The sequence below is a fragment of the Salinisphaera shabanensis E1L3A genome (genome assembly GCF_000215955.2).
Classification (GTDB): Bacteria; Pseudomonadota; Gammaproteobacteria; order Nevskiales; family Salinisphaeraceae; genus Salinisphaera; species Salinisphaera shabanensis.
The window spans coordinates 1-230,686 of record NZ_AFNV02000003.1 but is presented as its reverse complement, the minus strand read 5'-3'; the positions used below and the strand labels follow the sequence as shown (position 1 = coordinate 230,686).

Genomic DNA, 230,686 nt, shown 5'->3' with positions numbered 1-230,686 from the left:
GCGTACGGCATGGGCATGGGCGTTGGCCAGCGCACTTTCCAGCGCATGGCGGTTGAGCAGACCGGTCAACCCGTCATGACGGGCCACGAGCTGCAGTAGTTGCCGGTCCAGCCAACTGCGGCGCAGTACGTATTCGTTGGCATATTGCAGGTAAATCGCAAACAAGGCCAACACACCGGCGGCGGCCAGATGGTAGTAATCGGCCGGGCTCGAATTCACCACCCATACTTCTGTCGCGAGCGTAAGCACAACAAGCGCCACGGCTACCGGCAATATCTGCCACGAACGCACACGCCCGAGCGCGACGACGGCGACCAACCCCACGCCAATGAACTCGATCGGAAAATCCGCGCCGTAGCGGTTGAGCAGAATATGGTTACCCAGCAGCCCAACGCTTACGACCGCGAACTGGGCGGTAATGACGTATTCGGTAATGGGTGAGTGGCTACGGCATGCGCACCATATGAGTGCAGCAATGATCACCGGCCCGAGCAGACCAATGAGCAACCCGCGCGACCACCAGGCGGCCGCTTCCGGCACGCCGAAATAAGCCGTATCGAACAATGGACTGATGAGCAGCACGGTCAGGGCAATCGCCAGCAACGCAATCCGGTTGACCAGCCCGGCCTCGTTGTTATGCGCTCGAAAGTCCTGTTCCAGCTTCGGCTCGAAACGCAGCCATCCAAAGCCGTTTTCCAACTGCTGCCGAATAAGACCGACGGTCTCCGGCGCGGACTGCGACATTTCTATTTCGCGCGCATCTTCGAACGCATTGGTGTCCGGCGGCGTCGCCATGGCGTGCTTCCTCGTACCCTTTATCGCCGGCTTTCATAACACGATTACGCCATTGCTCGCTGAACAGGCGCTGACGCGGGTACGCCCCGGTTCGCTCAACCCTTTCTGGCGGCGGCCTGGGCCTCCTCGTGGTCGCGCTCCACGGCCGCATGAAAATCCGCAAGGAAGTTGGGAAAAGCCGCGCGCACGCGATTCCAGGTGGGGATGAACGGAACTTCCATGGGGTTGGCCACGTATTGCTCGCCCGCCTTGATGATCGCCTCGACGAAGACCTCGACCGTCTTTTCTTCCTTGTGGCGGTCGTAGCCGAGCCCGTTGATCTGCGCGTCGAAATAGAATCGTTCGACACTATCCAGCGCATTGCGCAGATACACCGCCTTGATGGTGCGAATGGTTTCCGGCGTGAGTACGACGCCGTAGGTCGCCAGCTTGCGATAAAGCGCCTTGGCGATGTCGGCGCTCATCTTGGCCAGCCCGGTATCGGCTTCATGATCCGACACGGGCTGATGCTTGTGATCGTAAGCATCGGCAATATCGACCTGGCAGATCGCATTGGGCGTGTAGTTGCGGTGCACCTCGGCGAGGATGCCGATCTCCAGGCCCCAGTCGCTGGGTATCCGGATCGCTTCGGCCACCGACGCACTCATCGCACACTCGCCGGACAGCGGATAACGAAAACTGTCCATATAGCGCAAGTATTCCATTTCGCCGACCACGGTCATCAACGCGCGAACCAGCGGCGTGACGAACAGGCGCGCCACACGACCGTTGATCGCGCCATCGGCGACCCGTGCGTAATAGCCCTTGGCGAACTTGTAGGTAAAGTTCGGGTGCACCATCGGATAGAACAGGCGCGCAAGCAGATCGCGGCTATAGGTCTTGATATCGCAGTCGTGCATGGCCAGCACACGCCCGCGCCCGGAGGCCAGGAAATAGCCCATGCAGTTCCATACGTTGGCGCCCTTGCCCGGCCGCTCGGGTGCCAGACCTTCGGCATCGAGCTGATCGTAGAGTGCTTGCAGGCGCGGCCCATCGTTCCATAGCAGCCGATAGTGCTGGCCGAGACGCTCGAAGAACGCGTGCGCATGCGCAAACTGCGTTTCGTCGGCTGCATCCAGGCCAATGATGATTTCGTCGAGATAATCGACTTTCGCGATTTCCTCGACGATATGCGGCAAGGCATCGCCTTCGAGTTCGGAGTACAGACAAGGCAGGATCAAAGACATCGACCGGCGCTCGCCGAAGGCGCGCAACTCGGCTTCCAGTGCCTCGATCGGCCGCTCGCCTAGCCGATGCAGGGTCGTGATCAGCCCGTTTTGATGAAAATCCGCCATACCGTGTCCTTCGCTCTAGATCTCGTGGTGGGCGATCAACGCCGTGATGGCCTCGGCCCAGCCTGCCGGGCCGATACCGCGGGCATGCCGAATGTGGCCCATGGCCGACCCGTGATAGCTGCCGTCAGGGCGTGCCACCCAATAGCCGATATCGGCCGCTTCGAGCATGTCCACATCGTTGCCGCTATCGCCCAACGCTACAGCAAGAATCGGACCGTGCGCGCGTTCGTAGCGCGCGCGCAACCACGTCAGCGCATCGCCCTTGTCGGCCTGGCCCAGTACGTGCACGAAGCGCCCGCCGACCCGAACGGCCAGACCGGCGGCTTCGACGGCACCACAGAACGTGTCGAGCGCCTCCTCGCTGTCCTGCCAGAGCAACGGCTCCGAGGCCGCGCGGTCGAGTGCCTTGGCGGCCGCCTCGCGATCCAGGCCGGTCGCCTCGATGACGTCATCCACGCCCATATCGCCGAAGCCGGTAAAACGAAAACCGTGCTTTGCGCGCAAGCGCTCGACCAACGCACGCAATATCTCGCGCTCGGCACCCAGGGTGGTCACGTCCAGCGGCGTGTTCGCATCGCAATGTGCGCCCTCGAAATAACCCTGCGGCACGGCCACCGCGCCGCCGTTTTCTGTTGCAAACGGATGGCCGTTGGCCAGCTCGCAACGCAAGGCAGCCACTTCGGCGGCGGTCTTGCTGGTCACGATGCAGACCGGCACCTCGTGCGCGGCCAACACAGCCAGGGCCTCGCCGGCCGCCTGCCAGCTGTAGTCGTGATGATCGAGCAAGGTGGCATCGAGATCGGTAAAGACGACAGCCGAGGAGCGCGCCATTCTCATCGCGCACACCGCAATGACAGGCGCAAACACGAAGCAAGGCAGATCGGATTAATCATGGTGCGGGCGCGTGTTACAAGACAGAATGGCGCCGTGCGCGGGCGCAGCGATCTGGGCTTGAGTGTAATCCAGCGCACGTAAGACCGGGACACCGGCAAATACGGATAAAATGCCCCGAGTGATACGCGTGGCATCCTGCCGCGGGTCTTTCGGCAACGCGGATCGAGCGGGAACTTCGACTATGCGCATACTCGTGATTGAGGACAACGAAGATCTCGCGGCCAATATCATCGATTTTCTGTCCGCCCGCCACCACGTCATGGATAGCGCCAGCGACGGCGTGACCGGGCTGCACCTGGCCGTGGTCAACGATTACGACGCGATCGTGCTCGATCTGATGCTGCCGGGCATCGATGGCTTCGATCTGTGCACACGCCTGCGCGGCGAAGCCGATCGACAGACGCCGGTGCTCATGCTCACTGCGCGTGACACGCTCGACGACAAGCTCGCCGGTTTTGCGTCCGGCGCCGACGATTACCTGATCAAACCGTTCTCGCTGCTCGAGCTCGATGCTCGGCTGACCGCGCTCGGCAGCCGCGGCCCGCGCCAGAGCCAGCACGTACTGCGCGTTGCTGATCTCGTACTCAACCTGGACACCTGGCAGACCACGCGCAACGACCAGCGCGTGACGCTCACGCCCACCGCGCTGCGGCTGCTGGAAGTGCTTATGCGCGCCTCGCCGCGGCTGGTACGTCGCGGCGAACTGGAAACCGCAATCTGGGGCGACCATCCGCCGGACTCAGAAGCCTTGCGCACCCATATTCATGCGCTGCGCGCCGCAATCGACAAACCGTTCGGCACACCGCTTCTGCATACGGTGCCGACCATGGGCTATCGCCTGATCGCGCCCGACGCTGCTTAGGCCACGCTGGCGTGTTTCGTCCACTCGACAGCCTGCAGTTCCGGGTGACCGCTGCGCTGGCCTTGTTCGTGGCCGTCATGGCCACGCTCATCGTGCTCGCACTGTTCGCCATCAACGAACGTCTGGAAAACGACCTGCTCGACGGCATCGTCGCCCACGAACTTGGCGAGCTCGAAGCCGAATATCCGATCGAAGGCGAAGCAGCGCTACCCAATTCGGCCACGATCAAGGCATTCGTGGTCGAACCCGACGCACTGGGCCTGTTGCCCGAGGCACTGCGCCCGTTGCCGCGTCACAGCACGGGTGTGAATCTGAGCTACGGCGGGCGCAGTTATCGCGTCGCCACTACCATCATCAACGGCAAACGCGCCTATCTGACCTACGACATGACCGCGATCGAGGCCCGCGAGGCGGTGTTTCGTATCGCGCTGATCGTGGCCGTAATCATCGTCTTCGCGCTCGCGCTGCCGCTGGGTATCTGGATCGCACGCATCAGCCTCAAACCGATCAATCAGCTCGCCGAGCACGTGGCCCGGCTCGAACCGGGCGCGCCCGGCGAAGCGATGGCCGAACGCTTCGACGGCTATGAAGTCGGCGCGATCGCGCGGGCCTTCGATCGTTTCATGCAGCGCCTGGACGGTTTTGTCGAACGCGAACGCAGTTTCACTGCCGATGCCAGCCATGAATTGCGCACGCCGCTGGCCGTGATTCAGGGCGCACTGGAAGTCCTGCGCCAGGATCCGCGTTTTACCGACAGTGCGCCGCTCATGCGCATCGAGCGCGCCTCGCGGCAAATGGCCGATCTGATCGAGTCACTGCTTTTTCTGGCGCGCGATGAAAGCAGCAATCTCTCTAGCGAGCAGCATTGTCGGGCGGATATCGTGGTCGGCGAACTGCTCGACGCCTACCGGCCGATTCTCGGCAACAGCACCGTGCAAGTGGCAGCGATGGACCATTGCCCGGTGGCCGCGCCACGGATCGCGCTGGTGATCGTTTTCGGCAACCTGCTACGCAACGCAATGCGCCACGGCGGGCCCAATATCCGCGTGACCCTGGCTGATAACGTGCTCAGCGTTGCCGATGACGGCCCCGGCATGGACGCCGAACAAAGACGCCAGGCATTCGAACGCGGCTACCGCTATGGTCGCGGCGCCGGCCTTGGCTTGGGGCTGTATCTCGTGCAGCGCGTCGCACACCGCTACGACTGGCATTTGCGCCTGACCAGTCGGCCGGATGAAGGCACCCGCGTGGAAGTGCGCTTCGCACGACTTTAACGTCTTCTTAATATCGAATTGACGGATTGCGCAACACCCTCACGGCATGATGACCCCATTCTTACCGATGGGAGGGCCAGATGGCCCATCGTAATACAATCAACGCGACCGGCTTCAAAGGCTGGATCAAACGCCTGCGGCGTGGCAATCGACAGCGGTTCAACCGCTTGCTCACACGTGTATTCGGCACCGTCGAACCGCGTCGGCGGCCGTTTGCTTCAGACACGCGTCGTATTCTCGTGGTGCGCCTGAACAAACGCCTCGGCAATATCCTTTTCCTCACGCCGATGCTGCGCAGCCTGGCCGCATCGTTGCCGGCGGCGACCATCGATGTACTTATTCAGGACGCCCGCCAGAAGCCGCTACTGGAAGGCCTGCCGGGGATTGGCCAGGTCTGGGTTCAGGAAAAATCGCTACGTGCGACGTTCGGCCTGCTGCGGCGCCTGCGCTCGATTCGTTACGATCTGGCGATCGATCCGAGCGGCAACTCCACCAGCAACCGGCTTGCCCTGGCGTTGGCGCGCACGCAACAACGCATGGGTTTTGCCGCACGCGATCAGTGGCTGCCCCTCACCCATGCCGCGCCGAGGCCCGACAGCCGTCATCAAGCCCTCCAATCGGTCGAATTACTGCAATCCAGCGTGACCGACTTTGATTGGAAAACCTTCAACACCCTGGCCGTGTTTCCGTGCGCACCGTCTCACAAGCTGGCGCAGCGGCACTGGCAGACGGCGTTTGCCGGTCAGGCGCGTGCGACCACAACGACCGTCGGGTTTTTCACCCGCGCGACCGGACGCAAACAGTTTGATGAGTCGTGGTGGCGTGAGTTCGTCACCCGCTTTAGAAAGCGTCTGCCTGCGGCCCGGCTGATTCAGATTCGCGCGCCCGACCAGCCCGAGCCGATTGCAGCCGACATTGCGAGCGTGACTATCGCCGAACTCGATGTACTCGCGGCTTTACTCGGCCGATTGCATGCATTCGTTGCGGCGGACAGCGGCCCCATGCATCTTGCCGCAGCGGCCGGCGTGCCTGTGGTGGGCCTGTTCAAGGCCACCGCCCCTGCGTCCTACGCGCCACTCGGGCAAGGCTGTATTTCGCTCGAAGGCGCGGCGCTCGATCCATCGGCCGCTGTGGATGCGGTGGCCGAGCGCGCCCGCCAGTCCAGCGCCTTCGTCGCCTGAGTTTTGTTGCGCAATCAATCGCCGGGCTAAACTGCGAGTTCGTCTGACTGCCCTGCGATTTTCTTATGCCCGACGCGCCGATACAGGCTGCCACGGTACGCTGGCGCGCCCATAGCGGGAATGAAGCGCCTTACGACACCGGCCTTATTCATGTTCGGCATGCCGCCGATGCAGATGTTTTTGCCTGCCCGCTAATATCGCTGGGCGGCAACTTCGATCAGGAAAGCTGGGCGATCGCCGGCCCGCTTGCGCATGGCCATGCCGAAGGCTGGGATTATGTCGCCGGCCGCGGTTTCGCCTTTGCCGCACTGCATATCGACGACGGCGAGCGCATCGATCAGCCCGAACAAATCCAGCAGGCAGCGTTCGACACCTATAACCAGCTGTTTCGGCTCCAGCGCCAACTCGGCCTCGGTCAGGTTCAGCGGATATGGCACTGGTTGTCGAACGTCACCGCGGGCGACGACGACGACGAGCGCTACCGCCGCTTCTGCCGGGGCCGGGCCGAAGCACTCGATGCGAACGATACCGGCATGCCGGTGTTGCCGCCGGCTACGCTGGTCAGCAGCCATCAACGCGGGCTGCGCATGCATGCACTGCTCGGCCCAACGCCTGTGGTGCCTATCGAAAACCCGCGGCAAGTTAGCGCCTATGCCTACCCGCGCGACTATGGCGTGCGCCCCCCCGCCGGCGTTCGCGCGCGGCGGTCGGGTGCAACTGGGCGGCACGCCTTATTTGTTGATTTCCGGCACCGCCAGCATCGTCGGCCATGAAAGTCGTCACGTCGGCGACGTTGGCGCGCAGGCACTGGAGGCGTTAGACAACGTGCGTGCAGTCATTCGCAACGCCGACTGCTGGCGCGATGCACAGGGGCTCGGCGCGCTGGAATGCCTGAAAGCCTATATCCGCGATCCCGAGCAAGCGCCGATCGTCGCCGAGATAGCGGCAACCCAGGCGCCCGGCGTACCGCTCGCGTTGCTGCATGCGCCGCTGTGTCGTGCCGAGCTGCTGGTCGAGTTCGAAGCCCAGATGCGGCTGGAATGACGATAATGGCCCGCGTTATCACAGCGCGGCGTCATAATCCCGTCATTCGCCCACCCGATACTGACGCCGTCATATGAATCGGGTCTTGTCATGCGAATCGCTTATGCGGTGATGGGTTACGGCCGCGGCCATGCCATGCGCACGGCCGCTGTGCTGCCAGCGCTCGAACATAGCCATCAAGTGCGCGTATTCGCCGGACGCGATGCCCACGAAATGCTGCGCGCCGACCATGACAGCGTCGAAATCCCGGTCATCGGCTATCAGTACGGCCCGCGCGGGCGAATCTGTGCCCGGCGCACGCTGCGCCACAACGCGCCGAAAGTCGCGGATCTACTGGTCGCCGGCCCGCAAACTCGGGCGGTCTGGCAACAGATGGCCGATTTCGAGCCGGATATCGTGATATCCGACTCAGAAACCTATAGCCATCGTTTTGCCCGTCATCACGGTATTGCACGAATCGGTTTCGATCATGTCGGCATCATGGCTTATTGTCATTGCGACTTCGCGTCAGGCGATGCGCTGGCAGGACGGCGCGACGGACTCGGCTATCGCGCCTTCATGGGCGACCCGGACCGGGTGATCGTATCCAGCTTCTACCCGGCCACGCCGCGCCACGAACGCGTACGCATGGTCGGCGCGATCCTGCGCGAACCGGTACGTCAGGCCGCCCCGATCCGCGGCGATACGGTGTTGGTGTACCTGAACAAGGGCGCCCATCAATACAACACGTCCATGGACGCCGCGCTACGCGCCTGCGGGGCACCGGTCATCGTCTATGGCACGGCCGAACGCGGCCGGCGCGCCAATCTGCATTTCAAAGCCCCCTCGCAGAGCGAATTCATTACCGATCTGGCGGCAGCACGGGCCGTGGTGTCCACGGCCGGCAATCAACTGCTATCGGAGGCGATTCATCTAGGCAAACCGGTGCTGGCATTGCCCGAAGACGCTGTCGAACAACGGCTGAATGCCGAAGCCGTGCGCCGGATGGGCGTGGGCACGCGCGCGTCGCTCCATCGTCTTACGTCCCGCGCGCTACGCGCCTTCCTGGAACGCGCCGACAATTACGCCGCTGCCACGCAGGCGCACCAGCGCGACGGCGTACGCGAGGCCATTGATCTGCTACGCGGCGATATCGCCACACTCAGCCGCGGCGCACGCAGCGCCCCGGGCCCACTCGCCTGGCTGACCGGCGCCTACTGAGCACGCGGGCAATCGCGTATTGGCTTTGCGCGCGGCAGTGCAGACCGTCAATTCGTCCGCGCTAATTCCTTACCGGGTCACGTATGACGTTCGTCGCCTGGTGCTGCAGGATTCGGCGATTGTGCTGCGCGCGCTGTTCGTCAGGATCGCGCCACGTCGTCACGCCTTCCAGGCGCGCGACGTAGTCTGGCGGCAACCCATGCTCGCGTGCGCCATGGGTGACGAAGTCGCGATACCAATCGAAAGGCACGAGCGCGTCGTCCAGATATTCAGGCCGGCCCCGATAAGTGGCGGCACGCACCACACCATCCGGCGTACCCACATCGAGCTCGAGAAAGACATACGGCGGGCCTTCGGCCGCATGCAATCGATCAAGACGCTCGGCGTCCAACTCGTACAGCGCACCGTGCACGATATCGCTGTCGTTGCCGGTATGCAGCACATTGCACTTGCCCGATTCGTCGCTGCCGCTCAAATGAAAATGCAGTTGATGGCCGACGAGCCAGGCCCGGCCAGCCGGGCGCACACTGGGTACACGCTCGGCCAATCGGGCGATCAGCATGTTCGAGCCGTAGGCGAAATAGAACATCGAAACAGTGGGCTTTGAACGCAGGCGTCCAGCTTACATGCCGCCCTGTGGCTATCGAAACATCGCGCTTTGATCTGCATCCGCACGCAGACGCTCACCCAAAAAAAGACCGCCCGAAGGCGGTCAGTAACGAGGTTTTCGGGTTGCGAAGCGTTCAGGCCGCTTCGCCAAGCAATTTACGAATCTGGCGGATCGCCCGCCCATGCAGCTGACATACCCGCGACTCGGACACGCCCAGGTGTTCCGCAATCTGACGCAGGTTATGGCCGCTTTCATAGTAGAGATGCATGAGCAGCTGTTCGCGCTCGGGCAGCTTGGTTGCCGCCCGTTGCACCGCTTCGCACATATCCTGGTACTCGACCGCGGCTTCGGGCGCGAACTCGACGCCGGCCGAGACTTCCAACGACGGCTGATCCGAAAGCGTGGAGTCGAGACTGGCCACATGTGCCAACGCAACGTCGTCACACAAGCGTCGATACTCGTTGAGCGGCATGCCCATTTCTGCGGCCACTTCGGTGCTGGGTACAGCCCGCCCACAGCGACGTTCCACGTCGGAGCGTGCCTGTTTGACCGCTCGTGCAGCCCGATGCAGCGAACGCGGCGCCCAGTCGCCGCGGCGAATCTCATCGAGCATCGCTCCGCGGATACGAATACCGGCGAACGTTGCGAAACTGGCGTCCTCGCCGGACTCGTAACGCTCCCAGGCTTCAAGCAGGCCTATGGTTCCAGCCTGGATCAAATCCTCGATCTGGACACAGTCCGGCAGGCGCTGATGCAACCGCCAAGCGATACGTTTGACCAGCTCCAGGTTCTCATCGACGACCAGACCGATCTCCTGGACCGGGTTCCGAGTGTGTAGTGCCGCGTGCATGCTGTCCCCTCATGTCAGCGCACCGCCAAAGGCGATACGACGTGCCGGTGGCGCGCCGAGCCCAAAGAGCCAACTGCAGCGCGTCTGAATCAATCCAACGGCTTCCCTCTTGCAATCGTCGTGCCCGTTTGAAGTAGCATTTATATTCAGCAACTTACAGTATAGAGTGACAAAAATAGGCCACTCGCCCGCAAAGGTCGGCGCCTAAACGACAATATTATGACGCTAGGCGTCACTTATTGACGATGAAAGACAGCGATGCGTCAGCTTAACGTCGCGGGGCCGTCAATCCGTACGGATCGCGTAGCGACGCAGCTTTTCCGTCAATGTCGTCCGGCGCAGCCCCAGCGCCCGCGCAGCGTGGGCCACCACGTGATCATGACGTGCAAGTGCCTGCTCAATCAGCTGTTTTTCCAGACGTTCGGACAGCTCACGCAGATCCACCCCATCTTCCGGCAGCCTCATGGTGGCAATCCGGTCCGCCGGCTGGCTCTCATCGATCACGGGCTCAGGTACCGACATAAGCGTGGGTGGCCTGGTGCCGGGCCGCAGATAGGGTTCGAGCGTCTTCCTATCCACCGTGGTCTGCGGGTAAAGAATGGCCAACCGCTCGATGAGATTGGACAATTCCTGCACGTTGCCCGGCCACGCATATCGTTTGAGCTCGATGATCGCCTGGGCATCAAAACGCGGCATCGCACCAGGCAGGCCGGCACCCAGCCCATCGATAAGCGCTTCGATATCGTCACGGCGTTCACGCAGGGGCGGCAAATGGATCGGAAACACCGCCAGCTCGTAATAAAGATCCGGACGCAGCTGGCCGGTATCGAGCATCTCGTTGAGCGATCGGCGCGTGGTTGCGATCACGCGTGCATTCAACGGCCGGCCGCTTGCTTCGCCGGGACGCTCGTAGCTGCCCGTCTTGAGCAGCTGCAGCACGCGTGCCTGAAATACCGGCGAAAGATCCGTGATCTCATCCAGTACCAATGTGCCCCCGGCCGCGGCCTGCAAATAGCCGCCGTCGCTGGCCGATACCCCGAATAGCGCCGCATCCACCCCGGCATCGCCTATCGCGGCACACTGAACCGTGACCAATGATCCGCGGCGCGTCGAACAGCGATGAATTTCACGGGCTGCCACGGCCTTGCCCACACCCACTTCGCCGGTCAACAAAACCGGCGTCGCCTTCTGGGCAACCCGCTCGATCAGCCACCGCACCTGTCTTATCGCCGGCGTATCCCCGGTCAGCGCCTTGCCAACGGATCGCTCGCTCAACACACCCTGTATGGTGGTGAACAGTTCAATCGGCGACGTATCCGTATGCAGCACCGCACGAAAATCGTCGCGTCGAAAAACCGGCCCATCGCTGACGATGACACAGGGCAGCTGTCGCGCCAGCAGCTGTGCCGACTCGCGTATGCGCTCACCGATATCCAGGTCGAGCACAACCGCCATGCGGTAGCGCGCCTTGAGCCGCGCACCACCGATAGCCAGATCGGCCGGACGACTGAACACGAACGCCACGCCCTGATCGAAAAGATAGTCCAGCACCGGCGCGGCAATATCGCGGCTGGAAGCCACGATCAGCACCGACGCGTTATGATCGACGAATGCCAGCGCCATTACGCGTTTTCCCGTTGCCATACATCGACATCATTCGAAACCAATTTTTGCGCATGATTCAAAAGCCCGGCTGCAATCCGCGCCATTCGATCCCCGGCGGCACCGTCCGCCCATGAGTACCCAAGCGCCGCATATCGTGCTCGCACCCGACAGCTACAAGGGCAGCGCGAGCGCGCTCGAGATTGCGCATGCATTGGCGGAAGGTCTGCAAACGGCCTGGCCCCATGCACGCCTGACGCTCGCCCCGATGGCCGACGGCGGTGAAGGCACGCTCGACTGTCTTGCCGCCGGACGTGACGTGGCCTGGCAAAGCACATCAATCCTGGCCATCCACGGTGAACGTATCGACGCCCCCTGGTTCTGTGACCAGGCCGGCACCGCGGTAATCGAATCCGCACAGGTACTCGGCCTGCCGCTGATCGAAGCACAGCCAAACGCGCCACGCCTGCAGGCACGTGGCAGCCACGCGCTGGGCGAACTCATTGCGGCTGCTCTGGATACCGGTATTCACGATCTCGTTATCGGCCTCGGTGGCAGCGCCTGTAACGATGCCGGCCTCGGCCTGCTCAGCGCACTTGGCGCGCATGCCACTGCGGTCGACGGTACGCAGGTGGCACCGACGATGGATGGCCTGCTCGCGCTCGACCGTATCGACCTCACCGGTCTGGACGCGCGGCTACAGAAAACGCGTATTCGCGTGCTCTGCGATGTCGACAACCCATTGCTTGGCGAGCGTGGTGCCAGCCGCGTTTACGGCCCGCAAAAAGGCTTGAGCGACGCCGATATCGAAGCCGTGGAAGCGGCCTTCATACGCCTTGCCGACAGTGCGGCACCGCCCGGGCTTGCGACCGCGACCGGCAGTGGCGCTGCCGGCGGTCTCGGCTTCGCACTGGCGTTGATCGGCGGTGAATTGTGTTCCGGGGCGAATACCCTGCTCGACATGACCGGACTCCGCGAAACCCTGGCCGACGCGGACCTGGTAATCACCGGCGAGGGCCGTTCGGACACACAAACGCTATCGGGCAAGCTGCCGCTGGCGATCGCCGACGCAGCGAAACCCACACCGACGGTGCTGCTGTCGGGAGCGATCGCCGACGAGGCACGCACCGAGCTGGGACAACACTTTGCCGGCTGCTATACGCTCGTCGAGCGCGCCGGCTCGGTCGCCGAGGCCGTGGCCGACCCGCTCCGCTGGGCGCGAGTCGCGGCAGCCGATATCGGCGCAGACCTGGGGTCGCTAATCACCCCGGCGGACGCGCCCGAGCCGGCACAGGAATAGCGACATCACCGCATAACACGCACGCGTCGAACAAGGTATGCCGGGCCGCCGAACACGGCGGCCCGTGACGCGCTATTCCTCGATCAGCAGGGCGCGATAGTTCATATAGACCAGCCGTACGAGCGTGTATTCGAAAGGCGAACCGGTCTGGTAATAGCGAAAACTCACGCTATCGCGCGTATTGATGGCGTACAGGCCCCAATACGGCACACGCGCCCACGGATGCTCATCCAACTGGAGCGGGTCGAGCGCAAAGATCAGTCCTTGATCGCCGGCCAGACCGATACTGTCGCGCAACGAGGACGGCCCGAAAAACGGCAGCACCAGGTACGGGCCCGCACCGACGCCGTAGTGGCCAAGCGTCTGACCGAAATCTTCGTTGCGCTGTTCCAGGCCGATCGCCGTTGCCGGGTCGAACAACCCGGCCAGACCCACCGTGGTGTTGAGTGCGAAACGCGAAAGCGTGACCGCCGAACTGGTGGGCTTGGCCTGCAACACGCTATTGGCGAAGGTATTGATCTCGCCCAGATTGGAGAAGAAGTTCTGTACGCCCGTACGCGCAAACCCCGGCGTGACGGTGCGATAGACCTGCACCACCGGCATCAGCACATAGCGATCGGCCAACGCATTGAAGCGATAGACACGACGATTGAAACCTTCCCATGGATCATGAATCGCCAGCGCATTGGCTGTGGTCTGGGCGACCGGCACATCGTCTGGCGTATCGTCGCTCACGGTTTGCGGCACGGGCGTGCTCGCGCAGCCGCCAAGCCACAGGCATACGAAAAGAATGAAGGCACACTGCGGGCGTGCGTACATGCGTGTGACTCGATTGTTCATGGCGCGGGCCGAGAGAAGAATTGCTGCAAGGCGGCGACGGTATTCGCCGAGGCGAGATTGCCCATATGCCCGCCGTGCGGGCGAATTCGCGCGCGCTCACCGAAAGTCGTGCGTAAGAAGGTGATTTCGTCCGTGCTCAGAATCGGATCGTCTTCGCTGGTGAACACGCCGATATCCTGATTGGCCGCGAGATAGCTGCCGATCTGGCGTAGATCCGCCTCGGCAATCAGCTGCTCGCGCGATACATGACGACCATCGCGATTCCAGTAAGGCGCAAGCAAGCGCTCGAAATAGTTATCGAACGACATCTCGAAAGAACGGTGGATATACGGATCAAGCGAGTCGTAGGGTCCGAGTTCGACGTTCTCCGGCACGATCACATCGGAATGGGTGATCACATCGGCGCCAAACGCCATGTTGGCCAGGGATAGCCTGAAAGCCAGCCCGACGATGGCCGCGATATCGCCGCGTTGCGGCGACTTTGTCTGGTAGGCGCGGTAGAGGAAATCCTCGTTGAAACGCAACGGATCGCCCGAGGAATAGAGCTGCTTGAGCCCGCCCAGCCCGCGTGCCACGAATGCCGGAATGCCATCGATCCCGCCTTCGAGATTCTCAGCGAGCAGCTGATCCATGCGCTGTACCGACGCCCATACATCCACGGCCGGGTTCAACAGCAGAACCCGCGAGAAGTTGAACACGCCGGCGTCGACGTCATGACGCGCGATAAATGCGGCCTCGGTCGCACCCAGGCTCCAGCCGGTCAACGCGTAACCGGTAACGTTGGTTTCGGAGTCGAGATCGTCACGCACGACCTGCATGAGCTTGTACAGATCGCGCACATCGGTGGTCATGCGCCCTGGCACCGGGTATTTGGCGGCGCCGAGCATGAAGATCACGCTCGTCGGCGATGGTAGGCAGACCACGCTGTAGCCGGCCGCATACAACGCGCTGGAGAGCATGATGCACTTGCTCGACAACGCGCTCGCGCCGGTACCGGCAATCACGAACGCCAGCGGCGCCGGGCCGTCCTGGGTTACGCGCAGATACTGCAGCGGGCGGGCGTAGCGCAGCGTGTCCGGCGTTTCCCGCTCGACCAGCGGCTTGAGGCTGCGCACTTCAAAATCAAGATTCTGGGGCAGCTCCGCCTTGTACTTGGCAGGCGTACCCACCACGGTCGCAGCCAGGCCGTCGTCGATAGGATAAGGCCCGGTATCGGGCTGGGCGACAGCGACGAACGCCACCAGCGGCATACCGAGCGCAAGACACGCACGCAAGAAACTAAGCATGGACAAGACCCGCGCTTCGTAGGCAACGATCACAAAGCGCAGATCATACCGATTTCGTGCCGTTTGCGCGCTATCTATCCGCCAAAGACAATAGAGCCATGGCTAAAGTGCTCATTATTGGCGCCGGCGTCGCCGGTGCAAGCGCAGCGTTGGCGCTCGACGAGGCCGGCTGGGACGTGGTCGTGGTCGACAAGGCCCGCCGGCCGGGCGGGCGTTGCGCTACGCGCCGGCTTTCCGTCGACCCGGCCAGCCCTTGGTTCGATTACGGCGCCCAGTATTTCACCGCCCGCGACCCGGCATTTCGCGTGCGCGTCGAACGGGATCTCGCCAGCCGGGTGCTCGCGCGCTGGTCGCCGGCCGTATGCATGGCCGAGCAGGGCCGCAACGGCTGGCAACTCACCGCCTCTCCCGACGATCGGGAACGCCTTATCGGGCCGGACGGACTCAATCACTGGGTACGGTATCTGTTCGAACAAGCCGATATCGACGTGCGTTGCGGCCAGGGCGTACGCCGCCTGCAACGAACAACCCAAGGCTGGCGCGCCGATCTCGGCGAACACGGTTATTTCAATGCCGATGCGGTCGTGCTGACTGCACCGGCTGTACAGGCGGCGACGCTGCTTGGCGACTACGCCGGCGCGTTGCCGGCGCTCGCCAATGCTGATGACGCGCTTTCGCCGTGTCATTCGCTGGTCGTCGCAGCGCCGGCCCTGGCCGAATGCCAGGCCATCTTCGTCAAGGACGGCCCGTTATCCTGGTGCGCCGATAACAGCCACAAGGCCGGCCAAACACGCACCAACGCGCGCCTGTGGACCCTTCATGCCGGACCGGAGTTCAGCGCCGCGCGCCTTGAAGACACGCCGGAATCGATCGCGGCGACGCTCACACGCGAATTCGCCGATATCACCGGCCTGCAGGCACGTCAGATGCGTCTGGTACGTACCCATCGCTGGCGCTATGCGCGCCCTGGTCCGGCCGCTACGGCGCTCGACATGCGTTGCCAGGCTGCGCTGAACGACCGCCTCGTACTCGCGGGCGACTGGCTGGCGGGCGGACGTGTCGAGGGCGCCTGGCTGTCCGGCGCCGCAGCGGCCGCGCAGCTCGGCTAGCAGCCGTCAGCGGCTTGCCCATCCACAAACACGGCGGCATACAGATCCGGGCCATACAAATGCGCTCAAGTTATACGCAGCGCGCGCGATAACGTGTTTTGGACATGTATGCTTTTGTAGTTGCGCGCACCGCAGCCTTTTGATGATGGCCCTACACCGAAAAAAAATAGATACCCGCGACCTGCGCATCGGCATGTACGTCGAGGCGCTCGATCGCCCTTGGCTGGAAACGCCGTATCTGCTTGAAGGCGTAGAAGTAAACACCGACGAGGACATCGACGAACTGCGCGCACTGTGTGCGTATGTCTATATTCGCAGCGACGAACCCGAGACGGCGGAGGATAAGACACCCGCCGGCTACGGCGAAGGCGTGATCCCCCCGCTGGGGGAACGCACACCGCGCTCGTTCCGCCAAGAGCTGTCGGCAGCCCGCCAGATCCACAGCAACGCGCGCGGTCTGATCCGCACCATCCACGAGGAAATCGCCGAAAACCGGCGCCCCGACACCGCGGCCGTCACGGAGGTAGTGGAACAGATGATGGATAGCGTTGCCCGCCATCCGGACGCGCTGGTGTGGTTCAGCAACCTCAAAAGCCGGGACGAATACACCGCCATCCACAGCCTGAACGTATGCATGCAGGCGGTGTCGCTGGCGACGTTCGTCGGCAACGACGAGCGCGCAATCAAGGAAATGGGCATCGGCGCGCTGTTGCACGATGTCGGCAAAATCAAGGTCCCGCTGGCCATCCTCAACAAACCCGGCAAGCTGACCGAGGCCGAATACGACGAAATCAAGAAACATCCGCAGTACGGTGTCGAGATCCTGCAGAAGGCTTCCGGGCTTACCCCGGCCAGCCTGGATATCGTGCGCGACCACCACGAGCGACTCAACGGGCGCGGCTATCCGGCCGGACTGCGCGGATCTGAAATTTCCTACTACACCCAGATCGTGGCGATCGCCGATGTCTACGATGCGATGACCAGCGACCGCATCTACCAAAAGGGCCGCACGCCTGCCGAAGCACTCAAGCTGATGTCGAGCTTCGAAGGCGATTTCAACGACGAGCTGCTGCGCCAGTTCACCGATTATCACGGCGAGTACCCGGTCGGCACGTTGGTCGAACTCAATACCGGCGAAGTCGGCTTCGTGATTCCGACCCCGGAACGCCAGGAAAAGCCGACGGTGCTGTTGGTGCTCGACTACAAGAAGCGCCGCTATTTCCCGCAGCGCGTGCGTGATCTCATGCGTTTTCCCAAATTCTTCGTCAATCGCATGCTCGCGCCCGGGACCCACGGCGTCGACGTCGAGGATTACGCCGAAACCTGGGAAACCTAGACCCGCTTCGCCGATACGCATTGGGGCGGCACGATACTGCGGGTGCCAAGCCGACTAGCCGAAGACTTGCGTCCCACGCGCCCGTGCTTTACCGGATGGCACACCCGCCGCCAGCTGCCTAGGGTGACGGAACTTATCCGCACAGGAGACCGTGTGCCACGAACATGGCCACTCGCTATCGGCGGCGCGTTAGCCACCGCTATCGCCTTCGGCCCGGCGCGCGTGGGGTTCGGGCTGTTTCTGCCCGTATTCCGCGACGAGTTTGCGCTGTCGACATCTGCCGCCGGCTTGATCGCAAGCGGCGCGTTCGCCGGTTTTTTCCTGGCGCTACTGCTCACCGCATGGCTGGTCGTAACGCGGGGCCCAAGGCTGGCGGTTTCGCTCGGCTGCTTTGCCGCAATGGCCGGCATGGTGGTCGTCGCGATTTCTCAGAACGCGATCATGCTCGCCCTGGGCACGGTACTCGCAGCCACCAGCGCAGGCTTTTGCTGGTCGCCGTTCAATGATGCCGCCGAGCGTGGCGTGCCCTTGGCTCAACGCGAACGCACACTTTCGATCATCAGCACAGGGACTGCGGCCGGCATCGTGGGCGCCGGCGTTCTCGCCTTGGCTGTGGCTGGACTCGACAACGGCTGGCGTACGGTCTGGGTGGTGTTCTCTCTCGCCGCGCTGGCGACTGCGGCGGTCAACCTCTATGGCCTGGCACGGCTTCCGCGTAGCGCCACGCCCACGGTGCCGAGTGGCTGGCTGAAATCGCTTGTTACCCGCCCGGGTTGGCCATTGCTGTGTATTGCCCTGTCGTTTGGTCTGACCAACGGGTTCTACTTGTCTTTCGCCGTCGATCACCTGTCTCAGGCGGGTGGTCTGCCCGGCATATCCACGGCGCTGTCCGGGCCGGTGCTCTACATGGCCCTCGGCGCGGGCGGCGTCGTCGGTTTCCTCACTGCCGATATCAAGGCACGTATCGGCCTGACCGCGCTGGTACGCGGTATATTCGTTTGTTCGCTATTGTCGCTACTGCTGGTGGGTCTGCTGCCCACGCAATGGAGCGCGCTGCTGGTTTCGGCTGCGCTACAAGGCGCGTGCATCATGGTTTTAAGCGCCATCTTTTCGTTCTGGAGCAGTCATCTGCATCCCAATCTGCCCACGATCGGCTTCACCGCCACGCTGACGATGTTTGCGCTGGGCAATATCATCGGCCCGGCGCTCGGCGGCTTTGCGGCCGGGCCTTTGGGTCTGGCCGGCACGTTCGTTGCCAATGCCGCGATCTCGCTGGCTACAGTCGTGTTCTTCCCGGGCAAGCCGCGGCGCGAAGCACTCGGCGACAATACGAGCTAGGGGCGCAGCGGCTCAAGCGTCGAGCAGCGTCTTGGTGACACGTGCGCTAGCAATCAAGCGCTCGTCCACGCGCGCGCTTACGTCAATGAAGGCAATGCGCCGACCGACTCGTACGGGATTGGATTCGAAGACCACGACTTCGCCGGCACGCGCGCCACGCATGACCGATACATGGATATCGTGGGTGACGGCCTCGGTGTGTGCGCCCAACTGGCTGAGCAGCCCTGCGTAGGCACAGACATCGCACAGCAGATAAAGCACACCGCCATGAAAAACGCCGGCCGGGTTGATGACGTTATCGCCGACGACGATCGATAAACGGGCTTTGCCGCTCTCCGATTCGATTGTCTCGATACCCAGATGCTGGTGCAGCGGATGGGCGATGACCTGTTCGAGGCGTTGATCCATGAAGGTCCGCTATCTGCTTGCTGTTCGGGTTCAGCCGAGGCTATCGATCTCGACCGTATGGACTTCGTCGTAGCGCCACGGGTAGATGGCTGCCCGGCTAGAGCATTTTACCGGGGTTCATGACGTTGTTGGGGTCGAGCGCGGCCTTGATCGCTCGCATAACATCCAGCCCCGCGCCATGCTCGGCTTCAAGATAACGGCGCTTGCCCAGCCCGACACCGTGTTCGCCGGTACAGGTACCCTCGGCAGCCTGGGCGCGCGTGATCAAACGCTCGTTGAGTGTATCGAGGGCCGCCCGTTCGTCTGGGTTATCGCGATCCAGGACCACGACGAGATGAAAATTGCCGTCGCCGACATGTCCGAACAACGGTGCAGTGAGCCCCAGTTCGGCGACGTCCGCCTGGGCGGCCTCGATAGAGCCTGCCAGGCGCGAGATCGGTACACAGATATCGGTGGCATGAAATTCCATACCGGGACGCAATTGCTTGGCCGCATAGGCTGCGCTGTGACGGGCTGCCCAGAGCGCGCTCCGTTCTTCCTCGAGCGTGGCCCAGGTAAAGTCGCTGCCGCCGAACTCGCGGCACAATTCACCCATCGTCGTGGCCTGCTCGGCTACGCCCGCTGCGGTGCCGTGGAATTCGAGAAACAACGTCGGTTTCTCCGGATGATCGCGCCCGCTGTGGCGATTGACGGCGTATATCGACAGGCTATCGAGCAGCTCAATACGCGCCATCGGTATACCGTACTGAATCGACGCAATCACGGCATCGACCGCGCCAGCCACATCCTCGAAACAGACGGTCGCCGCACTCACCGCTTCCGGCAGACCATGCAGGCGCACGGTCAGTTCGGTGATGATGCCGAGCGTGCCTTCGGCGCCGATCAGCAGATGCGCTAAATCATAGCCGGCTGCGGACTTGCGCGCCCGTGCGCCGGTACGCACGATCTCACCGTCAGGCATGACCACCGTCATCGACAACACGTTTTCGCGGATGGTGCCGTAGCGCACGGTATTGGTTCCGCTGGCGCGGGTCGACGCCATGCCGCCGAGGGTGGCATCCGCGCCCGGGTCGACCGAAAAGAACAGCCCGGTATCGCGCAGATGGGCATTGAGCTGAGTCCGGGTAATACCCGCTTCGACGGTAGCGTCCATGTCGACGGGCCGCACCGCGTGAATCGCGTTCATCTGCGACAGGTCGATACAGACACCGCCACGTTCGGCGATAACCTGCCCCTCAATCGAAGTGCCCACGCCATAGGCAAGCACGGGCACACGGTAGTCGTTACAGGCTTTGACGATCGACGCGACTTCGGCGGTACTGTGCACGAAACAGACCGCGTCGGGCGCGGCCGGATGGTGCCAGGATTCATCGTGGCCATGCTGTTCGCAGATGGCGGCATTCGTGCTCAGGCGATCGCCTAGCAGCGTGCCGATACGCTCGATAACGCCGGCAAGTGCATCGGGCGGACAGCGAAGAGCGGAATCGGTAGCCATGGGAGCGCCTCGTCCAGATAAACTGACGACGCGAAACAACCGAGGGCAAACGCCGGCTATCGCGTCGGCGTCGCATTCTACAACCGATATGGCTTGCGCCCAGCGCACGCGGCCGAAACAGCCGGGCGCCGGCCGCTCACGATCACCAGTTCATGATCACCCGCTCGGGGATCTGGCCCAGGCGCACCCGCTGCGGATGATTACCCACCGGCAGAAAAGCCAGCTCTTCGTGCCGACGCGTATCCAGTACTGCCACGGCATCGGCACCGCTAAGCGAAATCCAGCAGGTATCGTTTGGCCCTTCCGTCGTCCAGTACGGCTTGAGATAGTCGTTGCCGGTGCTGGCGGTATTGAACAGGCTATAGGCCATGGTCTGGCGGTCCACCAGCGCCACGTAGTCATCCACGGTACCGGCGACACACAGCGTATCGCCGGACTCGTTGAGCGACAGGCCGTGATGGGCCGAGTCGTTCACGTATTCTTCGCGCGGCACGTTCGGCACGAGGTTGGGCAGCGGCACGACCCGCGATACGGCGCCGAAGTCGGGTTCGGCCAGGCCTTCGTTGACGTAGTCCTGCTGGCCGTTGACATCGGGCGCCTGGGTATCGAATTCGATCAGGCCATGAAAATACGACACTTGGTAATAGATATAGCGCTCGTCGTGCGAAATCGCCATCGGCCGAACGGCCGGACTCATGCCGGCATAGCCCGATTCCTCCAGCTCCAGCCCCATGTTCCAGCGCGCGAGAATCTCGAAGTCCTCGTTGCGCACGATCTGGAACCAGCGATCGCCCTTGATCGCTTCCTGGGCCGGGCCGAGCAGCTCGGGCAGGACATCCGGATAATCGCCCGGCGTATACACGCGCCCGATCGAGGCATGGTAGATCGTCTCACCGGCGCGATTGAAGTTGCTTTCGTGCGGCGTCTCCCCCGAGACGAAACTACGCAGCCGGTCGCCCATCTTGACGGCCGAGCCATCGGGGCCGGTCTCGTCGACCATGGAGAATTCGATCACCTGGCGTGACGTCGAGTCCGATACGAGAAGGCGTCGGCCATCCGGCGACAGCGCCATATGGTCAGTACGCTGGCCGTCCATGTCCTGCTCACGCACGATCGCATCCACGCCCGCGCCCTGAGTCACCTTGGCGATATCGATCCAGACCACGTCCGCGAAGCTCGGCCGCGACACCGCCAGATAACGACCGTCTTCGGTGGTGAACATATCGTCGACGTACTGATCGTGCCCCTCGCCGGGGCCGAAACGGATGAGATAGTAGAAAGCGAGATCGACGGGGTTGGCAAAGATATCGGCCAGCTCCTGATCCTTGTCCGGAATCAGGTCGATGCCGGTTTTCAGCACGTCCAGCGTATTGGCATCGACAACCGTCGCGGTACCGTCCCAGTTATTGCCCACCCACATCACCGAACGCAGATCCGCGTCCGAGGCGGAGCCATCGCCCGGGTCGGCCACGTCGGGACTTTGCGCGGAATCGCTGCCAGCCGCGCGGTCGAGTTGGACGTCCGAATCTCCGTCGTTGCAAGCGCTTAGCAGCAAGCCTGCCGCGAGGATCCAAAGCAGCGTCCGTCCGACCGTTCTTCCCATTACGCGCTCCCGTCATTCGATTGTCTGGCGTTATCACGCAGCGTCGATGACTCTCGCTATCGATCAAGCGCTTGGCTCGATCCTAGCGGGAAACAGCCTATGGGGATGGGTAAAAATTCACTGGGGGGGGGGGCGAATCGGGGCCACGAACGGCCCAGCCATGTATACGGCCTGCGTTGAACATGCCGTCCCGAACGGGTCAGCGAGGCCTTGAGCAGTGACGGCGCCAGCCGTCGGTGCTCAAGGCGCATTCTCGCTACGGCTAAATCAGCCGTATTCAGCCGGGTTGGGCACCGTCGGGAACCGCGCCGGATACGCCGCCATATAGGCGTTGGCGGCGCGCAGCACGCGCACGTCATCGAACTTGCCGCCGGCAAGCTGAAACCCGACCGGCAGGCCACAGTCGGTGAAGCCGCAGGGCACGGACGCCGCCGGCTGCTGACTCAGATTGAACGGATAGGAGAAAGGCGCCCATTCCTCCCAGTCGCGCATGCCGCTACCCGGGGGCACTTCGTGATTCACCTCGAAGGGCTGTAAGGGCACCGTGGGCGTCATCAGCAGATGATAGTCCTGGTTGAACTTCTCCAGCGCGAGCGTCAATTCGGCACGTTCGGAGAACGCGTTGAACAGCTCAAGCGCGCTCCAGTTCTGGGCATGCTTGGCATTGGCTACCAGACCCGGGTCCAGCAGTTCGCGCTCCTTGTTATCGCAGCTGTCCCAGACCTGCAACGACGCCGTGAACCAGAGCTTGCGAAAGATATCGATCGGCGACTCGAAGCCCGGATTGATCTCGACGACTTCCGCCCCGAGTTCCTCGAGCTTACTCGCCGCTTCCTTGACGCGGGCAGCGATCTGTTCATCGACATCCGCATAGCCCAGGTCGGGCGAATAGGCAATCCGCAGGCCGCGCAGATCGTCTTCGAGATCCACGCCCCAGTCTTCAGGCTGACCGCGCGTGGCATAGGGGTCGCGATAGTCGTAACGGCCGATCACGTTAAGCATGCGCGCGGCATCGCGCGGATGCCGGGTCAGCGGGCCGATATGCGACAGCGTCGGCATCTTCGCCGGCGGCCATTGCGGTGTCCAACCGAAGGTCGGCTTGAAACCGAATACGCCCGTAAACGCGGCGGGAATACGAATCGAGCCGCCCGAATCGCCGCCTTGATGCAGTACACCCATATTGAGTGCCGCAGCGGCGGCCGCGCCGCCGGACGAGCCGCCCGGCGTAAGACGCGTATCCCACGGATTGCAGGTCGCGCCGAACAGGCGGTTATCGGTCACCGCTTTCCAGCCGAATTCGGGCGTATTGGTCTTGCCCAGAATGACCGCCCCCGCTTCGCGCAGCATCCGCGCCGGCGGCGCGTCGTTATCGGCCTTGCCGGTGCCCGTGGTCAGCGACCCGTTACGAACCGGCATACCCTTGGCTTCGGTGAGATCCTTGAGCGACGTCGGCACGCCATCGATCGGCGACAGCGGCTTGCCCTGGCCCCAGCGCCGCGCCGAGGCGCGCGCGGCGTCTTCGGCGCCTTCGCGGTCGATATAGACATACGCATTGACGTCGTCATTGAATCGATCAATCCGGTCAAGCGCGGCGCGCGTGGCTTCCAGCGGCGACGCATCGCCGGATTTGAATAGATCGATCAGTTTGCCGGCATCCATCGTGCCGAGATCGTCGTCTCTCGCGCTCATGCTGTCCTTGCGGTGCCTCGAAAAAGGGGCAAGGAGGCTACCCAGGATTGCAAATTCAAAAAATGGGTACTACTACCCATCATCAGCGGGTTCGCATGAGACATCCATGCAGCATCCGGTAACGTATCGGCGATATGCAATCAGATCAAACCCGGCCTGAGACGGATACCACCGCCGAAACCGACAGTGATCGCCCCACGCCGGACAGCGAGGCCGTTTCCGCGGCGCAATCCAATACCGCGTCCACGCCGACGCCAGAGCCGGCACGCCGCCGACGGAGTCGCCCCTGGCTGCTGGCATGTCTGCTCGCTGCGTTGATCGCGCTGCTGGTCTATCGCCCCGCATGGCGGGCCGATGCAGCCGTCTGGGCGCGAACCACCGCGATGGATACCTTTCATATCTCGCCTCGCGATATCTATGCCGCGCGTCTGCGTATCGCCGGGATCGAGGATAGCGCGCTGGGCCAGCGCTGGCGTAACGCCGTCGCACGCGCTGGCGCAGATCCAGGTCGCTTCACGACCCGCTACGCGACCCGCGGCACGTTCGTACCCGACACAATCGAAGCCCACGTCTACCAGACCACGCTCGAACGGGGCGAACGCTTTCAGGTACGCCTACAACGCGACGCGCCCGCCTGTGCCGGTTGCCGCAACGCGCTTTATGCCGATATCGAACGCCGCGATACCGACAGCGACGATTCGAACGCCTGGGCACACGTAAGCGGCTTACCTGCCAACGGCGAGATCCAGAGCTTCGTCACGGACCGCGACGGCGATTACCGTGTCGTGCTGCAACCGGAACTTGCCGCGGCGGTGCGCTACGACGTCGCCATGGCCCGCGGTGGCTCGTTGTCGTTTCCGGTTAAAGGCGCAGCCGCCCGCGATATCGGCAGCGGCTTTGGCGCGCCGCGCGATGGCGGCTCACGCCGGCATCACGGCGTGGATATCTTCGCCGCGCGCGGCACGCCCGTCACCGCCGTTGCCGATGGGCGCGTGCGTACCGGCACGGGCGGCATCGGCGGCAACCACGTCTGGCTCTCCTCCGGGATGCTTGGCATCGGCGGCGCGCGTTACTACTACGCCCACCTGGACTCGTTCAACGTCGAGTCCGGCGCGTCGGTTTCAAAGGGCGATGTACTCGGTTATGTCGGCAATACCGGCAATGCGCGCACTACACCACCGCATCTGCATTTCGGTATCTACACGAGCTTTGGGCCGGTCGACCCGGCGCCGTTCCTGAGGCCACCGGCACAGCTGGCGGCTGTGCCATCCAGCCGTCGTTGACTCACCGCTATGAAAAGGCGCACCAAAGGCTGGCGCGTCACACGCACCTGGCGCTGGATCGCTATTGATGGCGGCGCCGGGGGCGCATGGAAACCATGCCAGCCGTCACTTCAAGACAGGCCGCCGTGGTCTTTGCTGGAAGCGGGCAGTCTTCGAGTAAAGCACCGAATTACTCATAACGAGAGCTCGAGGTAGCTACGCAGCGTGCGCAGCATCTCGGGCTTGCGCTCCATGCCGATGCCGGGTGCGTCCGGCAAAGCCGTACGCCCGCCCACAATCGGAATATCGTCGGCAAAGCCGCCATAAGGCTGGAATACGGCCGGATAGGATTCGGTGCCGCCAATTTGCAGGCCGGCGGCGATATTGAGCGCCAACTGGTGGCCGCCGTGCGGCATGAGTCGGCGGCGCGGCCAGCCGAGCGCTTCGACCGCCTCAATGAGATTGAGGTATTCGGTCAAACCGTAGGCCAGCGCGGGATCGGCCTGGATCCAGTCGCGATCGGCCCGCATGCCGCCGAACCGAATCAGGTTGCACACATCTTGAGTCGAAAACAGATTCTCGCCGGTCGCCATGGAACCCGAATAGTGGTCGGCCAGCTCGTCTTGCAGGGCATAGTCGAGCGGGTCGCCCGGCTCCTCGTACCAGAACAGGTTCAACGGTTCGAGCGCCTTGCCGTAGGCGATCGCGGTGTCCAGATCAAACTTGCCGTTGGCATCCACCGCGAGGCGCTGCCCGTCGCCGAGCACTTCCAACGCGCCGTGGATACGGGCCAGATCCGTTTCCAGATCGGCACCGCCGATCTTCATCTTCGCGACCTGATAACCCTGCGCGTCATAGCCACGCATTTCGTCCTGCAGGCCACTGATTTCCTTGCCCGGGTAGTAATAACCGCCGCCGGGATAGACCACGATCTCGCTGTCGTAGCGCCCCTCGTTATAGCGCTCGGACAGGACTCGCCAGAGCGGTTTGTTCTCGATCTTGGCGATCACGTCCCAGACCGCCGTGTCCAAAGCGCCGGCCGCAACCGCGCGGTCACCGTGACCACCCGGCTTTTCGTTGTGCATGAAAGTGCGCCAGACCCGGTGCGCGTCCAGATTGTCGCCTGTCGCATTACACAGATCGGCCGGTTCGGCCTCCATCAGCCGCGGTATGAGACGCGTGCGCAGAATGCCCTGCTGGGCATAGCGACCGTTGGAATGAAAGCCGTAGCCGATGATCGGCTCGCCGTCGCGCATGACATCCGTAACGATCGCGATCACGCTGATCGTCATCTTCGAGAAGTCGATGAAGGCATTGCGAATGGGCGAACTGATCGGCGCGACAGCGTCGCGAATCTCGACGATACGCATCGAAAACTCCCTGGAAAGACTCAGAACGGCAGGGTGAACCAGCGCGGCTCGGGTAGCGGCACCTGGAAAAGCCCCTTGAATATGAAGTGAAAGCCGAGCACGAGCACGACCCCGGCCAAGGGATAGACGATACAGCGCGTTGGCGTCCAGCGCTCGTACATGGCCAGCGCCATGAGCGCCAGATAGACCAGAAGCGCCGCAATCGTGAACCCGATCCAGTGCATGGCGAACGTGCCCGCGATCATGGCCACGAGCAATCCGACACGCCGCAGCATGGAGCCGGATTGCGGCGTGTACTCGCTGGTCGCGAAACCCAGCAGGTTACGCACGATCAGAATCGCGCTGAACGCGACCATGAGGCCGATCACCGCGCGTGGAAAGACCACCGCCTGAGGACTCGGCACGGACGAGACATCCCACCAGCACACCGCGCCGATCCCAATGAACAGCACGCCGCCCAGCGTGCCGCGCAGGTCCTTGCGATCTTCATCCGTCATGGCAAGCCTCCTCGGTATTGCGGCGCCGGCGCAACCAGCCCGCCACCAGCGGGAAGAAAAGCGACGCGAAGATGAGCACCACGATGGTGATCGTGAGCGGCCCGGCCAGGAATATGGATAACGGATCGCCGGTCGCGCCACCGATCATCCAGCCCTGCACGAAACCCTGCTCGGCGATCGGGCCGAGAATCAGGCCCAGCACGATCGGCGACGGCTTGAACCCGAGCCGGTCGAGAACCCAGCCCATGATGCCCAGCGCGATCATGATCACTACATCCGAGAGCGAGTTGCGGATGGCAAAGGCGCCGATCATGGTCATGAACGCCACAGCCGGCACGAGTACTGCCTTGGGAAAGGTCACGATCGACTTGAACGCATAGCGGCCGATCAGCAGACCGATGGGCAGCATCAGCAGCGTGGCGATGAACAGCCCGTATATGAACGTGAACACCATGCTGCCGCCGCCGCTTTCGAACATGGCGGGCCCGGTCTGCACACCCTGCACGAGCAGCGCGCCGAGGATGATGGCGTCCGGCGGCGTGCCCGGAATGCCCAGCACCAGCGTGGGCACCATACCGCCGCCGACGGTGGCGTTGTTGGCGGCTTCGCTGGCCTGCAGGCCCTGTGGCTCGCCCTGGCCGAAACGCTCGGGCGTCTTCGATGCCCGCCGTGCCTCGGAATAGGACACCAACCCCGAGATCGAACCGCCTGCGCCCGGCAGGATGCCGACTCCGCAATCGCCCAAAGCGCTGAGTCGAAGCGCGCCGGTTTCCGGCTACGACTTCCGCAGGATCGAGCGATATCAAGGCGGCCATCTCACGCGTACGCGCGAGAAAACACCGTGATCAATCGAAAACAAGGCAATCGCGCTCGGCGCCGACTCGTCGGGCCGAGCGCATCGCCACCCCTTCCGACATGGACGCGCGAATGAGTGGCGCGATGCGGTTGAGGCTTTCGGCTGAGGCACGATCGATCATGCGTTGGCCCGAGCTGCGATGAATCAATTCGCGCGCCCACGGCGGCAATAGCGCCGCACCGGCGCCAAGAAACATTCGTCGAGATACGCCCGCAACGGGGATCGGCAGTTCCATCGCTTCAAGTACGGCGAGTGTTTCGCGGGAACGATGGTCGAAACGTAGCTGTGGCTGCATGGCGGCGAAATAGTCGTCCATTTCGGCGCGCGATGCGGGCACGTCCTTCGCACCGAGCGCTTCGGCAACCCGCCGGGTTTCGTCGAAATACTGATCCTGAACCGCCACGCTCAAATCGGCTCGTCGATAGCGCATATAACCGGCCAGAAAACTGGCCATCTCCGTGCAGTGGACCCAGGTCAGCAACGCCGGATCGCGCGCCGAATACGGCTCGCCTTCATCGGTCGTGCCCACAACCTTGGCATGCATGCGATCAACAATATTGATGATGCGTTCGGCGTCACCGGTGGGCGCATAGCTGGTGGCAGCCACGAACATGGTCGTGCGGCGTAGTCGGCCGAGCGGATCCTCGCGAAAACGCGAATGATTGACCACGCCGGCCAGCGCACGCGGGTGCAACGTCTGCAGCATAAGTGCGGCAATACCGCCGGACATCATGCCCGGGAAATCGCCGTGGATCTTCCAGGTCACGCTATCCGGGCCGAACAGGCCCGGATCGCCCACCGGGGCGTCGTAGTCGATGCCGAAATCCTCGGTGGTTGCTACCACGCCCACGATCCAGTCACGCAGACGCTTGTGCAGCGGCGTAAGCAGTTGATTCGGCGCCGGCAGGCGCTGGGCGAGACGATTGATCACCGGGACGAACGCTCAAACAGAGTATTTACCAACTATACCGCGCGTGCCCCCGTACGGATGCGACTTCCCTGGCCGATGGTCGTACTAGGCGAAGTCTCGTAGCGGGCGGTGGGCATCGGTCAGCCAATCAACAACCGAGCGTCCGCTGGCTTCAACCGCTGCCAGCACCACCAATCCGGCCGCCCGCGCATCTTCGCCAGCGTCATGGTGGTCGAATTCGATCGCCAGATGCGCGCTCAGGCTGGCCAGCCCCCAACCGCGGCGCGCGAACCGGGCAAAAGCACGCCGCGCCACGCGTGCGGAATCCAGCCATTGCGCGCCCAATAGCGGCAGGTCGTAACGAGCACATGCACGCGCGGTCGCAGTCACGTCGAACGCGGTGTGCGAAACCACGATGCGCCCGGCCAGCAGCGCTGCAATCTCGTGGTAAACCGCATCCCAGCTCGGTGCATGAGTCACATCCGCCGCGCGAATGCCGTGGATTGCGATGTTGTGCGAAGAAAACCAGGTCTGCGGGTTGATCAGCCAGGCCCAGTTGTCGATCAGCACGCCGTCGGCAAACCGTGCGAACCCGATCTGGCAGATGCTGCCGGCATCGTTGTTCGCGGTCTCGACATCGATCGCGATGAAATCCGGCACGCCGACCGCTGAGGCCGGCGCGGGGATCGGATGCGCCATCGCAACGCCTACCAGAACGTGCTGATGATCAGATACGGGATCAGCGTCGCGATCACGACACACACGATATTCAGCGCCAGCCCGGCCCGCATCATCGACTGAATCTTCATACGGCCCGTCGCAAACACGATCGCGTTAGGCGGCGTGGCCACCGGCATCATGAACGCACAGCTGGCCGCAATGGCCGCCGGCACCGTCAGCAACAGCACATCGACGCCGACCGAACCGGCCAGCGCGCCGAGCAAGGGCATGAACACGGCCGCGGTCGCCGTATTCGAGCTCACCTCGGTCAAGGAGATGATGACCAGCACGACCGCGCCTACGAGCAGCACGGCCGGCAGCACGCCGAAGATTTCCATCTGGGTGGCAATCCATTCGGCCAGCCCGGTCTTCTTGATCGCCCCGGCCAAGGCCAGGCCGCCGCCGAACAGCAGCAGCACGCCCCAGGGCACGTTGGCTTCGTTCTCCCAGTTCATCAGGCGTCCGCTGCTGGTTTGCTCGCGGTCCGGGCCGACCCGGCCGCTGCCGGCCGGCATCACGAACAGGACCACGCCGATGAATATGGCGATCATCGCATCGGAGAGCCAGTCGATGCCGGCGTTGTTGAGCAACGGCCGGAAAATCCACAGACCGGCCGCGATCAGAAACATCGCGCCCACGCGTTTTTCGGCCGTGGTCAATGTGCCGAGCTGGCTCATCTCGTCCTTGAGCATGTCACGGCCGGACTGGCTGTTATCCAGCTCGAAACCGCCCCAGGTCAGCCAGACCCATGCGGCGGCCATCATCGCGATCGATACCGGAATACCGACAACCATCCACTGGGCAAAACCGATATCGATGCCCTGATCCGACGACAGATAGCCGGCGAGCAGCGCATTCGGCGGCGTACCGATAAGCGTGGCCACACCACCAATCGATGCGGCATAGGCAATACCCAGCAACAGCCGGGTGGCATAGCGATCGACCGCGGGCGAGTCTTCTTCGGCCATCAGGCTGATCACCGACATGCCGATCGGCAGCATCATGATCGAGGTGGCGGTATTCGACACCCACATGCTGATGAAACCCGTGGCGATCATGAAACCGGCGATCTGACGAGCCGGGCTCGAGCCCACGGCCAGCAGCGTGGCGAGGGCGATACGCCGGTGCAGATTCCAGCGCTGCATCGCCAGCCCGAGCAGAAAACCGCCGAGAAACAGGAAGATGATGTCGTCGGCATAGGATGCGGCAAGATCCTCGATACCGCCGACGCCGATCGCCGGACCAATGGCCAGCGGCAACAGGGAGGTGGCCGGAATCGGAATCGCTTCGGTGGCCCACCATGTGGCCATGAACAAAGCCAGGCCGGCACAGTGCCAGGCCGCGGTTTCCATGCCGGCCGGCGCGGGCAGCACGATCGTCGCGAGCATGAACAACGGGCCGAGGAAAAGCCCGATACGCCCGGCAAGACTCGTTGAATGCGCCTCTTGCTGGCTAGAGGACACGCTATCCTGACTCGGGCTCATGGCGACTCTCCCTGGTTTTATTAACCCTGCACAAAACAGCGATGTTCAGCTGTTTCAAAGGTTTCACGGCCGCTGGCTACGGCGTTGATGGTCTACGGCGCGCGTCACGTGTCGGGCGTGACACCCATTCTTTCGAGCAATGTACCGGCATCGGCGGCCCGTTGGATACGGCCGACCTGTGCAGCAGATACGAACCCCTCGGTCTGCATGTGGCCAAGACAGTCGGCAAGCGGCTGATAGAAACCGTCGATATCGAGCAGACCGCAGGGTTTGTCGTGCCAGCCCAGCTGATGCCAGGTGAGCACCTCGAACAGTTCTTCAAGCGTACCGAAGCCGCCGGGCATGGCGATGAAGGCATCCGCAGCCTCGATCATCGCCAGCTTGCGCTGGTGCATGGTTTCGACCACGTTGAGTTCGGTCAGTCCGGTGTGGGCGAGTTCGCGATCGGTCATGGAGCGCGGAATCACCCCATAGACCTCGCCGCCGGCGGCCAACGCGGCGTCAGCAATTACACCCATCAGACCGACCCGCGCACCGCCATAGACCAGGCGCACGCCGGCGCGAGCGATGGCATCGCCAAGCGCCGCCGCGCCGTCGCGATAGACGCCTCGCGCGCCGTCTCGGGAACCGCAATACACACAAATACTGCGAATGCGATCGTTGGCAGGCGCGGTTTGTTCGGACATGGCGAGCGAAGATGGCGGCCGGGCGCGCATTCTAACCAGTGGCAGCGAATGCGCGCAGCCCTACGCGCCCACCCGGGCGTCGCGGCCGGCGGCCGCGACGCCATGGCCGGGTCGTTGGTCAGACGTTGCGTTCGTTCTTGAGCGCTTCCCGATCAGCATCCTTGACGAAGGTCTCGTCGGCCTCGCCCGAGAAGAAGCGCTTGCCGTAAATCAGCAGGCACAGGCCGATACCCACACCGAACGCCCAGGCTGCGCCTTGGGTGACGAGCACACCCGCGGTGACACCGGCGATGCCCAGATCGCGCTGACTGCGTGCTTCCATGATGCCGATACGCACCGACACGTAACCCTGCAGCAGCAGGGTCAATGCGAGCGCCACGCCGAGGATCGGCTGAATGACAGAGACGATCGGCAATAGCAGCAGACCGGTATTCGTCCCCCAGCGAAACGAGCCCGCGCCGCCGAAGATCGAATCCATGGCCTTGCGGCCTTCCTTATAGCGCTCCACGATCACCACGTGCATCGCCGCCCACAGCGGCCCGCACATGGCCACATCCGGGCCGATGATGCTCATGCTCGCGTTACGCGCGCCAAAGATCATGTGCGCACGGTCGGGGCTGTAGTCGATATGCTCGTCCGGTCGCGAACCGTCGGCCTCGTCGAGCAGCGCCTTGGACTGGAGCACGTCGCCGAACAGCACGATATACGTCGCCCCGACCATGGGCAGCGCCTGGATGAAGAACCAGGCCGGCGGCAGGCCGACACCGAAGACGGTGTACTCGGTCCACAGGGTGACGAAGTCGGGTTTGGAGAAGCCCCACTCCACGTTGGGCCAGGGCGCTTCGCCGAATAGCGGCGCAATGACGATGGCCAGCGCGATGATGGGGAAGATGCCCAGCTTGCCAATCAAGCCGAACACGGCGTTACGCTGCTTGAGCACGCTGAAGCCACGCGAAAAGATCAGCAGAAAGGCCAGCCCGACTGCAATCGAGATGGTGAACGGAAACGTCCAGAAGCGCCCGCCGTCGGCAAACACACTGTTCACCGCGGCCAGACCTGCGCCCATGATGATGCCGGCCTTGAGCGCGGGCGGCACGAAACGCACCACATGTTTGGCCATGCCGGTCGCGCCCAGGCCGATAGACAGCGTGCCGAGCATGAACTGGAAGGCGATCAGCGCATGCACGCGATCCACGCCCTCCGGAAAGCCTTCGCAGTAGGTGATCAGCAACGGAATGGCGGGCGTGATCCAGCCGGGCACGACCGGGTCGCCGAGCAGATGATGGGTGAGATAGAACAGGCCATTGAGCATGACCACGGCCAGTGCCGCCTCGAACGGCATGCCGAGCAGATCGGTCATCAACGGAATCGCGGCCAGATCGACCGCGCACATCAGAAGGCCCTGCAGATAATCCGGCCATTCGAAACGGTAGTGCAAAAACGGCAGCCGTATCTTGAACGGCCCCGCGCCCCAGTACGACGCTTCGCCGCCGTCATGCGTTCGGTAGTGCGACATCATCAAGTCCCCCGGTTTGGATGCGCGTAACATACCACCCGGCAGCGCCACTTCGGGAAATGGCGAAATGGCGTTTCAGGCTCGTCCGTCTTGCGACCCTGCGATGAATCGCAGTCTTAACAAGCATTTGATGGCGCAGCGCATATCATGATTACCCTCGGCAGCGGCCACGGCACGCTGGCCGAACCGCGATACCCAGCCGGCGCGAGGACAGTCACATTGGCCGAGCTGGGCCGGCACATAACGACCACCGCCCCAAACAGTGCGCGGGCGGCCGTTTGCCTGCCGCACGAATAATTACGCAAGAGAGAATCAAGCGATGGATGTACCTGTCTGGGTCTGGGGCGCGACGATCGCCGGTATTCTGGCGCTTCTGATATTCGATTTCTTTGCCCACGTTCGCACGCCGCACGCGCCGTCGCTCAAGGAAGCCGGCGGCTGGTCGATCTTCTACGTGGTGCTGGCCATCATCTTCGGCATCGGCCTGTGGATGGTCTGGGGCCACGATCACGGCATCGAATACTTCGCCGGCTATATCACCGAAAAGAGTCTGTCGGTCGACAATCTGTTCGTGTTCGTGATCATCATGGCCTCGTTCAACGTGCCGGCCGAATATCAGCAGAAAGTGCTGCTGGTAGGCGTGGTCATCGCGCTCATTCTGCGCACCATCTTCATCGCCCTGGGCGCGGCCGCGATCGAGAACTTCTCTTGGGTGTTCTATATCTTCGGCATCTTCCTGCTGTATACGGCCTGGAGCCTGGCGCGCACGAAGCATGACGAGGATGAGCAATACGAGCCCAACATCATGGTACGCCTGGCGCAGAAATATCTGCCCGCGACCGAGGAATACGATGGCACCCGCTTGACCACGATCAAGAACGGCAAGCGCCTGATCACGCCCATGCTGATCGTGATGATCGCCATCGGCGCGACCGATATCCTGTTCGCACTGGATTCGATCCCGGCGATCTACGGGCTCACCAAGGAGCCCTATATCGTATTCACTGCCAATGCCTTCGCCCTGCTCGGGCTGATTCAGCTCTACTTCCTGCTGGGCGGGCTGCTCGATCGGCTGGTGTATCTGTCGCTGGGCCTGGCGGTGATTCTCGGCTTCATCGGCATCAAGCTGATGATCCACGCCCTGCACACCAACGAACTGCCCTTCATCAACGGCGGCCAGGAAGTGCATCTGGTACCGGAAATCCCGATCTGGCTGTCGCTATCGGTCATCGTGGGCATTCTCGTGGTGACCACCGTGGCCAGCCTGATGAGCAGCAAAAGCAAGTAGTCGTCAAGCTGATACGGACATGAAAAAAAACCGGGCGCGTCCGCACGCCCGGCTTTCGTTGGTTTTACCTGCTTGCGTTCAGGGCGCCGGACAGGCAGCGATGCCCTGGCGATCGGCCGTGGTGAACTGACAACCATAGTCCGCATCCGCAACCGCTGTGCGCGAGACATCGTCGCCCGCCGGTTTCACGCTGTTCTGTTCCCAGTTGATCATGTCCTCGAAGGCCGCCAGGCGTTCTTCCTGGGTGAAGTCGCAATGGCCCGGGGCACGTACGGCCCGCTGTACGAGCAGATCGTCATTGCCGTTGTCACGCGCACGCTCGCGATAGATCTGTTCGTGCACGAACGGCACGTAGAGATCGCCCAGCCCATGGAGGGTCACCATGGGCACGCTGAACTGGCCGTTGACCCGCGGAATCCAGCGTACGCCATCGCTACGCGCCGGATTGGCGTTCGGATCGGCCGCCACGCGCAATATCGACTCGTTGAACTGCGTTTCCTCGGCCGTGCTCGACTCCGGATCACCGTCGTAGTCATATTCATAGCCGATATTGCCGCTCAGGTCGCGAGCGAGAATACCGTTGACCGTGCCGTCGCGGCCCCCGGTGCCCATGACCACATCGTAATAGCCGCCCCGAAAGCCCTGCTGGAACACGGGCCGGTCGCCGCCGCTGAGCGTACGTACGATGTTCTCGAGCTTCTCGCCGGCTGCGGTCGGCACACCCTGCTGGCCAAAGCCGGGTTCGGTCGACCAGAGCACGGCGTCGATTTCGGTCTGGTTGAAATCGGTGGCCGGATAGCGCGTCGGCCCCATATCGGCGGCATGCTGGGCCGCAAAGGTGAAATTAAGCAGATAGTCGAACTCGTAGGTGCCGCCTACCACGCCACAGCGTGCGACGGCGCCGGCGTAGCGCACCTTGTTGGCGGCCTCGAGCTGGGTTTCCTGTTCGATGGCGGCTGCGGTGACATGGCCACCCATGGAATCGCCGGTGATATAAATCTTGGTCGGCGCCATCAGCGTGCGCCCGTTTTCTGCGGCGATATCGACAAAGGCGTTGGCCAGCGCGTTGGTATCTTCCACGCCGGCACGCACGTCGTAATAGTTCTTGCTATAGCTCGAGGCCGCCCAGGCATAGCCGTTACGGATGTAGTAATCGCGCAAGGCCGGATTGCTGACCGACAATTCGCCTTCTTCGCCACGATAGCCGTGCGCGTACATCACCAGCATGCCGTTCCAGTTCCCGCTGGCCGGCACTTCCACGCGATAGCCTGCCCCATTGGCCATCACGCCCGTCCAGCGGTCGGATTCGACACCGTTGAGCGCCCCGAACGCCAACTTATCGCGGTCGACGCTGAACTGCCGCGTGTCCTGTACGCGGGTCAGCTGCGCGTTGCCCGCGTCGACGTCATCGTCGCTGTCCCCACTATCGGAACAGCCCACTACCAATACACTCGCGCAGGCGAGCGCCAGGACTTGCGTCCAGCGTAAATCGTTCATTTCTCCTCCTGAGCGGCCTCGCCGGGTACCCGTAAAGGGCGAGCGGGCCTTATTTATTTTTGCTTCTATTGCGGCCAGCGAACTAAAACGAAATGTCATTCCACTGACGCGCTTAGTAATTCATCGTACCGCGTGCAGCGTCAAGCACGCCGCGGCGGGCGGGCGGCCCAAATTGCCCGTTTGTCGCCACGGCTAGACGTTCAGCAAAGCGAACACGCTCGACTTATCAATCGCTTGCGCCGGCGCCCCAAACGCGGGCGAAGCAAGGAACGGAACCGAAACCGTCACGAACGCCGGCCGCGATGTTGCATTGCGGTCGGCCTGTTCTGCGCGAATCGAGCGATGCCGGGGTACCGGAGCCGCCCCGGCGTCTCAGCTAACCACCATCGCGAAAGAAGCTGCTGGTACCGCGGGCCTGGGCGGCGTTTTCGAGTTTTTCCAGCGCGATCACATAGGCCGCGGTGCGGTAGTCGATCTCCAGCGATTCGGCGCGCTCGGCCACGCGTTCGGTGGCATCGACCATGCGTTTTTCCAGCCGCTCGGCCACGGTATCAGCGTCCCAGTACCAGGCTTGGCGGTTCTGCACCCATTCGAAATAGCTCACCGTCACGCCGCCGGCGTTGGCGAGAATATCCGGCAGGACCTGCACATCATTGTCGATGAGCGTGGCGTCTGCTTCGCTGGCTACCGGCCCGTTGGCGATTTCAACAATCACGCCGGCCTGCACATTGGCGACATTGTCCTCGGTGATGACGTTTTCCAACGCCGCGGGTGCCAGTACATCCACCTTGAGCGCGATCAAGTCGTCGTTGGATATCTGCTCGCCGTCGGCCGCGGTCACGGAACCATCGGACTGCTTGGCCTTGGCAACGGCATCGATATCCAGACCGTTTTCGTCGTAGATCCCGCCGCCGGAGTCACTGACTGCCACCACGGTGTAGCCTGCGTCGGCACACAGGCGCGCGAACTGCTGGCCGGCGTTGCCGAAGCCCTGCACGGCTACCGTCGTGCCCTCGGCGTCGCGATCCCAACGCGCCATCATCGTTTGCAGGGTATGAAAAGCGCCATCGCCGGTGGCCGTGGTGCGGCCTTCGGAGCCGCCCATTTCGACCGGTTTGCCGGTAATCACGTCGCGCACTTCGGCACGATTGATAATGCGGTACTGGTCCATCATCCAACCCATCACGCGTGGATTGGTATTCACGTCCGGCGCCGGGATATCGGAATCCGGCCCGATGAAGTCCGCGATCTTGTCGACATAGGCGCGCGAAAGCCGCTCCATTTCTGCCGGCGAAAGTCGTTTCGGATCAATCGCAATACCGCCCTTGCCGCCGCCAAACGGCAGGCCGAGCACCGCGCATTTCATCGTCATCCAGAACGCCAGGGTGGAGACCTCATCGGCGTTCACGTCCGGGTGGAAACGAATCCCGCCCTTGGCCGGACCGAGCGTGGTGTCGTAGCGCACGCGATAACCGGGATAGAGCTTCATCTCGCCGTCGTCGTGGCGCAAAGGTACGGACACTTTCAGCGCCGTATCCGGCTGGGCCAACTGCTGGGCGATGTCGTCGGAGATGTCGATATATTCGAGCGCGGCTTCGATACGCGCACTCGCACCGTCGAAAAGGCTTGGCATAAAACAATATTATTGCGGGCAATGCGGAGTAGCTGCGTACGATCGATGCCAAATACAAGAGGCGGAGGCCGCCGCGGGCCAATGCGCCTCAATGAATCGCCGGAACGTTAGTCAGCGCACGGCCGGCTAGATGCGCCACGCCTGCGGAATAGCCTCGCGCAGATAATCGAGCAGACAGACCGTCTTGCGCGGCAAACGCCCGTAGGGATAGGCAAGCGTCACCGGCAGCGCGGGCAAGGACCAATCCGGCAGGCAGCGGCAAAGCGTGCCCGGATGCGCGTGCGAGCGTTTGGCCGCGGTCCAGTCGGGGAGCACACCGAGGCCGCCACGGCGGGCGATCGCATCGGCCTGCAGTACGAGTTGATCGGTACGCGCGCGCAGCCGTAGAGGCGCCAGCCGATACACCAGGCGCTGCCTGTCGTTGCGCAGTTCCAGCGGTACGCGCCGCTCGCCGAGCATGTCCACCCATTGATGATCGGCCAGCTCACGCGGATGGGTGGGTGTCCCCCGCTCGGCCAGATAATCCGGATGGGCATAGATCCCACGGGTGAGGTACCCCACCACTTCGCTACGCAGGCCGCAGTCGCCAAGCTCGCCCGGCCACAGGCACAACGACACGCCCGAACCACCGGTCGGCGGCTGGGTGAGTGTGACCAGATTGAGCTCGATTTCAGTGAAGCGCGCCAGAAACGCCTCGACGTTATGCATGAACCAGCCGCGCATGAACAGCGGGTGCGCATGCACGGTCAGCTGCCCGACCACGCGTTCGCTCAATTGCTCCAGCGCATATCGGCTTTCGCGGTCGATATCGAGCATGTCGCGGCAATAGCCGGCAAAGACCTGGCCGGCATCCGTCGGCTCCAGACCGTACGAACGCCGACGTAAAAGCGGCTGACCCACCCGTGCCTCGAGCCGCGTCAGACGGCGGCTCAAGGTGGATTTCGATAACGACATCTGGCGCGCCGTGGCGGTCAGGCTGGCGCTCTCCACCACGGCAACAAACGCCGCGAGTTCGCTCAATCGGTGCATCCCGCGTCTCCCTCGCATGCGACCGAAGCGCCTGTGCCGATGGGTTGTTGCATCAGGCGCAATGACACGTTCGGCCAACTGCAACTCGCTTTATAGCACAATCTTAATAGGAATTATTCGCATTAAAAATTCTTTGGGGGATAAATGAAGCGTATTCAGCGTGTCTGTCGGGTGCTGGGGTCTACAGTGGCAATATGCGGCGCCACCGCGGCAACCGCCCAGGAGGCCATGTCACTAGGCGAGGTCGTGGTGACGGCCTCCGGACACGAGCAGCAGATCGAAGACGCGCCGGCGTCGATCAGCGTGATTGATCAGGAGAAGATCGAAAAACGCTATTACCGCAACGTCACCGATGCCCTGCAGGATGTGCCCGGCGTCATCGTGACCGGCGGCGGCGCGGGCGACAACGGCCGCGATATCAGCATTCGCGGCATGCCCAGCGCCTATACGCTCATCCTCGTCGACGGCAAACGCCAGAACACCCGCGAAACGCGTCCGAACGGCAGTGCCGGCTTCGAACAGGACTTTTTGCCGCCGCTGCAGGCCATCGACCGCATCGAAGTCATCCGCGGGCCGATGTCCACGCTCTACGGCTCCGATGCCATCGGCGGCGTAATCAATATCATCACCCGCAAGGTGCCCGAGGACTGGGGCGGCGCCGTACAGGCCGACACCATCATCCAGGAAGACGGCGACTCGGGTAACCGCCAGAGCGCGAACTTCTATGTCGGCGGCCCGCTCAAGCAGGACCTGCTGGGCCTGCAGCTCTACGGCAAGGTCAGCCGTCGCGCCGAAGACGAGATCATCGACGGCTATGAAGGCAAGGACCTGCGCAACCTCACCGCGCGCCTGGCGTTCACGCCCACCGACAACCAGGACTTCACCCTCGAAGCCGGCGCCGAAGAGCAGACACGGGAACAGAACGTCGGGCGCTCCGGCCGGGTGACCGGCTGTCGCGGTGGCTGCACCGATTCCTTCAACCGCTATTCGCGCGAGCACTACGCCCTGACCCACCAGGGCCGCTGGGACTTCGGCACCACCGATACCTATATCCAGCGCGAAACGGCCGAAAACTCGAGCCGTGAAATCGAGATCACCAATACGGTGGCCAAGACCAGCGTGGTCATGCCCTTGGGCATGCACGTTGTGACCCTGGGCGCCAGCGCCGAGCGCCAGGAACTCGCCGACGGCACCACCAACCAGATTTCCGATCTGACCGATGTCGAAAAAGACATCTGGGCCGTGTTCGCCGAAGACGAATGGATGCTTACCGACACCTTCGCACTCACCGGCGGGCTGCGTCTGGACCACGACGAGAACTTCGATTCGCACGTCAGCCCGCGCCTGTACGGCGTATGGAACCCGACCCGCAACTGGACCCTCAAGGGCGGCGTGTCGACCGGCTTCAGGGCCCCGGATCTGCGCGAGATCACGCCCAATTTCGGCCAGATCAGCCGCGGCGGCAATATTTACGGCAACCCCGATCTGGAACCGGAAACCTCGGTCAACAAGGAACTTGCGCTGCTCTATGCTAGCGACTGGGGCGCCAACGCCAGCCTGACGCTGTTTCATAACGACTTCGAAGACAAGATCACCCGCGTGTCCTGCCCGATCGATATCTGCAGCGACGGCCCCAACCAGTTCGGCTCGGACCCGACCTATCGCATCAACGTTGACGAAGCGATCACCCAGGGCGTGGAAGTCGCCCTGTCGGCCCCGGTGAGCACCACGGTGGACGTATCCGCGAGCTATACCTATACCGATTCCGAGCAGAAATCCGGCGAATACGAAGGCGAACCGCTCACCCAGCTGCCCAAGCATCTGTTCAGCGCCTCTGCCAACTGGCAAGCCACGCAGAACATCGCCTCCTGGGCGCGCCTGACCTATCGCGGCGAGGAAAGCCAGCCCACCACCGGGCCTTCGCAGAGCGCGCTGATCGCACCGTCCTACACGTTCGTCGACGCGGGCATGGGCTACGCCCTGACCGACGCCACCACCCTCAACGTCGGCGTCTACAACCTCTTCGACGAGGACGTGAACTACGAAGAATACGGTTTCGTCGAGGACGGGCGCCGCTACTGGCTGGGCGTGAACGTCGAATTCTAGCCGCCAGCGAACGGTTCCAGGGCGTCGCCGCTGGCCCTCGGCGGCGACGCGCATTATCCTGCACGGTCGCGATCTCGACCGTGCGCCATCACGGAGTTTTTCATGTCGTTTTTCTACGGTCGGCGGCGTACGCCCGGCCTTATCGTTGCCCTCGCCCTGCTCCTGCTTGCAGGCACGGCCCATGCCGCACGCACGCTGGATACCGCCTACGGCGACGTCGAGATCGACGGCACGCCCGAGCGCGTGGTGACCCTCTACGAAGGCGCGCTCGATAGCGCCGTCGCGCTGGGCACGACCCCGCTTGCGGCTGTCGCTACCCGCGGCGGCGACAGCGTCGCCAACTACATGCACGACCATGTGCCGGATATCGCCATTGTCGGCACCGCGCGCGAGACCAATATCGAAGCGGTCGTCGCCCAGCGCCCGGACGTCATCCTGGCCTCGTCGAATCTGTCCGAACCGCAGTACCGGCTACTCTCGAAGATCGCACCGACCGTCGTGCCCAAAGGCTCTTCGTTCGCGGCCGACGCCTGGCAGAACGAAACCCGGCTGTTCGCCCGGGCGCTCGGCCGCGAAGACAAGGCCGAGCAGCTCATCGAAGCCTTCGACGCGCGGGCTGAGCACATCCGCGCACAGCTGCCGGCCCACACCGAGGCTGCGGTTGCCCGCTGGATGCCGCAGGGCCCCATCGTGATGTCGTCCCGAATCTTTGCGGGACGCGTGCTCAGCGCGGCCGGTTTCGAAACCGGAAACGACGGCAAGATCGCAGCAAACCGGCCACACAGCGACCCGTTGAGCCTGGAAAATCTCGACCGAATCGACAGCGACTGGCTGTTTCTGGCCACCCTCAACGCCGATGGCGAATCCGCGCTGGCCAAGGCACGCACCTCGCCTGCCTTCGAGCGCCTGGATGTGGTGCAGCGTGATCAGGTCGTGCCGGTCGATGGCCAGCTGTGGACAAGCGCCTCGGGGCCGCTTGCCGCCAATGCGATTCTCGATGACATCGCCCGCGCGCTGGGTATTGCCGCCCAACCTTGAACGGCCGGCCACGCATTGCAGCCGGCGCACCGCAGCGCCGAGTCCGTTTATGGTTCGCGCTGCTGTGCGCCGCGACGCTGCTGGTGTGCGTGGCCAGCCTGCTGTTCGGTGCCGGCGCCATTGGTCCGCTTGATTCTCTCGATACGCTGATACGCGCCCTGAGTGGGCACACCAGCGACGACAACGCCTGGTTCACAATCGAATCGCTACGCGCGCCGCGCACCGCGATCGGCGTTCTGGTGGGGGCCGCACTCGCCGTGGCCGGCGCCTTGCTGCAGGCGGTCACCCGCAACCCGCTTGCCGAACCGGGCCTGCTGGGCGTGAGCGGCGGCGCGACGTTTGCCGTGGCCATCGCCATCGCGCTGGGCGCCGATGCCGCGTCGTTACGGGTGCCGGTCGCCCAGTTCGGTGCGCTCGCCGGCTGCGTGGCGGTACTGGCAGCCTCGCGTGTCCGCGGCGCCGGCGACGATCCGGTGCGCCTGGTGCTTGCGGGCGCGGTGCTCTCGGGCCTGCTCTATGCGCTGACCTCGCTGATTCTGTTGTTCGACGAGCGCACCGCCGATGAAATCCGCTTCTGGGTGGTGGGCAGTTTTGCCGGCCGCCGCCCGGACGATGTCATCGCCTTGCTGCCCGGCCTGGCAGTGGCAGCGGTCGTGGTCGTCGGCATTGCCCGGCCGCTGGCCGCGCTTGCCCTGGGCGAGCATGTCGCCAGCGGCCTGGGCCACCGGCCACGCCTGGTACGGCTGCTGGTGGTGCTGGCGGTCGCACTGCTGGTGGGCTCGGCCACGGCGATCGCCGGGCCGATCGCGTTCATCGGGCTGGTCGCCCCCTTCGTGGCGCGCGGGCTCGCCGGCCCGGATGTACGCACCACGCTCTGGCTGTGCCTGCCGATCGGCGCGGTGCTCACACTCGGCGCCGATGTGGTTTCGCGTCTGGTCGTACGCCCATCCGAGCTGCCGCTGGGCGTACTCACGGCATTGATCGGCGCACCAGTGCTGGTTGCCGTCGTGCGCTCGCGGCGCCTGCCCACGCTATGACTACGGCAAGCGAACACGCCCGGCCTGCGCTGGCGCCGGCCGGCAGCTGGCGGCTGCCGCTGGGCTCGGCCCGCAGCGGGCGCTCGCTACTGCTCGACAAGCGCGCCTGTGTGGCCAACCTGCTTCTGGCCGCGGCGCTGTGGGCCGCCTGCGTGGCGTCGCTGTGTCTGGGCGAGGTTTCGATCACGCCGCGGGCTGCCATTGCCGGATTGTTCGGTTACGGCGACTTCATGGACGTATTCGTCGTCCAGGAGCTGCGCTGGACACGGTTGCTCGCCGGCGTGCTCTCGGGCGGGGCGTTCGCGCTGGCGGGCTGTCTGATGCAGACCCTGGCCCGCAACCGTCTGGCCACCCCCGGCATTATCGGCCTGGATAACGGCGCAACTGCCTTTGCCGTGGCCTCGGTACTGGGCGTGGGCCTGGGCATCGCGCCGCCGGCCATGGCGCTGGTCGGTGCCAGCGTGGCCACGGCCATCGCCTTTGGCCTGGCCGGCGGCATCGGCACCCAGGGCTATCGTTTCCTCGTAGCCGGCATCGGCGTGGGGGCGGCCTTCGATGCGATCACGCGGCTCATGCTCGCGCGCAGCGCGATCGATGCGGCCAACGCGGCCTACCCCTGGACCGTGGGCAGCCTCAACGGCGTAGGCGCGCTGGCCTTGAACATGCTCGCCATCGGCCTGGTGATCGGCCTGATCGGCGCCGCAGCGCTGGCTCGGGCGCTCGGCGTGGTGCGTTTTTCCGAAGGCGTGGCCCAGGGCCTGGGCATTCGTGTCGCCCATATCCGCCTGGGCGCGCTCGTGCTGTCGGTGGGGCTGACCGCGCTGGCGGTCGCCGTGGCCGGGCCGGTGGGGCTGATCGCGCTGATCGGCCCGGAACTGGCCCGGCATCTGTCCTCGCGGCGCGGCGTGCCCCTGATGGGCGCGACGCTCGCAGGCGCCCTGCTCATGGTGGTGGCCGATCTGGCCGGGCGGGTGCTGTTCTCGCCTATCGAAATTCCGGTGGGACTGATCAGTACCGTGGTCGGCGCGCCGGTGCTGCTCTGGATACTGCTGCGTCCAGGCCACAAAATAGGCGTATGACCGTGCCTTTCGAAGCGCCGCCCCTTTCGCTGACCAGCCCACTCCAGGCCGAAAAGCTGTGCGTGAGCTATGGCCGGCGGCCAGTGCTCAGCGAGCTGGATATCGCCTTTCCGCGCGAACAGGTCACGGCCATCGTCGGGCCCAACGGCTGCGGCAAATCCACGCTGCTGTCGGCGCTGGCACGCCTGCATACACCGCAGGCCGGGCGTATCACTCTCGAAAGGCGCGATATCCGCAGCTACGGCGCACGCGAACTCGCCCGTGCGCTGGCCCTGCTGCCCCAGAACGTGACCGCGCCGGAAGGGCTGACCGCCGCCGAGCTGATCCGCTTCGGGCGTCAGCCGCACCAGAGCTGGCTGCGGCAATGGTCGGCCGAGGATGCCGCCGTGGTCGATGCCGCCCTGGCCGCGGCCGATCTGCAAGCCCTGGCGCACCGGCCGCTGGAGGCCATGTCCGGCGGCCAGCGCCAGCGTGCCTGGATTGCCATGGCCATCGCCCAGCAAACGCCCGTACTGCTGCTCGACGAACCCACCACCGCGCTCGATCTGGGCCATGCCATCGAGGTGTTCGAGCTGGTGCGCGATCTCGCCGCCGAGGGCAAGACGGTGGTCATGGTGCTGCACGATCTGGGCAATGCCTGTCGCTATGCCGATCATCTGGTGGCCATGCGCGATGGCCGCGTGGTCGCGGCCGGCCCGCCGTCGGAAATCGTCAGCCGCGAACTGGTCCGCGAACTCTACGGCGTGGACTGCACGCTGGTCACCGATACCGATACCGGCGCGCCGCTGCTGGCGAACGTACGCCGCGCCCGCGACATTGCGGCGCCCGGCTCTTCCATCAGCTAGCTATCGAAGTTGTCCATCACCCGATGGCGCTCGGCGTGATAGGCCTCTTCACTGGCGCGTGCCTTCCAGTACGGCACGGCATAGATCTGGCGTCGGGGCAGCTGCCAGACATCGCGCAGGTGCGCACGCATGGCCAGCACCGACGCGTTTTCGCCGGCCACCCAGGCCGCAACCGATTCCGCCGGCGGCGTGAGCGCCTTGAGCGCATGCACCAGGGGTGTATCGGCATGATCGACATGGGGCGCTCGCAGCCAGTCGATGGTGACCGACGCCGCGTAATCGAGCTCGGGCCGGTCAGCATCGGCCGGCAGCTGCACGATCGCATGCCCGGATACCTGTGCCGGCAGGCTTTCCAGCAGGGCGGCGATTGCCGGCAGGGCGGTGATATCGCCGGCCAGCAGCACCCGGTCCACGGGCGCGAGCATGGGGCTCGGCCCGCCGGGGCCGGCCACGCCGATGGTATCGCCCACCCGGGCACGCCGGGCCCAGGCCGAAGCCGGCCCGTCGTCGCCGTGCAGCACGAAATCCACATACAAACGCTGCCGTTGCGTATCGAAATAGCGTACGGAATAGGTTCGCGTGATCGCGCGCGGGCGCGATTGCGGCCAGCGCGGCCCGCTGGGCGTGAATTCGGGCAGGGCGGGCGCCGTTTCACCCGGCTGCGGCAGGAAGATTTTTATATGCGCGCCGGCGCGATCACCGGCAAAGCCCGCAAGCACCCCGTCTTCGCCGGCCAGCTCCACACGCAGCAGGCTCGGCGATAGCCGTGCCACATCGGTGACCTGCAACGGCCAGGGGCCACGGGCACTCATGGCCGGCGCTCCGCGGCACGGTCGTCACCCAGCCACTGCGTGAGCGAATAGAACAGCCCCCCGTCGAGTGCAGCGCCATGGTCGGCGTCGGCAAGCACTTGGTAGTGCACGTCAAACGCCGCGCAACCGGCGAGAATGCCGGCCGCATGTTCGGCGTTATCGACCATGCCCCGGCGCGCGAGCTTGGCCGCGCGTGCGGCATCGATTTTTTCGTCAGTATTCAACGGCTGTTCCTTGCGGCCGACCGTGATCACCACGGTTCGTGGCGGGCCGCTGGCACAGCGTTCGCTGCGCGCGGCCCGTTGCAGTTGCGGCATGACAACGCTGTCGTCCCACCACAAGGCCGGGCTGGCAGCGAAATAGGCCGAAAACCGGTCCGGATGATGGGCCAGATCGTACAGCGCGGTCAGCCCGCCCAGCGAATGACCGTAAAGCGCTGTTCGGTTCGGGTCGAGCGGGTAGCGGCGTGCGATATGCGGTTTGATCCATTGCTCGACAAAATCGAGAAACGCGGCTGCCTGACCGCTACCCGGGCGCTTCGCGACCGGCGTGGGCGTCAGGTCTTCAAAGCGGCGCGGGATGTTGAACGCGATGGTATCGGGATAACCCAGGCCAACGACGAGCACACGATCGGCCAGATCGTGCGCCTGCAGCCATGCGAGCGCCGCCGGCGCGGTGCGATTGCCATCGAACAGAAAGACAGCCGGATAACCCGTAGCGGGTGCGGGCTTTTGCGGCTGCGACAACAGCAACTCGTAGACCCGCCCGGTGGCAGGATCGACGATCGACTCCTGGTGCAGCGCGGCCGCGGCCTCGGGGTGGGCCACTGTATCCAGGTCCGGCTGAGCCAGGGCGGGGGCGAACCCGCTCATCGCCGCCAGTACGCAGGCAAGCACGAGGCGCAGCCAGCGCCCCGTGCCCGATAGAGTCGTCGGCCCTGCCTGCACTAGAAATCGTAGCGCAGGGAGCCGACCACGCTCGTGGGTTCGCCATAGAAGTTGAACGTGCCGGTGCTGCCCACGCGGTTGTAATACTTCTTGTCGAGGATGTTGTTCACGTTGAGTGCGCCCGACAGTTTGTCGGTGAACTTGTAGCCCACCATGGCATCGACCACGGCATAGCCCGGTGCTTCCACGCCCTGGGTAGAGCTGAAGTCGCTGAGCGCGGTCACGCCGGCGCCGATGCTCACCCGGTCGAGCAGGCCGGAGTCGAAGGCGTACTTGGTCCACAGGTTGAACATGTGATCGGGCATGAGTACGAAGGTGGCCTCCGGATCGCCGCGCTCGACTTCGGTGTCGAGATAGGTATAGCCGGCAATGATATCCAGTTGTTCGATCGGCGAGCCATCGATTTCGAACTCCACGCCCTGAATACGCCGCTGGCCGATCGCGGCATTGTAATTCTCGCCAGGCACACCGGCTGCGAAGTTGCGATCGTACATCCGGAACAGGCTGGCGCGGGCATTGAGATCGCCGTTGAAATAGCTACCCTTCACGCCGGTCTCGTACTGCGTGCCCTCACGTGGCTCGATGAGGTCGTTGTTGGCGTCGTAGGCAGTCTGCGGATTGAATACCTTGGAATAGCTGGCATACAGCGCGTGGTGACGATCCACATCGAGCACCAGGCCGGCATAGGGGGTGAGTTTGCCGTTGTCGTCACGCGTGCCGGTCGCGCCAGTATCGTTATCGGTGAGTTCGACCTTGTAGTCACTGACCCGGACACCGCCGATCAATGCCAGCGGCTCGATCGGGCGGAAGGTCAGCTTGCTATACAGGCCGATTTCTTCGAGCTTGGTCGTATTGTCCGTGACCGAGCCGCTTTCGAGAACGTCCACATAGGCGAGATCCTCGAAATCGTCGGCGTTGATTCGGCCCAGACGCGCACGTCCGCGGGCGGTATCCGTGTCGTAGTGCTTGTAGTCGACGCCGGCCACGAATTCGCTGACGTTGCCGAAGGTTTCGAACGGCTGGCTGTAGCTGGCATCGATCGCGAGCGTATTCTGATCGATATCTCCTGCCGTGCCGGATACACCGATGCTGCCATCGTCGGCCAGCGCGCTACCGCCGAACGCATAATTGTAGTCGGCGTTGCGGTTGGAATAGCGGGCGCCGACCCGGCCGAAACCACCCGACTCGAACCGATGGGTCAGTTCGAACAGGAAATCGTCGGTCGTGGAGGTGAAATCGTTCCAGTCGGCGCCAAAGAACGTCGACTCGTCCACATCGAGCAGATCGCCGTCGGCATCGGTAGCCAGACCGTTGTTGACGGTGATATCGCGCGCCTGGCGCAGATAGGCGACCGATACCATCGTATCCGGGTCGATATCGTATTCGAGCGTGCCGTAGAAGGTCTGGGCGTTGTTGTCGTTGTTGTCGACAAAGCCGTCGGTATCGCTCTGTGCGATCACCGCGCGCCCGCGCAGCCGGCCGTCGTCGGTGAGCGGGCCGGACGCATCGCCTTCCAGATAATACTGGTTGAAGCTGCCATAGCGGCCGATCACATGGGCCTGGGCGTCTTCGGTCGGGCGCTTGCGAACGAGGTTGACGATACCGCCGAGTTCGCTGGTGCTGTTGAACAGCCCGGACGGGCCGCGCATGACCTCCACGCGGTCGAAGGCGGCCAGATTGGGCAATGTGCCGTTGATGCTGGCCATGGGCGCCGGCAGGCCGTCGATATTGAACTCGTCGTACTCATAGCCGCGAGAATAGATCGACGAACGCCCGGCGTCGTTGGTGAGCACGCGCAGGCCCGGCGTGCGCCGCGCCAGTTCATCGAGCGTATCCACGTTGCGATCCTCGATGGACTCGCGGGTGATCACGCTGATCGACTGGGGAATATCCTTGAGCGCGGCCGGCGTCTTGGTGCCCACGGTCGCCGCATCCACGGCGTAGCCGCCGGTCTGCTCGGAGGGCAGCATATCGTAGAGCTGGTTGCCTTCGACGGTAACCATTTCAAGCTGCAAGGGATCATCGCTGTAGTCCTGCGCGTCCTGCGCGAACGCAGGCATCGCCGAAGCGAGCGTTACAACGCCCACAAGCCAGGGCGTGTGTCGCGATAGGCGGTATTTTTTGCAGCCGTTCATGTATTTCCCCAAGTAAGACCCCTGCGGCAGCGCAGGCGAGTTCCAGAATCAACTTTGTGCGAATGCGAATCTTTTGCATTTACGCTTTGTGCCGCGCATTATTTCAGAGGCTTGCCGCCCAAACCTTTGCGAAACGCTCAAATGTCTTTGCATTCGACTACCGCACCCGAAGAGGACCATCTCGAACGCCGTATCGGCGCGGCCGAGCTCGATCGGCACGCCGCGCATCTGGGGCGCGACTACCAGACCCATATCGCCGACGACTCGCCGCCGCTTGAAGGCCAGTTCGGTGTCGATGCCCTCCCCGGCGGGCTGGTGCTGCGCCATGCCAGCGTGCGCAACTGCCAGGACATGCATTCCCGGCTGCGCTTGCGCCCCAGCCTGAAGCTGATTCTGGTACTCGGCGGCGAGGTCGATGTGCGCTTTGGCGGTCAGCCCCTGCCAGTCGGCCCCGGCGAAAGCTATGCCTATGCCGTGCATTTGCACGAAACCACCCCATTCGAACGCCGCGCCCGCCGCAACAGCCTGGAACACAGCCTCACGCTGACGGTGCCCCATGACTGGCTGCGCCAGCGCCTGGTAACGCTCGGCGACGGCCGTACGGACACGCGCCTGCCGCAGGAACCGCATCTATGCATGCAGCCCTGGCACCCCAGTTCGGCCCTGCGCGCGAGTGCCCAGGCGCTCATCGCATCGGATAGCGACGGCGCGGGCGCCGGGCCGGCACGACGGCTGCGGTGCGAAAGCCTGGCGCTGGCCATGGCCGCCGAAGCCCTGCCGGCCCTGCTGGATGCACCGGCGACCAACGAACCACCCCGGCCTATCGATGCCCGTCGCCTGCGCCGCATGCGCGATCTGGTCGAGCGCCCGGCCAGCAGCCCACTCACCGTCGATGCCCTGGCCCGCGAAGCCGGCATGAGCCGGAGCAGCCTGCAGCGCCATTTTCAGATCTGCTACGGCATGAGCGTGCAGAAATTCCTGCGCCAACGCCGTCTTCAGACGGCCGACCGTGCGTTGCGCGAAGACGGCGCCAGCGTTGTTCGTGCCGCCGAGCTGGCCGGGTATACCAGCGCCGCCAATTTCGCCACCGCCTATCGCCGGCTCTATGGCATCGCGCCAAGCGAACGCCGACGCGGCGTCACCAGCGCCGAAGAAGCCGAATAAGCCCGCCGCAAACGGCCTGGCAACATTCTGCAAACACATCCGCACGTTTATTGCGCTAGGCTTGCTGCCAGGAATTGACCGAATCGAGTGGTCGCACCGGCCAGGGTCAGGCCAAGTGCAGCGATGGCCCGCTTGCCACGACTCGATCACCGCTTTCCGGACATCATCGGCACGCACGCAAAGGGCTTCGTATGGATACTCGAGTCATGGACCACGCACACGGTTACGGGCTGATAAGCCGGTTGTTTCACTGGGCCATGGCGCTGTTGATCGTATGGCAGGCCACGTCGGCGCTGCTGCATTATTTTTTCGACGAAACCGCCATCACCGATTTCTTCTTTGGCACCCATTTTTCCAATGGCGTGCTGATACTGGTTCTGGCCGTACTACGCGGCGTCTGGGGGCTGATCAACCTCGCCCGTCGACCCGCACACGACGGCGCCCTGCACCGTGCCGCCGCACTTGGCCATGTCGCGCTGTATGGGCTGATGATCGCGGTCCCCGTGATCGCCATCATCCGAGCCTATGGCAGCACGCGTCCCTTTTCCGCGCTGGGCGTACAGATCTTCGATGGCATGGAAACCAAGGTCGAATGGATGAGCAACCTGGGTAACCAGTGGCACGGCTTTCTCGGCTGGGTTCTGTTTGCCCTCATCGCCGGCCATATCGTCATGGCATTCGTGCATACCTACGGTCTCAAACAGCCGCTGATCGCGCGCATGACCAAGGGCGACGAGCGCCTCTGAGCCGGACACGCCTGTTCAAAAGCAACGACATCCGGCCGGCCCAACGCGCTCGGCCGCGTGTTCGATAGAAGTCGATGAAAGCCGCCTGCGTTCTGAGCCCATCGCAGGCGCGTGCGTCCCGGAATAAGCCAACGGTTTAAACTGGGCTTGCTCTCTACTGCGCGAACCCTGTTTTGGACATCGCTTTGCTTTTTGTCGCGGCCCTGGTCGCGGGTGCAATCAACGCCCTGGCCGGCGGCGGCAGCTTCATCACGCTGCCCGCCCTGCTGTTCCACGGCCTGCCGCCTACGGTAGCCAACGCCACCAGCGCCACGGCCGTGCTGCCGGGCTATGCCACCACGCTGTTTCGGTTTCGCCGCGATGTCGCACCGCCGGCGGCGCTGTCGCTGCTGGCCATGGTGGCCATAGCAGCGGCCGGCGGCATAACCGGCGCATCGCTGTTGCTGCTGACCGGCGACCGCGCGTTTTCGGCCATCGTGCCCTGGCTCATGGGCGTGGCCACGCTCATCTTTGCAGCCGCGCCCTGGCTCAAGCAGCGCATGGCCGAGCGCGAAGCCAGCACGCCGGTGGCGGCTGTCGCGCTCTATATCGCCTGCACCTATGGCGGCTATTTCAACGGCGGCGTGGGCATCATCGTAATCGCCCTGCTCGGGCTGCTGGGCCAGACGCGCCTGCTGACGTCTGTTGCCATGAAGGCGGTCATGTCGGCCACGCTGACCACGATTTCGGTCTCGGTGTATGCCCTGTTCGGACTCATCGACTGGCCGCTGGCCGCCCTGATGGCCAGCGGCGCCATGCTCGGCGGCTGGATTGGCGCGGCCTTCGGCTATCGCATCGCCCCGCGCTGGCACCGGATCGGCATTGTCGCTATCGGTTCGATCATGACCGTGCTGATGTTCCTGCGCGTATAACCGGGGCAAGCGTTACCCTGTGAGCATCATTCTCTTCAGAGTTGAGTCATGGATAAAGTGATGCTCGTGACCGGCGGCAGCCGGGGTATCGGTGCGGCAACCTGCCTGATGGCCGCCAAATACGGCTATGCCGTTGCGGTGAACTATCACAGCAATCAGGAGGCGGCAGATGCGATCGTCAAGGCGATCGAGAAGGATGGCGGCAAGGCGCTTGCCGTTCAGGCCGACGTAGCCAACGAACAGGACGTAGTGCGCATGTTCGCCACGGTGGACGACGAACTTGGCCGTATCACCGCGCTGGTGAACAACGCCGGCATCGTCGACCAACCGTCCAAGGTGGCCGACATGTCGGCCGAGCGCGTGGCCCGCATGATGTCGGTGAACGTGGTGGGCCCGTTCCTGTGTGCCCGCGAGGCGATCCGGCGTATGGGCACGTCTTACGGCGGGCCGGGCGGCGCCATCGTCAACGTCTCCTCGGCGGCCAGCCATGCGGCCGGCGGCGGCGGTGCCGGCACGTATATCGACTACGGCGCCTCCAAGGGCGCGATCGATACGCTCACCGAAGGCCTGGCCAAGGAAGTCGCGGCCGATCAGATCCGTGTGAACGCGGTACGCCCGGGCGTGGTGGATACCGACATCCATGCCAGCGGCGGCCTGCCGGACAAGCCCGAACAGGCGAAATCGTCGATCCCGCTCGGTCGTGTCGGCCAGCCGGAGGATATCGCCGAGGCGATTCTCTATCTCGCCGAAGCGAAATTCACCACCGGCGCGTTTCTGGACGTCGACGGCGGCGTCTGAGCGCGCGCCTGCGCATCCCGTGAGCGGTCCCGGTGCCGCGGGCACGTACCTGCCCGTGGCGCCGGGTTCTGCCAGCCTATTTACTGCGCGGCGTCTTGCGCCAGAACCGTATTCGCGGCAAATCCTGGTGAATATCCTCGGTTTGCCCGGCGATGCTTTCGATCTGTCCGCCCAGTGCTTCGAGAAAGAACGCGATCCGGAACACGGTGAGTACGAACTCCAGCAATACGCGGATACTGACCACCAGCGCCAGAAACATGGCCGGCCCGAGCAGACACAGCCACACCAGACCGCTGACCAGCGACTGCTGAAAGGCCCAGAAGATCACATAGGCGGTGGCAATACCCGAAAGCAGCTGCCCCAGCGTATAGATCGTGGGCACCATTTGGGTCGTGATGACCGTGGTGAACTGACGATCGAACAGCCCCCAGAGCAGACTGCCGCCGTCGTTGCGCATTTCGTGAAGTCGTTTCATGGAATTTACCTGCAAACCCTCGCGCCGAGCGCGTATCCCACACGTCGTGAGCACTGGGACCGATCCTATGCCGATTTGTTGCATCGCAGCAAATATGATCCTCGTCGTTCGCTCCCCTGGGGGTAATCGATCAGCTAGACTGGCGTCGCGGTCACACGACCGCTCGTCTGTTGAGGAGTTTTCATGCGACGCCTTGCTCGTCCCGTAGTCGCCCTTGGCCTATTGCTGGCGACGCTGCCGCTCGCGCTGGCGGCCGCCGCGCCGGAATGGCCGGCGCCGATCCGCAATATTCAGGACAAGGGCGTGACGATCGTCGAAGAGTTCGACGCCCCCGGCGGCATGACCGGCTATGCCGCGCGTGCCGGCAATCGTCCGCTCACGCTCTATCTCACCCCGGACGGCGACCACGTGATCATCGGCCCGATGCTCGATGCCGAGGGCAACAATCTCAGCCAGGAGATTCTCGACGCCACGATCACCCAGCCGGATATTCAGAACGCCTGGCCAGCACTCGAGGACTCGAACTGGGTCGCGGATGGTGCCGACGATGCAGAACGCAAGATCTACGTGTTCACCGATCCGAACTGTCCGTACTGCCACAAGTTCTACGAGATCGCCCGCCCCTGGGTGGAGGCCGGCAAGGTTCAGCTGCGTCATATTCCGGTCGGCATTCTCAAGCCGAGCAGTGCAGGCAAGGCCGCCGCAATCCTGGGCGCAGAGGATCCGAGCGCGGCTCTCGCCCAGCATGAGAACAACTACACCAGCGGCGGCATCACCCCGCTCGAGGACATGACGCCGGCGCTACGCCAGCAGGTGGCCGCGAACAACATGCTAATGTCATCGCTGGGCATTCAGGGCACCCCGGGGCTGGTCTATCGCGACGACGACGGCGAGATCGGCATCAAACAGGGCGTGCCGCAAGGCAAACTGCGCAAGGACATCATGGGTGCGAAGTAGCCGGGCGCACACGCACGAGTCGGATTCGCTACCCTGTACATAGTGTGATACGCGGCGTTTGAAAGGCGTCGTTTTCGCAGTGGACGAGACGTCCGCTGCCGGCAATCGGAGACCCCATGCGAATCGGCCTGTTCGTCCCCTGTTTCATCGATGCGTTCTACCCGGGCGTAGGCGTTGCCACGCTGGAGTTGCTGGAGCGCTTCGATTGCGATGTCGACTACCCCTTCGACCAGACCTGCTGCGGCCAGCCGATGGTCAACTCCGGCTGCCACGACGAAGCACGGGCCACCGAAGCGCTGTTCGTGAAGAACTTCGCCCAGTACGACCTGATCGTGGCGCCTTCCGGCTCCTGCGTGCACCAGATCCGTGACAACCTCACCGCCATCGAACAAACGCCGGAGGTAAAGCACGTACGCGAGAACACGCTAGAACTCGTCGAATTTCTGCACGATGTGCTCAAGGTCGAGGCCTTTCCCTGGGCGCGCTTCGAGCATCGCGTGGGTTATCACGACTCCTGCAACACGCTGCGCAACCTCGGCCACGGCAAGCCCAGCGAACTGCACGGCGAGTATTTTTCCAAGCCGCGGGCATTGCTGGAAAAGGTGGCCGGCATCGAGCTGGTCTCCATCGACCGGCCGGACGAATGCTGCGGCTTTGGCGGCACCTTTTCGGTGACCGAGCCGGAAGTCTCCACCCGGATGGGCCAGGACAAGATCGCCGATCACGGACGCAACGGCGCCGAATACATCGTTTCCGCTGATTCGTCCTGTCTGATGCACCAGTCCGGCTGTGCCGCCCGTATCGGCGCGCCGATCCGCTTCAAGCACATCGCCGAAATCCTCAACGGGGCAAGCCAATGAGCGGCAACGAACCCAATCCCGCGGCCACCATGGCACGCGCCACACCCGAACCCCAGCCACGCCCGGCGAAGGCCGCCGACGGCAAGCGTGTGGACCATGCGCGCTCGGCCAAGCAGTTTCTGAACGCGCCGGAACACGCCAAATCGCACGACACCCGCGTATGGGCCATGCGCACCAAGCGCGACAAGCAGGCCCATACGATCGAGGAATGGGAAGAGCTGCGCCAGCTGGCAAGCGACATCAAAACGCATACGCTTACCCACCTCGACACCTATCTCGAGCAGTTCGAAGCCAACGCCAAGGCCAACGGCATTCACGTGCACTGGGCGAAAGACGGCGCCGAGCACAACCGCATCATCCACGAGATCTTCACCGATCACGGCGTGAAGAGCGTGATCAAGGCGAAGTCCATGCTCATGGAAGAGTGCGGCTTTCGACATTACATGGACGGCGTGGGCATCGAGATCGTGGAAACCGATCTGGGCGAGCGTATCCAGCAGCTCGACGGCGAAGATCCGAGCCATATCGTGGTGCCGCCCGTTCACAAGATGCGTTCGGACGTGGCGCGGCTGTTCGCCGACAAGCTCGGCAGCGATCCCGAGAACGACGATGCCCACTATCTCGCCGGTGCCCAGCGCGATGCCACCCGCCCGCTGATTCTGGACGCCGATGCCGGCATGACCGGGGCCAACTTCGCCGTGGCGGAAACCGGCGGCTTCGTGGTCTGTACCAACGAAGGCAACGCCGATCTGTCAGCCAACGTGCCCAACCTGCACGTGGCCTCCATCGGCATCGAAAAACTCGTGCCGCGCGTGGAAGACATGGGCGTGTTCATTCGTCTGCTGTCGCGCTCGGCCCTGGGCTCGCCCATTACCCAGTACACCTCGCATTTCCGCGGCCCCAAGCAGGGCGGCGAGATGCATATCGTGCTGGTCGACAACGGCCGCTCCAAGCGGCTGGGCATGGAGAAGTTCTGGTCGTCGCTCAAGTGCATTCGCTGCGGCGCCTGCATGAACACCTGCCCGGTGTATCGACGCTCTGGCGGGCTGAGCTACGGCGCGACCTATGCCGGCCCGCTGGGGCTGATCCTCAACCCCACCTTCGACGCCCACCGCTATTCCAACCTGCCGTTTGCCTCCACACTCAACGGCAGCTGCACGAATGTATGCCCGGTAAAGATCAATATTCACGAACAGATCTTCGGCTGGCGCCAGGTGCTGGCCGAGAACGGCCATCTGCCGTGGACCAAGAAAACCGGGCTCGCCGCAGCCGGCAAGGTGCTGGCCAGCCCGAAAGGCTACCGGGCCGCCATCAAGACCACCAACTCCGCGTTAAAGCATTTGCCGCGCTGGGCGATCTACAACCGCATGAACGCCTGGGGTGAGGGCCGCGAAATGCCCAGCCCGCCCGACAACGGCACCTTCCACGACTGGTACAAGCGCCATCGTCTCAACCGGGATGGCGCAAGCCGCAACACGTCGGAGAACTAACGCCATGGCCCACGACACCCAGAGATTGCCCGCTGAAAACGCTATTCTCGAAGCGTGGCACGACAACGCGGCCGCCTGGGTGCACGCCATTCATCAGCACGGCATCGCCAGCCGCCGCACCACCGATCGCGCCATCGTGGATACCGTGCTCGACTGCGGGCCCGAGCGCGTGCTCGATATCGGCTGCGGCGAAGGCTGGCTGCTGCGCGCACTGGCCGCCGAAGACATCGCCTGCACCGGCATCGATGCCGTGCCCGAGCTCATCGAAGCCGCGCGCGAGAAGTGCGTCAACCCGAACGTCGAACTCAAGGTCTGTGCCTACGAAGACCTCGCCGACGCCGAGTTCGACGAACCCTTCGATATGGCCGTCTGCAACTTCTCCCTGCTCGGCGAAGACAGCGTGGACGATGCCCTGGCCGGCGCGGCGCGCGCGGTGGTACCCGGCGGGCTGCTGATCATCCAGACCCTGCACCCGCTCACCGCCTGCGGCGACCGGCCCTATATCGACGGCTGGCGCAGTGCCAGCGGTGCCTGCCTGGGCAGCGGCTTCCAGGACGACGCCCCCTGGTATTTTCGAACCCTCGGGCGTTGGCTGGAACTGGTCAACAGCGGCGACTGGCGCCTGGCCACGGTTGAGGAACCGCTCGACGACAACCACTATCTGCCGGCCTCGCTGATACTCATCGCCATCCGCCAGCCGACCGACGACGACCCGGAGCTTTAACCCATGAGCAGCCGCGACGACATCCTCGGCGCCGTTCGCAGCGCCAAACCCGGCCTCGATGCCCCGGCGCCCACGGTGCCGAACTACGACGAGAACTACCCAGCAGACCGCGCCGGCCTGATCGACCTGTTCGCCGAACGCCTGACCATGATGGGCGGCACCTGGCATGCGCTGCCCGAAGGCCAGACCGTCGACGACGCGCTGCAGGAAGCGCTGGCCGACAAACTCGGCAAGACATTCGACGAGGCCGTCATCGCCTCCAACGTACCGGAAGTCGCCGGCAATCGAGCGCTAACCGAAACCGACGCGCCGGGCAGCGTCCACGACGTCGACATCGCCGTGCTACGCGCCCGCTTCGGCGTAGCCGAAACCGGCAGCGTGGCCTTCAGCGAAGCCGAACTCACGGTCAACTCGATCGCCTATCTCGCCCAGCACCTCGTCGTACTGCTCGACCCGGCCGAAATCGTCACCAACCTGCACCGCGCCTACCAGCGCGATGACTTCGTAAGCGCAAACTACACCGTCTTCCACACCGGCCCCTCGGCCACCGCGGATATCGAAGGCGTGCTCGTACGTGGCGCGCAGGGGGTGAGGTCGTTGACGGTTATTCCCGCCCCCGTCCAATAGGCCGACGCGTTCGGTCGACGCTCACGGAAATGGCTGCGGCGTCGCTGCGCCCGATTCACGCGGAGTTTCGCAGGGTTCAACGTCGAGGTTGCTCGGTCGGTTCACTATCTACACCAAGCAACGACTCGTCTAAACCCACGGAAGTTTCCACCAATCAGTTCGTGTCAACAACGGTATCGGGCGATTCGACATGGTGCTCAATCACATCGCGCACTTTCGCCGGATCAAACACTGTGTCGAAGCACCAGATGCCGAAGCCGCCCCATCTATTGATCGTGTCGACCCACTCGTTCATTGCAGCGCGTTTGGCACGATTGCGGTCGCTGTCCTGGCCTTTCACTTCGAGCACAAGCGTTTTTCCGTTTTTCAATTTGATCAGGAAATCCGGGATGAACTTGCGATTGGAGCCGCGCCAAAGATAACGAACCACGAAATCAAGATGGTCATTCTTGGCCCAGGCAACGACGCGATCACTTTTTTCACAGATATTGAATACAGCCTGCTCCCACGTACTGTCGTGGATCGCGTGGCTGATCTGTGACCGCTTGGTTGGCTGACACGGTTTGGTGGTCGGCCAAGGCCGCATGTATGCGGTAGAGCCGATCGGTAGTTGCTCGTCGAATACGGGCTCGAGTTTCGTCGTGTTCTCCAGGCGCACATGCCGGCTCAGATGGGCTACCACCCCATCAATATTGAGCCCTATCAAGAGCTGGCGTCTTACCGGATCGCTATACCAGGCCGCAGGCACACTCAGCTTGTCGCTTGCGATGAATTGCTCTACAAGCCGTATCAGCTGAATGGCAAGATACTGTTTATCGCCCTCGAATCCGCCGCCCAGCTCTCGGTAGAGTTTTCGAGTCGCACGGAATATCAAATTCTGCAGCCGAAAATCGTTTACGGCTTTTTCCAGATCGATTTCCGATGCCTGATCCAGATTCACGAGACCGGTCAACGAAGGCGCGACTTCCGCGTTCAACGGCGTCTGGCTCGGATCCAGCGTAAGGCGTTCGAGCTCAGGCCAATCCACAACAAGGTCTGGTTGCAAAATGGATCGAATGCGCAGCACATTCGGCCATCGAATCTCGTACTGGTTGCGGCCGGGCTCGACTTGAACACGAACACTGGCTTTGGGTACCGGCGGCGCTTCGCCTGCGTCCCCAACGTCCTGAAAAATCGATAACGGCACGCCAAATACGTTGACGAATTCGGGCAGGAAGTGCCCGTTTTCATCCAGATCGTGGGCCACGCGGCGTAGACCGCGACCGATCACCTGCTCACACAGCAACTGGCTCGTAAACGCCCGAAGCCCCATGATGTGCGTGACATTCGCCGCGTCCCACCCTTCGGACAACATTGCGACCGAGATCACGTTCTGCAGGTGCTGGCCCGGCTGGTGGCGTTTGCCGACCGTGTCGACCAAGTCACGAAGCTGCTGCTCCTGCTTGAGCGCCAACAAATCCTCCTGCTTGTCGCTGGCCAGGCCCGAAGCGCGAATGATCTCCTCCAGACGGGCCGCGTACTCCTTGTCCTTGGTAACGCTCTCCCCGCGCTCGGCTTTCTCAAGCACCTTGGAATCAACGCGCAACGTACGTTCAGGTGATTGCGTCCCCTCGATCATGCAATCGCCTTCGTTAAAGAAACGCTCGATACGTGCAGCGGTTTCCGTTCGATTACATACCGTCAACATCACCGGCGGAATCGTATGGCCTTCGGCCTGCCAGGCGTGCAGCGTTTCGCGCCAGTCGTAAGCCAGAATCGTATAGGCGTTCTGCACCAGCTGAGGTAGCGGCTCGTCCGAATCGGCCTTGCGATTCAGATCATCGCGAACCTCATCCTCGCGGTACAGATGGTAGAGCTTGGGCGCGTAGCTTTTCGCGTTCGACAGTGCATCGTCCCGAATCACGACACGTGGTGTTTTGACCAGACCTGCTTCGATCGCATCATTGAGCCCGAAATCGGAAATCACCCACTCGTATAGCCCGGCTTCGGTGTTCGTCTTGCCGGTCGGTGCGAATGGCGTCGCCGATAGATCGAAACAGCGGCGGATGCGACGCGTCTTGTGAATTCGATCCAGCCCCTCGATCCATCGCGTCGCCTCTTCCAGATCGATACCCAGCCGCGCGGCTTCCTGCTTGCCGATTTTCTGTTCTGCCGGTTTGCGATACGCGTGATGCGCTTCATCATTGATGACGACGATGTCCTTGAAGCCGGCGAGCCCGCCCAGCACTCGTCGCGTGAATGCCTCGTCACTTTCGGCGCCCTTCTTCACGACGGATCGCGTCGGCTCCTTGAGTGGCATCAACGTATGCCAGTTCTCGACCACGATCTCCATCTGGTTGAGGCGTTGGCGCATCGCCTCGTTCGGGCACATGGAAAATTCGTCGTAGACGTTGTGTTCATCGCCCGGCAACAGCACCTGCAGACGGCTTTTCACTGTAAGCCCCGGCGCGACCACGAAGATAGCCTGTGAAAAGCGCCTATCCTTCGGATACTGCAAGGCGTTCAGTGTTTGCCAGGTTGCAATCAGGCCCATGACGGTCGTCTTGCCTGAACCAGTCGCCATCTTGCTGCAGATACGCTCCCAGACGCCGCCATCACCCCGCAGAAACACCCCCTGTCGATAGTCGGCTGGCGCCTCAAGCCACCAGATCAGTGTTTCGATCGCCTCCAGCTGGCAAAAATAGAACGGGTAGGGCCGCGGGCCACCTTCCCAGCGTCGCTCGTCGGCAATCCATTCCCCTTTGGCAGCCCAGTGTTCGAGCAAGGCGCGCGTAACCAGCGTAATACCCGGCCAGCCATCCGCGCGCCAGTGGTCGACACGCTGGCGAACCCGATTGACCGTTTCCAGCAACTCCACGCGTCGCGTGTTGTTACGCGTGTCATACATTTCGTAGGCAGCCGGCCGACGCCCCTCGACCTTCTTCGCCACACGACCGTTCGCATCCTGCGACCAGTGGTGAGTCGGCATTTCGTAAGGCGAGTTGATGATAAGTGAGCTAACGCTCATTTATTCTCTCCGACAGCCGTGACGTAACGTTGCTTGCGATGGTTAGGGACCTCTGGGTATTCCAAGCGTAAAGCACCCCGTTCAACCAGTACGGAGATATGCCGATCGCGTAGATTACGTGCGTCGCGACGGAGCAGACCCGCAATGTCGCGCAGGCTGAGATAGCCGTGGTTACAAAGCGCCAGAATGGTTTGTCTTAGCAACTCCGGCCGAACCCGCGCGCGCCGGGAAACAGGCTCAGCAATGCGTTCAAGCAACGTCTGAACATCTTCGCGTGACGCCGGCCCCGTCGCCCGCCCACTCGTTGCATGCTCGCTATGAGACTCTCGACCCGCGTTATGAGGGGAGAACGGCTCGTTATGAGGGGGGAACGACTCACTATGAGCAGAATCGGGGGCATTGTGAGGGGAGCCGGGCTCATTAAGAGGCACATCGGCAGACCCAATGCGTCGCGATCCCAGAATGGCCGCGTCTTGATTATCCGGAATTTTTCCGCCAACGAGCGTGTAATAGGCACCACGTCGTTGGCCATGCGCTTCCAGAAAACCTTTGTCCACCAGGCCGCGAAGAATCTGCGTGATATCAACGCGATGCGCCGTCAGCATCGACTGTAGACGCTGATTGGTGACCTGCCCTTCAAACGCCGCCGTCACCAGCGTTTGGACCTCATCCTCATCGAGCCCTCGAACACTCGTCTCGCCAAAGCGGTGTCGGATAGCCTGTAGAAACCCATCGGGCAACAGGCTGACCATGGGCAGTATGAGTTTCACCCGATCCGGTCGAAAGCGCTCGTGCAAGCTCGGTGATTGCCAATGCTGTGCGTGCCAACTGGAGCGGATTTTATCCAGCCCCGAGCCGGCGCGATCACCCGCGCCCAACATTTGAAACATCGTCTGAAGCGACTTGTTGCGGCACTCACTCACACCGCCGCGTATCAACTGTTCCACCGATAGCAGCAGCGTTCCGGGGTTGGAAAACTCGAAGTGCTCCGCAAACCGCTCGACAATAATCCCGCCCTGGCCGGCATGATCCGCGTGAATCAGCGCATTGACCAGCGCTTCCTGTAACGCCTCATGGACAACAGTCTGACCTTCTCTGTAGCCCTGCGCGTTACGGGCAAAAGGGATTTTGAGCGCGTCGTCGTTGTGAATCTTCTGTACGACGCGCATGTAGAACTGGAACAGATTCGCTTCCCACGTCCCATCGACCGTGAGTCGATCGCTCCAGCGAACGTTCTCGTCCGCCGCCAATCGCTCGCGGTAATCGACTTGAAACGCGGGTACGGCCTCGTTATCCGTAATCGCCTGGGTCCGGCCGAACATGAGCAAGCCCGCCACGGTGGGCCCTTCGAGCCCCGTCGCTCGGTCTCGGCGCCAGCCGCCCAGTTTGGCCAGAAATTCAGTGTCTTCCAGAGAAAGCCAGGGATGACTGGGCTGACGCGATGCCATACGATTTCGATACTGGCGCAGCGATGCCTCGTCGAAATCCTCGAGCCCAAAGTGTTCCAGGATGCGGCTATCCGCGGCCACCGCATCCGACTGGTCGGCGAACATCCCTTGCACTTCGCTGCGCCGGCATTTGAAGTCGCCTTCATGATCGCGACGATAGCTGCCCTCATACGGATCCAGGCCCACGTAAACCGGCCGCTGCTCGCGCGACGCGCGGGGGACGTGTATTTCCAGAACGTAACGATTATCGAGCTCTAAAACCTCCACATCATCTGCCTTGAGCAGATTCTCATTAACCTTCTGGCGGTTATTGATGGCGGCCCAGAAATCCCGCAGCAGACCATCCGGGTCGTCCACACCCTGAACGACTGCGCCCTCATCGGTTTCCTTGATACCCAGATAGATCACGCCGCCCGCGGTATTGGCAAAAGCGCTATACGTCTCCCACAGACTGCGCGGCAAGCCGCCACGGGCCGATTTGAACTCGATATCTCGACCTTCGCTGAGCGAATCGAACAGATGGAGCTGTTGGCTCACCACATCACCCCAGCGCCATCACTTTCAGCGACTCGATGCCGCGGTCATCGACGATCTTCACCGCCACACACTCGTTCTCGCCCGCCTCGAAGGCCAGCGAGGTCGTGCCATGAAAGGCATCGAGCAGATCGTCGTTCAGTTCGGCACGGATATCTTTCTTGAGCTTGTACCAGCCGTCCTTCTTGCCGGCCATGGGGAAGAACACCTGCCGCGCGAACAGCGAACGATTGTCGTAGTCCGTATCCAGCATCCACACGGCGATATTCTTCTTGCCGCCGGATTTCAGCTCGCCGGACTTCGTATCGAAATAATCGAAGCCGTGCACCTCGACCTCGTAAAGACCGTCCTCGCGCTGGCGCAGTTCCACGTCCGGCTGGCCCATCAGCCAGAACGATTCATTATTCGAGCGGCCCTTCTTGAGATCCTCGGTCAGCAGATCGGTATTCATCTGCACCTTGAGTGCCTGAATGCCCTTGATGTTGTCGATATCCTTGGCCGCTTCCGGATCGAAGGTAAAGGCACAAAACACCAGCAGTTTCGGTAGCGGAAACAGATCGCCCGCCTCGCGCATGGCGATTTCGACCTGGCGCTGTTCGAGCGCGGCATGCTCGGGGCCGAAGCTCACGGCCACCCGCTCGCCGGTGTCCGCCACGGTACCCACCGCATCGATATAACGCGTGCCCGGCAACGGCTCCAGATCCATCAACGTCAGCTTCTGGTTGTTCTTGCCGCGAATACCGGTCTTGAGCAGTTCGTCGCGCCAGGCGGACTGGCGTGCGGTTTCGCCGGAACGGGCCACGGCCACATCGGCTTGCTGCGGCTGTTCGGCCTCACCCAGCCCCAACACCGTGGCAAACGGCACCGCCTCCACCGTGAACGGCCCGGTAATCCGCCGCTTGCTCTTGTCGATTTCCGGCTGGTCGTAAAGCACTTCCTGACTGGCATGGGCATCGATAGACGCATCCATGGCCTGCTGCATGGTTTGGCGCGCGACATGGAATGCTTCCAGCGCGTCGATGCTCGCGCGATCCCAGTCCTCCGGCGCCTCGAACGGCACTTCCCATTCCAGCAGCGCGTTGTTCCAGGCCTGTTCGCCGCTGGGCAGCGTCTGTTCCTTGCGTTTGGCCACAAAATCGACGGTTTCACCCTTGCGCGCGCCTTCGGTCACCTTGAACGGCGCGGGCGGCGCCGCTTGCAAAGCAGCGTTGAGCGTATCCAGCGCGTTCGCGACCGCCGGATGCTTTTGCTCGTAGATCGTATCGATCTCGGGATTGTTGGCGATCGACTTGAGCGTGATATGCGGCACGGTCTTGTAGATGAAGCCACCGCGCAGCCCTTCGTCCGGATACTTGAGCGCGTAGTAGTCGTAGCTGGCCGTCATCAGGCGTTGTTTGGCCAGCGTGACCGCGACACGGGACGTATCGCAGGTGATCCAGCGGCGGCCCCATTTTTCGGCGACTGTTGCTGTCGTGCCTGAACCACACGTGGGATCCAAAACCAAATCGCCGGGATCTGTTGTCATTAATAAACATCGTTCAGCGATACTTGCGTTGGTCTGGACTACGTAAACCTTTTTATCTGAAAAGCCAGAGGTTCCAGTATCGGTCCAAACATTATTGAACGGATAAACCGGGAAATCGCCAAGAAATCGAACATACCGAAGCGTGTTTCCAATATGCATTAAGCGGCGTGCTTTTCTGAGCGTCGCCATCCCGCTTTCGCCCGTTTTCCAAAAACCATTCCCTGGCCCAAAAGTCTTTCCTAGCAGCTTTACGGGGAAATCGCCGGGCGGTCTTTGGCTCGTTGCATTATCGTGGCTAAATAATCTCCACCTCGCCTCAATACCCGAGTCGTTTGACAACCGAAATCGTGCGCCATCTTCCGTTTCGGCTAGGTTGTATTGCGTCGCTCCTGCACCACCGAGTGATTTCTCTTGGTATAAACTATTGTATTTAAGTTTGCTTTTATCTTTTGCGAACCAGAGCAAGTAGTCCGCTACACCAGCCAGCAATTCGCTAGAGGCACTAGTGGTTTTTACTACAGTTACAAGACCTACAAAGTTCGTATTTCCGAAAATCTCGTCTAGTATTTCTCTAACGTGATGTAGATTTTCGTCTGATATTTGGACAAAAACACTACCCGACTCGCCTAACAGCCCACGCGCGAGCAATAAGCGATCCCGGAGATACGTCAGATACGAGTGAACCCCCAGCTCCCAGGTATCCCGGAACGCCTTGATCATCTCCGGTTCCTGAGTCAGATCCTCGTCCTTGCGGTCCTTAACGTCGCGCCGGCTGGTGAAAGGCTGGAAATTGGAGCCGTATTTGATCCCGTAGGGCGGATCGATATAGATCATCTGCACCTGGCCGGCCATGCCCTCTTTCTGTAGCAGCGAGTTCATGACCAGCAGCGAGTCGCCGGCGATCAGCCGATTGGACCAGTCACGTTCGTGCTTGTAGAAATCGATAGCGTCACGCAGCGGCAGGTTTTCGAACGGCGCGTGGAAGAGATCGTGCTGGAAGCGCGGCGTGTCCTTGCCTTTGCTGTCCTTCGCGCGCTTCTGCAATGCGGCGAGGATCGTGGCCGGGTCGATACGTTCGTGTACGTGCAGCGAGACGGTATCCACCTCGAAGCTGGTGCGCTCGGCCTTGCCGGCCCAGTTGAGATACGCGCTCTGCATGCGCTTCAACTGTTCCAGCGCATCCGCCATCACGGCCTTGTCACGGGAGGCCAGCGCATCGTCGATGAGGTTTTCGATCTGCGCCCGGCTGGGGTCGAACTGCAGCGCGGGGTCGATATGCGGGTCGTAGGCCCACTCGGCGGTTTCTTCTACGCCGTCGGAGGCGGCGTTCACCATGCCCACATGCGGATTGTTCGGCCGTTTTTCGTCGTAGCGATAGCTCAGGATTTCGTGGCCATCGCTGCTTTTCTGCTGTTTCTTCCGGCCGCTCTTTTTTGGCTTGGGCGTGGCCGCCTTCGGCCGATCGCCATGGAAATCGAGCTCTGCCGGGGCGGCCTGGGTCTTGAGCTCAAAGCCGTCATCCGTGTGCGCGGCTGCTGCGTTTGCGGCGATTCGGTAAATCGAGCCGCCGCGTCCACGGCCTTTGCCGATCGCGCCGTCGGCAACCAGCGCATCCTTGAGAGCGGCGTATTCCGCTTCGCTGAGTTCGACACCTGCGTCGCGCAGCGCCTGCTGCATCGCGTGGTTGCCCATCGGGCTGCCATCGTTCGGTAGCAAGTCGAGCAGCTGAGCCTTGGCTGCATCGTGCGCTTTCGAATTCTGCATCGTCTGTCTTCCACGCAAAGACCGGCACGCGGCGAAGCCGCCGTGTACCGTAATTCGTCATTGTTTATCGATCCCCACGGCAGATTATCACTCCTGTACCAGGCTGAAGAGCGGATTGCCGGCGAACCCCGGCGGCATCCCTTCGCTCAAGCTATCCATGAATGCTTCGCGAGCGTAGCCGCGGCGACGTTGGTGTTAATAAAGCAAACCGGCTTTTCGTTTATTTAGCTTGTTACTAATTAAGCGAGCTTAAATTAGCGTCGATTCGCCCAAACTGGCTCTTCGCATGTTCAGGGATACGATATGTCGCCAATTTTTGGGTACCGCCAACATGCCAATCGGGCCGACTTTGCTCTGCATATTGAACAGCCTCGCATGGCCATGCATGGCCATTGCTTTAAACGCCCACGATCATCACCAAGTCCGTTCGTATTGGCGAGCCAACCACGACACGACATGCCGTACGAACAACCCCAGACCCAATCCACCAACCTCCACCACCTGCGCGTGGGCGATTTCGTGGTGACGACGATTCAGGATGCTTATCTTCAAGGCGGCTTCGGGCTGATCTCGAATCTGGACGAGGCGACGGTGCAGGCATTGCACACCGCGAGCCGGCGGCCGACGCCGCCGAAGATCACTTTGAACTGTTATCTGGTGGATACGGGCGACGAGCGGATTCTGATCGATACCGGGCTGGGTGGTCTGGTGGGCGATGAAGGCGCGCGGCTGGGCGCGGGGCTCGCGGAAATGGGCCTGACGTTTGCGGATATCGACCGCGTGATGCTTACGCATGCACATCCCGACCACCTCGGCGGGCTGATCGATGGCGACGACAACCCGGCCTTTCCACAGGCCGAGATTTTCGTGCCGGCCGGCGAGCTGGAATTCTGGCGTGGAGCGGTGCCGGATGATGCCAGCGAGATGCTGCGTAATCAGTTCACCAATGCACAGCGGGTGTTCGACGCCTGCGCGGCAAATCTGCGGGCGATCGAGACCGACGCGTTCATGCCCGGCATCACGCGTTATCCGCTGCCCGGCCATACGCCGGACCATAGCGGTTATCGCATCGAATCCGACGGCGAGAGTCTGTTGATCGCAGCGGATATCGTGCACCTGCCGCAGATCCAGTTTCCGCGTCCGGATGCGCATATCATGTTCGATACCGACCCGGAACAGGCGGTGCGCTCGCGCCAGGCGCTATTCGCGGAAGTCGCGGCGAGCGGCGAGTTGATCGCCGGCCACCATATCGACTTCCCCGGCATCGGCCATGTGGTAGCCGATGGCGCGGGGTATCGCTTTCTGCCACACGTCTGGTCGCCGTTCGTTTGAAACGACCCGACGACCAGCGACGCGGCTAGTCGGTTTCGCGAAACCGCGTCATCTGTTCCAGCGTGTCCTGAATGGCCGCCGGTGACGGGCCGTCTTCGCGCGGGCGGTAGTCACGGTCGAGTGCTTCCGGGCTGCCGATGGCGGGGAAGTCGATAAAGCCATTCTCCGTCATCGCCGCATGGCCACGGTACTGGGCCATGATCAGCGGCAGGCGTTCGGCCGGCTGAAACAGGTCGTGGCCGACGCTGGTGGCCTCGTAGGCGTTGTTCACGCCCAGCGCGTGCTCGAGCAGCGTAGGCGCCACGTCGAAGCTGCTGGTGAGGTATTCGGTTTGTTTGCCGGCCTCAGTGCGGCCCGGCCAGTGCACGATCATGGGCACCTGGGTCTGGTAGCGGCTGTAGTCGCCATTGTGGCCCCAGTAGTTCAGGCCGAGGTCGTTGAACTCCTGACCGTGATCGCCCGTGACGACGACGATGGTGTCGTCCATCAGGCCCTGGGCTTCGAGCGTGTCGAGCGTTTTGCCGACGAGGCCGTCCACGAAATGCACGGAGTTGCGATAGAGATTGTGCAGGCCGGTGGGGTCAGTGTCTTCGTCGAGCGAGAGATAGTTGACGCTGTCCCAGCTCGGCTGGAAGGGCCGCGGGTCGCCGTCCGGCAGATCGTAGGCGTGCGGCGAATCGTAGAAGACCATGCCGAAGAAGGGCTTGTCGGCGTCGGGATCGCGTTTTTGCAGGTAGTCGATGAAGTCGCGATTGGCGTCGATATCGCGCGCCGGCGAATCGTTGCCTTCGGATTCCATACGCAGCTCTTTCATGCGGGAAAAGATGGTGCGATGAAATTCGGGCGAGGACAGCGGCGCGCTGCGATAGATGCCGAAGTCGTAACCCAGATCGAGCAACCGGCTGACCAACACGGGCCGCGTGTTCGTCTGCAGCATGCTGTGCCAGTAGGTGCCGGGAATGCCATAGAACAACGAGAACATGCCGATACGCGTGGCATTGCCGCCGCTGTAGTGGTTCATGAAGCGCTGGTTGTTCTGGGCGAAACGCGCCATATGCGGGGAAACATCTTCATTCATGGCATCGAAACGCCAGGAATCGATGACGATGAAAACGATGTTCTTGGGTTCGGCCGGCGTCTGGGTTTGCAGCGGCACGCGCGGGTAGTCGATGGAACCATCGAGAGCGGTATCGCCGCCCCAGCTGGCCTCGGCCACATCGAAGCCGCGTTCTTCGAGGAAATCCTTGGCGGTGAGCGGTTCGTAGCCCGGCAACAGCCGGGTCTGGCGGGTGACGGTGCCGTCGCCCATGGCATCGGCATACGCATGAAACAGGTTGGTAGCCAGAAGCAGCGCGACACAGGCGCCGGCCATGCCATAGCCGAAGCGCCGCTGGCGTGTCGCCGCGACCAGCCGCCATACCGCCCAGCCCACGGCCCATAGCGCAAGCGCCACACCGAGCCCGATCAAGGCGACCTGGATTTTCATCGCCAGCGAGAATTCGAAGGTTTCTTCCGACGCGCCCGAGAAGAAAAGCGAAACCAGTGCGCCGTTCAAATGGAAACGGTACTGCTGGAACACCAGCGTATCGACCAGCAGCAGGCACGTCAGCACCACGCCGATCGCCCATGCGAGCGGCGCAATGATGTGTCGGTACGGCACGATCAGAGCGAGCAGCATGATGGGTAACAACCCGATCAGCGCGACCGACAGAAAATGCGCAAAGAACATCGCGATGCCGAAGCTGCGCGCCACCAGGCCGGTCGACAGATCGCCTACATCGAGATAGCGCAGGGCGACCAGCGACAGCACGAGGGTATAGGCAATCACAAGCCAGCCGAGCCAGCGCAGTAGCGCGCCGCGGCCGACCCCGGACGAAATGGGGTTGAGCATCAAAATCTTTGGGGTGGAGTGGGCAGAGCGGGCCATATCAGACAGATTGCGCGGCAAAGGTTCCACGCTGCGGCCACTCGATATCGAGCCCGGTAACGACACTGTCATACGTCGGCTTATATAGTAGGCAGGTCTGCAAACCGGGGAAGCTCGCATGGACCCGTCCAAGAACAGCCCGTTGTCACGTCTTTTCGGCCATTCGCCGTTCAAGGCGCTGCGCGAACACATTCGCGAAGTCGACAAGAGTGCGGATCTGCTGCGCGAGTATTTCGATGCGACGGCGGCCGGCGACTGGACCCAGGCCGAAGCGCTACACGAGCGCATTTCTGCCTGCGAACACGAGGCCGACGATCTCAAGGACAAGATTCGGCTGAACCTGCCGACGTCGCTGTTTCTACCGATCTCGCGCTCGGATCTGCTCGTGTTGATCGAAGCGCAGGACAAGATCGTCAACAAGGTCAAGGACATATCAGGCCTGATGACGGGACGGCGCATGGAATTCCCGCCCTCGGTGCAACGCCCGATCAGCGATTACATGCAGACGTCGATCGAGGCCGTACACCAGGCGCGCAAGGTGCTCGAGGAACTCGACGAACTGCTGGATTCCGGCTTCGGCCGCGACGTGAGCGAGATGATCGAAGATATGGTCACCGAACTGGGCCGGCTGGAGAAACGCGCGGATAACGAACAGATCGCCATTCGCCACCGCCTGCTCGAACTGGAAAGCGAGCTGCCGCCGCTGGAAGTGATGTTCATCTATCGCGTGATCGACTGGATCGGCACGCTTTCGGATCGCGCCGAACGCGTTGGCTCGCGTCTGCAGATTTTAATGGCACGCTAGCGCGCCTAACCCTTCCTTCTCTCCTGCGCCGCAGACAAGGACGTCCATGTCGCTCATTACTCAGCATGCGGAATTGCTGCTCATTCTCGCCTGTGTGTTCGGTTTCTTCATGGCCTGGGGTATCGGCGCCAACGATGTCGCCAACGCGATGGGCACCTCGGTGGGCTCGGGCGCCGTCACGGTCGGCCAGGCCGTGGTCATCGCCGGCATATTCGAGTTTCTGGGCGCATGGCTGGCCGGCGGCGAAGTCACGGAGACCATCAGCGGCGGGCTGATCAGCCCCGAAATATTCGCCGACAACCCGGACCTGCTGGTGATTGGCATGCTCGCGGCGCTGCTGGGGGCGGGCACGTTTTTGCTGGTCACTTCCATGCGCGGGCTACCGGTCTCCACGGGGCAGTCGATCGTCGGGGGCATTCTCGGGTTTGCGCTGATCGCTTTCGGCGCCGAACCGGTCAAATGGGCGGAAATCGGCAAGATCGCGGCCAGCTGGGTGGTATCGCCGCTGTTGGCCGGTGTGCTGGCGTTTCTGTTGTTCGAGTCGATTCGCCGGCTGGTATTCAACCATGCCGACCCGGCGGTGGGCGCGCGCCGGTATCTGCCGGCCTATGTATTTCTGGCTGCCTTCGTGATCTGTCTGGTCACTTTGGTCAAAGGCCTATCGCATATCGGTATCGATTTGAGTACGACGATGGCGGTCGCCGGCGCGGTCGCACTCGGCCTCGTAGCAGCCGCGATCAGCGCGGTACTGTTACGGCGTATCGATCTGTCGCCGGAAGCGCGTGCGACGGATCGTTATCGCAACGTGGAGCGCGTGTTTGCAGTCGCCCAGGTTTTCACCGCAGCCACGATGGCGTTCGCGCACGGCTCCAATGATGTGGCCAACGCAGTCGGGCCGGTCGCGGCAATTCTCAACGTGATCAACAATCCCGACAACGTCGGTCAGAGCTCCGAGCTGGCCGGATGGGTTCTGGTGCTGGGCGGTATTGGTATCGTGGTGGGCCTCGCCACCTATGGCCATCGCGTGATGCGCACGATCGGTGCCCGCATCACCGAGCTCACCCCGACCCGCGGCTTCTCGGCCGAACTGGCCGCGGCGTCGACGGTGGTGCTGGCGACTTTCTTCGGCCTGCCCGTCTCCACTACTCAGACGCTGGTCGGCGGCGTGCTCGGCGTGGGGCTTGCGCGCGGGCTGCGCGCACTGGATCTATCGGTGCTCGGCGGCGTGTTTCTGGGCTGGCTGCTCACCCTGCCCGGCGCTGCGTTGTTTACCGCGGCGTTCTACTTCCTGCTGAGCACCATACTGATCTAGGAACGCATCCTTGCGCCTAGTGCGCCAGCGGGCTGGCCAGAAAACGGCTCACGCGGTCGAACAGCTGCGGCGCGCGCCGTTCGAGCAGCACGAAATGGGTACCCCGGCCAATCTCGTCGTACTGCTTGTAGGCACTGCCCAACCGATCGTAAAGCCCGAGCCCATCCTCGCGGATGGCGGTGGCGTCTTCGGTGGCGCGGATCACCAGCGTGGGCACATCGATATCGCCGGCTTCATAGCGGGCGCGACCGTTGAAGGCTTCCCAGAGATCCACGAGCACGCCGTTGGGGGCGCGCACGAAATCGGCCGGTTCATCGCGCAGCATGGCGTCGTACCAGCGCTCCACCATCGCCGGATCGCGCCAGCTGTCGGGATCGGCCGCGGTGATTTCCGCGCCCCAACGCTCGCGCGCCTGCGCGGCGGTTTCGGTGCGATAGGCGCCCAGCGGGCGTAAACGGTGCGGGTTGTCACGATCTTCGAGTGCCGCGATACGATCACGCCGTTCGCAGCTATACACCGGCGCGAACAGCACCAGCCGATTGATCGTGCCGGGCTGGCTGGCGGCATACATGCCCGTGGTCATCGTGCCCCAGGACCAACCCACCAGATCGATTTTTTCGACGCCGGTGCGCTCTCGAATGAAAGCAATCGTATCGGCAATATCCGCGACCGCACTTTCGGCACGCGCAAACGGCGGATTGTCCTGCGCAGGTTCGTCCAGCACCGGGCTGCGCGTGGACGCGCCGTAGCCGCGCACATCCAGCGCATAAGCCGCATAACCGTCATCGACCGCATGGTCGAGCCAGCTGCTGGTCGGCACATCGAACATCACGCCGGGGTAAGTCGCGCCGTGTACGAACAGCACGGCTTTGGCCGGGGTATCAGCTGCGGGGCTATCCGCCGTCTTTTCACGGACGTGAATACGCTCGTTCGGCGCTTCGGAACTGGTAATGAACAGATCTTCGCAGCGTGGCATCAACCGGGCCCCGACTTTTTGTTGTCGAAATCGATATCGTCGGCGCGCGCGGCGATGTTGTCGGCCACGAACGCACCGCGCTCGCCCATCGGTTTGCCGCCGGAGGTAGTAGTGTCGTGTGCGGTCTGAAACTCGAGCTGGGCGTTGAGCTCGCCGCCTACGAGCATGATGAGCACGGTGATATAGAGCCAGGTCAGCACCACGACCACGGCACCCAGCGAACCATAGGTCGCCGAATAATTATCGGAAAAGGCCACGTAGACAGAGAACGCGAGCGAGCCGATGATCCAGAACACCGTCACGATGGCGGCACCCACCATCACCCAGCGCCATTTCGGCGCGCGTCGGCTTGGCGCGTAGCGATACAGCCCGGCGATACCCAACATCAGGAACAGCGCCGCGCCGCCCAGGCCGATGCCCCGGCCAACGGCAACCATCCAGTCGGCAAAACCCAGCGCAGCAAACAGCAATGGCACGCCGGCCGCCAGAACGGCCACCATACTGAGCCCGAGTACGATCGCCAGGGTCAGCGCCAGCGACACCGCGATCTTGACGAAGAAGTTGCGGGTTTCACGCTCGGCATACACCACGTTGAGGGCAATCATCAGCGCGGTCGTGCCTTTGCGCGCGCTCCACAGCGCCAAGGCCAGCGTGAACAGCGCGGCCAGACCGAGCGAGGCCTGCGGCTTGGCGGCAATCTGACTCATCTGGCCGGTGATGGTGGTGATGACATCCGGCGGAACGACGCCGCGCAGCTGTTGCACCTGATCGACCACGCCAGCCGGGTCGAGAAACAACCCGTAGATCGCGACGAACGCCGCAATACCGGGAAAAATCGCCAGCAGCCCGTAGAACGACACGCCGGCTGCGATGATCGAAAGATTGTTGTCGTTGAACGCGTGATAGACGCGCAGCGCGACGTCGCGCCAGCCCTTGAACGGGATATTGACCGGCGTTGCCGCCCGCCGCCCGCGTCCATCCGCTGACGGCTGTTCGTTCGGCGAAAGCTGCTTTGCGTTATGACGGTGCACCATTGTCTCCCTGACCTCGGGCGCTGCCCGACTCGAAAACGCGACCCGGGCCGGGCGCTGTCTGCATGACAGCGCCGACGCACGCGGCGTAGCATCGCGCCATGCCTCGCCCCAGCCGTCACTTTAACCCAACGCTGTCGTGGTCACGATGCGCGAACGCATGACCATCAAACAGTATCTGCTGGTGGCAGCGGCCGCGCTGTTGTTCGCGCTCGGCGTACTGGGGGTATTCCTGCCGCTGTTGCCCACCACGCCGTTCATGCTGGCAGCGGTAGCCCTGGCCTCGCGCGGCTCACCGCGCTTTGCCGCATGGATACGCGCCAATCGCTATGCCGGTCCGGCCATCAACAACTGGGAGCGCGAGCGCGCGCTATCACGACACGCCAAGATCACCGCCGTGGCGATGATCGCAACCAGCATCGCCATCGTCTGGTGGCATATCGATTATCGCCCGTTGGCGATCGGCGTGACCGTTGGGCTGGCCTGTGTCGCCACTTTTCTGGTCACCCGGCCGACACCGCAGCACGCGCCCGACTCTAGTCGAAAAGCAGGCTCTTGAGCATCGTCTGAATCTGCTCGCGATAGCGTTCATGCTCACCGCTGACCGTGGCGGTGACCTGGTATTGGCGCCGCTCGCCGAGCCGGTAGAGCCAATGGCTAACGGTATCGCCCATTTCGGTCTGCGTGGTGTATTGCAGCGCGGTGTAGTCGCCCATCTTCACCGAATTCGCACTCGGCGCGCCGTCGGCACGCACGGCTTCGGCATATTCGGCCAACGTGTCGATACCCGGCTTGCGATCGCGGGTGACGGTCAGCACGAACCCGTCGCTGATCTCGCTGGCGGCTGCATTGGCCGGGCCAAGCACCTTGAACGATACGGTGTCGTCGCCGTCGCGCGATACGCGCGCACCTTTCGGCCGTTCGATGGAAAAACCGAGCTGCGGGTTGCGATAACGCGCCTCGGCGTCGGTTTCAGCCGGGTCAGAAACAGCAGCGGAAACCGGCACGAAGCTCGATAGAATCGCGTCGCGCTGGGGCGCCGATGCGCCTTCGACGATCATGATCGCGGCGCGATCCTGTGCCAATGCGATCGCCTTGACCGCCCGCGATGCACTTTCGTCGTCCTGTACCAGCACCACGCTGCCCGCCGTGTTGCGGGTTTCGCTGGCCGCACTCGGGTCGCCGATTGTGTCGACTGCGAGCGCGCGCAGCGAGCGTCCGCCCCGCGCGGTGGTCGAAACCCGTAGCGTAAGCGCGTCACTGCTCAGAACTCGCGCATCGCTATCGCGCTCGTGCGGCCTATCGGCGGCGTCGAGTTCGAGTTGGCGCGGATAGTCGAACTCGAAGCCCGCGCGCGTATCGCGATAGTGAGCGAAGTTCGCAGGCGCCGCCGGGCTGGCGGTGGCCTGGTCTGGCGAGGGCTGTTCTTTATCGCTTGCGAGCAGCGCGCCGGCGTTGCAGGTCATGGCCAGGGCGAGCAGTCCGGTGATCCAGAGTCTTGAGAGTCTTGGGTGTGAAGCCTTGCCGTATCGCATGGCGTTATCCGTTCGAGATGATGCGTCCTAACCGACACCCCGGGCGCGCCGAGGTTTCGTTGCCGGTCGACGTTTGTTGCGTTGACAGCGTCGATCGCTGCGCGCAATGTCAAATCTTCGGCCACGGCCGAATATAAAAGTTCAATACGAACAATAACTAACGTTGGAGGAGACAATGTACGACAGCAAAAATCTCGAACGCCTGGGCCAGCTCGATGCCGGCGCGCCACAGGGTATGGACGCATTCTGGGCGTTCGACAAGGCGGCTTTTGCCGAGGGCGCAATCGACGCCAAGACCAAGCAGCTGATCGCGCTCGCGGTCGCCATGACTACCCAGTGCCCTTATTGCCTCGAGCTGCACACTCAGGCCGCGCGTGATGCCGGCGCCAGCAACGAAGAACTCAGCGAAACCGCGGTCGTCGCGGCCGCCATTCGTGCCGGCGGCGCCATCACCCACGCGACGCATATGTTCGCCAAATAAAATGGCGCCGGGATGATCGCGGCTAAGGCTCGATCTCCTCGGCCCAGTTCAACTCGCGATAGCGCGCCACGTCGTCGCCGAAGAACGGGTATTTGACGATTTCAAAATACGGCGAGTGGTCGAAATCGCGCGGCGTAATCAAGCGCGCATTGCGGCGATGAAACACCATGTCCCCGCCATCGCCGCGATGGAGCGTGGGCAGAATGGGATAGCGCACGCTGGCAAAGGCACGGGCGATCAGCGTGGAGCAAATCGTGCGCGCCATCTCACCATGGCCGACTTCGAACAACGAGGAGCGCCAACGTCGGGGCAACAGGCCGTAGGGAAAGAAGAACCGCAGCAGATCGCTGATATGACGCAGGTCGTAGGGGGTGCCAACGCGTTCGATACAGAACTCGATCACCGCCAGGCTGTCGCTCTGCGAAAGTTCACGCGCACGGCACAGACGTAGATGCTCGTAGCGGTAACGAGTGATGGGCGACAAATGCACGCCGTGCCCGATCTCGGCTTCGAGCAACATAGGCGTCGTATCGGCGATGCCTTGCGCACGTAGCGGTGAGACATCGACGCCGAGCAAGGCCAGTTCGGCAACCGTCCCCAGATGCAACGCCGCGTGCGTCCAGGCGCTGAGGGTCACGCTCTGAATCACGCCCGATACACGGCTTCGGCCTTCGACGAGCACAATATCGGCACGCTGAAGATGCTCACAGAGACGACCGAAGTCGTTGCGCGGCATGCCCAGTGGCCGTGATTCGGCCGCCAGCCAGTCCACGACCGGTTCGGTCAGACGGTGGCGCAGGCTTTGCAATGGCGCAGTAATCTTCATGACGATCTCAGCTTAGCAGCCTGAATGCGCTTCGAGAGGCGCACAGCGCTTCGGCTGAAGCCGTGGTTGCTGTATAATCCAGCCATTCTCAGGCGGCCGCCGTCGGCACGCGAGCTTGAACCCGGCATCTTTCGCAAGCCTGGTTCATAACGCGACGCCCCGTCGTAACGGCGGCCGACCCTACGCCCAGTCAACAAGAGATCGCATTGGCCCGGTCGCGCACTATCGAACGTTCCAGCCTCGTGCTCAGCCTGCTGGCCGTGTGCGTGGGTGTGGCTGCGGGCTATGGCGCTTCGATCTTTCGCGATCTCATCGCGCTGTTTCACAACCTTGCCTTCTTCGGCGAGTTGTCGCTGGTCTACGACGCCAACGAACATACCGCAGCCAGCCCCTTCGGGGCGTGGATCATCATCGTGCCGATGCTGGGCTCGGTGGCCGTCACCTTTCTCGTGCAGAATTTCGCCCCCGAGGCCAAGGGCCATGGCGTGCCGGAAGTCATCGACGCGATCTATTACAAGGGCGGGCGGATTCGTCCGAGCGTGGCCGGGGTCAAGGCTCTCGCCTCTTCGATTTCGATCGCGACCGGCGGCGCGGTCGGGCGCGAAGGCCCGATCATCCAGATCGGCTCGGCGCTGGGTTCGAGCATTGGCCAGGCAACCCTGCTGCGGGAATGGCAACGCAACACGTTGATCGCCGCCGGTGCCGCGGCCGGTATTGCCGCCACCTTCAACGCGCCGCTCGGCGGATTATTGTTCGCCATCGAAATCATCCTCCCGGAAACCTCGGGGCGTACGCTCATCCCGGTGGCACTGGCAACCGGCGCCGCCTCGTTCGTGGGCCGCGCGCTGTTCGGCAATACGCCGTCCTTCGACATACCGGCGCTGGCCAACAACGCGCTCGATCTCAATTCGCCGGAACTGCTTGGCGTATACGTCGTCTTCGGCATTCTGATGGGCCTGGCCGCGCTGATATTCACCCGCAGCATCTATGTGTTCGAAGCCTTGTTCGAGCGAATGCCGGGCAACGATTACTCACGCCATCTGATCGGCATGGGGCTGGTCGGCGTGATGATGTACGCCTTCATGGCGCTGAGCGGTCAGTACTATATTCAGGGCGTGGGCTACGCCACGATCCAGGATATTCTGGAAAACGCGCTCACCTCGCCCTGGCTGTTGTTGCTGCTGTTTGCCGGCAAACTGCTGGCCACATCGCTCACCCTCGGCTCGGGTGCATCCGGCGGCGTGTTCTCGCCCGCTCTGTACCTGGGCGCCGCGCTGGGTGGGGTGTTCGCGGTGGCCATGCACCATGTCGCGCCCTGGTTCGAGCTCGATGTCGCAACCATGGCGGTACTGGGTATGGCGGCGGTCGTGGCCAGTTCCACAGGGGCCGCACTGACTGCGATCGTGATCATCTTCGAAATGACGCGCGACTATCACGTAATCATTCCGATGATCATCGTCGTCTCGATCGCCTATTACGTGCGCCAGTTCCTGATGGCGGACACGATCTATACCTTCAAGCTCACGCGCCGCAATCATCCGGTACCCGCATCGCTCGAAACCAATCTGTTCATGCTGCAAAAGGCGTCGGAGTTCTACGACCCGCGCGTGATCCGGGTGGGCAACAAGCGCGGGTTGGCCGAGATTCGCCGTCGCTTCAAGCGCTTCGGCCGTCAGGCGCCGAACGTGCTCGTACTCGACGACGAGCAGAAGATTCAGGCCATCTTTTCCACGCGTCGTCATTACCGGCTCACCCGCCGCGCCAAGATACACAGCTGGGCCGACGAGCATATGGAAACCGACTATATCGTCGCCGCGGCCGACGACATGGTCTTCGATATCGTCGGCCGGCTGCGTGCCGCAAAGTGCGAAGTGGCCCTCGTGACACCGGACGGCAAGATGAGCCACCCGCGTGAAGTCGAGGGCGTGCTGACCCTGTCGGATGTAGCCCGTAGCAGCCGTCTGGCCCGCCAGATGGAACGCCGCCGCCCGCGTACAGAAGCCAAAAACTAGCGCCTGACCCTCGAACATTGCGCGCCGACGGCACTCGCCCGGCACGTTTTTTGTATCATGCGCGCCCTATCACCGCCTGAGCGTAGGATCTGCCGTGAACGCCATCGCCCGCTATTTCGATTTCGACACTCTCGGCACGAATTGGCGTACGGAAAGCGTGGCCGGCCTGACCACGTTCCTGTCGATGGCCTACATCCTGTTCGTGAACCCGGCGGTGTTGTCGCTGGCCTCGGTGCCGGATGCCGCAGGGCTCGGCATGCCGCGCGATGCGGTGTTTACGGCCACCGCCGTCGCCGCGGCGTTTGGTTCGCTGGTGATGGGTTTGCTCGCGTGTTACCCCATCGCACAGGCGCCCGGCATGGGCCTGAACGCGTTCTTTGCGTTCTCGGTCGTGCTCGGCATGGGTATCGAATGGCAGACCGCGCTGGCCGGCACATTCGTGTCAGGCCTGATCTTCATGGCGCTGACCGTTTCGCGCCTGCGCGAACGGGTGATCAATGCCATCCCCAACGAACTCAAGCATGCCGTGGCCGCCGGCATCGGCCTGTTCATTGCCTTCATCGGTCTGACCAACGCCGGCATCATCGTCAATGACGATGCACTGCTCGTGGGCCTGGCGCCGCTGACGGATCCACAAACCCTGCTGGCGATCTTCGGGCTGATCGTCACCGTGATCCTGATGACATTGCGCCTGTCCAGCGCCATCTTTCTGGGCATGGCGATTACGGCGATCGTGGGCATGCTCACCGGCCTGATCGCGCTGCCGGATCAGATCATCAGCCCGGTACCGGATATCAGCCCCGTGGCCGGTGCAGCGATTTCACGCCTGCCCGAGCTGTTCACACCGCAGATGGCGGTGGTCATCGGCACCATGCTGTTCGTGGATTTCTTCGACTCGGCCGGCACGCTCATGGGCGTGGCGCGCCAGGCCGGGCTGATCCGCGACAACAAGCTGCCGCGGGCCGGGCGTGCGTTGTTCGCCGATGCCCTGGCCACCACCGCCAGCGGCCTGATCGGCACCTCGTCGACCACCGCTTATATCGAATCCGCCTCGGGCGTGGCGGCCGGCGGGCGCAGCGGCTTCACCGCCGTGGTTGTCGGTGTGCTGTTTCTGCTGGCGCTGTTCTTCTCGCCCTTGCTGGCCGTGGTGACCCAGGCCGTTACCGCCCCGGCGCTGATCGTGGTGGGTGTGCTCATGGCCGCATCGCTGCGCCATATCGCCTGGGATCGGTTCGAAACCGCCGTACCGGCGTTTCTGACCGTGTTGCTGATGCCGCTGACCTACTCCATCGCCACCGGCATCGCACTCGGCTTTATCGTCTACCCGATCACCATGGCTGCAGCGCGTCGCCACCGCGAGATCCACCCGCTGATGCTCGTTCTGGCGGTGATCTTTCTGGGCTATTTCGTGTTTCTGCGCGCCTAGGCGCTTACGTCCGCGGCGGCCCCTGGTGTTGGGCGCGCCGAGTCTGAAAGACTCGTTTCGCGATATCGATGCGGTACAAGCCTAGCTCCACCGCGACACGCCGATGGATGCGTTAGCGGTCGAAGCCCTGATCGCCATGGCGCAGCGCATTCCCGGCAACCACGCCGCGGCGCTGCCGGCGCTGGCCGAACGCGCGGACCGAACCCTCATCGAACAACTGCCCGGCCGTAATCACCTCAACGCGGTCACCGCGCGCATTCAAGAACACAACCATCCAGTTTCTGGAAAAACCTACGCAGGCAAACAACGAACCCAAACCACGCATGTACACCCGGCGACAGCGCTGCGAAGATCGCCTCGATAGCTCGCGATAAGAACCCAAAAAATACATACATTACAATCAAATAGCCGTTTCGATCCGGCGCGACTCATGTCGGCATCTACGGTGCCTTCGAGGAGAGCCAACATGGGTGAACAACGCAGCACGCCGACCACGGCGAACGATGATCCACGTGCACGCCAACCCGGCCTGCCCCGCTATCTCGCGGCGATGGGGCCGGGGTTTTTGTTTGCCGGCGCGGCGATCGGCACTTCACACGTGGTCCAGGCCACACGCGCAGGCGCGGACTACGGTACCGGACTGCTCGTATTCATCCTGCTCGCGATTCTGATCAAGTATCCCTGCTTTTATTTCGGCCCGCTCTATGCGAGCAAGACCGGCAATTCGCTGGTGGAAGGCTATCGCCAGAGCTTCGGCAAATCGGTGGTGGCCCTGTTCGGGCTAATCCAGATACCGGTGTTCGCGATCATCGTGGCCGCGATCGCGATTACCACGGCCGGCGTGGGCGGCAACCTGCTCGGTATTCCGCTGAGCGGGCCGACGCTGGCTACGGTACTGATCGTAGCCTGCTGCGTGATCATCTATGCCGGCGGGTATGCCATCGTCGATGCGGTGAACAAACTGTTTATCGCCATACTCAGCGTGACCACGATTATTGCGACCGCGCTGGCACTGCCGAACGTGGATTGGAGCTTCTACCCCAGCACGGCGGTGTCGCCGCTGGTTAGCTACACCACGTTCGTGACGCTGGTGGCGGTCCTCGGCTTCATGCCGTCCGGGCTGTCGCTTTCCATCGTCAACTCGCTATGGTCGCTCGCGCGTAACGACGCCAACGGCACACGGGCCGACAGCCGGCAGGAAAAAGCCGACTTCGATATCGGCTATATCGGCTCTGCCCTGATCGCGGCCTGCTTCGTGATCATGGGCGCTGGCGTGATGCACAGCCAGAACATCAATCTGGCCACCGGCTCGGTCGGGTTTGCCAACCAGGTGGTCGATCTTTATGTCGCCACACTGGGGCCGTGGAGCGGTTTCGTGGTCGGCATTTCCATATTCACCGTGCTGTTGACCACGCTGCTGACCGTGCTCGACGGTTTTCCCCGCGTGGTGGTCGCCGTTTTCGAAAGCCTCGGCCACGACAGCGCCGCACAACCGCCCGAGCAGGCGCGGGTCGGGCAGCGCCAGGGCACGCTTTATCTGGCCATGGCCGGATTATCGGTACTGGCGGTACTCATTCTGTATTTCCTGATGAGCAACTTCTGGTTGTTCATCAACTTCGCGATGATCACCTCGGCGGTGATCAGCCCGCTGCTGGCTGCCCTGAATCATTTCACGATGAACGGCCCGTCGGTGGCGCCCGCGGGCCGTCCCGCGGCATGGCTCAACGCCTGGAGCGCGCTGGCGATCGCCACGCTGGCGGTCTTGTCGCTGTGTTACCTGTATGTGCGCTTTTTGAGCTAGTCGTTCGACACCCCAGCCTATTCGGCGCCGGGGGCGGCACCCCGGCGTTCGAGCGCTTACCCGCGCAAGCAAAGGAAGATGCCCCATGGCCCTACTCGCCGATCTGCAAGCCGCTTTCGAACCGGGGCGCGTGGTCGTGCCCGAGCACATCCACAGCCGCCACCGCAGCGATTGGGGCGTGGCCCTGGCCGACGACGAGCAGCCGGCTGCGCTGGTCTATGCCTGCAACGCCGGCGACGTGTCGCGCGCCCTCGAAATCTGCGGGCGCTATGACTGTGCGGTCGTCGCCCAGGGCGGGCTGACCGGCCTGACCGGTGCGGCCACCCCGGTCGACGGCTGTGTAATCGTCAGCCTCGAGCGCATGCGCGCGATCGAGGAGATCGATACCGCCGCCGCCACGATGACCGTCGAGGCCGGCGTGGCCCTGGAGCGCATCCAGCAGGCCGCGGCCGAAGCCGGCTTTTTCTTTCCGCTGGATCGGGGCGCACGTGGCTCCTGTCAGATCGGCGGCAATATCGCGACCAACGCGGGCGGCAACCGGGTACTGCGCTACGGCATGGCCCGCGATCTGGTGCTGGGTCTGGAAGTGGTGCTGGCCGACGGCACGGTGGTGACATCGCTCAACAAGATGCAGAAGAACAACGCCGGCTACGACATCAAGCATCTGTTCATCGGCAGCGAGGGCACCCTGGGCATTATCACGCGGGTGGTATTACGGCTCTTCCCGGCCACCACGAGCGAATGCACCGCGTTGTGTGCGGTATCGGACTACGACGCGGTGCTCGCATTCCTGGCCCATGCGAAAGCGCAGCTCGGGCCGACGCTATCGGCGTTCGAAGTCATGTGGCCGGATTTCTATCGGCTGGCGCTTGAAGCCCACGGCATGCGCCCGCCGCTGGACGAAAACCATAGCGCCTATATCCTGCTCGATACGCTCGGCACCGATACCGAGGCCGATCAGGCCCGCTTTGAAGACACCATTGCCAGCGCGCTCGACCAGGGATTGATCGAGGACGCGGTGCTGGCCCAGTCGCTGGCCGATAGCGAGCGGCTGTGGACACTGCGCGGCCTGGCCGGCGAATTCAGCCGCGTGTTTACGCCGCGTATCGATTTCGATATCAGCGTGCCGATCGGCGATATCGGGGTCTTCATCGAACGCGCACACGCCGGGCTGATCGCACAGTGGCCCAAGGCCCGCGTGCTCGGCTGGGGCCATATCGCCGACAGCAACGTGCATCTGTCGGTCAGCATCGACGAACAGCCGCAACCACTGGAAGCCGTCGAGCGCACCATCTACGCGCTGGTGCGCGAATACGGCGGCTCCATATCCGCCGAACACGGCATCGGCCTGCTCAAGAAACCGTTTCTGGATTATTCCCGCAGTCCGGCCGAGATCGCGCTCATGCAGCGTATGAAACAGGCACTCGACCCGGCCGGCCTGCTCAACCCCGGCAAGGTTCTTTGAACGCGCTTACGCACCGACAACAAACCGTCTAACGCCCGAGCAGCTTGCCGAGCGGACGCAGCTCTTCGATATGATCAAAGGTGACCTTGCAGACCACCAGCAGGGGCACCGCCATGAGCATTCCGGCCACACCCCAGAGCCAGCCCCAGAAGAACAGAGCAAAGAAGACCATCAACGGACTCATCTCGAAACGCTGGCCGTGAATCGCCGGAGTGACGAAATTGCCTTCAAGCACGTTGAGCGCAAACACGGCGGCCGGTGCGGCCAGTACGTGACCGAGCGTATCGAAGGTCGCGAAAGAGGCCAGCGTGATCGCCGCCAGGGAAATCGCCGCACCCGCATAGGGGGCGAAATTGAGCACGCCCACGAGCACGCCCCAGAGCACCGGGTCGGTCAGGCCGATCAGCCATAGCACCAGCGCCACACTGGCACCTAGCAGAATATTGATGCCGGTCACGGTGACGAGATAACGACTTATATCGCTTTGCAGATGCCGCACGATCCGCACCGCATTACGCCGACTTCGACCGCTTCGCGTCATGATCAGCAATTTTCGGAACACGAAGCCGCGCCCGCACAGCATGAAATAGAGCATGATCAGGGTCATGAACAGAATGCCGCCGGTCCATTGCAGGTTGGTCACGATCTGATCACGCAGCGTTTCGTCGTTGATGCTGATCGTTTCGCCCTGATTGGCGGCCTTGCCGATCATCTTGGTCGCGGCTTTCTTGATCTCCTCCGTGCTCTCGTTCATGTCCTGGATCTGCTGCTGCAGCTGAGACGTCTTCTCCTCGAAAGAGGTAAACGCTTCCGGCGCGTGTTTTATCCAGTACTGAGCCGGCCCCATGAGCATGTAGCAGCCGTAGACCACGATTGCGGCGAAGCTGCCGATGAGCAGTAACGCACTGATCCAGCGCGGGATATAGAACCGCTGCATCCGCGTGACCAGCGGCCCGAGTATAAGATTGAAGATCAGCGCCAGCGCCACCGGTATGAAGATGAAACGCGCGAAATAAAGCGTGTAGAGCAGCAGGATGACGAGAATCGCAGTCATGATGAACGAGCGAATCTGAATCGGCCGCTCGAAAAGACGCATCACTTCGCGCTGGTGCGCCTGCTCTTCATCTTGGTGCGTGTCGGACATTAGATCTCCTATCGGCACGCCACGTGCAAACTTCAGCCCGCCAAAGCGCGCTACCCTAGCGGGCACCCTTATTACCCGCTATCCGTAGCGCTGCGTAGTGGAAAGAGACGGTAATCCGGTCTTTATACTCGAGAAGCAGGCGCTGCGACCAATCCGGCGCGGGCCAGGCCCACAGGCGACATCATGACGCTCTATATCGACTATGCCGATGAGATCGAATCGCTGATCGCCAGCGAGGCACTGCCGGCCGGTCAGCGTCTGCCCTCGGTGCGGGAGGTCAGTCGCCGGCGCAAACTCAGCGTCTCCACCGTGCTGCAGGCCTATCGTCTTCTCGAGGCACGCGGACTCATCGATGCCCGCCCGCGATCAGGTTATTACGTCAGCAGCCACGGCGCACAGTATCCACAGCGCCCGCACTCTGCACCGATGGTGACACCCGCCGTCGCGAGTGTTGCGGTCGATCGCAGCGAACTGATCCATGCCGTACTCCACGCCAGTCGTTCACGGGCGTTAATTCCCCTGGGTTCGGCTTTTCCGGATCCGCAGCTCTTCCCGTTCGCACGGTTACGCAGGGCAGTCTACCGCGGCCTGCGCGATATCGACCCGCACCAGAGCGTTGAGGATTTGTCGCCCGGCAACGCCGAGCTGCGACGCCAGATCGCTATCCGTTATCACCTCGACGGGCATACCGTCGATCCCGAAGAGATCGTGATCACCCATGGCGCGCTTGAAGCGCTCAATCTGTGCCTGCAGGCGGTGACCCGCCCCGGCGACACGGTGCTGATCGAATCGCCCACGTTCTATGGCGCACTGCAATCGATCGAACGCCTGGGCCGGCGTGCCATCGAAATACCAAACGACCCGGCGACTGGCCTCGACCTGGCGCGCCTGCGCGACTGCCTGGCCACGCAGCGACCCGCGGCTTGTTGGTTGATGCCGACCTTTCAGAACCCTACGGGCGCGCTGATGTCGGCCGAGAACAAACGCCTGCTGGTCGAACTGCTGTGCGCGCACGAAATACCGCTCATCGAGGACGATGCCTACGCCGAACTCTATTACGGCACGCAACGCCCGCCGCCCGCGCACGCCTTCGATACGACCGGCAATGTGCTGCACTGCGGCACGTTCTCCAAGTGCCTGGCCCCAGGCTATCGGATCGGATGGGCGATGCCCGGGCGTTTTGCAGCGCAGGTACTGCGCTGCAAACTCGAAAGCACACTCGCAGCATCACTACCGGCGCAGGTCGGGCTGGCGCAGTATCTGGGCGGCAGCCACTACGATCGACACTTGTGTGAACTGCGCGCTGAATTACAGACGCGCCGCGACCGCATAATCGACCGCCTCCACCGCCATCTGCCGGCCGATATCGAATTCACCCAGCCAGAAGGCGGCTACGTGTTGTGGCTACGCTTGCCGCCAGACATCGATGCGCGCGAGTTGCATCGCCGGGCGCTCGCGGCGGGCGTCGCCATCGCCCCCGGGGTGCTGTTTTCGACCGGCAATACCTTCGCGGGACATGTACGCCTGAATTACGGTCACCCGAAGACGACCGAGCTGGATGAAGGCATCGCGCGCCTGGGCACGATCATCGATCGCTGGCATGGGCCGGGATCGGCGTCGTCCTACCCCAGATAGGTCAGCGCCAGGTGTACTGCCACATAAAACAGCACGGCGACTATGCCGGTCATCAATAGCGCACAGATGATGAAATGCATGGGTCGGCCGTACGTGAAATCGCGCCGACGTACACGCGAACTCTGCACGCCGAAAAAGGCGCTCGCGACACTGAGCACAACTTGCCACCAGGCCGGCGCACGTTCTGGGTCAGCCGGTGACCGGGGGTTGGACGATCTCATGGGCGTGTCCTGTAACGCATATGCGACCCGCTCATTTTCCTGCGCGCAGACTCGGCTTCACCAGCCACAGTTTCAGCCGCCAATGCATAACAGAAGCCGGTGCGCGGCAACTGTTATGGCTTTTGTGCCGCGACTGTCGCTTGGTCGTTGTGGAGTCTGCACCGATAATGGCGCCCCGACGCAGTTTCTGTTCCGCCCATCTACTCGAGGATGCTGTGACCGTGTCCGTTACCCGGCTTTTCATGATCGGCGTTGTGCTGGTTTCGACGCTGACCGTCGCCACCCAAGTAGCCGCGCACGACGACTCGCAGTCCGCCGATCCGATGGCTCAGCGCGTGGAGGCCTGCACTGCATGCCACGGCGCAGAGGGCGTCGAGCTGGAGGATGGTTACGTACCCCGCATCCACGGCAAGCCGGCCGGCTATCTCTACAACCAGCTGGTGAACTACCAGGCCTACCGGCGGCGCAACCGCAGCATGAACCATATGGTGGCGCATCTCTCGCACGAATATCTGTACGAGATTGCCGATTATTTCGCCGCCCAGCGGGCGCCCTATCCGGCCCCGGCGGCACCGCCGGGGCCCGAGCTCGCCGAGCGTGGCGAACAGCTGGTACACCAAGGCGACGAGCAGGCCGGCGTTCCGGCCTGTGCCGCCTGCCACGGCGACCATCTCACCGGTGTGCAGCCCAACACACCCGGGCTGATCGGGCTGCCACGCCAATACATCATGGCCCAGCTGGGTGCCTGGCAGGTAGGTACGCGGCACGCCGCCGCCCCCGATTGCATGGCCAAGATTACCCAGCGCCTGGACGGTCGTGATGTCGAAGCCGTTGCGGCATGGCTGGCCGCCCAGCCGATACCTGACGATACGCGCCCAGTCGCCAATGCCATCGTCGACCCGCCGCTGGCATGCGGCAGCGTCTCCGCGCCGGAGTCCTGATCGTGTTTCGCAATCGTGTTTTCGTGCTCGCCAGCCTGACCTTGGCACTCGTGACCGGCGCGGCCAGCGCGGCCGATCAAGCGACCGTCGAACGCGGTGAATATCTCGCCCGGCTGGGCAACTGTGCGGGTTGTCATACCGCGCCGGGCGGCGCCGACTATGCCGGCGGACTGGCGCTGGCCAGCGACTACGGCACCTTCGTCACCCCCAATATCACCGCCGACCCGAAAACAGGCATTGGCGACTGGAGCGCGGACGACTTCTATGCAGCGATGCATGACGGCGAACGCGCCGACGGCTCGCCGATGTATCCGGCCTGCCCGTATCCGAACTACACCCATGTACCGCGCGACGATATCGACGCCATCTATGCCTATCTTCGCAGCGTGCCGGCAGTCGAGAAACGTCATGGCGACCACGAGCTAGGCTTTCCCTATCGCTATCGCAGCCTGCTTAATGTCTGGCAGATGTTGTATTTCGACGCCGGCGAAATCGAAAACGCCCCCGACGAGAGCCGCGACTGGAACCGCGGTCGCGAACTGGTGCAGGGGCTGGGCCATTGCGATGCCTGTCATCGCGCACGGGCTCGTCTGGGCGCAACAGACGATGCCGAGGACGCACCCGGGGCCATGATCCACGGCTGGTATGCACCGCCGCTGTCCGACCCGGATCAAGCCGGACTGCAACATCTCGATGTCGCAGAAACCGCTGCCTTTCTACAAAGCGGTAAACGCGAACACGCTGCCATGATGGGACCGATGGCCGACGTGGTCTTCGAAAGCCTGCAATACATGGACGACGACGATGCCCGCGCCATGGCGACCTACCTGAAAGCCATACCGACGGTCTCGGTGGAGTCGCCGCTGCGGTTGATTCGTATGACCGACAACGGCCGACGCCAGGCGATGACACGCGGCAAGGAAATCTATGCCGATCGCTGTGCGGGCTGTCATGGGGACAATGGCGAAGGCCGCGAGGGCGCGCCGGCCCTGGCCGACAACCGCGTCGTCACCATGGATAACCCCATCAATGCCGCCAACATGATTCGCCAGGGCGGTTTCGCCGCCGCGACACAGGGCAACCCGCGCCCGCACGGTATGCCACCGTTCTACGATCTCGACGGCCGTGATCTGGCCGCGATCATGACCTATATCCGCGGCAGTTGGGGCAACGATGCAGCGCCGGTCACCGCCACCAACCTGCAACGCTGACGCCGGTATCTGCACGCAAGCTGAAACGACATACCCGAGCCAATCGTTGATGATATAACATAGCGCTTTTGGCCGAGAAGCGCTCATGAATCAAACAGTTGGCGCCGCGGCGGCGACGTCTTTCGATACCCCGGCTCAAACGGCGGCACGCTCGCGTATCCAGTCCATCGATGCGCTGCGCGGGCTGGCGATGCTATTGATGCTGGTCGATCACGCCCGCGAGTTCTTCTTCCTGCATGCGCAGGTATCGGACCCGATGGACGTGAACGAGGTCACGCCGGCGCTATATCTCTCGCGCCTGGCGGCCCATCTGTGTGCCCCGGTGTTCGTGGCGTTGACCGGTCTGTCGGCCTGGCTTTACGGCGCCCAGCGTAGCCGCGCTGACGTCAGCGCGTTTTTGTTCAAGCGCGGTCTGTTTCTGGTGGTTCTGGAACTTACGCTGGTAAGTTTTGCCTGGACGTTCGCGCTGCCACCGGAAAAACTTTATCTGCAGGTGATCTGGGTGATCGGATTGAGCATGATCGCCCTGGCCGCGCTCGTACACCTGCCGCGCGCTGTGCTGGTAGCGCTGGGCTTGGCGATTGTGCTGGGCCACAACCTACTCGACACCGTCGCGCCGGACGAGTTCGGATATATCGCCTGGACGATCGTGCACGACCGTGGCCTGATCGATCTGCCGCTGGGCATTACGGCCCAGACCTCATATCCCTTGCTGCCCTGGATCGGCGTGATCGCGCTCGGCTATAGCGTGGGGCCGTGGTTTGCGAAGGACCGTGACAGCGGCTCGCGGCAACGCTTGCTCTGTGCGCTGGGTATTGGCCTGCTGGTGGGGTTCGCGGCACTACGTGCCATGAACGGCTACGGCGAGCCAGTGGCCTGGCAGGCGAGCGAGTCCGTGCTGCGTACGGCGATGTCGTTCTTCAATCTGACCAAATATCCGCCGTCGGCGGATTTCGTATTGTTCACGCTGGGGATCGGCACGCTGCTACTGGCCGCGCTTGAGCGTGTGCCCACAACAGCCACGGGCACACTGGCCATATTCGGCGGCGCGCCCCTGTTCTTCTATCTGCTGCACCTGTATGTACTGCATCTGCTTAACCTCGGTGCGTTGTACTACGCGGGCGCCAACCAGGCCAGTCTGTTCAGCGTGCCGAACATGGGCTATGTCTGGCTGATCGCGATCCTGCTTACGCCGCCGCTGGGCCTGGCCTGTGCCTGGTTCGGCCGGCTCAAACGGCGTTCGCCACAGCCGTGGATGCGTTATCTGTAGACACAAAAAAGCCGCCACGGGCCATCGGCCGGTGGCGGCTTTTCCGTACGGCGACTAGCTCGCCAGCGCGGTCAGTCCGCCACGCTGGCCGGTGTCGTCTTCTTCGCGCGAGAGATTGAGCGCGGCAATAATCGCCTTGAGCGCCGCACTCACCGTATCGCTGTCTTCGGCGACCGCCGGGATACGCAGGGTATCCTTGCGCAGCTGCACGAAGGCGATGGCATCGGCATCGCTGCCGGCCGATAGCGCATGTTCGGAGTAATCCGCTACCGCGATCTCTTCGCCGGTGTGCGCATGCCAGGCATCGATGAACGCCGACAGCGGCCCGTTGCCGTGGCCCTGCAGCTCGATACGCTGACGGCCGTCCGAAAGCGTGACATCCAGTGTCTGGCGGTCGTCGCCACGCCGCAGGCCATAGTCGACCAACGACAACGGCGCCTGGCGGGAGAAATTCTCGAACAGCAGTTCGCGGATACGTCCGCTGGAAAGCTCACCGGAGACGCGTTCGCTTTCAGCCTGCACATGCGGGGCGAGCGAAAGCATCATCCAACGCGGCAGGTTGATGCCGAAATCGCGCTCCAGCAAAAACGCCATACCGCCCTTGCCGGACTGGCTATTGACCCGGATCACGGCCTGATAGTCGCGGCCGATATCACGCGGGTCGATCGGCAGATAGGCCACCTGCCAGTGTTCGTCCTCACCCTGCTTGCGCAACGATTTGCGAATCGCGTCCTGATGGCTACCGGAAAACGCGGTATACACCAGCTCGCCCACCCAGGGATGGCGCGGGTGCAGTGGAATGCCCGTGCATTCGTGCACCACGCGGATGATTTCGTCCGGGTCGGACAGGTCCAGTTCGGGGTCGATGCCCTGGCCGTAGAGATTCATGGCCAGGATCACGATATCCATATTGCCGGTGCGCTCGCCGTTGCCCAGCAGCGTGCCTTCCACACGCTCCGCACCCGCCAGCATGGCCAGCTCGGCCGCGGCCACCGCGCCGCCGCGATCGTTATGCGTATGCACGGACACGATCACGCTGTCGCGATTCTTCACGTTCTGGCAGAAATACTCAATCTGATCGGCATGGTGATGCGGGCCGGCCAGTTCCACCGTATTGGGCAGATTGAAGATGATCTTGTCATCCGGCGTGGGCTGCCAGACATCCATGACCGCTTCGCAGATGCGTACCGAAAACTCGACCTCGGTCGAGGAAAAGCTTTCCGGCGAATATTCCAGCCGCCAGTGCACGCCGGGACGCTTCTGGGCGTTTTCCTTGACCCGCTGCGCGCCCTTCACGGCGATATCGATAATGCCGTCTTCGTCCAGCTCGAACACGCGCTCGCGCTGTACCGTGGATGTGGAGTTGTAGAGGTGGATGATGGCCTTGTTCACGCCCTCCAGCGATTCGAAGGTGCGATCAATCAGATGATCGCGCGACTGCGTGAGCGCGGCGATCGTCACATCCTCGGGAATCTGGTTTTCGTCGATCAGCCAGCGCACGAAGTCGTAGTCCGGCTGGCTGGCAGACGGAAAGCCCACCATGATCTCCTTGATGCCGACATCGATCAGCAGCTTCCAGAGGCGCTGTTTCTGTTCCACCGTCATCGGCTCGAGCAGCGCCTGATTGCCATCACGCAGGTCTTCGCTCACCCAGATGGGGGCTTTTTCGAGATCGCGGTCCGGCCAGGTACGGTTGAAGGCCGGCACCCTAGGGGCTGCGCGATATTTGCGGTGGTCGAAACGGCTCATGGTCTGTCCTCGGCTGATCGAGTTGGCATTGCGACATCGGCGCGATGCCGCGTTGCCATAGTTTAGCGCGCCCGCTCGGGCACAGGATTGCCAAAAACGTGTTGTTATCGCATGATTCGCAATTTCCTGCTAATAATAATACCGATACTATTATTTAGTTGCGCGACATGAAGAGCAGTAGCGAACACGTGGAGCTGGACCGGTTCGATCGCCAGATCGTCGAACTGCTGCAGGCCGATGGCCGTATCAGCAATCAGGCCCTGGCCGAGGCGGTGAATCTGTCGCCGTCACCGTGCCTGCGCCGGGTGCGCGCGCTTGAAGAGGCCGGCGTGATCACCGGCTATCACGCCCGCGTCAACGATCGCGCGCTCGGCTACGGCCTGACCGCGCTGCTGCTCATTTCCATGGACAAGCACACGCCGGAACGCTTCGAACATTTCGAGGCCCGGGTCGCGGCCTTGCCCGAAGTTCAGGAATGCCTGTTGATCACCGGCCAGGAAGCCGACTATCAGCTACGAATTGCCGTAACCGATATGGACGATTACCAGCGCCTGCTGCTGGAACACATCACACGGATCGAAGGCGTATCCGGCGTGCATTCGAGCTTCGTACTGCGGCGCGTACTCCACGACCGGGTCTTGCCGCCGCGCTAGGGCCACTGGTTTTCAGCGCCCCCAATCCCCTATATTCGTGTTCAGTCGGCGTACGGCGGTAAAAGCGCATCGTCTCGTCGGCGCAACTACCCAGGAGTAATATATGAACCGATCCACAATCGCTGGCCTGCTGGCTTTGACCGTGTTTTCGCTGAGCTTTCTCGCTGCCTGCACTAACACTGTGCACGGCGCCGGTGAAGACATCGAGAAAGCCGGCCAAGAAGTACAGAAGAAAACCGACGACTGAGCAAGCAGTAACGCGAACAGGCCATCCGATCGGGCGCCGGGTCTTCCCAGCGTCCGATCCGGACTCATGCTGCGTACACGACGCATATTCCCGGTACACTGACCGATTGCACTCGTTTTTCACCCAATCGGCGCCCTGCGCATGGATAGCGAAAATCTGTTTCACTGGATTGGCGAAAAGCTCGGCGCCGCCATCCGTTTCATCGTCGATGCCCTCAGTTGGCTGTTCGACAATCTCTACGGCGCGATCGACAGCTTCGTACGTGGATTGACCGGCGCACTGGGGATCAACGCCTCGATTTTCAGCCTGCTGATTCTGGTCATCGGTGTGGCGATGCTCTATGCCGCCGTCCGCGCGCTTATGCGCCGTGCGCCGGTGGCGACCGTGCTATGGACGGTGCTCGGCGTTATCGTACTCAGTTGGCTGATTCATTGACCGGGCTCGCTCATAGCGGCGCGATTTCGCCGTTGAAGCGTAGATAACCCACCCGGTTGCGGCCGTTGCCCTTGGCCTGGTAGAGCATACGATCGGCCTCGCGCAGTACCGCCGATGTCGGCGCGCTGGCGTGCTCGGCATCGACATGACACAGACCGACACTGACGGTCACCCACGATCCCACTGGCGACTGGTCGTGCGCGATGTGCGCATGCTCGACGACTTCGCGCACCGATTCGGCCAACGCATATGCCTGCTCGGGACCGCAATCCATCCATAGCAACAGGAATTCCTCGCCGCCGTACCGGCCGCAAAAATCCAGCGGACGCCGTGCATGATGGGCCAACGCATCGGCGACCTTCTGCAACGCGATATCGCCGTGCTGATGGCCGTAGTAATTGTTATAAGCGCCGAAAGCATCGATATCGATCATGGCCACGGCGTAGGACTTCTTCTCGCGCTGGGCATAGTCATGGGCATTTTCCAGCGCGTTTTCCAGCGCATGGCGATTGAGCAGCCCGGTCAGACGATCCAGACGCGCCGTATAGCGCAGCAGCGTGCCGGTAAGCCATGTCCAGCGGATGGTGTATTCGGAGGAATACCCCGCGATCACCGCCACCACGAAAAGCAAGGCCGTAGTGTAGCGGCCGTAGGCCGCATCGATTGTGACGAACCAGGCTTCGACCATGAAGACCACGGCCGCCACGAAGGCCAACAAAGCCAGCTGTATCCAGAACCGGATGCGTGACAGGCACAACATGGCGACCGCCGAAGCACCGATCAGCTCCAGGGGCAATTGAAATCCGGCCTGCGCATAAACCACGCGCAGGCTGAGCAGACTCGCCGACATCACGACAAACATCAGCGCCGTGCCGAGCTCCATGGCCGCAGACGTCGGCACACGTAGACACAGGAACAGGCACAGAAAAATCATGGGTGCCATGACGCTGACCTGGATGAAACGCGTCGCGCCAACCAGTTCATAGGGGACATCGAGCCAGCGCACATCGATCAGCGCGCAACTGAACACGCCGGCAAGCGCGAAAAAGATGAGGCCGGCACGGCTCAGACGACTGGAATGGCGCAGATAATCGTGAAAATCACGTTCAAGCGGACGCAGGAAGCGCAGCCCCACAAAGCCGCGGTCGATCTGGCGCTGAATCAGGCGTGTCGGGGGGCTTTTGGTTGCATCATTGGGCTGCATCCCGTCTACGAGATTCGGATTGTGCAAATCGGTCGTCGACGATTTCATCACTCCCCCGCGATACGCAAACCGCACCGCTACGATATTGGGCTGCGCGCCTACGACGCGAAACCGGAAATAACCCGACCACGTACGCCATACAACCAGTAGCGGCAGCCAAGACAATAAGTACAGCGATATGACGCGTAGACACTACTTTATACAGGGCGGCGGGCGCGGACTCGGCCTGGCGCTGGTCGAGCGGCTGCTTGCGCGCGATGAACGGGCTCAGGTTATCGTGGCTGTGCGGGCCCCGGAAAGCGCCGAACCATTGCGCAGGCTTATCGAACGCGAAGGCGAAGAACGTGTGCAGATCGTCGCACTCGATCTGACCGACGAATCCAGCATCGCCGCTGCGCGCCGCCACGTCGGCGAGCTTACCGAACGCCTCGATCTGCTCATGACCTGTGCCGGGCTGCTGCACGACGACAGCGGTCTATGGCCGGAGAAACGGCTCGCCGATATCGATCCGGCGAATCTTGCCCGTTCGTTCGCGGTGAATGCCACCGGCCCGCTGCTCATGATCAAGCATTTTCACGACCTGCTCACCCACGGCGACCGAGCCGTGATCGCCAGCCTGTCGGCGCGCGTGGGATCGATTTCGGATAACGGGCGCGGCGGCTGGTACGCCTATCGCGCCAGCAAGGCGGCACAAAACCAGTTCACCCGCACCGCCGCAATCGAACTGCGCCGGCACTCGAAACAGTTGATCTGCGTGGGCCTGCATCCGGGCACGGTCGATACCGGGCTGTCCGAGCCCTTTCAACACAACGTGCCCGCCAAGCAACTGCAAAGCGCGGCGACCGCAGCGGGTCATCTGCTGGACGTGATCGCGAAACTCTCGCCCGAAGACAGCGGCCAGATATTCGACTGGGCGGGTGAGGTCATCGCGCCCTAAAGGCTCGTCGCGCGGCCTTTTACTTGCGATAAAAACTGTTTATCCATACAGTTTCGCCATGCCGCATCGTCCGATTTATCACAAAAGCCGAGGCGCATTGACCAACCCGGTCTCGCGCTTCGCTAGCGCCCATGCCGAGGATTTCGACGACGGCTGGCAGACGCTCGATCTGGAAGATATCGAGCGGCCGCCAACCCGTCTGCATCATGACCCCGCGCGGCGCGTGATCAGCCGCAACAGCTCCCCGGATGTACCGTTCGATGCATCGATCAATCCTTACAAGGGCTGCAGTCATGGCTGTATTTACTGCTTTGCGCGGCCGACGCACGAATATATCGACCATTCCGCCGGGCTGGATTTCGAAACCGAGATCTACTACAAGACCGATGCCGCCGAACGCTTCGAGGCCGAACTGCGTGCGCCAAACTATCGCTGCGAGCCGATTACGCTGGGCGCCAATACCGATCCCTATCAGCCCGACGAAAAACAGCTCGGCGTGACCCGCTCGCTACTGGAAGTCGCACTACGCTACAACCAGCCGCTCTCCATCATCACCAAAGGCAGTCTGATCGATCGCGATCTGGATCTGCTCGCCACCCTGGCCGAGCACAATCTGGTGAGCGTGATGATGAGCCTGACCAGCCTCGACCCGGCTATAAAACGCAGCCTGGAACCACGCGCGGCCGGGCCGAAACAGCGGTTACGCTCGATTCGCGCACTCGCCGACGCCGGCGTGCCGGTGGGCATGCTCGTCGCCCCTGTCATCCCTGCGATCACCGACCACGAGCTCGAAGCGCTCATCGACCAAGGCGCGGCAGCCGGCGCCCAGACCGCCGGCTATGTGCTGCTGCGCCTACCGCACGGCATCGCGAACCTGTTTCGTGAGTGGCTGGATACCCACTACCCGCAGCGGGCGGCCCATGTGATGAGTCTGATTCAGCAGATGCACGGAGGCCGCGACTACGATTCGAGCTGGGGCACGCGCATGCGCGGCAGCGGCGTATATGCCCAGCTTATCGCGCGGCGCTTCGAACTGGCTTGCCGGCGTGCCGGCATCGGCGCGCGCCGACGTATCGCGCTCGACAGCAGCCGCTTCTGCCGCCCGCCTGCCACGGGCGACCAGGGGGCATTCGATTTCGGCTAGCGCGGGCCGTGCACCCCGCGCCTAATCCGTGCGCTCGTCGTTATCGCCGTGCACGAGCTCGGCGATCCATTCCACGAATGATGGCAGCAGCCGGGGCGGTAGGTCGTGGCCCATGCCTTCGACTTCTTCGTAGCGCACGTTCGGCAGATGCCGTGCCGTATCGCGGCCGTGCTTGACCGGCAACAGCGGATCGGCCTTGCCGTGGATGACCAAGGCCGGCTGTGTGATCTCGCGCAACATCTCGACACGCGACGGCGCGGCCATGACGGCCAGCATCTGGCGTCGACTGCCGGCCGGGCGATAGCTGCGCTTGACGTTACGCCGGATTTCGCTGGTCCAGTCTTCGAGGCTGCGCCCATAATCGGGACTGCCGATCATGCGCATGGTCTTGGCCATATGCCGGGCGACGGTGTCCGGATCGTTGTTGCGCGGCGCCTTGCCCAGCCGCATGAGCACTTTCATGCGCCCGCGCGGCAGCCGGCGCGCGCCCGAGGTCGACATGATCGAGGTCAGTGTCAGCACGCGTTTCGGATGTCGCGCTGTGACCAGCTGCGCAATCATGCCGCCCATGGACGCGCCCACCAGATGCGCCTGCTCGATACCGAGCGCGTCCATCAGAGCCACCGTGTCGGCGGCCATGTCGTCGAGCGTATAGGCGGTCCGAATACGCCGGCCGAACAACGACTTCATGAACGCAGTACGCGCGCCGTCGTAGCGCGGACCGCGGCTGCCCAGCTGGCTTGACAGCCCGATATCGCGGTTGTCGAAACGGATCACGCGCAGACCCGTATCGGCTAACGCGCGGCAGAATGCATCGGGCCAGCCGGTGAGCTGCGTGCCCAGGCCCATGATGAGCAACAGCGCAGGATGCTCATCGCGGCCGAACTGCTCGTAGGCCAGCTCCAGGCCGTTGGCCTCGACACGATCGCTGAAGTCGGCGCCGTCCAGCGCCGGGGCGAGAAACTCTGTCATCAAATGTCCTTGCCGTAACGCCATGTCGCTCGCCGTGCGAAACGCGCCGCGGCGAGGAAAACGGCATTTTACGGAACTCTCTCATCCAGCGTCGCACGCATGAGCAATTTTGCCGGTCGGCAACGACCGCTTGCGACGGCTACAATCAGAGCCTGTAGTTCGCTGCCGCAACGCCTGCACCGATACACCATGAGCCTACTCGATCGACTCGCCGATGCGCATATCGAAGCGGCCGCCGAGCGCGGCGAATTCGACGATCTGGAAGGTGCCGGAAAGCCGCTACCGCGCGACGATGCCCGCGATGTGCCGCCGGAGCTGCGTGCCGGCTATCGGCTACTCAAGAACGCCGGTTACGTGCCAGCCGAGATCGAGGCCCGACGCGAAATCCGAGATATCGAGGATCTGCTGCGTACCGCCGCTACCGAGGGCGACCAACCCCGGCGATTGCAGCGGCGTCTGCGCTGGCTGGAAACGAAACTGCGTGAAAGCCGGCGCGGCCGCGCGCTGCTGTCCGACCCGCACTACGCCAACGCCATCCGCCAGCGACTCACGCAAGACAACGAATACACGCCATGACCGACTGCCTGTTGCAACCCGCCACCCGCGATATCGACCACCACCGGCTGGGCGAACTGGCGCATCGAATCTGGCATGAGCATTATCCGGGCATCATCAGCCGCGAGCAGATCGAATATATGCTCGCTACCCAGTACGACACCGAAACACTCAGTCATCAGCAAAGCGAGGGCACACGCTTCGTACTGGCCTGGATAGAGCAGACGCCGGTCGGCTTTGCCGGCGTGTCGCCGGATGAAGAGGCCGCCGAGATCGTCTGGCTGGACAAGCTCTACATCCTGGCCGCCTACCGTGGCCAGGGCATCGGCCGACGACTCGTCGACTGGGCCCGCCATACCGGCGCGGAACTCGACGCGGACGCCCTGTGCCTGCGCGTGAACCGGCACAATACCGCTTCGGTAGCCATGTACGAGCACGCCGGTTTCGAAATCGAACGCGAAGACGTGAAAGCGATCGGCCACGGCTTCGTGATGGACGATTACGTCATGCGCATGCCGATAAACCAAGCCTAACGCCGAATACGCCTGATATTGCCCGCATCTGCACCGATCTCCCGCGATTGTCGAACCGCGCCGCCACCATCGAGCCGTTGCGTACGCCTGGCCGGTAACGCTTACCCACCGCCGGTTCCCACTTCGGCCGGCGTTGTACGCTCGACCTGCGCCTGGGCTTCGGCCTGAGCGGCCTCACGAGCGTTGGCGGCGTCGTCCGGGGTCAGCACGAATGCGCCGACCCAACCCGAGGCTTCACCGTTTTCGCGCTCCACCCGCCGCCAGCCCGGGCGTTGCTCCAGCACCTTCACCGAGGTGCCATAAGCGAGCCGATCTCGTACCGATGCGTCGGTCTTGGGTTCGTCACGCAGCTCGGCCGAACCGCTGGCGACCGTATACCACGGCCCTTGCGGCGCATTCGAGCTGTCGCCTTCCGGTTGTTTTTCGCCAGCATCAGCGATGCGCTGTGTCCGGGCTGAGGGCGCTTGGGCGGGACTCTCGCTATTCATCGTCGTCTCGGCACGCATTGCGTCTGTCGATGTTTCAGCGCCGGTATCACTGGCCTCGGGCTCGCTCGCATCGGCCCCATCGGTCGAGACCGCCGGCTGCGTGCGGTCGATAGCGAGCAATCGATCTGCGATCCAGCCAATACTGTCGTATTCAACGAACCACAGCCGCGACCAGCCCGCGCGCTGGTCGAGCAGTACGCCGGTATCCTGGCGGCTGACCTGATCGAGGATCCGAGATTGCATCGACGGGCCGGCACGCAGGTTGACGAGGCTGGCCATCACCCGCGCCTCCGGCAGGCGCATCGCCAGGCCGCTGAGGTTGTTGCGCGCTTCCGGGCTGCTCTCGGCGGCACGGCTGAACCAGCGCACCGCGCGGGCACGATCGCGCGGCATGCCCTGACCTTCGAGATACATCAGCGCGAGATTGTTCTGCGCGGGCGCAAAATCCTGGCGCGCGGCTTTTTCGTACCAGCCGCGTGCAGCGGCAACATCGGCTTGAACGCCATCACCAGATTGGAGCATGCGCGCGAGGTTGTACTGCGCCTGCACGTTGCCCTGCTCCGCGGCCGCCTGAAACCAGCGTCGCGCGGTTTCGCGATCAAGCGTGCGTCCAAGGCCATTGCCATAAAGCAACGCAAGATTGAACTGCGCACGCGCATCACCGGCTTCCGCCAGCGGCGCCCATAGGTCGTGGGCCGTGTCGTAGTCGCCCTTTTGATAAGCCACGATCGCGTCCGAGAAATCGTCGCCGAGCGCGGGGAGGCTCAACGCGATCGCGAGCACTGCGAACGCCTGTAGAAATCTGCGGCGCCATGCGTTGCGCTTGTCTTTCATAAATCCAATGCCATCAACCGCCGCTTTCACCCACACGTACGGCAGCACGTTGTGCCGCTCGCGCGGGCGGCGCGATTTCGCCCGCGATCAGAAACGCTGCCACCCAACCCCGTCCCGGAGCGCCCGAAAACTGCACTTCGCGCCAGCCGCGGCGTTCGCCGATCACACGCACGGGTTCGCCCCGGTGTAGCTGGCCGAGCACCGTCGCGTTGTTCGACGGGCCAGCGCGCAGGTTGGCGTTACGCGCGCCAATGCGTGCAGCACGCCCACTGCTCGAACCATCGGCCGTGGCAGGTGTTTCCTGTAAGAGAAAGGCCGCGACCCAGCCGTTGCCGGCGTCATCGGGCAGCGCGATCCGCCGCCAGCCGCTGCGTCGGTCGATCACCTGCACGCGCTCGTCGCGGCGCAGTTGCGCGATAACCGACGCATTCACCGACGGCATACGCCGTACATTCAGACGCTCGGTGGCCACACGGGCGAACTCGCCGGGCGGCGGCGTGCCGAAATCGACCGTGTTCAAACCAACCAGCCAACCGGAATTACGTAGCAGGCGATCGCCCTCGGCGTCGACCGCAGCGCTACGGGAGCGCACGGTCGTGCGTGTCGGCGCTGGCGCGGGCCGGCGCACGCGACGCGCATCCAGATCGGTCAGAGGCCCGAATTCGAAACGATCCAGGCGGACGGGTTTGGCGTTCGGGTCGGGCGTGTTCGAAAGCAATTGCTGCGCGATCCAGCCAACCGTGTCCGGCGTACCGTCACCGGCTATCTTCCAGATCTCAACCCAACCGGCGCGCTGTGTGAATACGCGCAACTCGTCGCCACGATTCGCCCTTGCGAGTATTTCACCATCCAGGCCAGGTGTACGGCGGATATTAGCACGGGCGGTCGCAACCGAAACGGCTGGCAAGGCCGCGATCAACGCCGCGCGATCGGTACCGCGCGCACGCTCGAGCCAGGCGACGGCACGCGCCGGGTCGCGGCGCAGCCCCTCTCCGGCGAGCGTCATCAAGGCCAGGTTGTAGGCGGCAACCGGCAGCCCCTGGCGCGCGCTTTCGGTGTACCAGAAAGCGGCCTGGGCAGTATCGCGCGGCACGCCGTTACCCGTATCTCTCATTACGGCCAGATTGTACTGTGCACCGGGGTGGCCGCGCTCGGCAGCGACCGTATAGAGATGCTGGGCGCGCAACATGTCGCGCGGTACGCCCCAGCCGTTGGCGTGGAGCAGGCCTTCGCCATATTGCGCGCGCACATCATGGGCCGCGGCGAGCGGCTGCCAGATCTCGTGGGCCCGGGCATAATCGCCGCGCGCAAAGGCTGCGGCCCCTGCCGCATAGCCGGGCTCTTGCGCCTGCGCGCTCGCAACCGTCAGTACGCCGAGCAGCAAAATCGTCCCGAGGACGAGCCCCGCCGTGACTCGCATCAGCGCCCCTCTCGCATCGCATGCATTATGGGGCGCTACGGTAGCGCATGTGGCCGCGCCCGGCATCTGCCGGCACAGCCCGCAAGCGCCTGGCAGCAAGCCCAGCGTTAGCTGGCGCGACGTTTCGCGTATCCGATATGGCCGAGCTGGGCTTCGATTTCGGTGAGAATGGCCGGGTCGTCGATGGTGGCCGGCGTGGTCCAGTCCTTGCCGTCGGCGATCTCTCGCAGCGTGGCCCTTACAATCTTGCCGGACCGGGTCTTGGGCAGGCGCTCGACGATGGCGACATGTCGGAACGCGGCCACCGGGCCGATCTGATCGCGCACATGGGCGACCAGTTCGGCAACGATTTCTTGGCCGCCGCGTGTCGCACTCGATTTGAGCACGACCATGGCCACCGGCAGCTGCCCCTTGTCGGCATCGGCCGCCCCCACCACGGCGGCTTCGGCGACGTCGGCATGGGCCGCGATGACCTCCTCGATCATGCCGGTGGACAGGCGATGGCCGGCGACGTTGATGATGTCGTCGACGCGGCTCATCACCCACAGATTGCCGTCGGCATCTAGATAGCCGGCATCGCCGGAGCGGTAGTAGCCGGGAAACTGTTCCAGATACGAGGACTCGTAGCGTTCGTCGTTCTGCCAGAGCGTGGGAAAGCAGCCCGGCGGCAGTGGCAGCCTCACACAGATATCACCCATTTCGCCGTGGGACACTTCTTCGCCATCCGGCGCGAGCACGTGCGTATCGTAGCCGGGCACGGGCCGGCCGGCCGAGCCGGGCGGCACATCGAGTTGTTCGATACCCAGCGGATTGGCGCTCATGGGCCAGGCGGTTTCGGTCTGCCACCAGTGATCAACCACCGGCACGTTGAGTTTCTCGCCGGCCCAACGGGCGGTGTCCGGGTCGGTATGTTCGCCGGCCAGAAACAGCGCACGCAGGCTGGATACGTCGTACTGCGTGGCCAGTTCGCCGTTCGGGTCGACTTTCTTGATCGCGCGAAAGGCGGTCGGCGCGGTGAAGAACACATCCACCTTGTGTTCGGCAATCACCCGAAAGAAGGCGCCGGCATCGGGCGTGCCCACCGGCTTACCTTCATACATCACCGACGTACAACCCAGCAGCAGCGGCGCGTAGACGATATAGGAATGGCCGACCACCCAGCCCACATCGGAAGCCGTCCAGAACACGTCGTCCTGGCCCAGCCCATAGACCGCGCGCATGGAGTAGTGCATGGCCACGGCATGGCCGCCGTTGTCGCGTACCACGCCCTTGGGCTTACCCGTGGTGCCGGAGGTATAGAGGATATAAAGCGGGTCGGTCGCAGCCACCGGCACGCAGTCCGCGGGCTCGGCGTCGGCCAGGGCATCGGTCCAGTCGAGATCGCGGCCGGGCGTGAGTTCGCAGCGCTGCGTCTCGCGCTGGAAGATCACACAGCGTTCAACCTTGTGTTCGGCCAGTTCCAGACCGCGGTCGAGCAGCGGTTTGTATTCGACGATACGCGTGGGCTCGATGCCGCAGGAGGCCGACAGCACGAGCTTGGGCGTGGCGTCGTCGATCCGTTTGGCCAACTCGGCGCCGGCAAAGCCGCCGAACACCACCGAATGCACCGCGCCGATACGCGCACAGGCGAGCATGGCGATGACCGCTTCGGGGATCATCGGCATATAGATGATCACGCGATCGCCTTTTTCCACGCCCTGGTTGCGAATCACGCCGGCGAACTTCGCGACCGCGTCGCGCAGCTGGACATAGCTGTAGCGCTGCTGCGAATTCGTGACCGGGCTGTCGTGGATCAGCGCAGTCACGTCGCCACGCCCGGCCTCCACATGCCGGTCGAGGCAATTGTCCGCCGTATTGAGTTCGCCGTCCGGGTACCAGCGATAGAACGGCGCGCGGCTGTCGTCCAGAATCTGCTGCGGCGCGCGCGTCCAGCGAATCGCGCCGGCCGCCTCGCCCCAGAACCCTTCCGGATCGCGCAGGGCCTGTTCGAATTCGGCCTGGTAGGACATGCCACACTCCTCGATCGACTATCGTTTTGTTATTCCATCCAATGTGCCAGCGCGCACCGCACGCGCTCCATACGACGAAGGTGGCGCGCACGCCGACGAAACGACTTGGGGCCGCTTTCGCGATCGTCTACATTGGCAGGATGCGCCTACCGCGAATCCTGATCGAATGCATCGCCTGAACGGCCTGCGGCTGGCCGCATGCGCGCTGTTGGTGCTGGCAACCAGCGCTTGCAACGGGCCGTGGAACAATCCCTATCCGGACGCCGATAGCGACAGCGATATCTACTACAGCTCGTTTCGCGAGCCGCCGCGTCATCTCGACCCGGCGCGCTCCTACGCCACCGACGAGGCCAGTTTTACCGGCGCGATCTACGAGCCGCCGTTGCAATATCACTATCTGAAACGGCCCTATACGCTCATCCCGGCCACCGCGACCGAGGTGCCCGAACCACAGTATCTCGACGCCGACGGCAATACACTGCCCGACGACACGCCGGCAGAAGACGTGGCCACGAGTGTGTATACCGTCGATATCCGACCCGGCATTCGCTACCAGCCGCATCCGGCGTTTGCGAAAAACGCAGACGGCAATCCACGCTACGACAATCTGACCCTCTCCGACATGGTGGGCATTACCCGTCCGGCCGATTTCGAACATCAGGGTACGCGCGAACTACGTGCCGGCGACTATGTCCATGAAATCAAGCGTCTCGCCAGCCCCGAGGTGAATTCGCCGATCTTCGGGCTCATGAGTGCGCATATCGTGGGTCTCGGCGAACTGCGCGAACGCCTGGAGGCGGCACGCGGCAAACTGGCGCCCGGCGAGTCGCTCGACCTGACCCAATTCGACTTCGAGGGCGCCCGCGTGATCGACGCGCACCGCTACGAAATCCGCGTTGAAGGCGTCTATCCACAGCTGCGCTATTGGCTGGCGCTGGCCTTCTTCGCGCCGGTGCCACCGGAAGTGACGCGCTTTTACGATCAGCCGGCGCTCAAGTCCCGCAATATCACCCTGGATACGTTTCCGGTGGGCACCGGTGCCTACATGCTCACCGAAAATAATCCGAACCAGCGCATGGTGCTCGCGGCCAATCCGAATTTTCACGGCCAGCACTATCCCAGCGAAGGCGAAGCCGGCGACCGCGCTGCCGGCCTGCTGGCCGATGCTGGCAAGCCGTTGCCGTTCATCAAACGCGCGGTCTATTCCCGCGAACAGGAATCCATCCCTTACTGGAACAAGTTCCTGCAAGGCTATTACGACGTCTCCGGCATCAGCGACGATGCCTTCGGCCAGGCGATCAATATCGACGCCGAGGGCAATCCGAGCCTCACCGACACCATGACCAACCACGGCATGGATCTGGCGACCACGGTGCTGCCCGGCATCTTCTACCTGGGCTTCAACCTCAACGATGACGTGGTCGGCGGGCTGGACGATTCGGGGCGCAAGCTGCGCCAGGCGATCTCGATCGCTATCGATATGGAAAGCTATATCCCGTTGTTTCTCAACGGCCGCGGCATTGTCGCCCAGGGCCCGATTCCGCCCGGGCTGTTCGGATATGAGGACGGCAAGGCCGGGATGAACCCGGTGGTTTACGACTGGGTTGACGGCGAAGCGGTTCGCAAGCCGATCGACGCTGCGCGTAAGCTGCTCGCCGAGGCCGGCTATCCGAACGGTATCGATCCGAACACCGGCCAATCGCTGCTGGTGAATATCGATACGCCGGCCACCGGCCCCGAGTTCAAGACGCAAATGGACTGGATGCGCCAGCAGTTCGACAAGCTCGGTATTCAGCTGGTCGTGCGTGCCACGACCTGGCCGCGTTTTCAAAAGAAAATCGCCGAAGGCAATGTCCAGATCTATTTCGGCAGCGGCTGGATGGCCGACTATCCGGACCCGGAGAATTTCCTGTCGCAGCTCTACGGGCCCAACGGCACCGCCGAGCACGCCGGCTCGAACTATGCCAACTATTCAAACGACGAATACGACCGGCTGTTTCGCCAGATGCGGGTGATGGAGAACAGCCCTGAGCGCCAGGCGATCATCGAGCGCATGCTCACGATCCTGCGCCGCGACGCCCCCTGGCAATGGGGGTATTTCCCGCGACAGTACGCGCTCTACCACCAGTGGCTGCACAACACCAAGCCCAACGGCATGATCCAGAGCTCGTTGAAATACCTGCGCCTGGACGGCGCGCTGCGTGCCGAAAAACGCCGCGAATGGAATGCGCCGGTGCTCTGGCCGGTGGCGGCAGGAATCGGCTTGCTGATCGCACTGCTGCTGCCCGGCTTCTGGATTTATCGCCGTCGTGAGCACGGCGCCGTTCGACGGAGCATGCGCTGATGCTGGCCTACATCATCCGCCGCGTGCTCTATGCGATTCCGGTGCTCATCGGCGTCAACCTGATCACCTTCCTGCTGTTCTTCGTGGTGAACACGCCGGACGATATCGCCCGCATGCAGCTCGGCTTCAAGCGCGTTACGCCCGAGGCGATCCAGACATGGAAAGCCACCCACGGCTACGACTTGCCCTATATCTATAACGAGCAAGTCGACGGTCTCGACAGCCTGACCGAGACGCTGTTCTTTCAGAAATCAGTAAAAGTAATCGCCTTCGACTTCGGGCATTCTGATTCCGGTCGCTCGATTTCCTCAGACATTCTCGAACGCATGGGTCCGAGCCTGGCGCTGGCCGTACCCACGCTCATCGTGGGCATGCTGGTGAACATCACCTTCGGGCTGCTGCTGGTGTTCTTTCGCTCCACGGCGATCGACTGGGGCGGCGTGGTGCTGTGCGTGGTGCTGATGTCGATCTCGCCGCTGTTCTACATCATCGCGGGCCAGTACGTGGCCGGCAAGCTCATGAATCTGGTGCCCATTTCCGGTTTTGACGCGGGCTGGGACATGGGCAAGTTCCTGGTGCTGCCGGTGATCATCGGCGTGGTGGGCGGCATCGGTTCCGGCACGCGCTGGTATCGCACCATCTTCATGGAGGAGTACGGGAAGGACTATGTGCGCACCGCCCGCGCCAAGGGTTTGTCCGACCTGCGCATTCTGTTCGTGCACGTACTCAAGAACGGCATGATCCCCATTCTCACCGGCGTGGTCGTGCTGCTGCCGCTGCTGTTCATGGGCAGCCTGATCATGGAATCCTTCTTCGGCATCCCGGGGCTGGGCAGCTATACGATCGAGGCCATCAACAACCAGGACTTCGCCATTGTGCGGGCGATGGTGTTCCTCGGCTCCGTGCTCTATATCGTCGGACTGCTGCTGACCGATATCAGCTATACGCTGTTTGATCCGCGGATACGGTTATGAGTGCCGGATTGTGGGGAAATTTCGACTCTTGTTGCATGTTGCGCAACGCGCTAAAATCAACCCGTGATTAAATCGTTCCGGCATAAAGGGCTCAAGCGATATTTCGAAACCGGTTCAAAGGCGGGCATACAGCCCGATCATGCAAAGCGGTTACGGATGCAGCTCGCCGCGCTCGATACCGCGCAAACGGTCAACGACATGAATATACCCGGCTTCAAGCTGCATTCGCTCTGTGGAGACAGCGTTGATCGATGGTCGATATGGGTGAGCGGCAATTGGCGCCTCACCTTCGAATTTCGAGAGGGCCACGCGTACGTGCTGAATTACGAGGATTATCACTGATGACCATGCACAATCCCCCGCATCCCGGTGAATTCATCCGCGAGGTATATCTCAAGCCACACGGTATTACCGGGCGCGCACTAGCCGGCAAGCTCGGCGTGGCGCCCTCGACACTCAATCGCGTACTAAAAGGCACGAGCGGCATCAGCTCCGAAATGGCACTGCGACTCTCGAAAACGCTCGGGCGTTCGCCCGAAAGCTGGATGGCCATACAGGATCAGTACGAACTCTGGCAGGCACGACGTACGATCGATCTGGATACGGTCGAGAAAATCGAGTTCGACACGGCTTGATCAGGGATCGACTCACCGAGGATCGCGCCGATGACCTTTCTTTCCAGGCATAGCTGAAAACGTTGTACGTCCTCCTCTACACCGACGCGCTGATCTACCTGCTGCTGATTGCGATCGCGGTGTTCGTGGTGTGCGCTGCGCGCAGCAAGCCGTTGCGGGTGCCGTGGCTGCGGGTGTTTGCCCGGCCGGTTGGGATGGTCACGCTGGTAATACTGCTGGCCTACACGGCCATCGGCGTGCTCGACAGCATCCACTACCGGCCGACGATGACCAACGAGGCCGGCGAAACGCGCGTATCCGGCGAGGTCGTCAGCCTGCTCGATACGATCGCCGCGCCCTTGATCGAGCACACGGAATACACCTATTCGGCGCCGTTCGCGCTGCACTCCTACGTGCAGCAGGTGGTGACCACCGCCGATGGCAGCAAGGCCCAGGTCTACCCGCGCCTGGCCCATGCCGGCACGTCGCTCAACGACAGCGGCCTGACCCGCGGTGAGGATATCGCCCGCCGCGCGGCCCGGGGCGCGGGCTGGGGTCTGGCGGTGTGGCTTGCGCTATGCGTGCCGTTGATCGGGCTGATCGCCGCCCACCAGCGCGTGCCGCCGGCCACCGTCGCCCGCGATATCCTGCGCGATACCACGCCGCTGGCCTGGCGGGCGGCGTTGATCACCGTGGCCGTACTGGCCGTGCTCGTGGGCGTGATTACTTCACTGGCGGGCCAATACCACGTGCTGGGCACCGACAAGGTGGGCCAGGACGTGCTCTATCAGGCAATCAAGAGTATTCGCACGGGCCTGGCCATCGGCATGCTCACCACGCTGGTAATGCTGCCCTTTGCCCTGCTGCTGGGCACGCTCGCCGGCTATTTCCGTGGCTGGGTGGACGACGTCATCCAGTATCTCTACACCACCCTGTCATCGATCCCGGGCGTGCTGCTCATCGCCGCCGCGGTACTGATGATGCAGGTCTATATGGAGAACCATGCCGAGGCCTTCGGCTCGACCACGGCACGGGCCGACCTGCGGCTGCTGTTCCTGTGCCTGATTCTGGGCATCACCAGCTGGACCGGGCTGTGCCGACTACTGCGCGCCGAAGTGCGCAAGCTTTCGGAACTGGATTACGTGAGTGCAGCACGCGGGCTGGGGAGCTCGCCGATGCGTATTCTCGCCCGGCACATGCTGCCCAATGTCATGCATATCGTGCTCATTCAGGTGGTGCTGGATTTCTCCGCACTCGTACTGGCTGAAGCGGTGCTGTCCTATATCGGCGTGGGCGTGGACCCGACCATGAACAGCTGGGGCAACATGATCAATGCCGCGCGCATGGAAATGGCCCGCGACCCGATCGTGTGGTGGCGCCTAGGCGGGGCCTTCGTATTCATGCTGGTGCTGGTACTGGCCGCCAATCTGTTCGCGGACGTCGTACGCGATGCCTTCGACCCGCGCCTGCGCGGCGCCGAAGGCGGGCGGGCTGTCAAACGCCGGGCACCGGCTGAGCCAGCCGGCGGCGCCCGATAGCTACCACCTATTGACTGCGGCCGGCGCTCAGGCGGTTGCCTCGGCAAGCGTCGCGCTGCGGCGATGCTGGCGTACGACATAGGCCACGAGCGCGGCCCACAGCACGAGCCCACCCAGCAGCAGCGAATTCACCACCGCCGCATCGACGCCGAGCGAGGCCAGCACGGTACGGGCGTTGGTCAGAATGATCGCGCCGCCCACGATCGCGGCCAGCACCTGGGCGGGCAGATAGCGCACGAGTGCGGCGGCGATCGGCGCCGCGATGAGCCCGCTGACGGCAAAGATCGCCACCCACGACCAGTTGATGCCATGCAGGCCGAGCACGAGCAGAAACCCCAGCGAGCCGGCGAGCGTCACGGCGAACTCGCTGGCATCGACCGTGCCCACCACGCGCCGCGGTTCCATCCCGGCATGGGCCATGAGCGTGGGCGTGGCGATCGGCCCCCAGCCACCGCCACCCACGCTGTCGAAAAATCCGGCCACGATCGATAGCGGCACCGTTTTCCAGTGCGACAGCAGCTTCTTCTCGCGCGTTCTACGCAGGCCAAGCAGGACCGAAGCGGTGACGTACACGCCCAGCAACAGCAGGAAGGCTGATACGAACGGCTTGATCAGGTCGCCCGAAATCGAGCCCAGAAACAGCGCTCCGACGAAGGCACCGAGGGCGCCCGGTACGACCATACGCTTGAGCAGGGCGACGTCGACATTGCCGAACCGATAATGGGCCGTCCCGGAGGCGGCCGTGGTCGCGATCTCGGCGAAATGAATCGAGGCCGAGGCGACGGCCGGGCTGATGCCGAGCGCGATCAGCATGGTCGACGAGGTCAGCCCATAGCCCATGCCCAGCGAGCCGTCGACCAGTTGCGCAACGAAACCCGCAATACCGAACAATATAAGTTTTTGCACCCGAAACGCCGGACGATGAGATCAAGACGCGACCTCTATCCGGCCCGAATACCCGACAAAAAAGAATATTAATTGAAATACAAATCACTTTTTCATCTATAGGAAGCTGCCTTGACTGCTGGCAGCGCCGGGGGTGGGCTCAGGACCTGTAGGGTGGCGGTTTAAAATCGCGTCGAGCCGCCAACATGTGGGATTTCATCAGCGCCAACGCCCAGGTGCTTACGCTGTGCATAACGGCTGCCACGCTTATCGTCTGGACCGTTTACGGCCAGCTGATGGCCAAGGGCCTGTATCGCAGTCAGTTGCCGCGACTGTTCTTGAAGCAGGCCGGCGGGCGCGGCCTGCAGTCGCGCTGCTATCTGGCCAATATGGGCCTCGAGTCGGCCTATCTGCGCTCCGTATTCATCGATATGCAGACCGCCGACGGCCATGCGCGGGGTACGGTCAACGCCTACCAGCCGGCCAGCGATGAGGAAGCCGGCGGTGGCTATACCCGCACAGGCGTGCTGGGCCCGGTGCAGGGCAATGCCCATATCAGCCTTGGCCGGTTCAGCGATTTGCTCGAATCCAGCGCCTTCGACGCCGGCCTGACCGCCAGCCGCAAAGCGCCCGTGTCCACGATTAACCTGCAGCGCTTCACCGTTACCGCGATCCTGAACTACGGCCCGGACGAAAAACTCATCGGCGCGGTGCGTGACTTTAGCCTCGATTCCGCTGGCGAACGCGTGGGCCCAACGTCAGTAGACACGACGTTATTGAAAGGGTGGCGCCACAGGCGGCGTCTCAAGCGCGACCTTCAACGGGTGATGCGCAGCGACTACTAAGGCCGCCTCGAACACCGCCCAGCGCCCCCTCACAAGAGTACATAGGTACAACTGCTGAGGGTATTGATGCGCATATACCGGCCTGATTCAAAAGGCGCATGGTCTGGGCTCAGCTTCAAATCAGGCCTTTATATATGGTCACTCTGGTTGGCAACGAATCCGAACTCACCGACCTGCTCCAGAATCTGGTGCGGCTCGACTACGACGCGATCGACGCCTACGACGCCGCGATCGAACGCCTCGAAGACACCAAGGCACAGGAGATGCTGCGCGCATTCCGCAAGGACCACGAACGGCATATCGCCGATCTGACGCCGCATATCACGGGCCTGGGCGCCGAGGTGCCCGCCGGTAGCGGCCCCAAGCATCTGCTCACCGAAGGCAAGGTCAAGGTGGCCGCCCTGGCGGGCGATTCCGCCATTCTCACCGCCATGGCCACCAACGAGGTCGAGACCGAATCGGCCTATCGCAGCGCATCCGAACGCGATGACGTAGACGGCGAACTCGCCGAGAAACTGCGGGCCGGCATGGCCGACGAAGCCCGCCACAAGGAATGGATGAAAGAGCGCGCCTGATCGCGCCTGTCGCTCGCGCACCGCGCGATTTCCGTTCCTTTCTTACTATTTAACAAGGACTATTTATGTTCCGTCACTCCTCCAAGCTCCAGTACCCGGTCAAGGTCGATACCCCCGATCCGCAGTTCGCCATGATGCTTCAGCAGGCGATCGGCGGCATCGAGGGCGAGATCCGCGTGGCCATGCAGTATTTCTTTCAGGCGATGGGCGCCCGCGGTGACGACCGTATTCGCGACCTGCTCATGTCCACGGCCACCGAAGAGTTGTCGCATATCGAGATGCTCGGCCACGCGGTCGCACTCAATCTCGAAGGCGCGCCGCTGTCCTATCAGGAAGAATCCGCCAAGGACCCGGTTATCAACGCCATCCTCGGCGGCATGAATCCGCGTCATCTGCTCTCCTCGGGCCTGTCGGCCATGCCGGTCAACGCCAACGGCGTGCCCTTCGACATGAGCCATGTCTATGCCACCGGCAATATCGCTGCGGACATGATGTGCAACGTGGCAGCCGAAGCCGGCGGGCGGGTACTGGCCTCGCGCCTGTACAACTGGACCGACGACCACGGCATGAAAGACTTCCTGGCGTTCCTGATCGCGCGCGATACCTATCATCAGCAGCAGTGGCTGGCAGTAATCGAGGAACTGGGTGGCATGGAAGCCCAGCTGCCGATCCCGAACACCACGCCGGACGATCACGAGGCGAAGGAACATTCCTACTATTACCTGAATACGCTGCTCGACAAGCAGGCGCCGGAAGGCCGTTGGGGCCGCGGCCCGTCGCTGGACGGCAAGAGCGAATACTCGGTTCGCAACGAGCCGGAGCCGCAGGGCCAGGAACCCTCGCTGGGCAAGGCGCGCGAAGGCTCGCGCGTGCAGAAAGGCCAGCTCTAGGGCGTGGCGAAGGCGCCGGGCGGCGCAGTATCCGCCCGGTGGCTTCGCGACCCCGCAGCCGAAGAAACCGCGACCGACAGGGCGTTTTGCCTGTCGGTCGTTTTTTTTGCCCGACGCTCGAGGCGTCGGTGGTTTCGTTTTTCTCCCGCCGGTGATTTACTCAGCGGATGACATCCAATCCCCCGCTGCTCGAAGTCGAGGCGCTGCGTACGCATCTGGATACGCCCGCTGGCGTGCTGCGCGCGGTCGATGCCGTGAGCTTTGCCATCGCCCCGGGCGAAACCCTGGCCCTGCTGGGCGAATCCGGCTGCGGCAAGTCGATGACGGCGCTATCGCTGATGGGGCTGACGCCCAAGACCAACACCCGCCTTCTGGACGGCACGGTACGCCTGGGCGGCGAGGATCTGCTGAGTCTCTCGGAAGCGGCCATGCGCGAACGCCGCGGCGCGCGTATCGGCATGGTGTTTCAGGAGCCGATGAGCGCGCTCAACCCGGTGCTCACCGTCGGCCAGCAGATTGGCGAGGCGCTGGCCACCCATGCCGGCTTGCGCGGCAAGGCACGGCGCGAACGCGGCCTGGCTCTTCTCGAGGAAGTGGGCATGCCGGACCCGGCGGCACGCTGGGATGCCTATCCGCACGAGCTCTCGGGCGGGCTCAAGCAGCGCGTGGTGATCGCCATCGCCCTCGCCGGCGAGCCGGACGTGCTCATCGCCGACGAACCCACGACCGCGCTGGATGTGACCATTCAGGCACAGATTCTCGCGCTGCTGGCCCGCCTGCAGCGCGAGCGCGGCATGGCGTTGCTGCTGATCACCCACGACCTGGCCGTGGTCAACGAAGTGGCCGATCGTGTGGCAGTGATGTATGCCGGGCATATCGTGGAACTCGCCGACCGCGAGACGCTGTTCAAGGCACCGCGCCATCCTTATACGCGCAAGCTGTTCGCCTCGCTGCCCGGCGCCACCCAGCGCGGGTGCCAGCTCGCCGCCATCCCCGGCACCGTGCCGCCGCTCACATCCGATCTTCCGGCCTGTCGGTTTGCCGATCGCTGTGAATATGCCTGGGCGGCCTGCCGTACCAGCGCGCCCGCCTGGCAGACCGATGCCGGCGCGCGGGTTCGCTGCCATCTCTACGATTCAAACTATCGCGGTGAGCCCTTACCGGCCGCGCTTGCAGCAGCCGATACCACGGCCGATGAGGTGAAGAGCGAAGCAGAACCCGAAACGCTCCTCGAAGCCCGTGATGTGGCCGTGCATTTCCCGATCACCAGAGGCGTGTTCAAACGCACGGTCGGCCACGTGCGCGCGGTGGACGGCATAGCGCTGGACGTGAAACGCGGGCGCACGCTGGCACTGGTGGGCGAATCCGGCTGTGGCAAGACCACGCTCGGTCGTGCGCTGGCCCGGTTGATCGAGCCGACCGCGGGCACCCTGCGCTTCGGCAAAGACGACCTGGCCGCGTTGTCCGGCAAGCGCCTGCGACAAGCCCGACGGCATTTGCAGATGGTCTTTCAGGATCCGTTCTCGGCCATGAACCCGCGCATGCTGGTCGGCGAAATCATAGCGGAAGGACTGATCGCGCAGAAGATCTGTCAGAGCGCAGCCGCCCGACGGCGTATCGCCATCGAACTGCTCGACGACGTGGGCCTGCCGGAGTCCGCGCTCGATCGCTACCCGCACGAATTCTCGGGCGGCCAGCGCCAGCGGATCTGCATCGCACGGGCGCTCGCCCTGGAACCCAGTCTGCTGATCTGCGACGAGCCGACCAGCGCGCTCGATGTATCGGTCCAGGCCCAGGTGCTCAACCTGCTCAAGCGTTTGCAGGCCGAGCGAAATCTCGCCTATCTGTTCATCACCCACGATATGGCGGTGGTGTCTTATCTGGCCGACGAGATCGCGGTGATGTATCTCGGCGAGATCGTCGAGCGCGGCCCGGCAACCGAGGTGCTCGATGCACCGAAACATCCTTATACCCAGGCGCTGCTCTCGGCGATGCCGCGTGTCGACAGCGCCAAGCGCGGCGAACGAATTCATCTGGCCGGCGATCTACCCTCACCCGCCAATCCGCCGGCCGGCTGTCGCTTCAACCCACGCTGCCCGCATGTGATGGACCGCTGCAAACAAGACAACCCGCAAGCCCGCAGCTTCGGCGCAGGCCATACGGCGCGCTGCCATCTCTACTGAGCGTGCGACCGCGCGCAAATTTCTGCAGGCTCCGGAAGTCACCCGCGCATCGATTCGATATCGGCCGACCGGGCATTCGAGCCCGGCCGGCTCCCCTCGGCGCGTCTGTTACAACGCGTCGATTGCATGCTGGCGATTCTTCTCCCATATTTTGGCGAAGGCCTCGTCGCTTTTACCCTGGCCCTCCGCCACGGCCTCTTTCCAGACTGCGCGCAGTGCTTTCAAACGGGCCAGACGCTGGTCGTTCCACTGCTGCATCTTGTCGGTCCAGATGCCTTTTTCCTTGAGATACCTGATCGCCCCCGGATGAAACGGCACATCGATCGGCGGCGTGCCAGCACGATCCAGCGCCCAACGTTTCATGGCCGCGGTGGCATCCTTGTACTCGGGAAAAGCCTGATCCAGCGCCTTGAGATAGTTGTAGACGAAATCATCATCCGCGTCGGCGGGCACCACCATCATCGGGTAGCGATAGGCCAGGATGTCGACCGGCTCATCTTCGCTTATACCTCCGCCGATGGTCTCTTCGTACGGCTGGAAGAACGGCGCAACTTTCTGCAGACGCGCCCAGCCGGCCTTGTTCTCGGGCGACAGTTCCAGCCAGCGGATGCCGCGCGGCGATTCCGCGAGCTCGTAGGTCTGGCTCGTGGTCGGCGTGGTACAGGCCGCATCCGCCTTGCCCTGGGCCAGCGAGCTCATCGTCGCGCTATAGGTCGGAAACATGATCGCGTTGACGTCGTCACGAGTCAGCCCCGCAAACGCCAGAAACGCATCACACTTGAGATTGGTCGACGGGTTGCCGGCGGTATAGGCCACGCGCTGGCCCTTGAGCTGTTTCAACGTTTTAATATCCGCATCGCGCGCAGTGAACACGCCGAACGACGACGGGCGGCCAGCGATCACGCGCAGATCCTGCGGGCCCCAGCGCCGTGCGGCGAAATCGGCCACGCCCTCGGACGCAAAAAACGTCTCGGTGGCCAGAAACCCCACCTGGGCCCGGCCGCGCAACAACGGCTCTAGCCGGCCCACGGCCGAACCGGAGGGCTGAATACGAATCCGCGTGCCATATTTTTTGCCTAAGGCGTCGGCGATCGCAGACGCCTCGGCATAGCCGGCCGAGCCGATATCGTAGGACGACCAGGTCATGGTCCCGGGCAGATTGGTCGCGCCGCTGTCGCCGTCATTGGCGACGGCGCCCGACAACGGCACGAGCGCGCATGCGCCGATACCGAGTGTCGCGATGCCCTTACGTAGCAATACGCTGATAGTCATGATGATTTCTCCTCCTGTTTATTTATGGGCGGCGAACGTTTATTCGTCGCGATCGGCGCATACGAGGCCGGCGCCGTCGGCCCGGCCGTTCAGCCGAAGGCCTGAATCCCGGTCTGGGCCCGGCCCAGAATCAACGCGTGCACGTCGTGCGTGCCTTCGTAGGTGTTCACCGCTTCCAGATTCATCACGTGACGAATGACGTGGTATTCGTCCGAGATACCGTTGCCGCCGTGCATGTCACGCGCCTGGCGGGCAATATCCAGCGCCTTGCCGCAGTTGTTGCGCTTCATCAGCGAGACCATCTCGGGCGCCCAGTTGCCTTCGTCCATCAGCCGGCCGAGTCGCAGACAGCCCTGCAGGCCGAGCGTGATCTCGGTCTGCATGTCGGCGAGCTTTTTCTGGATCAGCTGGGAGCGGCCAGCGGACGCTTGAACTGCTTGCGATCGAGCGTATAGCTGCGTGCGGCATGCCAGCAGAATTCGGCCGCACCCATCGCGCCCCAGGAGATGCCGTAGCGGGCCTTGTTCAGACAGGAGAACGGGCCCTTCAGGCCTTCGACGTCGAGGCGGTTTTCTTCCGGCACGAAACAGTCGGAGAGCATGATCTGACCGGTGGCCGAGGCACGCAGCGAGAACTTGCCTTCAAGCTTGGGTGTTTCCATGCCGCCGAAGTCGCGCTCGACCACGAAGCCGTTGATCTTGCCGTCGAGATTGGCCCAGACGACGGCCACATCGGCGATCGGGGAGTTGGTGATCCAGTTCTTGGCACCGTTCAAGACATAGCCGCCGTCGACTTTCTTGGCCTTGGTGCTCATGGAGCCAGGATCGGAGCCGTGGTCGGGTCGACTTCGCGGGCCAACAGGCCGTAGCAGACATGGTTCAGGCCCGCGCCGCCGTATTCTTCGGGAATAGTGGCACCGAGCATGCCGAGATCGCCGAGTTCGTTCATGATCTCGCGATGGAAGATTTCGTGGCGGTTGGCCTCGAGCACGCGCGGCATGAGGCTGTGCTGGCAATAATCGCGGCCAGCTTCGCGGATCATGCGCTCATCTTCGGTCAGTTGGGCGTCCAGTTGCAGTACGTCGTCCCATTGGAAATCGAAACTCATCGTTCACTCCTCTCGAATAGAGCGTGTCGATCGATCGGCACGCTTGTCCCCGCTTTTATTTCGCACGGTGCGGGTTGGGTCAGCCCGGCTCGATCAGGCACGCCGGTACCGTTTTTAATATCGGAACTGGGCCTAGACCTTCACCACACCGGCGGCAATGAGTTTTTGCTGGGTCGTATCGTCGATACCCAGCGACGACAGCACCGCCCGGCTGTCTGCGCCCAGCGCGGGCGGCGGCTTGCGATAGGTGGCCGGCGTGCGCGAGAGCTTGATGGGCGAGGCTGTACCGCGGTAATCGCCGATTTCGGCCACCAGTTCGCGATGCCGGGTATGCGGATGGTCCGCGACCGCGGCGACATCCTGTACCGGCCCGCAGGGCACGCCTGCGCCGATCAGCTGCGGCGCAAGTTCGGCGGCGCGATGGCGCACGAGCAGCGATTCAAGCGCACGCTTGAGTTCCGGCCGGTGTGCGCAGCGACAGCTGTTGTCGGCAAAGCGCGGATCGTGCGCCAGTTCCGGGGCACCCAGGGCCTCGCAAAGCTTGGCGAACTGGCCGTTATTGCCCACTGCCAGAAAGATGGGGTCGGCCCCGGTGGCATAGGTATCGTAGGGCGCAATGTTCGGATGGGCATTGCCGCTGCGTGCCGGCACTTTGCCGTTGGCGAAATAATTGGCCAGATGCGGATGCAGCACCGACACGCCGCAATCGTAGAGCGATACGTCCAGCGACTGGCCACTGCCACTGTGGTGGCGTTCTTGTAACGCCATCATGATGCCCAACGCTGATTGAGGCCGGTCACCATATCCACGATCGGCACACCCACGCGCAACGGTTCGCCACCGGCCTCGCCATTGACGCTCATCAGCCCACCCATGGCCTGGATAACCGCGTCATAACCGGGCAGACCGCCCAACGGGCCGGTTGGCCCGAAACCGGAAATCGCACAGTGAACGAGTGCAGGGAAACGCTCGGCGAGCACCGCGTCGTAGCCCAGCCCCCAGCGTTCGAGCGTGCCCGGCTTGAAGTTCTCGACGAACACATCGGCGTCTTCAAGCAGCGTCAGCAAAAGATCGCGTCCCGCATCGGTCGACAGATCGATCGAGATGCCGTGCTTGTTGCGATTCAGGCCCGAGAAATAAGCCGCCACGCCATCGATGAACGGCGGCCCCCAGGCGCGTGTTTCATCGCCGCCCGGCGGCTCGAGCTTGATCACGTCGGCGCCGTGATCGGCCAATACCTGAGTACAGAACGGCCCGCCCAGCACGCGGCTGAGATCGACGACCTTGAGCCCCTGCAATGCGCCGGTGCTCATCGCTTCATTGTCTGTACCCATGCCTATCACGGGCACAGCGTGAGCGCCTGATCGACCGAGAGCGGGGTTTCATCCAACAGCGCGCGCTGCAGCTCGGTCTCATCCCCCGCAGGCTCGGGCGTGAGTGGATCGGCCGGCTGCAGCTTGTAACGTACGACGAGCAGGGCCAGTGCCAGCCGACGCGCATCGTCCGGCTGCTGGGCGGCTTCCCAGGCCAGAAACACCGCGCTGCACAGGTTGTAGAGCGCACTGGCGACCTGGCGCACGATATCGTCGTCTTTCTGTTCGGCCGTCTCCTCCACGAGTCCGGAGACGCGGTCAATGAGCGGTGCGAAAACGGCCGTCGCGCACTCAGGCATTGCGATATCGGCTACCAGGGAATGTAGGTAGTCCATCAACGGTGCAAGGGTTTTCTGGCGGCGTACCGCGCGCATTACATCGAGCGCAACGATATTGCTCGTACCTTCCCAGATCGAGCCCAGATGCGCGTCGCGCAACAGCTTCGCCTCCGGCCATTCCTCGATATAGCCGACCCCACCCCGCACTTCCATGGCGTCGCCGATCGCCTTGCGAGAATCGCGGGTGGCGCGAAACTTGATCAGCGGCGTGAGCAGGCGCACATGCTTGGCCGCGGTCTCGTCACCGGCATCCGCGGCGTCCAGACGGCGGCTGATATGCATGAACATGGAGCGCGCCTGTTCGGCCGGCAGCATGATCTTGAGTAGCTGGCGCTGCATGAGCGGCATGTCGATGAGCCGACGACCGAAGGCCTCGCGATGACGCGCGACATGCAACGCCTCGCTCAGCGCACGCCGCATTAACCCCGCCGCACGCACGCCGTTGGACAGCCGCGACATGTTCATCATGTCCGCTATCTGCTGGAAGCCGCGGCCGATATCACCAATCAGATAGGCCGTGGCGCCCTCCAGAACGATTTCGCCGCTGGCCATCGAGCGCGTGCCCAGCTTGTCCTTGAGCCGCACGATGCGATAGCTGTTGCGCGAGCCGTCGTCGCGGGTTTTCGGCAACAGAAATAAGCCGATACCGGCCATCCCCTCGGGGCCGTCGTCGGCCCGGGCGAGCACCATGGCCAAATCCGCATCGGCATTGGAACAGAACCATTTATCGCCGCGCAGACGCCATTCGCCGTCGTCGCCACGGGTGGCTCGAGTCGTAATACGGGCGATATCCGAACCCGCGGCCTGCTCGGTCATGAACATCGCACCCTGGTAGAGCGTGTCCATATCGCGTGAAGTCAGATACGGCAGAAACTTGTCGATGAGCCCGGCATCGCCGAACTTGCGCAGCGTGCGGGTCAGCGAATCGGTCATGCTCACCGGGCAACACAGGCCGAACTCGGCTTGGACGAACAGATACGTCAACGCGTACTTGATCAGCGACGGGCGTTTGGTATCGGTATGACTGAGCGCAGCCAGGCCGAGCTCCCCGTAGGCCACGCGTTCGAGCGCGATATAGCTGGGATGTTTTTCGATACGCTGGCTGTCTTCGCCGCGCCGGTTGCGATGCACTAGCGTGGGCGGATTCTTGTCCGCCGTCATCGCCCAGTCGTCGAGCTCGCCGGCCGCGCGTTCACCGAGATCGACAAGCTGGGGTTCGAGCTCGCGGTATCGATCGTCGCCGAGATAAACCCTTAGCAGGCGGGCCAAACCGGGGTCGCGCTCAAACAGACTCAGCCCGTGCGCGTCAGGAATATTGCTTTGCGGGTTGGCCTGGTCGCGATCGGATGCGGGCGTCGACATAGCGGGGCTTTTGATGGGCTTTGCCGCAGATTAGGGCGCCTTTTCGATAGACGTCCAATACAATCGGTATCCTGTTCGATAAACAAAAATTATCGAACATGTCGCACCGTATGAATCTCAAACAACTGCGTTATTTCGTGGCGGTCGCTCAAGAGCTGCATTTCGGTCGGGCAGCCAAGCGGCTGCATATTTCACAGCCAGCGCTCAGCTTCGATATCAAGAAATTCGAGCAGCAGCTGGGCGTGACTCTTCTCGAACGCACCAACAAACGCGTAACGCTCACCCAGGCCGGCGCGTTGTTGCTAACCGAAGCCGAACATCTGTTGGCCCATGCCGCCGATGCGGAACAACTCGTGCGCCGCTCGTCACGACGCCTGACCGGCCGGCTACGGGTCGGCTTCGTTAACTCGATGCTATTCCGCGGTCTACCGGAGGCGGTCGCCCGGTTCGGTCACGAGCATGCCGATATCGATATCGTGCTCAAGGAACTCAACACCGAAGAACAGATCGCGGCCCTGGCAGGCCAACGTATCGACCTCGGCTGTGCGCACGGCATCCGGCATGGCGACGACATCAGCAGCCATGCATTGCTAAGCGAATCTTTTGTGTGCTGTCTGCCAGGCGGTCATCCACGTGCTGGCACCGGTCCGATCGACTTGGCAAGCCTCGCCGACGAACCCTTCATCCTGTTTCCGCGCGCCGTATCACCGCATTACCACGACCGAATCGTGGCGCTGTGCGTGGAGGCCGGATTCAGCCCCGACATTCGTCATGAAGTACGGCTGTGGCAAACAGTCGTGACAATGGTCGAAAAAGGCATGGGTATCGCACTGGTTCCAGCGCCGTTGAAACATGCAGAGCGCGGTGATGCCTGTTTTCGGGAATTGAGGCAATGCGGGCACGTCGGAAATTCGACTGCTGCGGCGCAGCGGCATTACTAACGCACTCGCGGACGCGTTTGCGACGTGCTTGAGCCAGGCGCGGTAACGGTTTCACGTGGAGCAGGCAAAAAAGAGCCGCCCGCGGGCGGCTCTTTATCGTCACATGAACGATCAGCGCTCAGACCGCAATCTGGCCGCCGTCGGCCTTCTGGATGACCACCGTCGAGGCACGCGGGCGTACGTTGCCGCTCGGTTCGACCGTAGCATCCGGCGTATTGCTGCCGCTGTCATCGATCGGCCAGTTGCTCGGGTGCTGGATGTTGATGAACAAGGCCGTCTTGTCTGGCGTGGCGAAGATGCCGGTGACTTCACAGCCGTTCGGGCCCACTGCGAAGCGCTTGAGCTGAGCCTGGTTGCCCTCGTGGATCACTGAGGCGTTATCGCCCTTGCTCAGACCCTGGGGAACGACCGCCAGCACCTGGTCGTTGGTGACGTCGGTACCACCGGTATCGGTCTCGATCCAGAGAATGCCCTGGCCGTCGCCGCGATCGTCATACCAAAGACCATCACAACTCGAGAAGTAGTTCTGGGCGGTGAGGCTGGAACGGTTGTAGTCGTCGGCCTCGGAGTCCGTACCCAACGCGCCGAATACGAAGATATCCCAGCTGAACCGGGTATCGCCGGGTGACGGTTCGACCCAACGAATGACCTGACCATCGTTGTTGTTGACGCGCGGATTGGCCGCATTCACCGGCGCTTCGTCATAAGCCGAGCCGGGCTCTTCAATCGAACTCCCATTCGAAAAAGTCGGGCTTTGACCTTCGGGCAGACGATCGGAGTTGTTCGTCAAGGTCATGTAGACCTCGCCGGACACCGGATCGACGGTGCCCCATTCCGGGCGATCCATGGGCGTGGCGCCCATGAGATCCGCGGCGTCGCAGGTATGGATGATGATGCCGGCACGATCACCGGCTTCCAGACCCAGGGCGCTGGCCAGCGTCATACCGGCATAGCGGCTGCCGGCCGAGGCCGGCACGATCGTATCGGGCTCGAGTTCGAGCCATTCGCCGCTGCCGTCGGCGTTGAACCGGGCCGCATAGAGCGTGCCTGCGTCCATGTATTTCGCGCCGATGGCCAGGCGATCGGTGGTCGCGCCAGCCGTATTGGCATCGGCCGGGTTCCACACTGCATCGGAGACGAATTTGTAGATGTATTCGTTGCGCGAATCATGGCCGGAATAGAACACCACCGGCTCGCCTTCGACGAGCTTGCCCGGCCAGCAGCCCTCGTGACGAAAACGCCCGAGCGCGGTGCGTTTGACCGGCCGCGACGTCGCGTTGTACGGATCGATTTCCACGATATAGCCGAAGGTACGCGGCTCGTTGCGATAGTCCTCTGCCGCGGTTTCACCGGTCGGCGTGGCGTTGAAACGGGCGAACTCGTCGGCGCTTTCCGTGGCGTCGCCGGCCGAAGTCTCCCAGCCATAACGCGTGCTACCGGTGGGAATACCCAGGCGGTTGTCGTCGGCTGCGCGGCCGCTGTCTTTGCGGAAGACGTTCGGCCAGTTTTCTTCGCAGGTGAGATACGTGCCCCACGGGGTGAAGCCGTTGGCGCAGTTGTTGTTGGTGCCGCGCGTGCTCATGCCCGTGTTGTCGTATGCCGTCACGACATAGTCGCTACCGGCAACCGGGCCCGCCAGCTCACAGGGCGTCGCACTGGTCACACGGCGGTTGTACTGCGAGCTGCGCACCACGTCCCAGACACGGTTTTCGTTACGGCGCAGCTCCACCACGGTCACACCGTGGGCGTTGATTTCGGTGCGCGAATCGTCGGCGGCGCGTGGCTGATCGTTACGGTCCAACCTGCGACTCTCAGCATCATAGTCATAGCCTTGCGGTGCCACGCCCGTGGATATCACATCGAAAAGCGCTAGCTGGTCGATGTATTCGTTGTTGAGCGCCATGATGAAATTCGACGAGGCGGTATCGTCGGAAATCGGGAAGTTGTGCATGCCGTCGTGGTGCATGCCGACGCTGTTGGCCTGAATTTCAGGCGTGAACGCGAGATTCTGGTTCCATGCCTGGCCGTTGTTGTTGATCGGCGTGCCCCAGGGCATGACCACCTGGGCAGTATAACCACTGGTCGCTGCCGCGGCACCGGCGGTCAGCGCGGCGCTGCCTTGCGACGAGCTCGCGCCCGGTACGACCACGGCGTCCTGCTGTGAGCCTTCCAGCGCCTCGAACGCCAGCATCATGGCAGCGGCTCGGTCGCCGTCGCTGCTCGATACGTTGTCATTATCGTCGTCGCTGCAAGCCGTCAGTCCGAAGCCGGCGAGCATGCTCACCGCGGCCACGTTGAGGCCGCCGCGCATGATGCTGCGGCGCGAGACGCGCCGTTCCAGTACGGAGGAGAACGGCTCGTTCTCGCTCGCATTCAATAGCCGATGGTCTTCGATCTCTTCGCTCATGGTCCGCCCTCGATGGTGGGAAGTCTTTGTTATGGCTGACGCGCGTAACTGCGCGAGGCCTGCTGCCGTTTCCATCGAGCACCGCGTTGATCCGTCTAGACGGACCGAGGACTTTTCGTCGCAACCTGGTGTTGCGCCCAAACAGTCTTTCGCGCGAACTCATACGAAACGGCAACAGGCCGTGTGCCACCGCACGCTAGGGGCTTGCTGTGACATCTCCATGAACGAACCGAGGCGATTTCATGACGGTTTTGTGAACACGCCCGTGAAGCGCGTATTCAATAGGCTCAGCGCTTTTCGAGGGCCTGCTCGAAGGCGGCGAGCGCGTCGTCGGAGAAGAGTACGAAGCGCGCCCGTTGGATGCTTTGCGCACGCGCAGCACAGTCGGCCACGGTATGCACGGCGATCTCGGCAGCTTCATCGAGCGGATAGCCGTAGATGCCGGCCGAGATGGCCGGAAAGGCGATCGATTCGGCGTTCTCTTCTTCGGCAAGCTCCATGGCCGTGCGATAGCAGCTGGCCAGCTGTGCCGCCACAGGCTGGCTTTTGCTATACACGGGGCCGGCGCAATGCACGACGTAGTCGTTGGGTAGATCGAAAGCAGGCGTGATCACCGCCTCGCCCGCTTCGATGGGCGCGAGTGCGCGACTGGCTTCGACCAGTTTCGACCCCGCGGCGCGGTGGATTGCGCCGTCCACACCGCCGCCGCCCTTGAGCTGCTTGTTGGCGGCATTGACGATGACGCCAATGTCGGGCTGATCGGTGATATCGCCCTTGATGCATTCGATGGTCAGACCGTTGAACTCTCGCTGCATGATGGCCCCTCTATTCGGGTAAGGTTCGCCCATCATCCCGAGCCCGGCGCTTCAAGCCAAGCCTATGGCGCAACTGATCAAATACTGGAACACCCTCAAGGGCAGCTACTGGTTCATCCCGACGGTCATGTCGATCGCCGCTGCGATCCTGTCGTTCGTACTGACTGCGATCGACTCGCGTATCGGCGACGAGTGGGTCGCGCAGATGCCCTGGATATACAGCATTCAGGCTGAAGGCGCGCGCGGGCTTCTGACCACCGTGGCCGGGTCGATGATCGGCGTGGCCGGCGTAACGTTTTCGATCACGATCGCGGCCCTGTCGTATACGACCTCCACACTGGGTCCACGGCTGTTGACCAACTTCATGAACGACCGGGGCAATCAGATCACCCTCGGCACGTTCGTCTCCACTTTCGTGTATTGCCTGCTGCTGCTGCGGGTCGTACAGGCCGGCCATGAAGGCAGTGCGGCGTTCGTGCCGCATCTGTCGCTGGCGTTCGCCGTGGGCATGGCCGTCGCCAGCCTCGCCGTGCTGATCTATTTCATTCACCACATTACCGAGTCGCTGCATGTCTCCAACGTGGTGGCCAACGTCGCACGCGATCTCGACAGCGCGATCGACGGCTACGAAGCCCGTATCGAAGCCGACCGCGAGAGACCGCCGGCCCACCTGCCTGCCGACTTCGACGAACACGCTTTTGCAGTGCGCGCCAATGGCGACGGCTATATTCAGAACCTCGTGTTCGGCTCGCTCGTGAACACCGCGTCGAGCCACGATCTGGTCCTGCGTCTGGAGCGTGCCCCGGGTGATTTCGTCACCGAAGGCCAGGTCTTGCTCTGGGCGTGGCCGGCCGTTCGCGTGGATGAAGATATCGCCACCGCGCTCGTCGGCGCCTACGCCTGGGGCCGCCAGCGCACCGAATCCCAGGACGTATTCTTCCTGGTCAACGAACTGGTCGAAATCGCCGCGCGCGCGTTGTCGCCCGGTATCAACGACCCCTATACCGCCATGGGTTGCCTCGACTGGCTCAGCGGGGCGATGCATCGCGTCGCGCGCCACGACATCTCCAGCCGCCACGGCTTCGATAGCGACGACACGTTGCGCGTCTGGGCTCGCGGTTTCGATTTCGAAATCCTGGCGAACGCGATTTTCAACCAGCTGCGCGCCTATTTCGCCAGCGATCGCAACGCGGCGGTCCACATGCTGGGCCGTATCGGCGACGCAGGCGAATTCCTGCGCGGCCCCGATCAGCGCCGGCTTATGCAGGAGCAGGCCGAAGCTCTACACGAAGCCGCGACCGCAGCCATGACCTGCGAAAAGGATCGTCGCGCCGTCGAACAAGCGTACCGTCGAGCCTTGCGCCTGATCGACGGCCGCGACTTCAACTGAGCGCGGCTTGATTCCGCGCGGTTCGGGCCCGATGTTAGTGGGTTGGCCATTTTCAATCGACGCCGCATGACCGACGCACGCACCGACCAACCCAGCCCAAACCAGCCCCCGGTCGCCAAACGTCGCCCGGTCAGCGAACAACGCCACGGCGTCACACTTGTCGATGACTACGCCTGGCTGCGCGATGAGAACTGGCGCGAGGCGATGCACGACCCTTCGTTGCTGCATGCCGAGATCGCGGGATATCTGGAAGCGGAGAACGCCTATACCGATGCGCATATGGCGCCGCTTTCGTCGCTGCGCCAGCACTTGGTTGCCGAACTGCGCGGGCGTATCGCCGAACGCGATACCAGCGTGCCGACCCCGGATGGCGACTGGTACTACTACGTGCGCTTTCGTGAGGCCGGCCAGCACCCGATCTTCTGTCGTGCGCCGCGGGCCGGCAACGACGACATGCCAGCCGACGAGCCCATGCCGGACGACGGCCTGACCCACGAACAGATCTTGCTCGATGGCGACGCCGAGGCCCATGGCCGGGCTTATTTCAGTCTTGGCGCGGTCAATCACAGCCGCGATCATCGGATGCTGGCCTTTGCCCTGGACGAACGCGGTTCCGAAGCCTATACGCTGCATGTACGCGATATCGAAACCCAGCGCGAAATCCAGCCGCCGATCACCAATACCACCGGCAACCTGATGTGGTCCGCGGACAGTGCCACGCTGTTCTTCACCACGCTCGACGACAACCACCGTCCGTGCAAAGTGTGGCGGCTCGCGCTCGGCGACCCACCGGATACAGCGGAACTGGTCTATTCCGAGTCAGACCCGGGGTTTTTCGTGTCGGTGGATACGACCCAGAGCGATCGTTTCATTCTGATCAACGCGCACGATCACGCCACCAGTGAAACGCGCTTCATCGATTCGGCTTCACCCTGGGAGATGCCACGGCTGATCGCCGAACGCGTCGAAGGCCAGGAATACGATGTCGAGGACGACGGCGACGACTTCGTGTTACTCACGAATGCCGACGGCGCCGAAGACTTCAAGCTCGTACGCACGCCCATCGACATGCCCGCACGCGATCACTGGCAGACGATCGTCGAACACGTACCAGGCCGCTTGCTGCTCGACCATCTCGAATTCGCCGATTTTCGGGTGCGCATGGAGCGCGCCGACGCGTTGCCGCGGATCGTGATCACCGACAAACGCAGTAGCGAGGATCACGCGATTCGTTTCGACGCCGAGGCCTATAGCTTGGGCATCGACCCCGGCTACGAGCACGATACCCATACCCTGCGCTTTATTTACAGCGCCCCCAACACGCCCGACGAAACCTACGACTACAACCTGGCAACGCGCGAGCGCACGCTACGCAAGCGCCGCGCCGTGCCCACCGGATTTACCCCGTCGAACTATGTCGTGCGCCGGCTGCACGCGACGGCAGCCGACGGCGCCGAAGTACCGATCACGCTCGTCCATCACGTGGATACAGCAATCGATGGCAGCGCGCCGTGTCTGCTGCACGGCTACGGTGCCTACGGCATATCCGAGCCCGCCGCGTTCTCCTCCAGCCGCTTTTCGCTCATTGATCGCGGTTTCATCCACGCCACCGCACACGTACGCGGCGGCAAGGAATGCGGCTATCGCTGGTACGCCAACGGCAAACTGGCGCACAAACCCAACACCTTCAGCGACTTCATCGCTGTCGCCGAACATCTGGGCAACACCGGCTATACGGCGGCAGGCCGAATCGTGCCCCACGGCGGCAGCGCCGGCGGCATGCTGGTCGGTGCCGTGCTCAACCAACGGCCCGAGCTATGGGGCGCGGCGATCGCCGACGTGCCCTTCGTCGACGTACTCAATACGATGATGGATGAAAGCCTGCCGCTGACTCCGCCGGAATGGCCGGAATGGGGCAACCCGCGCGACGATGTATCCGCTTTCGAAACCATTCGCAGCTACTGCCCTTACCAGAACGTCAGCGCCCAGGCCTATCCGCCGATCCTGGCGATCGCAGGCGTATCCGACCCACGCGTGACGTATTGGGAGCCGGCCAAATGGGTGGCCAAGCTGCGTGCGCACAAGACCGACACCCATACGCTACTGCTCAAGACCCATATGGCCGCCGGCCACGGCGGTCTACCCGGCCGCTTTACCGCACTCGAAGAAACCGCGCTTGTCTACGCCTTCGTACTCGACGCCTTCGATATGGCACAGGCCGCTGCCGACGGCGAGCCGGACAGCGACGCGAATACATCCGTTCGCGCCAACGAAGTCTACTGACAAAGCCCCGCGAGACACTCAGGGTATGCTGCATGCTCGTCGGGCAAGACCTGGTTCGGTCGCGCACGGATGACAGCTCGATATCGCTTTACTTCGATCAGAGCGCAACGACTAGAAAATTTCACGATATGCCCGAGAAATTGCGCTGTTTGCGCCCGCTTGAGCTAATATCCCCTTTCTTAAAACAAAAGAGTAGTTGGGGGATTTATGAGCTTTGGGGTATACAGAGTCGCATCGACGGCGGCTCTTCTTGTTGTGCTTGCCGGTTTTTCCAGCGGTTGCGCAACTATCGCCAGTGGCACGGATCAGAACGTGTCTTTTGATTCGGAACCAGAAGGGGCGACAGTACGAGTCGCTGGAAAGATCATTGGCCAGACACCGGTCAGCTCACGTCTGGATAAGAAGAATGACCAGACCGTTTCTTTTGAAATGGAAGGCTACCGGACCGTATCCAAATCACTCGCAACGAAAACCGACCCCTGGTTTTTCGGCAACATTATTTTCGGCGGGCTATTCGGCTCGACTACCGACTTCGCGACGGGGGCGATTTACGAATACAGCCCGGATCAGTATTTCGTGACGCTGCCGCCCGTCGACAGTGCCGGCGTGCTGGATAAAAAGCAGTCGATCGAACGTTTTGTCGTGGTCACCTACTCAGAGTTGCGCTCGGCGGCGGCCACCTCGCGACCCACCGATGACGAATCGTTTTCGAGCCTTCTTGCGGCCCTGGATATCGACGCGAATCGCACCGACGACGTTAATCAGCTGGCACGTACGCTGCTCGCCAATCCGAACCCCGTGGACGGCGCAAACGCCGTCACCGCCCGGTTCTAGTTCACCTACCGTCCCGATCGCGTCGGCCCGTTTCATGCGGGCCGACGCAAGATTTCCAACACGTGGTCATTTAGTACCGCGATCGGCGGTACTTGGGACGCTGCCCCGCCCGCCGTGGTTGCTCAGTGCAAGGCCCGTCGAGGTCATCGCAGCCCGACCTTACGTCTGATCGCTTTCATCGAAACTGCCGTGGCGCCCTGCACCATCGGCAAAACGAGCGGCGCCATCAATGGCTTCGGCGAACACGATCGGATAACCGCCGGCGCCTTCGCGCCGCAGGGCCTCGTCCAACTCGTAATCCCATTGGCTATAGAGCGAACGCCGGTCGGCACGCAGACATTGTTGCGGGAAGCGCGCAATCGCGTGCGCCAGTTCCAGTGCAGCGGTCAACGACTGACCGTCGGCAACGCAGCGACTGGCCAGGCCCATCTGTAGTGCTTCGTCGGCTTCAACCGGGCGGCCGGTCAGAACCATGTCGAGCGCGCGGGCCTGGCCCACGAGGCGCGCCAACCGCACGGTACCGCCGTCGATCAAAGGTACGCCCCAGCGCCGGCAGAACACGCCGAAAACGGTCGAATCCTCGATCACCCGTAGATCACACCAGAGCGCCAGTTCCAGCCCACCCGCCACGGCGTAGCCGGGAACGGCACCAATTACCGGCTTGTCGAGACGCATACGAGTCGGGCCCATCGGTCCAGGGCCGGCGCCGTCCGGATCGACGGCGTTGCGACGTTCGGCGTCGCCCAGGGCTTGGAGGTCGGCGCCGGCACAGAAGTGCCCACCGGCGCCGGTGAGTACAGCAACCGCGAGATCCGAATCGACCTCGAAATCGATAAAAGCCTGACGCAGCTTATCGGCGGTCGGCCGATCCACGGCGTTGCGTTTATCGGGGCGATTGAGGGTGATGACGCAAACCGATCCATCAATCGCGACGGTTACAGGCAATTCGGACACACCAGCCACCGGTTTAAAACAGCCATCAAACGGCCCTCATGAGCGCAGCACCCGAGCGGAGACGTTGCCAACGCTTTTGCACTATACCGTTGCCGGGGCTGCCGAATCGGCTCATCCGCTATCCGATTCAGCTTCGCTTGCGCTGACGCTTGGCCAGTGGCTCGAACGCCTCGGCCCGGAGCTGCCACTGCCCGCTCTCGGCGATCAGCTCGATCCAGCCCGGCCCACCGTAGGCACGCGAACGCCCGGCCGCACCCGGGTTGAGCACCCAGGGCGTTTCGTCAGTGTCCTGTACCCGCCGATGGCTATGACCGCATACGATGGCCTGGGCGTGTGGAAAACGTTCGCGCAGCTTGCGATGGCGTGTTTTCGCCGGCCACTGATCGCCGTGGATGACCGCCAGTTTGCCACCCGGCAGGTCGAGGACTTCGCTTTCCGGCCAGCCGGAATCGCCGGGGTCGTTGTTGCCCTGCACGATCACGATCTGCTCGGCCAATGGCGTGATCGCCGCTTCGATGCCATCGCCGACATCACCGGCATGCACAAGCACATCAGCACCGCGCACGGCGTCGGCTATTCGAGGGTCAATATGGCCGTGGGTATCGGCGATCAGAGCAATACGCATCACAGCAGCTTAAACGCTGGCATGTGCCGGTCAATCCGTCTCATTGCAGTTGTCATACGGGCACGATAGATGCGCACGCCGTTTTCTGCTTAGAATTCATCTCATGAAAACGATCGCGCTCTACAGTCTCAAAGGCGGCGTCGGCAAGACCGCCGCTGCCGTCAATCTCGCCTTCGAGGCAGCCCAGGCCGGCAAGCATGTATTGCTCTGGGATCTGGACCCGCAGGGGGCAGCCAGCTGGTATTACGGCATCGACGAATCACCCGACATCTCGGCCAAGCGCGTGGTGTCCGGCAAGGAGCCACTGGGGCGGTATATTCAACCCACCGACTACGAACGGCTGTCCATTCTGCCGGGCGATCGCGGCTATCGTGATTGGGATGCGCAAATTCATGCGGCCAAGCAGCCACGCAAGGTGCTCGAGAACCTGATCGAGCCGTTTTCCGAAAGCTATTCGCTGTTGGTGCTTGATTGCCCGCCCGGTATCGGCGCGCTGGCCACCTCCGTGCTGCGCGCAGCCGACCGGGTGCTGGTGCCAGTCGTACCCACACCGTTGTCGTTGCGCGCGCTCGACGAAGTGCTCGAACATGTCGACGACAAGAAAGTCGGCAAAACCCGGGTGACGCCGTTCTTTTCGATGGCCGATCGGCGCCGGAAAATGCATCGTGAGATGATCGAATCGCCCCCGGCCACAATGAAAAAAGCGCCCAAGACCTTTATCGACTACAGCACGCACGTCGAACAGATGGGTGCGCATCGAGCGCCCATCAGCGTCTACGCACCGCGCAGCCGGGCGGCCGCGCAGTACCGCGCGCTTTACGAAGAAATCAGCTGAACGAGGTCGGTATCAGTTTGGCGCGCCCATTTGCGCGAGCATGAATTCGGCAATCGCCGGACCCTGATCTTCCTGCAGAAAATGGCGGGCGTGCCGGATCGTGGTGTGCGGCACGTGGGCAGCCCCGGCAACGCGGCGGCGCAGCGCCCGATCCGCACCACGGGTGATTGGGTCACCGTCAGCAAAACAAGTATGAAACGGTCGTGAAAACCGCGCCAGAGATTCCCATGCGGCACGGTTTGCGGGCGTGGCCGGATCGTTCGGCGTGATCGGGACAAGGCCGGGGAAGGCGCGAATACCGGCGGTATAACGTTTATCTGGAAACGGCGCGTTATAAGCGGCCCGCTCGACGCGAGAGAGCCAGCGGCGGCTGCCAGCCTGCACGATCGCCCCCACCGGAAAAACCGGGCTATAACGTGCAAATGCGCGCCAGGCCGAGAACAGCACCGGCATATTTTCGTCACCGGTTGGCAGAAAACCGTTGCCCACGAAGACACGGGCGAAGATATCGGGCTGTTCGGCCACCAGCCTGAGACCGATCAGCGACCCCCAGTCCTGACAGAACAGAGTCACATCCGTCAGTCCCAGTTGTGCGAACCATGCCCCGGTCCACGCAACGTGGCTGGCGTAGCTGTAATCGGCGACCGCAGCCGGTTTGTCGGAACGGCCGCAGCCAATCAGATCGGGCGCGAGTACGCGATAACCGGCCGCGACCAACGGCTCGATCATATGTCGATACAGGTATGCCCATGTTGGCTCGCCGTGCAGCAGCACCACCGGCGAAGCATTGGCGGGGCCTGCTTCGGCATAATGCATGCGCAAGCCATCGACTTCGGCATAGCGCGGCGTGTAGGCAAAGCCGGGCAAATCCGTAAAGCGGGCTTCGGGTGTTCGATAAACCTGACGTGTCATGAATGCTCGGCCGGGCTCAGCCGTCGCGACGGCTGTGATGTTTGTTCTGCACACAAAAGCGCGCATCTAAATGTGGTCACAATCCCTATTGTGCTGCCCACGCCCAGACGATAGCGTGGCGCCATAACGATAACGGTCATAGGGGATATCCTTGATTGTCAGATTTAAAGATGGATTGCGCGGCCATAACAGCCTGCAGCAACTTGCAGTCGTCGCTGCCGCAACCGTGCTGCTCGGTGGCTGCTCCGCTGCGATCAGCACCACCAACGCGGCGGCCGATGCAGCACGCACCGTAACGAAAGGCGTTCTGGCCAGCAGCCGTGCTTCGACCGATGCCTCGGTAACCGAGCCGAACACGCCGCGCTATCGCCAGACTGTCGCGTTCGTCGATTCACAGCGCGACCCGCTACGCCGCGAAGCCGCGCTCGGCCAGGGCGAACATATCGATGCGCTGGCCGATCTGCTCGATACGCGTCGCGCCGAGCTCGGGCGCTGGATGCAGGCGAACCATGGCGAATTATTTGTCGCCGAGCATGACGCCGAGTCGATCGTGGCCCGGCTGCAAGCACGACGCGGCTGAACGTGTTTTGATGAACACTGCGCTCTTACCCACGACATTCCCCAAGGAAAGGAAGGTCCATGATGAAATCCGTAGTCTCCGTTTCGGCTGCAATGCTGCTGGCGATGAGCCTGACCGCATGCGGCAATAACGACGATCAGAACGAAGCCAACGCTGATACCGCAGACACCACCGCCAACGCCGAGACCAATACCGCCAGCGAAAACAGTGGCGATATGGCCGCCGACAGCGGTACCCAGATGGAGAGCGACTCACAGGCGGACGGCGAGTCGCAGATGGGCGACGACGCCATGATGAACGGCGACAGTCAGGCCAATAACGATTCGGGCATGGCCAGCGGCGACAGCGCGCCCGCCAGCGAAGATATGCCACAGGCCGCGGTCGCAGTACTACACGGCACCGAGGGTAACGACGGCATATCGGCGACGATCCGTTTCACCCCCCAGGACGGCGGCGTCGCCTATACCACCGAAGCCGAGGGCCTCGCGCCCGGCAAGCACGGCTATCATATCCATCTGTATGGCGATTGCTCTGCCGGCGATGGCAAGTCGGCCGGCACGCACTTCAACCTCGAAGGCAGTTCCAAGAATCCGCCGGCGGATATCGACCGCATCACCGGCGATCTGGGTGACCTCGACGTGGGCGAAGATGGCAGCGCCTCGGACGAAGGCACACTCGACGGCGCATCGCTGACCGGTGCCAAGGCGCTGATCGGCCGCGGCGTCATCATCCACGAAAAAGCCAACGATCCGAACCAGCCTCCGATCGGCGCCGCCGGTTCGCGTCAGGCTTGCGGTGTGATCGGTATCGCCGAAGCGGACGGCGGCATGAGTTCGAATGCCGACGCCTCCGGCAGCAACGACTCGAGCATGTCGGATGCCGAGCCCTCGGCGGATGCGAATACGAGCAGCAACAGCTCGGATGACAGCGACTCGTCGATGTAAGCCGGTATCTGGCCCGATCAGGGCCAGGCCCGACCCGGCGTCGTTTGCGGCGCCGGGTTTTTTATAGGCAACAGTCCCCTAGCTCACCGCCACCTTGTAGTTGCCGCGCTCGGCATCGTATTCGAGTGTAATCTGACCGTTCTGTTCGGCAGACTTGAGCAGGTCGGTGAAGCTTTTGAAACCGTAGTAGCTTTCGTTGAAGCTCGGATAGACACGCTTGATGGTCTGCTTGACCAGCGAACCCCACACCGGGTCGTAGTCGGACTCCAGCGACGACACGATTTCGAGCAGCTGTTCGCGCGCCTGGGCGCCCTTGTCCTGCTTTTGGCCTGATTCCGCCTTGCGCTTGCGTGCACGGCCGGATTTGCGCACCAGGTCATCGTAGTAGATGAATTCGTCGCAATTGGCGACCAGCAGATCCGATGTCGAGGATTTCACCCCGCAGCCGATCACGCGCTTGTTATTTTCCTTGAGCTTGGAGACCAGCGGCGAGAAATCCGAATCGCCTGAAACCAGCACGAATGTGTCGATATGGTCCTTGGAATAGCATAGATCGAGCGCATCCACGACCATACGGATATCGGCGCTGTTCTTACCGGAAATACGCGTTTGCGGGATATCGATCATCTCGATACCCATGGAGTGGAACGATTTCATCTGCCCGCGATACTGGCTCCAGTCGCAATAGGCACGCTTGAACACGAGCCGCCCTTTCTCTAACACACGCTTGTGGATCAGGCCCATATCGAACTCGCCGCCCGGCAGATCCTTCACGCCCAGCGCGAGATTCTCGAAATCGATAAAAACGGCGATGAGTGCTTCCCCGGACATGGGCCTTCCTGCGTGGAGCGCGCTGTGAAACCGACGCGTATGAAATATGCGCGCAGTCTAGCGGCCCGCCACAGGCCCTGTCTCGCGTGGCGATTCATACGTCGTTTGGCTGTTTCGGGCATGCTATACACACGAACTGACTCAAAGAGGAGATGAATCGATGTTCAAACATGCTCTACTCGCCAGCGCGATGCTGGTCGCATCCAGCAGTGCCTTTGCAGCAGATATGAAGGCAGAGGACGCGGCCGGCGTGTGGGAAACCGCGAGCGGTGGCTATGTGCAGCTCTATGAAGAAGGCGATACCTGGAAAGGCAAGATCGTGGGTTCGAAGAGCGGCAAGGCACGCTACGACAAGAACAACCCCGACGAGTCCAAACGTGATCGCAGATTGCTGGGCATCACGGTACTCGATGGCCTGAAATATGCCGGCAACGGCGAGTTCGAAGGCGGCACGATCTACGATCCGAACAACGGCAAGACGTATAAGGCCAAGGCCACACAGACCGGTCCGGATACGATCGAGGCACGCGGCTATATCGGCATCAGCCTGATCGGCAAATCGCAGACCTGGAAACGTATCGAATCGGACGCCGAAAACGTACACCAGGATCTGCTGCAGAAATAGCGCGGCATCGAACGAGTCGCCAATGCACGTCTAAGCGACAAAAAAAGCCCCGGTCAGCCGGGGCTTTTTTCGTGTCGGCGCTATCGATCAGCTACGCACGCTTTCCGAAGCGGGCACGAATTTAAGCGCGACACCGTTATTGCAATAGCGCTTGCCGGTCGGCTTCGGCCCATCGTTGAAGACATGCCCCTGATGGCCGCCACAGCGCGCGCAATGATATTCCTTGCGCGGGATGATCAGCTTGTAATCGGTCTTGAAGCCGAGGTGGCCATCGATGTAGTTATAGAAACTCGGCCAACCGGTGCCGGATTCGAATTTCCAGTCGCTTTTGAACAACGGCAGCTCACAGCCGGCGCAGACGAATTCGCCCTCGGCCTTCACGTCATTGAGCGCGCTCGATCCGGCCGGCTCGGTGCCCTCCTTGCGCAGCACCCGAAACGCTTCCGGTGAGAGCTGTTCACGCCATTCGGCTTCGGTTTTTTCCACGCTCGCCACCTCGACACCGGAACCCGTATCGCCCGTTTTCACGCCGCCGGGGGCTTCATCGTCGGCCAATACGCGGCCGAGCGCGGTCACACCTAGCGCACTGAAAACCGCACCACCGATAAAAACACGTCGCTTCATATTCGACCACGCGTTGGAGAACTCTGGTCTAATCTACGCTGCAGACGGCGCCGCGGATGAATTCAGCCCCGCGGGCCAAGACGATAACGCACGATCGCAGAGGCGACGAGCACGTCGTCCCGGTCATGCATGAGCACTTCGATATCGCGCTCGACCTGCTCGCCCGAGGCCGGCACCGCCCAGCGCGCGGTTGCAACGATCGGCCCGCGCGCCTTGGCGTGGTAATCCACGCCCAGATGTACGGCAATACCGCGCATGTCGGCCGGCAGGCTATAGAGCACCGACAGCCCGGCGGTGGTTTCGGCCAGGGTCGACAAGGCACAGGCATGAATACTGCTGAGATGATTACGGTTGGATCGCTTGTCCGGCATACGCAGCCGCGCGTGCCCATCGGCCAGGGCTTCGACGCGCGCGCCGATGCTGCCCGAATACGGCGCTACAAAACCGATGCCGCGCGAAATCAGACGGCGACCGCCGGGCAGTGCATAAATCGAACGAATATCGGGCAACTTCATCCATGCTCCTTGCGTACACGACAGCAGGCCGCAAGTTTAAGCCATGACCATGAACACAACGATCGACACACCGCCACAACCGGCGCTCACCCCCGCCCAGCGAGAGCTTTTCACCCGTGAGGGCTACCTGATCATGCGCGGGCTGGCCGCTGCGGAGCGTATTAACGACTTGCGCCGGGTCACGCTCGAACATGTCGAAGCCCATATCGCGCCGATCGAGTATGAAGCCGATGTCGCTTATCCCGGCGCACCCAGCAGTCGCGGGGCCGAGGGGGGCGACACGCCGCGCCGATTACGCCAGGCCTACGATCGCGATGCCGTCTTCGCCGACTGGGCAGCCGATGCGCGGCTTGGCGCGATTCTGGCGCAACTGCTGGGTAGCGATACGGTGTATCTCAGCCGCAATCATCACAACTGCGTGATGACCAAGTCGCCACGCTATTCCACGGCCACCGCCTGGCATCGTGACCTGCGCTACTGGTCGTTCGAAACCCCGCGCCTGGTCAACGCCTGGCTGGCGCTTGGCGACGAAACACCCGCCAACGGCTGTATGCGGCTGCTACCCGCAACCCAGCATATGCAGCTAGATCCGAAGCGTCTGGACAGCGACCAGTTCCTGCGCGAAGACCGCGAGGACAATGCCGAGCTTATCGATACCGCGATCACGGCCGAACTGGCGCCCGGCGACGTGCTGTTCTTCGATGCCGGCCTGTTTCATGCCGCCGGCGCCAATACCACCGACGAGCGCAAACTCTCGGTCGTCACCACCTACTACGGCCCGGATAACGCACCGACCCCGAACTCACGCTCGGCGCGACTCGAACCCATCGCTGTGAGGACCGCCGCCCATGCGTAAATTCCTTCTTGCCAGCCTGTTTTCCACGCTTATCGGCGCGGGCAGTGCCGGCGCGGCCACGCTCGACGATCTGCAGTGGGATTATCGCGTTATCGCGGTATTCACCCCCACCGATACGGCCGGCGAGCAAGCGGCTGGCGAACTGTCGAATACGGTCGGCATTGCCGGGCGCGATATCGCCTGGTTCGTAGCCAGCCCCGACGCGATGCACAGCAATCTGTCCCAACCCATCGAGCGCAGTTCTATCACTGCACTGCACGACACAGGCGGTTTCCAGGCCGTGCTGGTCGGCAAGGACGGCGGCGTGAAAGCGCGACAAAGTGAATCGCTGGATATCAAAGCGTTCTTCGACGAAATCGACAGCATGCCCATGCGCCAACAGGAAATGCAGCAACAATGACAACGACTCCCGCCCGCAACGTCCTTGGCGAACCGCTGGCCGGCTGCTGCGATGCGCCAACCACCGGTTTCTATCGCGACGGCTTCTGCCGCACCGGCACAGCCGATATCGGCCGGCATGTGGTGTGCGCCGTAGTCAGCGATGAATTTCTCGAATTCTCGGCCAGTCGCGGTAACGATCTGTCTACGCCACGCCCCGAATTCGACTTTCCCGGGCTCAAGGCCGGCGATCGCTGGTGCCTGTGCGCGGCGCGTTGGGCCGAGGCGTTCGAGGCCGGCGTCGCACCGCGCGTTGCACTGACCGCGACCGACGAAGCCGCACTGGAGATCATCGATTTGCCGGCCCTGAAAGCACACGCGATTGACCTGTCCTAACGGCTGGCCACGGCAGTGCGTGCGACAGGCCTATGCGCAGCCATGGTGCAGGCGCTAGTCTCGTGGATTGGGCGTGTCGATTCGGCAGGGCGCCCGACACTCAGGAGGCGCCATGCAGCTGCTCAATCCGGTCGATCAAATCTTTCTGCATCTGGAAGGGCGCCATCAGCCCATGCATGTGGGCGGTTTACAGCTATTCTCCATACCCGAAGACGCGGGGCCGGATTACGTGCGCGAAGTCGTCACCAAGGCGCGCAGCTTCACCGACGTGCAGCCGCCTTTCAATCGGCGCCTGAAGTACCGTTTCGGCCAGCCGTTCCGGGTCGATGACGAGAGCTTCGACCTGGAATACCACGTCCGTCATCTCGCCCTGCCCGCACCGGGCGCGATTCGTGATCTCTTGGCGCTAATCTCGATGCTGCATGGCGCTCTGCTCGATCGCTCGCGACCGATGTGGGAGACCTACATCATAGAAGGCGTAACCGGCAATCGATTTGCCGTCTATACCAAGTTTCATCATTCACTCATGGACGGCATCAGCGCGATGCGCGTGATGCGACGCTCGCTCAACGACACACCCGCGCCGGGCGGGCTTTGCGTGCCGTGGCAGCTGCCCCAAAGTGATAACGATAAATCGCAAGGCGGCGGTCAGGCGCCCTGGCACGCCGCCTGGAAGGCGGCAACCGCCACTGGCCGCCAGGTGGCGGCAATGCCCCGGGTTGGTCAGCAAGTATTTTCGGCTTGGCAAAAGGCACGCCACGAACCTGATTTCACCGCCTTCAAACAGGCCCCCATGTGCATGCTCAACCGACGCATCAGTGGGTCGCGGCGCTTTGCCGCCCAGTCCTATTCGCTCAGCCGGATCAAGAAGCTCGCCAAGCATTACGACGCAACCGTTAACGATATCGTGCTCGCGATGTGTGCCAGCGCGCTACGCGACTATCTGATCTCGCAAGACGCACTGCCCGAAGCGCCGCTGGTGGCCATGCTGCCTGTATCGCTGCATACGGCCGATAGCGGCACCGGCAACAAGGTCGCGATGATCTTTGCCAGTCTCGCTACGGATGTGGTCGATCCGGTCGAGCGCCTTGCCGCGATCCAGCACTCGGTCGACCACTGGAAACGCCGCTACAAGGACATGACCAGCGAACAGATCATGGGCTTTACCGCGGCGCTGTCGACGCCGGCCGGCATGAATCTGCTCACCGGCATCGCCCCGCGCCGCCAGGCCTTCAACGTGGTGATCTCCAACGTGCCCGGGCCGAGCGAAACGCTCTATTACGGCGACGCGAAACTCGAGGGCATGTATCCGGTGTCGATCGTGCTCGATGGTCAGGCGCTCAACATCAGCCTGGCCAGCTATCGCGACTCGCTCGAATTCGGCCTGCTGGCCTGTCGCCGATCGGTGCCGAGCATGCAGCATATGTTGCAGTATCTCAGTGACGCGCTGGATGCGCTGGAGCAGGCCGGCGACAGTGCCGCCGCCAACGAATCCGTTGCGGCGACGGGTGGCTGATGGCGAGGCGCAGTTCCTCTCGCACCCGTTCCATTCTCGTGTTTGTAGTTATTCAGGGCGCGATCCTGCTGTTTGCCATTGCCCCCGTCGCCGTGGCGATAACCGCAGGTCAGCTGGGCGCCACGCTCGGGTGCACGGTCGATGAATCAGGTCCCCATCCCTGTGAACTCTGGGGCATGGATATCGGCAATGCGCTTTATAGCGCGGGCGTGTTCGGCTGGCTGACGCTGGCCACAATGCCGGTCGCAGCCGGGCTTTGGCTCGCACATATCGTGTATGTGCTGGTACGGCTGATGCGGACGCGCACCGAGTGAGCCCATCGGCGAGCGATACCTGCGCGCTTTGCGGGCGCAGCGGCCTGCGTACGACCCGCCATCATCTGATTCCGCGACGCACCCATCGACTCAAGCGTATCCGCAAGCGCTTCGACCGGGAGGAGCGCCTCAGCGCAATTCTTCACGTCTGCCGTCCCTGCCACAGCCATATCCATGCGGTGCTCAACGAAAAGGAACTGGCAGAAACCTATAACTCGCGAACCGCGCTGCTGGCCCACCCCGATATCGCCCAGTTCGTCGCCTGGCTGGCCGACAAGCCAGCCGGCTTTCGTCCGCGTATTCGCAAGCCCAAATCCTAGGATTTGGGTGCCATCGCCAAGCGCAGGCCGAGCGCAATAAACAGCGAGCCCAGCGCCCGATCGAGCCAGCGCTGCATACGCACGTTTTCACGCATGCGCTTGGCAAATCCCGCCGCAAACCAGACCATCGGCGGTTCGACGAACCCGGCCACGGCGATGATCAGACAACCGTGCAGAAAGAGCTGAGCCCCCACCGGCCCGGCGCCGGGTACGACAAACTGCGGTAGAAACGCTAGAAAGAACACGGCCACTTTCGGATTCAGTGCGGCCACCAGTACACCGCGGCCGAACGTCGACCGGCCCGATACGACCTGCCCGGTCGCTTGTGGCATCGATTCGCCGCTGGCGCGCCATGCCTGGATACCGAGCCACACCAGATAAAGTGCACCCAGATATTTGACCAATGTGAACGCGACCGCGGAGCTGGCCAACAGTGCCGACAGGCCGAGTGCAGCCAACACGACGTGCAAGAATGCCCCGGTCCACACACCGCCCATGGCGACAAAGCCGGCCCGGCGTCCGCGACGCACCGAGTGGGCCAGAACATACGCCATGTCCGGGCCCGGCGTGATATTGAGCAACAACGCCGCTGTAAAGAACGTGATCCAATGAGACGGGGCGTAGGAAAACAAAGCGGTCGTATCGAATCCGGTCATGGATCTATCCTTCCTTAAGCGCCCGCGCGTGACAGGCGCGCACCGATCGCACCGAAAAGCGCGCAGATCGTGGCCACCAGCAGGATCGCGGCGCCAACGGCGATGGTCGTCGCATAGCTGTCGGCCACCACATACAGTCGCGCCATCGCAAAACCGCCGATCGCCTGGGTCGTGGCGAATGAAAGTGTCGCCCAGCCCCATATCTGACGCTGTCGCGCGGCCGGCGACAATGCATGGACGGTCCCAGCGGTGAGCGTGATGATCGCCGGCACCATGGCCCCGACGATAAGTGACGACAGGCTCAGCCCCACCGGCCCGACGAATGCCAGCGGCAATGCGGTCGCCAACGTCATCAGAACGAAAGCCGCAACCAGCGCCCACGCGAAGCCGACACCCCTGGCCGCGACCCCACCCAGCAGCGGGCCGATCACACCGCCAAACCCCAGCAACAACCAGTAATGGTTGCCGGCCTGCGAACCGCGGTCCAGCTCGCGTGCGATGTAATCCACCCAGTACAGCGAATGGGGCACATAGCCCGCTGAACTCAGGCCATAAGCCACCAGCACCAGCCCGATGATCAGCCAGGGCGTGGTCGCGGCGCTCGCATGCGCCACCGGCTCATCACCAGCCGCCGCCTCCGCCGGCAGATAACGCCAGACGCCGACCCAGCTCACCCACGCGAGAATCGCGCCGACGACCGCGGTGGCCAGCCATGTCGCGGCCACGCCTACGTCGGCCAGCCACGGCACAATCAGACTCACGCCCATCGTGCCAACGCCGATACCGGTAAAGATCGTTGCCGAGGCCGCCGGCCGCCGCGCCTCGGGCATACGCGCCATGATCGCCGGCGTGACCACGATCGTAAGCGTCGCGGCGGCCGCACCGGCGATCAATCGCCAGAAACCATAACCAACCATGCCCCAGGGCCATGCACAGGCCGCCAGACTGATCACGAGCGCGACAAGACAACTCGCAATCGCGCGGCGCGGCCCGAGCCAACCGGCATAGCGGTTCGCCCCGGCGGCCCCCAGGAGATAACCCAGCAGATTGATCGCCCCCAGCCGCGCGGTCTGCTCGGCGGTGAACCACCCGGCCTCGACGAGTGGCGTGATCAAGGGCGTGAACACATAGCGACCGAAGCCCACGCCCAACAGTAGCGCTACCGCTCCCGCCAGCGGTAGCCGCCAGAGCCTGCCCGGCATGTCACTCTGCGCCCTCACTAGACCCGGCGAAGCGCGGCCGCGCCCGCACTGATACTCGCGACGGCCAGCGCCACGGCTGCGATCGCAAACAACGGCCGATAGCTGGCCAGCTGTTCAAAACCCCAGGACATGCCATAAGCCCCGATCGCTTGACTCAATGCAAAACTCAACGTGGCCCACCCCCAGAGCTGTTGCTGTCGCTCGGGCGTAACCAGCGCCGCCACCGCGCCCGAGGTGAGCGTGACCACCCCCGGAATCAGCAGGCCGACAAAAAACGACGACAGCCCCAGTGCAAGCGCGTGCGTCGAGAAAACCGGTAACAACACGGCCACTGTCTTGACCGCGAGCGCCAGTGCCAGCGCCGGCCGAAAGCGCAGCCGAGAAGCCAGCACGCCAGCGACTATCGGTCCGCACATTGCACCCAGACCGAAAATCACCCAGTAGCCGCTACCGGTATTGAGTCCCTCGCCGAGTTCACGCGCGATGAAGTCGACCCAGAACAGCGTATGCGGCACAAAGCCCGCTGCATCAAGACCGTAGGCAGCGATCACCAGGAACAGCGCCAACGCAGGCAAACGCGCATCGGCGTGTTCGTGGCTCGTACTACGTGGCAACGGCGCCAGATTGCCGAGCACCGCGAACCAGGCCCAACCCGCGAGCACGGTAGCTACAAGCGCCAAGGCCAGCCAGGTAACCGCGACGCCAAAATCGGCCAACCACGGCACCACCGTACCGCTGGCCATAATGCCCAGCCCGATGCCCGTGAATACCAGCGCGCTGGTATAGGCACGGGTGCCGACCGCCACGCGCGATAACGCCGCCGGTACGCCGACCACCACCAGCATCGCGCCGGTGATGCCACAGGTCAGACGCCAGAAGCCGTACCAGATCGCGCCCCAGTCCAGCGCGCAGGCATAGAGACTGGCCACGGTGATCAAAAGACAGGCCGCCAGCACGGCACGCACGCCCACAATCAACGTCGCCCGATGTGCCGTGGCCGCGCCGATGAGATAGCCGAGCAGATTGATCGCGCCCAGGTAGGCCGCGGCATGCGACGAAAACCAGTGCGCTTCGACCAGCGCCGGGATTAACGGCGTATAGGCGAACCGTGCCAGCCCGATGCCGAGCAGCGTACAAACGCCGCCGGCCAGGCCGAGGCGTGTGGCGGAACTCATGGGCATGGGTGGTTAATACAGCGAACGGGCCCGCGAGTTTGCCACGAAAACGGATGGCGCTCCCGGGCAGGCGGTGTCGTTGCCTATGTGCGCCCAGGCTAGCGCGGGTGAAAACGCGTCCGGTAATCGGGGTGGACGACCTCGACCGCGATATCGGTGAAGTCGGTAAACACACCGTCGACGCCGTATTCGAAGTAATAACGACCCAATTCGTCTTCGAGCCGGTCAGTACCGGGAGGCAGCTGGTCGGCCCGAAAGGTATAGGGGTGCACTTTAAGGCCGCGTTCGTGGGCGAGCTCGACGAGTGCGCCCTCAGTTTTGGCGATCCGTATTTTATCCGGGCCAATACCATCGGCGTACTGCGCAACCTGATCGAGCCCGGCCGGGGTCACCATGTCGTCGTAGGCCGGGCCCTCGCTGATGAGCTGGATCATGGGCAGATCGCTACCCATGGTCTCGCGCATTTCACGCAGGTTGTCGAAGCCGAAACTCTGAATGAAAATCTTGGCATCACGCCCGGCATAGCCGTACTCGGCCAGCCGGTCGAGCAAGACTCGCTCGATGGGCAGGTTCTCGTCGTCGTGAAAAACTGGCGCCTTGGTTTCGGGGTAGATGCCGACATCACGTCCACTTTCGCGATTGAGCGATTGCACGAGCTCGACCAGTGCTACGAACGTCGGCACCTTGAAGCCCTGGGCATCGGCATTGAAGCGACCCGGGAACACGCGCGTGCCGTCGGGATGGGTACGCTCGGTGACGTTGAGCTGGTGGATTTCTTCGAGGGTGAAATCAGCCGCATACCAGCGCCCGTCGGCGCGGGCACGCTGCGGGAACTGCCGCTTGACGTCGGTGGTGGATTCGAGATGAATATCGTGCAGACAGATCAGGCGTTTGTCCGCGGTCATCACCACATCAGGCTCGATATAGTCCGCGCCCAGCGCATAGGCCATGGCATAGGCCGGCAGGGTATGTTCGGGCAGATACCCGGAGGCGCCGCGATGGGCGATGACGATCTTGTGATTGTCGGTCATGAGCGAACCCGCTTCGTTGTGCCGCGCCTCAGCGCCGGGCGCTGCGACAACCGGCAGCGTAGCCAGCATGATCGCCAGACCGATCAAAGCCCGGGTAGCCTGCACTCGAACCATGAGGCGCTCCTTCGATACCGCAAGCCGTTGTCGTTAACGTCCAGACTAGTTCAGCACGATGACAGTCTCATAACCGAGCGCCGTGATGCTCAGTCGCGCGGCTTGCGCTGGCGGATCAACCCTTCCTGGGCCACCGAGGCCACGAGTTGGCCTTGGCGATTGAAGATCAGCCCGCGCGAGAGCCCGCGCGAATCCTGGGCGCCGGGGCTGTCCATGGCATACAGCAGCCATTCGTCGACCCGGAATGCGCGATGGAACCAGATCGCGTGGTCGATGCTGGCCATTTGCATGCCCGGGGTGAAAAACGACACACCGTGGGGGAACAGCGATGTCGCCAACAGATTGAAATCGCTGGCATAAGTCAAGACAGCGCGGTGCACGGATTGATCATCCGGCAGCGGCGCCTTGGCCTTGAACCAGACATGCTGGATCGGCTCGCGCTTGTCCGGATCCAGCATGTTCCAGGGTTTGACCGCGCGCATGTCGATCGCGACTTCGCGCCCGACCGCTTCACGCAGCGATTCCGGCACGCGATCGAGCGCATCCACCCAGGCCCGGCGCAGCTCGTCGTGGCTGGCCAGTTCTTCCGGGCCCACCACGTCGGGCATGGTCATCTGATGGGTATAGCCGGATTCCTCGATATGAAACGAGGCCAGCATGGAAAAGATCGGCCGGCCATGCTGAATGGCCTGCACGCGCCGGGTGGCAAAACTTTTGCCGTCGCGAATGTTGTCGACTTCGTAGACGATCGCCGCCTGCATATCGCCCGGTCGCAGAAAGTACCCGTGCATGGAATGCGCCTGCTGCGGCGGATCGACGGTACGCGTGGCCGCCACCATGGCCTGGCCGGCGACCTGGCCGCCGAACACGCTCTTACCGCCAATATCCCGCGAACTGCCGCGGAAAAGCCGCTGTTCGAGCGGCTCGAGATCGAGCTGGTCGAGCAGATCCTGAACCAGACGTTGTCCATCCCCTGACATCGTGCGCTACGCTCCTTCGCGAACCGCAGCTTGCGGTTCGACTTTGTAATACGACGCGGCTAAAGCAGCCGCGATGACTGTATGCGCCCTTAGTCTAATTCAAACGATCACGACACAAAGCTGAAAAAGCCGCACGCCGCTTATTCAGCCTCGCTGGCGCCATCAACGGCACGCAGCAGAAAGTCGGCGCGCGCGAAAGCGATCGGACGTTCGCGATCCTCCTGCCAGCATTCGGCCTGAACCTGGGCGATACGTCGGCCGGAGCGAATCAATCGACATCGGCACCAGCAATCGGCAGCCGCGGCAGAGCGCCAGTAGTCGATCGAAAAATCCACCGGATACGGCAAGCGTGTCTGCGCCTCGGCGATGAGCACCTCGAACTGCATGGCCAGCTCCAGCAGGCTGGCCACCGTGCCGCCATGCAAGGCGGGCAGGCGAGGACTGCCGATCAGATCGTCGCGATAGGGCATGCGATAGACACGGGCTTCGCCGTCGTCGGCCTGCTCGATACGGATATCCAGATAAGCCGCATACGGAATTGCGGCCACGAGGTCGCTGGAATCCAGTACCGGTTTTGAATCTGTCGTATCGCTCATGGCTTGATCTGCTTGCCGGTCCGCATGAATGCGGCCGTACACAGCGAGACTGCGCGTTCCCGATCCCCCTGATGCAACGTCGCTCGTACGAAGCCCACACAGCGTGTCACGTGATAGCACTCGGCTTCGATCCACAGGCCCTGCTCGGCAACCGCAGGCCGTAGATAATCCATGCGCAGATCCAGTGTGGCGATGGTTTCCAACCCGGGCAACGCCAGGAAAACCGCCAGGCCGCAGGTGCTGTCGGCCGCGGCCATCCCCACCGCGGTATGCCAAAGCCCGGCACCCGGATCACCAAGAAAGCATTCACGATAGTCGAGCGCGGTAACCACACGCTCGGTTGCCACATCGACCACACGCAGACCGATCGCCTGGTTATAAGGAATACGCCCGTTGAACCGGGCCGCGATTTCGGCACGGATGGCCGGGTCGCGCTTGTCGAGTTGTTCATACATGCCGCGAGACGATAGCCGCCGGCTACACCGCTGTCACGTATCGCCGCGCCAGCGTCACAGTGCACGAGCGCGTAAGATGCAAGAACACGGCACTCGCCGCTCCATTCCCCACACCCTTTGTCGACGCGCCCATGGATCATCCCGATTACGCGCTATTTCCACTCAGTACGGTCGTATTTCCCGGCGGCATCATGCCGCTGCGCATTTTCGAACCCCGCTATCTCGACATGGTCGCGATGTGCATGAAAGGCCCCACCGGCTTTGGCATCTGTGCCGCGCGCCCGGCTGAAAACGAGCACGAGTTCAGCAGCCCGCGGGCGGTCGGCACGCTGGTCGAGATCGTGGATTTCGACCGGCTCGACGACGGTGCGCTCGGCATTACCGTGAAAGGCCGGCAACGTTTCGAGGTGCTGTCCACACGCCAGGCCGATAACGGCCTGTGGTGGGGCACCGTGGACTTCATCGATGAAGACGCCGATAGCGCCTGCCCGATCGAATTCTCCGCGCTCAAGCAGATTGCGGCCGCGCTCATCGACGAGGTCGGCCTGCCGTACGAATCCGAAAACTGCAGCTACGACTCGGCCAGCTGGCTGTCGGCGCGCCTGACCGAACTTTTGCCGTTCGATGCCGCCACCAAGCACGATCTGCTGGCCACCAACGATCCGCTGGAACGCCTGCGCCGCATTCGGCCGATGATCGAGATCGAAAACACCCGCTGACTCGTTCGGGGTGTGCTGAGACGGCAGCTGCGATAGCATCGCGGTCAGGGGAACGACCACAAGACATGCCGTGACAATTTTCAACCGCTGGCTTCTAGCCGGCCTTTGCGTGCTCGCTGCAGCCGGCTGCAGCAGTACACCCGACGAACAAACCACCACGGCATCCACACCAGCCTCGAAGACTACGACGGCCGACCCGACCAGCGATACAAAGCGCCAGCGCGACAGCGCGGCGCCCGAGATCGCCCAGGCCCGGGCGATCGCGTCAGCGTTGGACGACCTGACGGACGAGACGGTCGATCATGCCGTGGCCGGGTACTACCGGAATCATGACAATGAGCCCGCCTGGTTCGACGCCCGGGGCCGCGTGCGGCCTGAAATCAAGACGCTGCTGGATGCCTTGTCACGTGCCGACCGGCAGGGACTGGTCATCACCGACTACGGCTACGATGCCTTGGCCGAGCGTATCGAACGCATGGATGCCGCCCCCGGGCCGCTGGATGCCGAGACCGTGGCCGCGCTCGATATTCGCTTGAGCCAGGCATTCGTGAGCTACGCCGTCGACCTGCACCAGGGCCGGGTCGGCGAGGGCGAACTGCGCCCGCGTTGGTACGAAGATCTGCCGCCAGCCGACTACGCCGGTGCACTCGAGCGTGCCACCCGTGACGGCGATGTGGATGCCGCGCTCACCGAACTGCGCCCGCCCCACGATGGTTATACGCGCCTGGTGAAAGCACTCGCCGACTATCGTGCGATCGTCGATGCCGGCGGTTGGCCGCAGGTGTCGGATGGGCCGTTGCTGGAAACCGGCGTACGTGACAGCCGCGTGCCCACGCTGCGCAAGCGTCTGCAGGCCAGCGGCGATCTCACGCCGGGCGCCGAAACCGGAGAAAACATCGACGACGGTGTCGATGCACTCGAGACCATGGACAAGCCCGAGGCCGCAGCCGGTAATACGCGTTCGCAACGCTACGACGCCCAGCTCGCCCGCGCGGTCGAACATTTCCAGCGCCGGCACGGGCTCAAGGTCGACGGCAAAGTCGGCTCCGGCACGCTTGCCGCACTCAACGTTCCCGCACGACAGCGCGCACGCCAGATCGAGATCAACCTGGAGCGCTGGCGCTGGCTGCCGGCCGATCTCGGGGATCGCTATGTGATGGTCAATATCCCGGAATATCGCCTACGCGCCTACGAAGACAGCAAGCCCGCGCTGGAAATGCGCGTGGTCGTAGGCGAATCCTATGACGATCGCGCCACGCCGGTGTTTTCCGACGCCATGGAATATGTCGTCTTTCGCCCGTACTGGAACGTACCCGCGGGCATTGCGGCCGATGAAATCGTGCCTGAGGTGCGCAAGAATTCGGGCTACCTCGAAGAGAAGAACTACGAAATCGTGGCCCAATTCACGCCCGAGGCCGAAGTCCTACCCAACACGCCGGACAATATCGACAAGGTCGCGGCCGGCGAGCTTTACGTACGTCAGCGTGGTGGCAGCAGCAACGCGCTGGGGCTGGTTAAATTCATGTTCCCTAACGAATACGCGGTCTACCTGCACGACAGCCCGGCAGAACAGCTGTTTTCCCGCACCCAGCGCGACTTTAGCCATGGCTGCGTACGTGTGGAACAACCGGCGCAGCTTGCCGAGTTCGTGCTCGCCGGCAATCCGGGCTGGGATGCCACGCGTATCGACAGCGCGCTTCATGAAGGCGATCGAGAGCGGGTTCAGCTCGACGAATCGATCCCCGTCTACCTCGCCTACTGGACGGCATTCGTCGACGACGTCGGCGTGAATTTCCGTGCCGACCTCTACGAAAACGACCCGCGCGTCGAAGCGGCGCTGCGGCAGGTCAATCGCACCACGTCCGATAACTCGACGGCCCGGATAGGCTCGAATTGAGCGTACGTGCCGCCGCACTCGCGATGCTCTGCGCGGCGCTGTGTGTGCCGGTGGCCCAGGCGCGCCTGACACTGGACGACAGTCTGGAGCTCGGCCAGCGCACCGCGGCCGAGTTTGCCCTGACCATCGATGGCGAACCGCTGCCTAGGGCGGTGCGAGCCATATTCGTCATGCCGGGGGAGCGAGTCGACATCGTCGCTCGCGAGTTATCCGATGGAGCCGACCTGGTGCTGCAGACCTCCGGCGCCGGCGTGCTCGAAAGCGGTTCGGCCACCCAGTGGCGGTGGCAAGCGCCGCGCGAGCCCGGGCTTTATCCGTTGGCCATCTATAACCGCGACGATATGAGCCGTATGCGGCTGAACGTGTTCGTCAAGAAACCATACGATGCCAGCCGAGCTGAGCTTGATGGCTATCGTATCGGCCCTTACGAACCGCAGGGGCTGCGTGGCCGGGCCAGCTCGGCGCCGCCGGATGGGCTGGTGCAGGTAACGCGCGCCAATCGCGATGTGGCGTTATCCGAGCATTTCACGCTCGGCCAGTTCCTGTGTCATCAACAGCCCGATCACTGGCCGAAGTACGTGCTCGTGCGCCCGCGCCTGCTGGAAAAACTCGAGCGCCTGCATACGGCGCTCGCCGAGGCCGGCTTCGATCTCGATACGATCACGGTGATGAGCGGCTATCGCACGCCTTGGTACAACGCCGATATCGGCAATACCACCGTCTATAGCCAGCATCTGTTCGGCAGCGCCGCCGATATCTTCGTCGACGCCAACGGCGATGGCCGTATGGACGATCTCAACAGCGACAGCCGGATCGATACCGCCGATGCACGCTGGCTGGCCGACCTTGTCGAAGCCGTGGTGGCCGAGCACCCGCCGCTGGCGGGCGGCATGAGCGTATACCCGGCCAATTCGCGCCACGGGCCGTTCGTGCATATCGACGTGCGCGGCATGCGCGTGCGCTGGTAAGCCAACGCATTCGAGTCCGGCGCCGATACTAGACCCGACTACATCCCGGTAGTCGTAGCCCCTGCCGCGTTTTCTGCGGCGTTGGTATCGGTATCGTCGCTCTCGGCGTTGCCGTCGTCTGCCGTATTGTCGACGTTCGTGTCGGTATTGTTGCTGGACGGCGTGCCGGCGGCCTCGCCTGCGATTTCGTCGAGCAGATCCGCAATCGTATCGATCTCGTCGTCGCGATTGTCGATATCGTGGCGATCGGCGATAAAGGCGGGATCGTTGTAGTAGATCGTGACCGTGCCGTCGTCGGCCGGGGCGACCAGCATTTTCTGGGGCAAATCGATACCCACGGTCTGGTTCGAACGCATCAGCGGCGTGCCTGCATTTGGATTGCCGAAGATGAACAGCGTGCTCGGCCCTATGCCGGTGTTACCACTCTGGAAATTGATCGTATCGATAAGTGTGAGCGCGTCGCGCGAGCCAATGGCGTCGTCGAGCCGGTTGACGACGGTATTGAAGTCGTCGTCGCTGGCTACGGTTTCGATACCTTCGCCTTCGGCGATACCGGCAGCGCTGGCACTGGTCTCCAGATCGGCATTTGCTGCTTCAGTGGCGATCGCTTCGAGGTCGTCGTCGAGCGCATCGAGCGTGCTGTTTTCGGCATCGTTCAGATCATAGCGGGCGGCCAGATAGACCGCATTGCTGAACCCCACACCGACATCGCCGTCGCTATCCCGATACAACAGCACGCGCGCTGGCAGATCCAGCGCCACGCGGGGGTCGGCCGCAATCAGCGCCCGTTCACGATTGCCATCGCTAACGAATACCACGGTGGTCGGACGCAAACTGAGGTTTGTGTCTTCGGCGTTGGCTTGATGATCGACCGAGGCGCGCGTCGCCAGATTGCCACGGCTGCCGATAGCGTCCAGCAGCGCATCGCGCGTGGTATCGAAGCCGCGCGTGGACACAGCCACACTCAAACCCGGAATATTGGTTTCGGCAGCGGGCGGGGTAGCGTCGTTTTCGTCGCCGTCCTCGTCGCCGTCGATCAGATCCGTCCATTCACAGGCCGACACGGCCAGTACGACCCAAACGAGCAACAACAGCGACCACCGGCGACGGGCCGCTCCAAACGATACAACACCCATGACGAACATCCCGGGTCGAAAACCAGATCTCGATCCTACTCGAAATGCTCCCGCCAGCGCTGTACGGCGACCTGTTCCTTGACGATATCGAGGATTTCGATCACCGCGTCGCGCAATTCCGAGTTCTGACCGATATCGTCGGCCAGCAGGCGCGTGACCACACTGTCGGTGACGTTTTGTACCAGCGCATCGAAATCTTCGGAGGACAACCCATCGACTGCCTCGTCGAGGATATTGTTGACGGTTTCAGTGATGGCATCGTCCAGCGCATGGGTGACGAAGCTGCCCAGCATCGGGACGCGTTCGAGGTTGCGTAGCGCGCTGTTGTTGTTTACGCCGCGATTGACGACATTGGCCACATACGCCTGCAACTCGTCGCGATTGGCTTTATAGGCCGCCATGATCGCGTTCTCGATATGTGTGCTGGTGGCGTTGACCAGACGTTGCTGACGAGGCTGGATCACTTCGCGCACTACGCGGTGCGACAACTCTTGGCCCCCGCTTTCCAGTTCTTCCTGGGCGCCGCTGAGTACCTTGATGACTACGCGGTCGGAAATCTCTTCAACCACGATGTCGTAATAGACCATGAAGGTCTTGTAGACCGCCCAGTTGCGGATATCGATCACGCCCAGACGATGCAGGCGAACCAGAATCGTGATCACACGCAGTACACGCAGAAAACGAAAGCCCGCCACCGGAATACAACCGAGCACGTCGTACCAGCGCGCAAACGGGTAGAAATACCAGCGGTAATAGCGTTTCTGGGCGATCGCGATGGCCCAGCCGGCGAGCACATCGGCAACAAAAATGGCCACAAAGACCAGATCGATGGCGATGAAGTTTTCGTGCACCGAGCTTTCGTACCAGCCATGCACACCGGGTGCCGCCGACTCGAACACGCCGGCCAGCGGGCCGATGGCAAACATCGCATCGAACAGAATCAGCGCGAGATTGAGCGATACCAGCGCGATGATCGCCAGATCCCACAGCAGGAACAGCCGTTCGCTGAGCGTACGATCGCCGGTGACGACCGCGAACGGACGCGGCATATCGTGATGGTCGCCCTCTCGATCGCTCATGAGGCCCGTGCCTCGCTCGTGTCCGCGAACAGGCTTACCGTGCGCAGCATTTCACGGACCTCGGGCATACGGGCATCCATTTCCTGATAGCCCCAGCCGACCGACAGATCGAGTGCATCGGGACTGGGCACGATATTCAATGGCGAGAGTGTGCGATCGAAACGCACCATGGTGTCGGCATAAACCCGATTAACACGCATCTGCATCTGCACTGTCTGGGTGATCGGCCATAGCCACAGATTCTTGGCATCGACGCGCGGAAAGAAACAGTCGAACGCCAGGTAATAAGCATTGCGCGTGGCGGCACGTCCAGCGGCCACCCCGCGCCAGGCGGCCCGGGCCGGCACGTTGTCGGCCACACCGCCATCCACGATGGCGGCCAGTTCGCGGGTGGCCATAAGTTCGGAAAAAATCTCGCGCGTTACCCCGGCGCCCGGGCCGGGCTCGTACTGGAGAATGCTCGGTACCGCTGCCGAAAAGCCGGCCGCATCCACGGCATGCACCTGCCGGGTGTCGGTATCGCGCCCGAGCACGATCGGTTCCACTACATCGGCGCTGAAGAACTGTAGAAGCCGGGCGAAACGGGCCGCTACACGCATCCACATCGGTAGCCAGCGCTCGGCGCCTTCGTTGGGTGCGCGTACGTCCGAGGGCAGGCGCTCGTAGGGCCGACGCCGGATGCCGGCAACCACCAGATCCAGCGCTATCTCCATTTCATCCAGACGCAGCGGCCGGCGCAGATCGCCCGTAGCCATGCGCTGATGCAGTGCACGCAGATGCAGATGCAAAAGACCGGGCAGACAGAACTCGCTACGCCGGCGCGCGGCGGTAAAGATATCGCCGTTCTTGAGCTTGCGGGCAAAATCCAAATAGTCGCTGACGTCGCCGTGACGGCGCTGTGCACGAAACAGCCCAAGAATCGCGCCGATCGAGTTGCCCACCAGATAGTCCGGAATCAGGCCGTCTTCCATCAGCCGCGCAAACGCGCCGGCATAAACATAGCCGGAACCACCGCCGCCGCCCGCCACGATCACGAGCGAACGCTTTCCCGCCTCGCGATCGAGCGCAGCGGCATCGAACTCGCCGCTGTGATCGGCCAGCAGTTCACGGCGCAACTCGATACAACGCCGGCGCGCCTCGGGCACGGCTTCGTGGCAATACAGTAGTTTCTGTTCGGCAGTCGCCGAGCCGCGCAGCCGGTCGTAGAGGTGTTCGAGCAGCCATGCCCGCAACGGCATGATACGTGCGGCATCGACATGGATATCGCGCCGCGTGCCAGGCACACGAAACACATGCAGGCGCGCCATGCCCAGCGCATAACGCAGGCATTCATAGTCGGATTGCGACACGCTCAAGGGCGCAGCCAGCCAGGCACGTACCAACGCGCGCTCCATGCGCTGTAGTTGCAGACGCTCACGCTCATCACGATCGGCCGCGGCATTGGCCCCGACCGGACTCGACGTATCTGCCCCCAGTCCGCTACTCATTACTGCCCCGGCCCGACCGACCTGCCAGCTACGTGCATGCGCTCGAGCAGGCCGGTCAGCGCCACGCTTTCTTCGACGGGATCGACTTGAGCACACGCCAACGAACCGCCGGTTGGCCTTGCGTAGCGCCTAGCGGCTGCCGTGTTTTGCGACATGCGTCTCGCCTTTTCGATCGTTCCTGACAATCTCGTCAGCATAACGCACCCGTACCGGACATCGGCAGACTACGAGCGCTGCGTTCAACCATCCTCGGCTTCGAGACTGTCGGCATATTCCGTCACCAGCGGCGCTGCGTCGATCCCCCGCTCACGCAGATAGGACACCAACACGTCGGTACGGCCATGCGTCGCCAGCACGCGCTGCGCGCCAGTCTCTTCGATGGTCCGGATCAGCCCGGGCCAATCGGCATGGTCGGACAGCACGAAGCCTCGATCGTAGCCGCGCCGACGCCGGTTGCCACGAATACGCATCCAGCCGGACGCAAAACCCGTGTCGTGATGCTTGAAGCGCCGCATCCATCGTGAGCCGGCCGCCGACGGCGGCGCCATAACCAGCGTGCCGGCAAAGTCGGCTTTCTTGTCTTGGGCGCTGACCGGCTCGGTGGGCAACATGGCCACCCCGGCCTCACGGTATATATCGGTCAGCGGCACCAGCGCGCCGTGCAGATAGACCGTTTCATCAGTCAGACGCGCGAGTTCGGCCAGCAGTCGCTGTGCCTTGCCCAGCGAATAGGAAAACAACACGCTGGTTTTGCCGGCTGCCGCGTTCGCTTGCCACCAGGCACGAATATCGGCCGCCACCGTGGCCGTGTCCGCCCAGCGATAGACCGGCAGCGCGAACGTGGCTTCGGTAATGAACGTATCGCAAGGCACGACTTCGAAATCGGCACAGGTCGGGTCAGCGTCGCGCTTGTAGTCGCCCGAGGCCACCCAAACCTCGCCGTCGACTTCCACCCGGATCTGCGCCGAGCCCAGCACATGCCCGGCCGGATGAAACGACACCTGCGCCGCGCCAAACGTGAGCTTTTCTCCATACTCGATGGGCGTGAGTTCGATATTGCGACCAAGCCGTTTGTAGAGAATCGGCGCGCTTTGGGCCGTTGCCCAGTAGTGGTCGTGACCGTTGCGGGCATGATCGGCATGCGCATGGGTGATCAACGCGCGTTCGACCGGCCGCCACGGGTCGATATAAAAATCGCCCGCCGCGCAGTAGAGACCTTTGTCGGTGGGTTCGATTACAGCGGCCATGGCGGCCCTCCCTGTGATGAAGCGCTCTAGCGCACCGCACTATTGCGGCGCGGCCAGACTCTCCCGTAACGGCGCCAGCCAGGGTTCGTATGCTTTCCAGCGGGCCAGCGACGATTGATACACGGGCTGGCGTACCTGCCAGACACTGGCTGTACGCACGTCTCGCGCATGCCGATGAAAATTCAGGCAACGATCGTCCCAGTCGAGGCCGGTGAACTCGATCAGACGACGCGACTGGGACTCGGGATCGCTGACCAGCGCTTCATAGTCGACGGTGAGCATGGACAACGGCAGATGTGTCTGCCAGTGCGCCATCAAACGCTCGTGCTGGCGATAGACATGACCGACATCACCCAGATCGTAGGCAAAGCGCAGGCCACGACTGAACAGCTGGAAATAGCAGGACAGCGCGTTGTCCATGGGATTACGCCGACAATAGATCACCCGCGCATTGGGCAGAATCAGCGCAATCAGCCCGAGCCAGAGCATGTTGAAAGGCATCTTATCGGTCACACGCGTTGCATCCGGCGCGCGCGCATCGAGCCCGCCGAGATAACGTTGCGCCAGCATGGCTGCGGCGTCCGGCTCGAGGTGATCCAGACACTCGGGATAGCGTTTCTCGCGACCGACCACCACCGGCAGCTCACGCGCCATGCGGCCGATATCGTTCAGTTCGCCGGCGCCGTGTGCCTGTGGATGACTGGCAATGATCTGTTCGACCAGACTCGTGCCCGATCTGGGCATGCCCACAATCAACACCGGGCGCTCGCTGGCATCGCCCATGCCCTGGCGTGCTGTAAAGAAGTCGCGCGTACAGTGTTTGATGATGCGCTCGATACGCGCATCGAAAACCTGCCGATCGAACGGGTGGCGGCGTGCATGCAGCCGATTGCCGGCGTCGAAATGGGCAAAGGCCGGCTCGGGCGCATTGTGGGCATCAAAATGCTGGCCGAGCGCGAAATGCATATGGCTGCGTGCGATATCGTCGAGCTTCGGATCGGCCATCGCGCGCTGCATTGCCGCGCGGCGTGTGTCGGACAACACGTAGCGGCGATTGGTCATCAAGGCCGCATAGACCCAGCCCAGACGGTCATCCAGATCGAGCGCCCGTTCGAAATGCCGTGTCGAGGCCTCGAACTGACCCAGGCTCTGATAGGCGCTGCCCAGTCCCGCCTCGGCACGGGCATTAGCCGGCGCCTGAGCCAGCACCGCCTCGTAGCCCGCAGCCGCCCGCTCGTAGGCGCCAATGCCCGCCCAGGCCGCAGCAAGGTCGCAGCGGGTGTCGATATCCGGATCGAGCGCTGCTTCGGCCTGGTGCAGGCACGTGGCGGCGGCGTCGGGGGCACCCCGTTCGAATAGCAGGCCCGCGCTCTGTAAATAGGGTGCCAGCAGCGATGGGGCGGCTTCGCGTAATTCATCATAAACCGCCAGTGCGGCCTCGCTGTGGCCGGCCGTGGCGAGGACATCGGCCAGATCGAGGCCATTCTGGACGCGCTCGGGCTGCAGCGCCCAGGCCCGCCGGTAGGCTGCGATCGCGCCCGCCAGATCGGCGCGCGCACGCAGCAAGCCGGCCAGGCTATGGTGATAGATCGGATTGGCCGGCTGCTGGTCGACCGCGCGGCGCAGCAGCTTGACCGCCGCTTCGCCGTCGCCGCGCTGGTGGGCGAGCAGCGCACGCATACGCAGCGCTTCGGCATAGTCGGGATCACGCCGCTTGATACGCCGGTAACAGGCCTCGGCTTCGTCGAAGCGCCCGGAACGATGCAGCGCAATACCGTCGGCCAGTGCCGCGGACGGCGCGTGTTGTGCGTTTCGAGTGCGGGATACAAAACGACGACTCATGCGCTCATCCTAACCTGTCACTCGTCCCGGCGCGCCGGGACGTGCCGAACCGCGCCCACAAAAAAGCCCCGGCGAACCGGGGCTTCAAGGCGCCCGGCGCGAACGCTGGGCGCGTCATACAGTCACGATCTAGAAGTTGTAGATCGTGGAGAACTGTACGTTCTGGGCATCGGCGTCGACGCCGCCCTGGGTTTCGTATTCCACGCGGTTGTACTCGATACCGAAGGTCAGCGGATCGACCGGCGTGTAGAGCAGGTTCACGTGCGCCGACGACGAGCTGTCATGCAGAGCGTCCGTGCTGCCGACGAAATCGTCGGGATTCTCGGAGTAGGCCTTGCCGTAGATCAGATTCGTGGTGAGCGTCGAGGTGAGCTCCTGCGAAATCGTGGCGATGAAGCCGTAGCGCTCGAGTGCTTCCAGGTCGCCGTCGCTGGTCACATAGGCGTCGGCGCCGCCGGCCGGTGCATAGACGTACTTACCAATGCCCTTGCCATACACGCTCGACAGCATGAACGTGGTATTGGTCGGCAGCGACAGCGAACCACCGAGGTTCAGACCGTAACCGACCACGGAATCCTCGTCGGAACCATCGCCGTCCAACTGGTTGATATCGGTAGTAAGGTAGCGTCCGATAGCGGCAGCCTGGAAGCTGAAGGGGCCACTGGAAGTCTTGAGACGAACCACAACGTCCGGCAGCGTATTTTCGGTATCGGAGCCATCCTCCAAGCCACGAAAATTCGGATCGGCAGGAGTAGCGGCGACGTCGTCGGCAGTGCCATCAAGGCCATCCGGCCCCGCAGAAGCAGCAGTGCCACCATCACCAGCGAGCACGCTGCCGCCACCCGGATTTTCCAAGGCGAAATCGACACTGGTGTTTTCGCCGGCGTCCATGGTGTAGCGCACCTGCGCCTGGCGCTCGAACAGCTGCGCCTGCGGGCCGTAGAAGTTGAGCGTGGTGCCGTAGTTGAAGTCCGAGAAGGTCGACCAGTCGCGACCGATCAGCCAGTTGCCAAACGTCAGATAGGCACGACGCACACGCGGAGAAGGGGCGCTGTCGAACGACTCATCGTAGGGCTTGCCATAGAAGTCCATCTCGATATAACCGCCCAGATCGCCAAACTCAGTGGGAGTGGTGGTCGCGATCTTGAGACGGGTTTGCTTGACGGTAACGCCAAAATCGCCGTCACCGGGCGAGTCGGTGCCCTTGGCGTTGAGGGTGCCAATCGCATCAGACGGGCCCAGCAAGGCGTCGTGATCGTCTTCGAAATCATAGATGGCGTCGAACTTGAAGTAACCGTTGATCTTCACGTTGGTATCGCCAACCATGAAGCCTTCGCCGTCTTCAGACTTCGAAACCAGACGTTCTTCCGAACGCGGCGACTCCTGCGCCTGCTTCATTTCTTCCTGCTGCGACTGCAGCTCGTCGAAACGCTGCTGCATCTGCTGAATCTGATCGCGCAGCTGCTGCATCTGCTCTTGCTGACTTTGTGCCATCGCCGGCATCGCCGAAAACAGCAGCGGTACCGCAACGGCCGTACCAATCGCGCCACGCACAGACGCACGAACCTTGTTCGATTTGAACGTACTCATCCCTTTTCTCCCTGAGATAAAAGCTGGATCCCCCTGACCGTGTCCCACCACGATCCGGCTTGCCCTGTACGTTACCCCAGAAGGCTGGGACATTGCCAAGGCCGTGCCGGACCTGCGGTAGCGCGGCGCAGATCCGGCGTATAAGCAAACAACCTGCCAAGCGAATGCCGGCCCCTAAAGAGAAACGGAAGGTTTTCTTTTTATTTTCGATGGAATCAAGGTTTTGCCATAAAAAAATCGCGCTCGCGGTGGGTAGCGAGACCACCTTTCCGGCGGCCAAGTTCAGCGCTCGAACTTTAGTCTCAAGCGGTTAGGCGCACCACTTAAGAACACGCATTGCGCGCTCATCGCGCGCAATGGCGCTACACTGTGCGCATGAATACCCGGCCCGAAAAACTGGTCATTGGCATTTCTTCGCGAGCACTGTTCGATCTCGAGGAAAGCCATCGGGTGTTCGAAACCGATGGCCGTGAGGCGTACTGCAACTATCAGATCGAGCACGAAGAAAACGTGCTCGAGCCCGGCGTGGCCTTCGGGCTGGTTCGCAAGCTGCTGGCGCTCAACGAGGCCGAAAGCGAACGCGTGGAAGTGATCCTGCTCTCGCGTAACAGTGCCGATACGGGTCTGCGCGTGTTCAACTCCATCGCCCATCACAAGCTACCGATTACCCGCGCCGCGTTTACCAGCGGCAGTTCGCCCTATCGCTATGTGAGCGCCTTTGGTGCCGATCTGTTTCTTTCTGCCGATCCGGACGACGTACGCGCCGCGCTCAAGGCCGGCTGTGCCGCCGCGACTATCGTGCCTGGCCACTCGCTGGCGCATGAAGACGGCGAACTCAAGATCGCTTTCGATGGTGACGCCGTCCTGTTTTCCGATGAAGCCGAACGCATCTTCAAGGAACAGGGGCTCGAAGCCTTCGCCGCCAGCGAAGTCAGCTCTGCCGGCAAACCGCTGCCGGGCGGGCCCTTTAAGGCGTTTCTGGAAGCACTGACGCGGATCCAGGCCGAGTTCGACCCGGCCCGGTGCCCGATTCGTACCGCGCTGGTGACTTCACGCAGTGCGCCCGCGCATGAACGCGTCATTCGCACCCTGCGCGCCTGGCATATCCGAATCGATGAAGCGTTGTTCCTCGGCGGCATGACCAAGGCCGAGTTTCTGGAAGCCTTCGGTGCGGATATTTTCTTCGACGATCAGGCGACCCATATCGGTAGCGCTTCTCAACGTGTAGCCGCCGGCCACGTGCCCCACGGCGTCGCGAACGAATAACCCAGGGTTAGCTTTCGTGCCGATGACGGCGGCGCGCATCGACGATATAACGATTGAAGTCCTCGTTGATGCTGTCGACGATCGACTGCTTTGCGTACACCACCATCAATTTGCGGGTGTTAAGCAGGGTCGGATAGTCGATCACCAGCAAGCATTCCACGAAGTGCCATTTTGAGCTTTCGACCTGATTGGCGGTCAGCGCCCACATGCCCGCGCTCTGCGCCGGCAACTCCACGAAGTTTCGCTCGATGAGGCCCGCCTTTTCGTGGCATGTGATCACCGGATTGCGCCGCCGGGCGATAATGTCGTTCGGCTTGCGCGGGCGAACCACATCGCCGGTATCGCCGATATAGGCCAGACTGACGTGAACGTCGTCGTCGGTGATCAGACGCACATCGCGCACGGTCACCCGAACGCCGGTCGCGTTGGCACATACGATATGCACGCGGTCCTCGTCGGGTACGCTGCGCTCGGGCTGGATCAACTGCTTGAGCTTATGCTCAAGACTGCGATTACGCAGCACATAAAACGCGTAGACCAGAAACGACCAGATAATGAACGACGTTACGGTCGAAAATATGCTTAGCGCGACTTGAGACCAACTCACCGGGATCTTTCCGTCCTTTTTTAATCGACAATTCGCCGGGCAAACGCCGGGCGCCGGGATCGATACGTTATGAATACGATTGCCGCGCTTACCGTTCTCGTCGGTAGCCTCGTCGCAGCGGCGGGTATTATCGCTTATCCGCGCCTGCGCCTGCTCGTGCGTGGCCCGGCACGATTAAGTGAAGCCGAGCGCCGCCGGCTTTGGGCATTGCTGCCCTGGCGGGGTTTGCTCGACGCACGCCAGCGCGCACGCATGCCACGACTGGCGGCACAGCTGATTGCCGATGTGCGTTTCATAGGCTGCCAGGGCCTTGAAATCACAGACGATATGCGCCTCGTTGTCGCCGGCCAGGCCAGCTTGCTGTGTCTGGGCGCCACGCCGGGGGCCTTCACGTTACCAAGCGAAGTGCTGATCTATCCCGATGCCTTTTATATCCCGCAGACGTGGCCCGACGAGCAGGGACTGATGGACGATCTGCCATTACTGGCGTCGGGCGAAGCCTGGGACGACAGCCGCGTGGTGCTTTCCTGGGCCGATATCGAAGCCGCGCTGGCCGGCGCCGAGCACAATGTCGTACTCCACGAATTCGCCCATCTGCTGGACTTTGCAGCCCCGTCGCAAGAAGGCGCACCGCCACTCGATGACGCAGACGATTGGACGCATGTATTCGGCGCAGCTTTCGAGACGCTGCGCGAGCGCGGCTCACCGGCCATCGATATTTACGGCGCCGAAAATCCTGCGGAGTTCTTTGCTGTCGCGGTCGAGGCCTTCTTTCAACGCGGCGCCGAACTCGCAGCCGCACACCGCGACCTGTATCGCCTGATGGCGGCCTATTTCGATATCGACACGGCGCTCCAGCCGCCCGAATTCAGCAACGCTATTCCGAGCTGAGCTCGACGTTCGAACTGCCAGGCAGACGCTCGACGAGTTCCTTGCCGGCCAGTCGCGAGGGCGTGTAGCTGCCGCCTGCAGGCGCCTCGGTCAAGAGTTGTTTCACGATCGCCAGACTGGCATGCACGGTCACATCGTAGCCATTGGCCACGTGCACACGCGCAACCCGATGCTCACCACGCGCGTTCACGACCTCGCCCCATACATGGGTCGTGGCTTGCTCGCGCCGCGATTCGTCAGGGCCCGCGACCTTGGCGGCACGTTTTTTCAAAAGCGACTGTACCGGCGACAACCCCAGCAACGGGCGCACCCAGTTCAGACGCTGCACCTGTTTGATGCGTTTCGGTGACATCGGCATATAGACTTCGATATCGTCGATGCTCGTCGTATGCCAAGCGGTCGAGATATCCCCCCAGGGGATGGTCATCGCCTGTTTCGGGCCGTCGCCAAAATCGATCTCGCGCACACTGGCGGCCAGCGGTACGGTGGTGATGCGGCCATTGCGACGAATCTTGCCGCCGTCGGCCAGGCCTTCCACCGAGGTCTTGGCCGTGCCCGGCGAAAACCCCGAGCGCGAATCGAAGCCCAGCGCGAGTTCTACGGCATCCGGCATCGCCTCGGCCAGATAGGCGGCAATACAGTCGGTGGGCACCACATCGAAGCCCACGCCACAACACAACACCACGCCGGCCTTGGCAGCATGATCATGGCGGCTGAAGGAGTGCTCGAAGATACTGATTTCGCCCGTAATATCGAGATAGTGCACGCTTTCGCGAATACAGGCGGCCATGGCCTGAGGCGCGGTCGCCGAAAACGGGCCGGCGCAATGCAGCAGCACATCGATACCGTCCAGATGGGGCGCGATATCGGCGGCCTCGTGCATGCCGAAATCGCGATAGTCCAGCCCCAGTTCCTGAGCCAGCGGCGCCAGCGCCTCGGCACGACGGCCTGCCAGTACGGGAGTCAAACCTTCGGCTACAGCCTGACGGGCGATCAGTTCACCGGTATAGCCATAGGCGCCGTAGATCATGAACGTCGGTTGGGTCATCGTGAGTCTCTTGAATGCGGACACAGGCCACAGATCAGCCAGTAAAGGAACGTGTGGCCTTGCGGACAGCAGTAAAGAATCGTTCCGGCGACAAACGCTTGAAGCGATACTGCCAACGCGAATCGCGGTGCGAAATCACGAGGAAACGATTTTCGCGCACGGCATCATAGATATCGTTGGCCACATCTTCAGCACTCACGCGAGCACGCCGCATGAGTTTTTCCACCATGGCCCGTTGGCGGTCGTTCGTGCCACGAAACGAATCCAGCAGATTGGTGGCGAAAAAGGCCGGACAGGCCACGGTAACGCCGACGCCGTGACCATATTCCTCGCCGCGGATCGATTCCGACAGCGACAACACGCCGGCCTTGGCGACGTTATAGGCGCTCATCCCGGGGGCACTGGCGATCGCGGCGAAGGAGGCGATATTGACCAGATGGCCCCGACTTTCACGCAGCATGGGCAGTGCGGCGCGGGCGCCGCGTACCGCGCCCATGAGATTGATATCCAGCATCCAGTCCCAGTCTTCGAGCGGCGTATCGACCACGCTGCCGGCATTGGACACGCCGGCGTTGTTCACGAACACGTCGAGCCCGCCCCATTCCTCTCGGATTCGATCGAGCAGCGCATCGAAATCCTCTGGCTTGCGGGTATCCAACGTTTGCGCGATCGCATCGCCACCGGCGGCATTGACCTCGCCGGCCACGCGCTTCGCCCGCCCGCTCTGAAGATCAGTTACCGCCACACGCCAGCCTTCCCGGGCATAGCGCAGCGCAAGCTCGCGGCCGAGGCCGCTGCCGGCGCCCGTAATGGCAATACGTGACGTATTGGAATTCGGAGTTTTCTGGGTCATGAGTAGCCTGCAAGCTGTGGCGCACCGAGAGTGCGCGCGCACAGCATAGCGAAAATAGAACGAACGTCCGTTTTACATTGACCGTTCAAACATCGCCTGCCTATAGTCGCGCCATGACCCAGCTCGTACTCATCCGTCATGGCCAGGCCAGTTTCGGCACGGCCAACTACGACCGCCTGTCCGAAATCGGCGAACGTCAGGCCCGGCTGGTCGGCCGTCATTTGGCCGCCTCCGGCCAACGCTTCGACGTTCTAATCGCCGGCACCATGCAACGCCAGCAGCGTACCGCGGAACTCGTTAATAAAGCGTTCGACGACGCGCCCACGATACACACCGAGGCTGCGTTCAACGAGTATGACGCCGACGCGATCTTTGCCGCCTATACGCCGCGCGTTTTCGCCGACAACCCCGAACTGGGCGCCGCGCGCAATCAATTGAAGACCGACCGCCGCCTGTTCCAGAAGGTATTCGAACAGGTGACCTGGCACTGGCTCGCCGGCACACCACACGAACATGACAGCTGCGAATCCTGGCTGGATTTCAAAGCGCGTGTACAAACCGCGCTGGAAAAGCTGCGCGGCGAATACCCCAAGGATGCACGGATCGGCCTATGCAGCTCCGGTGGGCCGATCGCCATCTCGATCGCGACCGCGACCGGTGCACCCGACGCCAAAGCGATCGAGATCAACTGGAGCGTCTACAACGCAGCGGTTGCGGAACTGCGCTCGACCCGAGATGGCTGGCGCATGCTCGCCTTCAACGATATCGCCGCCCTGCGCGCCGCCGGCGACGACAGCCTGGTGACGTTCCGCTAGCGCGGATCGCTTCGACATGGAACGGCCCAGTCTCGAAAGCTTTACCGCACGGCACCATCTGGATAGCCGCAGCCTGTGCGCGCAGATCGTCGAAGCGCGTGAAGGCGCAATTGCGGTACGCAGCGCCGGGGCGGCCACCGACAATCTCACCCGCATCATCGAAGCCACGCTCAGGCTGGCCAACCGCAAGGGCTTCGCGGCGATGACGCTACGCGAGCTGGCCCGCGAGAGCGGCCTCTCGCTGGGCGGCCTGTATGCGTATATCGGCAGCAAGGATGAGCTGGCACGGCTGATCCAGTCCTGGGTTTCGCGCACGCTGCGCCGTGTCATGGCCAGTGCGCTCGCAGATATCGAAACCAGCCGCATGCGCCTGGCGACGGCTATCGAAGCGCATCTGCTTACCACCGAAGCGCTGCGCGAGTGGTTCTTCTTTTTATATATGGAAGCCCATCACCTGGCCTCGGATGAGCGCCGCCAAGCGGTCGCCGCCGAACGCAACTCCGAGCAGATATTCGCCGACATTATCCGCCAGGGCCAGAGCGAAGGCCGCTACGGCGCGATGAACGCCGATATCGCGGCCGGGCTGATCAAAGCCATGCTCCAAGACTGGTATCTCAAGCGCCACAAACACGGCGAGCGCGGCCTGGACGTAACGGCCTATGCCGATACCGTGACCGCCGCGGCCGAGGCGTTGCTCGACGCCAGCGGTGAAACGACAACAACGACGCACAGCTGAGGAGATTCGGATGAGCGCACTAGATCAGGCCCGCGATATTCGCGAGGGCGAAGGGATCGACGCCGCTGCACTGACCGCGTGGTGTCGCGAGCACGCCCCAGTGCTGGTGCCCCGGAACGGCGAAATGACGATCCGCCAGTTCCCGGGCGGCGCGTCCAACCTGACCTATCTGCTCGCCGTCGACGACAACGAATACGTGTTACGCCGCCCACCCTTCGGCAGCCAGGTAAAATCAGCCCACGACATGGGCCGCGAATACGGCGTGCTATCGCGGTTGCACGGCGTTTACGACTACGCCCCCGAGCCGATCGTGCATTGCACCGACGAATCCGTTATCGGCGCCGAGTTCTATGTGATGCAACGCCTGCGCGGCGTGATCCTGCGCCGAAATCTGCCTGAAGGCGTCGATCTGTCCCCGACCGAAGCCACCCGGCTGTGCGAACAGCTGCTCGACGTGCAGGCGAAACTGCACACCACCGACGTGGACGCGGCCGGCATGGCCGATTTCGGCAAGCCCGAGGGCTATATCGAGCGCCAGATCACCGGCTGGAACAAGCGTTATCGCAATGCCCGCACCGACGACGTACCGGACTGCGAAGCGCTCATGCAGTGGCTGGAGGCCCGTATCCCGAACGTCACCCGGCGCGCGATCATCCATAACGATTACAAGCTCGATAACGTCGTCTTCGACGAAAAGCTCAACGACATTATCGGCGTGCTCGACTGGGAAATGGCCACGCTGGGCGATCCGGTCATGGATTTCGCCTGCTCGATGGCCTACTGGGTACAGGACGACGACCCAAAGCCCATGCGCGATATCCGCATGGGTCCGACTCATCTACCGGGCATGCTCACGCGTGACGAGATGCTCGCGCGGTATCGCGAAAAGACCGGCCATACGATCGACGACTGGCCGTTCTATCAGGTCTTCGGCCTGTTCCGGCTGGCGGTCATCCTCCAACAGATCTACAAGCGCTATGTCGAAGGCAAGACACGCGACAAACGTTTTGCCACCTTTGGCCATGCTGTGAACGTGTTGCACGAGCAGTGCGAACGCGTAATCCGCGCTGCCTGATACGGTTTGCTGCACACACAATAACGACGACCCCACCGCGAGTATCGATATGAAGCTTTACCAGAGCGACCGCGCCCCCAACCCCCGCCGCGTACGCGTTTTCATGGCCGAAAAAGGCATCGATTTCAACGAAATCGAAATCGTCGACCTCGACCTTGTGGCGGCCGAAAACCTCAGCGAAGAATACAAGCGCAAGAACCCGCTCGGCGGCGTGCCCACGCTGGAACTGGACAACGGCACCTGTATCGCCGAATCAATGGCAATCAGCCGCTATTTCGAGGAAACCCACCCGGAACCGCCGTTGATGGGCACCGATGCCGAAAGCAAGGCGATCATCGAGATGTGGAATCGGCGCATGGAACTGAACTTTCTGTTCCCGGTGGCCATGGCCTTTCGCAACATCAGCGGCGCTTTCGCCGACCGCGAGAAATGCTCGCCCGAGTTCGGCGAAATCAGCCTCGAACGGGCGACCAAGATGTTCGGCTTCCTGAACAAGCATCTCGCCAACAACGAATACATCGCCGGCGATTCGTATTCGGTAGCCGATATCACCGCGCTGTGTACGGTCGACTTCGCACGCGTGGTCAAGCTGCGTATCGGCGAGGATCAAACGCATCTCAAGCGTTGGCACGATGCGGTGTCGGCACGGGCAAGTGCCCAGGCCTGATTCGGGTTCGAGCGCGGCGCTGGGCGGTCACTGAAAACTCGCCCGATTCAGGCCATCAGGCTTTCGGCCCTCACGAGTTTGTCGGGCCTTTGGTTTCGCGCTGCTGCTCGACCCACTTTCGTTTGCTTGTCCAAACGAAAGCAGGCAAAGGAAAACACTACCGGTTCGATCAACAAGTTCTCGTTCGCTCCAAACGGGGCCCGGATACAGGCGGCTGACGGTAGCACTGCGTCTATACAGCTATGAACTTCCAACGGGTTTCGCGTACGACGACGCCCTAGCATTGGCGGCGCCGCCACCACAGCGCTAGCATGCGCGACTGAACACACCGCAACAGCCGCCACCGAATGGAAGACGCCGTCATAACCGCCAGCGCGCAGGCGCTCTGCGACACCGTGCGCTGGTTCGCATCGCGCGGCTATTGCCCGGCCACGGGCGGCAACTTCTCGATGCGTCTGGACAACGAGCGCGTGCTGATCACCGCCTCCGGTGTCGACAAGACGGCGTTGACGCCGGCCGATCTGCTGCCGATGACCATCCACGGCGAGCTGCTGACCGAGGGCAAACCCTCGGCGGAGACCGGCCTGCATCTGGCCTTGTATCGGCGCGATCCGGACATCGGCGCGGTGCTGCATGTCCATTCGGTGGCCAATACGCTGCTCTCACGTATCGGCAATCCGCAGCGGCTGCGTTTTGAAGGCTATGAAATGCAGAAGAGCATTGCCGGCAACATCACGCACGAGGCCGCGATCGACCTGCCCGTGCTCGATAACAGTCAGAATATGGAAACGCTTTCGGCGGCGCTGGAAGCGCGCTTCGACGAGGCCGCGCCGGCGTTCGGGTTTCTAGTGCGCAGCCACGGCATCTACGCCTGGGGCGCCGATCTGGCCAGCGCACGACGGCATCTGGAAGGCTGGGAATTTCTGCTGGCCTGCGAACTGCAGCGTCAGCAACTGGAGAATAGACGATGAGCGAATTTATGGGCGATAACGACCGGCTGCGCCTGGAAGAGCCCACACCGGACGTACGCGCCGTAATCACCGATATCGAAGGCACGACCTCGGATATCGCCTTCGTGCATGAGGTGCTGTTCCCCTACGCGCGCGACTATCTGCCACCGTTCGTACGCGCGCATGCACAGGAACCGACGGTCGCGGCATTGATCGAAGATGTGCGTACCGAAGCCGACGAGCCCGATGCAGATCTTGATCGTGTCATCACGATCCTCGAAAAATGGATGGACGAGGACCGCAAGGCCACGCCACTCAAGACGCTGCAGGGGCTGGTCTGGGAAAAAGGCTATATCGACGGCGATTTCACCGGCCATGTCTATGACGACGCGGTGGCCACGCTACAGGCCTGGGCCGACGACCGGCGCGCACTGTATGTCTACTCTTCCGGCTCGGTGGCGGCCCAGAAGTTGTTGTTCACCTACAGCGACCACGGCGATCTGAGCGATCTGTTCTCGGGCTATTTCGATACCCGTATCGGCGGCAAGAAGAAGATGCGCAGCTACAAGGCAATCGCGGCCGAACTCGGTGAGCTACCGGCCTCCCTGCTGTTTCTATCCGACGTGGGCGAAGAGCTGGATGCGGCCGCCAACGCCGGCCTGCAGACCTGTTGGGTCGCACGCGATGAAAACACCCAGGAAAAAGCTAGAATGAGCGAAAGACACCCGGTCGTCGCGTCGTTCGAGGATATCGAACTCATCTGATGCCGGGGCGCGCGCCGTGATGTATCGGCGCGCGAGTGCACACAGGAGCGAACCATGAGTCGACTGACCGTCTACAACGAAAACGATACCAACAACCCGCTGCTCGATACCGACGACGCCGACCGGATCGCCGCCGAAATGGACAAGGTCGGTGTATTGTTCGAGCGCTGGCCGGCCGAGCACGCCCTGCCTGCCGATGCCAGCGCCGAGCAGATCGGCGAGGCCTATGCAGCCGATATCGAGCGTTTGCAGGCCCAATTCGGCTATGCGACCTGGGACGTCATCGGCCTGCATCCCGAGCATCCACAGAAAGACGCCATGCGGGCCAAGTTCCTCGACGAGCACACGCATAGCGAAGACGAGGTGCGTTTCTTTGTCGATGGCGCCGGGCTTTTCACCCTGCATATCGGCGACCGCGTCTATGCCACGCTTTGTGAAGCCGACGATCTGATCAGCGTACCCGCCGGCACGCCGCACTGGTTCGACATGGGCGACAAACCGCATTTCAAGGTGATTCGCCTGTTCAACAACCAGGAAGGCTGGGTGGCCAACTTCACCGGTACCGATATCGCCAAGGACTTCCGCCCTGCCGGCGAACAGATGCTCGGCCAGGGCTGATCGCGCTCGGGCGTCGTAGTCGTCGGCGCCCTTTGCCGGTGTGAATATCAGCGAATTCGCGACGCGCAGCGGTGTTTCAGCCGACACCCTGCGCTACTACGAAAAGATCGGCGTATTGCGCCAGACCGCGCGTAACGCCAGCGGTCATCGGGTGTTCGATTCGCGCGATCTGGACTGGATCGCCTTTGTCCTCCGGCTCAAGGCCACGGCCATGCCGCTGGCGGATATCCGCCGCTATGCCGAGCTTCGCGCCCAAGGCGAATCCACATTCGGCGAGCGCCGACAGATGCTGGAAACTCATGTCCGGTATTTGGAAGAAAGGATCGCGCGTGATCGCGACCATCTGAGGAATCTTCACGCCAAGATCGCGTTTTACGCCCAGAACGACCCGGCCTGACGAAACGCTTGACCTGGAGTTCACTCCAAGCCGTAGGTTACCCACTCGTTTTCTGTTTTATATTCAGGAGAGAGTGTCATGGCAGCTACGCGTTACGAAGCCGGTCTGGCCAAACTCAAGGAAATCGATGGCGCCGCAGGCGAAGCGGTCATCGACAGCCTGCGTACGATTGCGCCCGATCTGGCCCGCTACACCATCGAATTTCCCTTCGGCGATATCTATCAACGGCCGGGTCTGGATCTGAAAAGCCGCGAACTGGCGACGGTATCCGCACTCACCGCCCTCGGGCACTGCGCACCGCAGCTCAAGGTGCATATCCACGGCGCCTTGAACGTGGGCGTCACACCGGAGCAGATTGTCGAGGTCATCATCCAGATGGCGGTCTATGCCGGGTTTCCGGCCGCGCTCAACGGTATGACGGCAGCGAAGGAAGTCTTCAGCGAGCGCCGGCTGATCGAGACCTAGAACCCAACCGCTGCGCCGCCGAACTGGAACACACCGGCCTCGACCTCCATCCGGTCGAACACGCCAGTATCCAGGATCCAGTGGTCGATCAGTTCTGCAGGCGTCACATCGAACGCGGGGTTCGCGACCGTGGCATTGGCTGGCGCCCAGGACAGTTCACCGGCGGCGCCGGTCACGCCCCGTACCTCCGCGGCCAGCCGTTGTTCGATCGGTATGGCCGCACCCGTCGCACAACCGGCGTCGACGGTCGTATGCGGCGCGACCACACCAAACGGTATCCCGTGATGATGCGCCAGTACGGCCAATCCATAGGTTCCAATCTTGTTGGCGAAATCGCCATTGGCGGCAATTCGATCCGCGCCAACCAGCACGCGATCAACTTCGCCGGCTGCCATGAAGCTCGCGGCCATGCTGTCGGTGATGAGTCGATAATCGATACCCAGCTCGCCGAGCTCCCAGGCAGTCAACCGGCCACCCTGCAACAGTGGCCGTGTTTCATCCACCCAAACACTGATGCTGTTGTCGCGCTCGTGCGCGCGCCGAATCACGCCCAGTGCCGTGCCGATGCCGGCCGTGGCCAGCCCGCCCGTATTGCAGTGGGTGAGAATACGCTCGCCGGCACCGATCAACGCAGCGCCGTGTTCAGCCATCGCGTCGCAAAGCGCGCGGTCGTTGTCGAACAGGGCTTCAGCGTTGTGCACGACCGCTGTACGCCAGTCCTCCTGTTCGAGCGCGCGGGCGAGGGCGTCCATGGCATGCATCAGATTCACCGCCGTCGGTCGCGCCTCGCGCAGACGCGCTATCGCACGGCCCACCGTTTCGCGATCGTCGCCCGCTTCGACCCGCACGGCAACCAGCAGCGCGGCTGCAATGGCGATCATCGGTGCGCCGCGGGTACGCAGGGCATGAATCGCTTCGACGAGTGTGTCCACGTCGTCGACGGCGAACCACGCCTGAACATGCGGCAGACGCGACTGATCCAACAGCGTCAATCGGCCGCTGCGCACGCGCAGGGCAAGACAATCACGATCTTTCATACAACGAATGAGTCCTTGTTCTGTAAACCTTCGAATACGGGCCGCATGAAGCTGCGTTCATAGCGCCGGATACAAACGCGTGCGTTCGGCGTAGGCAAATGCGGCTTTGCAATCGACATCTTCAGCCACGCGCTTTCGATAGGTTTCATAGTCGGCGAGGCTATCGAAGGCGAACAGAGCCAGCGCGATATCGCTGGCTCCTTCGTGCGGTAGAAAATAGCCGTGGTGGGTACCACCGAAGCGCTCGACCAACGGTATCCACAGGCGCGCGTAGTGCTCGAACTCGCGCTTTTTGTACGGATCGATCTCGTAACGGAGATAGCAGGTCACCATCGCTTGTTTCCCATCGAGAACGGGTCAGATGGCCATATCACCGAATAAAGCCCAATTTGCGCAGATAGACCTTGTGGTTCAGTGCTGGCTTAGCCGCTCGAGCAGTTCGTCGGTCTTGTCGCGCATGAGCTGAATATCGCCGCGTGCTTCCACGTTCAAACGCACGACCGGCTCCGTATTGGATTTACGCAGGTTGAAGCGCCAATCGCCGAAATCCATCGACAGCCCATCGACATGTTCGACCGCTTCGGCCGAGGCGCCGTAATGCGATTCCAGATCGGCGAGTGCCGCATCGGGATCGCCGATCTCGCGATTGATCTCGCCCGAGGCCGGAAACGCGGCGATACGTTCTTCGACCAGCGTCGACAACGGCTTGCCCGTTTCCGAAATCAGTTGCGCCAGCACCAGCCAGGGCAGGTGGCCGTTGTCGGCATAGGAAAAGTCGCGGAAGTAGTGATGGGCGCTCATCTCACCGCCATAGATGGCGTCGACCTCGCGCATGGTCTGCTTCATGAACGAATGACCAGACTTGGATTGCACCGGCTTGCCGCCGTTTTCCTCGACCTGGGCGAGCGTGTTCCAGGTCAGGCGCGGGTCATGCACGATCGCCGCGCCCGGGTTCATCTTGAGCAACATTTCGGCGATCAGGCCAACGATGTAATAGCCCTCGATGAACTCGCCGCGCTCATCGAAGAAGAAACAGCGATCGAAATCACCGTCCCAGGCCACGCCGAAGTCGGCGTTGTTTTCGCGTACCGCTGCCGCCGTGGCGTCGCGATTCTCCGGCAGCAACGGGTTGGGAATACCATTAGGCAGATTGCCGTCGGGCTCGAAATGTACGCGCACGATATCGAACGCCAGATGCCCTTCGAGCGCCGATGCGACCAGGCCGGCACAACCATTGCCGGGGTTGGCCACGATCTTGAGCGGCTTCATCTGCTCGGGTTTGATCTGATCGAGTAGAAAACGCACGTAGTCGGCACGCTGGTCCAGCGGTTGGCGCTCGCCGGTACGCGTCGGCTCGGGAAACTCGTTGTCGTAGGCCATCTTTTCGATATCGAACAGGCCGGTATCGCTCGAGATCGGCTTAGCCTGTTCGCGCACGAACTTCAAGCCGTTGTAATCCTTCGGATTATGGCTGGCGGTGACCATGATTCCGCCGTCCGCATTCTGCGAGAACGTGCCGTAATAGACTTCTTCGGTGCCGCACAGGCCGATGTCGAGCACATCGGCGCCGCCCTCGGTCAGCCCGTCGATGAGCGCATCGGCGAGTTCTTCGCTGGACAGTCGCATGTCGCGACCGACGACGACCGTTTTCGCGCCCAGTTCGGCCACGAACGCCCGGCCGATACGCTTGGCGAGCGCCGCGTCGAGTTCATCCGGGACCTTTGCGCGTACGTCGTAGGCCTTGAAGAACGGATAATACTGGCCCATCGGGTCACTCCTTGGTTATGTCCGGGGTCGAGGTCGACTGTGAGGCGGGCGCGCCTGGAACCTTGTCTTCGGCACCAGGTTCACTGTCGCTGCGGCCGTAGACGTCGTCAAAACGCACGATATCGTCTTCGCCAAGATAGCTACCCGATTGCACTTCGATCAGGTCGAGATCGACCTTGCCGGGATTTTCCAGCCGGTGCACCGCGCCCAGCGGGATGAAAGTGGATTCGTTCTCGGTGAGCAGGCTTTCACGCCCGTCACAGGTAATCCTGGCCGTGCCGTGCACCACGATCCAGTGTTCTGCACGATGATGATGTTTCTGCAGCGACAGGCGCCCGCCCGGTATCACGCGGATATGCTTGACCTGAAAGCGCTCGCCGACCGCGATCTGCTCGTAGCTGCCCCACGGCCGGTACGCCTTGCGATAAGCCGTGGCCTCTTCTCGACCGCTGGCGATAAGTCGCGCGACGAGCTGACGAATCTGCTGTTCGCTGCCCCGGTCGGCGACGAGTACGGCATCGCCGGTTTCAATGACGATGGTATCGCGCAGACCGATCGTGGCGACCAGCCGATCCTGACTGTGCACGATACAACCGTGGCTGTCTTCGATCACGACGTCGCCTTGCACGCTGTTGCCGTGCGCGTCGGCACCTTTGGCGTCGGCCACCGCCGACCAGCTGCCCAGATCCGTCCAGCCGGCATCGAGCTCGACCATGACGGCATCGTCCGCGCCTTCCATCACCGCATAGTCAATCGATTTCGCCGGGCTCTGTTCGAACGCGTTTTCTTCGAGCCGCAAAAAATCGATATCGATATGGGCGTGGGCGTGCGCGGCCCGGGCGGCTGCATGAATCGCAGGCGCCTGACGCTCTAAAGAGGCCAGATAGTCGCGCGCCCGGAACAGGAACATACCGCTATTCCAGTAATAGTCGGGGTCTTCGAGATAAACGGCTGCACGCGCCTTGTCCGGCTTTTCGACAAACGTCTGTACGCGGCGTACGCCTTCATCAACGGTTTCGCCTGCTTGGATATAACCGAAACCCGGCTCGGCCCGGCCGGGACGTACGCCGAAAAGCGTAAGTCCACCGCGCGCGGCACGCGCTCGGGCGCGTTGGATGGCCTGTTCGAAGGCCACGGCGTCGGCAATCGCGTGATCGGTGGGCAATACGAGCAGTTCGGCGTCTTCGCCGTGCTCGGCCAGCGCTTCGAACGCAGCGGCGGCTACGGCAGGCGCGGTGTCGCGGCGGGCGGGCTCGATGAGTACCCGACCCGGCATTGCGCTTGCCCGCAGCTGTTCGGCCATGACGAAGCGATGTTCGACGTTACCGATCAGCAGAGCCGGGCCGACATCGTCCAGCCGGCTCACGCGCGCCAGTGTCTGTTCCAGTAGGCTGGACTCTCCGTTAAGCGCCAGAAACTGTTTGGGCCGGCTTTCTCGCGACAACGGCCACAGGCGCGTACCGACGCCGCCTGCGAGCAAAACCGGTATCAGCATCAAGTTTCTCCACGTCCGCCGTAATAAGGAATGAGATACTGCGACATCATGCCGCGGGTTTTATAACAAAAATGATGCCTTATCCGCGCCCGATACGAGGCGAGGCCCGGCGTCTAGTATAATTTCTTTGTAGTTCAGGACCACGACCGTCGCGTATCGATACGCGACGGTGTGTGCGCTCTCACGCTTTATAGCAGGACAGGACGATGTACCCGTGACACCACGCATAGCGACAAAGCCGTTCGCAGCCCTGCTGGGTGCGCTGCTTTTCGTATCGTCGGTGGCCACGGCGGTGACCCTTGACGAGTTGCAGCACGAAATCGATACCGGCAAGTTCGATGCCGCCGCGCGCTTGTCGCAGACGTATCTGGAAGCGCGGCCGGGCAATCGCGATGCGCGCTTTATCCATGCGCGCGCGCTGGCCGGCCAGGGCCATGTGGACAAGGCGATCGCCGAGTACGAGAAACTCGCCGCAGACTACCCGCTACGCGTCGAGCCGGCGAACAATCTGGCCGTGCTGTACGCCGACCAGGGCGAATACGACAAAGCCCGCAAATGGCTGGAAAAAGCATTGGCGACCCAGCCGGCCTATGCCACCGCCCATCGCAACCTGGGTGATGTGTATACCGCGCTTGCGGAGCTGGCCTATCGCAAGGCCCTGGGCAGCGACGACAACGACACCCAACTACCTTTGACGATGCTTGATCGTCTATATTATGCGCAGGAATCGGTCGCGCCCGGGAGCGCGCCGACGCCGGCGCCGGCGAAACGGCCTGCCACGCCGGATTCAAACAACAATACGATCAGCGATCAGGCCAGCCGCAGCATTATCCAGAGCATCCGTGCCTGGGCGCAGGCCTGGTCTGCTCAGGACTTCGATGCGTACACCGACTTCTACGCCGACGACTACGATCCGGGGGATGGCATGAGCCGCGCCGAATGGCTGGACTTGCGCCGGGCACGGTTGGGCAAGCCCGAGGATATTCATATCCGGGTCGAGGATCCGACAATTACACGGTTGGCCAACGGTGCCGTGCAGGTGGACTTCACCCAGGAATACGAATCGCCGCGCTATAGTGACCGTGTCGACAAGCAGCTGGTTCTGACCCGTACCCCGGCGGGCTGGCGCATTCTGCGCGAAACCACGGGAGCCAACTAGTTTCTATGCGTGCCCGTCAGGCCATCTACGGTTTTCTGCTGCTCGCGTGCTGCGTGGCATGGACAGCCGCGCTCGCCGCAGGGACTGAAACCCAGGCCGCGGCCGCCGGCAAGGTTCACTCCAGTGCCGAAGCCCAGCTATTGGCGGTGCTCAATCTCGCTCAGAAGGGCGATTACGATAGCGCGATCAACGATCTATCCGATCTGATCGAAGCGCGCCCGAATTTCCGCCTGGCGCAGCTCGTCTACGGCGAACTGATGGTCGCGCGCACCGGGCGCAGCATCGACCCTGCGATCAGCGAAAAAATGCGCGATCAGCGCGACGCCTTGCTCGACGAGGCAAAAAGCCGCTGGGCGCATCGTGTGTCCGCGGCCACCGACGGCAAGGTGCCGGACGTGATTCTGCAACTCTCGCCGGAATACGATCACGTCGTCGTGGTCGATCTGTCGAACAATCGCCTGTACCTGTTTGAAAACGAGCAGGGCGTGCCGCGGCTGCTATCCGATTTCTATACCACCATCGGCCGTGGTGGCGCCGGGAAGCAGGTTGAAGGCGACATGCGCACGCCGATCGGCATTTATCACATCACCCGCTATATCGACGACAACCGCCTGCCCGAAATCTACGGCGTCGGTGCGCTGCCGGTGAACTACCCCAACGCTCTCGATCGGCTGCACGGGCGTACCGGTTACGGTATCTGGCTACACGGCGTGCCACGTACGACCTATTCGCGCACGCCGCGTGCCAGCGAAGGCTGTGTCGTCATCGCCAACGACGACTTCGAGTCCATTCGTGAACAGGTCACAATTGGCAAGACGCCGGTGATCATGACCACCGGCCTGAACTGGGTCTCTGCCGCCGAGGTGGAGCAGCAGCGAAGCGACATGCTTGCGGCGATCGAATCCTGGCGCCACAGCTGGCAGGCGATCGACACGAAATCCTATCTCGCCTACTACGCGCCCAGCTTCATCAGCGATAAGGGTCTCGACAAGGAAGACTTCGCGATCGAGAAGAAGCGTATCAACGCAACCAAAACCAAGATCGAAGTCGACCTGAGCGATATCAGCATCATGCGTTATCCCGGCGAGGACCGAATGATGAAGGTGATGTTCAACCAGGCCTACACCAGCAACAATTATCACGCCGAAGATCGCAAGGTTCAGTACTGGCGACAGAGCGACGACGGTGATTGGCAGATCGTTCTGGAAACCGAACAGGACTGAGCAGCAACACCAGCGGCTAAGCCACGCGCGGCCTATCTGCGACTAGACAACAGCTCGGCTCGAACACCTCTACGCGATCGACGAGGCCTCGTACGCCACGCGCGCAGGCGGTCGGGTATTGGCATCGTCGTCGCCGGGTAGCGGCCAGGCGTCCAGCCGCCGCACACCGGCGCCCACACATATAAGCGTTGTGGGCTAGGTCTGGCTGATAGATTAAAGATTACTTGCCGGCGGTGCGCTGCTGGGCGATCAGATAATCGGCCACTTTGAGCATGCGATCGTTGCTGCCGGCGGTACGCCCGGTGACATAGTAACGACCCGCTACGGTAAGGCTCGGTGTGGCCGTTACCGGATACGCCTGCATTGCCTGTGCGGCCTGGCGTAATTTGGCGGTGATTTCGTCGCTTTCATAAACTTCGACGAAACGCTCGCCGTCTACGCCCTGCGACACCATGAAATCGCGCATTGCCGATTCGCTGAGCAGGCGCCGGCCTTGTTCGTGGATAGCGGCGAAGATCTTGTCGTGAACCTGCTCGAGCACGCCTAGCGTTTCGGCAGTGTAATAAAGCCGTGCATAGGGCTCGCCGCCGGCGCTGAACAATACCGGTATCCGTGCGAATTCGACATCGTCGCCCAACGCATCACGCCAGGCGTTGAGATCGGACTCCAGGTGATAGCAATGCGGGCAGCTATAGAGAAAGAACTCCGTGACGTGAATCTTGCCGTCGTCGGGCTGATCGATCGGCTGCTTGGCCGGCAGATAGTGCTCGCCTTCCACATAGCGCGAAATCATAAGCCCCTGAGCGTGGACTACGCCCACGATCAACAGCAGAATCAAGCCCGTTCCAATGCGCCACGTCTTCATCTTCGCTCGACCTTGTTGAAGCGCAGCCCGACCGGTCAGCTACTGCGCGTTGGCATTTTCTTCGTTATCAGCCGCGTCATCTTCCTCGGCGTTCTCGTCCGCCGTATCGGCCGCATCATCGCCAGCCGCCGCGCCGGTTTCTTGCTTGGCAGCGGCATCTGCATCCTGCGACTGCTGCTCGCTGGCGTTGGCATCCTGCGGCGAAGCTTGCTCACCGTCGCCGCCTGTCGCCGCATTCTGGCCGGCAGCAGCGCCCGCCGGGCCACCGGCATTCTGCATCAAGGCACCGTAATCGTTGCCTTTCTTATCGCCGGTGGCGGGCGCCAGCCCGGCGACATAGGACGATAGCGCCTGGATATCGTCATCGCTGAGGTTTTCAGCGACGCCGTTCATGATCGTGGCATTGCGATAGCCCGCGCGGTCACCGCTGCGATAAGCCTTGAGCTGGGCGGCAATATACTGGGACGACTGACCCGATAACCGCGGGAACTTGGCGGCCGCGTTACCCAGGCCGCTCGGGCCATGGCACCCGGAACAGGCCGGCACGCCCTTTTCCGAATTACCGCCGTGGTACAGCACGGCGCCGGCAGGCGCGACTGCGACATCAGCAGCGCCGGGGCGCGTTTGCTGGGCCGCGAAATAAGCCGCCAGGTTTTTCATGTCCTCGTCGCTCAGACCCGCTGCCTGCCCGGCCATGATCGCGTTCTGGCGTTCGCCGGACTTGAACAGCTTGAGCTGCTCGTAAATATACGGCGCGCCCTGACCGGCGAGCTTTGGAAACTGGCCGGATTCCATGTTGCCCTGCGGGCCGTGACAGGCCGCACACTGGGCGGATCGGGTCTTGCCGGCCTCGACGTCGCCGTCCACCAACGGCTCGGCAGCGACCGCCCCGGCACAGATCATCAAGCCGAACAACACAAAAAAGCGCTTGGTCATGTCGTAGTCGTCTCCGACGCAAAACGGCAGCACAATGGCGCTATCCGATGCCTATCGGATCTTGGCTGCCCACTGGATATAGTCTTTATTGTATACCACCCGTCACGTACGCCACAGTCTCGCACATGTCCGCCCTGTTCTCTTTCACTCTGTTTCTGCCGGTTCGTTCGACATGACAAGCATTACGCCTGCCGATTTTAAAGCAATGCGCTTCATATGCTCAGCACCCAATCCGCGCGCATTCCCCGAACCGGCGGGCGCGGAAATCGCTTTCGCAGGACGTTCCAACGCGGGTAAATCCAGCGCACTCAACGCCCTTTGCGAGCGCACCGGGCTCGCGCGCACCAGTAAGACGCCAGGCCGTACACAGGCCATCAATTTCTTTACCAGCGACCAACTTCGCTTCGCTGACCTGCCGGGCTACGGTTTCGCCAAGGTTCCGCCCGCAGTCAAGGCCGCCTGGCAGGCGCTCATCGAAGGCTATCTGGCAACGCGCACCACGCTGGCCGGCGTTGTACTCATCATGGATGCACGCCGCCCCCTCATGGAGTTCGACCGTCAGCTCATTGGCTGGGGTGAAGAACAAGGCCTGGGTTTTCACCTGTTACTGACCAAAGCCGACAAGCTGTCGCGCAATCAGCAGCTCAATATCCTGCGCAAGGTCGAACGCGAGATGCCGGACGCGAGCGTGCAGTTGTTTTCCGCCACCAAACGCCAGGGTATCGACGAAGCACGCGCTGCGATCGCGGCCTTTGCCACCGGCGTTAACGAGCAGGTGGTGCAATAGCGCGCCGATAGGTGCAAATGCGAATCATTCTCATGTATGCTCGAACGGCATCCTTCAGGAGGGCCTATACATGGGATATGACATTCGGGCCTGGCTCGACCGACAGGGCCGCCCCCAGCTAGAGATCATCGATATCGATTCCGGCCATGTGCAGGTGGCCTGGGACGGTGGCGGCGAACGCTCGCCCGCTATCAAGTCCTTGTTTCACGAACTGCTTCTGCTGAGCGTGCGCGAGGATCTCAACCGGCGCATGCCGGCAAAACCCAATTGACCAAGCGTTGTTTACACGCCATACCGCAAACGTCGACCGCTCATCGGAAAACCGGCCGTTTTAATCGACGCGCCGGTTTTTCTATGGCATAAAGTAGCCACAACAACAGTTTGATTGCTCAGGGAATAAAAAGCCCCGGCGGTAGGGGGAATACCGCCAGGGCACACGATCCAGCCTTGGGGGGAACCGGATCGAATTACCGCTCAGGGAGAAAAGCGGGCAAGTATTGCGCTTGCATAAGATCAGACCGGCACTGAATCGGTTTGTTCCAAGAAATAAAAAAAAAATTTTGCTTGCTTGCAGCGGATGGTTCTGGGAGAACCAACCAGCTGAATTGGCAAAAAAAACCCCGATGGCTGGGGGAGAGCCGATCGGGGTAATTTACCGGTTCTTGGGGGGAACCGGATTCGGTTACCGCTCAGGGAGAAAAGCGGTCAAGCTCCGCGCTTGTATAAGGTCAGACCACGACCCTGGCTGGCGAGTTCCCGATCTCGGCGATTTATTTTCGACGGTCCGCTCAAGCCACTCTTAAGCTGACGCCATTAGAACCGCTGGACAAGAAAAACCCCGACGGCGCGGGGGAACGCCGTCGGGGCAAGTACTCCGGTTCTTGGGGGGAAACCGGATATTGATTACCGCTCAGGGAGAAAAGCGGTTGAGCATCGTAACGCTCATGGAAGGTCAGACCCGGCGTTTACCGCCGAGTTCCCGATATTCGAAAAAAAATTTAAACCGCATTCCGAGCTCAGTGCGCCTGCTGCCAGTTGGCCGCAATGCCGGCCTCTGCAAGCAAGGGCACATCAAGTTTTGCGACCGCGCCCATGCGCTGACTTATCGCCTTGCCGAGGCGCTCGGCTTCGGCATCGGGTACTTCGAAGACCAACTCGTCATGCACCTGCATGATCATGCGCGCCGGTTCGCCCGTGTCGCGCAGCCAGGCATCGACCTCGATCATCGCCTTCTTGATCAAATCCGCTGCGGTGCCTTGTAGCGGCGCGTTGATCGCCGCACGTTCAGCGCCCTGCCGGCGCGCACCGTTGCGCGCATTGATGTCGGGCAGATACAGGCGGCGCCCGTACAGCGTTTCGACATAGCCCTCGGCCTTGGCGAGCTTACGCGTTTCATCCATGTATCGGCGCACGCCCGCAAAGCGCTCGAAGAAACGGTCGATATAGGCGCCCGCCTCTTCGCGCGAGGTTTCCAGCTGCTTGGCCAGGCCGAACGCCGACATGCCGTACATGAGGCCGAAGTTGATCGCCTTGGCCGCGCGACGCTGGTCGGTACTGACCTCGTCCAGCGGCGTATCGAACACTTCTGATGCGGTCGCCGAGTGAATATCGCGCTCTTCGTTGAAGGCAGCCAACAGCCCGGGGTCGCCGGAGAGATGCGCCATGATGCGCAGCTCGATCTGCGAATAGTCGACAGCCAGAATCTGGTGGCCTTCCGGCGCGATAAAGGCTTCGCGGATACGCCGGCCGGACTCTGTACGGATCGGAATGTTCTGCAGGTTCGGGTCCGACGAGGACAGTCGCCCCGTCGCCGCCACAGCCTGGTGATAGGAGGTATGAATACGCCCTGTCTTCGGGTTGATCTGCGTAGGCAGCTTCTCGGCATAGGTCGAGCGCAGCTTGGAGAGTTCGCGCCACGAAACGATCAGCGCCGGCAGTTCGTGCTGATCGGCCAGTTCACGCAGCACGTCTTCCGCGGTCGACGGCGCGCCCTTGGGTGTCTTGCGAATGACCGGCAGTTCCAGCCGATCAAAGAGAATATCCTTGAGCTGGGTCGGCGAGCCGAGATTGAATTCCCCGCCTGCCGCGTCGAACGCCTGGGTCTGAATTTCAGCCATGCGCTCGGCCATTTCCTGGCTCACCCGGCCGAGCATGGCGCGATCAACCAGCACGCCGTTGGCTTCCACGCGTGCAAGCACCGGCATGAGTGGCATCTCGATCTCTTCATAGAGTGCTTTCAGGCGCGGGCTCTCCGCCAGTTCGCCGTAAAGGCGATGATGCAGCTGCAGGGTGATATCGGCATCTTCAGCGGCATAGGGCGTGGCTTCTTCCAGCGATACCTGGTTGAAGGTGATCTGCTTGGCCCCTTTGCCGGCTACCTCTTCAAACTTGGTAGTGCTGCGTTCGAGATACTTCTGGGCCAGCGAATCCATATCGTGGCGCGTGGCCGTGCTGTTGAGCACATAGGATTCGAGCATGGTGTCGTGATCGGCACCGCGCACATCAATGCCGTGACGGCGCAATACGTTGATGTCGTACTTGATGTGCTGCCCGAGCTTGGCGATGTCGGGGTTTTCCAGCGCACCGCGCACACGCTCGATAACCGTGGCCATCGGCAGCTGTTGCGGCGCGCCCATGTAGTCGTGTCCGACCGGGACATACCAGGCCTCGCCGGGCTCTACCGCAAACGACAAACCGACGAGGTTCGACTGCATCGCCGAGAGAGCATCGGTTTCGGTATCCACGCAAATCAGCTCGGCGGCCTCGAGTTTGGCCATCATGGCCTCAAGGGCGTCTTCGTCGCGCACTTCGTGGTAATGCGTTTCGGCCGGGGCGGCCGGCACATCAGCATCGGGTTGTTCGGCCGGTGCGTCCAGGTCTTCCAGAAACTGGTGGAATTCGTAGCCGCGATAGAGATCGCTGAGCGCGCGAATATCGGCCTCGCGGCGCGTCAACGCTTCGCCGACCGAGCCCAGGTCGAGATCGCAACGGATCGTGGCCAGATCTTTGTACAGCGGCAAATCGTCGAGCGCGGCACGCAGGTTATCCGCAACCTTGCCGCCGATTTCGCCAGCATGCGCGATCACGCCATCGAGGCCATCGTACTGCAACAACCACTTCGCGGCCGTCTTGGGCCCGACCTTGGCCACGCCCGGGATGTTGTCGGAACTATCGCCCACCAGCGCGAGATAATCGGTGATCAGTTCGGGGCCGACGCCAAATTTTTCATGCACGCGGGCGACGTCGGTGCGTCTGTCCTGCATGGTATCGAGCAGGTTCACGCGCTCGTTGACCAGCTGGGCCATATCCTTGTCGCCGGTCACGATCAGAACCTCACCGGCGTCGCGGGTGGCGAGCGTTCCGATCACGTCGTCGGCCTCGACGCCGTCGACCTGCAACAGCGGCAGCCCGAGTGCCGTCACCACATCGCGAATGCCCGCGAACTGAGCCGACAGTTCCTCGGGCACCGGCGGGCGATTGGCCTTGTAGTCGGCAAACAGGTCATTACGGAAGGTCGGGCCGCGCGGGTCAAAGACCACGACGATTCGGTCGGCCTCGTATTCGCGCAGGAACTTGCGCAGCATGTTGGTCATGCCGTAGATCGCGCCGGTAGGCTCGCCGGCCGCGTTGGTGAGCGGCGGCAGCACGTGATACGCACGATACAGCCAAGACGACCCATCGATGAGAATCAACGGGCCGCGCGGCGTAGTCGAAGCATCGTTCGTGGCAGAAGAGTCGACAGGATCGGACATGGCAGCAACCGGGCAATAGATTGGCCGGCGCCAATGTTTCGCGCCAACCGTAAATGACAATCGATCCGCAGATTAACGCAGATAGCAACGAATTAAGACCCATGCACGCCGGCGCGCCTAGGATAAAGCCATCACGGATAAAGGCATCACCGATGACGCCGATTAACGCAACGCTTTACGAGGGGTCGTCGGCGCCGGGCAAACTCGATTCGGTGGATAACTGACTTGAAACCGACCCGATGCGACTGGCCCATTCGCAATCACACAAACGGCAACCGTTTTTCACCGCGCATGAGATCAGCCACGGTCTCGCGGGCGCGGACTTCGTGGGGAATATCGCCGTCGACCATGATCTCCGCCACGCGCGGACGTGCGTTGTAACTCGAGGCCATGGTGAAACCGTAGGCGCCAGCACTGCGCACAGCGAGCAGATCGTTCGCCGCGAGCGCCAGTTCGCGGCCGTGGCCGAGAAAGTCGCCGGTTTCACAGATCGGGCCGACGATCTCCCAGGCACGCGCTTGCGTATCGCCGCGAGGCGCGACGGCTACAATCTCGTGCCAGCCATCGTAGAGCGCGGGCCGCAGCAGGTCGTTCATGGCCGCATCGACAACGGCAAAGTGCTTGTCGTCCTCGGACTGGCCAGGCTTGAGCAATTCCACGCGTGTGAGAAGCACCCCGGCATTGCCGACCAACACACGGCCTGGCTCGAACACAAGTTTGAGATCGCGATCGGCCACTAGGTCGCGGATATTTTCGGCATAGGCCGCCGGCGAGGGCGGCGTTTCATCGCGATAGCGAATACCCAGACCACCGCCGACATCGAGATGATCGATCACGATATCGCGCTCGGCGAGGCGGTCGATCAGCGCCAGGACTCGCTTGACGGCATCGCGAAACGGCGCCAGCTGGGTCAGCTGCGAGCCGATATGGCAATCCACACCGCGAATCATGAGTCCGGGCATCTCGGCTGCACGCGCGTAGAGGGCTTCGGCCCGCGCAATATCCACCCCGAACTTGTTCTCTTTCAGGCCCGTGGCGATATAGGGATGGGTTTGCGCATCCACATCGGGATTCACCCGCAACGACACGGGTGCGGTCTTGCCCACGCGTTGGGCAATAGCATCGAGTCGCTCCAACTCGGCCTCGGACTCGACATTAAAGCAGGCGATGCCGACTTCCAACGCGCGCTCGATCTCATCGACCCGCTTGCCGACGCCGGAAAAGACGATTTTGGCCGGGTCGCCGCCCGCGGTGATGACGCGTTCGAGTTCGCCAACCGAAACGATATCGAAACCGCTGCCCAAATCAGCCAACAGCCCCAGCACCCCGATGTTGCCGTTCGCTTTAACGGCAAAACAGATTTCGTGATCGATGCCGGCAAGCGCTTCATCAAAAACGCGATAATGACGCGCAATGGTCGCCGCACTATAGACATAGCAAGGCGTGCCGAAGCGTTCAGCGATCTCGGGCAGCGCGACGCCCTCGGCGCAGAGCACGCCGTCGCGATATTCGAAATAGTCCATGACTAGGGCGTATCGACGCGGTTGTCGGTAGCTTCGGAGCTGTCGGCAGACGACGGCTTGCTGCTGTCTTGGGCCGCGTCATCATCCATACCGAACGGGCCATCGGTCTGCGACTCGGGCGCGTCGCCCGGCAGATACAAGGGGCCGGTCTGACCGCAACCGCCCAGCACGACCGTCAACACCGCCAACAGCAGTGCACTCGAAAGCGCCTTCATCATCGCTCGCCACCGTGAATTGAGCGCTTAGTCTAGGGCCTGTTGTGGTTTCGTGCGACATCGCGTGCGCATGCCATCCACGAGTCGCGGCCTGATCGCAGTCTCACGTAAGCAGCGGCGCGCCCGTACAAGCAGGCTGCGCCGCGTGCCCGTCGTTTTAGCTTTCCCCGCCCATATGTTCGGCCAGAAAGCGCAGGTGGTCTTCCATGAAGCTGGCGATGAAGAAGTAGCTGTGGTCGTAGCCCTCGCGCCGATGCACGGTAACGTTGGCGCCGACTTTGTCGGCCGCTTCTTCGAGCCGGTGCGGGTGCAGCTGTTCGTCGAGGAAATTATCGGCCAGGCCCTGTTCCACACGTATCGGCGGCAGCGCCTCCGGGTTGTCCGCGTTGGCGAGCAGATAACTGGCGTCATAGGCATACCAGTCCTGTTTGTCGTCGCCGATATACTTCGGGAACGCCTTGTGGCCCCAAGGCACCTCGGTCGGCGCACAAATCGGCGAGAACGCCGAGATAGCCGCAAATCGATCGATATTGCGCAAGCCGATCACCAGCGCGCCGTGACCGCCCATCGAATGGCCGAAGATCGCTTCGCGCGACAGATCCAAGGTCGTGCCGAACTCGTCGGCCAACAGGCTCGGCAGTTCTTTCACGACATAGTCGTACATCTGATAGTGCGTTGCCCAGGGCTCTTCGGTGGCATTCACATAAAAGCCGGCGCCCTTACCCATGTCGTAGCTGTCTTCGTCGGCGACGTCATCGCCGCGCGGGCTGGTATCCGGGGCGACGATGGCAATGCCCAATTCAGCGGCGACTCGCTGCGCACCCGCCTTGTTGACGAAATTTTCGTCGGTACAGGTCAGGCCCGACAGCCAGTAGACCACCGGAACACGCCGGGTATCGGCCAGCGGCGGCAGATACAGCGCGAAGGTCATATCGCAATTGCAGACCTTCGAGGCATGGGTATAGCGGCGCTGCACGCCGCCAAACGAGCGATGTTCGTCAATTTTTTCCATCGTGGACTCCACGGAAAGTCGAGAAAGTCGTGCCAATCCAAAACGACATCGCCGGGGTGTCGTGATCGGCACCCCGGCGACATCGGTCCATACACGCGATTCTAGAAGTGCAGAACCGAACGGATGGCCTTGCCTTCGTGCAACAGATCGAACGCTTCGTTGATCTTTTCAAACGGCAGATCATGGGTGACGAAGTCGTCGATATTGATTTCGCCGTTCATGTAACGATTCACGTAATCCGGCAACTGGGTACGGCCCTTGACGCCGCCGAAGGCGGAGCCACGCCATACGCGGCCGGTCACCAGCTGGAACGGGCGGGTGGAAATCTCTTCGCCCGCACCGGCCACGCCGATGATGGTGGATTCGCCCCAGCCCTTGTGCGCGCATTCCAGCGCGGCACGCATGATGTTGACGTTGCCGATGCACTCGAAGGAGTAATCGACACCGCCGTCGGTCAGTTCGATGATGACCTGCTGGATCGGGTCGTCGTAGTCCTTCGGGTTCACACACTCGGTGGCACCCAACTGCTTGGCGAACTCGAATTTCGACGGGTTGATATCAATCGCGATAATGCGGCTGGCATTGGCCATGCGCGCACCCTGAATCACCGCCAGACCGATAGCACCCAAGCCGAACACGGCAACGGTCGAGCCTTCCTCGACTTTGGCGGTGTTGAACACCGCGCCGATACCGGTGGTAATGCCACAGCCCAACAGGCAGACCTTGTCCAGCGGCGCTTCCTTACTCACCTTGGCCAGCGAGACTTCCGGCACCACCGTATATTCGGAGAACGTCGACGTGCCCATGTAGTGATACAGCTCGGTGCCATCCTTGGAGAACCGCGTGGTGCCATCCGGCATCAGGCCCTGGCCCTGCGTGTCGCGGACCGCGCCACAGAGGTTGGTCTTGCCGGATTTACAGAACTTGCACTCGCCGCATTCGGCGGTATAGAGCGGAATCACGTGATCGCCCGGCGAAACGCTGGTCACGCCTTCGCCGACTTCTTCGACCACGCCACCACCTTCGTGACCCAGAATACGAGGGAAAAAACCTTCCGGGTCGGCCCCCGACAGGGTAAAGGCATCGGTATGGCAGACCCCGGTCGCCACAATCCGTACCAGCACCTCGCCGGCTTTCGGCGGCGCGACATCGATCTCTTCCAGCGTCAGCGGCTTGCCTGCTTCCCAGGCCACGGCGGCACGACTTTTCATGGCGTTTCCTCGCTATGTGATGAATCCGCAGATTCATTCTTGTATAAAACACAGATATCGGAGTCTAGCGCATTGATCTGGCTTATACGCAAGCAAAGAATTCCTTGCGCCCGAAGCCGCGGCTGGCCAGACTTCGCGTTCTCGTTTGCTCATCTGCGCGATAAAGCATGCTCGACTGTATCGAGATCGAACCGAAAACCACCGCCCGCGCCAGCGTGATCTGGCTGCATGGACTGGGCGCCGACGGCAACGACTTTGTGCCGATCGTCGACGAACTGGGGCTTGGCGCCGACCACGGCATCCGTTTCGTGTTTCCCAACGCCAAGCCACGCCCGGTGACCATCAACAATGGCATGACCATGCGTGCCTGGTACGACATCAAGGGCATGGCGATCGCCGACAAGCAGGATGCCGAGGGCATTCGCGACAGCGCAGCCGAAATCGAACAGCTCATCGCACGCGAGGCCGAACGCGGTGTCGCGCCCGAATCCATCGTGATCGCCGGCTTTTCCCAGGGCGGCGCGATCGCGCTGCATACCGGCGTGCGCCACGCCGATCGGCTGGCCGGCATTATGGGGCTATCGACCTATCTCCCGCTGGCGGACAGCCTGGCGACAGAGGCCAGCGACGCCAATCGCGCCACGCCGGTACTGATGGCCCACGGCAGCCAGGACCCGGTGGTGCCGGCGCAACTTGGCCAGGCCAGCCGCGATCAACTGCTCGATGCCGGCTACGATGTCGCCTGGCACGAATATCCGATGCAGCATCAGGTTTGTATGCCCCAGATCGCGACCATTGGCCGCTGGTTGGGCGAGCGTTTGTTGTAATGATCGAAACGCTGCAGGGCTTTATTGCCGATTTTGGCGCATTCGCGGTCGCCATCGGCTGCCTGTTCGAAGGCGAAACCGCGATTCTTCTGGGTGTGTTCGGTGCCCATCGGGGCTGGTTCTCGCTGGAAAGCGTGGTGATCGCTGCAACGCTTGCCACCATTCTCGGCGACAACCTGTGCTTTCATATCGGCCGGCGCATGGGCCGACCGGCACTGGATCGACGCCCTGGCTGGCAGCCCAAGATCGCGCGCGTCGAACGTCTGCTCGAACGCTACGGCGCACCGGTGATGATCGGTTTCCGCTTTCTCTACGGGCTGCGTTATGTGACCCCGTTTCTGCTGGGCTCGCTTGGCGTTTCGCCGCTCCGGTTCTTTCTGCTGGCAAGCCTGGGCACCGTGCTGTGGGTCGGCACTGTCACCTTCGTCGGCGTCCATCTCGCCGGCGCAATCGAGCACGCGCTTGCGCATATCCAGGATGTAGAAAAGATTCTGGTCGCTATCGTGCTCGTCGGCGCCGGTCTTGGCGTTGCCATTTACTGGATGCGCCGTAGCCTGACCGCCCAGCGCTGAATGCGCCGGCGGTTAGCCTGCCGGTACGCCGCTTATCAACGATCGATCGAATAGATCAGATCACCGCCGGTGGATACGCTGCTCGACTGGGTTTCCAGCCGCCAGCGTGAACTGAGCGTATAGCGTAGCGACAGCGTCGACACCGGGTTGAACAGGCCGATGCCATAGCTGACGTACAGCTTGGGCGAGAGATACTTGCCCACCTTGAACGCCGCGTTATCACTGGACTCGCCCGCACCGGCGCCGATGCCGATATCGTCAACGCCGAGACGATCGCCCACGTTTTCCAGCGTCTGGTTAGCCCGATTGTTGCCGAGCGCGAGCGCAGCACGTGCCACCAGGCTGGACTGCTGGCTATTGGCGCCATCGAGCGGCCGGCCCAACAATAACCAAGATAACTGTTCGGACTGGCCCATCGCCGGCTCGGAAAACAGAGTCAGGCGCGGAGTTTCCACACTGCCACGCACTTCCACGCCCACGGTGACATCCTCGGCCGGATAACGCGCCGCGCGGATATCCAGACCGGGCTCGCTTACCGGGCCACCGGCAAACAGAATCCGGCCTTCCTGAATATCGAGATTCTGGCCATAGGCGCGGTACGCCCCGTCGACAATCTGGATTTCGCCGGTGCCGGTGGTCACATCACCCGGTTGTTGGACCACACGCAGGTCGCCGGTGAGGTTCGCACTCAGGCCGAAGCCTTCGATGCTGACCTTGTCGCCGAGAATCACCTGCACATCGGCATGGATTGCCCGGGTTATGGCCTCGGTCGCCGCGTCGGGCTGCTCGTCTGTGACGATCACCTGATCGCCGGATACGGTCGTCACGCCGGATGCCGGCAGATCGCGCGGCGTTATCGAGGCCTGCGGCACAGTGACGCTGCCTTCGACATCGACACGTGTAGGCGTCACCGAGACTTTTAGATCCGGGCTGATATAAGCCGTGGCGTCGGGAATATTCACAACCTGGAAACGTTCGCCACGAATCGCCAGATCGACGTCCTGGCCGTCGTCGTTAAGCGCGATCGCACCGTTGGCCGTGAGCGTTCCGCCGCCCGATTTGGCGGTTGCGTCGATATCGATCGCATCGCCACGCCCGGTCGCCCCCAGGCGCAGGTCGGTTAGTACCAGACCGGGCGTGACCAGTACGACACGCGAGGCATTCAAGGCGATATCGCCAAGCACGGTCGGGCGCGCGATCGTGCCGCCCAGATCGAGTTCACCGGTGATCCTGCCGTCGAACTGGTCAACTTCGGGCGAAAGTTTCTCGATGACCGACAAGCGCTGGATATCCAGATTCACCGACCCGTTGAGCGCGCGCTCGGTCAACGGCGCAGCGCCGGGTGCGACCGCGACATCGGCCTTTATGCCACCGGTACGCCCCAGTGGCAGGTCGACGGCAGCGTCTAGCGCCGAGCGCTGCATACGCAGCGTGAGGGTACCCGGCTCCATATCCACGATACGCACCACGCTTTCGTCGGGCTGAGTCATGGATACGCTGCCGGCGCTGGTGTTCAGGCGGGCATCGACGTCGGGATCGCCGCCGGCCGGCATGCTCGCATCGATGGTGCCGGACACCGAACCATCGATATCCAGACCTTCGGGAAAATAGATCCGCGCATAGTCGTAGGCAAAATCCGACAGGTCGATATGGGCCGTGCTGACGCGATCATTGTGCCGACCGCGCAAGCAGACTCGCGCATCGCCCGATGTCAGACAGGCATTTTCGATCGACTGACTATTCGCAGATACCGCACCGCTCGCTGTCGTGGCCAGTGTCCAGGGCGCGAGTTCGCCATACGCTGCCTTGAGTTGCTTTAGCGAGTACCGCCAACTCATCGTTTTCTTGTTGAGCGCGCCGTCGAGGCCGATATCCGCAGTCGCGATGTCGGAATCCACGTTCGCGGTAATCGAGTGGGCAGCGGGCGTGCCGTTCATGCGCAAGTCGACGCTATCGATCGCCTGGCCGCCGGCATTCACGCCGGCGATATCGAGCACCACATTGGACCGGCTGTTGCCGGACCAGTCGACCCTGGCAGTCAGATCGGCACGCGCAACACGATTATCGTCGACTGCAATATTGCGGGCTGCGAGCGTGGCATCGACATTCGGTGCCGCGACCCGGCCCTTGACGGTACCGCGGCTCTGCAACGAGCCTGCCAATGTCGGCCACGCGGTGGACAGATCGCTGGAATCGATCGTCCAGCGTCCATCGAGCACCGCATCCGGCGTCCAGCCGAAACGGCCGCTGATCTTGGCATCGGTGGCACCGGAGACGAGATCGAAGCGATCCACGAGCACGTGGTCACCCAGATACTGGGCCTTGGCATCCAGGCGCAACGGCTGACGGCGCAAACTGCCGCGTGCGGTGAGCTTATCGATATGGGCAACAACCTGTTCGCCGTCCTGCTTCGCGCGGACATCGGCGACAAGATTGAAATCGCCCGGTACATCCGCCACCACGGCACCCGGATTGATATGTTCACCGTCCAGATGAGCCGTGACATCCAGCGCCGGCGCCCAGCGAATCGCGGCATTGCCGCTGATATCGCCCGGGCCGCCGCTGATATCGAGCCTGGTCAACTCGAAGGCTTCCATACTGCCGCGCCCGTCGAGGCTGAGCTTGCCCTCGGTCTGGCCCACCACCTGCCAGGCCAGATTCGTGGCCAGTTCGTAGTCGGTCATCTCGCCGGTCAGGCGCACGGTACCGGACCCGGAACGATAGTCGGGTGTGCCGGACAGCGGCCACTGGAGATCGGCCCAGTCGACCGACAGATCCATCGCGTTACCTTCGGCCAGCGCGACCTGCCCCTTTGCTTCCAGCGTACCGGCTATATCCGGGCTGGACAGGTTCAGACGATCGATGACCACGGTATCGCCGGTATAACGTAAGGCGCTGGTCAATGCCGCGCGGCCATAGTCGGCGCTATCGGCATCGACATCGAGGTTCACATCGAGCGCTTCGATTGGGCCTTTGGCGCCGATGGTGGCGGTGACACCAGCCTGGGGAAGATCCTCGCGTATGGCCGGCAGGCGCGTGTTGTCGAGCCTGAGCGTGGCATCGAGAGCCAGATTGTCCAGTGCGTCGGTCACACGGCCGTCGAGCGTGACGTTGTAAGGGGCGGCGACTTGTACGCGTACACCAAGGTCGGTCAGGTCGCCCTCGATTTCACCGTCGACCTCGACCGGCGCGAGATCGGGCAGGCGCAGCGCGGCGTTGAGCGACAGATTCGTGGCATAGCCACCACGGGGGTTGAGCCGTGCCTGTGCATCCACATCAAACATCGGGCCATGACCGGTGAGCGATTCGATACGCCAGCTTTCGTCGTCCAGGCGGGCATTGGCCAGGCGCGCGGTATCGACAACGAACGGCTCGGCGTCCGGTGCCGTTGTGGCAGCAATATCGTCTAGCGCTACGTTATCGATCTGAACCGTCACCGGCAGATCGATCGCGTCCGGCAGGCTGAACGGTTCGGCGGGTTCTTCCGGTTCGGGTTCCGGCGTATCGACGACCTTCGTGACTTCGTAGTTCACGCCGCGCACGGCGAGATTGCGCACATGCACGGTCGCCGACAGCAGCTCACTGGCCGTCCAATCCAGATCCGCCGCATTGACCGACAGATTCATGGTTTCGGCTTCGACTCGCACGCCGCGTACTTCCAGCGGGCCGATCAGCCGCCCCTCGACGCTGGCTACTTCGATGCCGTCGGGCAAGCGCGGGCCGATCTGACCCCAGGCGAAATTCAAGCCGCTGCGCGTCGTTGCCACCCAGGCGATCAGGCCCACGAGCACAATGACAAGCACCAACAGAACGAGCAGCGTCCATTTGACGATACGCCGGACCCGCGAGCGTTTCTTCGGGGCCGCGCCTTTGTCGTCGCCGTTCGCTTTACCTTGCTCGGGCTGGGCGTTGTCGTCGTGTTCGCTCAAAGGTCGGGGCCAAGGCTGAAGTGAATACGGAAATCGCTGTCCTCGTCATCCAGCGGATGAGCCAGATCGAGGCGGATCTGGCCAACCGGCGACGCCCAACGAAAGCCAATGCCCACACCGCGCTTGAGATCGAAGCTTGTGGTGTTGGCGACATCGCCCACGTCGAAGAACGCGGCAACGCCATAGTCCTTGTAGACCTTGTAATCGGCTTCAACGCTGCCGACGGCAAGGTAACGGCCGCCGATATTATCGCCGTCCTGATTTTCCGGGCTGATCTGCTGATAACCGTAGCCACGCACGGTGCGGTCGCCGCCGGTGAAAAAACGCTGCGAGGGTGGCAGTTCGTCGAAATCGTCGACCTCGATTGCCCCGAACTGGCTGCGTAGCAACAGGCGTGATTTCGACGTGAGCGGCAGCACCGCGTTCCCGGTGAGCTTGGCCTGGACAAAATCCACGCTCGAGGCCAGCGATTCGCTGCCGCCATGCACGTCCAGTGACGCGCTCACGCCCTTGCGCGTATTGAGCAGGTCGTCGGCTTTCTGCAGCGTGATGGTGTAGCCCGGATAGAGCAGCGTGGCCGTGCGATCGCCCACGTCGTCGCCCAGATCGTAGGTTTCGCGCTCGAGATTGATATAGGCACGCTTGCGTCCAAGCGACCAACCCGTATCGCGTACTGCGCCGATACCGTAGTTGATCGAGGTGATATCGCCGAAATCCTCGTTGGCGACGTTCGCGGTAAAGCTGAGCTTGTCCTCGGCGACGTTGGCAATCGGGATATCGTAGGAAGCCTGCAATGCCTGCTGGACCGCAGACAGACGCAGATCGCTACGAAACTGATGGCCGCGCTTGTTGAGGTGGCGGAACTTCACACCCAAGCCCACCCGCGGGCCGGTGTCCGTGCCATAGCCGCCCGAAATCTGGTAGCTCTGGGGTTTGCTCGGTTCGGCGGTCACAGCCACCGGCACTTGGAGCCGGCCGATACTGATGAGCGGATCATCCGGCGGGTAGAGGATATCGAACAACCAATCGCCGATTGGGGCTTCGCGTTCGGCCTGACCCCGCTCGGCCTGGATCGCGATCTTGTTGAAATAATCGGTATCGGACAGGATCAGTTGCAGATCGACCAGACGCTCCGCATCGAACGGTTCGCCCGCCTTGAACGGCACGAAACGACGTACGAAATCGTCATTGAGTACGTCCTGATCGAACGTCACATCACCGAAGTAGTAGCGCTCGCCGGTATCGAGTACCAGATCGATGGCCGCCGTATTGTTGTCAGGGCGCACGCGAATCGCGGCCTGGCTGAAACGTGCATCGAGATAGCCGGCTTCATAGGCTGCGGTATAGAGCGCGTTCTTGGTCGCCGTGTATTGCGAATGGATCAAGCGCTTGCCGGTCGCGAGCTTACTGGCGCGAAGCGCTTCCCTGATCTCGGCCAATTCATCGCCCGGCCCGCGTACGCCGAGGTTGAGCGCGGTGACCTTCGTCTGCGGCCCGCGATCAATACGAAAGGTGACCTGCCAGGTATCGTCATCGCCGGCCGGCTCGTTAAGCGTTTGCTCGATGCCCGGGTTGTAATAGCCGTAAGGCGCGAGCGCTGCCTTTATTTCGTTGGGCGCCAGACGATACAAGCGGCGAATCTTACCGGCCGACCAAGGCGCCTCGTGCTTGGCGGCCACCGATAGCGAGTTGCGTACATTGGCAAGCAACGGATCATTGATGCCGTCGATATTGACGTTGACCGTATCCGCCACGGCCGGGCGCACGAGTACGCCGGCGAGCACGATCACCACGACCAGCGGCAGATGCCGCCGCTTGAAGAATCTGCGATAGCGCTCGATCACGTTGCTTGAATTTCCCCCCCAGTGATTCGCATGTCGCCGCGACAAAGCCCCCAAGGCAACCACGGTCGCCGGCCCAAGCACGTAGATACGTCGTACGTAGGTTACCGTAAACGCACCGCGCGATATGCAAACGGCCAGCCACTTGGCGCTTGAATTACTCTACGCGCCCGCGCGATCGTATCGATTCAATCGGCACGTGCCGGGCCATCAAAATTGTCGATCGCCAGCGCCGTGCAATCGTCCACGCCTTCGATACCGAGCACACGGGTATAGAACGCGCGCTCGGACTCGATCGCGGTACGGATATTGGCGGCGTCGCGAAAACCGTGCCGCTCGTCGGCGAACACGACATAAGCCACAGGCACGCCGCGCTCGCGCAAGGCCTCGGCCATGGTCTCGGCCTGATCAGGGGGGACAACCTTGTCCTTGAGCCCCTGCAGGAACAGTACCGGGCAGGACAGCCGCTCGGCATGGGCCAACGGCGAGCGCTCGGTCAGCAACGCATCATCCGCGCCGATCAGCCGATGCAGATAACGCGACTCGAACTTGTGCGTCGATGCCATCAGACGGCGCAGATCGCCGATGCCGTAATAACTGGCGCCCGCCGCCGCTACGTCGGTAAAGGTAAGCACGCACAACACGGTATAGCCCCCCGCACTGCTACCGGAAATAAGTACGCGTTCCCCGTCGACCAGGCCCCGCTCGGTGAGATACCGCGCGCCGTATTCACAGTCGGCGACATCGGCCACGCCCCAGGCATCGGTGAGCTTCTGGCGATAGGTACGCCCGTAACCCGTGCTGCCGCGATAATTCACGTCCAGCAGTGCGTAGCCGCGCGAAGTCCAGTATTGAATACGCGCATCGAGCGCGGTGCTGGTCGCGCCGGTCGGCCCGCCGTGACATTTAAGGATCAGCGGCGGCCGTTCATTTTCCAAGCCGCGATACACATGGCTCGTCGGCGCATAGAACAGCCCGTGCGCGGTATCGCCATCGGCGGTCGGCCAGTTCATCGGTTCGGGGGTGGCCAGCGCCGTATCAGCCGGTAGGCCGTCTGTGGCGCGCAGCACGCGTGGCGTCCTGTCTCGATCGATGGCGACAAGCTGTTTGGGCGTACGCGCATCGGCGGCGACAACCACCACCTCGTCGCCCATCGCCTGTAGCTGTTCGTAGAAATCCCATGCCAGCGGCCAGGGCATGAATTCGCCGGAGTGTTGATCGACTTCACCGAGCCGCCAGGTGCCATCCTTCGTGGCCATGGCGATAAGCCGTCCATCGTCGGTGAAGCTATAGGTGCTTTGACCGAACACCCATTGCGGCACGCCGAATTCGGCGCATTCGCGGGTCAGCGGCTCAAAGGTACCCGTCTCTTGTTCGCGGTAGAGATTCCACCATTCATTCTCGTCGCAGACGATATGCAGCCGGCCCGTCGGGTCGAAACGCGGGCCGAACAACGAAACATCGGTCGGCGCCCACAGGCATTGCGGCGTGCCGGGGATGCCATCCGCATCGATCTCGGTCTGCCAGAGCTCGGTCGCATCCCAGGGCATATCGGGATGATTCCAAGCCAGCCACACCAGGCGTTCGCTGTCAGCGCAAAGACGCAGGCTGGCATAGAAGTCGTGGCCTTCGGCGACGACACCGCGTGTGCCATCGGCGGCCACGATTTCGATGGAGGCTTTGGGTTCCCCACCCTCTAACGGGGTTTCGGCGACCACGAATAGCCGATCATGGCGCGCATCATATTGCAGATCCGCGAACCGAACGTCGTCTTCGACAGACGTGACGGCCTCGATCTTGCCGTCGGTATTGCGTCGGTAGATTGCCTGATCGGCGGCGTTCACAAACCAGACGATCCCCGCGTGTACTTCAAAGGCGCCGCCCCCATACTCATGCACGGCGCTGCGTGCGCTCAGCGGCGCATCGAGTAGCGAGATTGCATCACCGTTGTCATCCAGACGCATGACCGTGTTGCGCCCGGCCTCATCCGGACGGCTTTCGATCCAGCACAGCGTAGGCCTACCGGCGGCCGTATCGATTCGCACATCGCTGAGCTTGCGCCCGGCAGCAGCCACATGATCGGCGGTGATGTCCGACGGCCAACTACCGTAGGGCCGTTGTTCGCGCGGGTCGGTTTCAGACGTACTCGTCATGACAACTCTATCCCTCCAAAGGGCGGGCTTAAAGACAGGTCCAGTGTTCATCGACTGCGTGAGTCGGCCGTGCGTCGGCATCGAAACCGCGTTCGTGAAACACGGTCGCGCCATTCTTGCTGCGTTTGAGCACCGTCGATGCCCGCGTGCCGTACTGGGCGCTGCGAATGAATAGCGGCGACAGAAAGCGTTCACGCTCGGCGCCGATGCCGGTGTCGGGCAACGCCGCCATCGGCGCATTGTCGGTATCGGACAGCAGGCGAAACAACGAATCGGGCTCCAGGTCGTCGCTTTCTATGCGGGCACGCAGTCGCGATTGCGCGGCCTGGGTCTTGGGCCAATGGTCGCCCCAGCTGCCGTTGGAAATCGCATGCACACCCGGGCGTAAGCAGAGATGGCGTACCGGGCCCCGATTGGACACAAACCAGAGACTTGTTCGATCGCCGACCAGCAGATTGAACGGCCCGTATGCGGCGCCGTCGGCATGCATGCGCCGCGCCCAATCCTCGGCATCGATTTCTACGGCGAAATAATCGCGTACCAGCAGGCCCCGCGAGTGCACGGGCTCGGGCGCGCCCGGTTCACGTACATTGGTCACGGCCGCAAATCGTCCGTGGCGATCCGCCGCACACCAGGCACCGTCCGCCTTCAGGTCCCGGCCGCCAAACGCTTCGGCCGGCTCATGCCACCAGTGGGCGGGCTCGGTCGGCCGAGCATGAAATTCATCGCGATTGGCCGCCACGATCAGGTCGAGCCGAGGGTGGGCTTGCCAAGCAAAGGCTATCAGGCACATAAGGCGTTCTCACGCGGGCGGCGGTAGGGCCTCATCACCCAGGCAGGCGAAGCCACTAAGCGCCGCAGCCGCTGATTCGGGGCGAGAAAACGCCCACACAACAACACGGCACACGCCATCATGTCGTAATCGTCGATGGCAGTTTTAGCGGTCTGTTCGTCGCACGCAAGCTGGGCGGCAGCGGCTACGACGTGACGCTTATCGACAAGCGTAATTTCCATACTTTCAGCCTCTGCCTTATCAGGTCGCCGCCGGCATGTTCACTACCGGTGATGTATGCACGCCGCATCGCGTGACCTTGCGCCGCAAGAAAAATATTCGCTCGTTGATGAGCACGGCCTACGATATCGACCCCGACAAGCGCATCATCCGTCACGAAAGCGGCCGAACGGGCCTAACACGCAGGTCGTGACTACCGGCGGAAAACATGCCTGTGTCCGCAATAAACAGTGGAGCGAGTACGCGCTGCGTACGCATCGACGTATCTTTCATGCATTCGAGACCGCCGAGCTTACCAGTGACGCGAGCGAACGCGAGCCCTGGCTGAACTTCGGAGTGGTCGGCGCCGGCCCGAGCGGCGTCGAACTTGTGGGGCTATCGTCGAGCTGGCGGAATCACCGCGGTTGAAGACGTTCGCAGCTTCGATCCACGTGAAACACGCGTTCTGTTGGTCGAAGGCGCCGAGCGGGTGCTGCCGGCCTATCCGGAAAAGCTCTCGCACAGGGCCGAGACCATGCAGGATGAGCTCGGAGTCCAGGTCATAACCGGCACGCTCGTCTCACGAATCGGCGACAACGGCGTGGTGATCAACGGGCCGAACTGCGAGCAAACACGCGTACCGTGCTCGGGGCAGGGGGCTTACGAGCTTCGGTGTTTGGTGACATTCCGGCCGAGCACGCTCAGGGCGGCTTACAGTGGACTCGGCCCTGGCGGGGTACCCCGACATTTTTTGGGTCGGCGACCTTGCCGCGGTCATCGATTCCGTGGCAACCCGTACCCGGACTGGACCCGGCGGCTATTCAGCCGGGCGAATATGTTGCGCGCGTACGCAGGCGTCGAATGGGGAGGCGACAGCGGGGTTCAAGTACAACGACCGGGGCAGCGCGGCGATCACGCGGTTTCGGACTCCATACCGAGCTCCTTTATCTTGCGCGTCAGCGTATTCCGGCCCCACCCAAGCAGGCGTGCAGCCTCCTGACGATGGCCATCGGTACGTGCGAGTGCGGCGCGAATCATGACCCGTTCGAGGCTCGGAATCGCTTCGTCGAGCAGGTGATCGGCGCCTTCGGCCAGACGTGTTTCGGCCCAGTGCGCAAGCTGATCGTCCCAGCGGTGTTCGCCTGCATTGTCGTATGAAACGGGCGCCGGCACGGGCGCGCTATTCGCAGGGGCAGACTCTGGCTCGGCACGAGTTTCCGACACAACCGAGGTCGCCGCATTCGCAGCAGGCATGGCACGGCCGTCGCGCAGCTCCTGGGGCAGATCCTCGAGTACCACTTCGCGGCCCGGGGCCATTACCGTAAGCCAGCGACACAGGTTTTCCAGCTGGCGGACATTGCCGGCCCAGTCGAGTGCGCTGAGGAACTGGCTGGACTGTTTACTCAGCGTTTTGAGCTCCATATTGAGCTCGCGTGCAGCCCGGCCGAGAAAGAATTCGAGCAACAACGGAATATCTTCGCGGCGTTCGCGCAGCGGCGGTACGCGCAAGCGAATGACGTTCAACCGATGAAACAGATCCTCGCGAAAACGGCCCTTGCGGACCTCTTTTTCGAGTTCCTGATTGGTTGCCGCGACAATGCGCACATCCACGCTCACCGGCGTATGGCCGCCGACTCTATAGAACTGGCCATCCTGCAACACGCGTAGCAGGCGCGTCTGCAGATCGGCCGGCATATCGCCGATTTCATCGAGAAACAGGGTGCCGCCGTGGGCTTGTTCGAAACGTCCGCGGCGCTGGGCAGCCGCGCCCGTAAACGCGCCTTTTTCATGGCCAAAGAATTCCGATTCCATCAGATCCTTCGGAATGGCCGCCGTATTCACCGCGATGAACGGCCGACTCGCGCGCGGGCTATGCTCGTGCAGCGCATGCGCAACCAGCTCCTTGCCGGTACCGGACTCGCCCGTGATCAGCACGGTGATGTTGGAAGCCGACAGACGCCCGATGGCACGAAAGACCTCCTGCATGGCCGGCGCTTCGCCAATGATGATCGACGCCTGCGGCTTGGCGGCTTCGCTTTCCGGTTCCTCTTCTCGCGCTAGGCGGGCAGCGCGCGTGACCAGTTCGACCGCTTCGTCCAGATCGAACGGCTTGGGCAGATATTCGAACGCACCGCCACGATAGGCCGACACCGCGCTATCCAGATCGGAGTGCGCCGTCATGATGATGATGGGCAGATCGGGCTTGATCGCACGTACGCGATCGAGCAGATCCAGCCCGGAAATACCCGGCATACGGATATCGGTCAATAGCACATCGGGGGTGTTTTCTTCGATGGCATCGAGCAGTTCGGCACCGCCGGGAAACGTGGTTACATCGATATCGGCGCTTTTGAGAGCGCGTTCGAGCACCCACCGAATGGACTCGTCGTCATCTACGATCCACGCAGAGAGCGTGCCTGTGTTCACTATGCTCATCGCGGACTCACCAAGGTGTGGCCAATCGTCGACCGCGCGCCAACGTACGCGACGCGCCACGATAACGGCCTGGGCGTTCTCCTAATCATCGCTGGTCTCCAACGGCAGAATTACGCTGAATATGGTCTGCCCGGGCCGGCTTTCGCATTCGATGAGCCCGTGGTGCAGATGAATGAGGTATTGGGCGATCGGCAAGCCCATGCCCGTACCTTCGGCGCGCGAGCTCACCATGGGGTGGAAGATGCGAGGCAGCAGTTCGCGGGGGATACCGGGCCCATTGTCGATTACGTCGACCCGGGCGACCAGCCGATGCTGGGTCCCGCCAATCGTGAACAGGCGCTGGGTACGCGTACGCAGCACGATTTCACCGCTGCCACCGAGAGCGGTGACTGCGTTGCAGACCAGATTGAACAGCGTTTGAATCAGCTGCTCACGGTCGGCCTTGATCTCGGGAATGCTGGGATCGAAATCGCGCTTCAAGGTCACATCAGCGGGCAGATCGGAGCTGATCAAAGCCCGTACGTGCTCGAGCGGTTCGTGAATATTGAGTGGCTGCTTGTTGGGGGGGCGACGCGGACCCAGCAGCCCGTCGACAAGATTCTGCAGCCGGTCGGCTTCGCGAATGATAACGGTGGTGAATTCCTTGAGCTCGTCGTCGTCGATCTCGCGCTCGAGCAGCTGCGCGGCACCGCGCAGGCCGCCAAGCGGATTCTTGATTTCGTGGGCGAGCCCGCGAATCATCTCTCGATTGGCCAGATTCTGAACCCGCATCTGGTCGTCGCGCGAAATGCGCAGTTGCCGATCGAGCGAAAGGAATTCCAGAAGCAGTGCGGAAGCCCCGTTGCGATCGGTAAACGGCGTGACCGTACAGTCGACGGTTAGAGGATCACCGCCACCAGCACGCAGGTACAGCTCGCGTTCGGTGAATGCCGCGCCCTTGTAGAGCGCGGACTCGAGCTTCTCGCGATGATCGGCCAGATAAGGCAACGCGCGGTCGAACGGCTCGCTGCCGCAATGACGGGCTGACACGCCGAACAGCATTTCGCTGGCCGTATTCAGATATGTCACCCTCAGCCGCGAGTCCAGACAAACCACGGCTGTCTTAAGATTGTCGAGAATCGTGTCGGGGCGAACGCCGATACTGTCGCGGGAACTCATGGGGCAGCTGAAAGCAAGACTTGGGCCAGTGCGAAGCGCGCTCGGAGCGTAACCCCCGCGACGCGATTGCACCATCATAGTGCTACACGCGTCTGAATGCGCCGGCGAGTCCGTTAACGAACGATTCGGATCGGCCCGTTAGGCCTTTCAGCCACGGCCCCGCGGGTCGTCGCGTAGCGGCATAGCTGAAAAGCCGTTCTTTCGAGACTCTGTTGTGCTGCTTCGAGAGATCCAGCCCGAGGCGTGGCCAGCCATCGACCCTGTCGAACGCGCTAACCGGGCGGGCGCGCCGCGTTGGTGTTTGTATTCAATTTCGGCGTGCTCGGCGCGCCGCCTACATTGCCGGCAGGCGGAGCAGAGGTTGTCGTACCGGGCGAGTCGCTGTCGTTATCGCTGGCGTTCTGATTACTGTTCAACGGCGATATCGCCGAAGGTGGCTTCATATAAAAAGTGACCGGTTCGGTCCGGCGGATTTCCGCACCTTGATAGAGCAAAGCGGCGCTGAGTGTGTGGGTGCCGCGCGGCACGTTGCCCAGCGACAGCTGGGTATCGTCGGTTGGTGATTGCGGAATCGGGCTGCCGTCCAGATAGTAGGTGATCTGCTCGCCGTCGCGCAGTTCCGAAGAGCCGCTGATGGCGACCGACACCGGCACGATGCCGCGTGCATCGCGAAACGTCTGCTCCGCCTCGGGGCTGAGAAGCCGCGGCATGCGCGATTCGACGCTATTCGTTTTCGAACGCGCGCGATCCGCGGCGGCCTGCAGCTGTTGCAAAGCGTCGGGATTGCCGTCCACCGTCTGCAAGCCCGGCAGATTGGCACGCTTGGCGCCGGAAGCCATGGGGCTGTCGCTGTAGTGACGCACGCCTTGCGCATCGACCCAGGTATAGATATCGGCCTGGGCGGTGCCGGAGGCGACCAGGATAAGGAACAACGGCACGAAGAGCGTTTTCATAACACGCAATCTAGCGCGAAGCGCGGCCATAAAAAAGGGCGCGTCCGATAAAAGGGCGCGCCCTGCTGGCCAGCGGCGCCACACGCTTACACGTGCAAGCCACGGCCTCCCCTGAAGCGGGGCTCCCGCCTTAGCAGGAGTAGTACATGTCGAACTCGGCTGGGTGCGTGCTCATCTTCAAGCGCAGCACTTCTTCCATCTTGAGTTCGATATAGCCGTCGATCAGGTCGTCGGTGAACACATCGCCCTTTTTGAGGAAGTCGCGATCGTCGGAGAGCGCCTTGAGCGCTTCTTCCAGCGACTGGGCGACAGTCGGAATCGCTTTCTCTTCTTCCGGCGGCAGATCGTAGAGATCCTTGTCCATGGCTTCGCCCGGATGGATCTTGTTCTGGATACCGTCGAGACCGGCCATCATCATGACCGCGAACGCCAGATACGGGTTGGCGGTGGCATCCGGGAAACGCACTTCGATACGACGCGCCTTCGGGCTGGAGACCCACGGAATACGAATCGAGGCCGACCGGTTACGCGCCGAATAGGCCAGCAGCACCGGCGCTTCGAATCCCTTGACCAGACGCTTGTAGCTGTTGGTCGAGGCGTTGGCGAACGCGTTGATCGCCTTGGCGTGCTTGATGATGCCGCCGATATAGAACAGCGCCTCTTCGGACAGACCGCCGTACTCTTCGCCCGAGAAGATGTTCTTGCCGTCTTTCGAGAGCGACTGATGCACATGCATGCCGCTGCCGTTGTCGCCGACCAGCGGCTTGGGCATGAAGGTCGCGGTCTTGCCGAAGCTGTGGGCGACGTTGGCCACGCAATACTTGTAGACCAGCAGCTCGTCGGCTTTCTTGACCAGCGTATTGAACAGCATGCCGATTTCGCCCTGACCGGCGGTGCCCACTTCGTGGTGGTGCACTTCAACCGTCAGACCCATCTCTTCCATCGCCAGGCACATGGCCGAACGGATGTCGTGATGGGAATCGACCGGCGGGACCGGCACGTAGCCGCCCTTGATACCCGGGCGATGGCCCATGTTGCCTTCGGGGTATTGCTTACTGCTGCTCCAGTGACCTTCTTCCGAATCGATCGAGAAGCCGGCCCCGTTCATTTCGTTCTGCCAGGACACCGAATCGAACACGAAGAACTCGGCTTCCGGACCGAAGTACGCGGTATCGGCGATGCCGGTGGAGGCCAGATAAGCTTCAGCGCGCTTGGCGACCGTACGCGGATCGCGCTCGTAACCCATCATGGTGTTGGGTTCGAGGACGTCGCAACGAATGATGACCGTGGGTTCTTCGAAGAAGGGGTCGAGCACGGCGGTGCTGTCGTCGGGCATCATCACCATGTCAGAGTCGTTGATGCCTTTCCAGCCGTCGATCGACGAGCCGTCGAACATCTTGCCTTCTTCCATGAACTCTTCGTCGACGACGTGCGCCGGCATAGTCATGTGCTGTTCTTTGCCACGCGTATCGCAGAAGCGGAAGTCGACAAACTTCGCCTCGGTTTCCTTGATCAGCTTGAGCGCTTCGCTACTCGCCATTGATGACTCCTTGTATGTAGAACCCGGTTGAACTGTCTGGTGCAGAGCAACGAGGATAGCCACTATAAAGGCAGAATCCGTGCCACGTCATCTTTGCCTGTTTTCGGGTCATTCCGCGTCTTATCGCACCAATATAGTTTTATCACCGCACCAAACTGGTGCTTAACACTTATCGCGCGCGTTTTTGGTGCAAAAGAACGCCGGGCCCTGTAATAGCGCTGTTTCGTTATACTCCGCGCTCGAACACAGGACAGTTTGCATGGATTTCCAACAGCTCATCTTCCGGCTTCAGCAGTTCTGGGCCGAGCAGGGGTGCGCCATCGTGCAGCCCTTGGATATGCCCGTCGGCGCCGGCACGTTTCATCCGGCGACATTTCTGCGCTCGATCGGCCCCGAGCCTTGGCGCTCGGCGTACGTGCAACCGTCACGCCGACCGACTGACGGACGTTACGGCGACAACCCGAACCGCTTGCAGCATTACTATCAGTTCCAGGTGCTGCTCAAGCCGTCGCCGAAAAATATCCAGTCGCTCTATCTTCAATCGCTGGAAGCACTCGGCCTCGATATGTCGATTCACGATGTGCGCTTCGTCGAAGACAACTGGGAGTCACCCACACTGGGCGCCTGGGGTCTTGGCTGGGAAATCTGGCTCAACGGCATGGAAATCACCCAGTTCACGTATTTCCAGCAGGCCGGTGGCTTGGATTGCCGCCCGGTTTCCGGCGAGATCACCTACGGGCTGGAGCGCATTGCGATGTATATCCAGAACGTGGAGAGCGTTTATGACCTGGTCTGGTCGGAATCGAGCAACGGCACGCTTTATTACGGTGATGTCTTTCACCAGAACGAGGTCGAGCAATCACGCTACAACTTCGAACATGCGGACGTGGCCGCATTGTTCACCCATTTCGATGCGCTTGAAGCCGAATGCCAGCGACTCGTCGAAGCCGAACTGGCGCTGCCGGCGTACGAGCGCATGCTCGAGTGTTCACACACATTCAATCTGCTGGACGCGCGTCACGCCATATCCGTGACCGAACGCCAGGGCTATATCCTGCGGGTCCGCACGCTGGCCCGCGCCTGTGCGCAGGCCTACTACGCCTCGCGTGAGGCGCTTGGCTTTCCGCTGCTCAAGAACGACAACGAGGCTGCATGACCGCTACGCTACTCATCGAAATCGGGGTCGAAGAATTACCGCCGAGAGCCATGCGCGCACTTGCCGATGCGTTCGCCGACGGTGTCACGGGCGCACTGTCGGAAGCCGGCCTGACGCTTGGCGCGACAACGCGCTACGCCACGCCACGCCGTCTGGCAGTCGCGATCGCCGACACGGATGAAACGACCCAACCGATCGAGGTCGAGAAAGCCGGCCCAACGCTTGCGATTGCTTACGATGACGCCGGCAAGCCCACCAAGGCCGCCGAAGGTTTCGCACGCTCGGTCGGTATGAGCGTCGACGCGCTTGAGCAAGAAGACAGCGACAAGGGCAAACGCCTTGTCTACCGGGCGACCGAACCAGGCAAGCCGATCGCGACACTGGTCCAGGCGGCCGTCGACCAGGCGCTCAAGCGCCTGCCCATACCCAAGCTCATGCGCTGGGGTGATAGCGACGCGGCCTTCGTACGCCCGGTGCATTGGGTTGTTGCCTTGCATGGCAACGAGATCGTACCGCTGAGCGTATTCGGCGAGAGCGCCGGGCGTCGCACATACGGCCATCGCTTTCATCACCCGGACGCAATTGATCTTGCCAACGCCGATGACTATGCCGAAGCGTTGAATAACGCCTGGGTCGTCGTCGATCCCGACAGCCGCAAGCAGCGCATCGTTGAACAAGTCGGAAAGGCCGCATCGAGCTTCGGCGGCGAGGCAGTGATCGACGACGGCTTGGTCGAGGAAGTCACCGCGCTTGTGGAATGGCCGGTCGGCATAGCCGGGCGTTTTGACGAACGCTTTCTGGTTCTGCCACGCGAGGTACTGATCTCGACGTTGCAAGAACATCAGCGCTATTTCCCTATCGAGAATGACGCGGGTGGTTTGCTGGCCGGTTTCATTACGGTCGCCAATATCGAAAGTCGTGACGTGGCGCAGGTCATCGCGGGCAACGAGCGCGTGGTACGCCCGCGCTTATCGGATGCGCTTTTCTTCTGGGATCAGGATCGTCGCCAGGGACTGGCTCATAATGTGGATGGGCTCGCGCGGGTGACGTTCCAGCAGTCGCTCGGCTCGCTGGCAGACAAGAGTGCCCGCATTGCGGCGGCCGGTAAACGACTTGCCGACCCCACCGGCGCTTCGCTGGATATCGTTCAACGCGCGGCCACGCTCGCCAAGGCCGATTTGCTGACCGAAATGGTCGGTGAGTTTCCGGATCTGCAGGGCCGCATGGGCTACTACTATGCTCGCGAAGACGGTGAACCGGCTGAAGTGGCCGATGCGATTGCGGAACAATACGCACCGGCACGCGCCGGCGCCGATATTGCCGCCACGCCGGCGGGCCGGGCATTGTCGCTTGCTGATCGGCTCGATACGCTGAGCGGTATCTTTGCAATAGGACGCCGTCCAAGCGGGGATAAGGATCCGTTCGGCCTGCGCCGCGCGGCTCTCGGCGTATTGCGCACCGTCATCGAAGCGGGGCTGGTCCTGGATTTACGCGCCGAATTGGCGGCGGCCCTGGCGAATCAACCGGTCGATGCCGAAGCCGACACCCTGGACGCACTCTGGATGTTCCACATGGAACGTTTGCGCGGCTACTATCAAGATCAGGGCATTGGCTCGGATCGATTCGAAGCGATTATCGGTTTGGATCTTGTCGATCTGGTCGATTTCGACCGGCGCATCCACGCGCTCGACGCCTTCGGCCGGGACAGTGATGCTCAGACGGTTTGCGGCGCGCACAAACGCATTCGCAATATTCTGCGACGCAACGCCGACGAGATCGCTCAAGCCGATTTCAACGCCGACGCACTGAGTGAATCCGCGGAACGCGACCTTGCCCAGGCTTACTTGACACAGCGCGAGGTCGTCGTGGACGCGATGAAAGCCAACGACCCCGGTCGAGCCCTGACCGCGCTATCGGCACTGGCCAAGCCGCTCGACGCGTTTTTCGATCAGGTCATGGTTATGGCCGAGGATGCGTCAGTACGGCAGAATCGGCTCGCTTTATTAGGCGAACTCGATGATCTGTGCCGGGAAGTCGCCGATATCTCCTGTCTATCACTTGAGCAGAGCGATTAGACTGGCTGCGCAACCATCGTATGGCTAGGCCTTATGAAGCTAATCATTCTGGACCGCGACGGCGTCATTAACGAAGACAGCGACGATTACATCAAATCGCCTGCTGAATGGCGCGCGATACCCGGTAGTCTTGAAGCCATTCTGAAACTCAAAAACGCCGGGTTTCGCGTCGTCGTCGCCAGCAATCAATCTGGCCTCGCGCGGGGATTGTTCGACTACGACACCTTGTTCGCCATCCACGACAAGATGACCCGCATGCTTGCCGATATCGGCACGCATCTCGACGGCATCTTCTTCTGCCCGCATGGCCCAAACGAGGGATGCGCGTGCCGAAAGCCGGGCACAGGGCTGCTTGACGACATCGGCAAGCGTTTTGGCCGCTCGCTTCGCAATATTCCCTTCGTGGGCGATAGCGTCACCGATATCGAAGCCGCGCGCGCTGCAGGCGCCACCCCGGTTCTGGTACGTACCGGTAAACCGGTGGAATCAGGCCACCCGGATATCCAGGGTGTTGATGTATACGACGACTTGGCCGCGGCTGCAGGGGCCGTCATCGCCCAGGACAAATCCCGCCGACACAAAAAAGGCGGCTGAGCAGCCGCCTTGCATTGTTGGGGCGACAGGCGCCGCCCCAATGGCCGATACCAGTCTAGATATCCAGATTCGATACCATCAACGCGTTGCGCTCAATGAACTCGCGACGCGGTTCGACATGATCGCCCATGAGGGTAGTGAATATCTGATCGGCGCCTACGGCGTCGTCGATCTTGACCTGCATGAGGCGCCGGGTATTCGGATCCATGGTGGTCTCCCAGAGCTGGTCCGGATTCATCTCACCAAGGCCCTTGTAGCGCTGCACATGCTGGCCACGCTTGGCCTCCGCGAGAAGCCATTCATAAGCCTGCTCGAAGGTTTCTACCGGCTCTGAGCGCTCACCGCGGCTCACCTGCGCGCCGTCGCCCATCAACGCCAACAATTCGTTGCCCAGGGCCGCCATGCGCTGGTATTCCTCACCGGTAAAGAAATCTTCATGCCACACGAACGTATGCGGAATGCCATGGCTGTAGCGGGTGACCTGCAAATGCAGAGGCCGTTGCTCATCGGCAGGCTTGATCTGCACTTCATAGCGGTGACGCGCTTCGTTACGCGCATCCAACCGAGTCTGCAGTTGATCCGCCCAATCCTGCATCCGTCCGGCATCCGAAAACGTTTCGGGCGTCATGGGCGGCAGATAGGTCATTTCCTTGAGGGTCGCCGGATCGAACCGCCGGGTCAGTCGATCGATATCTTCCAACAGCCCCATATAGCGATGCGCCAGGTTGGCAAGCGCATCATCCGATATGGGCGGCGTATCCGTTTCTACACGAAGCTCAGCCTTGCTCAATGCCAGCCGCAAAAGGTAGTTGCCAAGTTCTTTATCGTCCTTGACGTAATACTCCTGCTTGCCGCTTTTAACTTTGTACAGCGGCGGCTGCGCGATATACACATAGCCCGCTTCAATCAGTTCAAACATTTGCCGGTAGAAGAACGTCAGCAGCAACGTACGGATATGTGAACCGTCAACGTCCGCGTCGGTCATGATGATGATGCGGTGATAGCGCAGCTTCGCCGGATCGAACTCGTCGCGACCGATACCACAGCCCAGGGCCGTAATGAGCGTGCCGACCTCCACGGAAGACAACATCTTGTCGAACCGCGCTTTTTCGACATTAAGAATCTTGCCTTTGAGCGGCAAAATGGCCTGATTGTGGCGATCACGCCCCTGTTTGGCTGAACCACCTGCAGAGTCGCCCTCCACGAGAAACAGTTCGGACTGCGACGGGTCTTTCTCCTGACAATCAGCGAGCTTGCCGGGCAGGCCGGCAATATCCAGCGCGCCCTTGCGGCGCGTCATATCGCGCGCACGGCGGGCCGCGTCACGGGCTCGCGCTGCCTCGATCACCTTGCCGGCGATAACCTTGGCATCACGCGGGTTCTCAAGCAGAAAGTCGTTAAGATGCTCGTTGACGGTCGATTCGACCACGGCTCTCACTTCGGACGAGACAAGTTTTTCCTTGGTCTGCGAAGAGAACTTCGGGTCCGGCACCTTAACCGAAACGACGGCGGTCAGACCTTCACGCGCATCATCGCCCGCCGGCGCGACTTTTTCTTTCTTCGCCAGCCCTTCAGATTCGATATAGCCGTTCAGCGTTCGCGTGAGTGCACCGCGGAACCCGGCCAGGTGGGTGCCGCCGTCACGCTGTGGAATATTGTTCGTGTAACAGAAGACGCTTTCCTGATAGGAGTCGTTCCACTGCATCGCCACTTCGACGACAATGTCGTCACGCTCAGCGGTGAAGTAACACACGGTGTCGTGAAGCTGGGTCTTGTTCTCGTTGAGATTCTCGACGAACGCTCGTATGCCGCCTTCATATTCGAACACAATATCGCGCTCGCTGGCCTCTTCACGCAGCCTGATTCGAACGCCGGAGTTCAAAAACGACAGTTCGCGCAAGCGCTTGGCGAGGATATCGTAGCTATAGGCGATATTCGCAAAGACATCGGCGCTTGGATGAAAATGAATCGAGGTGCCGGTGAGCTCGGTCGCCTCGACGGCCGTCAACTCATCCAGCGGCTCGCCCATCGAATAACTTTGGCGATATCGCTGACCGTCGCGGTGAATATCGAGCTCAAGGCGGTCTGACAACGCATTTACGACCGACACGCCGACACCGTGCAAACCGCCGGACACCTTGTAAGAATTAGCGTCGAACTTCCCGCCGGCATGCAGGACCGTCATGATCACTTCGGCGGCTGGCTTACCCTCGCCTTCATGCATGTCTACCGGGATACCGCGGCCGTCATCGGTCACTGTGATGCTCTGATCACGATGAATGATGACTTGGATCTCGTTGCAGTAGCCTGCCAGCGCTTCATCGATCGCGTTATCGACGACCTCGAAGACCATATGATGCAGGCCTGTACCATCGTCGGTATCGCCGATATACATGCCGGGGCGTTTTCGAACTGCCTCGAGGCCCTTGAGGACCTTGATGCTACTGGAATTGTAATCGCCGTTGGATTCCGCCATTTATCACCGCGTCTAGGCTGGATGGGTCCGAGTCAACCCGCGGATTCTAGCACGCCCTGACGTATCAGCCGCGGGTAACGGCCCCACGTTCCACGTGGAACATGGCGCCTTGTTTTATTACGTCCGGAACAAGCTGCGGCTCGAGGAAGGTTAGAAAGCATTGCCCGCCAAGTGAAGCAATTTCTTCGGCAAGAACCTGCCGATATCTCACCCCCAGTTCTGCAGCCATATCGTCGATCAGCAAAACGGGTTGAACATGGCGACGAGCGTGTAGCAGCCGTGCCTGTGTGAGTAGCATTGCAGTAGTAAGAATTTTTTGCTGACCACGCGATACCCAATCACGTGCGGCGGCGCTGGCTATCGAAACACGGAGGTCCGCGCGGTGGGGGCCTTGCTGTGTGAAACCTGCGCGGGTGTCCTGATCGAGCCCGGCCGCGAGTGCCGCGCCGTAACCGTCTTCTCCGCGCCAACCGCAGTCGTACTCAAGCACGATCGGTTCATCCCCCAACAGCTTGGCTGCTTGCGCGGGAAGGTTGTTATAAAGATGGTCTATATAAGCGCGGCGCGATGCATCGACAATCTCGGCGGCACGGACCAGCTCAGCGTCCCAAACCACAATGTCGGCTTTGGGTAAACGGGCTTTCAGTGCTCTATTGCGTTGTTTTAGGGCTCTGCGAAAACGCCGCCACGCGGGGAAGAACGCATGTTCCACGTGAAACACACCCCAGTCCAGGAAGTGGCGCCGATAACGTGGGCCTTGCTCGAGGAGCCGGTGCACGTTGGGGCCTACCATCTGGAGCGGCAGTGTGTTGATGAGATCAATTCGGCTGGTATCGCTATTGCCGTCTCGACGATAGCGTATTCCGCGTTTGTCACGACTTACGCCAAGCCGATGTGATCGACCGTCGGGAACTGCAATTTCCGCTGTTACCGTAAACGCGTTTTCGCCAGCTCTAATGGCTGGCCTCGGGCCGGACTGCCGAAAAGACTGGCCCCGCCCAAGAAAATAGATCGCCTCGAGCAAGGTGGTTTTGCCCGAGGCGTTGTCGCCAGTAATGACGTTTATCGCAGGATCAGGTTGGAGATCCGCGGCTTCAAAGCATCGGAAATTCTGAAGCCGTAGCTGGCTTAAATGCATTTGCGCCGAATCTAGAGGCGCATCGGCATTACGACATAACGGGTTGCCGGGTCATTGACGCTTTGTAAAAGCCCGCTGCTATCCGCGCCAGACAGAGAAAGCGTGAATTCTCCGCTATCCATCGCACCCAGTGCTTCAAGAAGATAGTTGACGTTAAAGCCTATCTCGATCGGCTCGTGATCGTATGTCACCTGAATTTCGTCTTCTGCTTCTTCGCGTTCGACATTTTGTGCCTGGAGTCGAAGGCTATGTTCGCTCAGAGCCAGGCGAACACCGCCGAATTTTTCGTTCGACAGAATAGCTGTGCGTGACAAGGCTTGGCGGATTGTATCCCGGTCAGCATGCATCTGCTTGTCTGCTTGGTCGGGGATGACACGCTCATAGTCTGGAAAGCGCCCGTCGATGAGTTTGGTTGTAAAAACCAACCCGGGTAGTTGCAGACGCAGATGCTTTGTCGAAAGCTGAAGCGTTATTTCTGCTTCGCTGGAGTCGAGCAGGCGTACCAGTTCGGTGATTGCTTTTCGGGGCACGATCGCTTGAATGGGTTCATCGATTGCGATGTTCAGCGTGGTGTCGCTGAGTGCCAGGCGATGACCGTCGGTAGCGACACAACGTGCCCGATCGCTACGCAGTGCCAACAACAGGCCATTCAGGTAATACCGTACGTCCTGATGTGCCATCGCGAAGTGGGTGCGATCGAGCAGACCTTTCAGAAGGCGTTCCGGCAATGCGATTTGCTGGCCCGATTCTACTTCGTCTAGATAAGGCCAGTCCTGGGCTGCCATGGTTGACAGCGTGAATCGTGATCGCCCTGATTGAACGCGGGTCTGCTGGCCATCGTGTTCTAGTGTTATTTCCGCATCGTCGGGTAACCCACGGCAAATATCGAGCAGTTTTCGTGCAGGGATTGCAGCAGCGCCGGGCTGGCCGATAACCGCTGGCGTATCGGTTATCAGCTCGAGTTCGAGATCCGTTGCCGTAATTACGATGCGGTCGTTTTCTGCCTTGATCAGTACATTCGACAGGATAGGCATCGTCTGACGGCGTTCTACAACGCCTATGACGGTCTGAAGAGCAGTGAGCAAATCCTTGCGCTGCACGGTGAATTGCATGGCGGTCTCCCGAAACAGTCAGCCTTGTTGTCTTTAAAGGCTTTAAAAATAGTTAGTCGTAGTAGTAACAACGGTTGGCTAAATCTGTTGATACTATGCTTAATTTCTTTTAAATCATCTACTTACTTTGATGACAACTCTGTCTTGAACAGGGTTGGGATGTTGTTGTTTGCGTGTGGATAAAATGTGTTCTCTTTCGGGGTTGAGCGGTCATGATCGACTAATTATGTGCTCGCCCCCAGGTTATCCACAGTTAGCTTGTGAGTATTCGGCTCAGGTTGGCGTAGTCCTCTTCCATTCGTGCGTCGGTCTCTCGTAGTTCTTTGACCTTGCGGCAGGCATGAAGGACCGTTGTATGGTCGCGCCCGCCAAAGCCTTGTCCGATTTCCGGCAGGCTGTGATTGGTCAGTTCCTTGGCCAGGGCCATCGCGATCTGACGTGGGCGTGCTACCGAGCGGGTCCGTTTCTTACCGAGCAGATCAGCGAGCCGCATCTTGTAATATTCCGCCACGGTGCGTTGGATGTTCTCCAGTGTGACCAGCCGGTCGTAGACCGCGAGCATGTCGTGAAGCGCCTGCTTGGCGAAATCGACGGTGATCGGCGTTCCGGTAATCTGGGCCGAAGCCTTGAGTCGGTGCAGCGCCCCTTCCAGATCACGCACGTTTGAACGCACGCGCTTGGCGATGAAGAAAGCCACTTCCTGGGGTAACGTAATGCCGTGATAATCGGCTTTGGAAAGCATGATCGCGACACGGGTCTCGAGTTCTGGCGGCTCGACCGCGACCGACAGGCCCCAGGAAAACCGCGATTTGAGCCGGTCCTCCAGCCCTTCCACTTCCTTGGGAAAGCGATCGCAGGTAATCACGATCCGTTGATTCGACTCCAGCAACGAGTTGAACGTATGGAAGAATTCTTCTTGGGAGCGATCCTTGTTCGCGAAGAACTGGATATCGTCGATCAACAGGGCGTCCAGCGATCGGTAGTGTGCTTTGAAGCGGTCCATGCGGTTATGACGGATCGCCGTGATCATTTCGTTGACGAAATGTTCGGAACGAACGTAAGCCACCTTGGCACGTGGATTCGTATCGAGTAGCCGGTTGCCTACACTTTGCATCAGATGAGTCTTGCCCAGACCCACACCGCCATAAATCAACAGCGGGTTGTAAGCCATGTTGTCCGGGTTTGCGGCCTGTTCTGCCGCTGCCCGTGCGATCTGGTTCGACTTGCCTTGTACGAAGCTTTCGAATGTGTAACGGCTGTCGAGATTGTGGCGTGACGTCGGCGGCGCCGCGGCCGGTTCACTCTCTGTCGCACGTGGTTTCTGACCGCCACCCACGAGTACCCGAATGCGCTTGGGCACGGCACCCAGGTCGTTTAGCGCATTCGCAATGGGGGTACGCAGCTCTCGTTCGACCTGATCGCGTACGACCTCGTTCGGCGCCATCAGGTCGAGGCCCTCGTCGGTAAAGTCGGCCTCGAGCGGGCGAAGCCAGAGGTTGATGTCCTTTTCAGGCAGTCGAGCCTCGATATGCGTCAGACAACGTTGCCAGAGCGTGTCAGCCAAGATTCCGTTACTCCGTAGCGAAAAAAGCGCGGCGTCAGCCTGCGCTGGCGCCTTACCCTAGCGCACAGGCCACAAGTTATCCACAGCATTTTCCATGCTTGCAAGAGGGGTAACAGGCGACTAGAATCCGCGCTCTTTACCGTGAAGCGCGTCCTGCGTGGCGCCAGAACGAGACCGTCATGAAACGAACTTATCAGCCGAGTAATCTGCACCGGAAGCGTACCCACGGTTTCCGCGCCCGCATGGCGACCAAGAATGGTCGTGCTGTGTTGTCGGCACGTCGTGCCAAGGGCCGTAAGCGCCTGACGCCGTAGGTGAAAAGTCGTGCCGCAGGCAGCGTTCCCCGCGACTGCGCGTCTGAGGCAATCGGCAGAATTTCGCGCCGTGTTCGCGCACGGTCGCAAGTTTGTCAGTTCGGGATTCGTCGTCATTGCCGCCGATGGTCCAACCGACCAGGCTCGGCTGGGACTGGCTCTGGCGAAGCGCCGCATTGCGCGCGCGGTCGAGCGTAATCGAGTCAAACGGGTGTTGCGCGAGTCATTTCGTGTGCATCGTGATCGTCTGGCTGCGGTTGATGTTGTAGTGCTTGCCCGTAGTCGCACGGCCACCATGAGCAATGCGGCGCTATTCGAACAACTCGAAGCGCTTTGGCCCCAGCTCGATCGAGTGGCGACGCCGTCGCAAGCGCGCCCGCCGAGTGGCAGCCGTTAACCGAAGGACATTAGCCGCGCATGGAAAATATTCGCTTCGGACTGCTCTGTGCTGTCGCCGTTATCTGCTTCTTCCTGTATCAGGCGTGGCAGCACGACTACGCGCCTACCCAAGCCGATGCGACGTCGGCTAATAATCAGAGCACGGCCCAGCAGGACTACGCCGCTGGCGAAGACGACGTGCCGTCGCTGGAATCCGCTCCGTCTGCCGAAAACGATGGGGGGCCCGAGCAGCGCGGCCCGCAGGCCAGCGCTGGTGAACGCGGCGCCGATAACGCGCCGGTGGTCAGCCAGGCGGATCAGATCCATGTCGTCACCGACAAGCTCGATGTGATCATCGACACGCGTGGTGGGGATCTGCGCAAGGTTGAATTGCGTGGCGTGCCGGTGTCTTCCGAGCAGCCGGATACCAACCTGCGACTGATCAACGATAGCGCGCCCAACTTCTTTATCGCACAGAGCGGGCTGGTGGCTGCGGGGGCGAAGGCGCCCGATCATCGGTCGCGTTACAGCGCCGAACGCAAGGAATACGAGCTTGCCGACGGTGAGGACACCATCGAAGTGCCCCTGACCTGGACCAACGATGCCGGTCATCAGGTCACCAAGGTATATACCTTCAGCCGCGATAGCTATCGCATCGGGCTGCGCCATGAAGTCGTCAACAACGCCAGCGACGACTGGAAGGTCTCGCAGTATGTCCGTTTCTGGCGTGCGCCTTACGAGATCACGGGCGACGTGCCTTTTGCGCAGGCCTTCTTTGGCGTGGGTTGGTACAACCGTAAAGACGGCGGCGACAGCTATAGCTACAAGACCGAAAGCCACGACGACCTGGCCGAGAGCCCGCTCGAGCTGACCCAGCAGGGTGGCTGGGTGGCGATGATCCAGCACTATTTCATTGGCGCCGCCATTCCGCCACCCGATGCCAAGGTGCGTTTCTTCGGTCAGCCCAAGGATATCCCCAATGCTGCCGGCGGTTTCGCTACCGGCTTTATCGGGGCCCAGCAGTCTATTGCGGCTGGCGCGCGTACCAATCTCGAGACCACGCTGTTCGTGGGCCCCAAGCTGCAGGACCAACTCGATGCGGTTGCGCCGGGGCTTGGGCTGACTGTCGACTATGGCTGGCTGACCGTGCTTGCCAAGCCCATTTTCTGGGTTCTGGAACACCTGCATGCCCTGGTCGGCAACTGGGGTGTAGCGATCATCCTTTTGACGTTCCTGATCAAGCTCGTGTTCTACAAGCTGTCGGAAACGCAGTACCGAGCGATGGCGCGTATGCGCAAGTTCGCGCCGCGTATGCAGCAGCTCAAGGAGCAATACGGCGACGATCGCCAGAAACTCCAGGCCAAGATGATGGAGCTCTACAAGAAAGAGGGCTTCAACCCGCTGGCCGGCTGTTGGCCGATGCTCGTGCAGATGCCGGTATTCATCTCGTTGTATTGGGTGCTGCGTGAATCGGTCGAACTGCGCCATGCGCCGTTCATGCTCTGGATTCAGGATCTATCCGCGCCCGATCCGTATTACATCCTGCCGGTGGTCTTCGGTGTAACCATGTTCCTGCAGCAAAAGCTCACCGCGAACGTGACCATGGACCCGATGCAGCAGCGCATCATGCAGATCATGCCGGTCGGTCTGGCCGTGTTCTTTGCCTTTTTCCCGGCCGGTCTGGTGCTCTACTGGTGCACCAACAACCTGCTCTCGATCGGTCAGCAGTGGTATATCTACCGCAAGCTGGACGCCGAAGGCCTGGGCCACAAGGCGGCCCACAGCTGATCGATAGCCGATGACGAGCTCGGCCGACGATACCGTCGCCGCGCTCGCCAGCGGCGCGGGCCGGGCGGGCGTTGCGGTTGTCCGTATCTCCGGCTCACGAGTACCGGAGATCGCCGCTGCCCTGATCGGCGGGCTGCCATCGCCGCGCCAGGCGCGTGTGTGTGCGTTTGTCGATGCGGATGGTGTGGCCATCGATCGTGGCGTTGCCCTGTATTTTGCTGCCCCGGCCTCGTTTACCGGCGAGCACGTGCTTGAGCTCCAAGGCCATGGTAGTCCGGTGCTTGTCGACATGCTGCTCGCACGCCTGCTCGAACTCGGCGTTCGTCTGGCCGAAGCCGGCGAATTTTCGCGGCGGGCTTTTATCAACGACAAGTTGAGCCTCGATCAGGCCGAAGCGATTGCCGACACCATCGATGCCGGCAGCAGCGCTGCGGCACGCGCGGCCATGCGCTCGCTTGAAGGTGTGTTTTCACGCGAGGTGAACGCACTGGTCGAAGCGCTCATCGAGCTGCGGGTGTATACCGAAGGCGCTATCGATTTTCCCGACGAGGACGATATCGATTTCCTCGGCGACGGCGAGATCGAGCGCCGGCTGAACGCGATAAGACAGCGATTGGAGACGTTGCGTGGCCAGGCAGCCCAGGGGGCCAGCCTGCGAGAAGGCCTACGTCTGGTCATTCTCGGCGCGCCCAACGTTGGCAAGTCGAGCCTGCTCAATCGCCTGGCGCGGCGCGATACGGCGATTGTCACCGATATCGCGGGCACCACGCGGGACGTGTTGCATGAACAACTCTCGATCGATGGTCTGCCGTTAACGCTCGTGGATACCGCCGGCCTGCGCGAAACGGCCGATCCGATCGAGGCGGAAGGCGTACGTCGCGCCAAGGCCGAGATCGAACATGCCGATCACGTGCTGCTGGTCGTCGACGATACGTCCGGATTAGGTTGCGATGAGCAGGCCCTGTTGGCCGAAATCGGCAATCGATGCCCGGTAACCGTGGTCGCCAACAAGATTGATCTCAGCGGCGCACCGGCTGGCCTGCGTCGCGGCCAGGATTACGAACATATCGGCGTGTCGGCAACTACCGGCGCCGGTTTCGACGCGCTGGCTGCCCATTTGAAACAGGCCGCGGGAATGAACGAAGACGCCACGCCGGCGTTTGTGGCGCGGCGCCGTCATCTGGATGCTCTCTCGCGGGCGGATGCCGCGCTGGAGATCGGCCATGAACGGCTGGTTGTCGACGCGGCCGGCGAGTTGCTGGCGGAGGAACTACGAACCGCGCAGAACGCGTTGGGCGAGATTACGGGCGCCTTCACTAGCGACGACCTGCTTGGCGCTATCTTCTCGAGCTTTTGTATCGGCAAGTAGGTACGCGCCCCGATTGAGCCGTGCGAACATCAGGGCATACGTCATGCCCGGTAGAGATAGCGCGACCATTTTCCTTGTCACTCGGCTCCTATTGATGTGCTGGGGGCACGCCACGATCCGTTCCTTTCTCGATATCACTGGCGCCATGGGCTTTTCAGCACGGATGCACTCGACCGTGCGCTGATTCAACACCAACCCGAACATGGCCCGGTCTGTACGTTCGCTGATATACCTCCCTCGGTGAAAAGCGGCGCGTTCGCGAAGCGCGATCTACTTGAACCTTATGTGGGCGTCTGAGCCCGTGCCAGTGCGGACACTTTGGGAACGAGCGCGTCCGTACTTGGCCGGATTCTTCGTGCGTTTCGACATCGTTACCGTGTGCGCCCTCTGAAAAGCCCGGCGCTTCGCGGTGCCTGGGCGATCGATCGGTTCAAACCAGGAGTACAACGATGATCGTACGAGATCACGAAGACGCCGAAAAAACGGCGGTCGACGAAGAAAAGTTCATTAGCCGCCGCTACACGCTGCGTGCCGACGGCATGGGGCATTCCTTCCACGAAACCTACGTCAAACCCGGCTGTGCATTGCACATGTGGTACAAAAACCACAAGGAAACCGTGATCTGTATTGAGGGTGAAGGCCAGATCGAGGACCTCACCGAAGGCGGCAAGTGGGATCTCAAGCCCGGCGTGCTCTACGCGCTGGACAAGCACCAGCAGCATATTCTCTCCAGCGAAAAAGGCATGACCGTGCTGTGCTGCTTTTCGCCATCGCTGGTCGGCCCCGAAGATCACGACGAACAGGGCAGCTATGCGTTGCTCGACGACGACGGCAGCGTGCTCCAGCGCTAACGTGCCTCCCCGGTCGACGCTTCGCGGCCGGGCCGCTCGATTATGAAAAGCGTCGGCCAGTACTTGCCGGTGAGATAGACGCGCTCTGCTTCGGCATCCCAGGCAATGCCGTTGAGCACATTGATATCGTCGCTGCCGGCCACGGCGTCGCGCAGCGCGCGGGCATCGAGCCAGGCCACGACGTCGCCGCTGTCCGGGTCGATCCGCGCAATACGGTCCGAATACCAGATATTGGCCCAGATCTCGCCGTCGATATATTCCAGTTCGTTGAGCTTGTCGACGGCGCGATCGTGGTCATGCACATCGATACGTCGGACCACGGTGAAATCGGCCGGATCAAGTACCCGCAACGTGGCACTGCCATCGCTCATGATCAGGTGGTGGCCGTCGTATGTCAGGCCCCAGCCTTCGCCGTCGTAACGGCGCGTGCCCAGCTGTTCGAATGTGTTCGCATCGAGTACGAATGCCCGACCGGCGCGCCAGGTCAGCCAGAACAACCGGTCATCGACGCGTGCCAGCCCTTCTCCGAAATAGCGGCGTGGCAGGCTGATTTGCCGGTCAATCGCTCCGGTATCGGGGTTCACACGCCGTAGCCGGGAGTGTCCATACTTGCCCGTGCTTTCGAACAGCGCCCCGTCATAAAACAGCAGGCCCTGGGTGAAGGCAGATGCATCATGCGGGAGCTGGGCAGCGATACGTGCCGTATTCGTGGCCGCTGTCTGGGCCGGACAGGCGGTCGAAAGCAGGGCCGTGAGGATTACCGCCAGCAGCAAAAAAAAACGAGGCATTACTCGATGATATGACGCACAATTAAATCGCGCGAGTTTGTGTCGGCGAGGCCGTTGCAAGCTATGAAAAGCGCATATCATTGATGACTGACCACCGCTACGGAAAACGCCAAGCATGGCCGAACAGCAACACACAGAACACGATCTCGATTCCAGTCAGAAGCGGGATGCACGCCGTCGCGAAGCGCCGAGCGCTGCGGTAGTCTACGAAGCGATCCGGCGTGAAGCCGAATCTGAACTGACCCGCCCATTGACCGGGCTGGCGTTCTCCGCGCTGGCGGCCGGTCTGTCAATGGGGTTTTCGTTCATCGCCCAGGCCCTACTCTATAGCTATACGCCGGAATCGGCCTGGCGCCCGATCATTGCCAGCTTCGGTTACTCGATCGGCTTTCTGTTCGTCATTCTCGGGCGCCAGCAGCTGTTTACCGAGAATACGCTTACGCCGGTACTTGAAGTCTTGCGTGTACGCCGGCTGTCTACGATCTTGCGTACGGCCAATCTCTGGGTCGTGGTGCTCATCGCCAATATCGTCGGCACAGCGATCTTTGCGTTCATGATGTCGTACTTCGACGTACTCGACCCCAAGATCAATGGCGCCCTGGCATCGATCGCCGCCAAGGAATACGAAAACGGCTTTGCCACCATGTTCGTGCGCGCCATATTCGCCGGCTGGCTGGTCGCGCTCATGCTCTGGCTGATGCCGTTCGCCGAAACCGCGCGCGTGGGCGTAATCATCCTGGTCACCTATGTGATAGGCCTGGCACATTTCCCGCACATCATTGCTGGCTCTGTCGCCGCCCTCTATGGCGTGTTCACCGGCGGCCACGGCATGATGGAGTTCTTCAGCGTGTTCTTCGTGCCGACCATTCTTGGCAACGTGCTCGGTGGCGTGGCCATGGTGGCCGCGGTCAACTATGCCCAGGTGGCCTATAGCGATTCCGAACGCGACGACAGCGACGTCGACAAGGGCGATTGATAACGCTTTCAGTGGTGGCTGGCAAAGTCGCTGCAATGCGGTATAGTCGGATCACCACTCAAACGGAAAATCTGTCATGGCAGAATCCGACGACAAATGGGAAGGCCGCTGGGATCGCGTCAAGGGTAAGGCCCGCGAGCATTTCGGCCGTCTGACCGACGACGAAGTTGAAGAAACCCAGGGCAAACGCCAGAACATGCTGGGCAAGGTCCAGGAGAAGTACGGCGAGAGCAAGGAAAAAGCGGAAGAGATGCTCAAGGAATTCGAGCGAAAATATCTCTAGCGTCATGCCGCTGAAAAAGGCCGTCCTCATGGGGCGGCCTTTTTTATGAGCGGCGATAATGCGCTCGACGGCGGGTCAGCCGCCGCGGCAGGCCTCGACCAGCGCTCGAAACAGCCGGCGCTGGGCGCGCTGATAACACAGATATTCCGGGTGCCATTGCACGCCTATCACGAAACGCGCGTCGCACGCTTCAATCGCCTGCACGAAGCCATCGGCATCGCGAGCGGTGGCAACGACTTGGCGCCCGAGTGTATGCACGGCCTGATGATGCAAACTGTTCACGCGCAGGCGGCGGTCACCGAAGACGGCGGCCAACCGCGACCGGCGCTTGATAGCGACGGGTTTGCACGGCAAGACATTCACGCGGTTCGATGTCGAGCGGCGCAGATTGCTGATATCGCTGTATAGCGTGCCGCCTGCGGCAACATTGATCAGTTGCGCACCGCGACAAATGCCGAGCACGGGCTTGTGCTCGGCCAAGGCTTGTTTGATGCCTGCCAGTTCAAACGCATCGCGGGCACGATCGGCCGTGTTGTCGTAGGCCGCACTCGCCCCGTAGAGATCGGTGGCGATATCGTCACCGCCGCCGATCAACAGGCCGTCGATAGGCTTGGGCATGGGATGGCGCGGTGTGGCACGCACGGCCCGGCCGCCGGCAAGCGCGATAGCAAGCCATGCAGCCCACCAGCCCGGCGCCCAACGGCTGGCCTTGCCCGTTACGGCGATTGTAGGTCGAACGCGCGCCATATCGGCGTTCAGCGCTGCAGGTACTGTTCGAACACGTGACTCCAGCGGCCGAACCAGTCGCCGAACGGCCGGTCGAGTGTTTCGCAGTAGTCGACACATATCTCACGCAGGCGCGCGGGGTCGGCTGCCAGTTCCTCGATTACCAGCCAATGGTTCCAGGCCGGATGCAAATCCCAGCCCGGCTGCTCGATTTCGCAATTGGGCAGACGATAGTGCAGCGTCGGCCGCGCCTTGATCAGTCCGTCGGAAACCGCGGCGCGAATACGCGCTTCATCGAGATAGGCGAACACCGGCAGCATATCCAGCGCACGGTTTCGGCTGGCGTTTTCGACCAGGTAATCGTCGATGAGCTGATCGCGCGTCGGCGCATAGGCCGGGTCGCACACCTTGCGTACATAGGCCTTGGTGTACGGCTGGATATACGGGAAGACGCGCCGGCTGATATCGATTTCGCTCACCCGTTTGAGCCAGTCGAAGGCGACCGCGAAGGCGCGGATATAACCCAGCAGCGTGTCGGTTTCCAGATCCGGCAGCTCGGGGTTGAGATGCAGCCCGAAGGCATAGATCGCCGACTGGCTCGTGCCGCGCGCGCCTGCTTCGCGCAATGCGGCGATCAGCGGGTTTATGGCATGTAGTTCGCTGATGGCGATTGGCGGGCCGACGATTTCGAACGGCACCACCCGTTTGGCGACCGCCCCCAGCACGTCTTCAGAGACGCGTTCGATTTCATCGAGCAGGCCCGGCTGGCTTTCGCGCCGGCCGCGCTCTTTCAAGAACGCATAGTCGAGCTCGATGGCAAAATCGCCCAATGGCGTATTCGCCACGGTGTATTCGTATGCGCTGTGCGGGCGGATTTCGCCGCCGAGCGCGTGGTGAACGATCTCGCCGATACGCTCGATCGACAGTCCGGTAAATTCAAGTTCCACCCCGACACGACGCTCACCGTTCGATACCGTATGGCGGCGTGATGGCAGGCGCAACGGGGGCTTTGCCGCGGCGGCGTCGGGGGTGGTCATTCTATAGTGCAACGCAGCATAATCGAGAAAGGCTGAAAGCATGCCATCCATACCGGAGCACGGCCAGTTGTCTCGCCTGGAAATGCGGGCGTAGTATCGGTTTCAGACTGTCTTCAATCGACCTATTTTCAAGGAGCGCCTTATGGCCCAGGCGAGCCCGCACCCCGAGCACGCCGACGACGTCGAAGACGTCGATCCGCAGGAATCCGCCGAATGGCGCGACGCACTCGATGCCGTTATCGAGATCGAAGGTCCGGAACGGGCCCACTATCTGCTGGAAATGCTCATCGAGCGTTCCCGCCGTTCGGGTGCCTATATTCCGTATTCGCCGAATACGGCGTATATCAATACGATCCCGCCGCATCTGGAAGAACGCTCGCCCGGCGATCCAGCCATCGAGTGGCGTATTCGTTCGATCATCCGCTGGAATGCGATGGCCATGGTCGTACAGGCCAACCGTCACCACGAAGGCGTCGGCGGGCATATCGCCAGCTATGCCTCGGCGGCCACGCTCTATGAAGTGGGCTTCAACCACTTCTGGCATGCGCCCAGCGACGATCATGGCGGCGATCTGGTGTATATCCAGGGCCATTCTGCGCCGGGTATCTATGCGCGCTCTTATCTTGAAGGACGGATCAACGAAGACCAGCTCTACAACTTCCGCGCCGAATCCACCGGCAAGGGCCTGTCGAGCTATCCGCACGCCTGGCTGATGCCGGACTACTGGCAGTTCGCGACGGTGTCGATGGGCATCGGCCCGATCAACGCGATCTACCAGGCGCGCTTCATGCGCTACATGCAGGATCGCGGCATCGAAGACAACGAAGGCCGCCACGTCTGGTGCTTCTGTGGCGACGGCGAGATGGACGAGCCCGAATCCATGGGCGCGATCGATATCGCGGCCCGCGAAGGCCTGGATAACCTCATCTTCGTGGTCAACTGCAACCTGCAGCGCCTGGACGGGCCGGTACGCGGCGACTCCAAGATCATCAACGAGCTCGAAGGCTCGTTCCGTGGTGCCGGCTGGAACGTCATTAAGGTCATCTGGGGCGCGCTCTGGGATGGCCTGCTGGCCCAGGACCACGACGGCAAGCTCGTCGAGCTGATGAACGAAACCGTCGACGGCGAATACCAGGCGTTCAAGGCCAACGGTGGCGACTATACCCGCGAAAATTTCTTCGGCAAGTATCCGGAGCTCAAGGAAATGGTCGCCTCGATGTCCGACGAGGACATCCGCCGCCTCAACCGCGGCGGCCACGACCCGCACAAGGTGTTCGCGGCCTATCACGCCGCCGTGAACAACAAGAACGGGCGGCCGACCGTGATTCTGGCCAAGACGGTCAAGGGTTACGGCATGGGCGAGGCTGGCGAAGGTCAGAACATCACCCATCAGCAGAAGAAGATGGGCGAAGACGCGCTCAAGGAATTCCGCGATCGCTTCGAAATTCCGGTCGACGACGACAAGATCGCCGACGCGCCCTTCTACAAGCCGGATGAAGACTCCGAAGAGATCCAGTATCTCAAGGCCCGGCGCAAGGAACTGGGCGGCTATCTGCCGCAGCGGCGTACCGAAGGCGACAAGCTCCAGATTCCCGAGCTTTCCGCCTTCGACAAGCTGCTGCAGGGCTCCGGCGAGCGCGAAATGGCCACCACCATGGTGTTCACGCGCATCCTGCAGATCCTCACCCGCGACAAGAACATCAAGGACCGTATCGTCCCGATCATTCCGGACGAGGCACGTACCTTCGGCATGGAAGGCATGTTCCGTAGCCTGGGTATCTACTCGCCGGTCGGCCAGCTGTTCGTCCCCGAGGATTCGGACCAGCTCGCCTTCTACAAGGAATCGGTCAAGGGCCAGATTCTCGAGGAAGGCATTACCGAAGCCGGCGCCATGTCGTCGTTCATCGCGGCGGCCACGGCCTATTCGAATCACGGCAAGACGATGATTCCGTTCTATGCCTTCTATTCGATGTTCGGCTTCCAGCGCGTGGGCGACTTCTGCTGGGCTGCCGGCGACATGCGTGCTCGCGGCTTTTTGCTGGGCGGCACCGCCGGTCGAACCACCATCAACGGTGAAGGCCTCCAGCATCAGGACGGCCACTCGCACGTGCTGTTCGACTGTGTGCCCAACTGCCGTGCCTATGACCCGACCTTCTCCTACGAGATGGCCGTGATCATGCACCGTGGCCTGGTCGAGATGTTCGAAGAACAGCGCGACGTCTACTACTACCTCACGATGATGAACGAGAACTATGCCCATCCGGCGATGCCGGAAGGCGTGGAAGACGACATCATCGCCGGCATGTATCAGTTCTCGCAGTCCGGCGCGGACAAGGACCTGCAGGTCAACCTGCTCGGCTCGGGCACGATCCTGCATGAAGTGATCGCCGCCGCCGACATGCTCGAAAACGAATTCGACGTGGGCACCACGGTCTGGAGCGCGCCGAGCTTCACCCAGCTCAAGCGCGATGGCGCGTCGGTCGAGCGCTGGAACATGCTGCATCCGGAGGAAGAGCCCAAACAAAGCTTCGTGGCGAAGAAGTTCGCCGATGCCAAGGGCCCGGCGATTGCCGCCACCGATTATGTGCGTGGCCTGCCGGAGATGATTCGCCCCTATATCCCGGTGGCGTTCCATACCCTCGGTACCGACGGTTATGGTCGTTCGGACACGCGCGAAGCGCTGCGCGAGTTCTTCGAGGTCGACCGCCGCTGGATCACGGTCTGTGCTCTCAAGGCACTCGCCGACGAAGACAAGATCGAACGCAAGGTCGTGGGCGAAGCCATCCGCAAGTACGGTATCGACCCGGACAAGCCGGAGCCGATCACGCACTGATCGCGCTCGCGATTGTCGGGCAGGCAGCAACGATAGACACGGCGTAACGGCGGTCAGCCGTTACGCCAGCAGCCAAGGAAACGCTTTATGGCGGCGCAGGAAATCAAGGTCCCGGATATCGGCGACTTCGACTCGGTCGAAGTCATCGAAGTACTGGTGTCCAAAGGCGACACGATCGAGCAGGAACAGCCGCTCATCACCCTAGAATCGGACAAGGCGACCCTCGAGGTGCCTTCCACCATTGCCGGCAAGATCACGGAAATGAAAGTCTCGGAAGGCGATAACGTCTCCGAGGGCGATGTGATCGCGCTTGTGGAAGCAGCCGACGAAGACGACGATTCGGATGATGACGACGACGGCGAAGCGGATGACGCCGAAGCCGGCGACGACGCCGCCGACGACGGCGATGAGTCCGAAGACGACGCGGAAGAACAGAACGACGACAGCGATGCCGATGAATCGGCCGACGCGCAAGAAGACGATACCGACGACGAAGACGCTGGCGGCGAAACCATCGAGGTAAAAGTCCCCGATATCGGCGATTTCGACGCCGTCGAAGTCATCGAAGTGCTGGTTGCCGAGGGCGACGAGGTCGAGGAAGAACAGCCGCTCATCACGCTGGAATCGGACAAGGCCACCCTGGAAGTGCCCTCATCCGCGGCCGGCAAGATCACGGAAATGAAGGTCTCGGAAGGCGATACCGTCTCCGAAGGCGATGTCATCGCCATGCTGGAAAAAGCCGGCGGCGAGTCCTCCGGCGGCGACAAGAAGAAGTCGTCCAAGCAGGACAAGGCGTCGAGCAAGAAATCCGGCGACGGCGACCGCGCCAAGAAGGACAACAAGTCCGACAAGAAAGACGACAAGGCGGGCAAGAAGAAGTCCGAAGACAAGTCGTCGAAGAAGGACGACGCGCCGAAGAAACAGGCCGCGAAAGACGACAGCGGCGATTCCTCCAAGCTGGAAAACGTCGACGAAGAGCGCTTTGGCAAGGCCCATGCTTCGCCGAGCGTGCGCAAGTACGCGCGCGAACTCGGCGCCGACCTCGGCCATGTGGACGGCTCGGGCCGCAAAGGCCGAATCACTGTCGAAGACGTCCAGTCCTATGTGAAGAAAGCCCTGTCGCAGGCGCAGAGCGGCGGCGGTGCTTCGGCCCCGGCCGGCGGTGGTGGCAGCGTACCCGCCCAGCCGGATATCGACTTCAGCCAGTTCGGCGAAGTCGAGACCGTGGAGCTGGCCCGTATTCGCAAGATGTCGGCCAAGGCCGTACACAAGAACTGGCTGCTCATTCCGCATGTCACCCAGTTCGACAATGCCGATATCACCGACCTGGAAGACTTCCGTCAGGCCAACAAGGAAAAAGCCAAGGCCGAGGGCGTCAAGCTCACGCCGCTGGCGTTCCTGCTGAAAGCCTCCGCGGCGGCATTGAAGGCCTTCCCGGACTTGAACAGTTCGCTCACCGCCGACGGCGAGCATCTGGTTCACAAGAAATACGTGAATATCGCCGTAGCGGTCGACACGCCCAACGGCCTGCTCATGCCGGTGGTCAAGGATGTCGACAAGAAAGGCATCTACGAGATCGCCCGCGACCTGGACGACGTATCCACCCGGGCCCGCGAAGGCAAGATCAAGGGCGACGACATGAAAGGCGCCTGCTTCTCGATCTCCAGCCTCGGCGGTGTGGGCGGTACGGCATTCACGCCCATCGTGAACTCCCCCGAGGTCGGCATTCTGGGTGTATCCAAGCACAGCATGCAGCCGGTCTGGAACGGCTCCGAGTTCGAGCCGCGCCTGATTCTGCCGTTGTCGTTCTCCTACGATCACCGCGTGATCGACGGGGCCAAGGCGGCGAGGATTACGGGCTTCCTGAGTGAGAAGCTATCGGATCTTCGGACGTTGCTACTCTAGGATAGAGAACGCGAGCTCTTGGAGGCGCTATGGGCAAGTCAGTCGAAGATCTGCAGCGTGAAGCCAGCCAACTGGAAACGTCTGACAAGTATCGGCTAGTTCGGAATTTGCTGGCCGATGCCGACGGCGACCATGAATCGGACGTGGACGACGCCTGGTTGAAGACAATCAAGCGTCGTCGGCAGGAAATACGGGATGGGAAAGTTAAAACCCGCGCTGCCGCAGAGGTGATGGCCGACGCTTACGCGCGTTTGCAAGATGGACGTTGAAATTCATCCGGAAGCAGAGTATGAACTCAACGAGCAGGCGGCCTATTACGAGTACGAAGCAGCCGGCCTTGGCGTCGTCTATCTTCGGACGTTCGATAGCACATTGAATCTTGTCGCTGAATCGCCCGAGATAGCGCCTGTCTGGCGCGACGTTTATCGACGGTTCGCCATGCGCCGATTCCCGCAATCGCTGTTCTACTTCATTGATGATCAGACGGTTTTTGTAGTGGCTGTCGCGCATGATCGCCGTCTCCCCGGATATTGGCTGCAGCGTCGTTTTTGATCGTTAGGCGCAACTGAAAACATTACCCAGAGTGTCGATCGAATGCCCGACGGTCTGGAATAGAGAATCGAGACAGGACAAACCATGGCGCAGGAAATCAAGGTTCCGGACATTGGCGACTTCGACGAAGTCGAGGTCATCGAAGTACTGGTCGCCGCGGGCGACGAGGTGGAGGAAGAACAGGCGCTGATCACGCTGGAATCGGATAAGGCCACGCTGGAAGTGCCCTCGTCCGCGGCCGGCAAGATCACGGAGATGAAGGTCAAGGAAGGCGACAAGGTCTCCGAAGGCGACGTCATCGCCCTGCTCGAAGCCGCCGATAGCGGCAGCGACGACGAGGGCGAAGACGACAAGGCCGACGCCAAGGCCGACGCCAAGGCCGACGACGCCGAAAAGGAAGAAAAGGCCGCCAACCAGAAGCAGGCCGAGGACGCCGAAGAGCGCGAGAAGAAGCAATCGAAAGGCGGTGAAAAGAAGAAATCGTCGTCGAAAGGCAAAGAAAAAGACGCCAAGAGCGGCGAAAAGAGTCAAAAAGAAAGCCAGTCGAAGTCCGCGCCGAAGAAAGACCACGGCTACGACTGCGACGTGCTGGTGCTCGGTTCCGGCCCCGGCGGCTATACCGCAGCGTTTCGTGCTGCAGACATGGGCCTGAACGTCACCCTGGTCGAACGCCACAGCGTGCTCGGCGGTGTCTGCCTGAACATCGGCTGCATTCCCTCCAAGGCCCTTCTGCATTCCGCCAAGGTCATCGAGGACGCCGCCGACATGGCCAACCACGGCGTGTCCTTCGGCAAGCCCAAGATCGAGCTGCCCAAGCTCATGGAGTTCAAGCAGTCGGTTATCGACAAGCTCACCGGCGGCCTCAAGTCCATGGCCTCCAAGCGCAAGGTAAACGTCGTCACCGGCACGGGCACCTTCAAGGACGAACACACGCTCTCCATCGAAGGCGATAGTCATGGCGATGGCGAAACCAGCGAGATCAGCTTCAACAACTGCATCATCGCCGTCGGCTCCGAGCCGGTCATCCTGCCCGACTGGCCCGAAGACGACCGCATCTGGGATTCCGAAGCCGCCCTGTCGCCGGACGAAATCCCGAAATCGCTGCTCGTGATCGGCGGCGGCATCATCGGCCTGGAACTGGCCAACGTCTATGCCGCCCACGGCACAGATGTCGACATCGTCGAGATGACCGACACGCTCATCCCCGGCGCCGACCGCGACCTGGTCAAGCCGCTCCAAAAACGCATGAGCAGCCGCTGCGGCAATATCTGGACCGGCACCAAGGTCACCGGCATCAAGGCCGGCAAGAAGTCCCTTAAAGCCAGCTTCGAAGGCAAGGACGCCCCCGAGAGCAAGGAATACGACCGCGTGCTCGCCGCCATCGGCCGCAAGCCCAACGGCAAGAAGATCGGCGCCGAGAACGTCGGCGTGAAGGTGGACGAGCGCGGCTTCATCACCATCGACAAGCAGTGCCGCACCAGCGTGGACAACATCTTCGCCATCGGTGACGTCTCCGGCGAACCGCAGCTCGCCCACCGTGCCACCCATCAGGGCAAGGTCGCGGCCGAATGCTGTGCCGGCGAAAAAGCCGCCTTCGATGCCAAGGTTATTCCCTCCGTGGTCTATACAGACCCGGAAGTCGCCTGGACCGGCGTCACCGAAACCCAGGCCAAGAAAGACGGTATCGAATACGAGAAGGGCGCCTTCCCCTGGGCCGCTAGCGGCCGCGCCCTCGGCATGGGCACCTCGGAAGGCAACACCAAGATCCTGTTCGACAAGGAAACCGGCCGCGCCATCGGCGCCGGCGCCGTCGGCCCCGGTGCCGGCGAACTCATCGCCGAACTGGGCCTGGCCATCGAAATGGGCTGCGACGCGCACGACATCGGCCTCACCATCCATCCGCATCCGACCCTGTCGGAGACGGTCGGCATGGCCGCCGAGGCCGCGGCGGGCACGCTCACGGATTTGTATATTCCGAAGAAGAAGTAGCCTAGTTCCTTGTGGAACTTTCGAAAGGCCGGCCATTGCGCCGGCCTTTTTCGTATCCGGCCCAAGCAGTCCGGCGAACCGATATGCGTTTACTCGCCGCTCGGCAGGTTCTAGTCTTGGATCTTGGAACGAACGAGCCGCAACCATGAGCGCGACTGTCGATAAAATCCTGGACGACGCCCTGACATTGTCGCCCGCCGAGCGTGCGGCCCTGGTCGAAGAACTGCTATCGAGCCTCGACAAGCCTGATCCAGAACTCGACCGACTGTGGGCCGAGGAAGCGGAGGCGCGCATCGACGCGGCCGAGCGGGGCGAGATGAAGTCCGTTCCCGCGTCACAGGTATTCGGCAAATACGACTAGCCTCGCAAGTCCATTTCTACGAGGCTGCGGAAGCCGAGTTTGATGACCCTGTCGATTACTACGAGCAGCAGCTTCCAGGCCTTGGCCAGCAGTTCCGCCAAGCCGTGCGCGAGACGCTAGCACGCATCCAGCAATTCCCGGACGCCTATTCACCGGTGGGTCGCCGTACCCGCCGCTGTCTTGTAAACCGTTTCCCATACGGGCTTATCAACAAGCATGGCGAGGGTTCGATTACGGTCAGTGGGTGTGGCGCGTCTACGCCAGCGGCCGGAGCGAGTACTGGTTCGTGGGTATAACGAAGAGCGGTCAAAGGAAGAACTCAGAGGGCTAGCTCCGGCTGACTAGGCTTCCTAGACGGCCGCAGAAGCGCCCACCTAAACCTCGGACTCTGGGTCGAAGCGCTGCCAAAACCAGCGCGGTCGAGCCGGCTAACGATTCCCTTGTAGCAAATTGGCGCCTATTCGAAGTTGCAAACCTGCCGATAAAGCCTCAAAGTTACCATCATGGTAATTTCCGTCGTCAGCCTTTATGGAGAAGGAGCGCTACCCGACGACGGTGGCGACCGCACTATACGCGATGGTCCTATTTATACAGCCGACCAAATTCTTGCCGCTTCAGTTGGGTCCGAGGCAAGGGCTCCCATACCTTGGACCAAGAGATGCATAGGCGATGTTGGCGAGCTTTGTTTGGACGGGTCCGACCTCAGCGAGCTGGTTCAACTAGCTACAACAAAAGGCCGGTACATAGGTTCCGAGTGGTGTCGAGGGAATAGCAATAGTTGGGCGGCATGCGATGCATATTCCGTGAGCCGCCGAGAGTGGTATCCGGCGATAAATAGCTTCAGACAGACTGAGTATTATTTAAAAATCTCAATCGCTAAAACCGGACGAGTGATACTTCTAATATCTTGCCACCTGTCAAATATCTGAGAATTAATATGGCTACCAAAATATGTCCAATATGTGGCGAAGGAACGCTTAAGTCTCTTAAGTTTTATCGACGAGTCGATTTCAATGGTGAAGTTTATAGAATAGAGAATCTTCATTCTGTCTGCGATACATGCGGAAGCGAACAGGCTGATGCTTCTCAGTTAAAACAGAATAAACGCAATATGATTGCGGCAAAGAAAAAGGCTAATGGCTATTTAACCGGCGCCGAGATTCGATCGCTACGGGCCGAGCTAAAGATCACTCAGGATATTGCTGCAGAGATGTTTGGCGGCGGGCCGGTTTCATTCTCAAAATACGAGAACGACGATGTTTTTCAATCGTCGTCTATGGATAGAATTCTTCGACTATCTGTTGAAGTTCCGGGCGTTTTCGAATATTTAGCTAGGAAGGCGGGACTAGAAGAACAATTAGTAGGAAAATGGGAAACCGTATCGGCCCACACTGTAGGAAAGAAAATAAAAACTACAAAGGTAGTGGATATTTATAATTACGGGAATTCGCCTAGGTATGCAGCATGATTACCAAAGCGTTACAGGATGCTATCGAGTCGTTAAAGATACTAGATGTTTATCTGATTGAATTGATATCAGAGCATAAAAACAGCTTTAACCCAAAAGATGCAGATGATTTAGATAAGCTTGAATTCCAGCATATGCATGTTGTGGAGAAATCTTCTGTGCTTGAAACTGGAAACGGAGAACTTTTACTCCGCGTTTATACTCGGCTTGGCGCTCGTTGGATAGATGCTGAAACTGATGATGGCGACGCAAGCATTAAATCTATCATTGAGTCGCAGTTTATCTCAGAATACAAAATAACTTCCCCTATAGAGCAGGAAAGTATAGACGAGTTTTGCTTGAAAAATTCTAGTTTTCATGTTTGGCCATACTGGAGGGAGCTCTTAAATAGCCAAACTTGCAGGATGCATTTGCCAAGAGTAACTTTAGAAACTGTTCAATTTGCCCAAAATCGAGATATCGATAAAAGCCATATTGAAAGGCTCCAGACTGATGATGGGTGAATATTATTGGTTTTTTAGAATCGCTTTATCTCGTGTTTATATTGTTCGGCTTTATATGGATAGTCTAAGCAGGCTCTTGCTTTCTGCTCTCGTCAGCGGAATGAAGTATTCTTCTACTACACAGTGAGTGGAGAATAGGGTCAGATACCCTCGATAATTTCGAGCCCCGCTATCGCTATTTCTGCTCGAAACGCTGTCCAGACTTCATAGCGAGCTGAGCGTCGCGTCGTGCATCGTGCAGAAATTTAGTTAAATGATTGCCGATGCGTAGCTGAAACGCTCGATTACGGGCATAGTGCTCTCGGCGTCTCATAGTCCGATATGACGCACGCAGCGGCGCCGCTGAAACCGACTACCGCACTCCCCGCATAATGACGTCATGGAATTGACCTTCATTGGCGGGGCCGACGGCGTCACGGGTTCTGCCAGCCTGCTTACGGATACACGCCTCGGGCTGCGTGCGCTTGTGGATTGCGGTGCCCATGCCGAACGCGAGCTGGAGCGCCCGGACGGCGCGCCGCGGCTTGGTTTCGATGCGCGGCATCTGAGCTGTGTCTTTCTTACCCACGCGCACCGCGATCACTGTGGGCGGCTGCCGCAGCTGCATCGCGCGGGTTTTCGTGGGCCGGTGTATTGCACGCAGGCCACAGCTGAGATGACGCGGATCGCCCTGTTCGATGCCGCGAAGTTCTCGCGCGAGTACGACGCGAACGACGTCGAGATGATCGATTTCCAGCCGCTGGATCGCCGTGCGGATTTCGCATTCGCGCGGCCGATGCGGCTGCACGGCGTGGCGGTGACCTTGCATCGCAGCGCGCATATTCTGGGCGCGGTCGCCGTCACCATTGCCTGGCGCAGCCGTACCAGCACGCGGCGATCGATCTGTTTCAGTGGCGATATCGGCGGCAACACGCCGGCCAATCCCTATCAGTCCCTGCTCGCCGGCCAGCAGACGCCGGGCCCGGTCGATTATCTGGTGGTGGAATCCACCCGCGGCGCCGAACCGGCCCGACCGGAGCACTACAAATCGTTCGCTGATCGCCAGGCCGCCTGGGCCGGGGTGTTCGCCGACAGCGACGCACGCGGCGGCGGGCCAGTGGTCGCGCCCTGTTTCGCGATTCATCGCGCCCAGGAGCTGTGGTTCGATCTCGACCATGTGCTGCGCAGCACGGGCGCCGGCGCGCCGGAT

General features: G+C 62.0%; 204 protein-coding genes and 6 pseudogenes (1 of these 210 cut by a window edge). 112 read left to right on the top strand and 98 right to left on the bottom strand.

The window, feature by feature from the left end:
- From SSPSH_RS02920 to SSPSH_RS02910, 3 genes are all read right to left on the bottom strand, one after another.
- Window positions 1-795: the 5' portion of a GGDEF domain-containing protein gene (locus SSPSH_RS02920; protein WP_006914109.1), read on the bottom strand. It extends 492 nt beyond the left edge of the window; the window shows 795 of its 1,287 coding nt (coding positions 1-795); the start codon lies at window positions 793-795; the stop codon falls past the left edge of the window.
- Window positions 796-890: 95 nt separating this feature from the next.
- Window positions 891-2,129, bottom strand: coding sequence for a glycosyltransferase family protein (locus SSPSH_RS02915; RefSeq protein ID WP_006914110.1), 1,239 nt, complete (start codon window positions 2,127-2,129; stop codon window positions 891-893).
- A gap of 15 nt (window positions 2,130-2,144) precedes the next feature.
- Window positions 2,145-2,960 (bottom strand): HAD-IIB family hydrolase, encoded by an 816-nt coding sequence (locus SSPSH_RS02910; protein ID WP_006914111.1) that lies wholly within the window; start codon window positions 2,958-2,960, stop codon window positions 2,145-2,147.
- A 244-nt stretch (window positions 2,961-3,204) separates the two neighbouring features.
- On the opposite strand from SSPSH_RS02910, the gene SSPSH_RS02905 reads away from it, so the two are divergent.
- The 6 genes from SSPSH_RS02905 (at window position 3,205) to SSPSH_RS02885 (ending at window position 8,584) form a co-directional block, all read left to right on the top strand.
- On the top strand, window positions 3,205-3,885 hold the full coding sequence (locus tag SSPSH_RS02905; protein WP_006914112.1) for a response regulator transcription factor: 681 nt from the start codon (window positions 3,205-3,207) through the stop codon (window positions 3,883-3,885).
- 11 nt (window positions 3,886-3,896) lie between these two features.
- Window positions 3,897-5,159, top strand: a complete 1,263-nt coding sequence (locus tag SSPSH_RS02900) for a sensor histidine kinase (protein WP_006914113.1) — start codon at window positions 3,897-3,899, stop codon at window positions 5,157-5,159.
- Window positions 5,160-5,239: 80 nt separating this feature from the next.
- Window positions 5,240-6,340 carry a glycosyltransferase family 9 protein gene (locus SSPSH_RS02895; protein WP_006914114.1) on the top strand — a complete coding sequence of 367 codons (1,101 nt, stop codon included), beginning with the start codon at window positions 5,240-5,242 and terminating at the stop codon, window positions 6,338-6,340.
- A 65-nt stretch (window positions 6,341-6,405) separates the two neighbouring features.
- Window positions 6,406-7,113 carry a chorismate transformation FkbO/Hyg5 family protein gene (locus tag SSPSH_RS17700; protein WP_006914115.1) on the top strand — a complete coding sequence of 236 codons (708 nt, stop codon included), beginning with the start codon at window positions 6,406-6,408 and terminating at the stop codon, window positions 7,111-7,113.
- Window positions 7,079-7,384, top strand: coding sequence for a RidA family protein (locus SSPSH_RS17695; RefSeq protein WP_006914116.1), 306 nt, complete (start codon window positions 7,079-7,081; stop codon window positions 7,382-7,384). The genes SSPSH_RS17700 and SSPSH_RS17695 overlap by 35 nt, the downstream gene beginning before the upstream one ends.
- A 90-nt stretch (window positions 7,385-7,474) precedes the next feature.
- Window positions 7,475-8,584 carry a glycosyltransferase family protein gene (locus tag SSPSH_RS02885; RefSeq protein WP_006914117.1) on the top strand — a complete coding sequence of 370 codons (1,110 nt, stop codon included), beginning with the start codon at window positions 7,475-7,477 and terminating at the stop codon, window positions 8,582-8,584.
- 61 nt (window positions 8,585-8,645) lie between these two features.
- Here the strand turns inward: SSPSH_RS02885 and SSPSH_RS02880 are convergent, their stop codons facing one another.
- The 3 genes from SSPSH_RS02880 to SSPSH_RS02870 form a co-directional block, all read right to left on the bottom strand.
- Window positions 8,646-9,173 carry a gamma-glutamylcyclotransferase family protein gene (locus SSPSH_RS02880; protein WP_006914118.1) on the bottom strand — a complete coding sequence of 176 codons (528 nt, stop codon included), beginning with the start codon at window positions 9,171-9,173 and terminating at the stop codon, window positions 8,646-8,648.
- 154 nt (window positions 9,174-9,327) lie between these two features.
- Complete coding sequence (gene fliA / locus SSPSH_RS02875; RefSeq protein WP_006914119.1) at window positions 9,328-10,044, bottom strand: RNA polymerase sigma factor FliA; 717 nt, start codon at window positions 10,042-10,044, stop codon at window positions 9,328-9,330.
- A 285-nt stretch (window positions 10,045-10,329) separates the two neighbouring features.
- On the bottom strand, window positions 10,330-11,667 hold the full coding sequence (locus SSPSH_RS02870) for a sigma 54-interacting transcriptional regulator (RefSeq protein WP_006914120.1): 1,338 nt from the start codon (window positions 11,665-11,667) through the stop codon (window positions 10,330-10,332).
- A 112-nt stretch (window positions 11,668-11,779) separates the two neighbouring features.
- Here SSPSH_RS02870 and SSPSH_RS02865 point away from each other — a divergent pair, with 112 nt between their 5' ends.
- Window positions 11,780-12,946, top strand: a complete 1,167-nt coding sequence (locus SSPSH_RS02865; protein WP_006914121.1) for a glycerate kinase — start codon at window positions 11,780-11,782, stop codon at window positions 12,944-12,946.
- 72 nt (window positions 12,947-13,018) lie between these two features.
- Here the strand turns inward: SSPSH_RS02865 and SSPSH_RS02860 are convergent, their stop codons facing one another.
- Together SSPSH_RS02860 and SSPSH_RS02855 are read right to left on the bottom strand one after the other, a co-directional pair.
- On the bottom strand, window positions 13,019-13,786 hold the full coding sequence (locus tag SSPSH_RS02860) for an MlaA family lipoprotein (protein WP_021031339.1): 768 nt from the start codon (window positions 13,784-13,786) through the stop codon (window positions 13,019-13,021).
- Window positions 13,783-15,072 carry a VacJ family lipoprotein fusion protein gene (locus SSPSH_RS02855; RefSeq protein WP_021031338.1) on the bottom strand — a complete coding sequence of 430 codons (1,290 nt, stop codon included), beginning with the start codon at window positions 15,070-15,072 and terminating at the stop codon, window positions 13,783-13,785. The genes SSPSH_RS02860 and SSPSH_RS02855 overlap by 4 nt, the downstream gene beginning before the upstream one ends.
- A 98-nt stretch (window positions 15,073-15,170) precedes the next feature.
- On the opposite strand from SSPSH_RS02855, the gene SSPSH_RS02850 reads away from it, so the two are divergent.
- From SSPSH_RS02850 to SSPSH_RS02840, 3 genes are all read left to right on the top strand, one after another.
- Window positions 15,171-16,181 carry an NAD(P)/FAD-dependent oxidoreductase gene (locus tag SSPSH_RS02850; RefSeq protein ID WP_006914124.1) on the top strand — a complete coding sequence of 337 codons (1,011 nt, stop codon included), beginning with the start codon at window positions 15,171-15,173 and terminating at the stop codon, window positions 16,179-16,181.
- Window positions 16,182-16,326: 145 nt separating this feature from the next.
- Window positions 16,327-17,517: an HD-GYP domain-containing protein gene (locus SSPSH_RS02845; RefSeq protein ID WP_040607318.1), complete on the top strand. Its 1,191-nt coding sequence runs from the start codon at window positions 16,327-16,329 to the stop codon at window positions 17,515-17,517.
- A 153-nt stretch (window positions 17,518-17,670) separates the two neighbouring features.
- Complete coding sequence (locus tag SSPSH_RS02840; RefSeq protein ID WP_006914126.1) at window positions 17,671-18,855, top strand: MFS transporter; 1,185 nt, start codon at window positions 17,671-17,673, stop codon at window positions 18,853-18,855.
- A gap of 12 nt (window positions 18,856-18,867) precedes the next feature.
- Here SSPSH_RS02840 and SSPSH_RS02835 read toward each other — a convergent pair whose 3' ends face one another.
- The 4 genes from SSPSH_RS02835 to SSPSH_RS02820 form a co-directional block, all read right to left on the bottom strand.
- Window positions 18,868-19,263 (bottom strand): PaaI family thioesterase, encoded by a 396-nt coding sequence (locus tag SSPSH_RS02835; RefSeq protein ID WP_006914127.1) that lies wholly within the window; start codon window positions 19,261-19,263, stop codon window positions 18,868-18,870.
- Between the two features lie 97 nt (window positions 19,264-19,360).
- Window positions 19,361-20,758 (bottom strand): FAD-binding oxidoreductase, encoded by a 1,398-nt coding sequence (locus SSPSH_RS02830; protein WP_006914128.1) that lies wholly within the window; start codon window positions 20,756-20,758, stop codon window positions 19,361-19,363.
- A 142-nt stretch (window positions 20,759-20,900) separates the two neighbouring features.
- Entirely contained in the window at window positions 20,901-22,361 is a 1,461-nt protein-coding gene (locus tag SSPSH_RS02825) for a YncE family protein (RefSeq protein ID WP_021031337.1), read from the bottom strand.
- A gap of 267 nt (window positions 22,362-22,628) precedes the next feature.
- A complete protein-coding gene (locus SSPSH_RS02820; RefSeq protein ID WP_006914130.1) occupies window positions 22,629-24,050 on the bottom strand; it encodes an amidase in 1,422 nt (473 codons plus the stop codon).
- 134 nt (window positions 24,051-24,184) lie between these two features.
- Between SSPSH_RS02820 and SSPSH_RS02815 the strand changes: the two genes are divergently transcribed.
- Window positions 24,185-25,333, top strand: a complete 1,149-nt coding sequence (locus SSPSH_RS02815) for a M23 family metallopeptidase (RefSeq protein ID WP_006914131.1) — start codon at window positions 24,185-24,187, stop codon at window positions 25,331-25,333.
- Between the two features lie 173 nt (window positions 25,334-25,506).
- Here SSPSH_RS02815 and SSPSH_RS02810 read toward each other — a convergent pair whose 3' ends face one another.
- The 8 genes and pseudogenes from SSPSH_RS02810 to SSPSH_RS02775 form a co-directional block, all read right to left on the bottom strand.
- A complete protein-coding gene (locus SSPSH_RS02810; protein ID WP_006914132.1) occupies window positions 25,507-26,682 on the bottom strand; it encodes an enolase C-terminal domain-like protein in 1,176 nt (391 codons plus the stop codon).
- Window positions 26,683-26,702: 20 nt separating this feature from the next.
- Window positions 26,703-27,179: a tripartite tricarboxylate transporter TctB family protein gene (locus SSPSH_RS02805; RefSeq protein ID WP_006914133.1), complete on the bottom strand. Its 477-nt coding sequence runs from the start codon at window positions 27,177-27,179 to the stop codon at window positions 26,703-26,705.
- A pseudogene (locus SSPSH_RS02800) lies at window positions 27,169-27,939 on the bottom strand (tripartite tricarboxylate transporter permease); the annotation flags it as partial. The gene SSPSH_RS02805 and the pseudogene SSPSH_RS02800, both read right to left, overlap by 11 nt.
- An 85-nt stretch (window positions 27,940-28,024) precedes the next feature.
- Window positions 28,025-28,966, bottom strand: a complete 942-nt coding sequence (locus SSPSH_RS02795; protein ID WP_006914135.1) for an oxygenase MpaB family protein — start codon at window positions 28,964-28,966, stop codon at window positions 28,025-28,027.
- Window positions 28,967-29,050: 84 nt separating this feature from the next.
- Complete coding sequence (locus SSPSH_RS02790; protein WP_006914136.1) at window positions 29,051-29,644, bottom strand: exonuclease domain-containing protein; 594 nt, start codon at window positions 29,642-29,644, stop codon at window positions 29,051-29,053.
- Between the two features lie 8 nt (window positions 29,645-29,652).
- Complete coding sequence (locus SSPSH_RS02785) at window positions 29,653-31,149, bottom strand: SLC13 family permease (RefSeq protein WP_006914137.1); 1,497 nt, start codon at window positions 31,147-31,149, stop codon at window positions 29,653-29,655.
- A gap of 104 nt (window positions 31,150-31,253) precedes the next feature.
- Entirely contained in the window at window positions 31,254-31,835 is a 582-nt protein-coding gene (locus tag SSPSH_RS02780) for an LOG family protein (protein ID WP_021031336.1), read from the bottom strand.
- Between the two features lie 118 nt (window positions 31,836-31,953).
- Entirely contained in the window at window positions 31,954-33,354 is a 1,401-nt protein-coding gene (locus SSPSH_RS02775; protein ID WP_006914139.1) for a hypothetical protein, read from the bottom strand.
- A 316-nt stretch (window positions 33,355-33,670) separates the two neighbouring features.
- On the opposite strand from SSPSH_RS02775, the gene SSPSH_RS02770 reads away from it, so the two are divergent.
- On the top strand, window positions 33,671-34,639 hold the full coding sequence (locus tag SSPSH_RS02770) for a TerC family protein (protein WP_006914140.1): 969 nt from the start codon (window positions 33,671-33,673) through the stop codon (window positions 34,637-34,639).
- Window positions 34,640-34,717: 78 nt separating this feature from the next.
- Here SSPSH_RS02770 and SSPSH_RS02765 read toward each other — a convergent pair whose 3' ends face one another.
- The 3 genes from SSPSH_RS02765 to SSPSH_RS02755 all read right to left on the bottom strand — a co-directional run bounded on the left by SSPSH_RS02765 (window position 34,718) and on the right by SSPSH_RS02755 (window position 38,798).
- Window positions 34,718-36,136, bottom strand: coding sequence for an alpha/beta hydrolase family protein (locus SSPSH_RS02765; protein ID WP_006914141.1), 1,419 nt, complete (start codon window positions 36,134-36,136; stop codon window positions 34,718-34,720).
- A 376-nt stretch (window positions 36,137-36,512) separates the two neighbouring features.
- The gene (locus SSPSH_RS02760) at window positions 36,513-37,769 is read right to left on the bottom strand and encodes a Glu/Leu/Phe/Val family dehydrogenase (protein WP_006914142.1); all 1,257 of its coding nucleotides are present in this window, start codon (window positions 37,767-37,769) and stop codon (window positions 36,513-36,515) included.
- Between the two features lie 126 nt (window positions 37,770-37,895).
- Entirely contained in the window at window positions 37,896-38,798 is a 903-nt protein-coding gene (locus SSPSH_RS02755; RefSeq protein WP_006914143.1) for a LysR family transcriptional regulator, read from the bottom strand.
- A gap of 144 nt (window positions 38,799-38,942) precedes the next feature.
- Between SSPSH_RS02755 and SSPSH_RS02750 the strand changes: the two genes are divergently transcribed.
- From SSPSH_RS02750 to SSPSH_RS02730, 5 genes are all read left to right on the top strand, one after another.
- Window positions 38,943-40,904, top strand: coding sequence for a ligand-gated channel protein (locus SSPSH_RS02750; protein WP_021031334.1), 1,962 nt, complete (start codon window positions 38,943-38,945; stop codon window positions 40,902-40,904).
- A gap of 102 nt (window positions 40,905-41,006) precedes the next feature.
- Window positions 41,007-41,942 carry an ABC transporter substrate-binding protein gene (locus SSPSH_RS02745; protein ID WP_006914145.1) on the top strand — a complete coding sequence of 312 codons (936 nt, stop codon included), beginning with the start codon at window positions 41,007-41,009 and terminating at the stop codon, window positions 41,940-41,942.
- Complete coding sequence (locus SSPSH_RS02740) at window positions 41,939-42,979, top strand: FecCD family ABC transporter permease (RefSeq protein WP_006914146.1); 1,041 nt, start codon at window positions 41,939-41,941, stop codon at window positions 42,977-42,979. Before SSPSH_RS02745 ends, SSPSH_RS02740 begins: the two co-directional genes overlap by 4 nt.
- Window positions 42,976-44,058 carry a FecCD family ABC transporter permease gene (locus SSPSH_RS02735; RefSeq protein ID WP_006914147.1) on the top strand — a complete coding sequence of 361 codons (1,083 nt, stop codon included), beginning with the start codon at window positions 42,976-42,978 and terminating at the stop codon, window positions 44,056-44,058. The genes SSPSH_RS02740 and SSPSH_RS02735 overlap by 4 nt, the downstream gene beginning before the upstream one ends.
- Window positions 44,055-44,903, top strand: a complete 849-nt coding sequence (locus SSPSH_RS02730) for an ABC transporter ATP-binding protein (protein WP_006914148.1) — start codon at window positions 44,055-44,057, stop codon at window positions 44,901-44,903. Before SSPSH_RS02735 ends, SSPSH_RS02730 begins: the two co-directional genes overlap by 4 nt.
- Here SSPSH_RS02730 and SSPSH_RS02725 read toward each other — a convergent pair.
- Genes SSPSH_RS02725 through SSPSH_RS02715 form a run of 3 tightly spaced genes read right to left on the bottom strand, consistent with a single transcriptional unit; the run spans window position 44,900 to window position 48,722 of the window.
- Window positions 44,900-45,715, bottom strand: a complete 816-nt coding sequence (locus SSPSH_RS02725; RefSeq protein WP_006914149.1) for a siderophore-interacting protein — start codon at window positions 45,713-45,715, stop codon at window positions 44,900-44,902. The genes SSPSH_RS02730 and SSPSH_RS02725 overlap by 4 nt on opposite strands.
- Window positions 45,712-46,662 (bottom strand): alpha/beta hydrolase, encoded by a 951-nt coding sequence (locus SSPSH_RS17690; protein ID WP_006914150.1) that lies wholly within the window; start codon window positions 46,660-46,662, stop codon window positions 45,712-45,714. The genes SSPSH_RS02725 and SSPSH_RS17690 overlap by 4 nt, the downstream gene beginning before the upstream one ends.
- Window positions 46,662-48,722 (bottom strand): TonB-dependent siderophore receptor, encoded by a 2,061-nt coding sequence (locus SSPSH_RS02715; RefSeq protein WP_006914151.1) that lies wholly within the window; start codon window positions 48,720-48,722, stop codon window positions 46,662-46,664. Before SSPSH_RS02715 ends, SSPSH_RS17690 begins: the two co-directional genes overlap by 1 nt.
- 216 nt (window positions 48,723-48,938) lie before the next feature.
- Between SSPSH_RS02715 and SSPSH_RS02710 the strand changes: the two genes are divergently transcribed.
- The 4 genes from SSPSH_RS02710 to SSPSH_RS02695 all read left to right on the top strand — a co-directional run bounded on the left by SSPSH_RS02710 (window position 48,939) and on the right by SSPSH_RS02695 (window position 52,416).
- Window positions 48,939-49,961: a helix-turn-helix transcriptional regulator gene (locus SSPSH_RS02710; RefSeq protein ID WP_006914152.1), complete on the top strand. Its 1,023-nt coding sequence runs from the start codon at window positions 48,939-48,941 to the stop codon at window positions 49,959-49,961.
- Between the two features lie 191 nt (window positions 49,962-50,152).
- The gene (locus tag SSPSH_RS02705; protein WP_040607315.1) at window positions 50,153-50,707 is read left to right on the top strand and encodes a cytochrome b; all 555 of its coding nucleotides are present in this window, start codon (window positions 50,153-50,155) and stop codon (window positions 50,705-50,707) included.
- Window positions 50,708-50,880: 173 nt separating this feature from the next.
- Entirely contained in the window at window positions 50,881-51,618 is a 738-nt protein-coding gene (locus SSPSH_RS02700) for a sulfite exporter TauE/SafE family protein (protein ID WP_006914154.1), read from the top strand.
- Between the two features lie 48 nt (window positions 51,619-51,666).
- A complete protein-coding gene (locus SSPSH_RS02695; RefSeq protein ID WP_021031331.1) occupies window positions 51,667-52,416 on the top strand; it encodes an SDR family oxidoreductase in 750 nt (249 codons plus the stop codon).
- A gap of 76 nt (window positions 52,417-52,492) precedes the next feature.
- Here SSPSH_RS02695 and SSPSH_RS02690 read toward each other — a convergent pair whose 3' ends face one another.
- The gene (locus SSPSH_RS02690; protein ID WP_021031330.1) at window positions 52,493-52,891 is read right to left on the bottom strand and encodes a DUF4282 domain-containing protein; all 399 of its coding nucleotides are present in this window, start codon (window positions 52,889-52,891) and stop codon (window positions 52,493-52,495) included.
- Between the two features lie 183 nt (window positions 52,892-53,074).
- On the opposite strand from SSPSH_RS02690, the gene dsbG reads away from it, so the two are divergent.
- From dsbG to SSPSH_RS18645, 5 genes are all read left to right on the top strand, one after another.
- Window positions 53,075-53,848, top strand: coding sequence for a thiol:disulfide interchange protein DsbG (gene dsbG / locus SSPSH_RS02685; RefSeq protein ID WP_021031329.1), 774 nt, complete (start codon window positions 53,075-53,077; stop codon window positions 53,846-53,848).
- Window positions 53,849-53,964: 116 nt separating this feature from the next.
- Window positions 53,965-54,708 (top strand): (Fe-S)-binding protein, encoded by a 744-nt coding sequence (locus tag SSPSH_RS02680; RefSeq protein ID WP_006914158.1) that lies wholly within the window; start codon window positions 53,965-53,967, stop codon window positions 54,706-54,708.
- Window positions 54,705-56,198 carry a lactate utilization protein B gene (locus SSPSH_RS02675; protein ID WP_006914159.1) on the top strand — a complete coding sequence of 498 codons (1,494 nt, stop codon included), beginning with the start codon at window positions 54,705-54,707 and terminating at the stop codon, window positions 56,196-56,198. The genes SSPSH_RS02680 and SSPSH_RS02675 overlap by 4 nt, the downstream gene beginning before the upstream one ends.
- Before the next feature lie 4 nt (window positions 56,199-56,202).
- Complete coding sequence (locus SSPSH_RS18650) at window positions 56,203-56,922, top strand: class I SAM-dependent methyltransferase (protein WP_006914160.1); 720 nt, start codon at window positions 56,203-56,205, stop codon at window positions 56,920-56,922.
- A gap of 3 nt (window positions 56,923-56,925) precedes the next feature.
- Complete coding sequence (locus tag SSPSH_RS18645) at window positions 56,926-57,549, top strand: LutC/YkgG family protein (RefSeq protein WP_006914161.1); 624 nt, start codon at window positions 56,926-56,928, stop codon at window positions 57,547-57,549.
- Window positions 57,550-57,703: 154 nt separating this feature from the next.
- On the opposite strand, the gene SSPSH_RS02660 is transcribed toward SSPSH_RS18645, so the two are convergent.
- From SSPSH_RS02660 to SSPSH_RS02650, 3 genes are read right to left on the bottom strand one after another with little or no spacing between them, the layout of a single operon-like run.
- Window positions 57,704-60,556 (bottom strand): BPTD_3080 family restriction endonuclease, encoded by a 2,853-nt coding sequence (locus tag SSPSH_RS02660; RefSeq protein ID WP_006914162.1) that lies wholly within the window; start codon window positions 60,554-60,556, stop codon window positions 57,704-57,706.
- Complete coding sequence (locus SSPSH_RS02655; protein WP_051339739.1) at window positions 60,553-62,541, bottom strand: RNA-binding domain-containing protein; 1,989 nt, start codon at window positions 62,539-62,541, stop codon at window positions 60,553-60,555. Before SSPSH_RS02655 ends, SSPSH_RS02660 begins: the two co-directional genes overlap by 4 nt.
- A gap of 4 nt (window positions 62,542-62,545) precedes the next feature.
- Window positions 62,546-65,107 (bottom strand): site-specific DNA-methyltransferase, encoded by a 2,562-nt coding sequence (locus SSPSH_RS02650; RefSeq protein WP_202962115.1) that lies wholly within the window; start codon window positions 65,105-65,107, stop codon window positions 62,546-62,548.
- Here SSPSH_RS02650 and SSPSH_RS19135 point away from each other — a divergent pair.
- Window positions 65,042-65,776, top strand: a complete 735-nt coding sequence (locus tag SSPSH_RS19135) for a hypothetical protein (protein WP_202962114.1) — start codon at window positions 65,042-65,044, stop codon at window positions 65,774-65,776. The genes SSPSH_RS02650 and SSPSH_RS19135 overlap by 66 nt on opposite strands.
- Window positions 65,777-66,283: 507 nt before the next feature.
- Window positions 66,284-67,159 carry an MBL fold metallo-hydrolase gene (locus tag SSPSH_RS02645; protein WP_006914166.1) on the top strand — a complete coding sequence of 292 codons (876 nt, stop codon included), beginning with the start codon at window positions 66,284-66,286 and terminating at the stop codon, window positions 67,157-67,159.
- Window positions 67,160-67,184: 25 nt separating this feature from the next.
- On the opposite strand, the gene SSPSH_RS02640 is transcribed toward SSPSH_RS02645, so the two are convergent.
- Complete coding sequence (locus tag SSPSH_RS02640; RefSeq protein ID WP_006914167.1) at window positions 67,185-69,050, bottom strand: DUF3413 domain-containing protein; 1,866 nt, start codon at window positions 69,048-69,050, stop codon at window positions 67,185-67,187.
- 154 nt (window positions 69,051-69,204) lie between these two features.
- Here SSPSH_RS02640 and SSPSH_RS02635 point away from each other — a divergent pair, with 154 nt between their 5' ends.
- Complete coding sequence (locus SSPSH_RS02635; protein ID WP_006914168.1) at window positions 69,205-69,891, top strand: TIGR00153 family protein; 687 nt, start codon at window positions 69,205-69,207, stop codon at window positions 69,889-69,891.
- Between the two features lie 46 nt (window positions 69,892-69,937).
- The gene (locus tag SSPSH_RS02630) at window positions 69,938-71,203 is read left to right on the top strand and encodes an inorganic phosphate transporter (RefSeq protein WP_006914169.1); all 1,266 of its coding nucleotides are present in this window, start codon (window positions 69,938-69,940) and stop codon (window positions 71,201-71,203) included.
- Between the two features lie 16 nt (window positions 71,204-71,219).
- On the opposite strand, the gene SSPSH_RS02625 is transcribed toward SSPSH_RS02630, so the two are convergent.
- A complete protein-coding gene (locus SSPSH_RS02625; protein ID WP_006914170.1) occupies window positions 71,220-72,179 on the bottom strand; it encodes an alpha/beta hydrolase in 960 nt (319 codons plus the stop codon).
- On the bottom strand, window positions 72,179-73,213 hold the full coding sequence (locus tag SSPSH_RS02620; RefSeq protein ID WP_006914171.1) for a YihY/virulence factor BrkB family protein: 1,035 nt from the start codon (window positions 73,211-73,213) through the stop codon (window positions 72,179-72,181). The genes SSPSH_RS02625 and SSPSH_RS02620 overlap by 1 nt, the downstream gene beginning before the upstream one ends.
- Window positions 73,214-73,370: 157 nt before the next feature.
- Between SSPSH_RS02620 and SSPSH_RS02615 the strand changes: the two genes are divergently transcribed.
- Entirely contained in the window at window positions 73,371-73,769 is a 399-nt protein-coding gene (locus SSPSH_RS02615) for a YbaN family protein (protein WP_152522715.1), read from the top strand.
- On the opposite strand, the gene SSPSH_RS02610 is transcribed toward SSPSH_RS02615, so the two are convergent.
- A complete protein-coding gene (locus SSPSH_RS02610) occupies window positions 73,747-74,745 on the bottom strand; it encodes a hypothetical protein (RefSeq protein WP_021031327.1) in 999 nt (332 codons plus the stop codon). The genes SSPSH_RS02615 and SSPSH_RS02610 overlap by 23 nt on opposite strands.
- 175 nt (window positions 74,746-74,920) lie before the next feature.
- Between SSPSH_RS02610 and SSPSH_RS02605 the strand changes: the two genes are divergently transcribed.
- The gene (locus SSPSH_RS02605; RefSeq protein WP_006914174.1) at window positions 74,921-75,226 is read left to right on the top strand and encodes a carboxymuconolactone decarboxylase family protein; all 306 of its coding nucleotides are present in this window, start codon (window positions 74,921-74,923) and stop codon (window positions 75,224-75,226) included.
- Between the two features lie 22 nt (window positions 75,227-75,248).
- Here the strand turns inward: SSPSH_RS02605 and SSPSH_RS02600 are convergent, their stop codons facing one another.
- Window positions 75,249-76,052: a YiiX/YebB-like N1pC/P60 family cysteine hydrolase gene (locus SSPSH_RS02600; protein ID WP_006914175.1), complete on the bottom strand. Its 804-nt coding sequence runs from the start codon at window positions 76,050-76,052 to the stop codon at window positions 75,249-75,251.
- Window positions 76,053-76,258: 206 nt separating this feature from the next.
- On the opposite strand from SSPSH_RS02600, the gene SSPSH_RS02595 reads away from it, so the two are divergent.
- The 5 genes from SSPSH_RS02595 to SSPSH_RS02575 all read left to right on the top strand — a co-directional run bounded on the left by SSPSH_RS02595 (window position 76,259) and on the right by SSPSH_RS02575 (window position 82,756).
- Entirely contained in the window at window positions 76,259-78,064 is a 1,806-nt protein-coding gene (locus SSPSH_RS02595) for a chloride channel protein (protein WP_006914176.1), read from the top strand.
- Window positions 78,065-78,167: 103 nt separating this feature from the next.
- Window positions 78,168-79,490, top strand: coding sequence for an NCS2 family permease (locus SSPSH_RS02590; protein ID WP_040607351.1), 1,323 nt, complete (start codon window positions 78,168-78,170; stop codon window positions 79,488-79,490).
- Window positions 79,491-79,593: 103 nt separating this feature from the next.
- Window positions 79,594-79,854 (top strand): hypothetical protein, encoded by a 261-nt coding sequence (locus SSPSH_RS18640; protein WP_152522714.1) that lies wholly within the window; start codon window positions 79,594-79,596, stop codon window positions 79,852-79,854.
- Between the two features lie 102 nt (window positions 79,855-79,956).
- A complete protein-coding gene (locus tag SSPSH_RS02580; RefSeq protein ID WP_006914179.1) occupies window positions 79,957-81,291 on the top strand; it encodes an NRAMP family divalent metal transporter in 1,335 nt (444 codons plus the stop codon).
- A gap of 85 nt (window positions 81,292-81,376) precedes the next feature.
- Complete coding sequence (locus SSPSH_RS02575; RefSeq protein ID WP_006914180.1) at window positions 81,377-82,756, top strand: FAD-binding oxidoreductase; 1,380 nt, start codon at window positions 81,377-81,379, stop codon at window positions 82,754-82,756.
- Between the two features lie 28 nt (window positions 82,757-82,784).
- Here SSPSH_RS02575 and SSPSH_RS02570 read toward each other — a convergent pair whose 3' ends face one another.
- Window positions 82,785-83,900: an AI-2E family transporter gene (locus SSPSH_RS02570; RefSeq protein WP_006914181.1), complete on the bottom strand. Its 1,116-nt coding sequence runs from the start codon at window positions 83,898-83,900 to the stop codon at window positions 82,785-82,787.
- Window positions 83,901-84,083: 183 nt separating this feature from the next.
- Here SSPSH_RS02570 and SSPSH_RS02565 point away from each other — a divergent pair, with 183 nt between their 5' ends.
- The gene (locus tag SSPSH_RS02565) at window positions 84,084-85,535 is read left to right on the top strand and encodes an aminotransferase-like domain-containing protein (protein WP_006914182.1); all 1,452 of its coding nucleotides are present in this window, start codon (window positions 84,084-84,086) and stop codon (window positions 85,533-85,535) included.
- Here the strand turns inward: SSPSH_RS02565 and SSPSH_RS18290 are convergent.
- A complete protein-coding gene (locus tag SSPSH_RS18290) occupies window positions 85,523-85,756 on the bottom strand; it encodes a DUF2970 domain-containing protein (RefSeq protein ID WP_021031325.1) in 234 nt (77 codons plus the stop codon). The two genes, SSPSH_RS02565 and SSPSH_RS18290, sit on opposite strands and share 13 nt — an antisense overlap.
- A 215-nt stretch (window positions 85,757-85,971) precedes the next feature.
- Between SSPSH_RS18290 and SSPSH_RS02555 the strand changes: the two genes are divergently transcribed.
- The 3 genes from SSPSH_RS02555 (at window position 85,972) to SSPSH_RS02545 (ending at window position 89,178) form a co-directional block, all read left to right on the top strand.
- Window positions 85,972-86,697, top strand: coding sequence for a c-type cytochrome (locus tag SSPSH_RS02555; protein ID WP_202962113.1), 726 nt, complete (start codon window positions 85,972-85,974; stop codon window positions 86,695-86,697).
- Window positions 86,698-86,699: 2 nt separating this feature from the next.
- On the top strand, window positions 86,700-87,908 hold the full coding sequence (locus SSPSH_RS02550) for a cytochrome c (RefSeq protein WP_021031324.1): 1,209 nt from the start codon (window positions 86,700-86,702) through the stop codon (window positions 87,906-87,908).
- Between the two features lie 85 nt (window positions 87,909-87,993).
- Window positions 87,994-89,178, top strand: a complete 1,185-nt coding sequence (locus SSPSH_RS02545; RefSeq protein ID WP_006914186.1) for an acetyltransferase domain-containing protein — start codon at window positions 87,994-87,996, stop codon at window positions 89,176-89,178.
- 54 nt (window positions 89,179-89,232) lie between these two features.
- On the opposite strand, the gene SSPSH_RS02540 is transcribed toward SSPSH_RS02545, so the two are convergent.
- Window positions 89,233-90,927, bottom strand: a complete 1,695-nt coding sequence (locus SSPSH_RS02540) for a 2-isopropylmalate synthase (RefSeq protein ID WP_021031323.1) — start codon at window positions 90,925-90,927, stop codon at window positions 89,233-89,235.
- Window positions 90,928-91,115: 188 nt separating this feature from the next.
- Here SSPSH_RS02540 and SSPSH_RS02535 point away from each other — a divergent pair, with 188 nt between their 5' ends.
- The 3 genes from SSPSH_RS02535 to SSPSH_RS02530 all read left to right on the top strand — a co-directional run bounded on the left by SSPSH_RS02535 (window position 91,116) and on the right by SSPSH_RS02530 (window position 92,262).
- Window positions 91,116-91,580, top strand: a complete 465-nt coding sequence (locus tag SSPSH_RS02535) for an Lrp/AsnC ligand binding domain-containing protein (protein WP_006914188.1) — start codon at window positions 91,116-91,118, stop codon at window positions 91,578-91,580.
- A 103-nt stretch (window positions 91,581-91,683) separates the two neighbouring features.
- Complete coding sequence (locus SSPSH_RS18285) at window positions 91,684-91,827, top strand: entericidin A/B family lipoprotein (protein WP_006914189.1); 144 nt, start codon at window positions 91,684-91,686, stop codon at window positions 91,825-91,827.
- Window positions 91,828-91,968: 141 nt separating this feature from the next.
- Window positions 91,969-92,262: a hypothetical protein gene (locus tag SSPSH_RS02530; protein ID WP_006914190.1), complete on the top strand. Its 294-nt coding sequence runs from the start codon at window positions 91,969-91,971 to the stop codon at window positions 92,260-92,262.
- A 10-nt stretch (window positions 92,263-92,272) separates the two neighbouring features.
- Here SSPSH_RS02530 and SSPSH_RS02525 read toward each other — a convergent pair whose 3' ends face one another.
- Complete coding sequence (locus SSPSH_RS02525; RefSeq protein ID WP_006914191.1) at window positions 92,273-93,514, bottom strand: GGDEF domain-containing protein; 1,242 nt, start codon at window positions 93,512-93,514, stop codon at window positions 92,273-92,275.
- A 130-nt stretch (window positions 93,515-93,644) separates the two neighbouring features.
- Between SSPSH_RS02525 and SSPSH_RS02520 the strand changes: the two genes are divergently transcribed.
- Window positions 93,645-94,403, top strand: coding sequence for an SDR family oxidoreductase (locus tag SSPSH_RS02520; protein WP_006914192.1), 759 nt, complete (start codon window positions 93,645-93,647; stop codon window positions 94,401-94,403).
- A 58-nt stretch (window positions 94,404-94,461) separates the two neighbouring features.
- Window positions 94,462-95,547 carry a PA0069 family radical SAM protein gene (locus tag SSPSH_RS02515; RefSeq protein ID WP_006914193.1) on the top strand — a complete coding sequence of 362 codons (1,086 nt, stop codon included), beginning with the start codon at window positions 94,462-94,464 and terminating at the stop codon, window positions 95,545-95,547.
- A gap of 21 nt (window positions 95,548-95,568) precedes the next feature.
- Here the strand turns inward: SSPSH_RS02515 and SSPSH_RS02510 are convergent, their stop codons facing one another.
- Window positions 95,569-96,519, bottom strand: a complete 951-nt coding sequence (locus tag SSPSH_RS02510; protein ID WP_006914194.1) for an alpha/beta fold hydrolase — start codon at window positions 96,517-96,519, stop codon at window positions 95,569-95,571.
- Window positions 96,520-96,708: 189 nt separating this feature from the next.
- On the opposite strand from SSPSH_RS02510, the gene SSPSH_RS02505 reads away from it, so the two are divergent.
- Window positions 96,709-97,095, top strand: coding sequence for a DnaJ family domain-containing protein (locus tag SSPSH_RS02505; protein ID WP_006914195.1), 387 nt, complete (start codon window positions 96,709-96,711; stop codon window positions 97,093-97,095).
- Window positions 97,092-97,607, top strand: a complete 516-nt coding sequence (locus tag SSPSH_RS02500) for a GNAT family N-acetyltransferase (protein ID WP_006914196.1) — start codon at window positions 97,092-97,094, stop codon at window positions 97,605-97,607. The genes SSPSH_RS02505 and SSPSH_RS02500 overlap by 4 nt, the downstream gene beginning before the upstream one ends.
- Before the next feature lie 101 nt (window positions 97,608-97,708).
- Here the strand turns inward: SSPSH_RS02500 and SSPSH_RS17685 are convergent, their stop codons facing one another.
- The 3 genes from SSPSH_RS17685 to SSPSH_RS02485 form a co-directional block, all read right to left on the bottom strand.
- Window positions 97,709-98,929 carry an SH3 domain-containing protein gene (locus SSPSH_RS17685; RefSeq protein ID WP_006914197.1) on the bottom strand — a complete coding sequence of 407 codons (1,221 nt, stop codon included), beginning with the start codon at window positions 98,927-98,929 and terminating at the stop codon, window positions 97,709-97,711.
- A gap of 13 nt (window positions 98,930-98,942) precedes the next feature.
- The gene (locus SSPSH_RS02490) at window positions 98,943-100,349 is read right to left on the bottom strand and encodes an SH3 domain-containing protein (protein ID WP_006914198.1); all 1,407 of its coding nucleotides are present in this window, start codon (window positions 100,347-100,349) and stop codon (window positions 98,943-98,945) included.
- Window positions 100,350-100,456: 107 nt separating this feature from the next.
- Complete coding sequence (locus SSPSH_RS02485; protein ID WP_006914199.1) at window positions 100,457-102,358, bottom strand: AMP-binding protein; 1,902 nt, start codon at window positions 102,356-102,358, stop codon at window positions 100,457-100,459.
- On the opposite strand from SSPSH_RS02485, the gene SSPSH_RS02480 reads away from it, so the two are divergent.
- The 5 genes from SSPSH_RS02480 (at window position 102,357) to SSPSH_RS02460 (ending at window position 107,828) form a co-directional block, all read left to right on the top strand.
- Window positions 102,357-104,702 carry an ABC transporter substrate-binding protein gene (locus tag SSPSH_RS02480; protein WP_006914200.1) on the top strand — a complete coding sequence of 782 codons (2,346 nt, stop codon included), beginning with the start codon at window positions 102,357-102,359 and terminating at the stop codon, window positions 104,700-104,702. The genes SSPSH_RS02485 and SSPSH_RS02480 overlap by 2 nt on opposite strands.
- Window positions 104,702-105,676 (top strand): ABC transporter permease, encoded by a 975-nt coding sequence (locus tag SSPSH_RS02475; RefSeq protein ID WP_006914201.1) that lies wholly within the window; start codon window positions 104,702-104,704, stop codon window positions 105,674-105,676. The genes SSPSH_RS02480 and SSPSH_RS02475 overlap by 1 nt, the downstream gene beginning before the upstream one ends.
- A gap of 63 nt (window positions 105,677-105,739) precedes the next feature.
- Window positions 105,740-106,018 (top strand): type II toxin-antitoxin system RelE/ParE family toxin, encoded by a 279-nt coding sequence (locus SSPSH_RS02470; RefSeq protein WP_040607314.1) that lies wholly within the window; start codon window positions 105,740-105,742, stop codon window positions 106,016-106,018.
- The gene (locus tag SSPSH_RS02465) at window positions 106,018-106,311 is read left to right on the top strand and encodes a HigA family addiction module antitoxin (RefSeq protein WP_006914203.1); all 294 of its coding nucleotides are present in this window, start codon (window positions 106,018-106,020) and stop codon (window positions 106,309-106,311) included. Before SSPSH_RS02470 ends, SSPSH_RS02465 begins: the two co-directional genes overlap by 1 nt.
- 53 nt (window positions 106,312-106,364) lie before the next feature.
- Window positions 106,365-107,828, top strand: a complete 1,464-nt coding sequence (locus SSPSH_RS02460; protein ID WP_152522712.1) for an ABC transporter permease — start codon at window positions 106,365-106,367, stop codon at window positions 107,826-107,828.
- A gap of 27 nt (window positions 107,829-107,855) precedes the next feature.
- Here the strand turns inward: SSPSH_RS02460 and SSPSH_RS02455 are convergent, their stop codons facing one another.
- A complete protein-coding gene (locus SSPSH_RS02455) occupies window positions 107,856-108,734 on the bottom strand; it encodes a sulfite exporter TauE/SafE family protein (protein ID WP_021031319.1) in 879 nt (292 codons plus the stop codon).
- 185 nt (window positions 108,735-108,919) lie between these two features.
- Between SSPSH_RS02455 and SSPSH_RS02450 the strand changes: the two genes are divergently transcribed.
- The 4 genes from SSPSH_RS02450 (at window position 108,920) to SSPSH_RS02435 (ending at window position 113,206) form a co-directional block, all read left to right on the top strand.
- On the top strand, window positions 108,920-109,558 hold the full coding sequence (locus SSPSH_RS02450) for a hypothetical protein (protein WP_006914206.1): 639 nt from the start codon (window positions 108,920-108,922) through the stop codon (window positions 109,556-109,558).
- 134 nt (window positions 109,559-109,692) lie between these two features.
- Window positions 109,693-110,133 carry a DUF2383 domain-containing protein gene (locus tag SSPSH_RS02445; protein ID WP_006914207.1) on the top strand — a complete coding sequence of 147 codons (441 nt, stop codon included), beginning with the start codon at window positions 109,693-109,695 and terminating at the stop codon, window positions 110,131-110,133.
- A 65-nt stretch (window positions 110,134-110,198) separates the two neighbouring features.
- Window positions 110,199-111,023: a manganese catalase family protein gene (locus SSPSH_RS02440; protein ID WP_006914208.1), complete on the top strand. Its 825-nt coding sequence runs from the start codon at window positions 110,199-110,201 to the stop codon at window positions 111,021-111,023.
- Window positions 111,024-111,190: 167 nt separating this feature from the next.
- The gene (locus SSPSH_RS02435) at window positions 111,191-113,206 is read left to right on the top strand and encodes an ABC transporter ATP-binding protein (RefSeq protein WP_006914209.1); all 2,016 of its coding nucleotides are present in this window, start codon (window positions 111,191-111,193) and stop codon (window positions 113,204-113,206) included.
- A gap of 108 nt (window positions 113,207-113,314) precedes the next feature.
- On the opposite strand, the gene SSPSH_RS02430 is transcribed toward SSPSH_RS02435, so the two are convergent.
- The 4 genes and pseudogenes from SSPSH_RS02430 to SSPSH_RS02415 all read right to left on the bottom strand — a co-directional run bounded on the left by SSPSH_RS02430 (window position 113,315) and on the right by SSPSH_RS02415 (window position 118,658).
- The gene (locus tag SSPSH_RS02430) at window positions 113,315-114,478 is read right to left on the bottom strand and encodes a TAXI family TRAP transporter solute-binding subunit (protein WP_006914210.1); all 1,164 of its coding nucleotides are present in this window, start codon (window positions 114,476-114,478) and stop codon (window positions 113,315-113,317) included.
- 89 nt (window positions 114,479-114,567) lie between these two features.
- A pseudogene (locus SSPSH_RS19745) lies at window positions 114,568-115,585 on the bottom strand (acyl-CoA dehydrogenase family protein).
- A gap of 132 nt (window positions 115,586-115,717) precedes the next feature.
- Window positions 115,718-116,898: pseudogene (locus SSPSH_RS19820) on the bottom strand (CaiB/BaiF CoA transferase family protein).
- A gap of 26 nt (window positions 116,899-116,924) precedes the next feature.
- Window positions 116,925-118,658: an acyl-CoA dehydrogenase family protein gene (locus tag SSPSH_RS02415; protein WP_006914213.1), complete on the bottom strand. Its 1,734-nt coding sequence runs from the start codon at window positions 118,656-118,658 to the stop codon at window positions 116,925-116,927.
- Window positions 118,659-118,768: 110 nt separating this feature from the next.
- Between SSPSH_RS02415 and SSPSH_RS02410 the strand changes: the two are divergent.
- Window positions 118,769-119,645, top strand: a pseudogene (locus tag SSPSH_RS02410) (LysR family transcriptional regulator).
- Window positions 119,646-119,717: 72 nt separating this feature from the next.
- Here the strand turns inward: SSPSH_RS02410 and SSPSH_RS02405 are convergent.
- Window positions 119,718-122,006 (bottom strand): PhoX family protein, encoded by a 2,289-nt coding sequence (locus tag SSPSH_RS02405; protein ID WP_006914215.1) that lies wholly within the window; start codon window positions 122,004-122,006, stop codon window positions 119,718-119,720.
- A gap of 287 nt (window positions 122,007-122,293) precedes the next feature.
- A complete protein-coding gene (locus SSPSH_RS02400; protein ID WP_006914216.1) occupies window positions 122,294-122,821 on the bottom strand; it encodes an O-acetyl-ADP-ribose deacetylase in 528 nt (175 codons plus the stop codon).
- A 64-nt stretch (window positions 122,822-122,885) separates the two neighbouring features.
- Between SSPSH_RS02400 and SSPSH_RS02395 the strand changes: the two genes are divergently transcribed.
- The 3 genes from SSPSH_RS02395 to SSPSH_RS18280 all read left to right on the top strand — a co-directional run bounded on the left by SSPSH_RS02395 (window position 122,886) and on the right by SSPSH_RS18280 (window position 127,328).
- A complete protein-coding gene (locus SSPSH_RS02395) occupies window positions 122,886-124,211 on the top strand; it encodes a DUF2254 domain-containing protein (RefSeq protein ID WP_006914217.1) in 1,326 nt (441 codons plus the stop codon).
- Between the two features lie 66 nt (window positions 124,212-124,277).
- On the top strand, window positions 124,278-126,494 hold the full coding sequence (locus tag SSPSH_RS02390; protein WP_006914218.1) for a S9 family peptidase: 2,217 nt from the start codon (window positions 124,278-124,280) through the stop codon (window positions 126,492-126,494).
- A gap of 207 nt (window positions 126,495-126,701) precedes the next feature.
- Complete coding sequence (locus tag SSPSH_RS18280) at window positions 126,702-127,328, top strand: PEGA domain-containing protein (RefSeq protein WP_021031313.1); 627 nt, start codon at window positions 126,702-126,704, stop codon at window positions 127,326-127,328.
- 159 nt (window positions 127,329-127,487) lie between these two features.
- On the opposite strand, the gene SSPSH_RS02380 is transcribed toward SSPSH_RS18280, so the two are convergent.
- Both SSPSH_RS02380 and SSPSH_RS02375 read right to left on the bottom strand, forming a co-directional pair.
- Window positions 127,488-128,282, bottom strand: coding sequence for a crotonase/enoyl-CoA hydratase family protein (locus SSPSH_RS02380; protein WP_006914220.1), 795 nt, complete (start codon window positions 128,280-128,282; stop codon window positions 127,488-127,490).
- 127 nt (window positions 128,283-128,409) lie between these two features.
- A complete protein-coding gene (locus SSPSH_RS02375; RefSeq protein WP_006914221.1) occupies window positions 128,410-128,907 on the bottom strand; it encodes a metallophosphoesterase family protein in 498 nt (165 codons plus the stop codon).
- A gap of 103 nt (window positions 128,908-129,010) precedes the next feature.
- Between SSPSH_RS02375 and SSPSH_RS02370 the strand changes: the two genes are divergently transcribed.
- Window positions 129,011-129,742: a ParA family protein gene (locus SSPSH_RS02370; protein WP_006914222.1), complete on the top strand. Its 732-nt coding sequence runs from the start codon at window positions 129,011-129,013 to the stop codon at window positions 129,740-129,742.
- Window positions 129,743-129,754: 12 nt separating this feature from the next.
- Here the strand turns inward: SSPSH_RS02370 and SSPSH_RS02365 are convergent, their stop codons facing one another.
- Window positions 129,755-130,654, bottom strand: a complete 900-nt coding sequence (locus tag SSPSH_RS02365; RefSeq protein WP_006914223.1) for a haloalkane dehalogenase — start codon at window positions 130,652-130,654, stop codon at window positions 129,755-129,757.
- A 151-nt stretch (window positions 130,655-130,805) separates the two neighbouring features.
- Here SSPSH_RS02365 and SSPSH_RS02360 point away from each other — a divergent pair, with 151 nt between their 5' ends.
- Both SSPSH_RS02360 and SSPSH_RS17675 read left to right on the top strand, forming a co-directional pair.
- Complete coding sequence (locus tag SSPSH_RS02360) at window positions 130,806-131,234, top strand: DUF3015 family protein (protein WP_021031312.1); 429 nt, start codon at window positions 130,806-130,808, stop codon at window positions 131,232-131,234.
- 59 nt (window positions 131,235-131,293) lie between these two features.
- On the top strand, window positions 131,294-132,178 hold the full coding sequence (locus SSPSH_RS17675; RefSeq protein ID WP_006914225.1) for a superoxide dismutase family protein: 885 nt from the start codon (window positions 131,294-131,296) through the stop codon (window positions 132,176-132,178).
- 78 nt (window positions 132,179-132,256) lie between these two features.
- On the opposite strand, the gene SSPSH_RS02350 is transcribed toward SSPSH_RS17675, so the two are convergent.
- Complete coding sequence (locus SSPSH_RS02350; protein WP_006914226.1) at window positions 132,257-133,009, bottom strand: NYN domain-containing protein; 753 nt, start codon at window positions 133,007-133,009, stop codon at window positions 132,257-132,259.
- Between the two features lie 160 nt (window positions 133,010-133,169).
- On the opposite strand from SSPSH_RS02350, the gene SSPSH_RS02345 reads away from it, so the two are divergent.
- Window positions 133,170-133,634: a DUF2147 domain-containing protein gene (locus SSPSH_RS02345; protein WP_006914227.1), complete on the top strand. Its 465-nt coding sequence runs from the start codon at window positions 133,170-133,172 to the stop codon at window positions 133,632-133,634.
- A gap of 87 nt (window positions 133,635-133,721) precedes the next feature.
- Here the strand turns inward: SSPSH_RS02345 and msrB are convergent, their stop codons facing one another.
- Together msrB and SSPSH_RS02335 are read right to left on the bottom strand one after the other, a co-directional pair.
- Complete coding sequence (gene msrB, locus SSPSH_RS02340) at window positions 133,722-134,258, bottom strand: peptide-methionine (R)-S-oxide reductase MsrB (protein ID WP_006914228.1); 537 nt, start codon at window positions 134,256-134,258, stop codon at window positions 133,722-133,724.
- A 62-nt stretch (window positions 134,259-134,320) separates the two neighbouring features.
- Window positions 134,321-134,773 carry a DUF4442 domain-containing protein gene (locus tag SSPSH_RS02335; RefSeq protein ID WP_006914229.1) on the bottom strand — a complete coding sequence of 151 codons (453 nt, stop codon included), beginning with the start codon at window positions 134,771-134,773 and terminating at the stop codon, window positions 134,321-134,323.
- Window positions 134,774-134,816: 43 nt separating this feature from the next.
- Between SSPSH_RS02335 and SSPSH_RS02330 the strand changes: the two genes are divergently transcribed.
- From SSPSH_RS02330 to SSPSH_RS02305, 6 genes are all read left to right on the top strand, one after another.
- Window positions 134,817-135,629 (top strand): phytanoyl-CoA dioxygenase family protein, encoded by an 813-nt coding sequence (locus SSPSH_RS02330; protein WP_006914230.1) that lies wholly within the window; start codon window positions 134,817-134,819, stop codon window positions 135,627-135,629.
- The gene (locus SSPSH_RS17670) at window positions 135,622-136,029 is read left to right on the top strand and encodes a DUF4174 domain-containing protein (RefSeq protein WP_006914231.1); all 408 of its coding nucleotides are present in this window, start codon (window positions 135,622-135,624) and stop codon (window positions 136,027-136,029) included. The genes SSPSH_RS02330 and SSPSH_RS17670 overlap by 8 nt, the downstream gene beginning before the upstream one ends.
- Entirely contained in the window at window positions 136,026-136,403 is a 378-nt protein-coding gene (locus SSPSH_RS02320) for a DUF2237 family protein (protein WP_006914232.1), read from the top strand. The genes SSPSH_RS17670 and SSPSH_RS02320 overlap by 4 nt, the downstream gene beginning before the upstream one ends.
- 112 nt (window positions 136,404-136,515) lie before the next feature.
- Window positions 136,516-137,919, top strand: a complete 1,404-nt coding sequence (locus tag SSPSH_RS02315; RefSeq protein WP_006914233.1) for a WS/DGAT/MGAT family O-acyltransferase — start codon at window positions 136,516-136,518, stop codon at window positions 137,917-137,919.
- Window positions 137,919-138,233 (top strand): hypothetical protein, encoded by a 315-nt coding sequence (locus SSPSH_RS02310; RefSeq protein ID WP_006914234.1) that lies wholly within the window; start codon window positions 137,919-137,921, stop codon window positions 138,231-138,233. Before SSPSH_RS02315 ends, SSPSH_RS02310 begins: the two co-directional genes overlap by 1 nt.
- Window positions 138,230-138,553 carry a hypothetical protein gene (locus SSPSH_RS02305; protein ID WP_006914235.1) on the top strand — a complete coding sequence of 108 codons (324 nt, stop codon included), beginning with the start codon at window positions 138,230-138,232 and terminating at the stop codon, window positions 138,551-138,553. Before SSPSH_RS02310 ends, SSPSH_RS02305 begins: the two co-directional genes overlap by 4 nt.
- Here SSPSH_RS02305 and SSPSH_RS02300 read toward each other — a convergent pair.
- The 7 genes from SSPSH_RS02300 to SSPSH_RS02270 form a co-directional block, all read right to left on the bottom strand.
- Entirely contained in the window at window positions 138,550-139,185 is a 636-nt protein-coding gene (locus tag SSPSH_RS02300; RefSeq protein ID WP_040607337.1) for a LysE family translocator, read from the bottom strand. The genes SSPSH_RS02305 and SSPSH_RS02300 overlap by 4 nt on opposite strands.
- Before the next feature lie 38 nt (window positions 139,186-139,223).
- Window positions 139,224-140,411 (bottom strand): YbfB/YjiJ family MFS transporter, encoded by a 1,188-nt coding sequence (locus tag SSPSH_RS02295; protein WP_006914237.1) that lies wholly within the window; start codon window positions 140,409-140,411, stop codon window positions 139,224-139,226.
- Window positions 140,412-140,428: 17 nt separating this feature from the next.
- Window positions 140,429-141,592, bottom strand: a complete 1,164-nt coding sequence (locus tag SSPSH_RS02290) for a YbfB/YjiJ family MFS transporter (RefSeq protein ID WP_021031311.1) — start codon at window positions 141,590-141,592, stop codon at window positions 140,429-140,431.
- A gap of 92 nt (window positions 141,593-141,684) precedes the next feature.
- Window positions 141,685-142,731 carry a glycerophosphodiester phosphodiesterase gene (glpQ, locus tag SSPSH_RS02285; protein WP_006914239.1) on the bottom strand — a complete coding sequence of 349 codons (1,047 nt, stop codon included), beginning with the start codon at window positions 142,729-142,731 and terminating at the stop codon, window positions 141,685-141,687.
- Between the two features lie 89 nt (window positions 142,732-142,820).
- On the bottom strand, window positions 142,821-143,711 hold the full coding sequence (tesB, locus tag SSPSH_RS02280) for an acyl-CoA thioesterase II (RefSeq protein ID WP_006914240.1): 891 nt from the start codon (window positions 143,709-143,711) through the stop codon (window positions 142,821-142,823).
- Between the two features lie 140 nt (window positions 143,712-143,851).
- The gene (locus tag SSPSH_RS02275; protein ID WP_006914241.1) at window positions 143,852-144,307 is read right to left on the bottom strand and encodes a PaaI family thioesterase; all 456 of its coding nucleotides are present in this window, start codon (window positions 144,305-144,307) and stop codon (window positions 143,852-143,854) included.
- On the bottom strand, window positions 144,304-144,762 hold the full coding sequence (locus SSPSH_RS02270) for a PaaI family thioesterase (RefSeq protein WP_006914242.1): 459 nt from the start codon (window positions 144,760-144,762) through the stop codon (window positions 144,304-144,306). The genes SSPSH_RS02275 and SSPSH_RS02270 overlap by 4 nt, the downstream gene beginning before the upstream one ends.
- 131 nt (window positions 144,763-144,893) lie before the next feature.
- Between SSPSH_RS02270 and SSPSH_RS02265 the strand changes: the two genes are divergently transcribed.
- The 3 genes from SSPSH_RS02265 (at window position 144,894) to SSPSH_RS02255 (ending at window position 148,346) form a co-directional block, all read left to right on the top strand.
- Complete coding sequence (locus SSPSH_RS02265) at window positions 144,894-145,481, top strand: LON peptidase substrate-binding domain-containing protein (RefSeq protein ID WP_006914243.1); 588 nt, start codon at window positions 144,894-144,896, stop codon at window positions 145,479-145,481.
- 70 nt (window positions 145,482-145,551) lie between these two features.
- The gene (locus SSPSH_RS02260; protein ID WP_006914244.1) at window positions 145,552-147,378 is read left to right on the top strand and encodes a L,D-transpeptidase family protein; all 1,827 of its coding nucleotides are present in this window, start codon (window positions 145,552-145,554) and stop codon (window positions 147,376-147,378) included.
- Window positions 147,375-148,346 (top strand): D-Ala-D-Ala carboxypeptidase family metallohydrolase, encoded by a 972-nt coding sequence (locus SSPSH_RS02255; protein WP_006914245.1) that lies wholly within the window; start codon window positions 147,375-147,377, stop codon window positions 148,344-148,346. The genes SSPSH_RS02260 and SSPSH_RS02255 overlap by 4 nt, the downstream gene beginning before the upstream one ends.
- A gap of 38 nt (window positions 148,347-148,384) precedes the next feature.
- Here the strand turns inward: SSPSH_RS02255 and SSPSH_RS17665 are convergent, their stop codons facing one another.
- The 6 genes from SSPSH_RS17665 to SSPSH_RS02225 form a co-directional block, all read right to left on the bottom strand.
- On the bottom strand, window positions 148,385-149,482 hold the full coding sequence (locus SSPSH_RS17665) for a DUF302 domain-containing protein (protein ID WP_021031308.1): 1,098 nt from the start codon (window positions 149,480-149,482) through the stop codon (window positions 148,385-148,387).
- 35 nt (window positions 149,483-149,517) lie between these two features.
- Window positions 149,518-150,561: a hypothetical protein gene (locus SSPSH_RS02245; RefSeq protein WP_006914247.1), complete on the bottom strand. Its 1,044-nt coding sequence runs from the start codon at window positions 150,559-150,561 to the stop codon at window positions 149,518-149,520.
- Complete coding sequence (locus tag SSPSH_RS02240) at window positions 150,558-152,048, bottom strand: patatin-like phospholipase family protein (RefSeq protein WP_006914248.1); 1,491 nt, start codon at window positions 152,046-152,048, stop codon at window positions 150,558-150,560. The genes SSPSH_RS02245 and SSPSH_RS02240 overlap by 4 nt, the downstream gene beginning before the upstream one ends.
- Window positions 152,049-152,287: 239 nt before the next feature.
- On the bottom strand, window positions 152,288-153,295 hold the full coding sequence (locus tag SSPSH_RS02235; RefSeq protein ID WP_006914250.1) for a ligase-associated DNA damage response exonuclease: 1,008 nt from the start codon (window positions 153,293-153,295) through the stop codon (window positions 152,288-152,290).
- Between the two features lie 39 nt (window positions 153,296-153,334).
- Window positions 153,335-155,137 (bottom strand): tetratricopeptide repeat-containing sulfotransferase family protein, encoded by a 1,803-nt coding sequence (locus tag SSPSH_RS17660; protein ID WP_006914380.1) that lies wholly within the window; start codon window positions 155,135-155,137, stop codon window positions 153,335-153,337.
- 129 nt (window positions 155,138-155,266) lie between these two features.
- The gene (locus SSPSH_RS02225; RefSeq protein WP_006914381.1) at window positions 155,267-156,727 is read right to left on the bottom strand and encodes a DcaP family trimeric outer membrane transporter; all 1,461 of its coding nucleotides are present in this window, start codon (window positions 156,725-156,727) and stop codon (window positions 155,267-155,269) included.
- A 375-nt stretch (window positions 156,728-157,102) separates the two neighbouring features.
- On the opposite strand from SSPSH_RS02225, the gene SSPSH_RS02220 reads away from it, so the two are divergent.
- Window positions 157,103-157,993, top strand: a complete 891-nt coding sequence (locus SSPSH_RS02220) for a 5'-nucleotidase (RefSeq protein ID WP_006914382.1) — start codon at window positions 157,103-157,105, stop codon at window positions 157,991-157,993.
- A 7-nt stretch (window positions 157,994-158,000) separates the two neighbouring features.
- On the opposite strand, the gene SSPSH_RS02215 is transcribed toward SSPSH_RS02220, so the two are convergent.
- Window positions 158,001-158,600 (bottom strand): hypothetical protein, encoded by a 600-nt coding sequence (locus SSPSH_RS02215; RefSeq protein ID WP_006914383.1) that lies wholly within the window; start codon window positions 158,598-158,600, stop codon window positions 158,001-158,003.
- Between the two features lie 69 nt (window positions 158,601-158,669).
- Between SSPSH_RS02215 and SSPSH_RS02210 the strand changes: the two genes are divergently transcribed.
- Entirely contained in the window at window positions 158,670-159,491 is an 822-nt protein-coding gene (locus SSPSH_RS02210; protein ID WP_006914384.1) for a M90 family metallopeptidase, read from the top strand.
- Here SSPSH_RS02210 and SSPSH_RS02205 read toward each other — a convergent pair.
- Both SSPSH_RS02205 and SSPSH_RS02200 read right to left on the bottom strand, forming a co-directional pair.
- Window positions 159,478-160,539: a saccharopine dehydrogenase family protein gene (locus tag SSPSH_RS02205; RefSeq protein WP_006914385.1), complete on the bottom strand. Its 1,062-nt coding sequence runs from the start codon at window positions 160,537-160,539 to the stop codon at window positions 159,478-159,480. The genes SSPSH_RS02210 and SSPSH_RS02205 overlap by 14 nt on opposite strands.
- A 34-nt stretch (window positions 160,540-160,573) precedes the next feature.
- Window positions 160,574-161,392, bottom strand: coding sequence for an SDR family oxidoreductase (locus SSPSH_RS02200; protein WP_006914386.1), 819 nt, complete (start codon window positions 161,390-161,392; stop codon window positions 160,574-160,576).
- 113 nt (window positions 161,393-161,505) lie between these two features.
- On the opposite strand from SSPSH_RS02200, the gene SSPSH_RS02195 reads away from it, so the two are divergent.
- From SSPSH_RS02195 to SSPSH_RS02155, 9 genes are all read left to right on the top strand, one after another.
- Complete coding sequence (locus SSPSH_RS02195; RefSeq protein WP_006914387.1) at window positions 161,506-162,207, top strand: histidine phosphatase family protein; 702 nt, start codon at window positions 161,506-161,508, stop codon at window positions 162,205-162,207.
- A 16-nt stretch (window positions 162,208-162,223) separates the two neighbouring features.
- Window positions 162,224-162,943, top strand: coding sequence for a TetR/AcrR family transcriptional regulator (locus tag SSPSH_RS02190; protein ID WP_006914388.1), 720 nt, complete (start codon window positions 162,224-162,226; stop codon window positions 162,941-162,943).
- Between the two features lie 10 nt (window positions 162,944-162,953).
- On the top strand, window positions 162,954-164,018 hold the full coding sequence (locus tag SSPSH_RS02185) for a phosphotransferase family protein (protein WP_006914389.1): 1,065 nt from the start codon (window positions 162,954-162,956) through the stop codon (window positions 164,016-164,018).
- A gap of 49 nt (window positions 164,019-164,067) precedes the next feature.
- On the top strand, window positions 164,068-164,685 hold the full coding sequence (locus SSPSH_RS02180) for a glutathione S-transferase family protein (RefSeq protein WP_006914390.1): 618 nt from the start codon (window positions 164,068-164,070) through the stop codon (window positions 164,683-164,685).
- Between the two features lie 347 nt (window positions 164,686-165,032).
- Window positions 165,033-165,656 carry a methylthioribulose 1-phosphate dehydratase gene (locus SSPSH_RS02175; RefSeq protein WP_006914391.1) on the top strand — a complete coding sequence of 208 codons (624 nt, stop codon included), beginning with the start codon at window positions 165,033-165,035 and terminating at the stop codon, window positions 165,654-165,656.
- Entirely contained in the window at window positions 165,653-166,399 is a 747-nt protein-coding gene (gene mtnC, locus SSPSH_RS02170) for an acireductone synthase (RefSeq protein ID WP_006914392.1), read from the top strand. Before SSPSH_RS02175 ends, mtnC begins: the two co-directional genes overlap by 4 nt.
- A gap of 54 nt (window positions 166,400-166,453) precedes the next feature.
- The gene (locus tag SSPSH_RS02165) at window positions 166,454-167,017 is read left to right on the top strand and encodes a 1,2-dihydroxy-3-keto-5-methylthiopentene dioxygenase (protein WP_006914393.1); all 564 of its coding nucleotides are present in this window, start codon (window positions 166,454-166,456) and stop codon (window positions 167,015-167,017) included.
- Window positions 167,018-167,057: 40 nt separating this feature from the next.
- Window positions 167,058-167,414 (top strand): MerR family transcriptional regulator, encoded by a 357-nt coding sequence (locus SSPSH_RS02160; protein ID WP_006914394.1) that lies wholly within the window; start codon window positions 167,058-167,060, stop codon window positions 167,412-167,414.
- A 78-nt stretch (window positions 167,415-167,492) separates the two neighbouring features.
- Window positions 167,493-167,879 (top strand): carboxymuconolactone decarboxylase family protein, encoded by a 387-nt coding sequence (locus SSPSH_RS02155; RefSeq protein WP_006914395.1) that lies wholly within the window; start codon window positions 167,493-167,495, stop codon window positions 167,877-167,879.
- On the opposite strand, the gene mtnA is transcribed toward SSPSH_RS02155, so the two are convergent.
- The 4 genes and pseudogenes from mtnA to SSPSH_RS02135 all read right to left on the bottom strand — a co-directional run bounded on the left by mtnA (window position 167,876) and on the right by SSPSH_RS02135 (window position 172,178).
- Window positions 167,876-168,916: an S-methyl-5-thioribose-1-phosphate isomerase gene (mtnA, locus tag SSPSH_RS02150; protein ID WP_006914396.1), complete on the bottom strand. Its 1,041-nt coding sequence runs from the start codon at window positions 168,914-168,916 to the stop codon at window positions 167,876-167,878. The two genes, SSPSH_RS02155 and mtnA, sit on opposite strands and share 4 nt — an antisense overlap.
- Window positions 168,913-169,249 (bottom strand): annotated as a pseudogene (locus SSPSH_RS02145) (NIPSNAP family protein). Before SSPSH_RS02145 ends, mtnA begins: the two are co-directional and overlap by 4 nt.
- A 78-nt stretch (window positions 169,250-169,327) precedes the next feature.
- Window positions 169,328-170,683, bottom strand: coding sequence for a phosphohexomutase domain-containing protein (locus SSPSH_RS02140; protein WP_006914398.1), 1,356 nt, complete (start codon window positions 170,681-170,683; stop codon window positions 169,328-169,330).
- 4 nt (window positions 170,684-170,687) lie between these two features.
- Window positions 170,688-172,178, bottom strand: a complete 1,491-nt coding sequence (locus SSPSH_RS02135; protein WP_006914399.1) for a mannose-1-phosphate guanylyltransferase/mannose-6-phosphate isomerase — start codon at window positions 172,176-172,178, stop codon at window positions 170,688-170,690.
- A 214-nt stretch (window positions 172,179-172,392) separates the two neighbouring features.
- Here SSPSH_RS02135 and SSPSH_RS02130 point away from each other — a divergent pair, with 214 nt between their 5' ends.
- Both SSPSH_RS02130 and SSPSH_RS02125 read left to right on the top strand, forming a co-directional pair.
- Window positions 172,393-173,337: a L,D-transpeptidase Cds6 family protein gene (locus tag SSPSH_RS02130; protein WP_006914400.1), complete on the top strand. Its 945-nt coding sequence runs from the start codon at window positions 172,393-172,395 to the stop codon at window positions 173,335-173,337.
- Between the two features lie 5 nt (window positions 173,338-173,342).
- On the top strand, window positions 173,343-174,560 hold the full coding sequence (locus SSPSH_RS02125; protein WP_006914401.1) for a L,D-transpeptidase family protein: 1,218 nt from the start codon (window positions 173,343-173,345) through the stop codon (window positions 174,558-174,560).
- A gap of 220 nt (window positions 174,561-174,780) precedes the next feature.
- On the opposite strand, the gene SSPSH_RS02120 is transcribed toward SSPSH_RS02125, so the two are convergent.
- Both SSPSH_RS02120 and SSPSH_RS02115 read right to left on the bottom strand, forming a co-directional pair.
- Window positions 174,781-175,425 carry a thiol:disulfide interchange protein DsbA/DsbL gene (locus SSPSH_RS02120; protein WP_006914403.1) on the bottom strand — a complete coding sequence of 215 codons (645 nt, stop codon included), beginning with the start codon at window positions 175,423-175,425 and terminating at the stop codon, window positions 174,781-174,783.
- 39 nt (window positions 175,426-175,464) lie between these two features.
- The gene (locus SSPSH_RS02115; protein ID WP_006914404.1) at window positions 175,465-176,361 is read right to left on the bottom strand and encodes a c-type cytochrome; all 897 of its coding nucleotides are present in this window, start codon (window positions 176,359-176,361) and stop codon (window positions 175,465-175,467) included.
- A 205-nt stretch (window positions 176,362-176,566) separates the two neighbouring features.
- Between SSPSH_RS02115 and yihA the strand changes: the two genes are divergently transcribed.
- On the top strand, window positions 176,567-177,148 hold the full coding sequence (gene yihA, locus SSPSH_RS02110; RefSeq protein ID WP_006914405.1) for a ribosome biogenesis GTP-binding protein YihA/YsxC: 582 nt from the start codon (window positions 176,567-176,569) through the stop codon (window positions 177,146-177,148).
- Between the two features lie 70 nt (window positions 177,149-177,218).
- Complete coding sequence (locus SSPSH_RS02105) at window positions 177,219-177,419, top strand: hypothetical protein (protein ID WP_006914406.1); 201 nt, start codon at window positions 177,219-177,221, stop codon at window positions 177,417-177,419.
- 745 nt (window positions 177,420-178,164) lie between these two features.
- On the opposite strand, the gene polA is transcribed toward SSPSH_RS02105, so the two are convergent.
- The 5 genes and pseudogenes from polA to SSPSH_RS02080 form a co-directional block, all read right to left on the bottom strand.
- On the bottom strand, window positions 178,165-180,900 hold the full coding sequence (gene polA, locus SSPSH_RS02100; protein ID WP_006914407.1) for a DNA polymerase I: 2,736 nt from the start codon (window positions 180,898-180,900) through the stop codon (window positions 178,165-178,167).
- 260 nt (window positions 180,901-181,160) lie between these two features.
- Complete coding sequence (gene lysA / locus SSPSH_RS02095; RefSeq protein WP_006914408.1) at window positions 181,161-182,423, bottom strand: diaminopimelate decarboxylase; 1,263 nt, start codon at window positions 182,421-182,423, stop codon at window positions 181,161-181,163.
- Between the two features lie 107 nt (window positions 182,424-182,530).
- Window positions 182,531-182,638, bottom strand: a pseudogene (gene lptM / locus SSPSH_RS19815) (LPS translocon maturation chaperone LptM); the annotation flags it as partial.
- 157 nt (window positions 182,639-182,795) lie between these two features.
- Entirely contained in the window at window positions 182,796-183,650 is an 855-nt protein-coding gene (gene fghA, locus SSPSH_RS02085) for an S-formylglutathione hydrolase (protein ID WP_006914410.1), read from the bottom strand.
- A 101-nt stretch (window positions 183,651-183,751) separates the two neighbouring features.
- Complete coding sequence (locus SSPSH_RS02080; RefSeq protein WP_006914411.1) at window positions 183,752-184,861, bottom strand: S-(hydroxymethyl)glutathione dehydrogenase/class III alcohol dehydrogenase; 1,110 nt, start codon at window positions 184,859-184,861, stop codon at window positions 183,752-183,754.
- Between the two features lie 167 nt (window positions 184,862-185,028).
- Between SSPSH_RS02080 and SSPSH_RS02075 the strand changes: the two genes are divergently transcribed.
- Together SSPSH_RS02075 and SSPSH_RS02070 are read left to right on the top strand one after the other, a co-directional pair.
- Entirely contained in the window at window positions 185,029-185,688 is a 660-nt protein-coding gene (locus SSPSH_RS02075) for an alpha/beta hydrolase (protein ID WP_006914412.1), read from the top strand.
- Window positions 185,688-186,260 carry a DedA family protein gene (locus SSPSH_RS02070; protein ID WP_006914413.1) on the top strand — a complete coding sequence of 191 codons (573 nt, stop codon included), beginning with the start codon at window positions 185,688-185,690 and terminating at the stop codon, window positions 186,258-186,260. Before SSPSH_RS02075 ends, SSPSH_RS02070 begins: the two co-directional genes overlap by 1 nt.
- A 35-nt stretch (window positions 186,261-186,295) precedes the next feature.
- Here the strand turns inward: SSPSH_RS02070 and SSPSH_RS02065 are convergent, their stop codons facing one another.
- The 4 genes from SSPSH_RS02065 to SSPSH_RS02050 all read right to left on the bottom strand — a co-directional run bounded on the left by SSPSH_RS02065 (window position 186,296) and on the right by SSPSH_RS02050 (window position 194,976).
- The gene (locus SSPSH_RS02065; protein WP_006914414.1) at window positions 186,296-190,189 is read right to left on the bottom strand and encodes a translocation/assembly module TamB domain-containing protein; all 3,894 of its coding nucleotides are present in this window, start codon (window positions 190,187-190,189) and stop codon (window positions 186,296-186,298) included.
- Complete coding sequence (locus SSPSH_RS02060) at window positions 190,186-192,033, bottom strand: autotransporter assembly complex protein TamA (protein ID WP_006914415.1); 1,848 nt, start codon at window positions 192,031-192,033, stop codon at window positions 190,186-190,188. The genes SSPSH_RS02065 and SSPSH_RS02060 overlap by 4 nt, the downstream gene beginning before the upstream one ends.
- A gap of 185 nt (window positions 192,034-192,218) precedes the next feature.
- The gene (locus SSPSH_RS02055; protein WP_006914416.1) at window positions 192,219-194,183 is read right to left on the bottom strand and encodes an alpha/beta hydrolase family protein; all 1,965 of its coding nucleotides are present in this window, start codon (window positions 194,181-194,183) and stop codon (window positions 192,219-192,221) included.
- A 28-nt stretch (window positions 194,184-194,211) separates the two neighbouring features.
- The gene (locus tag SSPSH_RS02050) at window positions 194,212-194,976 is read right to left on the bottom strand and encodes an NRDE family protein (RefSeq protein WP_006914417.1); all 765 of its coding nucleotides are present in this window, start codon (window positions 194,974-194,976) and stop codon (window positions 194,212-194,214) included.
- Between the two features lie 408 nt (window positions 194,977-195,384).
- Here SSPSH_RS02050 and SSPSH_RS19060 point away from each other — a divergent pair, with 408 nt between their 5' ends.
- Window positions 195,385-195,603, top strand: coding sequence for a hypothetical protein (locus SSPSH_RS19060; RefSeq protein ID WP_006914420.1), 219 nt, complete (start codon window positions 195,385-195,387; stop codon window positions 195,601-195,603).
- Window positions 195,563-196,174 carry an NAD-binding protein gene (locus tag SSPSH_RS19810; protein ID WP_152522709.1) on the top strand — a complete coding sequence of 204 codons (612 nt, stop codon included), beginning with the start codon at window positions 195,563-195,565 and terminating at the stop codon, window positions 196,172-196,174. The genes SSPSH_RS19060 and SSPSH_RS19810 overlap by 41 nt, the downstream gene beginning before the upstream one ends.
- Here the strand turns inward: SSPSH_RS19810 and glnG are convergent.
- The 4 genes from glnG to glnA all read right to left on the bottom strand — a co-directional run bounded on the left by glnG (window position 196,087) and on the right by glnA (window position 201,261).
- Window positions 196,087-197,610 carry a nitrogen regulation protein NR(I) gene (glnG, locus tag SSPSH_RS02040; protein ID WP_021031305.1) on the bottom strand — a complete coding sequence of 508 codons (1,524 nt, stop codon included), beginning with the start codon at window positions 197,608-197,610 and terminating at the stop codon, window positions 196,087-196,089. The genes SSPSH_RS19810 and glnG overlap by 88 nt on opposite strands.
- Window positions 197,611-197,691: 81 nt before the next feature.
- Complete coding sequence (glnL, locus tag SSPSH_RS02035) at window positions 197,692-198,768, bottom strand: nitrogen regulation protein NR(II) (protein WP_006914422.1); 1,077 nt, start codon at window positions 198,766-198,768, stop codon at window positions 197,692-197,694.
- 272 nt (window positions 198,769-199,040) lie between these two features.
- The gene (locus tag SSPSH_RS02030) at window positions 199,041-199,721 is read right to left on the bottom strand and encodes a DUF4124 domain-containing protein (RefSeq protein WP_006914423.1); all 681 of its coding nucleotides are present in this window, start codon (window positions 199,719-199,721) and stop codon (window positions 199,041-199,043) included.
- A 130-nt stretch (window positions 199,722-199,851) separates the two neighbouring features.
- Window positions 199,852-201,261: a glutamate--ammonia ligase gene (gene glnA / locus SSPSH_RS02025; protein WP_006914424.1), complete on the bottom strand. Its 1,410-nt coding sequence runs from the start codon at window positions 201,259-201,261 to the stop codon at window positions 199,852-199,854.
- A gap of 259 nt (window positions 201,262-201,520) precedes the next feature.
- On the opposite strand from glnA, the gene glyQ reads away from it, so the two are divergent.
- The 3 genes from glyQ to gmhB are packed head-to-tail and all read left to right on the top strand — an operon-like array spanning window position 201,521 to window position 205,086.
- On the top strand, window positions 201,521-202,417 hold the full coding sequence (gene glyQ, locus SSPSH_RS02020) for a glycine--tRNA ligase subunit alpha (protein WP_006914425.1): 897 nt from the start codon (window positions 201,521-201,523) through the stop codon (window positions 202,415-202,417).
- The gene (glyS, locus tag SSPSH_RS02015) at window positions 202,414-204,492 is read left to right on the top strand and encodes a glycine--tRNA ligase subunit beta (RefSeq protein WP_006914426.1); all 2,079 of its coding nucleotides are present in this window, start codon (window positions 202,414-202,416) and stop codon (window positions 204,490-204,492) included. The genes glyQ and glyS overlap by 4 nt, the downstream gene beginning before the upstream one ends.
- A 33-nt stretch (window positions 204,493-204,525) precedes the next feature.
- Window positions 204,526-205,086 (top strand): D-glycero-beta-D-manno-heptose 1,7-bisphosphate 7-phosphatase, encoded by a 561-nt coding sequence (gene gmhB, locus SSPSH_RS02010; RefSeq protein WP_006914427.1) that lies wholly within the window; start codon window positions 204,526-204,528, stop codon window positions 205,084-205,086.
- A 55-nt stretch (window positions 205,087-205,141) separates the two neighbouring features.
- On the opposite strand, the gene gyrB is transcribed toward gmhB, so the two are convergent.
- The 4 genes from gyrB to dnaA all read right to left on the bottom strand — a co-directional run bounded on the left by gyrB (window position 205,142) and on the right by dnaA (window position 211,379).
- The gene (gene gyrB / locus SSPSH_RS02005) at window positions 205,142-207,562 is read right to left on the bottom strand and encodes a DNA topoisomerase (ATP-hydrolyzing) subunit B (protein ID WP_006914428.1); all 2,421 of its coding nucleotides are present in this window, start codon (window positions 207,560-207,562) and stop codon (window positions 205,142-205,144) included.
- A gap of 64 nt (window positions 207,563-207,626) precedes the next feature.
- Complete coding sequence (gene recF, locus SSPSH_RS18275; RefSeq protein ID WP_084623361.1) at window positions 207,627-208,700, bottom strand: DNA replication/repair protein RecF; 1,074 nt, start codon at window positions 208,698-208,700, stop codon at window positions 207,627-207,629.
- Between the two features lie 11 nt (window positions 208,701-208,711).
- On the bottom strand, window positions 208,712-209,812 hold the full coding sequence (gene dnaN / locus SSPSH_RS01985; protein ID WP_006914431.1) for a DNA polymerase III subunit beta: 1,101 nt from the start codon (window positions 209,810-209,812) through the stop codon (window positions 208,712-208,714).
- Between the two features lie 253 nt (window positions 209,813-210,065).
- Window positions 210,066-211,379, bottom strand: coding sequence for a chromosomal replication initiator protein DnaA (dnaA, locus tag SSPSH_RS01980; RefSeq protein WP_040607309.1), 1,314 nt, complete (start codon window positions 211,377-211,379; stop codon window positions 210,066-210,068).
- Window positions 211,380-211,555: 176 nt separating this feature from the next.
- On the opposite strand from dnaA, the gene rpmH reads away from it, so the two are divergent.
- From rpmH to SSPSH_RS01955, 5 genes are all read left to right on the top strand, one after another.
- The gene (gene rpmH / locus SSPSH_RS18270) at window positions 211,556-211,690 is read left to right on the top strand and encodes a 50S ribosomal protein L34 (RefSeq protein ID WP_006914433.1); all 135 of its coding nucleotides are present in this window, start codon (window positions 211,556-211,558) and stop codon (window positions 211,688-211,690) included.
- Between the two features lie 10 nt (window positions 211,691-211,700).
- On the top strand, window positions 211,701-212,087 hold the full coding sequence (gene rnpA, locus SSPSH_RS01975) for a ribonuclease P protein component (RefSeq protein ID WP_006914434.1): 387 nt from the start codon (window positions 211,701-211,703) through the stop codon (window positions 212,085-212,087).
- A gap of 20 nt (window positions 212,088-212,107) precedes the next feature.
- On the top strand, window positions 212,108-213,856 hold the full coding sequence (gene yidC, locus SSPSH_RS01970; RefSeq protein WP_006914435.1) for a membrane protein insertase YidC: 1,749 nt from the start codon (window positions 212,108-212,110) through the stop codon (window positions 213,854-213,856).
- A 10-nt stretch (window positions 213,857-213,866) separates the two neighbouring features.
- The gene (mnmE, locus tag SSPSH_RS01965; RefSeq protein ID WP_006914436.1) at window positions 213,867-215,225 is read left to right on the top strand and encodes a tRNA uridine-5-carboxymethylaminomethyl(34) synthesis GTPase MnmE; all 1,359 of its coding nucleotides are present in this window, start codon (window positions 213,867-213,869) and stop codon (window positions 215,223-215,225) included.
- 449 nt (window positions 215,226-215,674) lie between these two features.
- Window positions 215,675-216,076, top strand: a complete 402-nt coding sequence (locus SSPSH_RS01955; RefSeq protein ID WP_006914437.1) for an ectoine synthase — start codon at window positions 215,675-215,677, stop codon at window positions 216,074-216,076.
- On the opposite strand, the gene SSPSH_RS01950 is transcribed toward SSPSH_RS01955, so the two are convergent.
- A complete protein-coding gene (locus SSPSH_RS01950) occupies window positions 216,073-216,864 on the bottom strand; it encodes a glutaminyl-peptide cyclotransferase (RefSeq protein ID WP_006914438.1) in 792 nt (263 codons plus the stop codon). The genes SSPSH_RS01955 and SSPSH_RS01950 overlap by 4 nt on opposite strands.
- Before the next feature lie 115 nt (window positions 216,865-216,979).
- Between SSPSH_RS01950 and SSPSH_RS01945 the strand changes: the two genes are divergently transcribed.
- Together SSPSH_RS01945 and SSPSH_RS01940 are read left to right on the top strand one after the other, a co-directional pair.
- Window positions 216,980-217,840, top strand: a complete 861-nt coding sequence (locus tag SSPSH_RS01945) for a formate/nitrite transporter family protein (RefSeq protein WP_006914439.1) — start codon at window positions 216,980-216,982, stop codon at window positions 217,838-217,840.
- Between the two features lie 76 nt (window positions 217,841-217,916).
- A complete protein-coding gene (locus tag SSPSH_RS01940; RefSeq protein ID WP_006914440.1) occupies window positions 217,917-218,123 on the top strand; it encodes a CsbD family protein in 207 nt (68 codons plus the stop codon).
- 75 nt (window positions 218,124-218,198) lie between these two features.
- Here the strand turns inward: SSPSH_RS01940 and SSPSH_RS01935 are convergent, their stop codons facing one another.
- Window positions 218,199-218,870, bottom strand: a complete 672-nt coding sequence (locus SSPSH_RS01935) for a gamma-glutamyl-gamma-aminobutyrate hydrolase family protein (RefSeq protein ID WP_006914441.1) — start codon at window positions 218,868-218,870, stop codon at window positions 218,199-218,201.
- Between the two features lie 8 nt (window positions 218,871-218,878).
- Entirely contained in the window at window positions 218,879-219,886 is a 1,008-nt protein-coding gene (locus SSPSH_RS01930; RefSeq protein WP_040607322.1) for an amidoligase family protein, read from the bottom strand.
- A gap of 142 nt (window positions 219,887-220,028) precedes the next feature.
- Between SSPSH_RS01930 and aceE the strand changes: the two genes are divergently transcribed.
- From aceE to SSPSH_RS01890, 9 genes are all read left to right on the top strand, one after another.
- Entirely contained in the window at window positions 220,029-222,719 is a 2,691-nt protein-coding gene (gene aceE / locus SSPSH_RS01925; protein WP_006914443.1) for a pyruvate dehydrogenase (acetyl-transferring), homodimeric type, read from the top strand.
- An 87-nt stretch (window positions 222,720-222,806) separates the two neighbouring features.
- On the top strand, window positions 222,807-224,624 hold the full coding sequence (gene aceF, locus SSPSH_RS01920; protein ID WP_006914444.1) for a dihydrolipoyllysine-residue acetyltransferase: 1,818 nt from the start codon (window positions 222,807-222,809) through the stop codon (window positions 224,622-224,624).
- A gap of 29 nt (window positions 224,625-224,653) precedes the next feature.
- Window positions 224,654-224,893 carry an addiction module protein gene (locus SSPSH_RS01915; RefSeq protein WP_006914445.1) on the top strand — a complete coding sequence of 80 codons (240 nt, stop codon included), beginning with the start codon at window positions 224,654-224,656 and terminating at the stop codon, window positions 224,891-224,893.
- On the top strand, window positions 224,883-225,176 hold the full coding sequence (locus tag SSPSH_RS01910; protein ID WP_006914446.1) for a type II toxin-antitoxin system RelE/ParE family toxin: 294 nt from the start codon (window positions 224,883-224,885) through the stop codon (window positions 225,174-225,176). The genes SSPSH_RS01915 and SSPSH_RS01910 overlap by 11 nt, the downstream gene beginning before the upstream one ends.
- 84 nt (window positions 225,177-225,260) lie before the next feature.
- On the top strand, window positions 225,261-227,165 hold the full coding sequence (gene lpdA, locus SSPSH_RS01905; protein WP_006914447.1) for a dihydrolipoyl dehydrogenase: 1,905 nt from the start codon (window positions 225,261-225,263) through the stop codon (window positions 227,163-227,165).
- Window positions 227,166-227,310: 145 nt separating this feature from the next.
- A complete protein-coding gene (locus SSPSH_RS01900) occupies window positions 227,311-227,526 on the top strand; it encodes an addiction module protein (protein ID WP_006914448.1) in 216 nt (71 codons plus the stop codon).
- Window positions 227,527-228,463: 937 nt separating this feature from the next.
- Window positions 228,464-228,994: a type II toxin-antitoxin system MqsA family antitoxin gene (locus tag SSPSH_RS18265; protein ID WP_006914450.1), complete on the top strand. Its 531-nt coding sequence runs from the start codon at window positions 228,464-228,466 to the stop codon at window positions 228,992-228,994.
- Window positions 228,991-229,497 carry a hypothetical protein gene (locus SSPSH_RS01895; RefSeq protein WP_021031300.1) on the top strand — a complete coding sequence of 169 codons (507 nt, stop codon included), beginning with the start codon at window positions 228,991-228,993 and terminating at the stop codon, window positions 229,495-229,497. The genes SSPSH_RS18265 and SSPSH_RS01895 overlap by 4 nt, the downstream gene beginning before the upstream one ends.
- 379 nt (window positions 229,498-229,876) lie before the next feature.
- Window positions 229,877-230,686 (top strand): MBL fold metallo-hydrolase (locus SSPSH_RS01890; protein ID WP_021031299.1); only part of this gene is annotated, 810 nt, incomplete at its 3' end.

Coding starts and splice junctions, on each gene's coding strand:
- SSPSH_RS02695 (WP_021031331.1), top strand. CDS start 51,667: ATGGATAAAGTGATGCTCGTGACCGGCGGCAGCCGGGGTATCGGTGCG.
- SSPSH_RS02810 (WP_006914132.1), bottom strand. CDS start 26,682: ATGCGTATCGTCGAGATTCGCGACGCTGTCGCGCCGATCAGTTCGCCC.
- SSPSH_RS02055 (WP_006914416.1), bottom strand. CDS start 194,183: ATGACGAGTACGTCTGAAACCGACCCGCGCGAACAACGGCCCTACGGT.
- SSPSH_RS02815 (WP_006914131.1), top strand. CDS start 24,185: ATGCAATCAGATCAAACCCGGCCTGAGACGGATACCACCGCCGAAACC.
- SSPSH_RS02605 (WP_006914174.1), top strand. CDS start 74,921: ATGTACGACAGCAAAAATCTCGAACGCCTGGGCCAGCTCGATGCCGGC.
- SSPSH_RS02135 (WP_006914399.1), bottom strand. CDS start 172,178: ATGCTGATACCGGTTTTGCTCGCAGGCGGCGTCGGTACGCGCCTGTGG.
- SSPSH_RS02510 (WP_006914194.1), bottom strand. CDS start 96,519: ATGACAGAGTTTCTCGCCCCGGCGCTGGACGGCGCCGACTTCAGCGAT.
- SSPSH_RS02780 (WP_021031336.1), bottom strand. CDS start 31,835: ATGTCCGAACAAACCGCGCCTGCCAACGATCGCATTCGCAGTATTTGT.
- fliA (WP_006914119.1), bottom strand. CDS start 10,044: ATGCACGCGGCACTACACACTCGGAACCCGGTCCAGGAGATCGGTCTG.
- SSPSH_RS02450 (WP_006914206.1), top strand. CDS start 108,920: ATGTGGGATTTCATCAGCGCCAACGCCCAGGTGCTTACGCTGTGCATA.
- SSPSH_RS17685 (WP_006914197.1), bottom strand. CDS start 98,929: ATGAAAGACAAGCGCAACGCATGGCGCCGCAGATTTCTACAGGCGTTC.
- gyrB (WP_006914428.1), bottom strand. CDS start 207,562: ATGGCGGAATCCAACGGCGATTACAATTCCAGTAGCATCAAGGTCCTC.
- SSPSH_RS02905 (WP_006914112.1), top strand. CDS start 3,205: ATGCGCATACTCGTGATTGAGGACAACGAAGATCTCGCGGCCAATATC.
- SSPSH_RS02885 (WP_006914117.1), top strand. CDS start 7,475: ATGCGAATCGCTTATGCGGTGATGGGTTACGGCCGCGGCCATGCCATG.
- lpdA (WP_006914447.1), top strand. CDS start 225,261: ATGGCGCAGGAAATCAAGGTTCCGGACATTGGCGACTTCGACGAAGTC.
- SSPSH_RS02105 (WP_006914406.1), top strand. CDS start 177,219: ATGGGATATGACATTCGGGCCTGGCTCGACCGACAGGGCCGCCCCCAG.
- SSPSH_RS02910 (WP_006914111.1), bottom strand. CDS start 2,960: ATGGCGCGCTCCTCGGCTGTCGTCTTTACCGATCTCGATGCCACCTTG.
- SSPSH_RS18650 (WP_006914160.1), top strand. CDS start 56,203: ATGGCCCACGACACCCAGAGATTGCCCGCTGAAAACGCTATTCTCGAA.
- SSPSH_RS01895 (WP_021031300.1), top strand. CDS start 228,991: ATGATTACCAAAGCGTTACAGGATGCTATCGAGTCGTTAAAGATACTA.
- SSPSH_RS02600 (WP_006914175.1), bottom strand. CDS start 76,052: ATGAAGATTACTGCGCCATTGCAAAGCCTGCGCCACCGTCTGACCGAA.
- SSPSH_RS02175 (WP_006914391.1), top strand. CDS start 165,033: ATGGAAGACGCCGTCATAACCGCCAGCGCGCAGGCGCTCTGCGACACC.
- SSPSH_RS18280 (WP_021031313.1), top strand. CDS start 126,702: ATGAGCTTTGGGGTATACAGAGTCGCATCGACGGCGGCTCTTCTTGTT.
- SSPSH_RS02835 (WP_006914127.1), bottom strand. CDS start 19,263: ATGGATCAACGCCTCGAACAGGTCATCGCCCATCCGCTGCACCAGCAT.
- glnA (WP_006914424.1), bottom strand. CDS start 201,261: ATGGCGAGTAGCGAAGCGCTCAAGCTGATCAAGGAAACCGAGGCGAAG.
- polA (WP_006914407.1), bottom strand. CDS start 180,900: ATGTCCGATCCTGTCGACTCTTCTGCCACGAACGATGCTTCGACTACG.
- SSPSH_RS02245 (WP_006914247.1), bottom strand. CDS start 150,561: ATGAGCGATCGAGAGGGCGACCATCACGATATGCCGCGTCCGTTCGCG.
- SSPSH_RS02445 (WP_006914207.1), top strand. CDS start 109,693: ATGGTCACTCTGGTTGGCAACGAATCCGAACTCACCGACCTGCTCCAG.
- SSPSH_RS02200 (WP_006914386.1), bottom strand. CDS start 161,392: ATGACCCAGAAAACTCCGAATTCCAATACGTCACGTATTGCCATTACG.
- SSPSH_RS02735 (WP_006914147.1), top strand. CDS start 42,976: ATGACTACGGCAAGCGAACACGCCCGGCCTGCGCTGGCGCCGGCCGGC.
- SSPSH_RS17700 (WP_006914115.1), top strand. CDS start 6,406: ATGCCCGACGCGCCGATACAGGCTGCCACGGTACGCTGGCGCGCCCAT.
- SSPSH_RS02620 (WP_006914171.1), bottom strand. CDS start 73,213: ATGGTGCACCGTCATAACGCAAAGCAGCTTTCGCCGAACGAACAGCCG.
- SSPSH_RS02365 (WP_006914223.1), bottom strand. CDS start 130,654: ATGACACGTCAGGTTTATCGAACACCCGAAGCCCGCTTTACGGATTTG.
- SSPSH_RS02395 (WP_006914217.1), top strand. CDS start 122,886: ATGGCGCAACTGATCAAATACTGGAACACCCTCAAGGGCAGCTACTGG.
- SSPSH_RS02845 (WP_040607318.1), top strand. CDS start 16,327: ATGGCCCTACACCGAAAAAAAATAGATACCCGCGACCTGCGCATCGGC.
- SSPSH_RS02895 (WP_006914114.1), top strand. CDS start 5,240: ATGGCCCATCGTAATACAATCAACGCGACCGGCTTCAAAGGCTGGATC.
- recF (WP_084623361.1), bottom strand. CDS start 208,700: ATGCATTTAAGCCAGCTACGGCTTCAGAATTTCCGATGCTTTGAAGCC.
- SSPSH_RS02475 (WP_006914201.1), top strand. CDS start 104,702: ATGCTGGCCTACATCATCCGCCGCGTGCTCTATGCGATTCCGGTGCTC.
- mtnC (WP_006914392.1), top strand. CDS start 165,653: ATGAGCGAATTTATGGGCGATAACGACCGGCTGCGCCTGGAAGAGCCC.
- SSPSH_RS02265 (WP_006914243.1), top strand. CDS start 144,894: ATGGATCATCCCGATTACGCGCTATTTCCACTCAGTACGGTCGTATTT.
- lysA (WP_006914408.1), bottom strand. CDS start 182,423: ATGGACTATTTCGAATATCGCGACGGCGTGCTCTGCGCCGAGGGCGTC.
- SSPSH_RS02865 (WP_006914121.1), top strand. CDS start 11,780: ATGAGTACCCAAGCGCCGCATATCGTGCTCGCACCCGACAGCTACAAG.
- SSPSH_RS02080 (WP_006914411.1), bottom strand. CDS start 184,861: ATGAAAAGTCGTGCCGCCGTGGCCTGGGAAGCAGGCAAGCCGCTGACG.
- SSPSH_RS02640 (WP_006914167.1), bottom strand. CDS start 69,050: ATGCTCAACCCCATTTCGTCCGGGGTCGGCCGCGGCGCGCTACTGCGC.
- glpQ (WP_006914239.1), bottom strand. CDS start 142,731: ATGGTTCGAGTGCAGGCTACCCGGGCTTTGATCGGTCTGGCGATCATG.
- SSPSH_RS02125 (WP_006914401.1), top strand. CDS start 173,343: ATGCGTGCCCGTCAGGCCATCTACGGTTTTCTGCTGCTCGCGTGCTGC.
- mnmE (WP_006914436.1), top strand. CDS start 213,867: ATGACGAGCTCGGCCGACGATACCGTCGCCGCGCTCGCCAGCGGCGCG.
- SSPSH_RS02775 (WP_006914139.1), bottom strand. CDS start 33,354: ATGATGTCGCACTACCGAACGCATGACGGCGGCGAAGCGTCGTACTGG.
- SSPSH_RS02480 (WP_006914200.1), top strand. CDS start 102,357: ATGCCACACTCCTCGATCGACTATCGTTTTGTTATTCCATCCAATGTG.
- SSPSH_RS01930 (WP_040607322.1), bottom strand. CDS start 219,886: ATGACCACCCCCGACGCCGCCGCGGCAAAGCCCCCGTTGCGCCTGCCA.
- SSPSH_RS02675 (WP_006914159.1), top strand. CDS start 54,705: ATGAGCGGCAACGAACCCAATCCCGCGGCCACCATGGCACGCGCCACA.
- SSPSH_RS02075 (WP_006914412.1), top strand. CDS start 185,029: ATGCTCGACTGTATCGAGATCGAACCGAAAACCACCGCCCGCGCCAGC.
- SSPSH_RS02805 (WP_006914133.1), bottom strand. CDS start 27,179: ATGACGGATGAAGATCGCAAGGACCTGCGCGGCACGCTGGGCGGCGTG.
- SSPSH_RS01950 (WP_006914438.1), bottom strand. CDS start 216,864: ATGCCTCGTTTTTTTTTGCTGCTGGCGGTAATCCTCACGGCCCTGCTT.
- glyS (WP_006914426.1), top strand. CDS start 202,414: ATGACCGCTACGCTACTCATCGAAATCGGGGTCGAAGAATTACCGCCG.
- msrB (WP_006914228.1), bottom strand. CDS start 134,258: ATGAAGCGACGTGTTTTTATCGGTGGTGCGGTTTTCAGTGCGCTAGGT.
- SSPSH_RS02860 (WP_021031339.1), bottom strand. CDS start 13,786: ATGAACAATCGAGTCACACGCATGTACGCACGCCCGCAGTGTGCCTTC.
- SSPSH_RS02540 (WP_021031323.1), bottom strand. CDS start 90,927: ATGAGCCGTTTCGACCACCGCAAATATCGCGCAGCCCCTAGGGTGCCG.
- SSPSH_RS02915 (WP_006914110.1), bottom strand. CDS start 2,129: ATGGCGGATTTTCATCAAAACGGGCTGATCACGACCCTGCATCGGCTA.
- SSPSH_RS18285 (WP_006914189.1), top strand. CDS start 91,684: ATGAACCGATCCACAATCGCTGGCCTGCTGGCTTTGACCGTGTTTTCG.
- SSPSH_RS02050 (WP_006914417.1), bottom strand. CDS start 194,976: ATGTGCCTGATAGCCTTTGCTTGGCAAGCCCACCCTCGGCTCGACCTG.
- SSPSH_RS02710 (WP_006914152.1), top strand. CDS start 48,939: ATGTCTTTGCATTCGACTACCGCACCCGAAGAGGACCATCTCGAACGC.
- SSPSH_RS01935 (WP_006914441.1), bottom strand. CDS start 218,870: ATGGCGCGCGTTCGACCTACAATCGCCGTAACGGGCAAGGCCAGCCGT.
- SSPSH_RS02430 (WP_006914210.1), bottom strand. CDS start 114,478: ATGACTATCAGCGTATTGCTACGTAAGGGCATCGCGACACTCGGTATC.
- SSPSH_RS02790 (WP_006914136.1), bottom strand. CDS start 29,644: ATGGCGCATCCGATCCCCGCGCCGGCCTCAGCGGTCGGCGTGCCGGAT.
- SSPSH_RS02615 (WP_152522715.1), top strand. CDS start 73,371: ATGACCATCAAACAGTATCTGCTGGTGGCAGCGGCCGCGCTGTTGTTC.
- SSPSH_RS02350 (WP_006914226.1), bottom strand. CDS start 133,009: ATGTCCGGGGAAGCACTCATCGCCGTTTTTATCGATTTCGAGAATCTC.
- SSPSH_RS02435 (WP_006914209.1), top strand. CDS start 111,191: ATGACATCCAATCCCCCGCTGCTCGAAGTCGAGGCGCTGCGTACGCAT.
- SSPSH_RS02520 (WP_006914192.1), top strand. CDS start 93,645: ATGACGCGTAGACACTACTTTATACAGGGCGGCGGGCGCGGACTCGGC.
- SSPSH_RS02235 (WP_006914250.1), bottom strand. CDS start 153,295: ATGGCCGCTGTAATCGAACCCACCGACAAAGGTCTCTACTGCGCGGCG.
- SSPSH_RS02765 (WP_006914141.1), bottom strand. CDS start 36,136: ATGAACGATTTACGCTGGACGCAAGTCCTGGCGCTCGCCTGCGCGAGT.
- glyQ (WP_006914425.1), top strand. CDS start 201,521: ATGGATTTCCAACAGCTCATCTTCCGGCTTCAGCAGTTCTGGGCCGAG.
- SSPSH_RS02770 (WP_006914140.1), top strand. CDS start 33,671: ATGGATGTACCTGTCTGGGTCTGGGGCGCGACGATCGCCGGTATTCTG.
- SSPSH_RS18640 (WP_152522714.1), top strand. CDS start 79,594: ATGGATGCGTTAGCGGTCGAAGCCCTGATCGCCATGGCGCAGCGCATT.
- SSPSH_RS02320 (WP_006914232.1), top strand. CDS start 136,026: ATGACAACGACTCCCGCCCGCAACGTCCTTGGCGAACCGCTGGCCGGC.
- SSPSH_RS02610 (WP_021031327.1), bottom strand. CDS start 74,745: ATGCGATACGGCAAGGCTTCACACCCAAGACTCTCAAGACTCTGGATC.
- glnG (WP_021031305.1), bottom strand. CDS start 197,610: ATGAGCATAGTGAACACAGGCACGCTCTCTGCGTGGATCGTAGATGAC.
- SSPSH_RS02375 (WP_006914221.1), bottom strand. CDS start 128,907: ATGCGTATTGCTCTGATCGCCGATACCCACGGCCATATTGACCCTCGA.
- SSPSH_RS02575 (WP_006914180.1), top strand. CDS start 81,377: ATGGCCCTACTCGCCGATCTGCAAGCCGCTTTCGAACCGGGGCGCGTG.
- SSPSH_RS02415 (WP_006914213.1), bottom strand. CDS start 118,658: ATGTCGACGCCCGCATCCGATCGCGACCAGGCCAACCCGCAAAGCAAT.
- SSPSH_RS02225 (WP_006914381.1), bottom strand. CDS start 156,727: ATGAGTACGTTCAAATCGAACAAGGTTCGTGCGTCTGTGCGTGGCGCG.
- SSPSH_RS02370 (WP_006914222.1), top strand. CDS start 129,011: ATGAAAACGATCGCGCTCTACAGTCTCAAAGGCGGCGTCGGCAAGACC.
- SSPSH_RS02270 (WP_006914242.1), bottom strand. CDS start 144,762: ATGTATGAACAACTCGACAAGCGCGACCCGGCCATCCGTGCCGAAATC.
- SSPSH_RS02190 (WP_006914388.1), top strand. CDS start 162,224: ATGGAACGGCCCAGTCTCGAAAGCTTTACCGCACGGCACCATCTGGAT.
- SSPSH_RS17675 (WP_006914225.1), top strand. CDS start 131,294: ATGATGAAATCCGTAGTCTCCGTTTCGGCTGCAATGCTGCTGGCGATG.
- yidC (WP_006914435.1), top strand. CDS start 212,108: ATGGAAAATATTCGCTTCGGACTGCTCTGTGCTGTCGCCGTTATCTGC.
- SSPSH_RS02240 (WP_006914248.1), bottom strand. CDS start 152,048: ATGAGTAGCGGACTGGGGGCAGATACGTCGAGTCCGGTCGGGGCCAAT.
- SSPSH_RS02690 (WP_021031330.1), bottom strand. CDS start 52,891: ATGAAACGACTTCACGAAATGCGCAACGACGGCGGCAGTCTGCTCTGG.
- SSPSH_RS02120 (WP_006914403.1), bottom strand. CDS start 175,425: ATGAAGACGTGGCGCATTGGAACGGGCTTGATTCTGCTGTTGATCGTG.
- dsbG (WP_021031329.1), top strand. CDS start 53,075: ATGCGACGCCTTGCTCGTCCCGTAGTCGCCCTTGGCCTATTGCTGGCG.
- SSPSH_RS02635 (WP_006914168.1), top strand. CDS start 69,205: ATGGACCCGTCCAAGAACAGCCCGTTGTCACGTCTTTTCGGCCATTCG.
- SSPSH_RS02195 (WP_006914387.1), top strand. CDS start 161,506: ATGACCCAGCTCGTACTCATCCGTCATGGCCAGGCCAGTTTCGGCACG.
- SSPSH_RS02490 (WP_006914198.1), bottom strand. CDS start 100,349: ATGCGAGTCACGGCGGGGCTCGTCCTCGGGACGATTTTGCTGCTCGGC.
- SSPSH_RS02390 (WP_006914218.1), top strand. CDS start 124,278: ATGACCGACGCACGCACCGACCAACCCAGCCCAAACCAGCCCCCGGTC.
- SSPSH_RS02760 (WP_006914142.1), bottom strand. CDS start 37,769: ATGCCAAGCCTTTTCGACGGTGCGAGTGCGCGTATCGAAGCCGCGCTC.
- SSPSH_RS02210 (WP_006914384.1), top strand. CDS start 158,670: ATGAATACGATTGCCGCGCTTACCGTTCTCGTCGGTAGCCTCGTCGCA.
- SSPSH_RS02625 (WP_006914170.1), bottom strand. CDS start 72,179: ATGCCACGCTGCGAAGATCTGTTCATTACCAGTTCCGAAGCGCCGAAC.
- SSPSH_RS18645 (WP_006914161.1), top strand. CDS start 56,926: ATGAGCAGCCGCGACGACATCCTCGGCGCCGTTCGCAGCGCCAAACCC.
- SSPSH_RS02785 (WP_006914137.1), bottom strand. CDS start 31,149: ATGAGCCCGAGTCAGGATAGCGTGTCCTCTAGCCAGCAAGAGGCGCAT.
- SSPSH_RS02315 (WP_006914233.1), top strand. CDS start 136,516: ATGCAGCTGCTCAATCCGGTCGATCAAATCTTTCTGCATCTGGAAGGG.
- SSPSH_RS02645 (WP_006914166.1), top strand. CDS start 66,284: ATGCCGTACGAACAACCCCAGACCCAATCCACCAACCTCCACCACCTG.
- yihA (WP_006914405.1), top strand. CDS start 176,567: ATGCGCTTCATATGCTCAGCACCCAATCCGCGCGCATTCCCCGAACCG.
- SSPSH_RS02750 (WP_021031334.1), top strand. CDS start 38,943: ATGAAGCGTATTCAGCGTGTCTGTCGGGTGCTGGGGTCTACAGTGGCA.
- mtnA (WP_006914396.1), bottom strand. CDS start 168,916: ATGAAAGATCGTGATTGTCTTGCCCTGCGCGTGCGCAGCGGCCGATTG.
- SSPSH_RS02185 (WP_006914389.1), top strand. CDS start 162,954: ATGAGCGCACTAGATCAGGCCCGCGATATTCGCGAGGGCGAAGGGATC.
- SSPSH_RS02405 (WP_006914215.1), bottom strand. CDS start 122,006: ATGAGCGAAGAGATCGAAGACCATCGGCTATTGAATGCGAGCGAGAAC.
- SSPSH_RS02755 (WP_006914143.1), bottom strand. CDS start 38,798: ATGCACCGATTGAGCGAACTCGCGGCGTTTGTTGCCGTGGTGGAGAGC.
- SSPSH_RS02505 (WP_006914195.1), top strand. CDS start 96,709: ATGAGCCTACTCGATCGACTCGCCGATGCGCATATCGAAGCGGCCGCC.
- SSPSH_RS02440 (WP_006914208.1), top strand. CDS start 110,199: ATGTTCCGTCACTCCTCCAAGCTCCAGTACCCGGTCAAGGTCGATACC.
- SSPSH_RS02715 (WP_006914151.1), bottom strand. CDS start 48,722: ATGCCTGCGTTCGCGCAGGACGCGCAGGACTACAGCGATGATCCCTTG.
- SSPSH_RS02485 (WP_006914199.1), bottom strand. CDS start 102,358: ATGTCCTACCAGGCCGAATTCGAACAGGCCCTGCGCGATCCGGAAGGG.
- SSPSH_RS02830 (WP_006914128.1), bottom strand. CDS start 20,758: ATGGCTACCGATTCCGCTCTTCGCTGTCCGCCCGATGCACTTGCCGGC.
- rpmH (WP_006914433.1), top strand. CDS start 211,556: ATGAAACGAACTTATCAGCCGAGTAATCTGCACCGGAAGCGTACCCAC.
- SSPSH_RS02870 (WP_006914120.1), bottom strand. CDS start 11,667: ATGGCGCTGGCATTCGTCGATCATAACGCGTCGGTGCTGATCGTGGCT.
- SSPSH_RS02680 (WP_006914158.1), top strand. CDS start 53,965: ATGCGAATCGGCCTGTTCGTCCCCTGTTTCATCGATGCGTTCTACCCG.
- aceF (WP_006914444.1), top strand. CDS start 222,807: ATGGCGGCGCAGGAAATCAAGGTCCCGGATATCGGCGACTTCGACTCG.
- SSPSH_RS02155 (WP_006914395.1), top strand. CDS start 167,493: ATGGCAGCTACGCGTTACGAAGCCGGTCTGGCCAAACTCAAGGAAATC.
- SSPSH_RS02335 (WP_006914229.1), bottom strand. CDS start 134,773: ATGAAGTTGCCCGATATTCGTTCGATTTATGCACTGCCCGGCGGTCGC.
- SSPSH_RS02525 (WP_006914191.1), bottom strand. CDS start 93,514: ATGAAATCGTCGACGACCGATTTGCACAATCCGAATCTCGTAGACGGG.
- SSPSH_RS02295 (WP_006914237.1), bottom strand. CDS start 140,411: ATGCCGGGCAGGCTCTGGCGGCTACCGCTGGCGGGAGCGGTAGCGCTA.
- SSPSH_RS01915 (WP_006914445.1), top strand. CDS start 224,654: ATGGGCAAGTCAGTCGAAGATCTGCAGCGTGAAGCCAGCCAACTGGAA.
- SSPSH_RS02400 (WP_006914216.1), bottom strand. CDS start 122,821: ATGCAGCGAGAGTTCAACGGTCTGACCATCGAATGCATCAAGGGCGAT.
- SSPSH_RS02570 (WP_006914181.1), bottom strand. CDS start 83,900: ATGTCCGACACGCACCAAGATGAAGAGCAGGCGCACCAGCGCGAAGTG.
- SSPSH_RS02825 (WP_021031337.1), bottom strand. CDS start 22,361: ATGGGAAGAACGGTCGGACGGACGCTGCTTTGGATCCTCGCGGCAGGC.
- SSPSH_RS02115 (WP_006914404.1), bottom strand. CDS start 176,361: ATGACCAAGCGCTTTTTTGTGTTGTTCGGCTTGATGATCTGTGCCGGG.
- SSPSH_RS01945 (WP_006914439.1), top strand. CDS start 216,980: ATGGCCGAACAGCAACACACAGAACACGATCTCGATTCCAGTCAGAAG.
- SSPSH_RS01940 (WP_006914440.1), top strand. CDS start 217,917: ATGGCAGAATCCGACGACAAATGGGAAGGCCGCTGGGATCGCGTCAAG.
- SSPSH_RS02180 (WP_006914390.1), top strand. CDS start 164,068: ATGAAGCTTTACCAGAGCGACCGCGCCCCCAACCCCCGCCGCGTACGC.
- glnL (WP_006914422.1), bottom strand. CDS start 198,768: ATGAGTTCCCGCGACAGTATCGGCGTTCGCCCCGACACGATTCTCGAC.
- SSPSH_RS17670 (WP_006914231.1), top strand. CDS start 135,622: ATGCGTAAATTCCTTCTTGCCAGCCTGTTTTCCACGCTTATCGGCGCG.
- SSPSH_RS02070 (WP_006914413.1), top strand. CDS start 185,688: ATGATCGAAACGCTGCAGGGCTTTATTGCCGATTTTGGCGCATTCGCG.
- aceE (WP_006914443.1), top strand. CDS start 220,029: ATGGCCCAGGCGAGCCCGCACCCCGAGCACGCCGACGACGTCGAAGAC.
- fghA (WP_006914410.1), bottom strand. CDS start 183,650: ATGGAAAAAATTGACGAACATCGCTCGTTTGGCGGCGTGCAGCGCCGC.
- SSPSH_RS02030 (WP_006914423.1), bottom strand. CDS start 199,721: ATGAAAACGCTCTTCGTGCCGTTGTTCCTTATCCTGGTCGCCTCCGGC.
- SSPSH_RS02705 (WP_040607315.1), top strand. CDS start 50,153: ATGGATACTCGAGTCATGGACCACGCACACGGTTACGGGCTGATAAGC.
- SSPSH_RS01955 (WP_006914437.1), top strand. CDS start 215,675: ATGATCGTACGAGATCACGAAGACGCCGAAAAAACGGCGGTCGACGAA.
- gmhB (WP_006914427.1), top strand. CDS start 204,526: ATGAAGCTAATCATTCTGGACCGCGACGGCGTCATTAACGAAGACAGC.
- SSPSH_RS02725 (WP_006914149.1), bottom strand. CDS start 45,715: ATGAGTGCCCGTGGCCCCTGGCCGTTGCAGGTCACCGATGTGGCACGG.
- SSPSH_RS01910 (WP_006914446.1), top strand. CDS start 224,883: ATGGACGTTGAAATTCATCCGGAAGCAGAGTATGAACTCAACGAGCAG.
- SSPSH_RS02290 (WP_021031311.1), bottom strand. CDS start 141,592: ATGCCCATGAGTTCCGCCACACGCCTCGGCCTGGCCGGCGGCGTTTGT.
- SSPSH_RS17660 (WP_006914380.1), bottom strand. CDS start 155,137: ATGAGTCGTCGTTTTGTATCCCGCACTCGAAACGCACAACACGCGCCG.
- SSPSH_RS02820 (WP_006914130.1), bottom strand. CDS start 24,050: ATGAGCGCGAGAGACGACGATCTCGGCACGATGGATGCCGGCAAACTG.
- SSPSH_RS02310 (WP_006914234.1), top strand. CDS start 137,919: ATGGCGAGGCGCAGTTCCTCTCGCACCCGTTCCATTCTCGTGTTTGTA.
- SSPSH_RS18290 (WP_021031325.1), bottom strand. CDS start 85,756: ATGAGATCGTCCAACCCCCGGTCACCGGCTGACCCAGAACGTGCGCCG.
- SSPSH_RS02580 (WP_006914179.1), top strand. CDS start 79,957: ATGGGTGAACAACGCAGCACGCCGACCACGGCGAACGATGATCCACGT.
- SSPSH_RS02565 (WP_006914182.1), top strand. CDS start 84,084: ATGACGCTCTATATCGACTATGCCGATGAGATCGAATCGCTGATCGCC.
- SSPSH_RS01900 (WP_006914448.1), top strand. CDS start 227,311: ATGAGCGCGACTGTCGATAAAATCCTGGACGACGCCCTGACATTGTCG.
- SSPSH_RS02730 (WP_006914148.1), top strand. CDS start 44,055: ATGACCGTGCCTTTCGAAGCGCCGCCCCTTTCGCTGACCAGCCCACTC.
- SSPSH_RS02660 (WP_006914162.1), bottom strand. CDS start 60,556: ATGAGCGTTAGCTCACTTATCATCAACTCGCCTTACGAAATGCCGACT.
- SSPSH_RS02330 (WP_006914230.1), top strand. CDS start 134,817: ATGACCATGAACACAACGATCGACACACCGCCACAACCGGCGCTCACC.
- SSPSH_RS02880 (WP_006914118.1), bottom strand. CDS start 9,173: ATGTTCTATTTCGCCTACGGCTCGAACATGCTGATCGCCCGATTGGCC.
- SSPSH_RS02630 (WP_006914169.1), top strand. CDS start 69,938: ATGTCGCTCATTACTCAGCATGCGGAATTGCTGCTCATTCTCGCCTGT.
- tesB (WP_006914240.1), bottom strand. CDS start 143,711: ATGTCAGGGGATGGACAACGTCTGGTTCAGGATCTGCTCGACCAGCTC.
- SSPSH_RS02165 (WP_006914393.1), top strand. CDS start 166,454: ATGAGTCGACTGACCGTCTACAACGAAAACGATACCAACAACCCGCTG.
- SSPSH_RS02205 (WP_006914385.1), bottom strand. CDS start 160,539: ATGACCCAACCGACGTTCATGATCTACGGCGCCTATGGCTATACCGGT.
- SSPSH_RS02345 (WP_006914227.1), top strand. CDS start 133,170: ATGTTCAAACATGCTCTACTCGCCAGCGCGATGCTGGTCGCATCCAGC.
- SSPSH_RS02745 (WP_006914145.1), top strand. CDS start 41,007: ATGTCGTTTTTCTACGGTCGGCGGCGTACGCCCGGCCTTATCGTTGCC.
- SSPSH_RS02220 (WP_006914382.1), top strand. CDS start 157,103: ATGAATACCCGGCCCGAAAAACTGGTCATTGGCATTTCTTCGCGAGCA.
- SSPSH_RS02545 (WP_006914186.1), top strand. CDS start 87,994: ATGAATCAAACAGTTGGCGCCGCGGCGGCGACGTCTTTCGATACCCCG.
- SSPSH_RS02500 (WP_006914196.1), top strand. CDS start 97,092: ATGACCGACTGCCTGTTGCAACCCGCCACCCGCGATATCGACCACCAC.
- SSPSH_RS02465 (WP_006914203.1), top strand. CDS start 106,018: ATGACCATGCACAATCCCCCGCATCCCGGTGAATTCATCCGCGAGGTA.
- SSPSH_RS02515 (WP_006914193.1), top strand. CDS start 94,462: ATGCCGCATCGTCCGATTTATCACAAAAGCCGAGGCGCATTGACCAAC.
- SSPSH_RS02140 (WP_006914398.1), bottom strand. CDS start 170,683: ATGGGCCAGTATTATCCGTTCTTCAAGGCCTACGACGTACGCGCAAAG.
- SSPSH_RS02530 (WP_006914190.1), top strand. CDS start 91,969: ATGGATAGCGAAAATCTGTTTCACTGGATTGGCGAAAAGCTCGGCGCC.
- SSPSH_RS02275 (WP_006914241.1), bottom strand. CDS start 144,307: ATGAGCGATACGACAGATTCAAAACCGGTACTGGATTCCAGCGACCTC.
- SSPSH_RS02850 (WP_006914124.1), top strand. CDS start 15,171: ATGGCTAAAGTGCTCATTATTGGCGCCGGCGTCGCCGGTGCAAGCGCA.
- SSPSH_RS17665 (WP_021031308.1), bottom strand. CDS start 149,482: ATGGGTGTTGTATCGTTTGGAGCGGCCCGTCGCCGGTGGTCGCTGTTG.
- SSPSH_RS18265 (WP_006914450.1), top strand. CDS start 228,464: ATGGCTACCAAAATATGTCCAATATGTGGCGAAGGAACGCTTAAGTCT.
- dnaN (WP_006914431.1), bottom strand. CDS start 209,812: ATGCAATTCACCGTGCAGCGCAAGGATTTGCTCACTGCTCTTCAGACC.
- SSPSH_RS02855 (WP_021031338.1), bottom strand. CDS start 15,072: ATGCTTAGTTTCTTGCGTGCGTGTCTTGCGCTCGGTATGCCGCTGGTG.